The sequence below is a fragment of the Paraburkholderia sp. JPY465 genome (genome assembly GCF_050436725.1).
In the GTDB taxonomy this organism is placed as follows: Bacteria; Pseudomonadota; Gammaproteobacteria; order Burkholderiales; family Burkholderiaceae; genus Paraburkholderia; species Paraburkholderia youngii.
Genome location: NZ_JBNDMT010000002.1, coordinates 2,239,475 through 2,468,038, shown reverse-complemented (window position 1 = coordinate 2,468,038; position 228,564 = coordinate 2,239,475). Strand labels below are relative to the sequence as shown.

The 228,564-nt window shown below is 64.2% G+C and carries 207 protein-coding genes and 4 pseudogenes (1 of these 211 running past the window's edge); 95 read left to right on the top strand and 116 right to left on the bottom strand.

Going from position 1 to position 228,564, the window contains the following annotated elements; translation table 11 throughout:
• Positions 1-223: 223 nt before the first annotated feature.
• Positions 224-1,456, top strand: coding sequence for a hypothetical protein (locus QFZ94_RS13480; RefSeq protein WP_429457442.1), 1,233 nt, complete (start codon positions 224-226; stop codon positions 1,454-1,456).
• 16 nt (positions 1,457-1,472) lie between these two features.
• Positions 1,473-4,076 carry an ATP-binding response regulator gene (locus tag QFZ94_RS13475; protein ID WP_429457440.1) on the top strand — a complete coding sequence of 868 codons (2,604 nt, stop codon included), beginning with the start codon at positions 1,473-1,475 and terminating at the stop codon, positions 4,074-4,076.
• A gap of 18 nt (positions 4,077-4,094) precedes the next feature.
• On the opposite strand, the gene QFZ94_RS13470 is transcribed toward QFZ94_RS13475, so the two are convergent.
• The 5 genes from QFZ94_RS13470 to QFZ94_RS13450 all read right to left on the bottom strand — a co-directional run bounded on the left by QFZ94_RS13470 (position 4,095) and on the right by QFZ94_RS13450 (position 9,808).
• Positions 4,095-5,201 carry a porin gene (locus tag QFZ94_RS13470; RefSeq protein ID WP_429457438.1) on the bottom strand — a complete coding sequence of 369 codons (1,107 nt, stop codon included), beginning with the start codon at positions 5,199-5,201 and terminating at the stop codon, positions 4,095-4,097.
• Between the two features lie 109 nt (positions 5,202-5,310).
• Positions 5,311-6,570: an MFS transporter gene (locus QFZ94_RS13465; protein WP_429457436.1), complete on the bottom strand. Its 1,260-nt coding sequence runs from the start codon at positions 6,568-6,570 to the stop codon at positions 5,311-5,313.
• Positions 6,571-6,669: 99 nt separating this feature from the next.
• Positions 6,670-7,629: a PDR/VanB family oxidoreductase gene (locus tag QFZ94_RS13460; RefSeq protein WP_429457434.1), complete on the bottom strand. Its 960-nt coding sequence runs from the start codon at positions 7,627-7,629 to the stop codon at positions 6,670-6,672.
• Positions 7,630-7,645: 16 nt separating this feature from the next.
• Positions 7,646-8,428 carry an SDR family NAD(P)-dependent oxidoreductase gene (locus tag QFZ94_RS13455; protein WP_429457432.1) on the bottom strand — a complete coding sequence of 261 codons (783 nt, stop codon included), beginning with the start codon at positions 8,426-8,428 and terminating at the stop codon, positions 7,646-7,648.
• Between the two features lie 105 nt (positions 8,429-8,533).
• Complete coding sequence (locus QFZ94_RS13450) at positions 8,534-9,808, bottom strand: Rieske 2Fe-2S domain-containing protein (protein ID WP_429457430.1); 1,275 nt, start codon at positions 9,806-9,808, stop codon at positions 8,534-8,536.
• A 141-nt stretch (positions 9,809-9,949) separates the two neighbouring features.
• Here QFZ94_RS13450 and QFZ94_RS13445 point away from each other — a divergent pair, with 141 nt between their 5' ends.
• Positions 9,950-10,738, top strand: a complete 789-nt coding sequence (locus tag QFZ94_RS13445; protein ID WP_429457428.1) for an IclR family transcriptional regulator — start codon at positions 9,950-9,952, stop codon at positions 10,736-10,738.
• A 95-nt stretch (positions 10,739-10,833) separates the two neighbouring features.
• Here the strand turns inward: QFZ94_RS13445 and QFZ94_RS13440 are convergent, their stop codons facing one another.
• The 7 genes and pseudogenes from QFZ94_RS13440 to QFZ94_RS13410 form a co-directional block, all read right to left on the bottom strand.
• Positions 10,834-12,216, bottom strand: a complete 1,383-nt coding sequence (locus QFZ94_RS13440; RefSeq protein WP_429457426.1) for a response regulator — start codon at positions 12,214-12,216, stop codon at positions 10,834-10,836.
• An 88-nt stretch (positions 12,217-12,304) separates the two neighbouring features.
• Positions 12,305-15,259 (bottom strand): annotated as a pseudogene (locus QFZ94_RS13435) (YadA-like family protein); the annotation flags it as partial.
• Positions 15,201-15,491 (bottom strand): annotated as a pseudogene (locus QFZ94_RS13430) (hypothetical protein); the annotation flags it as partial. The pseudogenes QFZ94_RS13435 and QFZ94_RS13430, both read right to left, overlap by 59 nt.
• Positions 15,492-15,674: 183 nt before the next feature.
• Positions 15,675-16,211 (bottom strand): annotated as a pseudogene (locus QFZ94_RS13425) (hypothetical protein); the annotation flags it as partial.
• Between the two features lie 109 nt (positions 16,212-16,320).
• Positions 16,321-17,394 (bottom strand): annotated as a pseudogene (locus tag QFZ94_RS13420) (ESPR-type extended signal peptide-containing protein); the annotation flags it as partial.
• 4,007 nt (positions 17,395-21,401) lie between these two features.
• Positions 21,402-22,103, bottom strand: a complete 702-nt coding sequence (locus QFZ94_RS13415; RefSeq protein WP_368586005.1) for a DUF2968 domain-containing protein — start codon at positions 22,101-22,103, stop codon at positions 21,402-21,404.
• Positions 22,104-22,554: 451 nt separating this feature from the next.
• A complete protein-coding gene (locus tag QFZ94_RS13410) occupies positions 22,555-22,893 on the bottom strand; it encodes a hypothetical protein (protein WP_368586004.1) in 339 nt (112 codons plus the stop codon).
• Positions 22,894-23,297: 404 nt separating this feature from the next.
• Between QFZ94_RS13410 and QFZ94_RS13405 the strand changes: the two genes are divergently transcribed.
• On the top strand, positions 23,298-23,600 hold the full coding sequence (locus tag QFZ94_RS13405; RefSeq protein ID WP_176107853.1) for an ArsR/SmtB family transcription factor: 303 nt from the start codon (positions 23,298-23,300) through the stop codon (positions 23,598-23,600).
• Between the two features lie 83 nt (positions 23,601-23,683).
• The gene (locus tag QFZ94_RS13400; protein ID WP_429457424.1) at positions 23,684-24,742 is read left to right on the top strand and encodes an alkene reductase; all 1,059 of its coding nucleotides are present in this window, start codon (positions 23,684-23,686) and stop codon (positions 24,740-24,742) included.
• Between the two features lie 92 nt (positions 24,743-24,834).
• On the opposite strand, the gene QFZ94_RS13395 is transcribed toward QFZ94_RS13400, so the two are convergent.
• Positions 24,835-25,362 (bottom strand): GNAT family N-acetyltransferase, encoded by a 528-nt coding sequence (locus QFZ94_RS13395; protein WP_368586002.1) that lies wholly within the window; start codon positions 25,360-25,362, stop codon positions 24,835-24,837.
• 153 nt (positions 25,363-25,515) lie between these two features.
• On the opposite strand from QFZ94_RS13395, the gene QFZ94_RS13390 reads away from it, so the two are divergent.
• From QFZ94_RS13390 to QFZ94_RS13375, 4 genes are all read left to right on the top strand, one after another.
• Positions 25,516-26,163 (top strand): VTT domain-containing protein, encoded by a 648-nt coding sequence (locus tag QFZ94_RS13390; protein WP_368586001.1) that lies wholly within the window; start codon positions 25,516-25,518, stop codon positions 26,161-26,163.
• 121 nt (positions 26,164-26,284) lie between these two features.
• The gene (locus QFZ94_RS13385; protein ID WP_410851785.1) at positions 26,285-26,737 is read left to right on the top strand and encodes a MarR family winged helix-turn-helix transcriptional regulator; all 453 of its coding nucleotides are present in this window, start codon (positions 26,285-26,287) and stop codon (positions 26,735-26,737) included.
• A 45-nt stretch (positions 26,738-26,782) separates the two neighbouring features.
• Positions 26,783-27,361, top strand: coding sequence for an isochorismatase family protein (locus QFZ94_RS13380; protein WP_429457421.1), 579 nt, complete (start codon positions 26,783-26,785; stop codon positions 27,359-27,361).
• A gap of 51 nt (positions 27,362-27,412) precedes the next feature.
• The gene (locus QFZ94_RS13375) at positions 27,413-28,762 is read left to right on the top strand and encodes an MFS transporter (protein WP_429457419.1); all 1,350 of its coding nucleotides are present in this window, start codon (positions 27,413-27,415) and stop codon (positions 28,760-28,762) included.
• Positions 28,763-28,809: 47 nt separating this feature from the next.
• On the opposite strand, the gene QFZ94_RS13370 is transcribed toward QFZ94_RS13375, so the two are convergent.
• Positions 28,810-29,766, bottom strand: coding sequence for a LysR family transcriptional regulator (locus QFZ94_RS13370; RefSeq protein WP_368585997.1), 957 nt, complete (start codon positions 29,764-29,766; stop codon positions 28,810-28,812).
• A 283-nt stretch (positions 29,767-30,049) separates the two neighbouring features.
• Between QFZ94_RS13370 and QFZ94_RS13365 the strand changes: the two genes are divergently transcribed.
• The 3 genes from QFZ94_RS13365 to aroQ are packed head-to-tail and all read left to right on the top strand — an operon-like array spanning position 30,050 to position 33,065.
• Positions 30,050-31,453 carry an MFS transporter gene (locus QFZ94_RS13365; protein WP_368585996.1) on the top strand — a complete coding sequence of 468 codons (1,404 nt, stop codon included), beginning with the start codon at positions 30,050-30,052 and terminating at the stop codon, positions 31,451-31,453.
• Positions 31,454-31,504: 51 nt separating this feature from the next.
• Entirely contained in the window at positions 31,505-32,575 is a 1,071-nt protein-coding gene (locus tag QFZ94_RS13360; protein WP_429457416.1) for a Gfo/Idh/MocA family protein, read from the top strand.
• 52 nt (positions 32,576-32,627) lie between these two features.
• On the top strand, positions 32,628-33,065 hold the full coding sequence (gene aroQ / locus QFZ94_RS13355) for a type II 3-dehydroquinate dehydratase (RefSeq protein ID WP_368585994.1): 438 nt from the start codon (positions 32,628-32,630) through the stop codon (positions 33,063-33,065).
• On the opposite strand, the gene QFZ94_RS13350 is transcribed toward aroQ, so the two are convergent.
• Entirely contained in the window at positions 33,062-34,141 is a 1,080-nt protein-coding gene (locus QFZ94_RS13350; RefSeq protein WP_368585993.1) for a hypothetical protein, read from the bottom strand. The genes aroQ and QFZ94_RS13350 overlap by 4 nt on opposite strands.
• 118 nt (positions 34,142-34,259) lie before the next feature.
• Between QFZ94_RS13350 and QFZ94_RS13345 the strand changes: the two genes are divergently transcribed.
• From QFZ94_RS13345 to QFZ94_RS13335, 3 genes are all read left to right on the top strand, one after another.
• On the top strand, positions 34,260-35,165 hold the full coding sequence (locus QFZ94_RS13345; protein ID WP_429457413.1) for a LysR substrate-binding domain-containing protein: 906 nt from the start codon (positions 34,260-34,262) through the stop codon (positions 35,163-35,165).
• 99 nt (positions 35,166-35,264) lie between these two features.
• Positions 35,265-35,939, top strand: coding sequence for an HAD-IA family hydrolase (locus tag QFZ94_RS13340; RefSeq protein WP_429457411.1), 675 nt, complete (start codon positions 35,265-35,267; stop codon positions 35,937-35,939).
• 34 nt (positions 35,940-35,973) lie between these two features.
• The gene (locus QFZ94_RS13335) at positions 35,974-37,122 is read left to right on the top strand and encodes a DSD1 family PLP-dependent enzyme (RefSeq protein WP_410851779.1); all 1,149 of its coding nucleotides are present in this window, start codon (positions 35,974-35,976) and stop codon (positions 37,120-37,122) included.
• A gap of 9 nt (positions 37,123-37,131) precedes the next feature.
• On the opposite strand, the gene hpaR is transcribed toward QFZ94_RS13335, so the two are convergent.
• The gene (gene hpaR, locus QFZ94_RS13330) at positions 37,132-37,539 is read right to left on the bottom strand and encodes a homoprotocatechuate degradation operon regulator HpaR (RefSeq protein ID WP_176124839.1); all 408 of its coding nucleotides are present in this window, start codon (positions 37,537-37,539) and stop codon (positions 37,132-37,134) included.
• 190 nt (positions 37,540-37,729) lie between these two features.
• On the opposite strand from hpaR, the gene QFZ94_RS13325 reads away from it, so the two are divergent.
• Genes QFZ94_RS13325 through hpaI form a run of 7 tightly spaced genes read left to right on the top strand, consistent with a single transcriptional unit; the run spans position 37,730 to position 43,689 of the window.
• Positions 37,730-38,503, top strand: a complete 774-nt coding sequence (locus QFZ94_RS13325) for a fumarylacetoacetate hydrolase family protein (protein WP_429457409.1) — start codon at positions 37,730-37,732, stop codon at positions 38,501-38,503.
• Entirely contained in the window at positions 38,500-39,255 is a 756-nt protein-coding gene (locus QFZ94_RS13320; RefSeq protein WP_429457407.1) for a fumarylacetoacetate hydrolase family protein, read from the top strand. Before QFZ94_RS13325 ends, QFZ94_RS13320 begins: the two co-directional genes overlap by 4 nt.
• Before the next feature lie 40 nt (positions 39,256-39,295).
• Positions 39,296-40,753, top strand: a complete 1,458-nt coding sequence (gene hpaE, locus QFZ94_RS13315) for a 5-carboxymethyl-2-hydroxymuconate semialdehyde dehydrogenase (protein ID WP_429457405.1) — start codon at positions 39,296-39,298, stop codon at positions 40,751-40,753.
• A gap of 31 nt (positions 40,754-40,784) precedes the next feature.
• Positions 40,785-41,648 (top strand): 3,4-dihydroxyphenylacetate 2,3-dioxygenase, encoded by an 864-nt coding sequence (gene hpaD, locus QFZ94_RS13310; protein ID WP_368585986.1) that lies wholly within the window; start codon positions 40,785-40,787, stop codon positions 41,646-41,648.
• 18 nt (positions 41,649-41,666) lie between these two features.
• Positions 41,667-42,065 carry a 5-carboxymethyl-2-hydroxymuconate Delta-isomerase gene (locus tag QFZ94_RS13305; RefSeq protein WP_429457403.1) on the top strand — a complete coding sequence of 133 codons (399 nt, stop codon included), beginning with the start codon at positions 41,667-41,669 and terminating at the stop codon, positions 42,063-42,065.
• 6 nt (positions 42,066-42,071) lie between these two features.
• Entirely contained in the window at positions 42,072-42,875 is an 804-nt protein-coding gene (gene hpaH / locus QFZ94_RS13300) for a 2-oxo-hept-4-ene-1,7-dioate hydratase (protein WP_429457401.1), read from the top strand.
• Positions 42,876-42,885: 10 nt separating this feature from the next.
• Entirely contained in the window at positions 42,886-43,689 is an 804-nt protein-coding gene (gene hpaI / locus QFZ94_RS13295; protein WP_429457399.1) for a 4-hydroxy-2-oxoheptanedioate aldolase, read from the top strand.
• A gap of 51 nt (positions 43,690-43,740) precedes the next feature.
• Here the strand turns inward: hpaI and QFZ94_RS13290 are convergent, their stop codons facing one another.
• A complete protein-coding gene (locus tag QFZ94_RS13290; protein ID WP_368585982.1) occupies positions 43,741-46,056 on the bottom strand; it encodes an EAL domain-containing protein in 2,316 nt (771 codons plus the stop codon).
• Positions 46,057-46,682: 626 nt separating this feature from the next.
• On the opposite strand from QFZ94_RS13290, the gene bcsD reads away from it, so the two are divergent.
• The 8 genes from bcsD (at position 46,683) to QFZ94_RS13250 (ending at position 62,563) form a co-directional block, all read left to right on the top strand.
• Positions 46,683-47,138 carry a cellulose biosynthesis protein BcsD gene (gene bcsD, locus QFZ94_RS13285; RefSeq protein ID WP_429457397.1) on the top strand — a complete coding sequence of 152 codons (456 nt, stop codon included), beginning with the start codon at positions 46,683-46,685 and terminating at the stop codon, positions 47,136-47,138.
• A gap of 172 nt (positions 47,139-47,310) precedes the next feature.
• Positions 47,311-48,177 (top strand): cellulose biosynthesis protein BcsP, encoded by an 867-nt coding sequence (bcsP, locus tag QFZ94_RS13280; RefSeq protein WP_429457395.1) that lies wholly within the window; start codon positions 47,311-47,313, stop codon positions 48,175-48,177.
• On the top strand, positions 48,174-48,962 hold the full coding sequence (gene bcsQ, locus QFZ94_RS13275) for a cellulose biosynthesis protein BcsQ (RefSeq protein WP_368585979.1): 789 nt from the start codon (positions 48,174-48,176) through the stop codon (positions 48,960-48,962). The genes bcsP and bcsQ overlap by 4 nt, the downstream gene beginning before the upstream one ends.
• Positions 48,959-51,166, top strand: a complete 2,208-nt coding sequence (gene bcsA / locus QFZ94_RS13270; protein WP_368585978.1) for a UDP-forming cellulose synthase catalytic subunit — start codon at positions 48,959-48,961, stop codon at positions 51,164-51,166. Before bcsQ ends, bcsA begins: the two co-directional genes overlap by 4 nt.
• Positions 51,167-51,169: 3 nt before the next feature.
• Positions 51,170-53,737, top strand: a complete 2,568-nt coding sequence (gene bcsB, locus QFZ94_RS13265; protein ID WP_429457393.1) for a cellulose biosynthesis cyclic di-GMP-binding regulatory protein BcsB — start codon at positions 51,170-51,172, stop codon at positions 53,735-53,737.
• Positions 53,738-53,756: 19 nt separating this feature from the next.
• A complete protein-coding gene (bcsZ, locus tag QFZ94_RS13260; protein WP_429457777.1) occupies positions 53,757-54,944 on the top strand; it encodes a cellulose synthase complex periplasmic endoglucanase BcsZ in 1,188 nt (395 codons plus the stop codon).
• Positions 54,935-59,581 (top strand): cellulose synthase subunit BcsC-related outer membrane protein, encoded by a 4,647-nt coding sequence (locus QFZ94_RS13255; RefSeq protein ID WP_429457391.1) that lies wholly within the window; start codon positions 54,935-54,937, stop codon positions 59,579-59,581. Before bcsZ ends, QFZ94_RS13255 begins: the two co-directional genes overlap by 10 nt.
• 321 nt (positions 59,582-59,902) lie before the next feature.
• The gene (locus QFZ94_RS13250; protein ID WP_429457389.1) at positions 59,903-62,563 is read left to right on the top strand and encodes a response regulator; all 2,661 of its coding nucleotides are present in this window, start codon (positions 59,903-59,905) and stop codon (positions 62,561-62,563) included.
• Between the two features lie 49 nt (positions 62,564-62,612).
• On the opposite strand, the gene QFZ94_RS13245 is transcribed toward QFZ94_RS13250, so the two are convergent.
• Genes QFZ94_RS13245 through QFZ94_RS13220 form a run of 6 tightly spaced genes read right to left on the bottom strand, consistent with a single transcriptional unit; the run spans position 62,613 to position 67,405 of the window.
• Positions 62,613-63,677: an NADH:ubiquinone reductase (Na(+)-transporting) subunit F gene (locus QFZ94_RS13245; protein ID WP_429457387.1), complete on the bottom strand. Its 1,065-nt coding sequence runs from the start codon at positions 63,675-63,677 to the stop codon at positions 62,613-62,615.
• Between the two features lie 40 nt (positions 63,678-63,717).
• Positions 63,718-64,080 (bottom strand): phenol hydroxylase subunit P4, encoded by a 363-nt coding sequence (locus QFZ94_RS13240; protein WP_410851765.1) that lies wholly within the window; start codon positions 64,078-64,080, stop codon positions 63,718-63,720.
• 36 nt (positions 64,081-64,116) lie between these two features.
• Positions 64,117-65,736, bottom strand: a complete 1,620-nt coding sequence (locus tag QFZ94_RS13235; protein ID WP_429457384.1) for an aromatic/alkene/methane monooxygenase hydroxylase/oxygenase subunit alpha — start codon at positions 65,734-65,736, stop codon at positions 64,117-64,119.
• A 32-nt stretch (positions 65,737-65,768) separates the two neighbouring features.
• Positions 65,769-66,041, bottom strand: a complete 273-nt coding sequence (locus QFZ94_RS13230) for an MmoB/DmpM family protein (RefSeq protein WP_129957605.1) — start codon at positions 66,039-66,041, stop codon at positions 65,769-65,771.
• Positions 66,034-67,080 carry an aromatic/alkene monooxygenase hydroxylase subunit beta gene (locus QFZ94_RS13225; protein WP_429457382.1) on the bottom strand — a complete coding sequence of 349 codons (1,047 nt, stop codon included), beginning with the start codon at positions 67,078-67,080 and terminating at the stop codon, positions 66,034-66,036. The genes QFZ94_RS13230 and QFZ94_RS13225 overlap by 8 nt, the downstream gene beginning before the upstream one ends.
• Before the next feature lie 49 nt (positions 67,081-67,129).
• On the bottom strand, positions 67,130-67,405 hold the full coding sequence (locus QFZ94_RS13220; RefSeq protein WP_368585784.1) for a phenol hydroxylase subunit: 276 nt from the start codon (positions 67,403-67,405) through the stop codon (positions 67,130-67,132).
• Positions 67,406-67,796: 391 nt separating this feature from the next.
• Here QFZ94_RS13220 and QFZ94_RS13215 point away from each other — a divergent pair, with 391 nt between their 5' ends.
• From QFZ94_RS13215 to QFZ94_RS13205, 3 genes are all read left to right on the top strand, one after another.
• Complete coding sequence (locus QFZ94_RS13215; RefSeq protein WP_429457380.1) at positions 67,797-69,629, top strand: sigma 54-interacting transcriptional regulator; 1,833 nt, start codon at positions 67,797-67,799, stop codon at positions 69,627-69,629.
• A gap of 139 nt (positions 69,630-69,768) precedes the next feature.
• Positions 69,769-70,095 (top strand): transposase, encoded by a 327-nt coding sequence (locus QFZ94_RS13210; RefSeq protein WP_429457378.1) that lies wholly within the window; start codon positions 69,769-69,771, stop codon positions 70,093-70,095.
• Positions 70,096-70,246: 151 nt separating this feature from the next.
• Positions 70,247-70,513: a hypothetical protein gene (locus tag QFZ94_RS13205; protein ID WP_368585787.1), complete on the top strand. Its 267-nt coding sequence runs from the start codon at positions 70,247-70,249 to the stop codon at positions 70,511-70,513.
• Positions 70,514-70,549: 36 nt separating this feature from the next.
• Here the strand turns inward: QFZ94_RS13205 and QFZ94_RS13200 are convergent, their stop codons facing one another.
• Genes QFZ94_RS13200 through QFZ94_RS13190 form a run of 3 tightly spaced genes read right to left on the bottom strand, consistent with a single transcriptional unit; the run spans position 70,550 to position 72,947 of the window.
• Positions 70,550-71,920 carry an ATP-binding protein gene (locus QFZ94_RS13200; RefSeq protein WP_429457376.1) on the bottom strand — a complete coding sequence of 457 codons (1,371 nt, stop codon included), beginning with the start codon at positions 71,918-71,920 and terminating at the stop codon, positions 70,550-70,552.
• Complete coding sequence (locus QFZ94_RS13195; protein WP_429457374.1) at positions 71,917-72,630, bottom strand: response regulator; 714 nt, start codon at positions 72,628-72,630, stop codon at positions 71,917-71,919. The genes QFZ94_RS13200 and QFZ94_RS13195 overlap by 4 nt, the downstream gene beginning before the upstream one ends.
• A gap of 23 nt (positions 72,631-72,653) precedes the next feature.
• Entirely contained in the window at positions 72,654-72,947 is a 294-nt protein-coding gene (locus tag QFZ94_RS13190) for an EF-hand domain-containing protein (protein ID WP_368585790.1), read from the bottom strand.
• Positions 72,948-73,194: 247 nt separating this feature from the next.
• Here QFZ94_RS13190 and QFZ94_RS13185 point away from each other — a divergent pair, with 247 nt between their 5' ends.
• Together QFZ94_RS13185 and QFZ94_RS13180 are read left to right on the top strand one after the other, a co-directional pair.
• Positions 73,195-73,530: a hypothetical protein gene (locus QFZ94_RS13185; RefSeq protein ID WP_429457372.1), complete on the top strand. Its 336-nt coding sequence runs from the start codon at positions 73,195-73,197 to the stop codon at positions 73,528-73,530.
• 336 nt (positions 73,531-73,866) lie between these two features.
• Positions 73,867-74,145 (top strand): hypothetical protein, encoded by a 279-nt coding sequence (locus tag QFZ94_RS13180; protein WP_368585792.1) that lies wholly within the window; start codon positions 73,867-73,869, stop codon positions 74,143-74,145.
• Here QFZ94_RS13180 and QFZ94_RS13175 read toward each other — a convergent pair.
• Entirely contained in the window at positions 74,134-75,384 is a 1,251-nt protein-coding gene (locus QFZ94_RS13175; protein WP_368585793.1) for an arsenic transporter, read from the bottom strand. The two genes, QFZ94_RS13180 and QFZ94_RS13175, sit on opposite strands and share 12 nt — an antisense overlap.
• A 262-nt stretch (positions 75,385-75,646) precedes the next feature.
• Here QFZ94_RS13175 and QFZ94_RS13170 point away from each other — a divergent pair, with 262 nt between their 5' ends.
• The 3 genes from QFZ94_RS13170 (at position 75,647) to QFZ94_RS13160 (ending at position 77,532) form a co-directional block, all read left to right on the top strand.
• Positions 75,647-76,210 carry a cytochrome b gene (locus tag QFZ94_RS13170; protein WP_429457370.1) on the top strand — a complete coding sequence of 188 codons (564 nt, stop codon included), beginning with the start codon at positions 75,647-75,649 and terminating at the stop codon, positions 76,208-76,210.
• A 116-nt stretch (positions 76,211-76,326) separates the two neighbouring features.
• On the top strand, positions 76,327-76,902 hold the full coding sequence (locus tag QFZ94_RS13165) for a YceI family protein (protein WP_429457368.1): 576 nt from the start codon (positions 76,327-76,329) through the stop codon (positions 76,900-76,902).
• A gap of 48 nt (positions 76,903-76,950) precedes the next feature.
• Positions 76,951-77,532 (top strand): YceI family protein, encoded by a 582-nt coding sequence (locus QFZ94_RS13160; RefSeq protein WP_368585796.1) that lies wholly within the window; start codon positions 76,951-76,953, stop codon positions 77,530-77,532.
• 32 nt (positions 77,533-77,564) lie between these two features.
• Here QFZ94_RS13160 and QFZ94_RS13155 read toward each other — a convergent pair whose 3' ends face one another.
• Complete coding sequence (locus QFZ94_RS13155; RefSeq protein ID WP_429457366.1) at positions 77,565-79,157, bottom strand: EAL domain-containing protein; 1,593 nt, start codon at positions 79,155-79,157, stop codon at positions 77,565-77,567.
• Positions 79,158-79,423: 266 nt separating this feature from the next.
• Here QFZ94_RS13155 and dinB point away from each other — a divergent pair, with 266 nt between their 5' ends.
• Entirely contained in the window at positions 79,424-80,590 is a 1,167-nt protein-coding gene (dinB, locus tag QFZ94_RS13150; RefSeq protein ID WP_429457364.1) for a DNA polymerase IV, read from the top strand.
• Here the strand turns inward: dinB and QFZ94_RS13145 are convergent.
• From QFZ94_RS13145 to QFZ94_RS13120, 6 genes are all read right to left on the bottom strand, one after another.
• Entirely contained in the window at positions 80,557-82,053 is a 1,497-nt protein-coding gene (locus tag QFZ94_RS13145) for a heavy metal sensor histidine kinase (protein ID WP_429457362.1), read from the bottom strand. The two genes, dinB and QFZ94_RS13145, sit on opposite strands and share 34 nt — an antisense overlap.
• Positions 82,050-82,736, bottom strand: a complete 687-nt coding sequence (locus QFZ94_RS13140; protein ID WP_013091374.1) for a heavy metal response regulator transcription factor — start codon at positions 82,734-82,736, stop codon at positions 82,050-82,052. The genes QFZ94_RS13145 and QFZ94_RS13140 overlap by 4 nt, the downstream gene beginning before the upstream one ends.
• A 103-nt stretch (positions 82,737-82,839) precedes the next feature.
• Positions 82,840-84,405, bottom strand: a complete 1,566-nt coding sequence (locus QFZ94_RS13135; RefSeq protein WP_429457360.1) for an efflux transporter outer membrane subunit — start codon at positions 84,403-84,405, stop codon at positions 82,840-82,842.
• Positions 84,405-85,631 carry an efflux RND transporter periplasmic adaptor subunit gene (locus tag QFZ94_RS13130; RefSeq protein WP_368585801.1) on the bottom strand — a complete coding sequence of 409 codons (1,227 nt, stop codon included), beginning with the start codon at positions 85,629-85,631 and terminating at the stop codon, positions 84,405-84,407. The genes QFZ94_RS13135 and QFZ94_RS13130 overlap by 1 nt, the downstream gene beginning before the upstream one ends.
• A gap of 23 nt (positions 85,632-85,654) precedes the next feature.
• Positions 85,655-88,933: an efflux RND transporter permease subunit gene (locus tag QFZ94_RS13125; protein WP_429457357.1), complete on the bottom strand. Its 3,279-nt coding sequence runs from the start codon at positions 88,931-88,933 to the stop codon at positions 85,655-85,657.
• A gap of 411 nt (positions 88,934-89,344) precedes the next feature.
• Positions 89,345-89,779 (bottom strand): VOC family protein, encoded by a 435-nt coding sequence (locus QFZ94_RS13120; protein WP_008918388.1) that lies wholly within the window; start codon positions 89,777-89,779, stop codon positions 89,345-89,347.
• A gap of 159 nt (positions 89,780-89,938) precedes the next feature.
• On the opposite strand from QFZ94_RS13120, the gene QFZ94_RS13115 reads away from it, so the two are divergent.
• From QFZ94_RS13115 to QFZ94_RS13085, 7 genes are all read left to right on the top strand, one after another.
• Positions 89,939-90,814 (top strand): LysR family transcriptional regulator, encoded by an 876-nt coding sequence (locus tag QFZ94_RS13115; protein WP_429457355.1) that lies wholly within the window; start codon positions 89,939-89,941, stop codon positions 90,812-90,814.
• Between the two features lie 187 nt (positions 90,815-91,001).
• Positions 91,002-91,640 (top strand): LysE family translocator, encoded by a 639-nt coding sequence (locus tag QFZ94_RS13110; protein ID WP_368585804.1) that lies wholly within the window; start codon positions 91,002-91,004, stop codon positions 91,638-91,640.
• Between the two features lie 99 nt (positions 91,641-91,739).
• Positions 91,740-92,090 carry a hypothetical protein gene (locus tag QFZ94_RS13105; RefSeq protein ID WP_429457353.1) on the top strand — a complete coding sequence of 117 codons (351 nt, stop codon included), beginning with the start codon at positions 91,740-91,742 and terminating at the stop codon, positions 92,088-92,090.
• A 247-nt stretch (positions 92,091-92,337) separates the two neighbouring features.
• Positions 92,338-93,972: an L-lactate permease gene (locus tag QFZ94_RS13100; RefSeq protein WP_429457351.1), complete on the top strand. Its 1,635-nt coding sequence runs from the start codon at positions 92,338-92,340 to the stop codon at positions 93,970-93,972.
• A gap of 10 nt (positions 93,973-93,982) precedes the next feature.
• Positions 93,983-94,201, top strand: a complete 219-nt coding sequence (locus tag QFZ94_RS13095; RefSeq protein WP_176124777.1) for an EmrB/QacA subfamily drug resistance transporter — start codon at positions 93,983-93,985, stop codon at positions 94,199-94,201.
• A gap of 112 nt (positions 94,202-94,313) precedes the next feature.
• Positions 94,314-95,975, top strand: a complete 1,662-nt coding sequence (ggt, locus tag QFZ94_RS13090) for a gamma-glutamyltransferase (protein ID WP_429457349.1) — start codon at positions 94,314-94,316, stop codon at positions 95,973-95,975.
• Between the two features lie 86 nt (positions 95,976-96,061).
• Complete coding sequence (locus tag QFZ94_RS13085; RefSeq protein ID WP_429457347.1) at positions 96,062-97,870, top strand: SLC13 family permease; 1,809 nt, start codon at positions 96,062-96,064, stop codon at positions 97,868-97,870.
• A 23-nt stretch (positions 97,871-97,893) separates the two neighbouring features.
• On the opposite strand, the gene QFZ94_RS13080 is transcribed toward QFZ94_RS13085, so the two are convergent.
• Genes QFZ94_RS13080 through QFZ94_RS13070 form a run of 3 tightly spaced genes read right to left on the bottom strand, consistent with a single transcriptional unit; the run spans position 97,894 to position 101,462 of the window.
• Positions 97,894-99,138 carry a complex I 51 kDa subunit family protein gene (locus QFZ94_RS13080; RefSeq protein ID WP_429457345.1) on the bottom strand — a complete coding sequence of 415 codons (1,245 nt, stop codon included), beginning with the start codon at positions 99,136-99,138 and terminating at the stop codon, positions 97,894-97,896.
• 20 nt (positions 99,139-99,158) lie between these two features.
• Positions 99,159-100,808 carry an FAD-binding protein gene (locus QFZ94_RS13075; RefSeq protein WP_429457343.1) on the bottom strand — a complete coding sequence of 550 codons (1,650 nt, stop codon included), beginning with the start codon at positions 100,806-100,808 and terminating at the stop codon, positions 99,159-99,161.
• A 15-nt stretch (positions 100,809-100,823) separates the two neighbouring features.
• A complete protein-coding gene (locus QFZ94_RS13070; protein WP_410850379.1) occupies positions 100,824-101,462 on the bottom strand; it encodes a 2Fe-2S iron-sulfur cluster-binding protein in 639 nt (212 codons plus the stop codon).
• A 103-nt stretch (positions 101,463-101,565) separates the two neighbouring features.
• Here QFZ94_RS13070 and QFZ94_RS13065 point away from each other — a divergent pair, with 103 nt between their 5' ends.
• A complete protein-coding gene (locus tag QFZ94_RS13065; protein ID WP_368585812.1) occupies positions 101,566-103,008 on the top strand; it encodes an anion permease in 1,443 nt (480 codons plus the stop codon).
• Between the two features lie 18 nt (positions 103,009-103,026).
• Here the strand turns inward: QFZ94_RS13065 and glnA are convergent, their stop codons facing one another.
• The 15 genes from glnA to QFZ94_RS12990 form a co-directional block, all read right to left on the bottom strand.
• The gene (glnA, locus tag QFZ94_RS13060; protein WP_368585813.1) at positions 103,027-104,532 is read right to left on the bottom strand and encodes a type I glutamate--ammonia ligase; all 1,506 of its coding nucleotides are present in this window, start codon (positions 104,530-104,532) and stop codon (positions 103,027-103,029) included.
• A 94-nt stretch (positions 104,533-104,626) separates the two neighbouring features.
• On the bottom strand, positions 104,627-104,830 hold the full coding sequence (locus tag QFZ94_RS13055) for a hypothetical protein (protein ID WP_013091358.1): 204 nt from the start codon (positions 104,828-104,830) through the stop codon (positions 104,627-104,629).
• 203 nt (positions 104,831-105,033) lie between these two features.
• A complete protein-coding gene (locus QFZ94_RS13050) occupies positions 105,034-106,200 on the bottom strand; it encodes a radical SAM protein (protein WP_429457340.1) in 1,167 nt (388 codons plus the stop codon).
• 76 nt (positions 106,201-106,276) lie between these two features.
• Complete coding sequence (locus tag QFZ94_RS13045) at positions 106,277-106,441, bottom strand: hypothetical protein (RefSeq protein ID WP_429457338.1); 165 nt, start codon at positions 106,439-106,441, stop codon at positions 106,277-106,279.
• A gap of 329 nt (positions 106,442-106,770) precedes the next feature.
• Positions 106,771-107,412: a hypothetical protein gene (locus QFZ94_RS13040; RefSeq protein ID WP_429457336.1), complete on the bottom strand. Its 642-nt coding sequence runs from the start codon at positions 107,410-107,412 to the stop codon at positions 106,771-106,773.
• 473 nt (positions 107,413-107,885) lie between these two features.
• Positions 107,886-108,050 carry an FmdB family zinc ribbon protein gene (locus QFZ94_RS13035; RefSeq protein ID WP_368585818.1) on the bottom strand — a complete coding sequence of 55 codons (165 nt, stop codon included), beginning with the start codon at positions 108,048-108,050 and terminating at the stop codon, positions 107,886-107,888.
• A gap of 160 nt (positions 108,051-108,210) precedes the next feature.
• Positions 108,211-109,812, bottom strand: a complete 1,602-nt coding sequence (locus QFZ94_RS13030; protein ID WP_429457334.1) for a methyl-accepting chemotaxis protein — start codon at positions 109,810-109,812, stop codon at positions 108,211-108,213.
• Positions 109,813-109,953: 141 nt separating this feature from the next.
• The gene (locus tag QFZ94_RS13025; protein WP_429457775.1) at positions 109,954-110,646 is read right to left on the bottom strand and encodes a phosphatase PAP2 family protein; all 693 of its coding nucleotides are present in this window, start codon (positions 110,644-110,646) and stop codon (positions 109,954-109,956) included.
• 130 nt (positions 110,647-110,776) lie between these two features.
• Positions 110,777-112,489, bottom strand: a complete 1,713-nt coding sequence (locus QFZ94_RS13020; RefSeq protein ID WP_429457332.1) for a SulP family inorganic anion transporter — start codon at positions 112,487-112,489, stop codon at positions 110,777-110,779.
• 659 nt (positions 112,490-113,148) lie between these two features.
• Complete coding sequence (locus QFZ94_RS13015) at positions 113,149-114,201, bottom strand: LacI family DNA-binding transcriptional regulator (RefSeq protein ID WP_410850373.1); 1,053 nt, start codon at positions 114,199-114,201, stop codon at positions 113,149-113,151.
• Positions 114,202-114,246: 45 nt separating this feature from the next.
• Complete coding sequence (locus QFZ94_RS13010; protein ID WP_410850372.1) at positions 114,247-115,407, bottom strand: ABC transporter ATP-binding protein; 1,161 nt, start codon at positions 115,405-115,407, stop codon at positions 114,247-114,249.
• A 3-nt stretch (positions 115,408-115,410) separates the two neighbouring features.
• Positions 115,411-116,328, bottom strand: a complete 918-nt coding sequence (locus tag QFZ94_RS13005; RefSeq protein ID WP_410850371.1) for a carbohydrate ABC transporter permease — start codon at positions 116,326-116,328, stop codon at positions 115,411-115,413.
• Positions 116,325-117,281 carry a carbohydrate ABC transporter permease gene (locus tag QFZ94_RS13000; protein WP_368585824.1) on the bottom strand — a complete coding sequence of 319 codons (957 nt, stop codon included), beginning with the start codon at positions 117,279-117,281 and terminating at the stop codon, positions 116,325-116,327. Before QFZ94_RS13000 ends, QFZ94_RS13005 begins: the two co-directional genes overlap by 4 nt.
• An 8-nt stretch (positions 117,282-117,289) precedes the next feature.
• A complete protein-coding gene (locus QFZ94_RS12995) occupies positions 117,290-118,528 on the bottom strand; it encodes an ABC transporter substrate-binding protein (protein WP_368585825.1) in 1,239 nt (412 codons plus the stop codon).
• Between the two features lie 94 nt (positions 118,529-118,622).
• A complete protein-coding gene (locus QFZ94_RS12990) occupies positions 118,623-120,041 on the bottom strand; it encodes a GH1 family beta-glucosidase (RefSeq protein ID WP_429457328.1) in 1,419 nt (472 codons plus the stop codon).
• Positions 120,042-120,530: 489 nt separating this feature from the next.
• Here QFZ94_RS12990 and QFZ94_RS12985 point away from each other — a divergent pair, with 489 nt between their 5' ends.
• Genes QFZ94_RS12985 through QFZ94_RS12975 form a run of 3 tightly spaced genes read left to right on the top strand, consistent with a single transcriptional unit; the run spans position 120,531 to position 121,796 of the window.
• Complete coding sequence (locus QFZ94_RS12985; protein ID WP_429457326.1) at positions 120,531-121,016, top strand: Hcp family type VI secretion system effector; 486 nt, start codon at positions 120,531-120,533, stop codon at positions 121,014-121,016.
• A gap of 11 nt (positions 121,017-121,027) precedes the next feature.
• A complete protein-coding gene (locus tag QFZ94_RS12980; RefSeq protein ID WP_429457324.1) occupies positions 121,028-121,546 on the top strand; it encodes a DUF2778 domain-containing protein in 519 nt (172 codons plus the stop codon).
• Positions 121,527-121,796, top strand: a complete 270-nt coding sequence (locus QFZ94_RS12975) for a hypothetical protein (protein ID WP_368585828.1) — start codon at positions 121,527-121,529, stop codon at positions 121,794-121,796. The genes QFZ94_RS12980 and QFZ94_RS12975 overlap by 20 nt, the downstream gene beginning before the upstream one ends.
• A 397-nt stretch (positions 121,797-122,193) precedes the next feature.
• Here the strand turns inward: QFZ94_RS12975 and QFZ94_RS12970 are convergent, their stop codons facing one another.
• The 3 genes from QFZ94_RS12970 to QFZ94_RS12960 all read right to left on the bottom strand — a co-directional run bounded on the left by QFZ94_RS12970 (position 122,194) and on the right by QFZ94_RS12960 (position 124,066).
• Complete coding sequence (locus tag QFZ94_RS12970) at positions 122,194-122,376, bottom strand: hypothetical protein (RefSeq protein WP_429457322.1); 183 nt, start codon at positions 122,374-122,376, stop codon at positions 122,194-122,196.
• Between the two features lie 207 nt (positions 122,377-122,583).
• Positions 122,584-122,739: a hypothetical protein gene (locus QFZ94_RS12965; protein WP_368585829.1), complete on the bottom strand. Its 156-nt coding sequence runs from the start codon at positions 122,737-122,739 to the stop codon at positions 122,584-122,586.
• A gap of 82 nt (positions 122,740-122,821) precedes the next feature.
• A complete protein-coding gene (locus QFZ94_RS12960) occupies positions 122,822-124,066 on the bottom strand; it encodes a DUF1479 domain-containing protein (RefSeq protein ID WP_429457320.1) in 1,245 nt (414 codons plus the stop codon).
• Positions 124,067-124,162: 96 nt separating this feature from the next.
• On the opposite strand from QFZ94_RS12960, the gene QFZ94_RS12955 reads away from it, so the two are divergent.
• From QFZ94_RS12955 to QFZ94_RS12945, 3 genes are all read left to right on the top strand, one after another.
• On the top strand, positions 124,163-125,155 hold the full coding sequence (locus QFZ94_RS12955) for a helix-turn-helix domain-containing protein (protein ID WP_429457318.1): 993 nt from the start codon (positions 124,163-124,165) through the stop codon (positions 125,153-125,155).
• 128 nt (positions 125,156-125,283) lie between these two features.
• Positions 125,284-126,231: a lactate/malate family dehydrogenase gene (locus tag QFZ94_RS12950; RefSeq protein ID WP_368585832.1), complete on the top strand. Its 948-nt coding sequence runs from the start codon at positions 125,284-125,286 to the stop codon at positions 126,229-126,231.
• Positions 126,232-126,283: 52 nt separating this feature from the next.
• Entirely contained in the window at positions 126,284-127,762 is a 1,479-nt protein-coding gene (locus QFZ94_RS12945) for a DASS family sodium-coupled anion symporter (protein ID WP_429457316.1), read from the top strand.
• A 186-nt stretch (positions 127,763-127,948) separates the two neighbouring features.
• Here QFZ94_RS12945 and QFZ94_RS12940 read toward each other — a convergent pair whose 3' ends face one another.
• The 3 genes from QFZ94_RS12940 to ftrA form a co-directional block, all read right to left on the bottom strand.
• Positions 127,949-129,166, bottom strand: a complete 1,218-nt coding sequence (locus QFZ94_RS12940; protein ID WP_429457314.1) for a DUF2252 domain-containing protein — start codon at positions 129,164-129,166, stop codon at positions 127,949-127,951.
• 75 nt (positions 129,167-129,241) lie between these two features.
• Positions 129,242-129,418, bottom strand: a complete 177-nt coding sequence (locus QFZ94_RS12935) for a hypothetical protein (protein ID WP_368585835.1) — start codon at positions 129,416-129,418, stop codon at positions 129,242-129,244.
• Positions 129,415-130,374: a transcriptional regulator FtrA gene (gene ftrA / locus QFZ94_RS12930; protein ID WP_410850363.1), complete on the bottom strand. Its 960-nt coding sequence runs from the start codon at positions 130,372-130,374 to the stop codon at positions 129,415-129,417. The genes QFZ94_RS12935 and ftrA overlap by 4 nt, the downstream gene beginning before the upstream one ends.
• Before the next feature lie 108 nt (positions 130,375-130,482).
• On the opposite strand from ftrA, the gene QFZ94_RS12925 reads away from it, so the two are divergent.
• Positions 130,483-130,938 carry a rhodanese-like domain-containing protein gene (locus QFZ94_RS12925; RefSeq protein ID WP_429457311.1) on the top strand — a complete coding sequence of 152 codons (456 nt, stop codon included), beginning with the start codon at positions 130,483-130,485 and terminating at the stop codon, positions 130,936-130,938.
• Between the two features lie 153 nt (positions 130,939-131,091).
• On the top strand, positions 131,092-133,176 hold the full coding sequence (locus QFZ94_RS12920) for a putative bifunctional diguanylate cyclase/phosphodiesterase (protein ID WP_429457309.1): 2,085 nt from the start codon (positions 131,092-131,094) through the stop codon (positions 133,174-133,176).
• Here the strand turns inward: QFZ94_RS12920 and dapA are convergent.
• The gene (dapA, locus tag QFZ94_RS12915; RefSeq protein ID WP_429457307.1) at positions 133,169-134,062 is read right to left on the bottom strand and encodes a 4-hydroxy-tetrahydrodipicolinate synthase; all 894 of its coding nucleotides are present in this window, start codon (positions 134,060-134,062) and stop codon (positions 133,169-133,171) included. The genes QFZ94_RS12920 and dapA overlap by 8 nt on opposite strands.
• 435 nt (positions 134,063-134,497) lie before the next feature.
• On the opposite strand from dapA, the gene QFZ94_RS12910 reads away from it, so the two are divergent.
• The gene (locus QFZ94_RS12910; protein ID WP_013091330.1) at positions 134,498-135,790 is read left to right on the top strand and encodes an aspartate carbamoyltransferase; all 1,293 of its coding nucleotides are present in this window, start codon (positions 134,498-134,500) and stop codon (positions 135,788-135,790) included.
• Between the two features lie 22 nt (positions 135,791-135,812).
• Here the strand turns inward: QFZ94_RS12910 and QFZ94_RS12905 are convergent, their stop codons facing one another.
• Positions 135,813-136,673, bottom strand: coding sequence for an alpha/beta hydrolase (locus QFZ94_RS12905; RefSeq protein ID WP_368585840.1), 861 nt, complete (start codon positions 136,671-136,673; stop codon positions 135,813-135,815).
• A gap of 155 nt (positions 136,674-136,828) precedes the next feature.
• Positions 136,829-137,653 carry an NAD(P)H-dependent oxidoreductase gene (locus tag QFZ94_RS12900; protein ID WP_368585841.1) on the bottom strand — a complete coding sequence of 275 codons (825 nt, stop codon included), beginning with the start codon at positions 137,651-137,653 and terminating at the stop codon, positions 136,829-136,831.
• A 70-nt stretch (positions 137,654-137,723) separates the two neighbouring features.
• Between QFZ94_RS12900 and QFZ94_RS12895 the strand changes: the two genes are divergently transcribed.
• Positions 137,724-138,632, top strand: a complete 909-nt coding sequence (locus QFZ94_RS12895; protein ID WP_429457304.1) for a LysR family transcriptional regulator — start codon at positions 137,724-137,726, stop codon at positions 138,630-138,632.
• Here the strand turns inward: QFZ94_RS12895 and QFZ94_RS12890 are convergent, their stop codons facing one another.
• On the bottom strand, positions 138,633-139,508 hold the full coding sequence (locus tag QFZ94_RS12890; protein WP_429457302.1) for an aldo/keto reductase family oxidoreductase: 876 nt from the start codon (positions 139,506-139,508) through the stop codon (positions 138,633-138,635).
• A gap of 107 nt (positions 139,509-139,615) precedes the next feature.
• Here QFZ94_RS12890 and QFZ94_RS12885 point away from each other — a divergent pair, with 107 nt between their 5' ends.
• The gene (locus tag QFZ94_RS12885; protein ID WP_410850358.1) at positions 139,616-140,518 is read left to right on the top strand and encodes a LysR family transcriptional regulator; all 903 of its coding nucleotides are present in this window, start codon (positions 139,616-139,618) and stop codon (positions 140,516-140,518) included.
• A 29-nt stretch (positions 140,519-140,547) separates the two neighbouring features.
• Here QFZ94_RS12885 and QFZ94_RS12880 read toward each other — a convergent pair whose 3' ends face one another.
• Positions 140,548-140,907 carry a response regulator gene (locus QFZ94_RS12880; RefSeq protein ID WP_410850357.1) on the bottom strand — a complete coding sequence of 120 codons (360 nt, stop codon included), beginning with the start codon at positions 140,905-140,907 and terminating at the stop codon, positions 140,548-140,550.
• Positions 140,908-141,125: 218 nt separating this feature from the next.
• Here QFZ94_RS12880 and QFZ94_RS12875 point away from each other — a divergent pair, with 218 nt between their 5' ends.
• Both QFZ94_RS12875 and QFZ94_RS12870 read left to right on the top strand, forming a co-directional pair.
• Entirely contained in the window at positions 141,126-142,334 is a 1,209-nt protein-coding gene (locus QFZ94_RS12875; protein WP_429457299.1) for a sensor histidine kinase, read from the top strand.
• 13 nt (positions 142,335-142,347) lie between these two features.
• On the top strand, positions 142,348-142,845 hold the full coding sequence (locus QFZ94_RS12870; protein ID WP_410850356.1) for a GNAT family N-acetyltransferase: 498 nt from the start codon (positions 142,348-142,350) through the stop codon (positions 142,843-142,845).
• Here the strand turns inward: QFZ94_RS12870 and QFZ94_RS12865 are convergent.
• The 10 genes from QFZ94_RS12865 to QFZ94_RS12820 form a co-directional block, all read right to left on the bottom strand.
• Positions 142,837-143,265, bottom strand: coding sequence for a hypothetical protein (locus tag QFZ94_RS12865; protein ID WP_429457297.1), 429 nt, complete (start codon positions 143,263-143,265; stop codon positions 142,837-142,839). The genes QFZ94_RS12870 and QFZ94_RS12865 overlap by 9 nt on opposite strands.
• A 14-nt stretch (positions 143,266-143,279) precedes the next feature.
• Entirely contained in the window at positions 143,280-144,227 is a 948-nt protein-coding gene (locus tag QFZ94_RS12860; protein WP_429457773.1) for a hypothetical protein, read from the bottom strand.
• A 272-nt stretch (positions 144,228-144,499) separates the two neighbouring features.
• On the bottom strand, positions 144,500-145,078 hold the full coding sequence (locus QFZ94_RS12855; protein WP_429457295.1) for a hypothetical protein: 579 nt from the start codon (positions 145,076-145,078) through the stop codon (positions 144,500-144,502).
• Between the two features lie 254 nt (positions 145,079-145,332).
• A complete protein-coding gene (gene pcaF, locus QFZ94_RS12850; protein WP_410850354.1) occupies positions 145,333-146,535 on the bottom strand; it encodes a 3-oxoadipyl-CoA thiolase in 1,203 nt (400 codons plus the stop codon).
• A gap of 369 nt (positions 146,536-146,904) precedes the next feature.
• Positions 146,905-147,885, bottom strand: a complete 981-nt coding sequence (gene denD / locus QFZ94_RS12845) for a D-erythronate dehydrogenase (protein ID WP_429457292.1) — start codon at positions 147,883-147,885, stop codon at positions 146,905-146,907.
• Positions 147,886-147,918: 33 nt separating this feature from the next.
• Positions 147,919-148,719, bottom strand: a complete 801-nt coding sequence (gene otnI / locus QFZ94_RS12840) for a 2-oxo-tetronate isomerase (RefSeq protein ID WP_429457290.1) — start codon at positions 148,717-148,719, stop codon at positions 147,919-147,921.
• Positions 148,720-148,780: 61 nt separating this feature from the next.
• Complete coding sequence (locus tag QFZ94_RS12835; protein ID WP_410850351.1) at positions 148,781-149,443, bottom strand: aldolase; 663 nt, start codon at positions 149,441-149,443, stop codon at positions 148,781-148,783.
• A complete protein-coding gene (otnK, locus tag QFZ94_RS12830) occupies positions 149,440-150,783 on the bottom strand; it encodes a 3-oxo-tetronate kinase (RefSeq protein ID WP_429457288.1) in 1,344 nt (447 codons plus the stop codon). Before otnK ends, QFZ94_RS12835 begins: the two co-directional genes overlap by 4 nt.
• 15 nt (positions 150,784-150,798) lie before the next feature.
• Positions 150,799-151,689, bottom strand: a complete 891-nt coding sequence (ltnD, locus tag QFZ94_RS12825) for an L-threonate dehydrogenase (protein ID WP_429457286.1) — start codon at positions 151,687-151,689, stop codon at positions 150,799-150,801.
• 72 nt (positions 151,690-151,761) lie between these two features.
• A complete protein-coding gene (locus QFZ94_RS12820) occupies positions 151,762-152,466 on the bottom strand; it encodes a FadR/GntR family transcriptional regulator (protein ID WP_368587110.1) in 705 nt (234 codons plus the stop codon).
• A gap of 249 nt (positions 152,467-152,715) precedes the next feature.
• On the opposite strand from QFZ94_RS12820, the gene QFZ94_RS12815 reads away from it, so the two are divergent.
• Positions 152,716-153,540, top strand: coding sequence for an IclR family transcriptional regulator (locus QFZ94_RS12815; RefSeq protein ID WP_176124671.1), 825 nt, complete (start codon positions 152,716-152,718; stop codon positions 153,538-153,540).
• Between the two features lie 59 nt (positions 153,541-153,599).
• On the opposite strand, the gene QFZ94_RS12810 is transcribed toward QFZ94_RS12815, so the two are convergent.
• Entirely contained in the window at positions 153,600-154,790 is a 1,191-nt protein-coding gene (locus QFZ94_RS12810) for a M20 aminoacylase family protein (protein ID WP_429457283.1), read from the bottom strand.
• Positions 154,791-154,901: 111 nt separating this feature from the next.
• Between QFZ94_RS12810 and QFZ94_RS12805 the strand changes: the two genes are divergently transcribed.
• Positions 154,902-155,810 (top strand): LysR family transcriptional regulator, encoded by a 909-nt coding sequence (locus QFZ94_RS12805; protein WP_429457281.1) that lies wholly within the window; start codon positions 154,902-154,904, stop codon positions 155,808-155,810.
• 15 nt (positions 155,811-155,825) lie between these two features.
• Here QFZ94_RS12805 and phnN read toward each other — a convergent pair whose 3' ends face one another.
• Genes phnN through phnF form a run of 3 tightly spaced genes read right to left on the bottom strand, consistent with a single transcriptional unit; the run spans position 155,826 to position 157,893 of the window.
• Positions 155,826-156,377 carry a phosphonate metabolism protein/1,5-bisphosphokinase (PRPP-forming) PhnN gene (gene phnN / locus QFZ94_RS12800; protein ID WP_368587114.1) on the bottom strand — a complete coding sequence of 184 codons (552 nt, stop codon included), beginning with the start codon at positions 156,375-156,377 and terminating at the stop codon, positions 155,826-155,828.
• Positions 156,374-157,138, bottom strand: coding sequence for a DUF1045 domain-containing protein (locus QFZ94_RS12795; RefSeq protein WP_429457279.1), 765 nt, complete (start codon positions 157,136-157,138; stop codon positions 156,374-156,376). Before QFZ94_RS12795 ends, phnN begins: the two co-directional genes overlap by 4 nt.
• Positions 157,135-157,893, bottom strand: a complete 759-nt coding sequence (gene phnF / locus QFZ94_RS12790; RefSeq protein ID WP_429457277.1) for a phosphonate metabolism transcriptional regulator PhnF — start codon at positions 157,891-157,893, stop codon at positions 157,135-157,137. Before phnF ends, QFZ94_RS12795 begins: the two co-directional genes overlap by 4 nt.
• A 180-nt stretch (positions 157,894-158,073) precedes the next feature.
• On the opposite strand from phnF, the gene phnG reads away from it, so the two are divergent.
• From phnG to QFZ94_RS12755, 7 genes are read left to right on the top strand one after another with little or no spacing between them, the layout of a single operon-like run.
• Positions 158,074-158,580: a phosphonate C-P lyase system protein PhnG gene (gene phnG, locus QFZ94_RS12785; protein ID WP_429457275.1), complete on the top strand. Its 507-nt coding sequence runs from the start codon at positions 158,074-158,076 to the stop codon at positions 158,578-158,580.
• Entirely contained in the window at positions 158,580-159,191 is a 612-nt protein-coding gene (gene phnH / locus QFZ94_RS12780; RefSeq protein ID WP_410850344.1) for a phosphonate C-P lyase system protein PhnH, read from the top strand. The genes phnG and phnH overlap by 1 nt, the downstream gene beginning before the upstream one ends.
• Positions 159,191-160,327, top strand: coding sequence for a carbon-phosphorus lyase complex subunit PhnI (locus QFZ94_RS12775; protein ID WP_429457272.1), 1,137 nt, complete (start codon positions 159,191-159,193; stop codon positions 160,325-160,327). The genes phnH and QFZ94_RS12775 overlap by 1 nt, the downstream gene beginning before the upstream one ends.
• Positions 160,324-161,256, top strand: coding sequence for an alpha-D-ribose 1-methylphosphonate 5-phosphate C-P-lyase PhnJ (locus QFZ94_RS12770; protein WP_184227340.1), 933 nt, complete (start codon positions 160,324-160,326; stop codon positions 161,254-161,256). Before QFZ94_RS12775 ends, QFZ94_RS12770 begins: the two co-directional genes overlap by 4 nt.
• Positions 161,253-162,023 (top strand): phosphonate C-P lyase system protein PhnK, encoded by a 771-nt coding sequence (gene phnK, locus QFZ94_RS12765; protein WP_429457270.1) that lies wholly within the window; start codon positions 161,253-161,255, stop codon positions 162,021-162,023. Before QFZ94_RS12770 ends, phnK begins: the two co-directional genes overlap by 4 nt.
• Before the next feature lie 8 nt (positions 162,024-162,031).
• Positions 162,032-162,808, top strand: a complete 777-nt coding sequence (gene phnL / locus QFZ94_RS12760) for a phosphonate C-P lyase system protein PhnL (protein WP_368587122.1) — start codon at positions 162,032-162,034, stop codon at positions 162,806-162,808.
• Between the two features lie 36 nt (positions 162,809-162,844).
• Positions 162,845-163,978, top strand: coding sequence for an alpha-D-ribose 1-methylphosphonate 5-triphosphate diphosphatase (locus QFZ94_RS12755; RefSeq protein WP_368587123.1), 1,134 nt, complete (start codon positions 162,845-162,847; stop codon positions 163,976-163,978).
• A 10-nt stretch (positions 163,979-163,988) separates the two neighbouring features.
• Here QFZ94_RS12755 and QFZ94_RS12750 read toward each other — a convergent pair whose 3' ends face one another.
• Together QFZ94_RS12750 and QFZ94_RS12745 are read right to left on the bottom strand one after the other, a co-directional pair.
• Positions 163,989-165,827, bottom strand: coding sequence for a diguanylate cyclase domain-containing protein (locus QFZ94_RS12750; RefSeq protein WP_368587124.1), 1,839 nt, complete (start codon positions 165,825-165,827; stop codon positions 163,989-163,991).
• Complete coding sequence (locus QFZ94_RS12745) at positions 165,827-167,056, bottom strand: extracellular solute-binding protein (RefSeq protein ID WP_429457267.1); 1,230 nt, start codon at positions 167,054-167,056, stop codon at positions 165,827-165,829. The genes QFZ94_RS12750 and QFZ94_RS12745 overlap by 1 nt, the downstream gene beginning before the upstream one ends.
• Positions 167,057-167,706: 650 nt before the next feature.
• Here QFZ94_RS12745 and QFZ94_RS12740 point away from each other — a divergent pair.
• The 5 genes from QFZ94_RS12740 (at position 167,707) to QFZ94_RS12720 (ending at position 174,057) form a co-directional block, all read left to right on the top strand.
• Positions 167,707-168,489: an ABC transporter substrate-binding protein gene (locus QFZ94_RS12740; RefSeq protein WP_013091296.1), complete on the top strand. Its 783-nt coding sequence runs from the start codon at positions 167,707-167,709 to the stop codon at positions 168,487-168,489.
• A 266-nt stretch (positions 168,490-168,755) separates the two neighbouring features.
• Positions 168,756-169,871 (top strand): succinylglutamate desuccinylase/aspartoacylase family protein, encoded by a 1,116-nt coding sequence (locus QFZ94_RS12735; protein WP_368587126.1) that lies wholly within the window; start codon positions 168,756-168,758, stop codon positions 169,869-169,871.
• Between the two features lie 331 nt (positions 169,872-170,202).
• Positions 170,203-171,384, top strand: a complete 1,182-nt coding sequence (locus QFZ94_RS12730) for a porin (RefSeq protein ID WP_429457264.1) — start codon at positions 170,203-170,205, stop codon at positions 171,382-171,384.
• Positions 171,385-171,665: 281 nt separating this feature from the next.
• Entirely contained in the window at positions 171,666-172,958 is a 1,293-nt protein-coding gene (locus tag QFZ94_RS12725; RefSeq protein WP_368587127.1) for an MFS transporter, read from the top strand.
• A gap of 43 nt (positions 172,959-173,001) precedes the next feature.
• Positions 173,002-174,057, top strand: coding sequence for a serine hydrolase domain-containing protein (locus QFZ94_RS12720; RefSeq protein ID WP_429457262.1), 1,056 nt, complete (start codon positions 173,002-173,004; stop codon positions 174,055-174,057).
• Positions 174,058-174,148: 91 nt separating this feature from the next.
• Here QFZ94_RS12720 and QFZ94_RS12715 read toward each other — a convergent pair whose 3' ends face one another.
• The 4 genes from QFZ94_RS12715 to QFZ94_RS12700 form a co-directional block, all read right to left on the bottom strand.
• Positions 174,149-175,882 (bottom strand): IlvD/Edd family dehydratase, encoded by a 1,734-nt coding sequence (locus tag QFZ94_RS12715; protein WP_368587129.1) that lies wholly within the window; start codon positions 175,880-175,882, stop codon positions 174,149-174,151.
• 225 nt (positions 175,883-176,107) lie between these two features.
• Positions 176,108-176,533, bottom strand: coding sequence for a DUF1801 domain-containing protein (locus QFZ94_RS12710; protein ID WP_429457260.1), 426 nt, complete (start codon positions 176,531-176,533; stop codon positions 176,108-176,110).
• Between the two features lie 91 nt (positions 176,534-176,624).
• Entirely contained in the window at positions 176,625-177,479 is an 855-nt protein-coding gene (locus QFZ94_RS12705; protein ID WP_429457258.1) for a CPBP family intramembrane glutamic endopeptidase, read from the bottom strand.
• Positions 177,480-177,621: 142 nt separating this feature from the next.
• Positions 177,622-178,413 carry a DUF899 domain-containing protein gene (locus tag QFZ94_RS12700; protein WP_429457256.1) on the bottom strand — a complete coding sequence of 264 codons (792 nt, stop codon included), beginning with the start codon at positions 178,411-178,413 and terminating at the stop codon, positions 177,622-177,624.
• 241 nt (positions 178,414-178,654) lie between these two features.
• On the opposite strand from QFZ94_RS12700, the gene QFZ94_RS12695 reads away from it, so the two are divergent.
• Positions 178,655-179,098 (top strand): VOC family protein, encoded by a 444-nt coding sequence (locus QFZ94_RS12695; protein ID WP_429457254.1) that lies wholly within the window; start codon positions 178,655-178,657, stop codon positions 179,096-179,098.
• A 54-nt stretch (positions 179,099-179,152) separates the two neighbouring features.
• Here QFZ94_RS12695 and QFZ94_RS12690 read toward each other — a convergent pair whose 3' ends face one another.
• From QFZ94_RS12690 to QFZ94_RS12650, 9 genes are all read right to left on the bottom strand, one after another.
• Positions 179,153-179,530, bottom strand: coding sequence for a BON domain-containing protein (locus tag QFZ94_RS12690; RefSeq protein WP_410850332.1), 378 nt, complete (start codon positions 179,528-179,530; stop codon positions 179,153-179,155).
• A gap of 30 nt (positions 179,531-179,560) precedes the next feature.
• Positions 179,561-180,706, bottom strand: coding sequence for a porin (locus tag QFZ94_RS12685; protein WP_429457252.1), 1,146 nt, complete (start codon positions 180,704-180,706; stop codon positions 179,561-179,563).
• A gap of 138 nt (positions 180,707-180,844) precedes the next feature.
• Positions 180,845-182,470 carry a 3-(methylthio)propionyl-CoA ligase gene (locus QFZ94_RS12680; RefSeq protein ID WP_368587135.1) on the bottom strand — a complete coding sequence of 542 codons (1,626 nt, stop codon included), beginning with the start codon at positions 182,468-182,470 and terminating at the stop codon, positions 180,845-180,847.
• Between the two features lie 50 nt (positions 182,471-182,520).
• Positions 182,521-182,877: a Rieske (2Fe-2S) protein gene (locus tag QFZ94_RS12675; RefSeq protein ID WP_429457250.1), complete on the bottom strand. Its 357-nt coding sequence runs from the start codon at positions 182,875-182,877 to the stop codon at positions 182,521-182,523.
• A 32-nt stretch (positions 182,878-182,909) separates the two neighbouring features.
• Positions 182,910-183,476, bottom strand: coding sequence for an RBBP9/YdeN family alpha/beta hydrolase (locus tag QFZ94_RS12670; protein ID WP_410850329.1), 567 nt, complete (start codon positions 183,474-183,476; stop codon positions 182,910-182,912).
• Positions 183,477-183,494: 18 nt separating this feature from the next.
• Positions 183,495-184,343: a TauD/TfdA dioxygenase family protein gene (locus QFZ94_RS12665; protein ID WP_368587138.1), complete on the bottom strand. Its 849-nt coding sequence runs from the start codon at positions 184,341-184,343 to the stop codon at positions 183,495-183,497.
• A gap of 10 nt (positions 184,344-184,353) precedes the next feature.
• On the bottom strand, positions 184,354-185,334 hold the full coding sequence (locus QFZ94_RS12660) for a quinone oxidoreductase family protein (protein ID WP_368587139.1): 981 nt from the start codon (positions 185,332-185,334) through the stop codon (positions 184,354-184,356).
• A gap of 107 nt (positions 185,335-185,441) precedes the next feature.
• Positions 185,442-186,764, bottom strand: coding sequence for an MFS transporter (locus tag QFZ94_RS12655; protein ID WP_410850327.1), 1,323 nt, complete (start codon positions 186,762-186,764; stop codon positions 185,442-185,444).
• Positions 186,765-186,918: 154 nt separating this feature from the next.
• Positions 186,919-187,974 (bottom strand): 3-keto-5-aminohexanoate cleavage protein, encoded by a 1,056-nt coding sequence (locus tag QFZ94_RS12650; protein ID WP_429457247.1) that lies wholly within the window; start codon positions 187,972-187,974, stop codon positions 186,919-186,921.
• Between the two features lie 241 nt (positions 187,975-188,215).
• Here QFZ94_RS12650 and QFZ94_RS12645 point away from each other — a divergent pair, with 241 nt between their 5' ends.
• On the top strand, positions 188,216-189,217 hold the full coding sequence (locus tag QFZ94_RS12645; protein WP_368587142.1) for an AraC family transcriptional regulator: 1,002 nt from the start codon (positions 188,216-188,218) through the stop codon (positions 189,215-189,217).
• A 72-nt stretch (positions 189,218-189,289) separates the two neighbouring features.
• On the opposite strand, the gene phaC is transcribed toward QFZ94_RS12645, so the two are convergent.
• The 9 genes from phaC to gltS form a co-directional block, all read right to left on the bottom strand.
• Entirely contained in the window at positions 189,290-191,032 is a 1,743-nt protein-coding gene (gene phaC / locus QFZ94_RS12640) for a class I poly(R)-hydroxyalkanoic acid synthase (RefSeq protein ID WP_429457244.1), read from the bottom strand.
• Between the two features lie 14 nt (positions 191,033-191,046).
• Positions 191,047-191,517 (bottom strand): MaoC family dehydratase, encoded by a 471-nt coding sequence (locus QFZ94_RS12635; RefSeq protein WP_368587144.1) that lies wholly within the window; start codon positions 191,515-191,517, stop codon positions 191,047-191,049.
• Positions 191,518-191,541: 24 nt separating this feature from the next.
• Complete coding sequence (locus QFZ94_RS12630; RefSeq protein WP_429457242.1) at positions 191,542-192,489, bottom strand: electron transfer flavoprotein subunit alpha/FixB family protein; 948 nt, start codon at positions 192,487-192,489, stop codon at positions 191,542-191,544.
• A 13-nt stretch (positions 192,490-192,502) separates the two neighbouring features.
• Positions 192,503-193,252, bottom strand: a complete 750-nt coding sequence (locus tag QFZ94_RS12625; RefSeq protein ID WP_368624054.1) for an electron transfer flavoprotein subunit beta/FixA family protein — start codon at positions 193,250-193,252, stop codon at positions 192,503-192,505.
• A gap of 69 nt (positions 193,253-193,321) precedes the next feature.
• Positions 193,322-195,124: an acyl-CoA dehydrogenase gene (locus QFZ94_RS12620; RefSeq protein ID WP_429457239.1), complete on the bottom strand. Its 1,803-nt coding sequence runs from the start codon at positions 195,122-195,124 to the stop codon at positions 193,322-193,324.
• Between the two features lie 212 nt (positions 195,125-195,336).
• Positions 195,337-196,341, bottom strand: coding sequence for an AraC family transcriptional regulator (locus tag QFZ94_RS12615; protein ID WP_429457237.1), 1,005 nt, complete (start codon positions 196,339-196,341; stop codon positions 195,337-195,339).
• Between the two features lie 123 nt (positions 196,342-196,464).
• Positions 196,465-196,929, bottom strand: a complete 465-nt coding sequence (locus QFZ94_RS12610; protein WP_368584708.1) for a hypothetical protein — start codon at positions 196,927-196,929, stop codon at positions 196,465-196,467.
• An 83-nt stretch (positions 196,930-197,012) separates the two neighbouring features.
• Positions 197,013-197,873, bottom strand: a complete 861-nt coding sequence (locus QFZ94_RS12605; protein WP_429457235.1) for a class I SAM-dependent methyltransferase — start codon at positions 197,871-197,873, stop codon at positions 197,013-197,015.
• 25 nt (positions 197,874-197,898) lie between these two features.
• Positions 197,899-199,101, bottom strand: coding sequence for a sodium/glutamate symporter (gene gltS, locus QFZ94_RS12600; protein ID WP_429457233.1), 1,203 nt, complete (start codon positions 199,099-199,101; stop codon positions 197,899-197,901).
• Positions 199,102-199,656: 555 nt separating this feature from the next.
• Here gltS and QFZ94_RS12595 point away from each other — a divergent pair.
• The 8 genes from QFZ94_RS12595 to QFZ94_RS12560 all read left to right on the top strand — a co-directional run bounded on the left by QFZ94_RS12595 (position 199,657) and on the right by QFZ94_RS12560 (position 204,760).
• Complete coding sequence (locus QFZ94_RS12595; protein WP_429457231.1) at positions 199,657-200,316, top strand: DUF892 family protein; 660 nt, start codon at positions 199,657-199,659, stop codon at positions 200,314-200,316.
• Positions 200,317-200,460: 144 nt separating this feature from the next.
• On the top strand, positions 200,461-201,333 hold the full coding sequence (locus QFZ94_RS12590) for a formate/nitrite transporter family protein (protein WP_410850321.1): 873 nt from the start codon (positions 200,461-200,463) through the stop codon (positions 201,331-201,333).
• Positions 201,334-201,467: 134 nt separating this feature from the next.
• The gene (locus tag QFZ94_RS12585) at positions 201,468-201,728 is read left to right on the top strand and encodes a hypothetical protein (protein ID WP_368584704.1); all 261 of its coding nucleotides are present in this window, start codon (positions 201,468-201,470) and stop codon (positions 201,726-201,728) included.
• 229 nt (positions 201,729-201,957) lie between these two features.
• Entirely contained in the window at positions 201,958-202,413 is a 456-nt protein-coding gene (locus tag QFZ94_RS12580; RefSeq protein WP_429457228.1) for a ParB/Srx family N-terminal domain-containing protein, read from the top strand.
• Between the two features lie 39 nt (positions 202,414-202,452).
• The gene (locus QFZ94_RS12575) at positions 202,453-202,581 is read left to right on the top strand and encodes a hypothetical protein (protein WP_429457227.1); all 129 of its coding nucleotides are present in this window, start codon (positions 202,453-202,455) and stop codon (positions 202,579-202,581) included.
• 33 nt (positions 202,582-202,614) lie between these two features.
• Positions 202,615-203,382, top strand: coding sequence for an inositol monophosphatase family protein (locus QFZ94_RS12570; protein WP_429457225.1), 768 nt, complete (start codon positions 202,615-202,617; stop codon positions 203,380-203,382).
• Positions 203,383-203,633: 251 nt separating this feature from the next.
• Positions 203,634-203,855 carry a dodecin family protein gene (locus QFZ94_RS12565; RefSeq protein WP_429457223.1) on the top strand — a complete coding sequence of 74 codons (222 nt, stop codon included), beginning with the start codon at positions 203,634-203,636 and terminating at the stop codon, positions 203,853-203,855.
• A 515-nt stretch (positions 203,856-204,370) separates the two neighbouring features.
• Positions 204,371-204,760 (top strand): DUF6232 family protein, encoded by a 390-nt coding sequence (locus QFZ94_RS12560; RefSeq protein WP_368584700.1) that lies wholly within the window; start codon positions 204,371-204,373, stop codon positions 204,758-204,760.
• 72 nt (positions 204,761-204,832) lie between these two features.
• Here QFZ94_RS12560 and QFZ94_RS12555 read toward each other — a convergent pair whose 3' ends face one another.
• Entirely contained in the window at positions 204,833-207,286 is a 2,454-nt protein-coding gene (locus QFZ94_RS12555) for a glycogen/starch/alpha-glucan phosphorylase (protein WP_368584699.1), read from the bottom strand.
• A 671-nt stretch (positions 207,287-207,957) separates the two neighbouring features.
• Here QFZ94_RS12555 and QFZ94_RS12550 point away from each other — a divergent pair.
• Positions 207,958-209,328: an MFS transporter gene (locus QFZ94_RS12550; RefSeq protein WP_410850393.1), complete on the top strand. Its 1,371-nt coding sequence runs from the start codon at positions 207,958-207,960 to the stop codon at positions 209,326-209,328.
• Between the two features lie 142 nt (positions 209,329-209,470).
• Here QFZ94_RS12550 and ltaE read toward each other — a convergent pair whose 3' ends face one another.
• The 3 genes from ltaE to QFZ94_RS12535 all read right to left on the bottom strand — a co-directional run bounded on the left by ltaE (position 209,471) and on the right by QFZ94_RS12535 (position 211,959).
• The gene (ltaE, locus tag QFZ94_RS12545) at positions 209,471-210,478 is read right to left on the bottom strand and encodes a low-specificity L-threonine aldolase (RefSeq protein WP_429457220.1); all 1,008 of its coding nucleotides are present in this window, start codon (positions 210,476-210,478) and stop codon (positions 209,471-209,473) included.
• A 201-nt stretch (positions 210,479-210,679) separates the two neighbouring features.
• Positions 210,680-211,483, bottom strand: coding sequence for a peptidoglycan DD-metalloendopeptidase family protein (locus QFZ94_RS12540; RefSeq protein ID WP_429457218.1), 804 nt, complete (start codon positions 211,481-211,483; stop codon positions 210,680-210,682).
• A 164-nt stretch (positions 211,484-211,647) separates the two neighbouring features.
• Positions 211,648-211,959: a cupin domain-containing protein gene (locus tag QFZ94_RS12535; RefSeq protein WP_368584696.1), complete on the bottom strand. Its 312-nt coding sequence runs from the start codon at positions 211,957-211,959 to the stop codon at positions 211,648-211,650.
• A 230-nt stretch (positions 211,960-212,189) separates the two neighbouring features.
• On the opposite strand from QFZ94_RS12535, the gene QFZ94_RS12530 reads away from it, so the two are divergent.
• Positions 212,190-212,510 (top strand): hypothetical protein, encoded by a 321-nt coding sequence (locus QFZ94_RS12530; RefSeq protein WP_013091261.1) that lies wholly within the window; start codon positions 212,190-212,192, stop codon positions 212,508-212,510.
• Positions 212,511-212,665: 155 nt separating this feature from the next.
• Here the strand turns inward: QFZ94_RS12530 and QFZ94_RS12525 are convergent, their stop codons facing one another.
• The 7 genes from QFZ94_RS12525 to QFZ94_RS12495 all read right to left on the bottom strand — a co-directional run bounded on the left by QFZ94_RS12525 (position 212,666) and on the right by QFZ94_RS12495 (position 218,312).
• Complete coding sequence (locus QFZ94_RS12525) at positions 212,666-213,001, bottom strand: DUF4148 domain-containing protein (protein ID WP_429457216.1); 336 nt, start codon at positions 212,999-213,001, stop codon at positions 212,666-212,668.
• A 277-nt stretch (positions 213,002-213,278) separates the two neighbouring features.
• Positions 213,279-214,688: an NADP-dependent phosphogluconate dehydrogenase gene (gndA, locus tag QFZ94_RS12520; protein WP_013091259.1), complete on the bottom strand. Its 1,410-nt coding sequence runs from the start codon at positions 214,686-214,688 to the stop codon at positions 213,279-213,281.
• A gap of 285 nt (positions 214,689-214,973) precedes the next feature.
• Complete coding sequence (locus tag QFZ94_RS12515) at positions 214,974-215,582, bottom strand: DUF938 domain-containing protein (protein WP_429457214.1); 609 nt, start codon at positions 215,580-215,582, stop codon at positions 214,974-214,976.
• Positions 215,583-215,615: 33 nt separating this feature from the next.
• Entirely contained in the window at positions 215,616-216,233 is a 618-nt protein-coding gene (locus QFZ94_RS12510; protein WP_429457212.1) for a pyridoxamine 5'-phosphate oxidase family protein, read from the bottom strand.
• 46 nt (positions 216,234-216,279) lie between these two features.
• Positions 216,280-217,149: an NAD-dependent protein deacetylase gene (locus tag QFZ94_RS12505; RefSeq protein ID WP_429457210.1), complete on the bottom strand. Its 870-nt coding sequence runs from the start codon at positions 217,147-217,149 to the stop codon at positions 216,280-216,282.
• Positions 217,150-217,177: 28 nt separating this feature from the next.
• Positions 217,178-217,453 carry an oxidoreductase-like domain-containing protein gene (locus QFZ94_RS12500; protein ID WP_429457208.1) on the bottom strand — a complete coding sequence of 92 codons (276 nt, stop codon included), beginning with the start codon at positions 217,451-217,453 and terminating at the stop codon, positions 217,178-217,180.
• Positions 217,454-217,547: 94 nt separating this feature from the next.
• The gene (locus QFZ94_RS12495) at positions 217,548-218,312 is read right to left on the bottom strand and encodes an SDR family oxidoreductase (protein ID WP_429457206.1); all 765 of its coding nucleotides are present in this window, start codon (positions 218,310-218,312) and stop codon (positions 217,548-217,550) included.
• On the opposite strand from QFZ94_RS12495, the gene QFZ94_RS12490 reads away from it, so the two are divergent.
• Complete coding sequence (locus QFZ94_RS12490) at positions 218,257-218,595, top strand: hypothetical protein (protein ID WP_429457801.1); 339 nt, start codon at positions 218,257-218,259, stop codon at positions 218,593-218,595. The two genes, QFZ94_RS12495 and QFZ94_RS12490, sit on opposite strands and share 56 nt — an antisense overlap.
• Positions 218,588-219,421 carry a polysaccharide deacetylase family protein gene (locus QFZ94_RS12485; RefSeq protein WP_429457204.1) on the top strand — a complete coding sequence of 278 codons (834 nt, stop codon included), beginning with the start codon at positions 218,588-218,590 and terminating at the stop codon, positions 219,419-219,421. The genes QFZ94_RS12490 and QFZ94_RS12485 overlap by 8 nt, the downstream gene beginning before the upstream one ends.
• Positions 219,422-219,457: 36 nt before the next feature.
• Here the strand turns inward: QFZ94_RS12485 and QFZ94_RS12480 are convergent, their stop codons facing one another.
• The gene (locus QFZ94_RS12480) at positions 219,458-220,870 is read right to left on the bottom strand and encodes a DUF2252 domain-containing protein (RefSeq protein WP_429457202.1); all 1,413 of its coding nucleotides are present in this window, start codon (positions 220,868-220,870) and stop codon (positions 219,458-219,460) included.
• A gap of 348 nt (positions 220,871-221,218) precedes the next feature.
• On the opposite strand from QFZ94_RS12480, the gene motA reads away from it, so the two are divergent.
• The 4 genes from motA to QFZ94_RS12460 all read left to right on the top strand — a co-directional run bounded on the left by motA (position 221,219) and on the right by QFZ94_RS12460 (position 224,309).
• Positions 221,219-222,088: a flagellar motor stator protein MotA gene (motA, locus tag QFZ94_RS12475; RefSeq protein WP_429457200.1), complete on the top strand. Its 870-nt coding sequence runs from the start codon at positions 221,219-221,221 to the stop codon at positions 222,086-222,088.
• A gap of 14 nt (positions 222,089-222,102) precedes the next feature.
• Positions 222,103-223,101, top strand: a complete 999-nt coding sequence (motB, locus tag QFZ94_RS12470) for a flagellar motor protein MotB (RefSeq protein WP_429457198.1) — start codon at positions 222,103-222,105, stop codon at positions 223,099-223,101.
• Between the two features lie 76 nt (positions 223,102-223,177).
• Entirely contained in the window at positions 223,178-223,861 is a 684-nt protein-coding gene (locus QFZ94_RS12465; RefSeq protein WP_429457196.1) for a Pr6Pr family membrane protein, read from the top strand.
• Positions 223,862-224,042: 181 nt separating this feature from the next.
• Entirely contained in the window at positions 224,043-224,309 is a 267-nt protein-coding gene (locus QFZ94_RS12460) for a CsbD family protein (RefSeq protein ID WP_013091250.1), read from the top strand.
• Positions 224,310-224,405: 96 nt separating this feature from the next.
• On the opposite strand, the gene xth is transcribed toward QFZ94_RS12460, so the two are convergent.
• Positions 224,406-225,215: an exodeoxyribonuclease III gene (gene xth, locus QFZ94_RS12455; protein WP_429457194.1), complete on the bottom strand. Its 810-nt coding sequence runs from the start codon at positions 225,213-225,215 to the stop codon at positions 224,406-224,408.
• Positions 225,216-225,511: 296 nt separating this feature from the next.
• Here xth and QFZ94_RS12450 point away from each other — a divergent pair, with 296 nt between their 5' ends.
• Both QFZ94_RS12450 and QFZ94_RS12445 read left to right on the top strand, forming a co-directional pair.
• Positions 225,512-225,856 carry a zinc ribbon domain-containing protein YjdM gene (locus QFZ94_RS12450; protein ID WP_013091248.1) on the top strand — a complete coding sequence of 115 codons (345 nt, stop codon included), beginning with the start codon at positions 225,512-225,514 and terminating at the stop codon, positions 225,854-225,856.
• 89 nt (positions 225,857-225,945) lie between these two features.
• Positions 225,946-226,782: a spermidine synthase gene (locus QFZ94_RS12445; protein ID WP_429457191.1), complete on the top strand. Its 837-nt coding sequence runs from the start codon at positions 225,946-225,948 to the stop codon at positions 226,780-226,782.
• Between the two features lie 25 nt (positions 226,783-226,807).
• Here QFZ94_RS12445 and QFZ94_RS12440 read toward each other — a convergent pair whose 3' ends face one another.
• Both QFZ94_RS12440 and QFZ94_RS12435 read right to left on the bottom strand, forming a co-directional pair.
• The gene (locus tag QFZ94_RS12440; RefSeq protein ID WP_090809355.1) at positions 226,808-226,993 is read right to left on the bottom strand and encodes a CopG family transcriptional regulator; all 186 of its coding nucleotides are present in this window, start codon (positions 226,991-226,993) and stop codon (positions 226,808-226,810) included.
• A gap of 108 nt (positions 226,994-227,101) precedes the next feature.
• The gene (locus tag QFZ94_RS12435; protein ID WP_429457189.1) at positions 227,102-227,869 is read right to left on the bottom strand and encodes a YoaK family protein; all 768 of its coding nucleotides are present in this window, start codon (positions 227,867-227,869) and stop codon (positions 227,102-227,104) included.
• Positions 227,870-228,055: 186 nt separating this feature from the next.
• Between QFZ94_RS12435 and hyfB the strand changes: the two genes are divergently transcribed.
• Positions 228,056-228,564 carry the 5' end (the start) of a hydrogenase 4 subunit B gene (gene hyfB / locus QFZ94_RS12430; RefSeq protein WP_429457187.1) on the top strand. Its footprint extends 1,498 nt past the window's final position, so 509 of the gene's 2,007 nt are visible here — the first part of the coding sequence; the start codon lies at positions 228,056-228,058; its stop codon lies beyond the right edge, outside the window.

Genomic DNA, 228,564 nt, shown 5'->3' with positions numbered 1-228,564 from the left:
CGTAATACCTCGAAAGTCCTGCCGTAATTCTTTCAAAAGATTGCCCAGAGCCGATTCCCACCCGGCGGGCAACCCGTCTTAAATCCGCTCGTGAATGCTGTGTGCACGAACAGACGGGCATATCGGTGCGGATTTCTCTAGAGTTGAAGGGTCGCCGGTCCAACCGGCTGGCCACGCCGCGCGCTGACTTTTCCAGCGTCTAATCAAAACCAAGGAAAAACCAATGAAAACCGCTCTCCTTAAAGACCTGTCGACCGTTTCAAACGAGCCAACCGGACTTCTTTTGCATCGGAATAGTGCACCGCTTGCGCTCAAGCACGAAATTCACCCGGAACAGATCCGCGATAGCCTGCCGGCCCGTCAGGGGGGAGTCGGCTTTCTGTTTCACGCGACCGATTGGGAGACCCTTTCATTTTCTTTTCACAACGTTCGCGAACGCAGCGAATCGTTCGAAGAAGAATTGTGGAAGACCAAGCCTTTCATCGCCTCGCCGATCTATTCGGGCTCGCAGGTGATCGGCGCGAATATCGCCTGCCCGGTGCCGCTCGAAATGTGGCTCGGCAGCCCGCGCGGCATCAAGCGCTTTCGCGCGACGCAATTCTTTCCGGCGCTGGAGCTCGCCAGAAAGGCGGGCTTGAACATGGTCGCGATGGGCGCGTCGACGCCGTACGCATGCAACTACGGCGCGCTGCCCCGGCCGGTCAAGCCGCCTCACATCACGACCGGCCACGCGGCGACCGCGGCGATGCTGAAGGACTGGGCGATGCATTGCTGCCAACAGCTCGACCTCGAATTCGGCAACACGAAGCTCGCGCTGTTCGGCGCGGCCGGCCGGCTCGGCACGACGGTCGCGAAGTATCTGCTGTACAAGGACGCGCCGAAGGAACTGGTGCTGATCGATCTGCCGGACAAGATCAACCTGCTGACCGATCAGGCGAACGAGCTGCTCGCGTCGGACCTGCTCGGCAAATCGAAAGTATCGGTGCATACGTTCAGCCCCGACACGCCGCTGCCCGACTTCGACGGCGCAATCCTCGCGAGCAGCACGAGCGTGCCTTACCTGAGCGCCGCCGATCTCAAACGCGCGCAATTCTGGATCGACGATTCGCATCCGCGCGCGGCCAGCGTCGAAGCGGAACTCGCTTCTCGCGGTCATACGCTCTATATTGAATGCTTCGCGCGTGGACCCGCTGAACTCGACACCGCTTTCCCGTTCCGGCTGCCGTCCACCCGCGACTGCTATACCTGCTTTGCCGAAGGCTATTCCGCGTGGCAAGAAGGCATCGCATCCGATTTCATCATCGGTAGCCCGCCCGTATGGTCGGTCTCTTATACTCATGGTCTCCTGAAGAAGTACGGCTTTTCGGTCGGACCGTTTCACGGCAAGAACGGCGATTCGCTCGCCGAAGGCGTCGCAGCACAACAATTCAATACGCATGAAATGATGGGTTCCTGATGAACTCGGAGGCCTGATGGCGAGACCGCGCGAAAGTATGCGGGACATGCTGGAAAGAAGCAGGTTCGCGATTCGATGGGGAGGCGCACTCGGCCTCCTGTGTCACCCCATCTATTACATTGTCTGGACCTACCTCCTTCCGCAGCCTTACGACAACCTGCTGCTGCGACTCAGCGCGGCGGCCGTCTGCGTTCCGCTGCTGTTTCAGGCGCGCTGGCCGAGGCGCTACAACCCCGCGCTGCTGATCTACTGGCATTGCTGCCTGATTTACGTGCTGCCGTTCGTCTGCACGTTCCTGACCGTCAGAAACGGTTTCTCCACGATGTGGATGATGACCGAGGTCATGATGATCTTCATTCTGGCGCTGTGTATCGACAACCCGCTGCTGCTGATAACGTGCATCGGAATCGGCGTGTTTTCCGGCGGCCTTGCCGGCGTGTTGAGTGCGCCGACGCCGGTCGTTCTCAGCGCCGAGGACAAGTCCAACCTCGCGCTGCTGCCGGTGGTCGTGCTGTGCAGCATGGCGTTCAGTCACGCGATCAGCAAGGGACGCATCTTCGTCGAAAAGAACCGCGCGTTGCAGGCGCTCGCGGGTTCCATCGCGCACGAGATGCGCAATCCGCTGAGCCAATTGCGGCACGTGCTCGACCGCGTCGAGGAAGCGTTGCCCTCGGCGAACAGGGCGGGCGCGGCGCCGACGCTCACCGACGGCACGGCCTCGCTGATGTACAACCATCTCGCGCAGGGCCAATTGTCGATCGAGCGCGGCCTGCGCATCATCGCGATGACGCTCGACGAAGTCGCCGCGAAATCGATCCGCCCGGATAGTCTCAGCTACCTGCATGCCGGCGCGACCACGCGCAAGGCGCTCGCCGAATACGGCTTCGACAACGACAAGGAACGCGCGAAGGTGAGCGTCGTCGTCAACCGCGACTTCGTGTTCAAGGTCGACGAGACGGTCTATCTGTTCACGCTGTTCAACCTGATCAAGAACGCGCTGCATCACATCGTCGCGTATCCGCAGGCGACGCTGACATTGACCGTCGATACCGACTCGGTGATCGTGCGCGACACCGGCCCCGGCATCGCGGCGGAGATCCTGCAGCATCTGTTCGAGCCGTTTCGCACGGCCGGCAACTCGGGCGGCACCGGGCTCGGGCTCGCGTACTGCCAGCGCGCGATGCGCGCGTTCGGCGGCAGCATCGACTGCGAATCGGAACTCGGCAAGTTCACCGCATTCACGCTGCGCTTTCCACCGGTGGCGGCCGACGAGGTCGCGGAGCACGAGCGGCGCCTGTTCGAACGCGCGATGCCGGCGTTCAAGGGCAAACGCGTGCTCGTCGTCGACGACGACGCCACGCTGCGCGCCCGCACCCGCCGCGTGCTGACCAAGGCCGGCGCCTATGTCAGCGAGGCGTCGGGCGGCGAGCTTGCGCTCGCCACGTTGCGGCGCGCGCCGCTCTACGACCTCGTGCTGATGGACATCAGCATGCCCGATCTGGACGGCTACGCGACGACCGAGCGCATCCGCGCCGACCGGGACTGCCCGAACCGCAACGTGCTGATCGCCGCCTATACCGCCGAACCGGGCAACGCGGTGCGGCTGCGTGCGCGGCGCGCCGGGATGGACGAGATCATCGGCAAGACGTCGAGTGTGCAGGAGCTGATCACCGCGGTGCAGGCCCTGTTCGACAACGGCGTGCGGCATCAGCCGGGCGAGCTGCCCGACAGCTTCGCCGGCAGAACCTTCGTGATCGCCGACGACGACACCTACAGCCGGCTGGTCGCGAAGGCTTATCTGGAGCGCTGCGGCGCGAGCGTCGTCGAGGCCGACCACGGTCAGGCGGTGCTGACCAACCTGCACGAAGACGGCTTCATCGACGCGATCCTGATGGACGTGAACATGCCGGGCATGAACGGCATCGAGACGACGAAATCGATTCGCGCGCGCACCGATGCCTACGCGACGCTGCCTATCATCGCGCTGACCAGTCACACCGATGCCGAAGCGGCGCAGGCTTGCCTTGCCGCCGGGATGAACGAGGTGTTGATCAAGCCGGTGCAGGCCGGCTCGCTGTACGCATGTCTCGCGCGGCAGTTCGGCACACGCAGCGCGCCGATTGCGGACTCTCCATCTTCACAACGGATCATGCAAACCGCGGGCGAAAGCGCGCAAACGGATTTTGCCGCGACGCCGGTGGCATTGGCCCCAACTGGGAGCGCGCACGCGGCCGCCCCCATCGCCGAAGAAAGCCTGCTCGATGAGCCGCACCTCGAAGAACTGGTCTCGCTCGATCTGCTCGACGAATCGTTCCTGAACGGCATCGAACAGATCCGCTCGCTCGTCGCGCGGCTCGCGGCAAACAGCGCGGCTGTCGATATCAAGGCGACACACGCGAGCTTGCATGCGCTGCTTGGCGTCAGCGGCAACATCGGCGCGAAGGCACTGCATCGCTATGCGCGGCAGATCTATCCACGCGTGATCGGCGGTGAGTGGCCAGTGGAAACCGACTGGCTCGTGCAGATCCGCACGCTGGGCGCGCGCTCGACCGACGCGTTGCAGCGATATTACGCGTCGGCGAAAGGCCGGCGCGATCATCGCGATGCGCTGAGCGATTGAGCGCGCGCGCCGCCGCCGTCAGAACTTGTGCAGCACGCCGATCGCAACCGCCAGCTGGTTCGCGCCGGTCTTCACGGTCGTCGTCGCGACCGAAGTCGCCCATCCCGTCGCACTCAGCGCGGCCTTCGAGCTGTTGATCACATAGGTGATGTCGGTGTACAGCGCGGTGCGCTTCGATAGCCAGTAGTCCGCGTTGACACCGGTGCTCAAAGCGTGCGCGTCGACGTGGCGATACGCATGGTAGTAAGTCGCGGCTGCGAGGTCCAGCGCCGGCGTCGCCTTGTAGCGCACGCCCGCGAACGCCATCGACTGTGGCGGCGAGGCGGTGAGCGTCGACGGGACATCGTTCAGCAGCAATTCGTAGCCGCCGTACAGCGTCGCCTTGCCGATCGCATACGAACCGCCGGCCACGTAGCGCCGCTCGCTGTCGCCCGATGTCGCGATCACCGAGCCTTGGCGCTGCTCGTACACGAACGTGAGATTGAGCGGCCCCTGCACGTAGCGTCCACCGATGTCGTACTGCTTGCCGACGCGGAACGAGCCCGCCACCGGCACGTTGGAGCTGACTGCGTCATAGCCGAAGCTGTAGAGCGCGTTCAGCTCGAACGGTCCCACATGGCCGAGATACGACACCGCGTTGTCCGCCCGACCGACGAACTGCGCGTCCTGCGCGGACAGGCCGTAACTCGAATAACCGAGCGGATCGAGAGCGAGGAAGTAGCGGTACATCGGCGTCATCTGCCGGCCGAGCATCATCGCGCCGTAGCGATCCGATTCGAGTCCGACGAACGCCTGCCGGCCGAACAGCCGGCCGCCTTGCTGCAGCGCGCCGGTGTTCATCGCCATGCCCGATTCGAGCGTGAAAATCGCCCGCAGTCCGTTGCCGAGATCTTCCTTGCCGGTGAAACCCCAACGCGAATTCTGCCGGTTGCCGGTGCCGAGCGCGACCTGGGTGCCCGACGATCCCTGCGGCGTGACGGCGTGAGTCACGTAGGTCACCCCCGAGTCGACGATGCCGTACAGCGTGACCGACGACTGCGCATGCGCCGCGCCGCTGATGCCGATACCAATACCACATGCAAAAAGGACCTTCGACGGCCTGGCGAGAGGCTTGTGCGTCACCATGTGTCTCCTGCTGGAAATTGAGTTGTTTTGTGCTGCGAAAGCGTGATCGTTCGATCTCTGTGGTCGCGGTAGCCGGCGCGTGGCCGCGGCGGCTACCGGAGAGAGTCGGTCATTCGCGTGCGATGTGCGGATTGACGAAGCACATTGCGACGACCGCGATGGCGGGTCCGACCGCGAGCGTGATGAGCGCGAGCATGAACGAATGACTCGCGCCATACAGCGAGCCGACCACCATCGGCGACACCGCGCTGCCGGACTGCCAGATCGCATTGGTCCAGCCGGCGCTCGCGCCGGCGAGGCGCTTGCCGGATGCGTCGCTGACCTGTGCCATCAGCACCGGCAGATAGCCGAACGAGAACGCCCCGAGGATCGGCGCGACCAGATAGAACTGATGCGCGGTCGAGCAGTAGCCGAACACCAGCAGCGCGATCGTGAACGCGATCAGGCAGCCGATCGACATCATCCGCCGCGACACGCCGGGCAGATCGGAGATCCAGCCGAGCGTCGGCTTCGCGATCACCGCGCCGATGCCGAACGAGGCGACGATCGATCCGGCGACGATCGGCGCAATGCCGTATTGCCGCGTCATCAGCGCGTTGCTCCATGCGGCGAAGCCGACGGTCGCCCACAAGCCGCCGCAGCCCGCGATGGACAGCGCGATCAGGTTCCGGTTGCGCAACAGGCCGAGCATGTCCTGCAGGCTGTTGCGCGCGGGCTTCGCTTCGTTCGACGGCCGGTTCTTCAGCAGCAGCAACGTGACGACGCCCCACGCGAACGTGACGATGCCGAGCATATGGAATGCGTTCGACCAGCCGTGCCGCGCTGAGAACGACGGCACGACCGCGTTCGCGATCACGACGGCGAGCGACGTCGCGGTCGTGTAGAGGCCCATTGCGCGGCCCCGGTCGCGCGTGAACCATGCGGGAATGATCTTCATGCCGGCCGAATAGTCGGCGCCCGCCGCGAAACCCATTGCCGCCTGAATCACGATGCCGAAGGCGAGCGAATGCGTATAGCCGAAGGTGAACGTGAGCACGCCAAGGGGCAGCAGCGCGAGCGTGAGCATCGCGCGACCGCCTAGCAGATCGGTCAGCATGCCGCCGACCACGTTCGCAAGCACATAGCCCGCGTAGAACGCGGTCACGAACGCACCGAGCATCGACACGCTGATGCCGAGCGACGCGCCGACCGGCGCGGCCACCGTACTCCACGCAACGCGGACCACATAGCTGAGCAGAAACGCGGCCCAGACGATGAACAGCGCGACCCAGCGATACGGGTTCGTGTCGGCGCTACTCGCCTCCCGTGCGGCGTTCGTGGCCCAGACGCTCGCGGACATGCCCTCCGACGACGCCAGATTCTTCTCCATGACTCCTCCAATGCCGAGCGTGCCAGCGGCCGCCCGTTTTCTTTCTTTCTGATGGATAAGGCGCCGGCCGCCTGCTGTGACCGGCGCCGGGGATTGCCGTTACAGATCGAGCACCAGCACCCTCGACTTCGCACGTGAACAGCACGGCAGGAACTGATCGTTGCGGGCCTGCTCCTCAGGCGACAGGTACAGATCCCGGTGGTCGGGTTCGCCTTCGAGCACCCGCGTAATGCAGGTGCCGCAAATGCCCTGCTCGCACGACACCGGCACGTCGACGCCCGCCGCCGTGAGCGCCTGCGTGACCGTGCAATCGGCCGCGATCGACACGACGCGGCCCGAGCGCGCGAGCCGCACGTCGAACGAGCCGCCGTCGCCGGCAGGCTGCGCCGCCGCGAAGTATTCGTAATGCAGACGATCGTCGCTCCAGCCGAGCGAGCGCGCCGTGTCGAGCACCGCGTTCATGAAGCCCTGCGGACCGCACACGTACAGATGCCGGTCCGCGCCAACTGTCAGCAGTGCGTTCAGATCGAGCATGCCGTGCTCGTCGTCGAAGTGGTATTGCACGTTGTCGACCCACGACGACGCGGCGATTCGCTCGACGAACGCTGCCCGGCTCTTCGAGCGCGCGCAGTAATGCATGTCGAACGCCGCGCCCATCGCTGCCAGCTGCTCCGCCATGCAGAGAATCGGCGTGACGCCAATGCCGCCCGCGAGCAATAGCGGCTTCGCGTCGTGCCGGGCGAGCGGGAAATGATTGCGCGGCACGCCGATGCGGATCGCGTCGCCTTGGTTCACCGCGTCGTGCATGCGCAGCGAGCCGCCGCGCGAATCGGCGTCGCGCAACACCGCGATCTGATACCGGTGACGCTCGTGAGGCGCGTTGCACAGCGAGTACTGCCGCACCGGCCCACCCGGCACGTAGACGTCGATGTGCGCGCCCGCCTCGAACGGCGGCAGCTCGCGTCCGTTGACATCGACGAACTCGAAGCCGGCGATCCCGTCGGCTTCGTCGCGCCGTGCGGCAACCCGCACCATCAGCGTGGAATCGGTCATGTTCATGCCACCTCTCCTCCGCTCACATCGCCGACAGGCCGCCGTCGACCATCAGCGTCGTGCCCGTGATGTACGACGCCTCGTCGCTCGCGAACCATAGGATCGGCCATGCGATCTCTTCGGGCGATGCCCAGCGGCCTATCAGCGACGTGTCCTGGCGCTGGGTCTTCAGCGCTTCGACGCTCTTGCCTGCTGCAATGGCGCGGTTCACGTGGAATCCGGTCAGCGTCGAACCGGGGCATATCGCGTTCACACGCACGCCGTTCGCGGTCTCCTCGAACGCGAGCGTGCGGGTCATCGCCAGCATGCCGGCCTTGGTCGCGTCGTACAGGCCCATGCCCTTGCGGCCGGTCACCGCATAGCACGACGATACGTTGACGATACTCGCGCGGCCCGCGCGACGCAGGAACGGCAGCGCCGCCCTGCAATAGTTCGACGTGCCGACCAGATTGACCGACACCATCGCCTGCCACTCGGCCGGCGTCGCGTCGGCGAGCGCGCTGTAGTTGCGCATCGCCGCGTTGTTCACCAGCACGTCGAGCCGGCCGAACGAAGTGGCGGCGAACTGCACCGCGCGCACCGCATCGGCGTCATCCGACACGTCTGCCGCGAACGTCTCGACACGCGCGGACGGATCGGCCGTTTTCAGTTCGTCCGCGACGCGCGCGAGCGCCTCCGGATTCGCATCGACGAGCACCACCGCGGCGCCCTGGGAGCAGAACACGCGCGCGGTGGCGGCGCCGATGCCTCCTCCGCCACCAGTGATCAGCGCGACCTTGTCTTCGAGTCTTTTACGTTGCTGCATTGCTTGCCGGCGCGCAGCCGGCCTCCTTTTGCGGAATGGGCAGAAGGTCCAGTCGGACCAGGTGACGACACGCGGAGCCGAAACGAAGTCCGGCCCCGCCGTGCATCAGATCGTGTAGATCGGCTGGTCCTTGCCGTCGTGCAGATGGATCACCGCCCATTCCTGTGGTTTCTGATCGCGCGGCAGCAGCACGCCGGCCGCGCGCACGCGCTGCTGGTCGGCGTCGATCGCGGGCGGATCGGTATCGGGCACCAGCGCGGTTGCCGCCTCGTACATCATGCGGCGCGCCATTACGATTGCGCGGTCGGTCGGCAGCAGCTTTTCCTTGCTGTGATCCTGGATCGGACCCATGCTTTCCTGCAGCGACGCGTCCTGCATCGCGAAGCCGAACACGCCCGAGTACGCGCGCTTTTCCTTCTGCGCCTTGCGGTCGATCAGATAGTCGTTGTCCTTGTTCGCCTTCGGACGGAACGAGCCACCCTCCTCGTACTCGCAGTGAATGCCCTTGCCGGCATTCAGGTCGGCCAGTTCCTGCTCGTCGAGCGGACGGTCCGGACGGAAGTTGATGCTCCACGCCCAGCAGCTGTGATCGTCGATCGGTACCCACACGTGGCCCGCGAGCGAGTGGTCGCCGAACGGCGGGATCAGCGTGTACCACGGGAACAGCCACTGCGTGACGCGCCAGTAGTACGAATCCGGCTCGCCGTTGCGGCGCCCGAACAGCGTGAGGCCGAACGGCTGCTTCTCGATCTCAAAGATCACGTTGCCGTCCGCCTTGATGTAGTCGAGCGCCTTCGTGCCCTGGTGCATCGGATCATCGTCGACTTCGTAGCGGTGCACGTACGACACGTGGCTCGTGTCGATGCCGCCTTCCATGGCCTGTAGGTAGTTCGATTCCTGCAGCCGCTTGGATACGAACACGTGGCTCTCCGGCAGGTTGCACCACTCGAGATCCGGCGGCGCCGGCTGGCGGTCCTTCGGCCCCATGTACGCCCACACGATGCCCGCGCGTTCGATGCACGGATACGCGGTGATGCCCATGTGCTTGCACGCCTGCGGTGCGGACGGCACTTCGACGCAGTTGCCGTTGCGGTCGAATTTGAGGCCGTGATACGAGCAGCGAATGCCGTTCTCCTCATTGCGGCCGAAGTACAGCGACACGCCGCGGTGCGAGCAGAACTCGTCGATCAGCGCCGGCTGGCCTTCGGAATCGCGAAAGGCCAGCAGCTTTTCGCCGAGGATCTGCACGCGCACCGGCGGGCAATCCGGCTCCGCGACTTCGCTCGCGAGCAGCACCGGCACCCAGTAGCGGCGCATCAGATTACCCATCGCCGTGCCCGGGCCAGTGCGAACCAGCGTCTCCGACATGCTCTTGTCCATAATTCCTCCGAATCCGGTTGTCCGTTGTGTGAGAATGTGATCTCATTGTACGGACAGACTGATTTGCGTCAAGTTCGTTGCGATAGGGACTTTCACTACAATGTGCAATCGACGCGGACCGACGTGGAAAGGAAATTTCAAATGGAAGAGAAAAAGCCGCACGAAAATGTGCGAGCAGTCGAGCGGGCGCTAGAAATTCTTCTGGCGTTCCGCCCCGGGGACAAGGAACTGACCGTTGCGGAGTTGCTGACCCGCGTGGACCTGAGCCGGCCGACGCTGTACCGGCTGCTGAATACGCTCGAACAGAACGGCTTTCTCGCGTCGTCCGGCGAGCCGCAGCGCTTCAGGCTCGGCAGTTCGGTCGCGCAAGTCGCGCACGCGTGGATGGCGAACAATACGATCGCGCAACTCGCGCAGCCGATGCTGCGCGAGCTTTGGGAAGCGACGTCTGAGACGGTCGCGTTGTTCGTGCCGGAGGGCACCTACCGGATTTGCGTGGCCGAACTGGAAAGTCCGCAGCCGCTCAGCTTCCGGCGCGGGGTCGGCTATCGCGAGAAGCTAGTGCTCGGCGCGAGCGGCCGCACGATTCTTTCGCAGATGCCGCTGTCAGAGGACGATCTGCGGCGCTATCTGACCGATCCGAATCAGGACGTCGCGACGCTCGCCGCCGATCTCGATGCGGTCCGCGCAAAGGGCTTCGGCACCAGCCATCACGAGCTGATCGCCGGTGCGGTCGCGGTGGCCGCGCCGTTCTTCAACGGCGCGAACCAGGTGGCGGGTTCGGTGTGCATCTTCGGGCCGAGTGTGCGCGTAACCGATGAGCGCGTCGCGCAGTTCGCGGCGTTGCTCAAGCGAGAGGTGGGCAATCTGTCGCGCGCGCTGGGGCATCAAGGGGAAACTGGACGGGTGCCGGTCGCGGCGCGCCGGTGAAATCGGCATCGAAGGTATTGGCCAACGCCTGAAGAGTCGTCGGAGAAGTCGACGCTCTGTTCAGGCGCCCGCTGACTCAGCGCCGACGCCGAGACTCATGCGCCGGACTGCACGGCAATGACGCGCCGCGCGAGCGCCGAATAAGCAAGTGGCTCGAAACGATCGAGCCCATCCTTGACGGCAGCGATGTCGTTATTTCTGGCTTGCTGCTCCATCTGTGCGCAAGCATTCGCCGCTTCGGTTTCCTGAATCATCGCGAAAGATCCGCGTACCGCATGAAGTTGGGCGAGCACCGTTTTCATATCCCCAAGTTCAATGGCGGCGTGCAGTTCCCGAAGCGAATCCTTCAGCGTCTGAGTCATCGCGGCATGGATGTGCTCGGGCAATGGCCCTTGCGAGATGTCGCGCCTCGCCAACGTGGCATTCGCGGGGCGCCTGCCGGCCTCGTCGACCAGTCGCCGCGCGGTCGCGTCCATCGTGTCTAGCAGGACAGGTTTGAGCAGGACCTCGTCGATTCCGGCGTTCGCGCATCGCGCGCGCTCTTCTGCCGCGACGTGAGCGGTAATCGCGATGATCGGCAGCGTCTCGCTTTGGGCACGAAGGCACCGCGCGAGCGCATACCCGTCCATCCCCGGCATATTGATGTCGGTCAGCACCAGATCGTAGTGGCGCTCGTTGAAGCGCCGCAATGCCGCCCCGCCACTATCGGCCATATCGGCCTCGTATCCCAGCGTAGCAAGTTGCGCGACGAGCAACTCCCGGTTGGCGAGCTGATCGTCGACGACGAGGATCTGAATGGCGTGTGTGTCGATCTCGCTGGACTTCGATTCGGCTTTGGTATGTCCTGCTGCGCTGACCGGGGTGGCTGCACTCACCGGAATGGGCAAGGTCACGACAAAGGTGCTTCCGGCATTCAACTCGCTTTTCACCCAAATCGTGCCATGCATCAATTCAGTCAGGCGCAAACAGAGCGCGAGTCCGAGGCCTGTTCCGCCGTAACGCCTCGCAATCGACGAATCGGCCTGTGTGAAAGCATGAAATAGCGTCTCCTGCTGCTGCGGGGTCATGCCGATGCCGGTGTCGCTGACGCCGATCACGATCGGAGAATCGACGGCTGTGTCATCCTTCAGGTAGACCTCGAGCAGTACATCGCCCGTGGCGGTGAATTTGATCGCGTTACCACACATGAAAGTAATCTCGCGCGGATTCTTTGTATTGACACCAGACCTGACTCCATCGACCGCCTCCACCAGCGTGACCGGCTTGTCCTTGCAAATCTCGGCCGCCACCTTGAAACAGGTTTGCGAACTTTCGAGCAGACCGCTGCATTCGACGCGATAAGTCGGCGCTTTCTGGTCTGGAGCAACAATTGCATGTGCGTTGTAGGTCGGGCCCGATTGCGTCGTACATGCCGCCACAAGCCCCAATACTGAGCCCAGCAATGCCAGGCGTGGATAAATTAAATTGTGCTTTTTCATATTTGTAGATTCGCTTGAAGCGAAAGCAGAAAAGATTAAAGAACTCGATGCGTAGGAGAGGGGGCGTACCCCCTCTCCTACTAAACGGTTACCACTGGTACGAGGCACCCACTCCGACAGTCGTACCGCCGCTTGACATGCCAACACCCGCTTTCATCTTGATGTTTTGCGTGATGCGAGCCGTACCACCAATCGCGACAGCCTGATAGCCCTTATAGGTCCCGCCACCGATACCGATCGCCAGCGTCTTGTCCTTATCGACGTCCGGAATCATCGTCAGCGCAGTGGCTGCGGCAATACCCGAGTAAGCGCCCTTGGCCACATCGCTGATCGCCTGATCTGCAGCGTTCATTCGGTCGTCGAGACCCGACAGGGCATCGCCTACGTTCGAGTACGTGCCACCCGACAGCTGATACGACGGGCCGGTCACCGCACCGGTCGTCGAATCGATGCTGGCTCCGCCGCCCAGACCCTCAACCGCGGTCTTGAGCTGCGAAACGTTGACGGCATCGGTTGCCTGCGAGCCAGCCGCAACATTGGTGACCTGACGCTGTTTCGTAGCGGAGCCTACCGAAACCGTGTTCTCCCGATCGGCAACCGAACCCTGACCCAAGGCAACCGAGTTGGAAGCCGTGGCTTGTGCGCCTTGACCGACCGCAACCGCACCAGCAGATGCCGCGGCGCCTGCGCCCATTGCCACTGCGCTATCTGCTGCGTTGGCGTTCGAACCGACTGCTGTACCGTTGTCGCCCGTAGCCACCGCACCGGAACCAGCCGTAGTACTGCCCGCACCTGCGCCCGGAGATGCAGCGTTGACAACAGCACCATCATCCGAAGAGGTATCCGTTGCGTTGAAGTACGGATTGCTACCCGAACCGCCGCTGCCCCCCGAGCCACCGTTGTTCTCGAGGTTGGTGACCCGGTTGTTGACATTGGTCACCTCGGTCTGCAGCGCTTCCAACTGGCCGTAGTTCACGGCGTCGTAAGTTGACGATCCATTGGCAACGTTGGTCAACACAACGGGGCCAGACGACCGGCCACCACCCAGCGTCACGCTGTTGTAGTTCACCGTGCCATCGGTGTTGATGTCGTACTTGACCGCGCCTTGATCCAGATTCGTGATGTTGCTGCCGATCTGGTCCAGCGCCTGGTTCGTGGCGTACAGCTGCGAGCCATTCACCGCGTCCGTGCTCGTCGCGCTCAGGCGATCCGCGGCCACGTTCGTGATCGTGCGCTCGTTACCCTCGCTGCCCACGCTCACCGTGCTCGTCGGGTTCGCTCCGGCGAACGCGTAATCCGTTCCGCCGATGCTCGCACCCGCCGTGCCCACCGCCGCTGCCGTCACCGAGCCTGCGCCCAGCGCCACATCACCCGCGTTGTTCGACACCGCACCCATACCGATCGCCACCGAGTCCTCACCCAGCGCCGACGAATCTGCACCCGTCGAGTTCGCGTGGAAGTACTTCGTGCCCTTCTCGTACACGTTCGTCACCTGGTCACCCAGGTTCGTCACGTTGGTGTTGGTCTCGGTCAGCTGCGACATGTTCACCGCATCGCCCGGGTTCACACCTTCCGCCACATTCGTGATGCGCGTGCCGCCCGTATGCGTCGTGCTGTTGTACGTATCACCGCCCAGCGTGATCGTGTCCTTCGTGGCATCGTCGTAATGCACCGCCAGCGCATCCGCCCCGCCGCCGGCACCATTACGGATGTCCTGGCTCAGCTGGTCCACCTGCTGGTTCGTGGCGTACAGCTGCGAGCCGTTCACCGCGTCGGTGCTCGTCGCGCTCAGGCGACCCGCGGCCACGTTCGTGATCGTGCGCTCGTTACCCACGCTGCCCACGCTCACCGTGCTCGCCGGGTTCGCACCGGCGAATGCGTAATCCGTCCCGCCGATGCTCGCACCCGCCGTGCCCACCGCCGCGGCCGTCACCGAGCCTGCGCCCAGCGCCACATCTCCCGCGTTGTTCGACACCGCACCCATACCGATCGCCACCGAGTCCTCACCCAGCGCCGACGAATCCGCTCCCGTCGAGTTCGCGTGGAAGTACTTCGTGCCCTTCTCGTACACGTTCGTTACCTGGTCGCCGATGCTCGACACCTGGTCGCCGAGGTTGGTCACCTGGTCGCCCAGGTTCGTCACGTTGGTGTTGGTCTCGGTCAGCTGCGCCATGTTCACCGCATCGCCCGGGTCCACGCCTTCCGCCACATTCGTGATGCGCGTGCCGCCCGTATGCGTCGTGCTGTTGTACGTGTCACCGCCCAGCGTCAGGCTGTTGTAGTTCACCGTCCCGTCCGGGTTGGTGTCGTACTTCACCGAGCTCTGGTCAACCTGCGTGATCCGGTCGCCCAGATTCGTCACACGGCCATCGATGTTCGTCACCTGGTCGCCCAGGTTGGTGATCGACGTGGTGTTCTGCTCCACCTGCTGGTTCGTGGCATACAGCTGCGAACCGTTCACCGCGTCCTTGCTCGTCGACGACAGCTCGCCTTCGGCCACGTTCGTGACCTTCGTGCCATTGCTGTCACCGCCCAGCGTGACCGTGTCCTTCGTGGCATCGTCGTAATGCACCGCCAGCGCATCCGCCCCGCCGCCGGCACCATTACGGATGTCCTGGCTCAGCTGGTCCACCTGCTGGTTCGTGGCGTACAGCTGCGAGCCGTTCACCGCGTCGGTGCTCGTCGCGCTCAGGCGACCCGCGGCCACGTTCGTGATCGTGCGCTCGTTACCCACGCTGCCCACGCTCACCGTGCTCGCGGGGTTCGCACCGGCGAATGCGTAATCCGTCCCGCCGATGCTCGCACCCGCCGTGCCCACCGCCGCGGCCGTCACCGAGCCTGCGCCCAGCGCCACATCACCCGCGTTGTTCGACACCGCACCCATACCGATCGCCACCGAGTCCTCACCCAGCGCCGACGAATCTGCACCCGTCGAGTTCGCGTGGAAGTACTTCGTGCCCTTCTCGTACACGTTCGTCACCTGGTCACCCAGGTTCGTCACGTTGGTGTTGGTCTCGGTCAGCTGCGCCATGTTCACCGCATCGCCCGGGTCCACGCCTTCCGCCACCCATACCGATCGCCACCGAGTCCGCACCCAGCGCCGACGAATCCGCTCCCGTCGAGTTCGCGTGGAAGTACTTCGTGCCCTTCTCGTACACGTTCGTTACCTGGTCGCCGATGCTCGACACCTGGTCGCCGAGGTTCGTCACGTTGGTGTTGGTCTCGGTCAGCTGCGCCATGTTCACCGCATCGCCCGGGTCCACGCCTTCCGCCACATTCGTGATGCGCGTGCCGCCCGTATGCGTCGTGCTGTTGTACGTGTCACCGCCCAGCGTCAGGCTGTTGTAGTTCACCGTCCCGTCCGGGTTGGTGTCGTACTTCACCGAGCTCTGGTCAACCTGCGTGATCCGGTCGCCCAGATTCGTCACACGCCCATCGATGTTCGTCACCTGGTCGCCCAGGTTGGTGATCGACGTGGTGTTCTGCTCCACCTGCTGGTTCGTGGCATACAGCTGCGAACCGTTCACCGCGTCCTTGCTCGTCGACGACAGCTCGCCTTCGGCCACGTTCGTGACCTTCGTGCCATTGCTGTCACCGCCCAGCGTGACCGTGTCCTTCGTGGCATCGTCGTAATGCACCGCCAGCGCATCCGCCCCGCCGCCGGCACCATTACGGATGTCCTGGCTCAGCTGGTCCACCTGCTGGTTCGTGGCGTACAGCTGCGAGCCGTTCACCGCGTCGGTGCTCGTCGCGCTCAGGCGGCCCGCGGCCACGTTCGTAATCGTGCGCTCGTTACCCGCGCTGCCCACGCTCACCGTGCTCGCCGGGTTCGCACCGGCGAATGCGTAATCCGTCCCGCCGATGCTCGCACCCGTCGTGCCCACCGCCGCGGCCGTCACCGAGCCTGCGCCCAGCGCCACATCTCCCGCGTTGTTCGACACCGCACCCATACCGATCGCCACCGAGTCCGCACCCAGCGCCGACGAATCCGCTCCCGTCGAGTTCGCGTGGAAGTACTTCGTGCCCTTCTCGTACACGTTCGTTACCTGGTCGCCGATGCTCGACACCTGGTCGCCGAGGTTGAGAACCATTGACCGCATCGGTGCTCGTCGCGCTCAGGCGACCCGCGGCCACGTTCGTGATCGTGCGCTCCTTGCCCACGCTGCCCACGCTCACCGTGCCAGTCGGATTCGAACCGGCAAAGAAGTAGTTCGTACCGCGGATGGACGTGCCGCTCGGACTCACCGCAGCCGACGTCGTCGAGTCTGCGCCCAGCGCTACCGAATTCGCCTGCGTTGCAGCGGCGCGCGCACCCAGCGCCAGTGAAAACTCACCTGTCGCGCCTGCCGTATCACCAAGCGCCACGGCGGCGGCGCCTGTCGCATTCGTGTTAAAACCAATCGCCGTGGACTTGGATCCAAGCGCTTTAGCCACATTACCAAGCGCCGTGGCACCGAATTCTGATGCCTTAGCGTAAGGACCAGCCGCCGTGGCGTAGTCGCCTGCCGACACCGTGCCCACACCGATCGCCACCGCGTCCTGAGCCGTCGCCGAAGAATCCGTACCCGTCGAATTCGCGTGGAAGTACTTCGTGCCCTTCTCGTACACGTTCGTCACCCGGTCATCCAGGTTGGCGATCGACTGGTTCGTCGCGTACAGCTGCGAGCCATTTATCGCGTCCTTACTGGTCGCCGACACTGCGCCTTGCTTGAGATTCGTTATTGTGTGATTGTCGAGATCCATTTCGGCACGCACGTGGACGCCGTTGGTCCCACCCAGCACCAGGGTGCCATCGGAGAATCCTGCGACATAGGCGGTCTGCGCTTCACCGTTAGCGGCGCCGCTGTCGTTGCCGGCATTGCCGAGCTGGAAAGACTGGGTGCCATCACCGAAGGGATTAGAGCCAGGACCACAACCGACTTGCTTGCTTGTGCCGCCCGGCCCCCAACTATAGCCCCCCCCTGAGTTTGCAGACTGGTTACACAGGACCAAGCTCGAGCCATGGGTCAACGCCAGCGCCATCTGCGGCGCCATGAATGCGGCCACGCCCACAGCAGACACAATCGCGGTGGCGACGACGCCCGACGAAGGCTTCTTACCTTTTGCCCGACTGGTCTCGGCCGCGGCAACGAAAGTGCCGGTCTTCTCGCACCAAATACTCCTGTACGACTTGTTCATCAATATTCTCCAGTTCAAAAAAATAGATTCACGTATGCGGCTATGTGGCGACCGCGTCACCCAAGTTGATGACCGTCGTGCCGCTCGCGTTTTAGTTCGGCGCCAAGCCGGCGCCGTCCGCGTTCACCGTCCGCACCTTTGACCACCGTGATAAAAAACTTAATTTCCTTCAGCACTGAAATTTGTCACTTATTTACGAATTTACTTTCCGATAAGCGCAAAGCGCTATTCAGGCCTGCATCACAGTCGCGATGCCTGTAAATGTGAAATCGACATGCCGAAATCATCAAAAAATTATCAATGACGCAGGAAATAAACCGACTTGTTCCTAGCCGAAATCCCAGATAATCTTATTTTTATTGCGCAACGAATATAATCAGCCTCGTCCTAAAGTCGCCAAATTGAACATAGGACAAAGCCGCAACGAGATCTCTGTCGATAAATTACTCATCCGCTGATCGCGAGACTTTCCCGCAATGGAAAATCAATTAAAAAGGCACAAAAATTTCCACCAACACTTCGCAGAGCTCGATAGATGGAATTCCCCAGCTGTGAACCCCGAGACAACGTCGGCACCAAGACCTGGAAGATGACAAAGAAGACCCGACGAACACGATTGCGGCATTCGAAGCGGAACGGTCAAAGGGGCGCAGACACTGGTCGAGCGGGAGTAGCAGCTTGATGTGCGTCAGAACCAGATCGCGAAATGGAGGCGGCAACTGTCAGGGCATGCGGCGGACATCTTCGTCGCTGTCGGCGTTCTATTGTGTGAGCTACCGGTTGATCTGAACTTGCCGCGCGCCGAGATCCGCGGTAGACGGTTGAGAACGATTGCCTTGACGGACCCGCGCACCGGGGCAGGATTGCTGTGCGCAACGCGACGCGTAGGAGGAAAAGCTCTGGGGGCGTGTTCGACAGGACATATGCTTTGCCGGTTTCGCAGCGGGCCCAGCCCTTAGCGTCGCGAGACCCGGGGTGCGCTATCCATCGCTGCTGGTGAGCGAGACGAATTGACGATGGCCAACTTTGCTGACTTCGCGCCAGTTACCTAAGATTCAGGCTCTTCGATCGGCGGCGTCTGTCCAGACGAGGCAGCAAGAATACCCAAGTGCGCTTTGCTCCTGTGCGCCTTCGCGGTCTTGCGAGATCTGTCTATCGAACGTGTTACGGCAGCAAGATCGCTCCGGCCCAGCGCCAAAGCAACGCCCCCCTCGCGCCGGCACGGCAAGGCTGCAACGTCCTGTTCGCCGTGCTGCGCACTGGCTCTATTCGGCCCCGGGTCAGCACATTTCGCTTGACGAACCACATCGGCGCACCTGCCTTTGGCCCGACTGTATCGAGCACAACCGCGAACAGCGTTTGCTAATCTCCGTTTTTTCCAACCAATCGCGAGTCCCGGCAGATGGACTGTCTTTCCCATTCAAGAAGCATCTGCTTTTTTGATTTTGGCGACTCGAACATGAAATCGGTTACGGTGGACAGAAAATCACTCTGCTGACGCCGGGAAAGTTTCGCGAACCTGATTAGCAATTCTCTTATGCTTGCGAATCTGTCTTGTTTCATCACTTTTTCTCACTCGTGGTTTTCCCCGGCTGCAAAAATTGCAACTTCATCGAACCCAACGGAGGTTTATAACATTCGATCATCTATAAAACTTGATTCTCGGGCCACGTAAATGAATTTGCCTTTAATTCGCATTAAAAATCGGGAAATTCATGCATCGTCCCGATTTGACGCGCCGCAGTAAGACACAGGTTCCGGACAGAATCTTTTCTCTATTCCGTAGCGCACCAAGTCGCCATCCCATAGGTACCAAGTTTGTAGATCTACGCATTTTTCCGCGATTCGATTGCCTCTGTGCTCAGATGTAGACAATCGGCGATTTCGCTGACTCAATTTCGCAAGTTCGCAATGTTGCCATTCGCATGTCAGAGAAGGCGTTAGATTGCATCCCAAACATCCGTTCGCTGCGCCGCTGGCCCATCCGAGCGTGAAGCGATGACATCAACCAGAATTTTACGGATTCAATCCAACTGCAAAAACAGGGCACGTCTTAAAATATGTAGAAACGAAATGGGCCCATTCCTATTAGCCGTCTTTCAATAGGGCGGTGTCTTAGCCGAGGCCTCGGACAAGAGCGCGTCGTTACACCATGGATAAGTGAGCCTCGCTGGTCCGATCGGTTTTCGGACATTTTTTGATTGGAACGTCAATGCGAGAGGGGCTACGCACCACGTTGTATCTCGGCTCCATCTGACAACGCGCTCGCCTCCATTCAGTGGCGGATGACGCCGGCCGGCTCGTCGCCAGTCACGGACAGAACGCCTGCATTGCCAATCGAATTCAATGCTTCTGCGAGTGAAGGCGCCGCCTGATTGCGAAAAGTTGCCGACTACTTCCGCGGCGACATGACAGCACTTGTATTCACCTCAACAATGAGCTTGTCATGGACCGAACCGTACATCTCATGATGTTCTTCTCGTTTCCATTGCCGACGCGCAGCGCACGAGGAGTGGGTTGTCTACATCATCAACTCAATGACCCATGCTTACCCGGCGAATCGCCCAGGCACATCCGTGATACGACGATGTTGCATTTTATCCATCCAGCCAGAGTCGTCCGCTCGCACCGCCCATGACGAAATCGGCACGCCGTCGCTTGGGAGCAGGCGTACCCCGGTTGCGGCGGATGCATAGTGATCGACCGCGGCCCATTTCGTCGAGGACGGTGAATGATGCCCTGCTGCTGATGTCGCAGCGGGGCGAACTGCCGGGCGAGCCGCACCGCCGTTACCCCGACGAACGGTAACTGCACCAATACGCTGAGATACCGATTCTCTAGCGGAACTAATATTCCTGCTCGCGGCTTCGTTTCCGTAGTTGCGCGAAAGGGCGGCTGAACTTCCTTTCACCGGTATCGACGCCTCCATTTGCGCCGAAATGGGAGCCGACGGTACAGTCACCAAAGGGGTGACATCACCCCCTGCAACGGTCTGCGCGGGAGGAACCGACATGGCCCTCAGCGCAATCCATGCCGCGAGCACTATTCCGCCCGTTGCAACTACGCGCTCTGCGATTACCCGTCGGCGTATTAAACGGGGCTGTCCGTGCGGCGCCTCGATGCATCCGGACGCTGGTTTCGGTGCACTTGCCGCGGGAGTGACCAAGCCCGCTGGTGAGTCAACATCGGCATGGAAGCGCGCGCTCGATTCAGGGCGCAGCTGCTCCCACCGGCACATCGATCTGATTGCTACGGCACTTAGACAGAACGTTCGTGACAACGCGCCATAGAATCCGATGACCTCAGGACGCAAACTAACGCGAGAAGGCAGTGGCATCCATTCGTGTCCAAAAGAAGCGGGCAGGCTTGCAAACGGTCGTGAACTTGGCAACGCCATCGTGCCCTCGACTGCAGTAAGGGGAATCGTCAACATCGGTTTTCTCGCAACGCCTCACGGCAAAATTTCATGAGCGCATGGAGGTGTGTCGAAACGGTGGTTCGCGAGACCCATCCACTAATGTGGTATCAAATGCCTAGCAATGCGCGCTATATTTGATGATTCAAAGTTCGTTTTTGGAACGAATGTGTTAGCGGTAAGCCGTAGCTGGAGTTTTACGCATCCATCGATTCCGGGTATCACCTTACGACGCCCCTGCCTGTGCGGATATCCTCAATGGATTCACCCTGCCCATAATCTCGTGCACGCGGAACAATGAACTGCATAAGACCACTCGGCAAGAAGAGCCCACACCTCGGTCCGATTTGGACAGACCTGACACTGGTCGGTCGCAAGTACTAACGCACGCTCTATCGCCACTCGCATCCTTAATCTGCACCGTAGATAGATCCTAGACCTATTAACGCTGAGGAAGGATCAGGCAACTCCTCAAAACACTCAGCAAAATAATAAGAAACGTCCTAAATACCTCGTGTTCGTTGTATCGGGTCCCGGAAGCAAGCATGAGGAGGAAGCCATCGAGCGCGGGCTTGCAAGATTGCTGGCGGATCTATTTTGCGCCCGGCAAACCGGCTTCATTCTGCCTTTGCAGTGTATCGACCTGACGTTGCAGTTCGCGCAATTGCGCCTGCGCTTGCACCTTTTCCGCGCGCAGTACAGCGGCCTCGGCCTGCATTCGACGCTGACGATCGTCGACCTGCGCCTGCTGCGTGCGGGCAACGTCCAGATCGGCCTGCAGACGCCGCGCGCGGTCCGCTGACTGCGCGAGCCCTCGATTGAGAAACGCGTTTTGCGCTTCCAATTGCGTGCGACGAATTTCGACTTCTGCCAATTGCGCAGTCTGCTGCACGAAGCCTGCATAGATTGCTTCGGCACGTGCCTCGTCCTGCGACTTGATAACACGCCAGAAGTGGCGATCCTGAAACAACGCAACGTAGTATGTCATTTCCTGGGGATAGAAGAAGAGCGTTGCGCCGTAACTACCGTTGTACGTCGTCCGCAACTCCGTCAGCTTCGCGTCGTGAATCATCTGGATCAGTTCGGCGACATAGCCTTGCACGTCGCTGTCGGCCGCTGCGCCAGATGATGCTCCAGATGCGGGTGTGGCCGGTTGCGCTGTCAGCGCGCTCATCGCGGGTCGCGTGCCGACGACTGGAGCCTCGCGCTCCTGCGCCAAGGCCAGCTCCACATACATGGACGACGACCCAAGGGCAAGCAAAGCAGTCAGCCGCAGAAAAAAAGAGTACCTCATCGCAACTTCTCCTATGTGAGTTGAATTCTCACCAATGAATGTCATGTTGGAAACAACGTCACGGGCTTCGGTCGGAACGTGTTACGAAATCTGCAAATTGGTGCGGCTTTTGATGGTCTTATCGCGATACCCAACGCGCCATCGCTCCGAATATTGCTTAGGGATTCGATATTTCATCAACGAATTGTTAGGCGAAGCGGTGGTGGATAAAGGCGACTTTGAATTGTCCTTCCCGAATTATATGTATCACTTCGATGCCGAACAGCCTTACCCTGTATGGTTGCCTCGTCCAGCGCGAAGAGAAAATGAAAGTTTCGCCCTTCTGCGCGGAGCGGTAAGGTCAAGCCGACAGGCATAAATGCTCTTGGTTTGCTCCCGTACTTCGATCGGCACGCCGGCGCGCTCCAAGGTATCGCGCAGAGTCTTCGATCCGCCCTGCGGATGAACCACTCTAGGACTCCGACATGACAAGCAATGCAGCGTCGGACAACTGATTATTGGCGGTCTTGCTAACCAACTTTTTCGGAGCCAACACAGCCATGTCCAACGCCGGGCTCGGTTGCATTGCGCCGGATGCGTTCGCGCGACCGACCATCTCCGTTACCGCCACCCAGGCCGACGCACCCAGCAAGGCAACCATGCCGAACAGCAACACGGCGGACGCCGGGGAGTTGAAGTGGGAATGTACGAACTGACTCGCTTTAATGTACGAGCGATTGCGCACGTATTCCGTAGATACGGCAACCGCATCGTTCCAAAACCTCAAAGTCGGAATAAACAGGGTAGGCATGAATGACATTGCTTCAAACGCACCGAAAACCTGACTGACAAAATGTAATCCTTTCGCACGACACGCCCAAGTAAGAATAAGCGCTAGGTTATGGACTACCGTTAGCCGAGAATATCGGCCAAATCCGATTATTGAGATAATCGGAGAGAGCGAGGGCGATTGGATCAAAAGGAGTTTCGCCCTATTGCAATGCGAATCGAAACGAGCGCGTTCGCCGCAATCCGGCCGAACAACTTCGCTTTTCGCGAAGTTTCAACTTTTTTGTCTTGTCGAAACCTATCGCCCCATTCAGGGTAGTGCTTTCACCCATATCGTGAAGATCCGATATATAATTCGTTCCGTAGCGATGCATGTTGTGCACGTGATACAGCGTGCGGCTTATCGAACCACCTGAAACCATCCACATGACGCCCGATTTCGACGCGATCCACAAAGCGCTGGCCAACCCGGTCCGCCGGGAGATTCTCGGCTGGCTGCGCGAGCCGCAAGCGCATTTTGCCGATCAGGAGCTGCCGCTCGACCACGGCGTGTGCGCGGGCAAGATCGACGCGCGCTGCGGTCTGTCGCAGTCCACCGTGTCGGCGCACCTCGCCGCTTTGCAGCGCGCGGGGCTCGTCACGTCGAAACGGGTCGGTCAATGGGTGTTTTTCAAACGCAACGAGCCCGTCATTCAGGCGTTTCTCGAATACATGAACACCACGCTCTGAGTACCGCACTCGCATCGCCGCGTTTCCTTTTTCACGCAGTTTTATGAGGCTCGGGCCCTGCCCGCCGCCAAAGGTGAACTCTTATGCCGACTCTTTTCGATCCGCTGCAAATTGGCGATATCACGCTGCCGAACCGCATCATCATGGCGCCGCTCACGCGTCAGCGCGCCGAGGAAATTCGCGTGCCGAACGCGCTGATGGCGCGCTACTACGCCGAACGCGCGAGCGCCGGCCTGATCCTCAGCGAAGCGACGTCGGTCACGCCGCAAGGCGTCGGCTACGCGGATACGCCGGGCATCTGGTCGCAGGAACAGGTTGAAGGCTGGAAGCTCGTCACGCAGGCCGTGCACGACGCGGGCGGCAAGATCTTCCTGCAGCTGTGGCACGTCGGCCGTATTTCGGACCCGGTGTTCCTGAACGGCGAGCTGCCGGTCGCGCCGAGCGCGATCGCGGCCGGCGGTAACGTGAGCCTCGTGCGGCCCGAGCGTCCGTTCGTGACGCCGCGCGCGCTCGAGCTCGACGAAATCGCCGGTGTCGTCGAAGCATTCCGCAAGGGCGCGGAAAACGCGAAGGCCGCGGGCTTCGACGGCGTCGAAGTGCACGGCGCGAACGGCTATCTGCTCGACCAGTTCCTGCAGGACAGCACCAACAAGCGTACCGATATCTATGGCGGCCCGATCGAGAACCGCGCGCGTCTGCTTCTAGAAGTCACTGACGCTTGCATTAGCGTGTGGGGTGCAAACCGCGTCGGCGTGCATCTCGCGCCGCGCCGCGACTCGCATACGATGGGCGATTCCGATCCGGCCGCCACGTTCGGCTATGTCGCGCACGAACTCGGCAAGCGCAAGATCGCGTTTATCGCGGCGCGTGAAGCGCTCGGCGACGACCGCCTCGGCCCGCAGCTGAAGAAAGCGTTCGGCGGCCCGTACATCGCGAACGAGAAGTTCACGAAGGAAACCGCGCAGCAGGTGCTCGACGCCGGTGAAGCGGATGCGGTGGCCTGGGGCAAGTTGTACATCGCGAATCCGGATCTGGTGCGCCGCTTCGCGGAAGATGCGCCGCTTAACACGCCGGTTCCGGCGACGTTCTATGCGCGCGGCGAAGCCGGCTACACCGATTATCCGGCGCTGGAAACGGTGTAATCGGCAGTGACAGCGGGCCCATGTCCGCTGCATGAAATGACAAATAGGCGGGCGTGACTGAATTTCAGCCACGCCCGCCGCTTTTTTGCGCGCTAGGCCAGATCGCGCCGCATGAATACCCGTTTCGACTCATCGAGCCCGCGCGCGATATGCGCGTCGCGCCGCGCGAGCAATGCCGCGTCGAGTTCCGACGTGGTGAGCTCGCGAAAGCCGAGCCGCCGGTAGTACGGCGCGTTCCACGGCACGTCGCGATACGTCGACAGCACCAGTTGCGCCAAATGCCGCGCGCGCGCGATTCGCGCGACCTCTTCGATCAATGCCGCGCCGATGCGCCTGCCCGCGTGCGAGGTCAGTACGTCGAGCTCCTGAACGTAGATGCGCGCCGGCTGCGGCTCGAACATCACGAAGCCCGCGCAAACCTCGTGCTGGTCGAGCGCGACGATGATCTCGCGCGCTTCGATCTTGCGCTCGACGACCTCGCGCGCCATCGGCGGTGCGTCGGCGATTCCGGTCATGCCGACACTGACGAAACGCAGCCCCGCTTCGAATTCGATGGCGCGAATCGTTTCCGCTTCGTGCGGCGTGGCAAAACGGAAGGTGATGGCGGACTCGCGCGACATGGCATTGCATCTGATGAAGACCACCCGAGTTTGACATCGGCGCGGCAACATCGACAAGCGTCAAACGACATAAACTCGTCGCGCAAGCACCTGCACCCACGCGCGCGGGACTACACTCATCAGTTCCGAACGCCACCTGAGGCTCATGCCAACATGAACCTGATGAATGTGCTGCAGATCGCGCTGCACCTCGACCAGCACCTGAGCGCGCTTATCGTGCAATTCGGCACGGCAATCTACGCGCTGCTGTTCGTCGTCGTGTTCGTCGAGTTCGCATTTCTGCCGCTGTTCTTTCTGCCCGGCGATCCGCTGATCTTCATCTGCGGCGCGCTCGCGGCCACCGGCGCATTGAACGTGTGGATCATCGCGCCCGCGCTGTTCGTCGCGACGGTGGCCGGCAGCATCGTCGGGTACGCGATCGGCCACGCGGTCGGCGACAAGGTCTACACCCGCAACTACTACTGGCTCAACCGCAATGCGCTGAGCCGCGCCCACGCGTTCAGCGAGGCGCGCGGCCGCCTGACCTTCCTGCTTTCACCCTACATCGCGGTGGTGCGCACGTTCGCGCCGTTCGCCGCCGGCGTGTCGCAAATGACGTTCTCGCGCTTCGTCACGTTCGTCACCGCCGGGGCGGCACTGTGGATCGTGTCGCTGATTGCGGCCGGCTATTTGTTCGGCAACGTGCCGGTGGTGCGCGAGCATCTGAGTTCGCTGGTGTTGCTGGGCCTCGCGCTCGGCGGTGCGATGCTGGCCGGCGCCGCGGTATGGCGTTTTTTCAACCGGCGGATGCGGGCGCGTTGAGCGCGATCGTGGCGCTGCCCTCGCGTACGGGGTCCCGCCACCTAAGACCTTGACCCAGGCGAGGTACGAAGGTAACCTTAGCAGGATACCTTCACATCATGTCATCGCACGAGCTCATCGCATGAGCAAATCCCCTCTTTCCGGTACGCCGGAAGAACTCCATACGCTGGCCGAAGACCTGCGCGTGCTGGTGGGCAAGCTACGCCGGCGTCTGCGCGAGGAGTCGCATGTCGGCGACTTCACGCCGTCGCAGGTGCAGGTGCTGAATTTGCTGGAACGCGAAGGCCCGGCCACGGTCACCGCGCTCGCGCGCGCGCACGGCATGCGTCCGCAGTCGATGGGAGAAACGCTCGCGGCATTGAAAGCCGCGGGGCTCGTCAACGGCGCGCCCGATCCCAACGATGGACGGCAGACGGTTCTGTCGCTGACTCCGTCCTTTCGCAAGAAGGTTAAGGCGAGCCGCGCGGCGCGCGAAGACTGGCTGTGCCGCACGATTCAAACGCGCTTCACGCAAGCCGAACAGCAACAGCTCGCGACGGGCGTCGATCTGCTGAAACGCCTCGTCGATTTGTAACTCGCGATGCGCGCACGCGCGTCCCGCCACTCGCAGGAGCACTTCATGGCACTCACTACTCTCGATGCCAAAACCGCACTGGTCGTCGTCGATCTGCAGCGCGGCGTCGTCGCGTTGCCCACCGCGCCCTATTCGGCCGGTGAGATCGTCGAACGCACGGTTACGCTGCTCGACGCGTTCCGCCGCCACGGCCTGCCGGTGGTGCTCGTGAACGTCACCGCCGGTGCACCGGGCCGCACCGAGCAGGGTCGCCACTCCGCCGACTTCCCGGCCGGTTTCGCCGATCTGCTGCCCGAACTGAAGCAGCAGCCGTCGGACCATCTGGTCACGAAGCGCACGTGGGGCGCCTTCACGAACACCGATCTGGCCTCGTATCTGCAACAGCAAGGCGTCACGCAAGTGGTGCTCGTCGGTGTCGCGACCAGCATCGGCGTCGAATCGACCGCGCGTTTCGCGAGCGAGGCCGGCCTGAACGTCACGCTCGTCGTCGACGCGATGACCGATCTGAACGCCGACGCGCACACCAACAGCATCACGCGCATCTTCCCGCGCCTGGGCGAAACCGGCACGACGCAGGAAGTGCTCGATCTGCTCGAACGCTCGCGCGCTTCAAGCCCGGCTTGACGCGAGTCACTACCCGCATGCAGTCCACCCCGCATTGAGGACACCCCTGTCGTGAGCACCACGTTCCGTTCGCTGCGCATATTCAACTATCGTGTCTGGGCGAGCGGCGCGATCGTCTCGAACATCGGCACGTGGATGCAGCGCACGGCGCAGGACTGGCTCGTGCTCACCGAGCTTACCCATCACAACGCGACGGCGGTGGGCATCGTGATGTCGCTGCAATTCGGCCCGCAGATGCTGTTGCTGCCGCTCACCGGCTACGCGGCCGATCACTTCGATCGCCGCAAGCTGCTGTTCGTGACGCAGGCGGCAATGGGCACGCTGGCACTGGCGCTCGGTCTGCTCACGGTCACGGGGCTCGTGCAGCTATGGCAGGTCTACGTGTTCGCCGGGCTGCTCGGCTGCGTGACCGCGTTCGATTCCCCCGCGCGCCAGACCTTCGTATCCGACCTCGTCGGCGAGCGCGATCTGGCCAACGCGGTCGGGCTGAACTCCACGTCGTTCAACGCCGCGCGTATGCTCGGCCCGGCAGTCGCCGGTCTGCTGATCGCGTCGGTGGGCAGCGGCTGGGTGTTTCTGATCAATGCACTGTCGTTCGTCGCGGTGCTCGGCGCGCTGCGCATGCTGCGGCTCGACCAGTTGCATATCAAGCCGCGCAATGTGCGCTCGCGCGGCAGCTTCGTCGAAGGCTTCAAATATGTGTGGACCCGCCCCGATCTGAAGGCGGCGCTCCTGATGCTGTTCCTGATCGGCACCTTCGGCCTGAACTTCCCGATCTTCATCTCGACGATGTCCGTCACCGCGTTCCGTGCCGGCGCCAGCGAGTACGGCCTGCTCAGTTCGACGATGGCAATCGGCTCAGTCACCGGCGCACTGCTCGCCGCGCGCCGCGCGCGGCCCACGATCGGGCTGCTGCTCAGCGCAGGGGCGATATTCGGCATCGGCTGCACGACAGCCGCGCTGATGCCCAACTATGTGCTGTTCGGGATCGTGCTGGTCGTGATCGGCGTGTCGACGCAGACCTTCACCACCTCGACCAATAGCCTCGTGCAACTGACCACCGAGCCCGCGATGCGCGGCCGCGTCATCGCGATCCTGCTCGCGATCGCGCTCGGCACCACACCGCTCGGCGCGCCGGTGGTCGGCTGGGTTGCCGACCGTTTCGGCCCGCGCTGGGCGCTCGGCGTCGGCGCGGCATCGGGCTTCGGCGCGGCGCTCGTCGGTCTTGTCTATCTGATGCGCTACCGGCAGTTGCGCTTCTATCGTGAAGGCTGGCGCCTGCGTTACAGCATCGAAGACCCGCGGCCCGTCACGGCCACGACGGTCGTTCGCGACTCCGTCACGACGCTTCAACGCAGCGAGCTCGACGCGGCGGAAGAGGATACGGCTTCGAGCGTGTAAACACGCAAGCGTGGGGGCGCCGGACCCGGGACCCGGGCATGCGCAGCTCAGAGTCCGCCCACGCCGCGCGTCACCAGTGCATACGGTCCGCGTGTCAGCTGCTCCCTGAGAAACTCGATACACACCTGAATCCGCGCCGACGACGACAAGCGCTCGGCCGTCACCGCCCACACATCGGCGGACTGCTGATAGTCGGGCAGCACACGCACCAGTTCGCCCGCGCGCAGGCTCTCGGCCACGTCCCAGACCGACACCATCACGATCCCGTAGCCCTGCTTCGCCCACTGCACGACGATGTCGCTCAGATTCGACGCGACCGTGCCCGTCACCTTCACGCTCTTTTCGCCGTGCGGCCCGCTGAGACGCCAGACTCCGAAGCGGTCGTCGCGGCCGCGAAACAGCAGGCAATCGTGGCCGGTCAGATCGTTGAGTTCGACCGGCGCACCGTGCTGCTCGAGATAAGCCGGCGACGCGCACAGAATCCGCGCGCTCTCCACGATCTTGTGCGCGATCAGATGCGGCTCCTGGACTTCGCCCACGCGCACGTCGATATCGAAGTTCTCGCCGACCACATCCGCGCGCCGATCCAGCAGTTCGAGCCAGATTTCGAGGTTCGGGTGGCGCTCGCGCAGCATCGCGAGAATCGGCGACACGTGCTTGCGGCCGAGCCGCAAACTCGTGCTGATACGCAACAGACCGCTCAGCTCGGTGCGGCGATAGGCGAACGCGTCGGCCATGCCCTGCACGTCATCGAGAATTTTTTGCGCCCATTGCAGCGCGGCTTCGCCGTCACTCGTCACGCTGACGCGGCGCGTGGTGCGCTGAAACAGCTTCACGCCGAGACCGGCTTCGAGCATGGCGATGCGCTTGCTCACATGCGACGGCGACAGCCCCATCTCCGTCGACGCCGCGACAAAACTGCCGCGCCGCGCGATATGACAGAACAGCTGCAGATCGCGCAGGAAGGATTCATTCGTGGCTGTGAGCGCATTCTGATTTTGCATCTGGACGCATTGTGTCGGCGCATAACGCTATTACCCTAGCTGCAACGGATGGCTTGGGCAAGGGCCGGTCGTTTGAACGGCGGTCCAATGCAATGCCCGGCGCACTCAGGCCGTGGTTAACCCGCAGTGTGCCGCGGCGGCGTATGACATGCGTCGATCCATACCGTTGTGCTGCACCGCGGCAACGAGATCAGGAAAATCCTGGCTTGCGCGGTGCCCGTTTAAAAGCGCCAATGATTCAGCCGTAGAAGCTGACAAAAACATTTCCCATTCAGGAGACGACATGCAAACGAACGCATCGGCAAGTGGCGGGCATAGCTCGCAGGCGCGCAAGGCAACCGCCAGCGGCTGGATTGGCTCGGCACTCGAGTACTACGACTTCTTCATCTATGCGCAGGCCGCCGCGCTCATCTTTCCTCAACTGTTCTTCCCTTCCGGCAACCCGAAGATCGCGATCGTCGCATCGCTCGCAACCTACGGCGTCGGCTACGTCGCGCGGCCAATCGGCGCGATCGTGCTCGGGCACTGGGGCGATACCCACGGGCGCAAGAACGTACTGCTGCTCTGCATGTTCCTGATGGGTCTGTCGACGATGGCGGTCGGCTTGCTGCCGACTTATCACCAGATCGGCTTTCTCGCGCCGGTGCTGCTCGTCGTGCTGCGGCTGATCCAGGGCTTCGCGGTCGCCGGTGAAATCTCGGGCGCCAGCTCGATGATCCTCGAGCACGCGCCATTCGGACGACGCGGCTATTACGCGAGCTTCACGCTGCAAGGCGTGCAGGCCGGCCAGATTCTCGCCGCCGCCGTATTCCTGCCGCTCGCCTATTACATGGACGACACATCGTTCAACTCGTGGGGCTGGCGCGTTCCGTTCCTGCTCAGCGCGATCGTGCTGATCGCCGGCTACATCATCCGCCGCGAAGTCCACGAAACGCCCGCGTTCGAGAAGGAAGGCGCGAGCGGCGGTGTGCCGCGCTCGCCGATCGTCGAAGCGTTCAAGTACAACTGGCGCGACATGCTGCGCGTCGTGCTGTGCTCGCTGATGAACGTGATCCCGGTCGTCGCGACGATTTTTGGTGCGGCGTACGCGGTGCAGCCGTCGTACGGGATCGGCTTTTCGAAAAGCCTGTATCTGTGGATTCCGGTGATCGGCAACATCGTCGCGGTGCTGGTGATTCCGTACGTGGGCAACCTATCCGACCGGATCGGGCGGCGTCTGCCGATCATCGTCGGCGCGCTCGGGGCAGGGCTGCTTTCTTTTGCGTATCTGTACGCGATCAGCATCCACAACGTGCCGCTCGCGATGGTGATGTCGATCCTGATGTGGGGCGTCATCTATCAAGGCTACAACGCGATCTTCCCGAGCTTCTACCCGGAACTGTTCCCGACGCGTTCGCGCGTCTCGGCGATGGCGATCGGCCAGAACATCGGCACGACGATCACCGCGCTGCTGCCAGCCCTGTTCGCCTACGTCGCGCCGCCGGGATCGCACAACGTGCCGCTGACGATCGGCGCGATCACGTTCGGCATCACGATCGTATGCGCGATCTCCGCATGGAGCGCGCGCGAGAACTTCCGTGTGCGTCTCAGCGACCTCGGCGAAAAGAATGCCGTGCCGATGGACAAGCTCAGCTACGACGCGATGCGCGCGCAAAGCATGGCCGCGGGAAAAAAAGCCGTTGCTTGAGCCCGCTTGCCGGCTAGCGCGCCTTAACCAGCACTTTCAGGGAACCCGCTCATGACCAGCACCCGGATCGCAGTCGCCGGCGCGGGCTACATCGGCCGCGCTCATATGGCGGTCGCGCAGCAAAGCGACGCGTGCACGCTGTCGGCGATCGTCGATCCATCGCCGGCGGCCGCCGCGCTCGCGGCCGAGGCCGGCGTGCCGCTGTTCCGCACGCTCGACGAACTGCTCGAACGCGATCGCCCCGACGGCGTGATTCTCGCGACGCCGAACCAGCTGCACGTCGAACACGCGTCGCGTTGCCTCGCGGCGCGCGTGCCGACGCTGCTCGAAAAGCCGATCGCGCCGAGCGTCGACGAAGCGGAAACGCTCGCCGCCGACGCGGCGCGCAGCGGCGTGCCGCTGCTGATCGGTCATCATCGCGCGCACAGTCCGATCATGGCGCGCGCGCGGCAGCTGATCGACGAGGGGCGGCTGGGCAAGCTCGTCGCGGTGATGGGCAGCGCGGTGTTCTTCAAACCCGACGAGTACTTCGCCGACGCCGACTGGCGGCGCCAGCCCGGCGGCGGTCCGATCCTGCTGAATATGATTCACGAGGTGCACAACCTGCGCATGCTGTGCGGCGACATCGTCGCCGTGCAGGCTTTCTCGTCGCATGCGACGCGCGGCTTTCCGGTCGAGGATACGGTCGCGATCAACCTGCGTTTCGCGAACGGCGCGCTCGGCAGCTTCATGCTGTCCGATACCGCCGCCAGCGCGCGCAGCTGGGAGCAAACGTCGCAAGAGAACAAGGCCTATCCGTCGTATCCGGACGAAGACTGCTACGTGATCGCGGGCACCTTCGGCTCGCTCGCGGTACCGACGATGCGCCTGAAGACCTACGCCAAAGCCGCGGACCGCTCGTGGTGGAAGCCGTTCGACGTCAGCGTCGCCGAGATGACGCGCGACGACCCGCTAAAGCTGCAGCTCGAGCATTTCGTGCGCGTGATTCACGGCAAGGAGCCGCCGCTCGTCAGCGCGCAGGACGGTTTGCAGAATCTGCGTATCACCGAGGCGATCGTCGAAGCGGCGAAGACCGGTGCGGTCGTCGATACGACCCGCGCTGTCGCGGCGGCGGTCCACTAAAACAAGCCGAATTGGCGCCGATATTTCACAGTTGATTACTCAGGATGGCTCTATGAAAACATTCGTGATGCTGCACGGCATCAACCACAACATGTTCGGCAAGCGCGATCCCGCGCAATACGGCACGATCACGCTCGAAGAAATCGACGCACGGCTGCGCGCGCTCGGCGACGAGCTCGGCGTGCGGGTCGAGAGCTTTCAGACCAATAGCGAAGCGGCGATGTGCGAGCGCATTCACCAGGCGTTCACCGACAACGCCGACGGCGTGCTGATCAACGCCGGCGCGTGGACGCACTACAGCTATGGCATTCGCGACGCACTCGCGATCCTGACGGTGCCAGTGGTCGAGATCCACATGTCGAACATTCACGCACGCGAGGCGTTCCGCCATCAGTCGGTGTTCGCGGAGATCGTCAAAGGGCAGATTTGCGGCTTCGGCGTGGACAGCTATCTGCTCGGGCTGCGCGCGGCGGTGTCGGCGGCGGGCTAGCGCCACGTTTCGGTCAACTCGTTGGCCAGCACCATTTTCTGGCGGACCACCTCGACGAACGCCGGGTCGATACCCGGCTGCGCCTTCAGGAATTTCAGCGCGGCGGAGTGCACGGCGCGCAACGCGCCGCCGTCGATGCCCGTCATGCGCGCCGCGCTGCGCCGCGTTTCAACGACCAGATCGCGCGCGCTCGTGAAGTCGGGTGACAAGCCGCATTGCGCGTCGAACGCGGCGCTCAGGCCGCTCGCGTAGTCGCGCGACTCGCCGAGCCGCTCCATATCGATCAGCAGATCGACGCCCTCACCCATGCGCAGCGCGCAGAGAATCCACAACGCAATGAACGCGCGATACGCGTTGTCGCTGTCCACCGTGCGCGCGAACTGCTCGCACGCGAGCGCATATGCGTCATCGGGCATCGGCGGCAGCGGCGGCAGCCGCACGCCGCACACGCCGATCGCCTCGCTCACCAGCGGATCGATCTGATTCAGACCGAGCACGCGAAACGGCGCGGCGACAAAAAACGCATTGCTCCATTGCTGCCGCAGCAGCCAACCCGACGCGAACTGCGACGCGGGATTGCGCAGCACACCCACGTGCAGCGCCTCGGCAAACGCGCGCTTCAGCCACGGCAGACGACCGCCCGTGCGGCAAAACTTGAACACCGGCACGCGGCCCTGCTCGACCGTGTGTGCGCTCAGCGCGCGCAGATAGGCCTGCATTGACGGGAACGTCGCATCCGGCTCGCGGGTAAAGCGATCGATGCTGAAACGCCGGTCGTAACCCGCGACGCCGCGCGCGTCTTCGCGCAAAAACGGCCGGTATTCGTCGAAGTATGGCGCGGCCAGCGGCGGGTGACCCGAGGTCAAGGTCGGCCGCGACGCGGGCACGTCGGCCAGTTTGAGATCGGCGAGCACGTTGCTGAGCGGCTCGTAGAAACCGGCCGCGCCTTCGAGTTCGCGCAGCCGCGACCACACCCACGTGCCCGCGCTGCGCCAGCCCGTGTGCAGAAAAACCGCCTGTTTCAGTGGAGTATCGGGCGCTGCGTCGTTCGCGGACGACTCATGAGGCAACGACATGGACTTCTTTTCCAATGATTGAATCAATAGACCGGAAGCGCCACTTTACCCTGTGATCGAGCGGGACGCATTATGCTGCGAGATTCCACGCTTCCGCCAATGCACTCACCTCGCCCTCATGAACGATTCGGCCGATATACGCTTCCTGCTCACACTGCGCGCGAGCGGCAGTCTGATCGCCGCCGAGCGGCGGCTCGCGCTGTCGCCGTCGGCGATCACGCAGCGTTTGCAGCAACTCGAAAAGAAGCTCGGCGCGCAGCTCGTGAACCGCAGCGCGCGCCGCCTGCAATTCACCGACGAAGGCCTGCTGCTGTGCGAGCGCGGCGCCGATCTGATCGCGCAGTTCGACGCGCTGTTCGACGATCTGCAAACGCGCCGCGGCGGCCTCGTCGGCACGCTGAAGATCAATGCGCCGCTCGGTTTCGGACGACGCCATCTGGCGCCGCTGATCGGCGAGTTCCAGCAGCAGAACCCCGATATCGACGTCGCGCTGACGCTGTCGGACCGGCCGTTGACCGAAACGCTCGATCGCTTCGATATCGTCGTGCATATCGGCGAGCTGCCGCTGTCGAACCTGATCGGCTATATGATCGCGCCGAACGCGCGCTTCGTCTGCGCGGCGCCCGCACTCGTCAAGCGAATCGGCCAACCCGAATCGCCGGAAGCGTTGAGCCGGCTGCCCTGCATCGTGCTGCGCGAAAACAACGAGGACGTGTCGCTGTGGCAGTTCAGCAAGGGCCGCACGCGCCGCAGCGTGCGCGTATCCGCGCATCTGAGCTGCAACGACGGTGACGTGATCCGCCAATGGGCCTGTGAGGGGCGTGGCGTGATTCTGCGCTCCGAATGGGACGTCGCAGACGATCTTGCGAAGGGCAAACTGGTGCGTGTGCTGCCGGGCTGGAAAGCGCCGGATGCGAACGTGATCGCGCTCACGCATCAGCGCACGGGGCTGCCGGCGCGCACGCGCCATTTCATGCAGTATCTGCAAAGCCGCTTCAGGCCGCTGCCACCGTGGCGGCGATGATTCAGTTAGTCTGAATCTAAGAGTCATCCCCCCTGAACGCTGACGTCCTATCGAAAACCTATAGTCGACTCATCTTCAACAGCCGGCCCACATGCAATCATGACTGCTGCCGCCCACGCCACCGACACCCCCGCCTACCCCGACGCGGTCCTGTTCGACCTGCTCACCGCCCTGCTCGACTCGTGGACCTCGTGGAACCGCGCGGCAGGCTCCGACGAAGCGGGTCGCGCCTGGCGTGCCGCCTATCTGCGTCTGACGTACGGCTGCGGCCGTTACGTCCCCTACGAACAACTGGTGCGGAAAGCCGCCACGCAAGTCGGTCTGTCCGAAGCGGCCGCGAACGCGCTCGAAACGGACTGGCTGAATCTGACGCCATGGCCGGGCGCGCTCGACGCATTGCGTGCGCTCGCGCCGCACTGCAAGCTCGCGGTTGTCACCAACTGCTCCACGCGGCTCGGCTTGCAGGCGTCCGCGCTGTTGCCCGTGCGCTGGGACGCGATCGTGACCGCCGAGGAAGCCGGCGTCTACAAGCCGGACCCGCTCCCGTACCGTCTCGCGCTCGACAAACTCGGCGTCGAACCGCGGCGCGCCGCGTTCGTCGCCGGGTCGAGCTACGACATGTTCGGCACCGCGGCCGTGGGTCTGCGGACCTACTGGCACAACCGGGTCGGCCTGCCGCTCGTTGCGGGTGCGCAAGCGCCCGAGGTCGAAGCGGCATCGCTCGACGGGCTCGTGCCGTGGCTCGCAAGCTTTGCCCGCGAGCGTCGCCATTGAACCTAAAACCTCACCTCGTTCCTCAGGTGCAAGCATGAAACTCGAACAGATCGAAACCCCGGCCGCGTTGATCGACGTCGCCCGGATGCAGAAGAACATCGCGCGCATGCAAGGGCGGATGAATACGCTCGGCGTCGCGTTCCGGCCGCACGTGAAGACCACCAAGTGCATCGACGTCGTGCGCGCGCAGATCGCCGCCGGCGCGCGCGGCATTACGGTATCGACGCTGAAAGAAGCCGAAGCGTTCTACGCGGCCGGCGTCCACGACATCCTGTACGCCGTCAGCATGGTTCCGTCGAAGCTGCCGCGCGCGCTCGCGCTGCGTCGTCAGGGCTGCGATCTGAAGCTGGTGGTCGACAACCCGACCGCCGCCGCGGCGCTTGCCGCGTTCGGCGACCAGCACGGCGAAACGTTCGAGGTCTGGATCGAGGTCGATACGGACGGCCATCGCTCGGGAATCCAGCCTGAACAGCAGACGCTGCTCGACGTCGGGCGGATTCTGCACGAGAACGGTGTGAAGGTCGGCGGCGTGATGACTCATGCGGGTTCGAGCTATGAGTTGAATACGCCCGAAGCGCTCGCCGCGCTCGCGGAGCAGGAGCGCGCGGGCTGCGTGCGCGCCGCCGAGCGGCTGCGCGAAGCGGGCATCGCGTGTCCAGCGGTCAGCGTCGGTTCGACGCCGACCGCGCTCGCCGCACGGAATCTCGAAGGCGTCACCGAGGTGCGGGCCGGCGTCTACGTGCTGTTCGATCTGGTCATGCACAACGTGGGCGTCTGCACGCTCGACGACATCGCGCTCAGCGTACTCACGACCGTGATCGGTCATCAGGAAGACAAAGGCTGGGCGATTCTCGACGCGGGCTGGATGGCGCTAAGCCGCGATCGCGGCACCTCGCGGCAGTCGCACGATTTCGGTTATGGGCAGCCGTGTTTGCTCAATGGCACGTTGCTGCCGGGCTATGTCGTGAGCGGCGCCAACCAGGAGCACGGGATTCTTGCGGCGGCTCAGGCCGATCCGCAAGCCGATGCACAGAGCGACGACATCGCGCAGCGCTTTCCGATCGGTATGAAACTGCGCATCCTGCCGAACCACGCGTGCGCGACCGGCGCGCAGTTCCCCGAGTATCACGCGGTCGCGCCGGACGGCAGCAGCGTCGCGTGGCAGAGGTTTTACGGCTGGTAAGCCACCGCGTCACTCATCCTCTTCCGACAACCCCGCCAGCAGATCGTCGACCGCGCGATATACGCGCTCGACGATCTCCGGTCCCACCTTGCGCTCGAGTTCGCGATAGTGCGCCTCGAGATCCTTCGAAATCACGCGTACCAGTTCGATGCTCGTATCCGTCAGCGACACGAGTACGCGCCGCTGATCCTCCGCGAAACGTTCCTTCGTCACGAGCTCCATGCTTTCCATGCGCGCGAGCACGCCGGCCATGCTCGGGCTCGAAATCGTGCAGATGTCGGAGATCTGGCGCGGCTCCATCGGGCCGTGCTCGTTGAGCGCGCGAATCACTCGCCATTGCTGCTCGGTGAGTCCGTGCGCAGTGATCAACGGACGAAAGCGCTCCATCATTTTTTCGCGAGCGCGTAATAACAGCATCGGCAGATTGCGGTGCAAAACTCGGGTGGACGCAGCGGACATGTTGGCAAGAAATCGGAAAGAAAAGCTGTCGAAGCTTACGGGAAAACCCGCGATCAACTGACAGCCTATTGACCGTCAATCATATCAAGCAGGATACTACTAACATCTTAGTGTTTTCGCCGAACTTTCGCCACGAGGCTGCGAATATATGTTTGCCCTTGCCGATCATCTACTGCATCCCGAAGGCGACGCGCTGCCTCGCGACGTCGACGCGCACGCCGCGGCCGCGTTGCTCGCGCGCGGCGTCGCGTGTCGCGCGCCGGTCAGCGGCGCGGTGTACGGAGTCCTGCTTAACGATCGCGCCGCCTTGAACGCGCTGGGCGACGCAGTGCATGCGGCACCGTACAAGGCGCCGCCGAAAGCGCCGATTCTGTATCTGAAGCCGCGCAATACGCTGGCCGGACATCGGGCGCGCGTGGTCGTGCCGGATGACGCGCTCGGCGTCGAGGTCGGCGCATCGCTCGGCATCGTGATCGGCCGGACCGCGACGCGCGTCGGCGTCGAGCGCGCGGCGGACTATATCGCTGGCTATACGCTGGTCGGCGATCTGAGCGTGCCGCACACCAACGTGTATCGGCCCAACGTACGGCTGCGCGCACGCGACGGCTTCTGCGTGATCGGACCCGCGCTCGTCGCCGCCCGCCATGTCGCCGCGCCGGATCGGCTCGACATCGCCATATCGCTGAACGGTGCCGAACCGTTTGTAGCGAGCACCGCATCGTCGGTGCGCAACGTCGCGCAATTGCTCGCCGACGTCACCGACTTCATGACGCTGAACGCGGGCGACGTGCTGACCCTGGGCGTGCGGCATGGCTCGCCTGTCGCGCATGTCGGCGATACGGCCACGCTGTCGATCGGCACGCTGCCGCCATTGACCATCTCGTTCGTGCGCGTCGATCAACACCATGGAGAACAATCATGATGCGCGGCCGCGTCGCCTATGCGGGAGCGATTCACGAAGCGTATCCGCACGAGCAGGGTGTCCGTCTCGCCGACGGTCGCGTGCGTCGCGAGGACGAAGTGGTCTGGCTCGCGCCGATTGAAGTCGGTACGATCTTCGCGCTGGGGCTGAACTACGCGGAGCACGCGAAGGAGTTGCAGTTCAGCAAGCAGGAAGAACCGCTGGTGTTCCTGAAGGGACCGGGCACGGTACTCGGCCATCGCGGCGTCACGCGCCGCCCCGCCGGCGTCACGTTCATGCACTACGAGTGCGAGCTCGCGGTCGTGATCGGGCGAACCGCACAAAACGTCGCGCGTAAAGACGCGATGCAGCACGTGGCCGGCTACATGATCGCGAACGACTACGCGATTCGCGACTACCTCGAAAACTACTATCGCCCGAATCTGCGCGTGAAGAATCGCGACGGCGGCACGGTGCTCGGCCCCTGGTTCGTCGACGCCGCCGACATCGCCGACGTCACGCAACTCGAGCTGCGCACCTTCGTGAACGGCGCGCGTCAGCAGTGCGGCAATACGCGCGATCTCGTCACCGACATCCCCGCGCTGATCGAATACCTGAGCGGCTTCATGACGCTCGCGCCCGGCGACGTGATCCTGACCGGCACGCCCGAAGGCATCGTCAACGTCAACGCGGGCGATGAAGTCGTGTGCGAGATCGACGGCCTCGGCCGCCTCGTCAACACGATCGCATCGGACGCGGACTTCGGCCTCTGATGGACAGCAAAAAACCAGCGAACAGCAAAAGGACAACGCAATGCCGATCGACCATCTGATCAACGGCGAGATGTGCACCTCGAGTGACTACTTCGAAACCGTCAATCCAGCCACGCAGGAAGTGCTCGCCGAAGTCGCGCGCGGCGGCGCGAAAGAAGTCGATGCGGCCGTGCAAGCGGCCAAAGGCGCGTTCCCCGTCTGGGCCGCGAAACCCGCCGCGGAACGCGCGAAACTGATCCGCAAGCTCGGCGAGCTGATCACGAAGCACGTGCCGGAAATCTCGGAGACCGAAACGAAGGACACCGGTCAGACGATCTCGCAGACGCGCAAGCAACTGGTGCCACGCGCGGCCGACAACTTCAGCTATTTCGCCGAGATGTGCACGCGCGTCGACGGCCACACGTACCCGACCGAGTCGCATCTGAACTACACGCTGTTTCATCCGGTCGGGGTGTGCGCGCTGATCTCGCCGTGGAACGTGCCGTTCATGACGGCCACCTGGAAGGTCGCGCCGTGCCTCGCGTTCGGCAATACCGCCGTGCTGAAGATGAGCGAGCTGTCGCCGCTGACCGCCTCGATGCTCGGCAAGCTCGCGCTCGAAGCGGGCATTCCGGCGGGCGTGCTGAACGTCGTGCACGGCTACGGCAAGGAAGCGGGCGAACCGTTGGTCGCGCATCGCGACGTGCACGCAGTGTCGTTCACCGGGTCGACCGCGACCGGCAATCGCATCGTGCAAACCGCGGGCCTGAAGAAGTTCTCGATGGAGCTGGGCGGCAAATCGCCGTTCGTGATCTTCGACGACGCCGACTTCGAACGCGCGCTAGATGCCGCGGTGTTCATGATCTTTTCGAACAACGGCGAGCGCTGCACCGCCGGCTCGCGCATTCTCGTGCAGCGCTCCATTTACGCGCACTTCGCCGAGCGCTTTATCGAGCGCGCGAAGCGTCTGACGGTGGGCGATCCGCTCGCGGACAGCACGATCGTCGGCCCGATGATCAGCCAGGGGCATCTCGCGAAAGTACGCAGCTATATCGAGCTCGGCCCGAAGGAAGGCGCGACGCTCGCGTGCGGCGGCCTCGATGCGCCCGACTTGCCCGACGCGTTGCGTCACGGCAACTTCGTCACGCCGACCGTGTTCGTCGACGTCGACAACCGCATGCGCATCGCTCAGGAAGAGATCTTCGGACCGGTCGCGTGCCTGATTCCGTTCGACGATGAAGCCGAGGCGATCCGTCTCGCCAACGATATTTCGTATGGTCTGTCGAGCTATATCTGGACCGAGAATACGGGCCGCGCGTTGCGCGTGGCGGCCGCCGTCGAAGCGGGCATGTGCTTTGTGAACAGCCAGAACGTGCGCGATCTGCGTCAGCCGTTTGGCGGCACCAAAGCGTCGGGCGTGGGCCGCGAAGGCGGCACGTGGAGCTATGAGGTATTCCTCGAACCGAAGAACGTCTGCGTGTCGCTCGGCTCGCATCATATTCCGCGCTGGGGCATCTAACAGCGACATCGAAAAAACCTGGGAGACCGCGATGGGCAAACTCGCGCTGGCAGCAAAAGTCACACACGTGCCGTCGTTGTATTTATCCGAGCTCGACGGTCCGCACAAGGGTTGCCGTCAGGCCGCGATCGACGGACACCACGAAATCGGCCGACGCTGTCGCGAACTCGGCGTCGATACGATCGTCGTGTTCGACGTGCACTGGCTCGTGAATAGCGAATACCACATAAATTGCGCGCCCAAATTCGAAGGCGTGTACACGAGCAACGAGCTGCCGCATTTCATCAGGAACATGCCGTACGCGTACCCGGGCAATGTCGGGCTCGGTGAGCTGATCGCAGAAGTCGCCAACGAAATGGGCGTGAAAAGCCGCGCGCACAGCGCGACCACGCTCGAACTCGAATACGGCACGCTGGTGCCGATGCGCTATATGAACAGCGATCAGCACTTCAAGACGGTGTCGGTGGCGGGCTGGTGTATGTGGCACGACCTCGCGACCAGCGCGCGCTTCGGCTTCGCGGTGCGCAAGGCCATCGAAGAACGCTATGACGGTACCGTGGCCATTCTCGCGAGCGGCTCGCTGTCGCATCACTTCGCGAACAACGGCACCGCCGATCAGTTCTTGCACAAAGTCTGGAGCCCGTTCCTCGAACAGATGGATCGCAGCGTGGTGCGCATGTGGGAAGCCGGCGACTGGAAGACCTTCTGCGACATGCTGCCGCTCTACAACGAGAAATGCTGGGGCGAAGGCGGCATGCACGATACGGCGATGCTGCTAGGCGCGCTCGGCTGGGACCGTTACGACGGCAAGGTCGAGGTCATCACGCCTTATTTCGGCAGTTCGGGCACCGGTCAGATCAACGCGATCTTCCCGGTCACGCCGCTACCTGTCTGACACTCGCGAGGAATCGCCATGCCTCACTTGACACTCGAATACAGCGCCAACCTCGCGGATGCTCAACGGCTCGGCGAACTTTGCAAAGACCTCGCGCAGTGCCTCGACGCGCAGCGCGATAACGGCGATCGGGTCTATCCGCTCGGCGGCATTCGCGTGCGCGCACTGCGCTGCGACCAGTACTGCATCGCCGACGGGCGTCCCGACGCCGCGTTCCTGCACGCAAACCTGAAGATCGGCGCGGGTCGCTCGGAGGCCGTCAAGAAGGCGACCGGCGACGCGCTGTTCGCGCTGATCAAGCAGTGCTTCGCCACTGAGTTCGAACGGCAGGGGCTCGCGTTGTCGCTCGAAATCAACGAGTTCAGCGAAGCGGGCACCTGGAAACACAACAATCTGCATGCGCGGCTCAAGCGCTGACACATCATGCTAGACGAACAAACCATTCGCGACCTCGCCGCGCAACTCGATCACGCGGAAAAGACCCGCACGCAGCTGCGCCATTTTTCCGCACAGTATCCACAGATGACCGTACAGGACGGCTACGCGATTCAACGCGAGTGGGTCAAGCTGAAACTCGCCGAAGGCCACGTGATCAAGGGCAGGAAGATCGGCCTGACGTCGCGCGCGATGCAGCGCTCGTCGCAGATCGACGAACCCGACTACGCGCCGCTGCTCGACAGCATGTTCATCGACAGCGGCCAGGACATTCGCGCGGATCGCTTCATCGCGCCGCGCGTCGAGGTGGAACTCGCGTTCGTGCTGAACAAACCGTTGAAGGGCCCAGGCGTCACGCTGTTCGATGTGCTCGACGCGACCGCCTATGTAACGCCGGCCATCGAAATCATCGACGCGCGCATCGAGCAGTTCGATCGCGAAACGCGCGCGCCGCGCAAGGTCTACGACACGATCTCCGACTTCGCCGCCAACGCAGGCGTCGTGCTCGGGGGCAGGCCCGTGCGTCCGCTCGAGGTCGACCTGCGCTGGGTCGGCGCGCTGCTGTACAAGAACGGCGCAGTCGAGGAAAGCGGGCTCGCGGCGACGGTGCTCAACCATCCGGCCACCGGCGTCGCGTGGCTCGCCAACAAGATTGCTCCGTACGATGAATCACTGAACGCGGGCGACGTCATCCTGAGCGGCTCATTCACGAGCCCGATTCCGGCCCGCGCGGGCGACACGTTCCACGTCGACTATGGCCCGCTCGGCGGCATCGGTTTGAACTTCATCTGAGAGCAACGACATGTCCTTGCCGACCAACCCCTTCAAACGCGCGCTCGCCGACGGCAAGCCGCAGTTCGGCTTGTGGGCCGCGCTCGCCGACGCCTACGTGACCGAGCTGCTCGCCACCGCCGGTTTCGACTGGCTGCTGATCGACAACGAGCACGCGCCGAACGACGTGCGCAGCACGCTGTCGCAGCTGCAGGCGGTCGCTGCGTATCCGTCGCATCCGGTCGTGCGGCCGGTGAAAAGCGACGCCGCGCTGATCAAGCAGTTGCTCGACATCGGCGCGCAAACGCTGCTGCTGCCGATGATCGACACGGCCGCGCAGGCGCTCGATGCGGTCGCGGCCACGCGTTATCCGCCGCAGGGTATCCGCGGCGTCGGCAGCGCGCTCGCGCGTGCGTCGCGCTGGAATCGTGTGCCCGACTATCTGAACACCGCTGCCGACGAACTATGCGTGATCGTGCAGGCGGAGACCGTGCAGAGCCTCGACAATCTCGCGGAGATCGCGCGCGTGGATGGCGTCGATGGCGTGTTTTTCGGGCCGTCGGATCTGAGCGCGTCGATGGGATTGCTCGGCAAACCGGGCGACGCACGCGTGCGCGACGCGATTCGCCGCGGCATCGAAACCGTGCGCGGCGCCGGCAAGGCGGCGGGCGTGCTCGCACTTGATCCCGCGCTGGCGGCCGAATATCTGGCAGCGGGCGCGAGCTTCGTCGCGGTGGGCACGGACACCGGCTTGCTGAGCCGCGCGGCCGCGGAGCTCGCCGCGTCGTACAAAACCACGGCGGCGATCGCGCCGCGGGTCAAAGGCGGATATTGACGCAACAAAAGCCGCGGGCCGCCTCACCCGCCCCGCGCTCGCGGCCTTCCCCTACTCCCCCGCCGGCCAGGGCAAGCCTCGCGCCGACCAATCCAGCTCGACCCCCATCACACAGCGCCCGCTCGCCAAATGCACGGCCAGGGTCACCGCGATGCACGGTCGCCCGCTCGCGAGCGACAGATACGGATTACTGGTGATCGCCTCGCCGGGCAGCAGCACCGCATTGCGGAAGTACGGCCGATGATCCCAGCGCGCATCGCGCGGATTCGCGACCGGCTGCAGCGACGCGGCGTCCTTGCACCATGCCGGCCCGCGCACCTCGTGACCGATCTGGCGGCCGGTATCGTCGAGAAGGAAGCAGCTGATGCAGCGCTTGAAGGTCGCGAGCAGCGCGAACGCGTCGTCCATCGTGACGCCGGCGCGCAAGCCGTCGGCCGCGCGCCGCAGTTCGACCCGGTACGGCTCCAACTCGGATTCGAACAACGCATACTGATGCGCGCGGCCCTGCGCGATCACGTCGAATGCATCGTCGATCTGGCGGTGCACCGACTCGGGCGGCGCGATCTCGACAGCGGGCCGGCCGAGCAGATAGCCCTGCGCGAAATCGACATTCGACTCGACCGCGAGAATCAGCTCGTCGGTCGTCTCGACACCTTCGACGACCACTAGCATCCCCGCCTGATGCAGCAGCGACACGAGCTTCGGCAGGATCGGCTGCTGGGTGCCGTGCGTGGTCGCGCGAATCAGCTCGCCGTCGAGCTTCACGATGTCCGGCCGGATCCGCAGCAGCCGGTCGAGGTTCGACTGGCCCGCGCCGAAGTCGTCGACTGCGATCAGGAAGCCGTGCTGGCGATAGCGCGCCGCCGCGCGCGACATCTCGTCGACGCTGCCGCCATGCGATTCGAGGATCTCCAGAATCACGCGCTCGGGTTCGAGCCCCGCGGCGCGCACGATTTTCGTCAACTGATCGGCATAGCCGTCGGCGACGAAGGTGGACGGCAAGATGTTCAGGAACAGCCAGGCATCGCCGGGCAGCGCGCGGCGCGCGTTGCCGAGATGGACCGCGTGGCTCGCGCGGTCGAGCGCGCCTTCGTCGCTCGACGGCTTCGGCGCGAACATCACGACCGGCGGCACCAGCGTGCCGTCGTCGTGCTCGCCGCGCAGCAGCGCCTCGAAGCCGACCTGCTTCTGATGCGACAGGCTGTAGAGCGGCTGAAAGTGCGAGATCAGATAGAAGTCTTCCCAGCGGTAACGCGGCGCAAGCACGTCGTCGAACGGCGGCTGCAGCGCGTCGAACGGCCGCGCGCGCTCGGCGCAGACACGGTTGCGGCCCGTCTGCTTCGCGCGCAGCAACGCTTCGTCGGCGCGATCGAGCAGCACCATGAAGCTTTCGCCGCGCCGGTGCTCGGCCACGCCGAAGCTCGCGGTCAGATTGCCGTCCGGCCGTTCGATCGCGGCGATGTCGAGGCGCAGCCGCTCGGCGAATTGCAGCGCGCCGGTGAGGTCGTCGTCGATCAGCAGCGCGAACTCTTCGCCGCCGATGCGGCTCACGCTGTGGTAAAGCGCGACCGCGTCCTTCAGCACCTGAGCGACCTGAAACAGCGCGTGGTCGCCGACCGCATGGCCGAAGCGGTCGTTGAGCGACTTGAAGCTGTCGATGTCGAGAAAGATCGCGCTGATCCGCGCGCCCGGCGCCAGCGTCTCGAGTCGTCCCTCGGCGTGCTTGACGAACGAGCGGCGGTTTTGCAGGCCGGTCAGCGAATCGGTTGCGGCGAGTTGCGCGAGCTGGCTTTCGAGCAGAAAGTGATTGCGCCGGAAATGGTAGAAGGCGAAATGGAACACCGCCGTCGTCGGCGCGCCGATCGCGATGACCCACGTCCACACGGCCACGTCGACCTCGGGCGCATGAGTTTTGCCGCGCAGCAGCGCGATGGCCACCGCGTAAAACAGCGCGCTGCCGGTGGCGAAATGCGCGGGCGTGAGCCATATCGGGGCCGCGCAAATCGGTATCACGACGAACGCGGGCAACAGCCACGGCAACGGATTTGCAAGGCCCTGCGCGTTCAGCACGAGCCCGCCGATCAGCACCAGCTCGTATGCGACGCAAATCGCGCCGAACAGCGCCGTCGATTTCGTGCACGGGATCGCCAGTACCAGCAGAGCAAGCACGACCGCGCACAGTAGCCGGTACACGAGCGGCGCGGACGGTGCGCTGACCAGTTCGCGCGCCGCCACCATCGACAGGAACGCCAGCACCGTGAAGCCCAGCTTCATGAGCGCAAGCGGCCGCTGATGCTCGAGCGAGCGCCGGTGAAAGCGCTCACGCATACTCGGCTGGGACAGGTGCTGCGTTGGGATGGCAGACATAGAGGCTGATCAGGCTGGGTTTCCGGTCACTCCGCCAATGGTTATCGGCAAACGTTCGATAAACATTTATGGCTAACGTGAAACGACGCATGAATTGCTATGCGCTCGACTACACCGCCATCACTCGATCGCGCCCCGCCGCTTTGGCCGCCTACCCATTGCGAATTATTTTGAATCGAAGCTCGTGCTCGGCCATTGCCAGCAAGCGACGATAACTTTCATTACGGTTTCAGGCAATTGCGCAATGCTATTCGCACGATTTAGCACCCGCCAAATGCATCATTTAGAGCGTTAAGCTCAAAGCGTGCCGGAATTGTCGGCGAATGCGACTATTGCTGCGCAAGCTTTTTGTGCGCGAAGCACAAGCAAACGTTTCAATTTTTATTGAAGCAGCAAAAATTACGTAATTCATGTGTCTCGAATGCGCATCAATAAACGCATATGCTGAGCAACGGAATGTGGCTAAAAGCCAGTGTCTTAAGTAGACTTCTGACGAGTGTGCCGCAATGCAGACAATCGGGCATAAATGACGTAAATGGCGCGGCACGCGATTGCCGAACGACTCCGCTGCTCAATTGCTCAAACGTTTGCGAATGAGCAACAGGTAGCGACCACTTCCGGAAAACATGGTCCCAATCCTCGACTATCTGCTTGAACGCCAGATCTCACCGCAATGGCGCGGCATGCTGAGCGCACTGGCGAGCGAGTTCGAGGCGCAAATCGGACGCGACGAATTGCGTCAGCTGATGCATCGCGTCGGCAACCGTTTCGCGCTCGCGCATCCGCTGCCCGCCTGCGGATCGACGGCGGAGCTCCAGCAGGTGTTGAACTCTTACTGGCATCAGATGGATTGGGGATACGTCGCACTCGCCGATGAGGCCGAGTCGCTGCGCATCATTCACTATTGCGCGCCGCTGCCGGCCTTCGGCGAAGCGGCGCTCGCCTGGACGCCGGCGTTTCTCGAAGGCGCGTATCAAACCTGGTTGAGCGCGTTGGGCGCGCAGGGTTTGTCGGTCGTGCAGACGAGCGCGTTCGGCGAGGACAGCTCGCTCGAATTCCGCCTCGGCCGTCATCCGGCCTGAGCATCAGCGGCTCTGAAGAACGACATACCAGGTTCAAGACAGTGCGGTAGTAATGCAAGAAATGTGCGACGTCGATACAGCCGACGCGTGGAAGCAGGGAAGGCAGTTCAAATAACAGCGCTCCGAGGAATCGGCTCGGGGCAATGCACGGTATGTACCGGACGGCGGCATCATGAGTTCATCGAACGACATCGAAAAACTGTTCGAGCAATTCGGCGGCGACGCCAATGCGTACCAGGAGATCGGTCGCGAGAACGACGCGCGCACCGCGCGCACCCGTTGGCCGCTGCTCGTCACGCTCGATCTGACGCAACCGGCGATTCCGGCGATCGGCCAGCTTCGCGACCCGAAACAGCAGCCGCCGGCGAGCGTGGCGCCACGGCCCGTCGCCGTCCATGAGGACACGACGCCGAAGGACATGGCATCGGTGACGCGGGCGAAGGCGCCGCTCTTCACGCGCCATCACCGGCGTGACATTCCTCCTGTGCCGGTGAGTCCCGCGCAGCCGGCGGCGCCGAGTGGCGCGTCGCGCTTCCGTACCGCTGATGAAACCGACGAGGCTGCCGCGCCGGGCGTGCCGGCTGCCGCCCCATCCGCGCCTAACGCGCCTAACGCGCCTATCGCGCCTATCGCGCCTATCGCGCCTATCGCGCCTATCGCGCCGATCCCGCCGGTCTCCGCACCGGCTCCGGCAGCGTCGCAAACCTCGATTCCACCGATCGCACCCGCATGGGTCGCACCCAGCGTCAGCGCCGCACCGGCAGCGCCGTTGCCACCGCTACAGGCCACGCAACCCACCTACACCGCCCCGCCCGCGCATCCGGCCCAGCCACCGTCGATCCTCGGCAAGATGTTCGCCGCGCAGAACCCATCCACGCGGCCGCAAGCTGCCGTGCCTGCGGCCCAGCCCCAGCCCACGTCGCTGAACTCGCTCTTCGACCGTCTGCGCGGCACGCCCGTGCAAGGCGCCCAGCCACCCGCCGGCCCCGCGCGCGGCGGCTTCCCGTCGTGGCTCACCAACGGTCCGCGTCGGCCATGAAAGTCATTGCCGTGGTATCCGCCAAAGGCGGGGTCGGCAAGACCACCCTCGCCGCCAACCTCGCCTCCGTGCTGGCCAACAGCGGCCGGCGCGTGATCGCGCTCGATCTCGATCCGCAGAACGCCTTGCGTCTGCACTTCGGGGTGCCGCTCGACAGCGTCGACGGCGTGTCGCGTGCAACGCTCTCCGGCAACCCGTGGCAAACGGTGATGTTCGACGGCATCGACGGCGTGACCGTGCTGCCGTACGGCGCGCTGCTGGAAGATGACCGCCGCCGCCTCGAGGCGCATATCGACCAGCATCCGCAATGGCTCGCGCAGTCGTTGCAGAACCTGCGGCTCGATGCGTCCGACATCGTCATCATCGACACGCCGCCCGGCTCGTCGGTCTACGCGCGAACCGCGCTGAGCGCGGCCACCTTCGCGCTGAACATCGTGCTCGCTGACGCCGCGTCGTACGCGGCGATCCCGCACATGGAGCGGCTGATCGAAACCTATGCGGCGCCGCGTGCGGACTTCGGCGGCGTCGGCTACGTGGTCAACCAGATCGACCAGTCGCGCCAGCTGACCAAGGACGTGCTGAAGGTGTTGCGCCAGATGCTCGCCGGCAAAGTGTTCCCCGGCGTGATCCATCTCGACGAAGGCGTCAGCGAAGCGCTCGCCTGCGACACGACGCTGATCCACTACGATCCGCTGAGTCAGGCCGCCGCCGATTTGCGCGCGTGCGGCGCGTGGCTCATGGCGGCGCTCGACGCGATCGCCGCCCAGCCGAGGAACGTCGCATGAGCAGCCCAGCCTCCTCCCGCGAACCCGAGGGCGGCGAGCCTTCACGGTTCGAGCGCTTCATCGAAGCGAACTTCTGGAACAGCCGCATCGTCACCGGGCTCGTCACGCTGCTCGCGCTGTACATGCTTTACTTCGTGTTCACGGTGCCGCTCGAGTTCTATCAGCAGCTGACCTTCGCGACGCTGTGCTTCGTGCTCGCGCTGATGTTTCGCCGTCTGCCAGGCCGCTACGCGACGATGGTCATGATCATGCTGTCGATCGTCGCGTCGGGCCGCTACATGTACTGGCGTCTGACCGAAACGACCGCCTGGGAGCGGCCGCTCGACGCCGCCTGGGGTTTGCTGCTCGTCTCCGCCGAGCTCTACGCGACCCTCGTGCTGATGCTCGGCTACTTCCAGACCGCGTGGCCGCTCAAGCGCAAGCCGATGCCGCTGCCCGCCAATCGCGACGAGTGGCCGACCGTCGACGTATTCATCCCGACCTACAACGAGCCGCTCGCGGTCGTGAAGCCGACCGTCTACGCGGCGCTCGCGCTCGACTATCCGGCCGACAAGATGTCGATCCATGTGCTCGACGACGGCCGCCGCCCCGAGTTCAAGGCGTTCTGCGAGGAAGTCGGCGTGAACTGGACGATCCGCACGAACAACCGTCACGCGAAGGCCGGCAACATCAACGAGGCGATGAAGATCACGACCGGCGAGTACCTCGCGATCTTCGACTGCGATCACATCCCGACCCGCTCGTTCCTGCAGATCGGCCTCGGCTGGTTCCTGCGCGACAAGCTGCTGTCGATGCTGCAGACGCCGCACCATTTCTTCTCCCCCGACCCGTTCGAGCGCAACCTCGGCACCTTCCGCAAGGTGCCGAACGAAGGCGAACTGTTCTACGGCCTCGTGCAGGACGGCAACGATCTGTGGAACGCGACGTTCTTCTGCGGCTCGTGCGCGCTGTTGCGCCGGAACATGGTCGAAGAGATCGGCGGCATCGCGGTGGAAACCGTGACCGAGGACGCGCACACCGCACTGAAGCTGCACCGCCTTGGCTACACCACCGCGTATCTGGCGATTCCGCAGGCCGCCGGCCTCGCGACCGAAAGCCTGTCGGGCCACATCGGCCAGCGCATCCGCTGGGCGCGCGGCATGACGCAGATCTTCCGCATCGACAATCCGCTGACCGGCAAGGGGCTGAAGATCGGCCAGCGCCTGTGCTATCTGAACGCGATGATGCACTTCTTCTACGGCGTGCCGCGTCTCGTGTTCCTGACCGCGCCGCTGTCGTACCTGTTCTTCGGCGCGCATGTGATCGAAGCGGCGGCCAGCACGATCGCGATCTACGCGCTGCCGCACATGATGCACGCGAGCATCACGAACTCGCGGATGCAGCGGATGTTCCGCCATTCGTTCTGGGCCGAGGTGTACGAGTCGGTGCTCGCGTCGTACATCACCGCGCCGACGCTGCTCGCGCTGATCAATCCGAAGCTCGGCAAGTTCAACGTGACGGCCAAGGGCGGCGTGATCGAGAAGAGTTATTTCGATTGGTCGATCTCGCGGCCGTACCTGTTTTTGCTGCTGCTGAACCTGCTCGGCTTCCTCGTGGGTCTCGTGCACATCTATCTGAACTGGCACGTGCGCAGCATCGTCGAGACCACGCTGCTCAATCTCGCGTGGACCAGCTACAACATGCTGATCCTCGGCGCGAGCGTGGCCGCCGCGAGCGAGCGCCGCCAGATCCGCGCGGTGCCCCGCGTCGCGATGAAGATGCCGGTGATGCTGAAGTTCTCGACCGGCCGCACGCTCGCGTGCGAAACGATCGACTACTCGGAAGGCGGCGTCGGTGTCGCGCTGCCCGGCAAGATCGAAGTGCCGATGCAGGAGCCCGTGACCGTGTCGCTGTTTCGCGGCGACGAAGAGTACGCGTTTCCCGCCACCGTCAGTTTTACCGAGCCGGGCCGCGTGGGCCTGCGCTTTTCGTCGATGTCGCCCGAACAGGAGTACGAGTTCGTGAAGACCACCTTCGCCCGCGCGGACGCGTGGACCGGCTGGGCCGAGGGACGCGAGACGGACACGCCGCTGCGCGGCCTGTCGCATGTGCTGAGGGTCGGCGTGCGCGGCATCGCGGGTCTGTTCGAGCATCTATACGACGACTTGCGCAGTTCGATCAAAAGCCGTCCCGCGGACGTCAAGAAGCTAAAAACGAAAGACTGATCTATGGGCTACCGGATGCCGAACGACAAGATCGAACACCCGGCTCACGGGCGCAACAGCACTGGACCCCAATCGCGTCTGTTCGCCCTCCACGGCTCGCGACACTCGCGGCGAATCATGCGAGGCGTCGCCTGCTGGCTTGCGCTGCAGACCGCGCTGGCGTCGTTCGTGCCGCTCGCTTACGCGGCTGCACCGGCTGCCGCCCCGGCATCCAAGCCGGCCCCGGCAGCCGCCGCAACCGCCGGCGCGGCGCAAAGCCCGCAAGTCGCGACCGGTGTCGGCAACGTGCCCGCGCCGAGCGCGGCGGTGCCGTTCGATCCGAACGCGATCGCCCAGGACCAGCTCGCCACGCCGACGCCCGCGCTCGCGGCCTCGTCGGTGAAGGCGCTCGGCATGCGCACGCCGACCACCGCCGAGCCCGGCACGCTGGTGCCCGGAGGCCGCCGTCAAACGCTAACGTTTGCGGACTTCGGCGCGCTCGACCCGCTGCAACTGCGCGGCGTCGACGGCCAGAACGGCATTGCGTTCTCGGTGCGCGGCGACGAAGTCGTGACCGGCGCGACGCTGCATCTGATCTACAGCTATTCGCCCGCGCTGCTGGCGAACCTGTCGCAACTGAAGGTCCTGATCAACGGCGAGGTCGCCGCCACGCTGCCGCTGCCGCACGAGCAGGCCGGCATGCTGGTCGCGCGCGACATCACGATCGATCCGCGCTTCATCACCGACTTCAATCACCTGAACCTGCAACTGATCGGCCACTACACGACGGCCTGCGAAGACCCCGCGAACTCGTCGCTGTGGGCGACGATCAGCAACGCGAGCTCGCTCGACCTGAGCTACGCGTCGCTCCCGACGAAGGCGGAACTGGCCGCGCTGCCGCAGCCGTTCTTCGACCGCCGCGACGTGCGCCGCCTCGAACTGCCGTTCGTGTTCGCGCAGAAACCCGGCAACGGCACGCTCGAAGCCGCGGGCATCGTCGCGTCGTGGTTCGGCTCGCTCGCCGGCTATCGCGGCGCGCTGTTTCCGACCCAGCTCGACAGCCCGCCGCTGTCGGGCAACGCGGTCGTGTTCGCGACCAGCGACCAGCATCCAGCCGGCGTGACGATTCCCGAGATTACCGGGCCGACCATCGCGGTGGTCGAGCGCGACGCGAACGCGCGCGGCAAGCTGCTGCTCGTGCTCGGCCGCGACGAGGCCGAGCTGAAGACCGCCGCGAAGTCGCTCGGCATCGGCCATAGCACGCTGTCCGGCGCGAGCGCGACGATCACGTCGCTGAACGCGATCACGCCGCGCGTGCCGTACGACGCGCCGAACTGGCTGGCGACCGACCGCGCGGTGCGCTTCGGCGAACTCGCCGATCCGAAAGACCTGACCGTGTTCGGCTACGACGCCGACGCGGTGCGCATCAACATGCGTGTGGCGCCCGATCTGTTCATGTGGCACACGCGCGGCGCGCCGATCAACCTGCGCTACCGCTACACGGTGCGGCCGGCGCGCGACCGCTCGTCGCTGAACATCAGCGTGAACAACGGCTTCGTGCAGGCGCTGCCGATTCCGGCACGCTCGACCTCGGTGTTCGAGATGAGCCGCTACTTCAACCTGATCATGCCCGACGGCACCGCCGACGCGCGCCGCAACATCCGCATCCCGCCGCTCTTGATGACGCCGCGCACACAGCTGCGCCTGCACTTCTACTACGACATCCCGAACACCGGCGAATGCGCGGGCCGCCTGCTGCAGAACGTGGTCGGCGCGATCGATCCGAACTCGACGATCGACCTGTCGTCGTTCCCGCACTACATGGCGCTGCCCGACCTGGCCGCGTTCGCCAACAGCGGCTTCCCGTTCACGCGGATGGCGGATCTGTCCGAGACCGCCGTCGTGCTGCCGGACGCCCCGGACCCGAGCGACTACAGCCTGTATCTGCTGACGATGGGCCGGATGGGCGAATCGACCGGCTTTCCGGTCGCCGGGGTGACCGTCACCCATGCGGCCGACGTCGACCACTTCGCGGACAAGGACCTGCTGGTGTTCGGCGCGCCCGGCAAGCAGCGGCTGTTGCAGCGCTGGTCGAAGTCGATGCCGTTCTCCAGTAACGGCGACGCGCACACGTTCCAGCTCACCGACCTCGTGTTCAAGCTGCGCGACTGGTGGCATGGCGAGCGCGGCGTCGAGCGCACACCCGCGCGCGCCGATCTGACGATGGTCAGCTCGAGCGGCGCCGCGCTGCTGACCGGCTTCGAGTCGCCGCTGCAGAGCGGCCGCAGCGCGGTTGCGCTGATCAGCGCGGCCGGTCCGTCGGACGCCGACCTGTCCGCGGCGCTGCTCGACGCCGACGTGCTGCCGAAGATTCAAGGCGCGATGGCCGTGATCCATGGCCGCGACGTCACCATCACGTCGAACGGCTCCGCATACTATGTCGGCCATTTGTCGCCGCAGGAGTATCTGCGCTGGGCGCTGTCGTCGCATCCGCTGCTGCTGTTGTTCGGCGGCGTGCTCGCCGCGCTGATCATCGCGGGCCTGTGCTACCGGACGCTGCGCGCGCTTGCCGCGCGTCGACTGAAGGACTGATGGAACGGATATGACTCGTATGCGGTTCCGGATCGACAGAAGGACCTCTTTTGCGCTGGCGCTCGGTATCGGCATCGCGGCGTCGGCGAGTCTTGCGGCTTCGAGCGGCACCGCGCAGGCCGCGCAGAACGCCGCCGCCTGCGGTGACTGGAGCGCGTGGCGAACCTTCGTGCAACGTTTCGTGCAGGCCGACGGCCGCGTGATCGACTACTCGACACCGACCCAGCAGACCACCTCGGAAGGCCAGTCCTACGCGCTCTTTTTCGCGCTGGTCGCCAACGACCGCGCGACCTTCGACAAGCTGCTCGGCTGGACCCGCGCGAATCTCGCGGGCGATCAGTTCGATCCGCAGAACCTGCGCCTGCCCGCATGGCAATGGGGCAAAAAGCCGGACGGCTCGTACGGTGTGCTCGATCCGAATTCGGCATCGGATTCCGATCTCTGGATCGCCTATGACCTGCTGCAAGCCGGCCGCCTGTGGCACAACCCCGCCTACACGCAGCTCGGTCAGGCACTCGCCGAGCGCATCGCGCACGACGAAGTCGCGAACCTGTCCGGTCTCGGGCCGATGCTGCTGCCGGGCGCGCAGGGTTTCAGGAACGGCAGCGTCACGCGTCTGAATCCGAGCTATCTGCCGCTACCGGTGCTGCGCGCGCTCGCGCACGAGGTGCCGGACGGCCCGTGGGCCAAGCTCGCCGACAACGCCTATCAGTTCGTCAAAACCGTCTCGCCACAAGGCTTCGCGCCCGACTGGGCGGCGTGGCAGAACGGCCGGTTCGCGGTCGATCCGAAGAACGGCGATGTCGGCAGCTACGACGCGATTCGCGTCTATCTGTGGGCCGGCCTCGCGTCGCCCGCCGATCCGCTCGCGAAGCCGTGGCTCGGCGCGCTCGGCGGCATGCGCGCGAAGGTCGCGCAGAACGGTTTCCCGCCGGAGAAGGTGTCGTCGACCACCGGCGCGTCGAGCGGCGAAGGCCCGCTCAGCTACTGGGGCGCGCTCGCGCCGTACTTCAAGACGCTGGGCGACGAGCATGGCCTCGGACTCGCGCGCACGCGGCTCGCCGCGCTCGACGCGAGCGTGCCGGGCCGCGAACCGGTGTACTACGATCGTGTGCTGGGTCTGTTCGGCACGGGGTTCATCGATGGCCGCTACCGCTTCGATGAAGCCGGCAGCCTCGTGCCCGCCTGGAGGGCGGCATGCGATTGAACGCTCTCGCCGTGTCGCTGCGCATCGCGCTGTCCGTCGGCGTGGTCTACTGCGTGGCCGCGACCGCGCCCGATGCGCTCGCGCAGGCGAGCAAAGACCCGCTGAGCGTGCTGATCGATCAGGGCAAGTACTGGCAGTCGCATCAGCGCGGCGATCTCGCCGAGCAGGCCTGGCAGAAGGTACTCAGCATCGATCCGAAGCAGCCCGACGCGCTGTTCGGCATGGGCATGGTGCTGGCCGACCGCAAGGACGGCGCCGGCGCGCAGCAATACCTCGCGCGGCTGAAGGCGGCCGCGCCGAACTATCCGAATCTCGATGAGCTCGGCCGCCGGCTGGGCCAGGCCAGCCCGCGCGATCAGACGATCGACGAAGCGCGCCGGCTCGCGCAAGCCGGCCAAAGCGCGAGCGCGGTGCAGGAGTATCAGCGCGCGCTGACCGGCAAGCCCGCCACGCCGCAGTTGCAGCTCGAGTATTACCAGGCGCTGTCGGCGACGCCGCAGGGCTGGGACGAAGCGCGCCGCGGCCTCGAACAGCTCGCGCACGACAACCCGAACGACCCGCGCTTCGCACTCGCGTACGCGCAGCATCTGACCTATCGCGACGTCACGCGGCGCGACGGTATCGCGCGGCTGCAGAAGCTCGCGGGCGACACCTCGGTCGGCGCGGCGGCGAAAAAGAGCTGGCGCCAGGCGCTGCTGTGGCTCGACGCGCGGCCCTCCGACGCCGCGCTGTACGAATCGTTTTTCCAGACCGCCGGTGAAGATGCCGCGGTAAAGGCGCGCTACGAATCGATGGTGCAGCAGGACGCCGCGGCGCGCGCCCGCGCGCAGCAAAACGCCGCCGCCGACGTGCGCGGCCGCGTGATCGCCGAGGGCTTCGCCGCGCTCGACCGCGACGACGTCGTGACCGCGCGCGCCAGGTTCTCGTCGGTGCTCGCAAACAGTCCTAACGATACCGACGCGCTCGGCGGCATGGGCATCGCCGCGCTGAAGCAGGAGCGATTCGCGGACGCGCGCAACTACCTGGAGCGCGCCTCGCGCGGCCCCAATCCGGCGCGCTGGAAAACCGCGCTCGACAGCGCGACCTACTGGACCTACACGAGCGAAGCGATCGGCGCGCGCAGCAACGGCGAGTTCGCGAAGGCGAAGGCGCTGTTCGAGCGCGCGATCGCGCTGAATCCTTCGGACGTGACCGCGCAGGTGCAGCTCGGCGAAATGCTGCTTCAGACCGGCGACCCGGCCGGCGCCGAGCAGGCGTACCGGATGGCGCTGCGCCGCCAGGCCGACAACCCCGACGCGATTCGCGGCCTCGTCGGCGCGCTCGCCGCACAGGGCCGCGCCGACGAAGCGCTGCAATTCGCCAATCAGCTGAACGCGGAGCAACAGGCGAAGGTCGGCGGCATCGACCGTTTGCGCGGCGATGCGCAGGCGGCGCAGGCACGCGCGGCCGAAGCGCGCGGCGACCTCGGCACCGCGCGCAGCCTGTTCGAAGACGCGCTGCTGAACAAGCCCGACGATCCGTGGCTGCGGCTCGACCTCGCGCGCATCTACGTGCGCCAGGGCGCCGTCGCGAATGCGCGCAGCATGATGGACGGCCTGCTCGCCACCCATCCGGACATGACCGATGCGCTGTACGCGAGTGCGCTGCTGTCGGCGGAAACGCAGGACTGGTCGACCGGTCTCGCGCAGCTCGACCGCATTGCGCCCGCGCAGCGCACCGACGCGATGACGACCTTGCAGCATCGGCTGTGGGTGCATCAGCAGGCCGATCTCGCGACGCGCATGGCGAAGAACGGCCAGACGCAGCAGGCCATCGCGACCCTGCGCGCCGCCGAGCCGGTGGCCGGCAACAACCCCGAGCTGATCGGCGTGATCGCCGGCGCGTACCAGCAGGCCGGCGATTCGACCCGCGCGCTGGGTCTCGTGCGCGCCGCGATGAGCGCGGCGCCCGGCAATACCGATCTGCTGCTGCAGTACGCGGGCATTCTGTCCGCGGCAGGCCAGCAGGTCGAGCTCGGCAACGTGATGCGCCAGTTGCAGACCACGCAGCTGACGCCGCAGCAGCGCACCGACTTCGACAACCTGAATCTTGGCATCGTCATCCGGCAGGCCGATGCGGTACGCCTGCGCGGCGATCTCGCAAGCGCCTACGAGGTGATCGCGCCATGGCTCGCCGCGATGCCCGACAACCCCGACCTGCAGGCCGCGCTCGGGCGCATGTACGCGAGCGCGGGCGACGACCGCAACGCGCTCACGAGCTTTCGCGTCGCGCTGCAGCGTCGCCCCGACGACCTGAGCCTGCTGCAGGCGGCGATCTCGGCCGCGGCCGGCTCGAAGCAGTTCAGCTACGCCGAAACGCTCGCGAACCAGGCGCTCGCCCTCGCACCGAACGATCCGGGCGTGCTCGCGACGGTGGGCCGCATGTATCGCGCCCAAGGCAATCTGTCGCTCGCGTCGACCTATCTGCAACGCTCGCTGGTCGCGGCCAATACGCCGCTGGTCGCGAACGCGCCCCGAACCGCAGGCAGCAACGTGCCGCGCGGCTGGGAAGCGGCGATGAGCCAGATCGGCGCGACGCCGCTGCCGGGCACCAATCCCTTCGAAGGCAAGACGGCGATCGCGACTTCGAGCGACACCGACAATGGCGCGCGTCCCGCGCTTCCGTTCCTGAACACGCAGTCTTCCTCGCCGACGCAGACCGTGCCGAACTATCCGCCGCCCCCTCCGCCCGCGCCGTATGTCGCGCCTTATACGGCGCCCGCCGCGACGCCTTATAACGCGCCCGCCGTGCAGCCCGCCCCCGTCGCCGCACCATATGGAGCGCCCCGCTCCGCCGCCGAGGTCGGCGGCTACGGCCAGGAATCCTATGGCTCGAGCCAGTCGGGCACGCCGTTGCAGCCTTATCCGGGGCAAGGCCCAGCGCCGATGCAGCCGATGCCGCAGCAGCAGTACAACGCGGGTTATCCGCAGCCGCAGCCTTATGCGCAGCAGCAGGCGTATCCGCAGCAGCCCTACGGCGCGCAGGACGGCTATGCGGCCACTCCATGGCCGATGTCGCCGGCCGCGCGCGAAGCGCAGGCCAACGCCGCGTCGGCGACGCCGCTGCCATACGGATCGACCCGCACCAGCGCGAAGAAGAACACGAAGAAGAGCACCGCGAAAACGAGCCAGCCGGCGCCGGTCTATGCGCAGCAACCGCCGCCGTATCCGCAGCAACAGGGCTACGCGCAGCCGTATCAGCCGTATCAGCCGTACCCGCAGCAGCAGCCCTATCAACCGCAGCCGCCATACCCGAACCAGGGCTACTACGCGCAGCAGCCGTACATTCCGCAACCGCCGGCCGGCTATGCACAGCCGTACTACCCGCCCGGCGGCAGCGCGCGGAACAACCCGCAGCCGAACGTCGCAAACGCGCAGACGCTCGGCGTCGCCGAGGAGCTTGCGCAGATCAATCGCGAGCAGTCGAGCACCGTGTCGGGCGGCCTGATCTTCCGCAATCGCGTCGGCGAGGACGGCCTGTCGTCGCTGACCGACATCGAGGCGCCGATCCAGGGGCGCATCAAGGCGGGCAACGGTCACGTGGTCGTGACCGCGACCCCGGTCACGCTCGACGCCGGCACCGCGTCGAACAGTACGTCGACGCTCGCGCGCTTCGGCGCGGGGCTTTCGACCGACTCGTCAAAGAACGCCGCGGTAAACGGCACCAACAACTATGGCAGCCAGACCGCGAGCGGCGTGGGATTGTCGGTCGGCTACGACAGCCGCAGCATCAGCGGCGATATCGGCGTGACGCCGATCGGCTTTCGCGAGACCAACATCGTCGGCGGCGCGCAATACAACGGCGGCATCACCGACAAGGTGTCGTACTCGATCGCGGTCGCGCGGCGCGCGGTGACGGACAGCCTGCTGTCGTATGCGGGCGCGCGCGATGCGGCCGCCGGCCTCGAATGGGGCGGCGTCACGTCGACCGGCGCGCGCGCCAGCCTCGCGTGGGACGACGGCACGAGCGGCCTGTACGTGAACGCGTCGTATCAGCACTACATGGGCAACAACGTGCCGAGCAACAACGCGGTCAAGGGCGGCGGCGGCGTCTACACGCGTCTGCTGAAAGACGCCGACCAGACGCTGACGGTCGGCGTGAACACGACGATCATGGGCTACAACCGCAATCTGTCGTTCTTCACGTACGGCCAGGGCGGCTACTTCAGTCCGCAGCAGTACGTGATCCTGAATCTGCCGGTCGAATGGTCGGGCCGCGCAGGCCTGTTTACGTACGACGTGAAAGGCTCGATCGGCGTGCAGCATTACCGCGAGGATGCGTCGAACTACTTCCCATTGAACGACGGCTCGTCGCGCCAGGGCGACGCGGCCGCCGCCGCGCAAGCCCTCGGCAACGGTCTGACCGCCGTCTACCCGGGGCAGAGCAAGACCGGCGTGTCGTATTCGATCAGCGGCGTCGGCGAATATCAGCTCGCGCCGCAGCTCGCGGTCGGGGCAACCGCGTCGTTCGGCAACGCTTATGAATATCGCGAGTGGCTTGCGGCCGTGTACGTGCGCTATAGCTTCAACAAGCAGACCGGTTTGCAGCCGTTCCCGCCGGTGCCGTTGACCTCGCAGTATCTGTCGTTGTCCAACTGACGCCCCACGTTCATTCGCATTGCCTCGCATAGCGCGTACGTCGCGTATCGATCCACGCCGGAAAAGCGGGCGCTTCTTCCGCTTTCGCTGCGCTGCAAACGCGCCTCGCGGTAAATGTTGCCCATGCATCGAACGACGTGCCGAATCGGTACGTTTTCGGACATGGCTGCTTACCTGGCAAAACCCCGAATAGCGTTCTCGAACGCATCAACGGTACGGCGATGTGCCATACAATAATTGCAGCTCGCGAGGCTGTCCGAAGCCCTCGAAGCTTCGGGCCCGAGCCGACCATTTTCGACGTGAATTCAGGTGGAGCGCTGCATGCCTTTTCCGGCAAAAGACTACGGCTGCGCCGGCTGGCGCGGCGAGATGGCGCGACGCATCAGCGAATTCGACTGGCGTGCGACCAGCCTCGGCGCGATCGAAAACTGGCAGCGCAGTCTGAACTCGACGGTCCTGACGATGCTCGCGTCGCCGATGCCGCTCGTGCTGCTGTGGGACGAGCCCGGCTACATGATCTACAACGACGCCTATGCGGTCTTCGCGGGCGGCCGGCATCCGTATCTGCTCGGCCGTCCGGTCGAAGACGGCTGGCCGGAAGTGGCCGACTTCAACCGTCATGTCATGGTCACCTGTCTCGCCGGCGGCACGCTGTCGTATCGCGACAAGGCGCTCGTGCTGCTGCGCGACGGCAAGCCGGAAGACGTGTGGATGGATCTGTACTACAGCCCCGTCGCGGGTGACAGCGGCGCGCCGGCCGGCGTGCTCTCGATGGTCGTCGAAACCACCGGGCGCGTGCTCACCGAGCGCCTGCGCCAGCAAGCCGAAACCGAACTGCACGAGACCAACGAACGCCTGCAGCTTGCGCTGAACACCGGCGCGGTGCTCGGCACCTGGGTGCTCGACGTGCGCACGGGCGAGGTCACCGGCGACGAACGCTTCGCGCGCACCTTTTCATTTGGGCGCGATACAGCGTTGAAAGGCGTCGCGCGGGATGCCGCCACGCAGATCATCCATCCCGACGACCAGGAGCTCAACGACCGCCTGACCGCCGAAGCGATCCGCAGCGGCGAGCCGTTTCGCGCCGAGTACCGGATCCGGCGTCCCGACGGCGGCTATATGTGGGTGCAGGCGAACGGCCGCTGCCAGTTCGACGAACACGGCGAACCCACGCGTTTTCCGGGCGTGCTGATCGACATTCACGAGCGCAAGATCGCCGAACAGCAGCTTCTTCAGCTGACCGAAACACTCGAGCAGCGCGTCGCCGATTCGATCGCGGCGCGCGCGCTCGCCGAGGAGCAGCTGCGCCAGGCGCAGAAGATGGAAGCGATCGGCAGCCTGACGGGCGGCGTCGCGCACGACTTCAACAACGTGCTGCAAGTGATCAACGGCAATCTGCAGATGCTCGCCGCCGACGCCGACGACAACCCCGTCACCCAGCGGCGTCTCTCCGCCGCGACCGATGCCGTCAGACGCGGCGCGAAGCTCGCCGCGCATCTGCTCGCGTTCGCGCGGCGTCAGCCGCTGTCGCCGACCGTGCTGAATCCGCGCCGCCTGCTGACCGGCATGAGCGAAATGCTGCACCGCGCGCTCGGCGAAACGGTGCGGATCGACACGGTGCTCAGCGACGATCTGTGGAACGTGCAGGTCGACCGCAACCAGCTCGAAAACGCGCTGCTCAATCTCGCGATCAATGCACGCGACGCGATGCGCGCCGACGGTGTGCTCACCGTGCGCGCGACCAACCGCACGCTCGACGCCGCGTTCTGCCGCGGCAAACCCGACCTGTCGCCCGGCGAATACGTGGAGTTCTCGGTTGCCGACACCGGTTCGGGGATGCCGCCCGAAGTGCTGCAACACGTGTTCGAACCGTTCTTCACGACCAAGCCCGACGGCCACGGCACCGGCCTTGGCCTGTCCATGGTGTTCGGCTTCGCGCGTCAAAGCGGCGGACAGGTGTCGATAGAAAGCCAGGTGGGACGCGGCACGACGGTGTCGCTGTTCTTTCCGCGCTGCTGCGAGGCGGAGACGCCGGAGACCGTCGACGGCACCGCGGCGTCGGTCGGCGGCGGCGAAACGATACTCGTCGTCGAGGACGATGCCGACGTGCGGCTGACCGCGGTCGAAATGCTCGCGCAGCTCGGCTATAAGGTGCTGACCGCATCGAACGGCGACGCGGCGCTCGAGTTTATCGACAGCGACATGCCGATCGATCTGCTGTTTACCGACGTCGTGATGCCCGGCAAGCTGAAGAGCGTCGAGCTCGCGCAACGCGCGGCCGCGCGCATGCCGCCTCTGCCCACGCTGTTCACATCGGGCTATACGCGCGACGAAATCGTCCACCACGGCAAGCTCGACGCGGGTATCACGCTGCTATCGAAGCCGTACCGGCGCGACGATCTCGCCCGCATGGTGCGCAACGTTCTACGTGCGGGCGCCGCCAGCGCGGACCGCGCGGCCGAGATGCGAGAAGCGGGTATCGCCGCATGCGTTCCGCCCGCGGCGTACGAAGCCGTCAACACGTACGGCGTCACGAAGGCACCGCAGAAAACGTCGAAAAAAGAGCCGAAGAAAAAGCCGCCAAAGGCGACCCAGCCGCGCGCGGCCCAGGAAGCCGCACGCGTGCTGTTCGTCGAGGACGACAGCGAATCGCGCGAGGCGCTTGGCGAACTGCTCGGCGCGCTAGGTCTCGCGTGCACCGCGGTCGCGAGCGCGGAAGCAGCGCTGCCGCTCGCGACCGCGCAACGCTACGACGTGCTGTTGACCGACCTCACGCTGCCCGGTATGTCCGGCGACGAACTCGCGCGCGCCGTGCGGCAAGTGCAGCCCGCAATCCGCGTGCTGCTGGTGTCGGGCTACGGTCGCAGCGCGGAGATCGGGGCGGCGATTCCGGGTGCGCGGCTGCTCGGCAAGCCGCTCGATATCGCGCAGTTGCGGCACGAGTTCGCGCAATGGCTCGATCACACCGAAGCGACGTCCTGATCTAAATACCGAACCTCTGCCGCCGCGGCGTAGGTGTCTTCATGATGCTTCAGATCGACCGGAATAACGGGCTTTTCGCGAGCGCTTCGGCGCCGTCCGCATTGCTGAGGAATTTCTCCGTGTAGATGTCGCGCTCGAACAACTGCCCCTGCATCAGCGCGCGGATCGACGCTTCGATCATCACCGGCGGTCCGCACAGATACGCCTTGTGGCCACGAAAATCGCCGCCGAAATGCGCCTTCGCGGCCTCGTGGACGAAGCCGCGAAAACCCTCCCATGCACTGCCTTCGGCCTCGTTCGACAGCGCCGGCACATAGGTGAAGTTCGCGTGCCGCTCGGCAAGCTCGGCGAACTCGTCGTGGTAGTACAGTTCCGCGCGATCGCGCGCGCCGTACACCAGCGTGATCGGCCGCGTGTCGCCCTGTTCGAGCAGATCGAGCAGCATCGAACGCGGACTCGACAATCCCGAGCCGCCCGCGATCAGGATCACGGGCTGCGGGTCCGACGCACGCACGAAGAAGCGGCCGAACGGACCGCTGAAACGCAGCGCGTCGCCGGGCTTCAGCGCTTCGTGAAGATAGCCGGTGCCTTTGCCGCCCGGCACGCGCCGCACGTTCAGTTCGATCAGCGTCGACGAACCCGGTTTGCCGGCGAGCGAAAACGCGCGCGGCGTGTCCTCGCCGGGAATGTGCACGTTCACGTACTGCCCCGCCTGAAACTCGATGCCGTCGCCGTCCAGTTCGACGAAGATGCCCTTGATCGTCGGCGTCAGATCGATGCTGTCCTTCACGCGGCCGGTGAAATCGCGGACCGGGAAGTGGCGCGCGTCGGCGTCCTCGTCGATATCGGCTTCGATCGTCAGATCCGATTGGGCGGTCGCGCAGCACCCGAGGCACTTGCGTTCGTCGCGCTCGAAATCCATCAACGCGAACGGCGACGCATTGCCGTGCTCGATCTCGCCGTCGACCACCTGCACCTTGCAGGTCGCGCACAAACCGTGGCAGCACGCGTGCGGCAGCCAGACGCCGGCGCGCAGGCAGGCGTCGAGAATGGTCTGTTCCTCGGCGATCTCGATCGTATGGCCGATCGGCTCGATGGTTAGCTGGTAGCTCATGTCAGCGTCTCCTGTTTCTCTGATCCGGTGAACCCGCGGCCTAGCTGCACGATCCGCGAATGCCGGTCAGACCCGGCGTGCGAAAACGGATCAGCGCCTTGTGACGCAAGCCGTTTTCTTCGAGCGTCCGATCGAACACGGGCGTAAAGCGCTCGTTCGAGCGGAACCATTCGATATCGTCGAGCATCACCTTCTCCCAGTCGGGATGCGCGGAATAGATGCCGGGCAGCACGTCGTTCGCGAGCGTCGCGAACGTCATTGTCGGCGGCACCGGAATGCAATGCGGCGCACAGAACATCAAATGATCTTCCCAGCCGATGAACAGCAGCCGGTTGCCGTGGAAGTTCTCCTCCCGGTCTTTCACTTCGCCCGTGTAGCCTTCTCTGAGCGCGATAACTGACATGGTGTGTCTCCTTGGTATTCGGTTGGCGTGGGCGAATCACGCAGCCTGCGCGGCCGGCGTGCTTTGCGATGCGGTATCGGTCGCGCTTTCCTTGGTCCCTTCGCCGCCGTGACTCGGCTTGCCGGTCCAGCGCAGCCAGTTCTTCCTGTCGGGCGAATCCTCGAATTCGTGGCCGTCCGCGCCGACGTTGATGTGGTAATAGCGCAGCACTTCGGCGAGCGGATCGAAATCGGCGGCGCTCGGGTCCGCGTCTTTCTCGAAGCAGTTGCCCTGATAGATCTGATGCACCGGCAACCAGGCCTGAACGTATTTCTCCGGCTCGTTGTCGAAGATGTCCTTGCAGCCGTCCGAGCAGAAGTGATACTTGTTGCCGAGATAGTCGCTTTCGCGGTAGCAGGTTTTGGTCGGATCGTCGGGCTCGGTGAAGGCCATCGGGACCTGGCAGACCTGGCACAACATCGGCAGCGTGTTGTTGTAGAAGCGCTTGCCCGCTTGCTGCTGCTCGCGCCAGTACTCGAAGCGCGGACGATACAGCCTGTCGAACGTCGCCGGATACTTTTCGGCGAGCCAGTTCATTTCGTCATCCGACGGAATCCATGTGTGCATCGCCGCCGCGTGCGTGTAGTTGTAGAAGATGCCCCACGCCTCGTGTGAAATGCGATCCTTCTCCTTCGACGCGACCTCGTGATACCTCGGCATGCGAATGCCGTAGCGTTCGAGGTCGTGAAACAGCGCGCCGCCGTTCTTCTCGAAGTAGGTTTCCCATGCTTCCTGCCACGACATGATCCGCTTCGGCAGCATGTAGTCCATCATCATCGCGACGAGCGTCAGCAGCCGGTAGCCGCGCCAGAACCATTTGTCGATCCACTTCTGGATGATCGGCACGTTGCCCGGGTCCTGTTCGAGCAGGAACTTCACCACTTCGAGTCCGAGCGTCATATGGCGCGATTCGTCGGACTGCGCGGAGAAGCCGAACGTCACCGTCGCCATGTCGCCGTTGAAGGCGGCACCCGACATAAACGGCATGAACAGCAGATTGGTCAGCACGTATTCGAACGAGAACGAGATCGCGGTAACGAACTCGAACGGGCCGGCGCTCATCGCGTCTTCGAAATACGACTTCGGCACCGACAGATACCAGACCCGGTCGTGCATGTGCTTGAAGTCGTGAAAGCCGTTGAAGAACTTGTTGTAATGGCTGATCGTATGAACCTGTGTCTGCGCGTGACGCAGCTCGTCGATCGCCTGCATCTGACACGCGATACGCGCGCCGGCGGCGCGAAAGTTGCGGCCGGCCAGCGCGAAGCCGCGGTGCGCCGCATATTCGAGCGGACTCACGCCGGTCAGGAACAGCTTCAGCGCGTTGATATAGCGCGGGTCCGTCACGTTGAACTGGCCGTTGTTCTGCTGGAACGCGTCGATGATCGCGTACAGCTTGCGTTCCTTTTCACCCTGATATTTCCAGTAGGCGTCCATCGTCAGACGGAACGGGTCTTCCCATTTGTCCCAGTCGTGGACCTTGATGCCTTCGAAACGGTCGTATGGAAAGACCTCGTCCATCCGCTGATAGGTCGTGTCCCAGCCAAGGCCGCGCGTCAGCATCGCGTAGTTTTCCTTGATGCTCAGTTTTTTCGGCGTCGTATTCGTGGTGCTCATCGTGCGTCTCCCATGCGATTGATCGCGGCCGCTCAGGCCTTCCATTCGAGAATGAATTCGTCGTCGGTCTCGTCGATGTTGCCGCCGAGCGAAATAAGATTGAGTTGCAGCTCGCGCAGATCGAAGTCGCGGCCGATGCGCTCCTCGATCGACTCACGCCGGATCACGAGCCGACCGACCGCGTCGATCTTGACCATCGCCGGAAACGCGTTGACGACGGCGTGCGGGTTGTCCGCCTCGATCGCCTCGATGATCGGGCGCGAGTCGTCGTTGGCCTGAAACGCGATGAATACGGAATCAGCCATGTTTGGCCTCCCCGGTTTGCTGTTCTGCGTGCTCCGCCACGAGCGGCACGCCCTGCTTCCGCATGCGCGCATCGAACGCCTGGGTGATATCGGCGAACGCCGCTTCGGCTTCGTCCGCGCCGAGCGCTTCCAACGCCAGCGGGCACAGCGCATCGAGCACGCGCGAGCGCCACTGCGCGATCCACCGGCCTAGCAGCACAGCGTTATCCGTCGACTCCGCCACCGCGGTCTTCAACGTCGCATCGACCCAGCGGCTCGTTTCGTCGTACCAGGTGCTCGCGAACTCGTTCAACATGCCGATTGCCGCGCCGTAGTCGCGCGACAGACGCTGGTCGATATGCCGATACACGAGCGGATACAGCAGACCATCGAGCACGACGTTCTGCGCGACGAAGGTTTCGAACCAGTCCTGCACGACCATCATGTCCTCGACCAGCCGGCGCAGGGCCTGCCACAGCGGATCGTCGAGCCAATGCGCCTTGCCAACGACCAGTGACGCGCCCGAATTGCCATCGAGCAGCAGACCGATACGCGACAGGTACTGCGCGATGCCGAGCCGGTCCATCGCATGAAACATCGTCGCCTGCGTGATCGCGGTGCCCCAGCCGTAACCGGTCACGAAGCAGTTGTTGGTATTGGCCGCCCATTCGATATGGCGCAGCGGCACCATCAGCGCGGCGATCCGCGCTCTCGCGTCGTCGGGCAAGTCGGCGAGCAGACGCCGCCGCGTGACGAACTCGATGTTCTTTTCCATCGCATCCTGCTGCCGGGCGCGCGCGATCGTGTACGCGCCGTAGTAGTACTGGCGCGGGTCCTTGAACGCGTACCAGTCGTTCATGCGGATCGCCGTGCGGCCTTTGTCGTAGAGCGCGAAGTCCGGCTGCCACAGCGGGCGATAATGAAAGTTGTCTTCGGGCTGCAGCTCCAGCGTCGCTTCCTGATAGCGCGACGCCGGTTTGTCTGCGCCGAGCCTTCTCGCGACGTGCGAGAAAGTCTGGCGGATCTGCTGAACCGAGGACGTCTTGATGTCGATCTGCATGCGGTGTCTCCTTGTCTGTTATGCGGGGCCTTCGACGGTCATGCGCGCTTCATTCGCTGACACCCGGCTCGCCGTAGCGCCACTTCAGTTGTTCGAGATCGAGCGCCGCGGCTTCGTCGTCGCTCAATTGGCACACGCGATGATTCGCGCAAAAAGACGCGAAGTCGTGAGCGCTCATCACGAGCTCGACGCTCAGGCCAGGATCGCCAATCGAAAAATCGAACTCGACGAAACCGTCGTCGCGCTGCTCGCGCACGCGGACATAGCGCCGCGTGACGTCGAAGGGTCGCGAGACCGGTTCGGCGTGGGGTGTATGCGAGGGCATCAGTGTCTCCAGATGGTTTTGCGTTATCCGTCACTGCACGTTTTGGTTCAAATCGGCGGCAGCGCGCCTATTAACGCAACTGCTATGCCAACGAACCCGGAAAGACCGCGCTCCGTGCGGCGAAAGGCGCACAATCCCTTGTGAATCAATGCCCAAACATAGAGCGGCGATTCGCGCGGCGCAGGCGCGGCGAAACGCGCGCGGGCGCGGGCTCAATCAAATGATCGAAACGGCCGCTTGCACGCGTTGCGCAACCGATCAATTCGTTATCAGGGAACACCCGGAGGCGCTCGTCGCGCGATTCGCGATACAGCACCGCGCGTGGCATTGCATACTGACGGCCGGCATTTGCCGGCAATCCACATAGACAAGCAGTTGGAGACGAATTGAGATGGCCACCCGAAGCAAGCCCGCGGCGAGCCCGCGCATGTCGATGGTCTCGCCCAAGGGCGACTGTGTGGACAGCCTGCGCTATCCAGACATCGCGGACCTGATGTCCCGGCTGCACTTCGCGCCCGGCGACGGGCGCATCTGGCTCGGCGATCAGCGCATGCTGCTCGTGCACACGGGCTCGGTCGGCGTGATGCGTCGCGAGCTGATCGACAGTCTCGGTATCGACGCGGCGCGCGGCCTGCTCACGCGCATGGGCTACAACTCGGGTGCACGCGACGCCGAACTCGCGCGCAAGGCGCGTCCGGATAGTTCGATTACCGAAATGTTCGCGGTCGGCCCGCAATTGCACATGCTCGAAGGCATGACCGTGGTCGAGCCGGTGCGGCTCGAAATCGACGTCGAGAAAGGCCAGTACTACGGCGAGTTCATCTGGAAGAACTGCGCGGAAGACGAGGAGCACATCCGTATCTACGGAATCGGTGCGGAGCCCGTGTGCTGGACGCAGATCGGTTATGCGTCGGGCTATACGAGCGTGTTCATTGGACGCCCGGTCATCTATCGCGAGGTCGAGTGCCGCGCGCTCGGGCAATCGCAATGCCGGATCGTCGGCAAGCCGGTCGAGGAATGGGGCGACGAAGCCGCCGACGATCTGCGCTTCATGCAGGCGCAGTCCTTCACGCAGGGGCTGTCGGCCGCGGCGGTCAAACGTGAGGCCAGGCACGCCCCAGCCGTCGCCCTGCTCGGCGGCACCCCGCCGCCCACGCCGACCGCATTCGGCGACGACAACATGGTCGGTGCGTCGCCCGGTTTCAATGCCGTCTGCCATATGATCCGGCGCGTCGCGAACACGCGCGCGACCGTGCTGTTTCTCGGCGAGAGCGGCGTCGGCAAGGAAGTATGCGCGCGTACGCTGCATCGGATCAGCGCATGCAGCGACGGTCCGTTCGTCGCGGTCAATTGCGCGGCGATCCCGGAGGCGCTGGTCGAGTCGGAGCTGTTCGGCGTCGAGCGCGGCGGCTTTACCGATGCGACACACAGCCGGCCGGGCCGCTTCGAACGTGCCGACGGCGGCACGCTGTTTCTCGACGAGATCGGCATTCTGAGCCTGACCGCGCAGGGCAAGCTGCTGCGCGCGTTGCAGGAAGGCGAGATCGAACGGGTCGGCGATACGCAGACGCGCCGCGTCAACGTGCGTGTGATCGCGGCGACGAACCTCGACCTGAAGGACGAGATTCGCGCCGGACGCTTCAGGGAAGATCTGTATTTCAGGCTCAACGTGTTTCCGATTCGCGTGCCGTCGCTGCGCGAGCGGCGCGAGGACTTGCCGGTGCTGCTCAATCACATGCTGCACAAATACCGCGAACGTCACGGGCGCGACGTGACCGGCTTCACCGGCCGCGCGCTCGATGCGCTATTGAGCTACGGCTGGCCCGGCAATATCCGCGAGATGGAGAACCTGGTCGAGCGCGGCGTGATTCTCGCGCCGGACGGCGGGGCGATCGACATCGGCCACCTGTTCACGAGCGGCGAAACCATCGACGCGCAGATGTTCGGCCTCGGCACCAACGGCTCGCTGATGCCGTCGGGCTCGCTGCTCGATCAGCAGGCGGGCGGCAGCGGCGAAGCGGAACGCGTTGTCAGAAAAGTGAACGATCTGCTGATGGGCGCGAGCGGCGACATCGATCCGACCTCGCTCGACGATATCGAAACCGCACTGCTGAAAAGCGCGGTGCAGCGCGCGCAGGGCAATTTGTCGGCGGCCGCGCGCACGCTGGGGATTACGCGGCCGCAGCTGGTTTATCGGCTGAAGAGTCGCGGGCTGCGGGTGTAGGCCGCCGAATGCAACGCTAGCATCATCGGAGGCGAAGCAATTGGCGGTTCAGCGGGCCAAACCACGCGTAAATCCGGAATTAGAAGGAACCGCCCAAACCGTAAGATCGCCGGGAACCGGTCAGTTAGGCGTTGGCGGCATGTTAGATCTTCCTCTTTCCGATGACGCGTGGGCGCGCATCAGTCATCTGTTCCAGCAGGACCCGAAGAAACGTTTGGGCCGGCCCGCGCGTCCTCCGCGCGAGATTCTGGACGCGATTCTGTGGATCGTCACGCGCAACGAGAAATGGCATCGGCTGCCCGGCACGTTTCCGCCGTCGCAGACGTGCTACATCAGGTGGCTGCAATGGCGCCGCACCGGCTTGATGAGCGCGATTCTCGACGAGCTGGGCCTGAGCGCTTGCGCGCTCGCATCGGCATCGTGCGCGGACGCGGCGCCTTCGGCGGGGCCGCAAGCCGACGCCTGAAATCGTGGCCTGGAATGGCATATATTGTGGGTAAGGATGGGTACCCGCGACGGCGCGGCCAACTGCATCAGCCGTGCGCGCGGGTATGATGCCGGGCGCGGTATCCACCGCGGCCGCTTCCGATGCCGCATCTTTTGCCACGAGAACCATCATGCCTGCCCAACACGACGAAGCACCCGGCGCTCACGACACGAACAACAAGCCGAAGCGCAAGACGCTGTCCCTGTCCGTGCGCAATCTCCTGATGGTCGCCATTGGCGTGGCGATGTTCGCGATCGTGTCGGGCGTCGTGCTGTACAACCCGATCATGTACGGCGACGAGATCCCGAACTTCGGCATCATCCTGATGCTGACCGTGCCGGTGATCGCGGGCGTCGCGTTTCGCGTTGGGCTCGACGCGTGGCTCGATCGCGAGTGAGCGGCAACAACACCGCACCCTCCCTCCGTTGCGCGGTTATGCCGCCTTGACCGGCAATACGACCCACACTTCGAGGCCGCCCCCTTCGCGCGGATGAAACTGCAGGCCGCCGCCATGCAGCCGTGCGATCCGCTCGACGATCGACAGCCCCAGCCCCGTGCCGCCGCTGTGCGCACGCGCATTGCGGCCGCGCTGGAACGGCGCCTTCAGCTTTTCCAGTTCCTCTGCCGTCAAACCCTTGCCGCGATCGGCGACCGCGACGGTCACCGTGTCCTGCTTCGCCCACGTGCGTACTGCAAGCCCGCTGCCGCCGTAGACGATCGCGTTCTGCATCAGGTTCATCAGCAGCCGCATCATGCTGACCGGCCGATAGGGAACCGCCGGCAAACTGCCCAGCGACAGTTCGAACTCGTGCCCGAGCCCAGCGAAGTCGCCCGCGAGCCGTTCGATCAGCGCATTCAGATCGCCGGGCTGCGCTTCCTCGCGCTCGCCGCTGCCCGCGTAGTCCATGAACTGCTGCAGGATCGTCTCGATCTGATCCAGATACGATTCGGCGGCGATCACGAAGCTGCTGTCGGCCCCCTGCGGCATCGCCATCGCCATCGACAGGCGCAGCTTCGTCAACGGCGTACGGATGTCGTGCGAGATGCCCGCGAGCATCAACGCACGCGTCGCTTCGGCGTCCTGTAACGCGCGCGTCATCTGATTGAAAGCGCTGCCCACGGCGGCGATTTCTGCGGGGCCGTCGGTCGGCAGCGGCGCGGGCAGATCGCCGGCGCTTACGCGCCGCGCTGCTTGCGTGAGCTCGTGCAAGGGTTCGTTCAGATGCAGCTGGATCGCATAGCCGGCGAGCGCGGCGAGCACGCCGAGACCCAACGACAGAAAGATCGCCGCTTCGAGGCCGCTGCCCTGCGCGTCCTCGGGAACCGGCAGCGCAATCCAGTACGGCGCGCTCGCCAAACCCGCCGCGTTGCCGGCGCCGGCAAGCGATCCATGCATGCGAATCCACAGCCGCTGAGCGCCCTCGGTCTGCCAGCGTGCGGGCATATCCGCGGGCAGGTGCTTCTGCAGGCTGTCGATGAACACGCCGCGCTGATAGGTGCGATACGCGTGCAACAGATCGTGCGGCGGCGTGTCGGTCGCTTCGGGCGGCAACTGCTCGCGCGCGTCGAGACGCGCGGTCAGCGCCGCGCGCGAGGCGGGCGGAGTGGCCGCGAGCAGGTTGTCGAGCGTCGTCACGTAGGTCGCGAACACGGCCGCCGCGCGCTCGACGCGCGGCCGCTGCACGTAATGCAGCAGCACGACGATCGAGCAGATCTGGCTCAGCATCACGAGCGCGATCAACAGCGCGATGTTGCGCGCGAGCAGCGTGCGCGGCAGCAGCCTGCGTGACAGTGAGCGCATCATGATTCCACATCGGCGACGAGCATATAGCCGACGCCCCAGACGGTACGAATGAAACGCGGCTTCGACGGGTCGTCCTCGACGATCTGCCTCAGCCGCAGCACCTGCACGTCGATGCTGCGATCGAGCGCGTCATGGTCGCGCCCTCGCGCTCGCGCGAGCAGATTGTCGCGGCTCACCGCGCGATTCGGCGACGACGCGAGCGCGACCAGCAGCAGCATCTGCGCGGAATGAATCTCGAGCGGCTCACCCGCGCGCGATAGCTCCTGCTTGCCGACGTCGAGCGTGAAGTCGCCGAAACGCACGCGCTGCGAGGTCACCGTGACGTCGCCGGCGGCCATCTTCTGGCGGCGCAGCAGCGCGTTGATTCGCGCCACCAGCTCGCGCGGCAGGAACGGTTTCACGAGGTAGTCGTCGGCGCCGGTTTCGAGGCCGGTCACGCGATCGAGCGGATCGCCCTTCGCGGTCAGCATCAGGATCGGCAAGGTCTGCCCTTGCGCGCGCAGCTTCGCGCAGATCTCCAGGCCGTCCTCTTCGCCGATCATCAGATCGAGGATCAGCAGATCGAACGGCTCGCGCTCCAGGTAGCGGTTCAGACGCTTGCCGTCTTCGGCCGCGCGCACGTCGAAACCGTGACCGCGCAGGAAGCGCAGCAGCATGTTGCGCAGCTCGGCTTCGTCGTCGAGCACGATGATCCTGGCGGGGCGTTCCATTCGAATGCTCCTGTCCGAGCCGCTCAGTGTGCGGCGCCGCGTTCCTGCATGAACGCCTCGATCTGCGGCAGCGTGATGTAGCCGGCCTTCTGCGTGTCGATCTCATCGAAATGACGCGCGAGCATCGGCATGCCGGCCGCCGCCTGGTCGCGGGTCAGCTTGCCGTCGTGCGTGGTGTTCGCGGTTGAAAAGCGCATCTGCAACTGCTGCTCCATGCGCTCCATGCGCTGCTGGCTGATACCTTGCGGCGCGGCGGCCTGAGCGAACGTGACGGTGGACGCGCAGCACAGCAGCACGGTGGCGAGCAACTTCTTCATGACTGACTCCTTCGGTTGGAACATCGACCGTCGCCTGGCTGGGTGCCGCGATCCGTTTCGATGACAGGCCGAATTCTTGGTCAGACGCCGCGCGATCGCAATTCAAGAATCGTGTCGAATCATGTCACGGCGCCGGGTGCCGGTGCAGCGTGACATCGAATGAAATGAGTTTGCGGTTTCGTTTCGCGGGCCTGCTGCGTATCGTTCCGTCTGCCGTCCGTCGGCTTTCCCGCATCAGGAGTCCCAAATGAGTATCCGCCTCGCCTGTGCCTCGACTTTCACCGCCATCGGTCTCGCCTGTTCTTCCGCTGCCTACGCGAGAGTCGTCGTGTATCTGCCGGCCGCCGTGGTCTACGCGCCGCCGCCGCGGCCGGTCTACTACCCGGTGCCGATCAATCCCGTGTACGTGTCGGCGCCGCCTGTCGCCGTTCCGGTGGCGGCCGCGACCATCGTCGCGGCGCCGCCCGTACAACCGGCGAACGCCTCAGCCGCCGCTGCGGTCGTGCCGCCCGCGCCCAACTATGCGGTGGTGCCCGCACCGACGGTCAGCTATGCGCAACCGCTGGTGATCGTGCCGCATTGAAAATGCGTTCAGGGTCCTCGCGCGGGCGGTTCCGATCGCCCACGGCCGGGCCACGCCGTTGACTCAGCATAGGACACGCGCCTGGCGCGCACGCCTGGTGAATTCCCGTTGTCTGGTTGAAAGGTAGAGCGCCGCCGCGGCGCGTGGGGCGTCGCGCGTAAAGCTTGCATGGAGTTTGCCGCTTCTTACCATCGCGCAGCGCGCGAGGCGCGCGCCCGATCTGGCGCTTCGCGCCGTCACGGCTGATTTTGACTAGATTATGGCGGGATGGAACGGAGCTTGCTCCCTTTTTAGGTTCGCGCGCCTCTATCCCCAATCTTTTCCTGGACCTTTGCGATGAGTTACCAAGATATCGACAGGGAAATTGCCCACCTCGAAGTCGTTTTCAATGCGCTTTCAGCGCGCGACCGCTTTCCGCTGTCGTACTGGCATCGCCGGCTGCATGCGTTGAACCGGTCGTCGATGGTGCCCGCGCAACGTCAGCGCGTCGCTCACCTCGAAGCGAGGCTGCGCTCGGTCGGCGCGCAACTGGACCAGCTCGCCGGCGCGACACGCGTCGGCTCCCGCGCGAGCCCGCGGATCGAGGGCCGGTCCGGCGTCCCGTCAGCCCGTTAGAATCCGTGCCCCAAGCGCCAGCACGAGCGCGGGCACCATCACCAGCACGCCGACCTTCAGGAACTTCATGAAGCCGACGTCTTCGCCTTCGCGGCGAATCGCGTTGAGCCACAGAATGGTCGCGAGCGAGCCGCTGATCGACAGGTTCGGGCCGAGGTCGACGCCGATCAGGAACGCGTCGATCACCCGTTCCGGGCTCTGCGCCTGCATCACGGTCGAACTCGCGATCAGTCCGGACGGCAGGTTGTTGATCAGATTGCTGAGCGCCGCGATGCTCGTGCCAGCCCACGCGGCCGCTTCCATTTCGTTGTGTTCGGTCGCGCGCCGCAGCGCACCCGCGAACGTGCTGATCACGCCGGTGTGATCGAGCATCTCGACCAGCACGAACAGCCCGGCGACGAGCGGCAACACGTTCCACGAAATTTCGCGGATCATCGGCAGCGGTGATTTGCGCTCCTTGATCAGCACGACGAGCGCGGTCAGCGTGCCGAGGATCGCGGTGGGCATGCCGAGCTGGATGTCGTACGCGGAGACCGTCAGCAGCGCGCCGGCCGTCACCGCGATGCCCGCGAGGGCGACCTTGCCGCTTGCCGACAGCTCGACCGCGTCGAGATTCGCCTCGCAGACGCCAGCGAGCGCGTCGCGTTGCGTCCAGCGCAGCATCACGAAGGTCGCGCCGATCGACAGCACCGACGGCAGCGCGAAGCGCAGCATCCACGGTCCCAGCGGCGGCGTGTGATTGCCGTACAGCACGATGTTGGCCGGATTCGAAATCGGCAGCACGAAGCTCGCCGCATTGGCGACGAACGCGCAGACGAACAGCAGCGGCAGCGGCGGCGTCTTCGCTTTCTTCGCCGCCGCGAACACGGCGGGTGTCAGCACGACGGCGGTGGCGTCGTTGGAAAGAAACGCGGTGATCACCACGCCGAACAGATACACGAGCACGAACAGCTTGCGCGGCGAACTGCGCGCATGATTGACCGCGAGCACCGCGACCCAGTCGAACAGCCCTTCGCGGCGGCCGACTTCGGAGAGCAGCATCATGCCGATCAGGAACAGATAGACGTCGGTGCCCTTGCCGATCGCTTCGATCGCGAGATGCAAGGGCAACAGGCCGAGCACGACGAGCAGCACCGCGCCCGCGACGGCCCACACGGCTTCGGGCCATTTGAACGGCCGGGTGATCACCCCGGCGGTGGCGAGCACGGCAATGCCCCAGGAAAGAAAAACAGGATTCACAGCTTGAGCCCTGACAATGGGTTGGGTCGATGGCCGCGCAAAGCACGCGCAACCTTGTTATTTCGGCGCAACAAGTTACCACAGCGGTTGTCGCAGCAACCGGGCCATAGCAGCCGGCGTGCGTTGCCACGCGCATGTCTTTCAACACAATTAACATCAACGAGGAAACAATCTGTTCCCGCGCACCCCCTATTCAGTTTCTATTGACCTCCCTACCATCCGCATTCCCACACGGCTACTCGCCAGCAACAGACAAACCACGATGCGAACACACGCTCACGCTCCCACGCGCTACCACGGCGCCGCAATCGCGCTGCACTGGCTGATCGCCGCGCTGATGATCGGCGGCTTCTACATCGGCTGGATCATGACGGATATCCCAGGCTTCACGCCGACGAAGCTCAAATACTTCTCGTGGCACAAATGGATCGGCGTGACCGTGTTCGCGCTCGCGCTGCTGCGCGTGCTGTGGCGCGCGACGCACCGCGCGCCCGCGCTCGATGCCGCGACGCCCGCATGGCAGAGGGCCGCCGCGCATCTGGTGCACGGCCTGCTGTATCTGCTGATGCTCGCGATTCCGCTGTCCGGCTACTTCTACAGCTCGGCGGCCGGCATTCAGGTCGTGTATCTGGGCATCGTGCCGCTGCCGACCATCATCGGTCCCGATCAGGCGCTGAAGGCCACGCTGCGCACCGTGCACGTGCTGCTCAATTACACGCTGCTCGCGCTCGTGCTGATGCATGTGCTCGCGGCGCTCAAGCATCAGTTCGTCGATCGCGACGGCTTGCTCGCACGCATGGTGCCGTTTCTGAAGACCCATGCATAACGACATGACAGCTTGAAGAAAGGCATAACGCCTGTCGATTGGTTACGACTGGTTGGCAATCAAATTCCTCGCGGTGTGCAATCAGGCCGCGAAGCTCGGATAGGATGCGTACCATCATGAAGACACCCTTTTATCTCTCCGCTCATCGCGCGGCGCTCGCTTCTTTCGCGGCGCTTGCGCTCATCGGCGCGAACCTCGCGCACGCCGACGTCGACCTCGCGAAAAGCAGCGTCATCGCGACGACCAAACAGATGAACGTGCCGGTCGACGGCAAGTTCAGGAAGTTCTCCGCGCAACTGAACTTCGATCCGGCGAAGCCCGCCGCGGGCAGCGCCAACGTGTCGATCGACACCGGAAGCTACGACCTCGGCGCCGACGACTACAACAAGCAGGCGCAAGGCAAGGAATGGTTCGACAGCGGCGCGTTCCCGAGCGCGACCTTCGTGTCGAGCTCGATCGCGCCGGCCGGCGGCAACCAGTACAAGGTGACCGGCAAGCTGACCATCAAGGGCAAATCGCAAACGGTCGTCGTGCCGGTCGTGATCGCGAGCCAGGGCACCACGCAAACCTTCGACGGCTCGCTGCCGATCAAGCGCACGCAGTTCGACGTCGGCACCGGCGAATGGAAGGACACGTCGGTGGTCGCCGACGAAGTCGTCATCAAATTTCACCTGGTCGCGGCAAAGAAATAACGTTCAACACAGCAGCACCGCATTACCTTTAGACCCCTGGAGTCCAACTTGAAGAAATCCCTCCTGCTCGCCGCCGGCGCGCTCGCCGCCGCATGCTCGTTCAACGCGATGGCTGCCGCCGAGACCTATCTGCTCGATCCGACGCACACGTCGCCGAGCTTCGAGACCGACCATTTCGGCGGCCTGTCGATCTGGCGCGGCAAGTTCCAGAAAGCCAACGGCACCGTCGTGCTCGATCGCGCGGCGAAGACCGGCACGGTCGAGGCGACGATCGATCTGAGCTCGGTCGGCATCGGCAACGACAAGCTCAACGAGGAGCTGGTCGGTGACAAGTTCTTCGACACCGCGAAGTTCCCGACCGCGACCTACAAGGGCACGCAGATCCGCTTCGACGGCGACAAGCCGGTCGAAGTGATCGGCACGCTGACGCTGCACGGCGTCACCAAGCCGGTCAACCTGAAGATCGAATCGTTCAAGTGCATCCAGCACCCGATGCTCAAGCGCGAAGTGTGCGGCACCGAATCGGTCGCGACGTTCAATCGCGACGATTTCGGCATCGACTTCGGCAAGGCGTACGGCTTCAACATGAAGACCACGCTGCATATCCAGGCCGAAGGCATCAAGCAGTAAGCGCATCGCGCCCGGCCCGGCCGGGCGCCGAACTACTGGATCGCGGGCTGCGCCGGCGCGTGCGACGCGCGGCGCGCCTCGAGCCACGCGAGCAGTTCCTCGCGCCGCATCGCCTTCGCGAACAGCCACCCCTGCCCGTACTGAACGCCCCGGCGCACCAGATACTCGACCTGCTCGCTGCGCTCGATCCCCTCCGCGACGATTTCCACCCCCAATTCGTGCGCCATCTCGATGATATGCGGCGCGACGATGCTCGACGCCGCGTCCTGGGCGATCGTGTCGACGAACGATTTGTCGATCTTCAGCACGTCGATCATGAAGGTTTGCAAATAGGCGAGGCTCGAATAGCCGGTGCCGAAATCGTCGATATAGACCGGGTGGCCGGCGCTTCGGAAGGCCGCGATCGTCTGCCGGGTCACATCGGCGTTCAGAAAACTGCGCTCGGTCGCTTCGATCCTGATTTGCGCGGGACGCAGGCCGGTTCCGGCGAGCCTCGCGTTGATCAGGTTCAGAAAGCGCGGCGTGCGCAGATCCTCGCCGCTGACGTTGATCGACACGTAGAACGACGGCCGCGAACGCAATAGCTCTGTCAGATCCTGGAGCGCTTCATCGAACACGAGGTCGGTCAGCGACTGGATCAGGCCGTGCTGTTCGGCCAATGCAACGAAGATATTCGGCGAGATATCGCGTCCGTTCAGATTCCATCTGGCCAGCGCTTCGACGCCGACGCATTCACTGGTCGCGAGATTCATGATCGGCTGATAGACGACGTCGATGGTTTTCTGCGAGATCGCCCATTCGAGCGAGGCCTCTAACGACACCTGCCGCGAGATCCGTTTGAATGCGAACCAGCCGAACGCGGCGCCCATCGCGACGCCGATCGATAGCCACGTCGCCAGCAGGCCGGGCCAGTCCCTGAGCAGGCTGGTGCGCCGGCCTTTGACGACGACACCGAGAGCGCGAGTCTCCGAGCGTGCCACCGCGTAGTTCCATTCATCGCTATCGACGCGCCCCGCCTGCTTCCATGCATGCAGCATCTCGTCGGCGTCAGCGCCGGTCGACAGTGCAACGATCGAATTTATCTCCGTGTTGATCGTAGCGATTGGCCGTCCCGCTGGGTCCATCACATCGACATATGACTGCGGATCGATCGACACGTACTCGCCGTTGCGCCCGATCTGGATATCCTCGCGCAAGTCGCTGAGCGGATTCTTTTGCTGAAACCAGATCAGGTAGCCGTCGTTGCTGCGCCAGCGCGGCGGCGGCAGTTCGACATCCTGCGCGCGAACGTCGCCCAATAGCGGCGAGCAAAGATAGCGCCCGTCGCCGTACGCGCCCGCGTCCCGCACGTAGCGGTAGTTGAAGATCACGTGGGCAGCCCGTCTTAGATATTCCGGCGAACACGGCTCGGCGTGCTCGGCCTGCAGGTCCGCGATCGCGGCAAAGCCCTGATACGTGACCAGTTCCGTGCGCATCACGGCCTTTTCCGCGTAAAGGTTCAAGTCTCTCTGCTCGCGGCGGGCGACGTCTTCGTTCGCGATATAGATGCTGATCAGGACCGGCAGCACCGTTGCGGCGCAGCCGAGTGCGATATACGCCGAAATCAGCGACATGCGCTTGATCATCTGTCGAGCCCGGTGGTGAACGGTCGCGGCGAAATCGGCTGCAGCGGTTGCGGCCCCGCCTGGACCCGCCACGCAACCTGCGGATTTCAGTGTGAAGAATAGTTACTGGAGCCGCTTTTTCAACATTGCGGTTGAATGCCACGCATGCGGCCAGCCGCGGCGAGCCCGACCAGTGGCGCGCCCGGCAAGGTACCATTACGGCCTGGCGGCGTCGCGACGCGCGCCGTCACCGCTTTCGTTCATTACCATCGCCCGCTTCGATTCCCATGAATTCGCCATCCCGCCGCATCGCGCACCTCGATATGGACGCGTTTTACGCGTCCGTCGAACTGCTGCGCTATCCGGAACTGCGCGGCCGCGCGGTGGTGATCGGCGGCGGCCGCAACAGCGCGCCGCAACTGCTCGAAGACGGCAGCAAGCGCTTCGCGAAGCTGCGCGATTACGCGGGCCGCGGCGTCGTCACCACCTCGACGTACGAGGCGCGCGCGCTCGGCGTGTTTTCGGCGATGGGCATGATGAAGGCCGCCGCGCTCGCGCCCGACGCGATCCTGCTGCCGACCGACTTCGATTCGTATCGCCACTACTCGCGCCTCTTCAAGGCGGCCGTCCGAACGTTCACGGACCGTATCGAGGATCGCGGCATCGACGAGATCTATATCGACCTGACCGAGCTGCCGGGCGAAGCGGCCGACATCGGGCGGCGCATCAAGGAGGCCGTTCATCAGGCCACTGGTCTCACTTGTTCGATCTGCGTCGCGCCGAACAAGCTGCTCGCGAAGATCGGCTCCGAACTCGACAAGCCCGACGGCCTGACGATCCTCACGCCGGCCGACATTCCGCTGCGCGTGTGGCCGCTGCCGGTGCGCAAGGTCAACGGCATCGGCCCGAAGGCGGCGGAGAAGCTGACCGCGCTCGGCCTCGCGACGGTCGGCGATCTGGCCGCCGCCGACGCCGGGCTGTTGCAGGACAATTTCGGGCGCAGCTATTCCGCGTGGCTGATGGAAGTCGCGCAGGGTCACGACGAGCGGCCGGTGGTGGTCGAATCGGAGCCGAAGTCGATCAGCCGCGAGACCACGTTCGAGCGCGATCTGCATCCGCGTCACGATCGGCCGGCGTTATCCAGCGCGTTTACGGGGCTTTGCGTGCGGGTCGCCGACGATCTGGTGCGTAAGGGCTACGTGGGCCGCACGATCGGCATCAAGCTGCGTTACGACGATTTCCGCACCGTCACGCGCGACCTGACGCTCGACGAACCGACCGCCGACGCAACCGAAATCCGCCGCGCCGCGACCGAATGTTTGCGACGCGTGCAGTTGAACCGCAAGCTGCGGCTATTGGGCGTGCGCATCAGCACGCTGAGCTCGGCCAGCGAACAGGCGCTGAAGCCGCGCCAGCCGGTTCAGGCCGACTTGCCTTTCGCGAGCGACGAGTAGGCGGTATCGGCGGCGACGCCGGCCGCATTGGTATTGGCATTCGCGCTCGCGTTCGCACGCGCGGCCGGTATATCGCCGGAAGTGGACATCACCGACGCCGCCACCGAAAACGAAAACGTGTTGATGCCGTTCGCGCTGTGCGCGGATACGGTGCCACGATGCATCTCGGCGATCGCCTTAACGATCGCGAGTCCGAGGCCGTGGTTTTCACGGCTATTGGTGCGCGAGACTTCCGCGCGATAGAAACGGTCGAACAGATGTTCGAGGACGTCCGGCGCGATCGGCTGCCCCGGATTCGCCACGACGACGCGCACCTGGTCGCGCATCGCACCTTCGCCGCGCGCGATCGTCACGCTGATCGTCGCGCCCGGCTCGCAGTGCTGGATCGCGTTCATCAGCAGGTTCGCGCACGCGCGGCCGAATAGCGAGCGGTTCACGCGCGCGTACGCATCGCCCTGCAACTTCGCATGCACGCGCGCCTCTTCGAGCGGAATCTCCAGAAACTCCAGTGTATGCGCGACTTCCGCCGCGAGCGACACCTCGATCAGGCCGGTCGCGCGTTCGCCCTGGTCGGCGCGCGCGAGGAACAGCATGTCGTTGATGATCGCGCGCATCCGCTCGAATTCTTCCAGGTTCGATTGCAGCGTGTGACGCAGATCGTCGACCGAGCGGTTGCGCGTCAGCGCGACCTCCGTCTGGCCGATCAGGATCGTCACCGGCGTGCGCAGTTCGTGCGCGACGTCCGCGTTGAACGATTCGAGGCGGCCGTAGGCGCCGTCGAGCCGTTCGAGCGCGCCGTTGAACGAGTTGGCGAGATCGTTCAGTTCGAGCGGCAAGGACGCGGTATTGAGCCGCTGCGAGCGGTTGTTCGGGCTGACCGCGGATGCGTCGCGCGTCAGACGCGTGAGCGGCGCGAGGCCGATGCGCGTAACCGAGTAGCTGAGCAGCAGCACCGCGAGACTGCCGAGCGCCGACAGCGCCGCGAGTGCCGAGCCGAACACGCGCATCGTGCGCAGGTTCGGCGAATAGCTCGCCGCGACCTGCAACTGCACCGCAGGCCGCGCGCCATTGGCGGGCAGGATCACCGTCGAGGTCAACATGTCGGGGCCGCCGCCCTCTGGCGCGATGCGCGCGTAGCCGCCGGGCCAGCTCTTCCTGACGGCCCCCTGCACCGGGGTGCCGAAGTGGAAGTTCGGCTCCGCGCTCGTCACCGAGTACATGGTGCTGCTGTCGTGCGGCGTCATGTCGGCGAGTTTTTCGCGGGCCATCCGCCATTTTTCCGGCGTCACCGCGTGAGAGACGATGATGCGCGCGATCTGCGTGCGATCGTCGAGCGACTCGCGCAGATGATGTTCGAGCTGCGAGCGCAGCACCAGAAAGAGCCCGCTGCCGACGAGCGTAAAAACGAACAGCGCCACCAGCGCGAACATCGACGCAAGGCGGCGGGCAATCGAGCGGTTCATGATGACTCGGCCTCTTCGCGCACTTCGAGCACGTAGCCCATGCCACGCACCGTGTGCAGCAGCTTCGACGGGAACGGGCCGTCGAGTTTCGCGCGCAGCCGCTTGATCGCGGTTTCGACGACGTTCGTGTGGCTGTCGAAATTGACGTCCCATACGAGCTCGGTGATCGCGGTCTTCGACAGAATGTCGCCCTGGCGGCGCGCGAGCACGCTGAGCAGTTGAAACTCTTTCGCGGTCAGGTCGAGGCGCACGCCGTCGCGGGTCGCGCGGCGTCCGATCAGATCGACGAACAGATCGCCGACCGAAATCAGCGTGGACTCCTGCGAACGCGTGCGGCGCGCAAGCGCATGCAGGCGCTCGACGAGTTCGAGGAACGAGAACGGTTTGGTCAGGTAGTCGTCGGCGCCTTCGCGCAGGCCGCGCACGCGATCGTTCACGTGGTCGCGCGCGGTCAGCATGATGACCGGCGTCGACTTGCGCATGCGCAGCGCCTTCAGCACGCTGAAGCCGTCGCGCTTGGGTAGCATCACGTCTAGGACGATCACGTCGTAATCGAATTCGGTGGCCAGATGCGTGCCCTCCTCGCCGTCGAGCGCGACGTCGACGACCCAGCCCTGCTCTGTCAAACCGGAGCGCAGGTAGTCCACTACCTTGTGCTCGTCTTCAACAATCAGCAATTTCATTCGCGTCCTCGCCACTAATGGCTGTCAACCTTGCATTATACGAACGCCCTCGATTCTTCGCGCCGACCCCACTGCGTCGGCATGGAAGCACGGCCGCGGCGATTCAGCGTGCCGGAGCCGGCATGTCTTTCTGCTGCGCGTCGCCGGCAGGCGCTTGCTGCGGCATCGCCGCAGCGTCGGTTGCATGTGCCTCGTTCGCGGCCATCGCACTGCCTTGCGCGCCGCCATCCCAACCGCCGCCCAGCGCCTTCACCAGCGCCACCGACAGCGTCAACTGCTGCCCGTGAATCTGCACATCCGTGCGCTCGCTCGTCAGCAGCGACTCCTGCGCGTCGATCACGTTCAGATACGCGACGAGCCCGCCCGAATAGCGATCGTTCGCGAGCGACAGCAGCCGCTGCGCATCCTCGACCGCCTCACGCGACTGCTTCGCCGCGCCATCGAGCACCGACAGTCCGGTGATGCCGTCCTGCACCTGCTGGAACGCGCTCAGTACCGTCTGCCGATAATTCGCCTCGGTCGCCTTGTAGCCCTCGCTCGCGAACTTGACGTTGGCCGCGCGCCGCCCGCCGTCGAAGATCACCTGGCCGACCGCCGCGCCGAGCGTCCACATCAGCGTCGGCGCGCTCAGCAGATTGGCGAACTCGGTGCTCTCCCAGCCGATGCCCGGCGTTAGCGTCAGACTCGGGAAGAACGCGGCCTTGGCCACGCCGATCTGCGCGTTGGCGGCCGCCATCGCGCGTTCCGCCGACGCGACGTCGGGCCGCCGCTGCAGCACGTCGCTCGGCACACCGAGCGGCACCGTCGGCGGCTTGATGTCGAGCACCTTCGGCTCGATCGAAAACTGCGGCGCCGGCACGCCGACGAGCGCGGCGATCGCATGCTCGAATTGCGCGCGCTGATTCAGCAGCAGTTGCGCCTGCACGCGCGTCGCATCGAGCTGCGATTTCTGCTGCAGCACGTCGAGGCCCGAGACCGAACCGAGGTCGTGCTCGGTGTTCACGTAATCGAGCGCCTTCTGCTGCAGCTTCACCGACTGGTTCAGCACGTCGATCTCGTTGTCGAGCTCACGCAGCGAGAAGTAGTCGGTGGCGAGATCGGTCGTCAGCACGAGGCGTGCGTTCGCGAGATCGTCCGCCGATTGTTCGGCCGACGCCTGCGCGCCCTCCACCTCACGACGGATGCGGCCGAACAGGTCGGTGTCGTAGCTGAGCGTCGGTCCGAGCTGGATGTTGTTCTGTACCGTCGATTGAGTCGGTGTCGCGTAGTTGGTCAGCGGCCGGTCGTGCGAAATGCGAAAGCGCGAGGCCTGGGCCGAGAAATCGACTTCCGGCACGCGCTGCGCGCTGGTGTTCGCGAGTGTCGCCTTGGCCTGCTCGTAGTGCGCGCTCGCCGCGGCGAGCGTCTGGTTCTGCGCGAGCGCCTGGGTTTCGAGCGTCGCGAGCGTCGGGTCGGCGAAGCCCGTCCACCAGTCCGGCGCAATCGGCGCATGCGACGGCGCGGCGACGCGCCAGAACGAATCGGTGTGCCATTCGGGCGGCACCTCGGCCCGCGGACGCTGATAGTCGGGACCCACCGTGCAGGCGGCGAGCAATACCGCGCCGGCGCAAGCGCTCAGCGCGGTGAACGCGGTGCCACGTGGGCGCGCCCGGCGGGAAGCCGCGAACATCACGACGCCTCCTTGCCGTTCTTCGGCAGCGGCTGCACCTGAACGTGATCGCCATCGGCGATCGAGTCGCTCGGATTGATGATGATGCGATCGGTCGGCGAGATACCGCTTTCGATTTCGAGCTGCTGTCCGAGGTCCACCGCGATCACGACCTTGTGCAGGCTCACGTTGCCCTTCGCATCGACGACCGCGAGGCGCGGACCCTCCGCGCGAAACAGCAACGCGTTGCCCGGTACCGTCAGGCGTTCGTGCGCGGCGGCCGGCACCTCGACCTGCACGTAGGCGCCGGGGCGCAGCCTCGCGTCGGGATTCGGCAGCGTCACTTCGATCTGCAGCGAACGCGTGGGCACGTCGATCGCGCCGGAGATATGCGTGATCGTGCCGTTGAACTGCTGGCCCGGCAGCTCGGCCTGCGTGACCACGACCTTCTGCCCGACCGAGACGTTCTGCGCGTAGGCCTGCGGCAACTGCACATAGACGCGCAACGGGTCCGACTGCGCGAGCGCGAACAACGCCCGGCTCGTGCCGCTGCCCGCGTCGATCAGATCGCCGACGTCGACGTTGCGCTGCGTGACGACGCCGGCAAACGGCGCGACGATCCGCTTGAACGATTCGAGCTGCTGCAGACGCTTGACGTTCGCATCGGCCGCGGCGAGATTCGCGAGGTCCTGCGTGTAGGTGCTTTGCCGTTCGTCGAGTTCCTGTTGCGATACCGCATCGCGCTGGCGCAACTGCTGCCAGCGCTCAAGCGAGCTCTTCGCGAGCGCGAGGCTCGAATTGATCTGCTGACGCTGCGCCAGAGCCTGCGCGAGTTCCTGGTCGATTTCCGGCGTATCGAGCTCGGCGAGCAATTGCCCCTGCTTCACGCGCGCGCCGATATCGACGTACCAGTGCAGCAGATAACCGGTCGCGCGCGCATAGATCGGCGACTCGACATAGCCGCGCAACGTGCCCGGCAGCAGCGTGTTGCCGCCGCCGTCGGTCTGCTTCGGCGTGACGACGTTCACGTACTGCGTGGCGTTCTGCTGCGCGGTCGCCGTGACTTCGCGGTTTTGCATCACGTTCGCGATCACGGTGCGCAGCGTGCCTATCGCGAGCAGTACGAACACGATCAGGATCGCGACCTTCGCGTGCCGCCATTCGCGATGGCGCGGCGGCAGCAGGTGCTCCCCTTGTTCGGTTTCCCGCGTGGGGATCCCTAGCGATGCATGAGTTTTTTCGGTCATCTCAGTCAACCATCGTTTAACTTTCACGCGGGCGTCGCCGCACTGCTGTGTTCAGGCGCGGGGCTGTCGCTATGGCCGCTGCTTCGGCCGCGATCACCGCCTGTTCCACCGCCATTGCCGCCGTTGCCGCCGCCATTTCCACCGTCATCGCCGCCGCCGTTGCGATGGCGGCGCGCGAGCCACGAGTGAATTCCCGCGAACACGAGCGGCACGAAAAACAGCGTCGACACGGTCGCGAACAGCAAGCCGCCGATCACCGCGCGGCCGAGCGGCGCATTCTGCTCGGCGCCTTCGCCGAGACCGAGCGCCATCGGAATCATGCCGATGATCATCGCGAATGCGGTCATCAGCACCGGACGGATCCGGCTCGCGCCGGCTTCGAGCGCGGCCGTGAGCGGCGGCGCGCCGGCCGAAAGCCGCTGGCGCGCGAAGGCGACCATCAGAATACTGTTCGCGGTCGCGACGCCCATCGTCATGATCGCGCCGGTCAGCGCCGGCACGCTCAGATGGGTGCCGGTCAGGAACAGCATCCACATGATGCCCGCGAGCGCCGCCGGCAACGCGCTGACGATGATCAGCGGATCGACCCACGACTGGAAGTTCACCACGATCAGCAGATACACGAGCACGATCGCCATCGCGACGCCGATGCCGAGCCCAAAGAACGAACTGCGCATCGTCTGTACCTGGCCGCGCACGGTGATCGTGCTGCCGCGCGGCAAGGTACCGCGCACCTCGTTGACGATCCTGTCGACCTGATTCGCGACGCTGCCGAGATCGCGCTTTTCAACGCTCACATACAGATCGATCACCGGCCGGATGTTGTAGTGCGAGACCTCAGCGAACTGGCTCTTCGGCGATACCTGCACGAGGTTGCCGAGCAGTTGCGTCGGGCCGTTCATTGTGGCCGACACCGGGGTGCGCAACAGTTCGTCGATCGACGACACCTGGTACTGCGGCGTCTGCACCTGAACCCTGTATTCGACGCCGTTCCTGTTGTTGACCCAGAAGCCCGGCGACGTCTGCGAGCTGCCCGACAGCGAAACGAGCACGTTCTGCGCGACGTCGTTTGCGGTCAGGTTCAGTTGTTGCAGGCGGGTGCGGTCCATCTGCAGACCGAGTACCGGTTCGTCGAGCTTCTGCTGGATGTGCGTGTCGACGGTGCCGGGAATCAGCCGCACCTGCTTCAGCAATTTGCGCGCGACCTCGAGGTTGCCCTGCTGATTCGCGCCGGCGATCTGCACGTCCACCGCGGCGGGCAGGCCGAAGTTCAGGATCTGCGTGACGATATCGGCGGGCTGAAAGAAGAACTCGACGCCCGGGAAACGCTGCGGCAGGATCGTGCGCAGCTTGTCCATGTAGATCTGCGACGGCTTGTGGCCTTCGTTCAACGCGATCTGGATCTCACCGTCGAGCGTGCCCATCGTGCCCGCATTGCTGTACGACAGGTTGATGCCGCTATACGGCAGACCGAGGTTGTCGAGAATCGTGCCCAGTTCCTTCTGCGGCACGACTTCGCGGATCACCTTCTCGACCTCGTCGGCGAGCCGCGCGGTTTCCTCGATCCGCGTGCCGGTCGGCGCGCGCATGTGCAGACGGATGTCGCCCGCGTCGACGCTCGGGAAAAAGTCTTCGCCGAGCGCAAAAAACAGGCCCATCGACAGCACGCAGAAACCGAGGAACAGCGTGCCGAACACCTTGCGGCGCACGAGCAGGCTGCTCAGGATCATGATGTAGGCCGCGCGCATGCGCTCGAAGCCGGCGTCGAAGCGGTGATACAGACGCATGAACAGATTCGGTTTCGCGCCCGCCTTCGGCTTATGCGCGTGGCCCATCAGCAGCATCGCGAGCGTCGGCACGAGCGTACGCGACAGGATGTACGACGCGAGCATCGCGAATACCACCGCTTCCGCGAGCGGCACGAACAGATAGCGTGCGACGCCGGTCAGGAAGAACATCGGCACGAACACGATACAGATACACAGCGTCGACACCAGCGCCGGCACCGCGATTTCGCCGGCGCCGTCGAGAATCGCGTCGTGCAGATTGGTGCCCATGTGCAGGTGCCGCTCGATGTTCTCGATCGTCACGGTCGCGTCGTCAACCAGGATGCCGACCGCGAGCGCGAGACCGCCCAGCGTCATGATGTTGATGGTCTGCCCGAGCGCGTGCAGCACGATCAGCGACGACAGGATGGACAGCGGAATCGAGATCGCGATGATGCAGGTGCTGCGCCAGTTGCCGAGGAACAGCAGGATCATCGCGGCGGTCAGCGCGGCGGCCACCAGCGCCTCGCGCACCACGCCCTGCACCGCCGCCTTCACGAACACCGACTGGTCGAACAGCGCGGTGATCTGCAGATCCGGCGGCAGCGCGGCGCGCGCGGCTGGCAACAGGCCTTTCAACGTATCGACGATCGACAGCGTCGACGCGTTGCCGTTCTTCAGCACCGACATCAGCACGCCGCGATGGCCGTTCTGCCGCACGATGTTGGTCTGCGGCGAGAAGCCGTCGCGCACATGCGCGACTTCACGCAGATAGGTCGTCGCGCCGTTGACGGTGCGCACCGGAATATCGTTGAGGCCTTCCAGCGTCGGCGGCGAACCGTTCATGTCGATCGTGTATTCCTTCGGCCCGATCTTGGCCGTGCCGGTGGGCAGAATCAGGTTTTGCGCGTTGAACGCGTTGACCACATCGGCCGGCGTCAGGCCCTTGGCCAGCATCGCGCGCGTATCGAGGTCGACCGAGATCAGCCGCGATTTGCCGCCATACGGGTACGGCACGGCAGCGCCTGGAATCGTCACGAGTTGCGGACGCAGGAAGTTCAGCGCGGTGTCGTTCAGGTCCTGCTCGGAGAGCTTCGGACTCGACAGACCGAGCTGGATCACCGGAATACTCGAAGCCGAGTAGCTGATGACGAGCGGCGCGGTGGCGCCCGGCGGCATCTGCTTCAACTGCGCCTGCTCGACCGCGACCGTCTGCGCGATGGCCGTCTGGATGTTCGCGTTCGGCTGCAGAAACACCTTCAGGATCGCGATGCCGGGCAGCGACTGCGATTCGATATGTTCGATGTCGTTGACCGTCGTGGTCAGACTGCGCTCGTTGACCGACGTGATGCGGGTGGCCATGTCCTCGGCCGACAGCCCGGTGTACGTCCAGATGATGCTGACGACCGGTATGTTGATTTCCGGCAGCACGTCGACGGGCGTGGTGAACAGCACGAAGGGCGTCGCCAGCACGATCAGAATCGCCATCACGATGAACGTGTATGGCCGCTTAAGCGCTACGTTGACGATCCACATTGAAACGGGCCAGAGAAAATGCGGGTGGAGGGAGGGATTGAATCTCCGCTTATGCTAGATCGGTAGCACCAACGCCTGCATGGCGCGAGAATGGCGAAATTGTCAGGAAGCTTGTTGAAAGCAAATGCGCCATTTTTGAAGGCGCAAAGCAATCGCCGGATTTGCAGCGGATTAGGCGAGGCGCAAACGTTTGTTGAATAAATTTACGCGCTGTTAATGGAACGTTTGCTGATTCGCGGCACGGCTTTGGTTCGAAATATTGTGAAACATGCTTCCAGTTTAATTCGCAACACGGGGCGATTTTGCTTCGCGCGGTCATTCCCCTTCAACGAAAAAGGCCGGTCAACCTGAATGGTCGACCGGCCTTCTCATATGCAGCTATCCGTGTGCCGGCGTCAACGCCCGCGACGCCTATTTGGCGAACAGTGACGACATATCGGCGAACGCCTTGAACTCGAGCGCATTGCCCGACGGATCGAGGAAGAACATCGTTGCCTGCTCGCCGACCTCGCCCTTGAAGCGCACGTGCGGCTCGATGATGAATTCGATGCCGGCCTTCTGCAGTTTGTCCGCGGCTGCCTGCCATTGCTCCATCGACAGTACCGCGCCGAAGTGGCGCACCGGCACCGCGTCGCCATCGACCGCGCTGGTATGACGGTGACCGACTTCGTCGGGCGCCAGATGCGCGACGATCTGATGACCGTAGAAATTGAAATCGACCCACGCGTCCGAACTGCGCCCTTCCGGGCAGCCGAGCAATTCGCCGTAAAACTCGCGCGCGGCGGCAAGGCTATGAACAGGAAACGCCAGATGGAACGGCGGCAAAGCGGTTTCGGCAACGCTCATGATAGGGAGACTCGCTGGGTGGGTGTGAGGATGGGTGACGACTGGCGCGACTTGCACGGTTGGCAATCGGCACAGATAAAGCCAAGTTTAACCATGAATAAAAATGTTGAGAAACGATATATATTTGACCTGACCATCACTAAAATCGATTGATCGATCATGCTCAGCGAGTTGAAGACCTTCATCGCCGTCAGCCAGTACGGCACGTTTTCCGGCGCGGGCGCGCGCATCGGGCTCACACAATCGGCGGTCAGCGCGCAGATGCAGCGGCTCGAGCAGGAACTCGGCTTCCCGCTGTTCGACCGCACCGGCCGCTCGGCGACGCTCAACGAGGCGGGCCGCGAAACGCTCGCGCTCGCCGAGGAAATGATGACGCTCTACGCGCGGCTCTCCGAGCGCAGCGGCGGCGCCGCCGAAAGCGGCATGCTGCGGGTCGGCGCGATCGCGTCCGCGCAGGTATCGCTGCTGGCCGACGCGCTCGCGCGCTTTCGCGACGACCGTCCCGGCTGGCGGATTCGCGTGGTGCCGGGCGTGTCGCTGGGGCTGCTCGGTCAGGTCGACGCGGGCGAGCTCGATCTTGCCGTCATCATCAAGCCGCCGTTCGCGCTGCCGTCGGAGCTCGAATGGCGCACGCTGGTCGCCGAACCGTTCGTGCTGCTCGCGCCGAAAAAGCTCGCGCGCGGCGGCCGCTCGTGGCGCGAACTGCTGCGCAGCGAGCCGTTCATCCGCTACGACCGCGCGTCGTTCGGCGGGCGGCTCGTCGATCGTTTTCTGCGGCGCGCGCGCCTCGGCGTTCGCGATGCGGTCGAGCTCGACGAGTTGCAGGCGATCGTGCAACTGGTCGCGCGCGGCATGGGTGTCGCGCTGATTCCGAATACGGCCGGGCTCGGCAAATGGCCGGCGAGCGTCGTGGCGCTCGAACTCGGCGATGCGACCTTGGAGCGCGAGATCGGGCTCGTGCTGCGGCCGCGGCATAGCCGGCCGGTGGTCGCCGATGCGTTGGCGGAGTGTATTGCGAGCGCGGCGCACGGTTGAGCGTTTGGCGCGCCGCGTTCGATGCGGGCTCGATTCGGCTGCGAAGCGAGTGTGCTGCCACACGTACGCGCAACTGTATCTGTGAGCGGCGCGCGACGGCGCTCAGAATCGTTGCTTCATTCAACCGGCCGTGTGGCGCGTTGCATGGCATTGCCGAACACCCGCCCCGCCCTTACATTTGCCCGCCATGATCGCTAGCCCTGTGCTCACCGCCGATGTCCTGATCGCCTACAGCGCCTATTTCGTCGGCACCGCGAGCCCTGGCCCGAGCAATCTCGCGATCATGTCGCTCGCGATGAGCGCGGGCCGGCGCGCGGCGCTGGTGTTCGCGCTCGGCGTCGTGTCGGGCTCGTTCTCATGGGCGCTGCTCGCGTCGCTCGGGCTGTCGGCGGTGCTCGCCACCTACTCGGAATGCCTCGTGGCGATCCGGATCGCGGGCGGGCTGTATCTGCTGTGGCTCGGCTTCAAGTCCGCGCGCTCGGCGTGGAGCGCCGGCAAGCCGGCCGCGAGCGCGGCGCGCGTCGACGAACCGCTCGGGCGGCTCTATCTGCGTGGCCTTTTGCTGCACCTGACGAATCCGAAAGCGGTGCTGGTGTGGCTGTCGATCGTGTCGCTCGCGATGTCGCCGGTACACGGCGCCGCGCACGTGATGCCGGTCGTGCTGGGCTGCATGGCGATCGGCGCGACGGTGTTCAGCAGCTACGCAATGCTGTTTTCGACGGCATCCGCGCGGCGCGTTTATGCGGCGATCCGGCGCTGGCTCGATGGCTCGCTCGCGGTGATGTTCGGGATTGCCGGGATCAAGCTGCTGACGTCAAAGAACTAGCGTGGCCCGGGCGCGCGCGGCCGCCCCCGGTCCACGCTCTGCGATACTGGCGGCTCGGCTCCCTCCACGACGGCTGCTAGCGCACCCACCCACGCAACGATGAACGGCAACGATCACGACGCACCTTCCTCCACCCAACGCTCGCCGCTGCAAAAGCGGCTCTATCTCTGCGGTGCGGCGATCCTGGTCGTCAGCCTGATCGCCGCGGTGCTGATCTACGTCAGCGTGCCGCCGCCCGATAGCGCGGTCGCGATGTACGGCATCGTCGATCCGCGCTATCAGATCGAGCTACAGCAAATCGGCGGCAACGCGGCAGTGCTGATGGCGCAGTTGAATCAATGGTTCGATAGCTTGTGGCACGGTGTCAGGCTTGCCTATACGGTCGCGGCGCTGGGCGCTGCGCTGGCGGGCGGCTGTTTCTTCATCGGTCATTATTTCGTCGACGATTGAACCCCGACAGGATCGCATCCGCCACGACGATTTAAAAACGTTAATTATCGTTTATTCAAATCCGACGCATCGCCTTCGCCGACGAAATTCCGCCGCAATAAACCAACAATAAATTCCGCAGTGCAATAAGTCCGCGCTTTCGCAGTCAACTTGCGGCATTAAGAAAACGAACTATTATTAGTTCGGGCCATACAGAATAGTGCCCCCTCACAGCATTCGAGGCGTATCAACTGCGAGAGGGACAACGATGAATGAAATCACCCTTCCGGTCGATCTAATTCACTGGATTCTGGCAACACTTTCCATCATCGCCTTGCTTGTCTTTCTCGTTCCGCTGCGTTGGCGGGCGCCCGAGGCAGGCCCTGGCGCGATGTTCGTTGCCGGCCTGATTGCCGTATTAGCATTCCGCACCCCGATCACGACTTTGGCTGTCGCCAGTGGCAAAGGCGTATGGGATGCCATATTCATTCTCTATGTAATGTGGCCGGCGCTTCTGCTCTATCAGATCACCAAACAGGCCGGCGGCTACGACGCACTTCGACACGGCATTTCCCGTTTCAGCCGCAATGATTTATTCGTCATTCTAGGCCTCGGCTGGGTATTTTCGTCTTTTCTTCAAGGCATTGCGGGTTTCGGCGCGCCAATTGCAGTCGTCGCACCGCTTTTGCTCGCGATCGGTGTAAGACCGGTCCATGCCGCCGCCATCTCGATCATCGCGCACGCATGGGCGCGCTTCTTCGGCACCCTCGGTGTCGGCTGGCTCGCGACGTTGCAGGTGGCCGACATTCAGGACGTGGGACGCGCCGCTTTCGAATCGTGTGTGCTGCTGCTTATTCCGACGTACTTCGGTGGCCTGCTGATCGTGTGGCTATACGGGCGCTGGGCCGCGGTGCGTCACGGATGGCCACTGGTCCTGATCCTCGGCACGATCCTCGGCTTCGGCCAGTTGATCTTCGCGTTCCTGAGCCCTGAACTGTCGACGTTCCTCGCCGCAACCGTCGCGTTGGTCGCCCTGTATCCGCTTTCGCGCTGGCGTCGGTTCAGGGAGCCGGTTCCCGCGGCCGAGGTCCCGGATCGTCCGGCGATGGACCCGGCCGCCGTCGGCATGCAGACCGAAACCGAAGAGCCGGTGATGAGTCTCGGCATGGCATTCCTGCCGTATGTCGTGCTCACGGTCGTTACCTTGGGCATTCTGCTGATTGGCCCATTGAACGATGCGATGCGGCAATTCCGCATCGGCCTGCCGTTCCCCGAAGTGACCACGGGCTTTGGCGTGCGAAACGCGGCCGTCGAGCGTTACGCGCCGTTCTCGCCGTTCACCCACCCGGGGACGATGCTGCTGATCTCCGCGATCGTCGTGTGGATCGTGTACCGCGTGAACGGCTTCTACGGCGCGTGGCAATCGCGGCATGGCGGCGAGAATCTGGGGCGCTCGCTGATCGTCGACGGCGTGCCCGCATCGCTGCCGGTCATCGCTTTCCTCGTTACGAGCCGGGTGCTCGACCATAGCGGCCAGACCCAGGTGCTCGCGCACGGTATCGCCGATGTGTCGCCGCCGCTCGTCTATGCGGGCATCGCGAGCGTGATCGGCGCGTTGGGCGCGTTCATGACGTCGAGCAGCACCGCGTCGAACGTACTGTTCGGCGGCCTGCAGAGCGATGTCGCGCAACTGCATTCGCTGCCGACCGAAGCGATCATCGCCGCGCAGGCGGCCGGCAGCGCGTATGGCAACGCGATCGGCCCGGCCAATATCGTGCTGGGCACCAGCATCAGCGGCATCAAGGGACAGGAGGGCGCGGTGATGAAGCTGGCCCTTCCGTGGACGGTCATCGTCGCCATCCTGACCGGCATCGGCACGATCCTCCTCGTGATATTCGCGTGAGGTGACTCGTATGGACAAGCTCGTTGCGGAAACCCTGGCGCTGCTTCTGATGTTCGCGGGTTTTCCGCTCACCAGCAGGGGCTCGGTCACCGGCAACATGCTGCTGTTGGGGCTGGGGCTGCTCTGCGTGATCGCCGGCGGAGCGTTGCCGATCATCACGCGGTTCATGGATCACTCGAACGACAAGATCAGGGACGCGGGCGTCGAATTCGACGATCGGGCTTCCTGATCGAAGCGGCGCGCCCGTTCCTTCGCCGCAGTTGCTTCGCCGTCGCACACTCCCGGCAAGCATCGGGCGCCGGGGCCATTGTGGCGGGTCATCCTCAGGGGAGCTTTTCACCATGAGTCATCCTAATGGGCCTCGTACCGGTCGCCCACCCACGCGCGCACCGCATGGCATGGTCGCCACGCCGCACTATCTGGCAAGTCAGGCCGGTGTCGAGATGCTGCAACGCGGTGGAACCGCGGTCGATGCCGCGATCGCTGCGAACGCGGTGCTGTGCGTCGCCTATCCGCACATGGCCGGACTCGGCGGCGACGGCTTCTGGCTGATCGCCGACGGCAACAGCGAACAGATTCACGCGATCAATGCGAGCGGACCGGCGGCGCAAGGCGCGACGCTCGCCCACTATCGCGGCATCGCCATCGACAACGAAATCGCGGCGCGCGGCCCGCAGGCGGTGCTGACCGTGCCGGGCGCGATCGACGGCTGGCGTCTCGCTCACGAGCGCTTCGGGCGCCTGAACTGGGCGGACCTGTTTGCGGCGGCAATCGGCTATGCGCGCGACGGCGTGCCGGTCTCCCGCTCGCTCGCGGACTGGACCGTGCAGGACGTGCCGATCCTCACGCGCTACCCGGAAACGGCTGCGATCTTCATGCCGGGCGGCCGCGTGCCCGCCGACGGCGAGAAGCTCGTGCAAACCGCGCTGTCGCAGTCGTTGCAGCAACTCGCCGATCAGGGCCCGCGCGCCGGCTTCTACGAAGGCGATCTCGCGGCGCGGATCTGTGCCGGCGTCGGTGCCGCCGGCTCGCCGCTGCAACCGGTCGACTTCGCCGCGTACCGCGCGGAATGGGTCACGCCGATCAGCACGACGTATCGCGGTCATACGGTCTACGAGCTACCGCCGAACACCCAGGGCTTTACGCCCTTGCAGATCCTGAACCTGATCGAAGGCTACGACGTGACCGCGTGGGGCGAAGGCACCGCGGACTACTACCACCACCTCGCCGAAGCGGTGAAGATCGCGTTCGCCGATCGCGAAGAGTGGTTGACGGACCCGCGCTTCGTCACGATTCCGGTCGACCAGCTGATCACGAAGGCCTACTGCGACGAACGCCGCAAGCTGCTCGACCCCGAACGCGCGCTCGACATCTCGACGGTCCCGCCCGGCATCGCCTATCAGTATCCGCACGACCGCCGCGCGCCGGACGGCGACACCTGCTACTTCTGCGCGGCCGACAAGGACGGCATGGTGGTGTCGCTGATCCAGTCCATCTATCACGACTTCGGCAGCGGCGTGCTCGGCGGGGACACCGGCATCATCATGCAGAACCGCGGCGCGTTCTTTTCGCTCGACGAGCATCACCCGAACTGCCTGCAACCTGGCAAGCGCACTTTCCACACGCTGATCCCGGCACTGATGACCCGCGACGGCAAGCCTTGCCTCGCGTTCGGCTCGATGGGCGGCGAAGGTCAGCCGCAAACCCAGGCCGCGCTGGTCACCCGCATCGTCGACTTCGGCTACGACGTGCAGCAGGCGATCGAGGCGCCGCGCTGGCTGATGGGCCGCACGTGGGGTACCAAGTCGCGCAACATGTCGCTCGAGGGACGCATCTCCGACGAGGTCGTGCGCGAATTGAAGCGCCGCGGCCAGCCGGTGCAGATGGTCACCGACTGGAACGACAACATGGGGCACGCGCACGCGATCGCTGTGGATCGGCACCAAGGCTTTTACGAAGGAGGCGCCGATCCGCGCGGCGACGGCGCCGCGCTCGGGTACTGAGGAGGACTGATATCGGCTCCCGCAAACGGCCGGCAGTTGGGGCTGCCGCGCTCGCGCACCGCGGCTCCATACGACGGGAAAAATAGATGAACCCGATGATCGTGACCTCGCTGGTCCTCGCCGTGACGATGGCGCTGTTCATCTGGAACAAGGTGCCGGCCGCCGTCGTTGCGGTGATGTCGCTGATCGCGCTATATCTGACCGGCGTTCTGACGATGCGCGAGGCGTTGAGCGGCTTCGGCGATCCGCTGATCGTGTTCATCGCGGCGCTGCTCGGCATCGGCATCGGCCTCGAAACGACCGGTGTCGGCACATGGGCGGGACAGTGGCTGATTCGCCACTCGGGCAGCAGCCGCAAGCGACTGATCGCGTCGCTGCTGATCCTGTCCGCGGTATCCACTGCGCTGATCGGCATGAACGGCGCCGTCGTCGCGATGCTGCCGATCGCGGTCATCATCTGCGTGCGGACCCAGCTCGCGCCGTCGCAACTGATGATGCCCGTGTCGATCGCGTGCCTGACCGGCGCGAAGCTCACGTTGCTCGGCAGTCCGGTCAACGTGATCGCATCGAGCGCGGCCGATGCGCTCGGTGGCGCGCCGATCCGCTTCTTCGAATGGTCGATCGTGGGTCTGCCGTTGTTCGCCGGCACCCTTGCGATCATTCTGATACTCGGCCCGCTGTTGTTGCCCAGGCGCAGCTCGAATTCGCTGCCGGCCGATTTCAGCCAGCACGCGCACACGCTGGTCGAGCAATACCGGCTCGCGGACGGCGTGTTCCGGCTGCGCGTGCGCGCGGGCTCGCCGTTGATCGGTAAGACGCTCGACAGCATCGATCTGTCGCGATACCCCGCTGTCAGCGTGCTCGGCCTGACCGACGATGAAGGCGCCGAACTCGCGCAGAAAGAAGCGAGCGAGGGCCATCACCTGCTGGTGCGCGGCGACGCGCAAGGCATCGCCCGGCTCGCGAACGACTTGCATCTCGCGATTCGCGAGCCGCTCGCCGAAGCGCAGGCGGTCACGAATGCGCTGTTCAATCGCTCGTCGGGTCTCGCCGAAGTCGTGATACCACCGCGCTCGGGGCTGATCGGACAAACCGTGTTTCCGGGCATGGCGACGCACGAAGGCGATCTGATCGTGCTCGCGATACAGCGCGGCGGCAACAACGTCCCCGAGCCGTCGACCACGCTGCTCGCGGGCGACCATCTGCTGTTCAGGGGCACATGGGAAGCGCTCGACAAACACTTCTCCGACCCGCAGATACTGATGGTCGATTCTCCGCAGATGGTACGGCGCCAGACCATCGCGCTGAGTCGCGGCGCGCGCGAGGCGCTCGCGATCCTCGCGGTGCTGGTCATCCTGCTCGCGACGAACGCGGTACCGCCCGCGGTGGCGACGCTGATGTGCGTGACCGCGATGGTATTGACGCGCGTGATCACACTGAACCAGCTGTACACGATCGACTGGAATACCTGCGTGCTGGTCGGTGCGCTGATTCCTCTCGCCACCGCGATGTCGAACACCGGGCTCGCGTATCAGATCGGTGATTACGTGATCCAGGCGGTCGGCTCGGGCGGCCCGCGCGCGGTGCTGGCGGGACTCTTCTGCGTGGCCGCGGTGCTGACCCAGGTGATCTCGAACAACTCGGCGGCGCTCGTGACGGTGCCGATCGCGGTCGCCACCGCGCAGGAACTCGGCGTGTCGGCGACGCCGTTCCTCGTCGCTGTCGCGCTCGGTGCGGGCGCGGCGCACTTGACGCCGATGAGCACGCCGGTCAACCTCGTCACGTACGGCCCGGGCGCGTATGAGTTCGGCGACTACTGGAAGATCGGCCTGCTGATCGTGTTGTGGTCGATGGCGGTGGTCGTGTTCATTGCGCCGTTGTATTGGCCGTTCTAGCCGCGATATCGGCCGCCCTGCCCCTACGCCATCAACAGCGCTTCGTATTCCGCGCGGAACTGATCGATGGAACTCTCCACCACCGTCACCGCGCCGTCGATCAAACCGCAACGCCCGCTGCCGGGAAGAACGCGGCACAGGTTCTCCAGTGCATCCAGATCGGCTCGCACGCCGCGGCCCGTGTCGAGCCGGTTCAGAAGCCGCATCATCTGAAACGTTCCGCCCTTGCAAGGCGGGCACTGCCCGCACGAACCCTGAGCGAAGAAGTTCACGTAGTCCGCGACCTTGCGCACGATGCTCGTGCCTTCCGACACCACGATCATCGCGCCCGTCCCGAGACGCGAACGGCGTTGACGCACCGAGTCGAAGTCCAGCGCCACGTCGAGATCGCGCTTGGTCAATAGCGTGTTCGATGGGCCGCCCGTGAAGACCGCCTTGAACTCCTTGCCCTGCAGCATGCCGCCGCCGTGCTGGAACACCAGCGTCTCGAGGCTCGTGCCCATCGGCAGTTCGTACAGGCCGGGACGCAGCACGTCGCCGGAAAGAGAATAGAGCTTGGTTCCGGCAGCATTGCCCACTCCGAGCTCGCGATACCACTGCGCGCCGTGGCGCAGAATCCCGGGCACGTGGGCCAGCGTCTCGACGTTGTTGACGATGGTCGGCGCGCCGTGCACGCCCTGCTCGGCGGGGAAAGGCGGTTTGCGCCGCGGAAACGGAAAGCCGCCTTCGACGCTCGCGATCACCGCCGTCTCCTCACCGCCGATATACAAGCCCGAGCTGGGCACGACGCCGAGCGACAACGGCGCACCGATCCAACGCTCGATAGCGGCGAATTGCGCGTGCCCCGACCACTGCCTGACCGCCTCGCGAGTCGCTGCGAGCGACCCCGTCTGATGCGGATTCACGTACAGGACGACATGGTTGGCCCGCGTCGCCACTGCGGCAATCAGCGCGCCCTCGATCACCTGATGCGGTGTGTGTTCGAGCAGAAAGCGATCCTTGAAGGTGCCCGGCTCGTCTTCGTTGCCATTGCAAACGACGTACTTGTCGCCGCCGGGGGCGCTCGCAACCGGCGCCCACTTTCGATGCGCGGGGAAGCCAGCGCCGCCCATGCCACGCAAATCGGCCTCGGCGAGCGCGGCGATGATCGTCTCCGGGTCGTCGAGCGCTTTGGCGAGTCCCTCGCCGCCGCCGCGCGCGAACCATGCATCGAGGTCGGCGCCGACGCGGAAATCGTCCCTCATCAAGCACTGATTCAGCGTTTGCATCGCGTGCTCCGTGGTTCGCGTCACCGGATGCCACCGATCACGCGGCTCCGCGCGCTCGTGCGCAATCCCGCATCGACTCGCAGATCGAAATGCGCATAGGCGGGAAAGAGTTGCGGCGCTTTCACGTGAAGCGGCAGTCCCGCCAGCGTCAGCTCTCTCTGCCACGCGTGCACGTGACCGATTCCGGCGCGGTTCGTCATCACCCATTCCCTCGATTGCGCGGCCTTCGCGCCAGCACGCCGGCCCATGCTCAGAATGTCGAGCAGCGCGTTGCCCATCAAGCGGTTGCGGCCGTGGATGCCGCCCGTCACCTCGCCGACGCAGAAGAGGCCGGGGACGTTGGTGGCGCCATCTTTGTCGATCGCGACGCCGCCGTTCTGGTAGTGGAGCGTGGGATAAACGAGGAAGGGCTCCTGCGCGGCATCGATGCCGCACTTGTCAGCGAGATGGCGAAGCGTGACGAGGCGTTTGGCCAGAATGCCCGGATGCTCGAGTTCGAGTGTCGGCGTATCGAGGAACACCCCGACCTGGCCGTCGCGCTCGATCCCGCGCCCTAGTGCGCACTCACGCAGGATCGCCGACGCGACCACGTCACGCGGCCTGAGTTCGTCGACGAAACGTTCGCCTTCGCCGTTCAGCAGTCTCGCGCCGGCGGAGCGCGCCGCCTCGGAAATCAGGCCGCCCGCCAGATGGTGCGGGTAGGCGATGCCGGTCGGATGGTACTGGAACGAGTCGAGTTCGCGCAGGCGCGCGCCGATCCGATAGGCGAGCACGAGGCCGTCGGCGGTGGCGCCGTAGTGGTTCGAGGTCGGAAACGAATTCAGATGCAGTCGCCCCGCGCCGCCAGTGGCGAGGATCACGGCGCGCGCACGCACCAGCACGAAGGTACGCCATTCGAGGTTGTAGATCACCGCGCCGGCGCAACCGCCGTGCTCGTCGGACAGCAGCTCGACCAGAGGGCAGCGGTTCCACAACTCGATGCCCGGATCGAGGTCCACTGCCTCGCGCAGCACGCGCATCATTTCGAGGCCGGTATAGTCCCGATACGACAGAATGCGCGCCGCCGATGCGCCTCCGGGTTTCTTGCGCATCAGATTGCCGCCAAGCGGCTGCTCCTCTTCCAGATCGAACATCATGCCGAGCTGGATCAGCCAGCGAATCACATCGGGGCCGTCCATCACCATCTGGGCCACGAGTTCGGGCTCGCCGCAGAAGTGTCCGGCGCGAAGCGTGTCCTCGAAGTGCAGTTGGGGACTGTCGTCCTCGCCGATGGCCGCCTGGATTCCACCCTCGGCCATCACCGTATTGCTGTCGCCAAGACGCAGCTTGGTGGCGAGGATCACGCGCGCGCCCTGCTTCGCCGCCGTGAGCGCCGCGGCGCAGCCGCCGCCACCGCCGCCGATTACCAGCACATCGGTCGTGATCAGCTGTGCGCCGGCGATATCGACATCATCGATCAGCGCGTTAGCCTGCAGATGGCGCGCGAGATCGGGCTGACACGGCTCGCCGCGATTGACCCCGACACTCAGCGTGACCCGCGCATGCGGCCCATGATCGGGGTGATAAGCCTTCAGCAGTTCAGCGACCGGGACGTCGTCGCCGCGGAGCGCGGCCGCCATCCCGGGGCGGTAGCGCTGGCGCGCGGTTTCGTAGGGTATGCCGGCGGACATGACGATTCGCTCCGGTCAGCGCGGCGGTCGAGCGCCAGGCGCATCGAAGTCGATCTTCAGCTCGCCGCTCTCGATCTGCTGCAGCCGCCGCATCAGATTGGCCGGACGCAGCGAAAGCGACGCGATCATCCGGCGCACGAACACACCCAGATGGTTGGGCCGGATATGCTCGGGGCATGCGAGCGTGCACAGGTTGCACATCACGCATTCGTCGAACACCTGGCTCGATGCGGGCAGATTGCCCTCGACCGCGAGGTTCACGCCGCGCTGCACCTCCAGCCCCTTCGGACAGGCGCGATCGCAGCCGCTGCAATGACGGCAATGCGCCGCTTCGGGGAAGATCTCGGCGATCTTGCCGAGCGCCTGCCAGCTGTCGCTGATCTCTTCCATTCGATACAGGTGACGCTCCGACTCGGTGAAGTAATCGAGGAAGGCGACCTGCATGCCCTCTTCGACGAGGGTCTCGCAGGCGAGCGCGGTTTTGACTTCCTGCTCGCCGCTGCGTCGCACCATCACGCGGCACGAGCCGCACACGCCCTGGGACATGCAGCCGACACCCTCGACGAGAGTCTGCCCCGCATGCCCCATGGCCTGCAGAATCGAGCAATTGCCCGGCGCCTGAATCTCGCGCCCTTCGATACTCACGCGAACCATGGCCTCGCACTCTCCTTGCATGCCGTGAACACTTCACTGGCGAACGCGCAAAAAAGGTCATATAAACCTTAGCACAAGGACGGTTATGAGAATGGAGCATGGCATGAAAACTTTCTGGAAGGCCGTCGCTCCTCTGATCGTGGCGATCGTGATCGGACTGATTCCCGCGCCGCCCGGTCTCGCGCAGCACGCGTGGTATTACTTCGGGATTTTCGCGGGCGTGATCGTCGGGCTGATGCTGGAGCCCATTCCGGGCGCCGCGATCGGTCTTATCGCGGTGACGCTCGTCGCCGTGTTCAGCGAGTGGGTGTTCTTCAGTCCCGCGCAACTCGCGAAGCCCGGTTTCAATGTTGCGAACGCGGGCCTCAGTTGGGCGCTTTCCGGTTTCTCGAACAGCACCGTCTGGTTGATCTTCGGCGCCTTCATGTTCGCCCTCGGCTACGAGAAGACGGGGCTCGGCAAACGCATTGCATTGATGCTCGTGCGGGCGCTGGGACGCCGGACCCTCACGCTCGGCTATGCGGTGATGGTGGCGGACGCCGTGATCGCGCCATTTACCCCTTCCAATACGGCGCGCAGCGGCGGGACGATCTTTCCGGTGATTCGCAGTTTGCCGCCGCTTTACGACTCGAAGCCGAACGATCCGTCGGCGCGGCGCATCGGTTCCTACATCATGTGGACCGCTATCGCCACGACCTGCGTGACGAGCTCGATGTTCCTCACCGCGCTCGCACCCAATCTGCTCGCCGCGGAACTCGTCAAGAAAACGGTCGACGTCGACCTCGAATGGACGCAGTGGTTTCTGGCCTTTGCGCCCGCGGGCATCCTGCTGCTGCTGGCCATCCCGCTGCTGACCTACGTGCTGTATCCGCCGCAAGTGAAGCACAGCGCCGAAGTGCCGAGCTGGGCTGCCCAGCAACTGAAGGAGATGGGGCCGCTCACCAGACGGGAAATCATGCTCGCCGTGCTGGTACTGATCGCCCTCGCGTTATGGGTCTTTGCGGACGACTATGTCAATCCGACGACCGCGGCGCTGATGGTGATCGCGCTGATGCTGGTCACCCAGGTAGTGAGCTGGGACGACATGCTCGGCAACAAGCAGGCGTGGAATACCCTCGTGTGGTTCGCGACGCTGGTCGCCCTCGCCGACGGGCTCAGCAGGACTGGCTTCGTCAAATGGTTCGCCGGGACGATATCGACTCATATGGCAGGCTTTCCCCCGACGGAGGCCGCGATCGTCCTCGTGCTGATCTTTTTCTTCACGCATTACATGTTCGCGAGCGTCACCGCCCATGCGACGGCGATGCTGCCGGTCATGCTGGCGGTGGGCTCGACCATTCCCGGCATGCCGATGGAGGCGTTCGCGCTGATGCTGTCGCTGACTTTGGGGATCATGGGCATCCTGACGCCGTATGGAACGGGGCCGAGCCCCGTGTACTTCGGCAGCGGGTATCTGCCTGCGGGTGATTTCTGGAGACTCGGGCTGATTTTCGGCGTCATTTATATCGCGGTATTTCTCCTGATTTGCGCGCCGATCCTGCTATGAAGTTTGAGGCCTGTTCTTCTAGATATCGAAGTACAGGTAAAACTCCCATGGATGCGGGCGCAATTTGATCGTGTCGATCTCGCGGCTGCGCTTGTAGTCGATCCATGTCTGAATCACGTCGTCGGTAAAGACTTCGCCTTTGCGCAGGAACGTGTTGTCGGTTTCGAGCGCCGCCAGCGCCGCTTCGAGCGAGCCCGGCACCTGCCGTATATTGCGCGCTTCTTCGGGCGGCAAATCATAGATGTTGCGATCGAGCGGCTCGCCGGGATCCGTCTTGTTTTCAATGCCGTCCAGACCGGCCATCAGCATCGCGGCGAAAGCCAGATACGCATTGGCCGACGGGTCCGGACAGCGAAACTCGACGCGCCGCGCGTTCGGCGAATCCGAATACATCGGAATGCGCGCCGCGGCCGAGCGGTTGCGCTGCGACATCGCCAGATTGACGGGCGCCTCGTATCCCGGCACCAGGCGCTTGTACGAATTCGTCGTCGGCGCGCAAAAGGCCATCAGCGCGGGCGCGTGCTGAAGCAATCCGCCGATGTACCAGCGGCACATGTCGGAAGTCAGCGCCCAGCCGCCCGCGTCGTAAAAGAGGTTCTGCTGGTCTTTCCACAGGCTCTGGTGACAATGCATGCCGCTCGCGTTGTCGGCGAACAGCGGCTTCGGCATGAAGGTTGCAACCTTGCCGTGCCGACGCGCGACGTTCTTGCAGATGTATTTGTAGATCATCACGTTGTCGGCCATGCGGGTGAGCGTCGCAAAACGCATGTCGATCTCGTTCTGTCCGGCGGTCGCGACTTCGTGGTGATGCACTTCGATCTGCACGCCGGCCTGCTGCAGCGTCAGCGCGATTTCCGAGCGGATCTCCTGCAGCGTGTCATGAGGAGGCACCGGGAAATAGCCCTCCTTATAGTGCTGCTTGTAGCCGAGGTTGCCGCCGCCGTATGCGCCCTCGTCGCGGCCGGTGGTCCAGTCGCCCTCGGCCGACTCGACGTAGTAGTAGCCGCAGTGCTGATCCTGGCCGAAGCGGATCGAGTCGAAGATGAAGAATTCGAGCTCCGGCCCGAAATAACACGTCGTCGCGATGCCGGTCTGGCGCAGGTAGTTCTCCGCCTTTTTCGCCACGTAGCGCGGATCGCGGGAATACGGTAGTCGCAGAACTGGATCGACTACGTCGCAAATGATCGACAGCGTCGGCGTGCCGCAAGCCGGGTCGACGAAGGCCGTTGCCGGGTCGGGCCGCAGCAGCATGTCGGACTCGTGGATCTCCTGGAAGCCGCGGATCGATGAACCGTCGAAACCGATGCCGGCGCTGAACAGGTCGTCGTGAACTTCGGGGAGCGTGATCGAGAAATGCTGCCAGAGGCCGGGCAGATCGGTGAATTTCAGATCGACGATCTGAATATCGCGCTTTTGCAGCAGGTCGATCACATCGCTTGCGTTTTGCGGTCGCGTGACGCGATAACTGCCCGCTTCGACGGACGCCGCAAACGGCGATCCGGTGCTTCCTTGCGTACTGGCCATGAGCTTTGCCCTCTTGCGCCCCCGTTACCGCCGGTTTACTTATAGTCCAACGTTAGTACTTCCGTGGGCGAAAACAAGGCGGCGGTAAGTGGGCCTAGCGGTCCTGCTCCAAGCCCTTCAAATGGGCCTGCCCCGCATCTCTGGCAGCGGCGGCGGTCGCATATGTCTCGTCCGAAACGAGCGAGCGTCTGACCTCGCGGGCCGCGAAGTCGACCAGCGTGATTACCCAGACATGCTCGCCACCCTGCTCCGCCGTTTGCACGAAAGCGCGCACGTCGCCCTTGTCGTCTGATTTCATCGTGACCTCCTTGTGGAAGAGTCGCGCAGGAAACGGCTGCGCGACGATAAAGACATTCGCGAGCCGCGGTGCATTCCTCGCGGAGCGCGTAACTTGATCTTAGGCAATCGAATCGGTCCGTTGCCGGTTTTCTCGCTTCCGATGGCCTTCCCAAATCGCGTGCCGCACGCCGGGATTCCGAATGCGGTTCGCGCCAATCGAACTTAACCCGTTTGCCGCGCGGAACGGCGTCCGCCCAGCCGTCTTGCGAACGACATGAGCGAAGCTCGCGGCAATTCTTCAACGGAAAGCGCCCACAGCGAATACGCGACGCTGCGCTGGAACAACAAGCTGACTGCAGTCCGAAGCTGACCCCGGCCCAGCGCGTACACCGAATCGGTCACGGCGATCGCACCGTGCATCAGAATGCTGGCGTGCCGATAGCATCCCATCATGCAGGCATTGCAGGGTTCGCGTTGATCGGGCAGACGGTCCAGGTCGAACACGGAGCCCATCGGCTCGGGCCATGCCTCGCAACGCCAGACGTCGAGGTTCCAGTCGATATAAAAGTACTTGCTGCCACCGATACATGGAACCAGTTGCCGTTCACCGCGCACGAAGCGCGCGACCTCGTCCAGCGCGGCGCTCGGGTCCATCACACGGAAGCGCTTCTTCAGGCGCGCGATCGCGCTCAACGCTTCGAGTAATTCGTCGGTGTTCAGGTCGACGAGTTTCGAATCTTCGTCGTACACGAGCGAAGTCGATCCAAACGCCTCGCGCCGCGGATAGGAAAAAACGACCGCATCGAAGCCGAGCCGGTTGAGCGTCTCGGGAAGCAATTCGTAACGGACCAGACGGCTCACCGTAATCGATGCGCACACCTCGATGCCGAAGCGATGAGCTTGCGTGATGCCCTCGCGGATGCGGGCCTCGAGACCGCGCAGGCCGCGGTTGTGCTCATGCTCGCGCATGTCCGCGCTATCGATGGAAATCAGCAGGCGCTTGAGGCCGGCCTCCGCCAGTTGCTTGATATGGCGCGGAAGAAACCAGCCGTTGGTGATCACACCGCACTGAATGCCGGCCCTGGTGGCCGAAGCCACCAGCGATGCGATCTGCGGATGAACCAACGGCTCGCCGCCTTGCAGCGTCATGTAACGAATCCGGCGTCTGCGCAGGATCGGCAGTGCGCGCGCGAATTCATCAGGATCGAGATAGCGACGCGGTCCGGCCAGATTCTTCTCGCGAGAGAACCCGCAGAAGTCGCATGCGGCGTTGCAAACGTTCGTCACCGATACGTCGCACACCGCGGGCAGCGGATTGCGCGGTTCGCTGACGGCGCCGTCTACATGCCGTAGATCGCGCCACTTGATGATCCGCTCTGTCGTATTCATGAGACCCTCGCTGCCTGCCGATGAATTCGTCACGAGGCTTCATAGAATACGCTCACTGCGCTGAGCGTGATCGTTGTTACGCGTGCCGTCGGCTTTCGGTGCGTGCCGTCAATGCGAGTCCGATCGCGGCAATACCAGCGAACAGCGCTGGCAGCAGGAATACATTCGGCAGGCCCAGCATTTTGACCCCGAGACCGCCGGCGACGCCGCCTAGCGCCGAAGCCAGAGCCGTCGAGCTCATGAAAATCGCCGATGCGGTCGCCAACGCGCTCGGAAGCTCGAGAGTCCGGCCAACGGCAGCGAGGCGCCAAGTTCCTTCACCAGGAAAAGAACGATCCGCGGCGCGGCCGCTGACGTGCCGAGTCCCGACAGAAACATCGCGAGCGTCGAGCCGCGGAACAGCCTCGACGTTGCAACTTGACGCAATGCGGATTCACTAGCGGTTTGATTTGAAATCGTTAGAGCTTCACTACCGGTTTGGTCAGGCATCGTGAAATACGCGAAGCCGATGCCTGAAACGGGACACGCTGAATAGCAGCGGACCACGCGAAACGCCTGATTGAATCGGTGCTAGCTAACCGCGCTATGAATCATGCCGACCATAGGCCAATATCGGGGGGGGGGGGGCGCAAGAACAGCGCAGTCGTCGAACTCGGAGGAATCAATCAGTTGGCAGAAACACTCGAGCATCTGCCTTGGCGATGCGCCACGGTCGATAACCGCATCGACACCCGGCCACTCTGCGAAAGGAGACAGCGTACTGGACAGAACCGCAACCCGGCATTGCGGGCAGTGCTTGTTGATCAACTCGATCGCTTTTAACTTCGATGCAAGATGGCAGTCGCCGTCAAGCACCGTCAGTTGTGCGTTGCTGACGATTTGCCCCCGTACCGCATCAGCGCACGTCTCGAGCGTGGAAACGAAGCCTCGCACCCGGGCGATAACGAAGAGGGATTCGGCAATCGGCTCATGTCCTCTGCGGAGGACGAGCAGGCGCCGTCCCTTACCAACGTTTGGCATCATGGTTCGCGCTCCATTGGCAACCAGCAACGCGTAAATTGACTTCCACCTGAGAATCGTAATGCGATACCTCTCGCACGCCTCGGTGTAAGCGAGTGAATCCTCGCCCGACGTGGAACGGGCAAGTTCTAGGGCCTCGAACGCCGAATCGACTTCGCTCAGCGATATATCGAACGCATCTCGCGTATCCATGGCGAGTATTAGAGTCGAGTCACCTGGATTTCCAGCATACGTCGGCCCAGCCCCGTGCAAAAGCTCGGCCGTGCGAAAGTGATTTCTTTTCGTCCGTTGGTCTTTCGTGCACAACTCTTTTCTGCCCTCGGCGATTCGTGGGCTATTTCAACGGTTCGTCGGATTTGAAGCACTGCTCCCGCTTTCGGGTCTCTGGGGCAGCCAGCGCGGCCGGACGGCTTGAGCGGTAAGCAGATACTGGTGGCTGCAAAGCTGGGATTCATTCTTGGCAAGTTCTGCCGGGCCGCTGCCGCGGGTTCCTATGCGATCGGCGGCACGATACTTGCGCGCTTACATCTCAACTGTTTCCAGCTTTGCACGCTCACATCCAACTTACCAATCGTCACGAGGCGATGGCGAGAATCGGCGAGCGAAGATCCGTCGGCAGGAGAGAACCGACGTTCGAATGTCCGCGAGTACCGCGAAGACAGGTTTCAGCTTTTTCGGGACGTTTTTGGCACAAATGGCGTGGGTATGTGCTGGACCTTTTCGCTTCCGCACTTCGGGCAAGCGGGATGAGCGTCTTGATGTTCAGCAAGATGCTCGGCATGTTCGAACATCTCACCGCATTTCTCGCACCTGTACCGGTAGGTCGGCATGGCATTCCTCCAACGAGAATCCTGCACGTCGCGCTGACCAGATACGTCTACGACGTCGACAATAACCCATTCTAGTGCAGGAAAGTGCGGGAAACGTCCGCGTACACGTCGCGCATTGCCGTTCAATCCGATGCCCCGCTGATTGCGGCACTGACCGCGACTATCGGTTTGCCCCGTCACCCACCAGCCGAAAAACCTGCACCGCATCTTCCAACGTGGACGCCTGTTCCTGCATGCTGGCCGCCGCGGCTGCCACCTGCTCGACCAGAGCAACGTTTTGCTGGGTCATCTCGTCCATGTGTCCGATCGCGCGATTGATTTCGCCGATGCCGGTACTTTGCTCGTTGCTCGCGTGCGTAATCTCACCCATCAAGGTGACCACACTATCGACGGCCGTGACGATTTCGGTCATGTCCCGGCCAGCCTGGTCGACCAGTTCTCCGCCTGCATTGACGTTGCCGACCGAATCCGTGATCAGCGCCTTGATTTCCTTGGCGGCCATCGCGCTGCGTTGGGCGAGGCTGCGCACCTCGGCGGCGACGACCGCAAAGCCGCGCCCCTGGTCGCCGGCGCGGGCCGCCTCGACGGCCGCGTTCAAAGCCAGGATGTTGGTCTGAAAAGCGATCGAATCGATCATGCTGATGATGTCGACGATCTTGTGTGAACTGCCGCGGATCAGCGACATGGTGGTGACCACACGGCCCACCACGGTGCCGCCTTTGACCGCTAGATCGGAGGCAGACGCGATGTGCTGGTTGGCGTGCGAAGCGCGTTCGGCATTGGCGCGGACCATCGCAGTCAATTGTTCCATCGTCGAAGCGGTTTCCTCGAGCGAGCCGGCCTGCGCCTCGGTGCGGGACGACAGCTCCGCGTTGCCGGCGGCAATCTCGCGCGCGCCCAGCGCGATCATATCGGACGCGCGTCGCACGTTGCCGACTACCGAGGCCAGGCCGACACTGATGCCGTTCATCGCCTGCATCAACTGGCCGAGTTCGTCGCGACGGCTCACATGCACCTGCGCGGTCAAGTCGCCGGCCGCCAGTTTTTCCGCGGCGGCCTTCGCTTCGAGCAGTTGCATGCCGAGACCGCGCCGGGTCGTCACGAAGACGAGCGCGCTGACCACCAGCGCGCCGAGCAGCCCGAAGCCGATCACGCCGGTTGGCAGGAAAGGCGGCGACGCCCCCGCGGGGCTCGCCGGGTCCGGGAGGACCACTACCTGCAGCAGCCGACCATAGCCCAGCAGGAGTACGGTATTCGCGGCGAGGGTCAGCAGCGCGAGCCTCGCTCCGATCGACAGGTTCCACACCTCGCTGACATCGAGGCCGACGTACAGCGCGCCGATTACGGCGCCGGAACTGTCCCGGATCGGCTCGTACCGCGTCATGTATTGCTTGCCGAATAGCGTCGCGTAACCGGTGTAGGGCTGCCCGCTGCGCAGCATCCGATAGCCGGGGTGCGAGCGGTCCAGTACCGTGCCCACGGCTCGCTCGCCGGTTTGCCTTTTGACCGAAGTCGCGACGCGCACGAAGTCTTCGCCTATTGCGACGAATAAGGTGCCCGTCGCGCGGGTCTTGTCGGTGAAGCGGTCCACTTCGCCGTAGTTGAGGTTCAGCAGCGTGCCTCCGTTCAGCAGCCTCGGCGTCATCACACCGAGGATGTCGACACAGCTTGATTCGTCGCGTGTAAATGGAGCTGGAAAATACCCGGCGAGCGTGCGCGCGTGACGACGCACCTGGGCCTTGAGCGGCAGCAGAGAGTGCATGAAGTGAACCCCCGTCGACTGTGTCAGCGATTCGAATGAATCGGACGTTTTATTCTGATTTAATTAGACAGAATATTGCATGAGATGGCAATAGAGGTTGCTCGCTAATCTCAGTTCACTGACAGTGAGGCGCCAGCCGGGTCATAGATGCTTGAACACGCCGCACGCCAGAGCACGCAGTTCTTCGAACTGCGTGACCAGTTGCAGACATAGAAGGAAGGCGAGCATGGCCGAAGGTCCCGGATAGCGTTCGATCCATCGCAGCACCGGGGTCGCGTAGCGCGTGCGAATCGCATCGCGTGTCAGGATCAACGTGATCCCGATTCCCAGCGCGGCACCCGCCAGCAAATCGGTCGGATAGTGAAAGCCGAGATAGGCGCGCGGAAGGCAAATGAACAGCGCGGTATAGAGAAGCGCCAGCACGCCGATGCCCCGCCACACGACGAAGATGCCGGTGGCGACCGCCATCCATAGCATGGCGTGATCGCTTGGAAACGAACTCCAGTCCGACAACTGCGCAGCCTTGGTCGCGCCGCTCGCGAACTGCAGCCGCAGTTCGGTGCTGTAGATGGGACGCACTCTAAATGGCAGCCAGTGCGCCAGCAGCCTTCCGACGAAGAGCGCCACGACACCGCTGAGAAGCGTCGCGAGCACTATTTCGCGCCGCCATTCGGCGCGTTCGTCTCGTTGAAACCAGATCCACCAAAGCACGGCAATCAATACCAGCCCTTTAAAGGTGTACAGGTCGGCGATGGCTTGTATCGATTGGGTCGCGAAATGACCGAAGTGTATGCTGGACAGATATGTTTCGATGGTCGAATCGAAGCTGTTCATGTTTTTGTAATTAATATCTGCTAATCGCAGCGACAGATCAGCATAATCCAGCCAGGCGACGAAAAATGAGGCGTAGACAACGTTTGCCATCAATTTTTTGCTCGCTCCGATACCGCACGCGCCCTCCCCGTCATGGCGCCCCCTTCACCTGCTCATGCGGTTTCTCCACCCCCGCCATGCTCAGCGCCTCATGCAGCGTGCCGAAAATGCAGCGCTCCTCGACGATCGGCGTAATGCCATGCCGATCCATATCCGAGCGCAAATAGCGATTCACCCGCGCAAAGACCACCTCGATCCCATCGCGCTTGAGCGCCGAGCACAACTCGCCCACCGAGCGCGCCGCCGAATAATCGACGTCCGTGATCGCGCTCGCATCGACGACGAACCAGCGCACGGCGTTCGGTGCGTGCTCGATCAGGCGGCGCGCATCGTCGACGAAAAAATGATCGTTCGCGTAGAACAGGTCGGCGCCGAAGCGATAGACGATCAGCCCCGGCGCGGTCTCGATGCCGGGCACCGCAGGCACCGGCACCCACATGCCGTCGCCGTTGGGCGCGAGCATCATCGTGTGCGGGCGGTAGCTGTGCCGCACGTGACGCAGCAAGGACAACGCGACCGCGACCAGAATGCCGTGCTCGACGCCGATCAGCACGACCGCCGCCGCCGTGAACAACGCTAGCGCAAACTCGCCGGGGCTTTCCCGGCGAATCGAAAAGAGCGACTGCACGTTGATCAGGCCGACCGCGATCGTAAACACGATGCTCGCGAGGATGCAGTGCGGCAGATACTGCAGATAACGGCTGAAAAACAGCAGCACGATCACCACGACCGCAGCGAACACGAGCTGCGCGAACTGGCTGCGCGTGCCGGCGCGATCGGCCATCGCGGTCTGCGTCGGGCTGCCGTTGACGACGAACGCGCCGGAAAACGCCGCCGCCGCGTTGGCGGCCGCGATGCCGAGCAGGTCCGCGTTGGTATCGACCGGCTCGTGATAGCGCTCGGCGAACACGCGGCTCGCGGCGGCGCTTTGCGCGACGATCATCACGAAGCACGACGCCGCGACCGGCACGAGATCGAGCATCTGCTGCCATGTCACCAGCGGAATCCGCAGCGGCGGCAAGCCGCCCTCCACCGGTCCGAGGATCGAGATGCCGTGCGCGGCGAATCCGAACACGTCGCTCGCGGCAATGCCTCCGACGACCGCGATCAACGGCACCGGCAGGCGCGGCCAGAACCGCTTGCAAACGAGAATCGCGGCCACCACGAAGAGCGAGATCGCCAGCGTCGGCCGATTGATCTGGGTGGCCTTGCTCACCACGAGCAGCAGTTGATCTACGCTGCGCGCCGCATGTCCGGGCACGCCGAGCATGTCGCCGAGCATCGCGATGCCGACCTGCACGCCGACGCCGGCGAGAAAGCCGACCAGCACCGTGCGAGACAGGAAATCGGCGAGAAAACCGAGTTTGAAGATGCGCGCGACGAGCAGCAAGCCGGCCGTCAGCAGCGCGACCATCGCCGCGAGCGCCGCGTATTCGGCGCTCGACGCTGGTGCCATCGTCTCCAGACGGCTCGCGAAGATCGTCGCGGTGGCCGAATCTGCAGCGACGACCAGATGCCGCGACGCGCCGAAAAACGCGAACGCGATCAGCGGCAGAAACACCGTGTAGAGCCCTGTGACGGCCGGCATACCGGCAATGCGTGCATAGCCGAGCACCTGCGGTATATCCATCGACGCAAGCTGCACACCGGCCAGCGCATCACGCGCCGCCGTAATCCGGCTCAAAGGAAGAATGCCCTTCAGCACGCTGGCACGTGCCGCCATTTTCTGCAGAGAATCTTGCATATGCGATGCCGACCCAAAAACGAAGGTATCGCGCATCGTGCCGCGAACCGGCACGCCAAGGCAAGCCTTGTGAAAGGTAAAACGGGCTAGTGATGAAACGGAAACGAGAAAGCAAACCGAAAGGACGCAAACGGTTGGCCCTTTCAGATTAACGACAAACTAACGAATGCTTGATCGCAAAGCGAAAATCTCCACGGCGTGGCCGCGGAAAGAACGCGCGAAGAAAAACTACCGCTTGAAACGTCCCGTCTGCGGATCCACATGGCGCGCAAAACCAAACAGCGCAGCGATGCCGATCGGACAGGCGATCAGAAAGATGGCCAGCATCACACTCACCCCGTAACAGCTTGTTACAGCGGAGTTTAGAGAAATTTGACGCAAGTTTAATGAGGGAAAACCGCAAAGCAGTATTGCGAAGGATTACGGCGACCTTAAAAAGACCGTCACACCCGTAAGTGAAAACGCGAATGAGCGCGCGACGGCGCTCGTGAAAAAACACGACGAAAAATCGATGGGACTCTGAGGAAAGCCTCGCCGCGTATAGCGGGTAGCCGCGTCGCCATTCAATTCGCGAGTTCCAACCGGCGCCGGCATAACACAGAAGAGACGGCGCGCATCCGCGCGCCAGACATCACACCGCCACGATTAGTCAAACCCTTCTACCGCATTGCGCCATGGGTATTTTTCTTCTGAATCGGCGCTGGTCCGACCGATTCGCGCATCGTCACGCTGACCGGAAACTCGCGGAAGATCTCCCACGTGGTGCCGTAACACTGGTTGATCAGCCAGCGCACCGCGTTTTGCGTCAGGTCTCCGGTCGGAATATGCACCGACGTGAGCCCGGGCGCCGCGTACGCGGCCGAGTAGTCGTCGTCGTAGCTGATCACCGAAATGTCGTTCGGCACCGAAATGCCCGCCTGGTGAAAACGCGCGAGCACGGCGACAGCCATCGTGTCGTTCGCGCAGAACAGGCCGGTCACACGCCGCTGTGTCTCGAGCAGCTTCTGCGCGGCCGCGTAGCCGCCTTCGGGCGAGAAGTCCGATTCGATCAGCAGGACGTCGTCGCGCGCAATGCCGGCTCGCGCGAGTTCGGCGAAAAAGCCGTCGATCCGCATCACGTTGTCCGACGCGGTAGCCGGCCCGGAAATCACCGCGATGTCGCGATGCCCGTGATCGAGCAGCGTGCGCGCCGCGAGTTCGCCGCCGCGCCGATGATCCGCGCTGAACGACGCTTCCGGCAACTGCTCGAACGCGCGATTCAGGAACACCATCTTCGGATGCATGTCATGCAGCATGATCAGGTCTTCGTCGTGCAGATCGTGGCTGATCACGACCACGCCGTCGCAATCGCGGCCGATCAGAAAGCGCACCGCCTCGATCGCCTGCTCGCGCGGCGACACCTCGCCGCAACCGGTCGCGACCACGACATGCCGGCCGACCGCGCGCAGCTCGGTGTCGGTCTGCTTCAGGATCGTGCCGTAGTACGGACCAAAGAAGGTCGGCACGAAGATGCCGATGATGCCGAGCTGCTGCGTCGCCATTGCCCGGCCGATCGACGACGGGCGGAAGTTCAGCGCCTCGATCGCCGCCTTCACGCGCGCCGCGGCATCGGCTGAAATCGGTCCCTTGCCGGAAATCGCTCGTGAGGCGGTCGACATGCCCACGCCGGCCAGTTGCGCGACGTCCTTGAGTGTTGCCACGCGGTTCTCCATCAAGCCTGTCTCGACGAGCCGCTTCGCGCGTGACGCGCCGCGGCGTTATAAGCGCGCGCCGCTCGCTTCGTCGAATAGCGAGACATGCGCGGCGTCGAACGAGAACGCCACGGTGTCATCCTCCGCAATCGGCGCTTTTGTCTGATCGATCGACGCGATCTGTTCGCCATGATAGTCGAGCCAGATCACGCGGTGGTTGCCCATCGGCTCCATCAGCGAAACTTTTGCGCGCTCGCTGGCGCCTGCCGTGATATGCACGTCTTCGGCGCGCACGCCGAGTACGCATGGTTTACCGTGCTCGGGCGCCTGCGTGAACTCGTATGCCGACACGTCGATCTGCGCATTGCCGGAGCAAAAGTGGAGCACGCCGTCGCGGGTTTCGAGCGTGCCCTTCAGCAGATTCATCGCCGGCGAGCCGAGAAAGGTCGCGACGAACAGGTTGTTCGGCCGCGCATAGACTTCGGCCGGCGTGCCGAACTGCTGGATCACGCCGCCGCGCATCACGGCCATGCGCGTCGCGAGCGTCATCGCCTCGACCTGGTCGTGCGTCACGTAGATCATCGTCGCGCCGAGGCTGTGATGCAGCTGCTTCAGCTCACGGCGCAGCTCGGTGCGCAGCTTCGCGTCGAGGTTCGACAGCGGTTCGTCGAACAGGAACACATCGGCTTCGCGCACGATCGCGCGGCCGATCGCAACGCGCTGGCGCTGACCGCCCGACAACTGCGACGGCTTGCGCTTGAGCAGCGGCCCCAGTTGCAGCATCTCCGACGCGCGCGCGACACGCCTTGCGATTTCCGCCTTCGGCGTGCCGTTGATGCGCAGCGCGAACGACAGGTTGCGCTCGACGCTCATGGTCGGATAGAGCGCGTACGACTGGAACACCAGCGCGATGCGGCGATCCTTCGGATCGGCCCACGTCATGTCCTCGCCGGCGATCTCGATGCTGCCGTCGCTGACGTCGATCAATCCCGCGATGCTATGCAGCAGCGTGGACTTGCCGCAGCCCGACGGCCCCAGCAGCACGACGAACTCGCCGGCGAGCACATCGAGATCGAGGTTCTCGATCACCGTGTTCGCGCCGAGCCGAATCGTCAGATTGCGGACCGCGACATTGGCGGGGTGCGTGAGCGCCGCGGCGTCGGACGCGGCGCCCGCGCTTGCACCCGGCACGGCGGCCGCATCGATCGTATTAGCCATGTCTGTCATGCCTTACCCCTTGACGGCGCCCGACGCAATGCCGCGCACGAACCAGCGGCCCGAGATGAAATAAACCGCGAGCGGAACCATCGACGTCAGAATGGTCGCTGCCATGTTGACGTTGTAGAGCCGCTCACCGGTCGTCGTGTTGATGATGTTGTTCAGTTGCACCGTCATCGGCAGATTCTTCGTGCCCGCGAACACGAGGCCGAGAATGTAGTCGTTCCAGATGTTCGTGACCTGCATGATCAGCGCGACGACGATGATCGGAGTGGACATCGGCAGCATCAGCTGAAAGAAGATGCGCCAGAAGCTGCCGCCGTCGATGCGCGCGGCCTTGAACAGCTCCTGCGGAATCGACGCGTAGTAGTTGCGGAACAGCAGCGTCATCACAGGCATGCCGAACATCGTGTGAATCAGAACGATGCCGGGCAGCGAGCTGAACAGATGCACGCTCGCGAGCACGCGCACGAGCGGATAGATCATCACCTGCACCGGAATGAACGCGCCGACCAGCAGCACGCCGAACAGCAGACCCGCACCGCGCGGCCGCCAGAACGACAGCGCGTAGCCGTTCACCGCGCCGACCATGATCGACAGTACCGTGCTCGGCGCGACGATGCACACCGAGTTCCAGAAGCCGACGCGAATGCCGTTGCAATCGAGCCCGGTACAGGCCGACTGCCATGCGGCAACCCACGCGTCGAGCGTGAAATGCACCGGAAAGCCAAGCAGATTGCCGAGGCGGATCTCGCTCATCGGTTTGACCGACGTAACCAGCATCACGTAGAGCGGCAGCAGAAAGAACACCGCGGCGGTGAGCAGGAACGCGTAGATGCCCAGGCGCGCCGGCGAGAACACCGAACGGCGAGGCCGCGTACGCGCGCGCTGCGGCAGACCGCCTTTGAGCGTGGAATCGAGCGTGTTCATCCTCTCTCCCCGCGCAGCGCCGCACGGCTGCGTGCATAGAAGAACGGCGCGAGAACCGCGAGCACCGTCGCGAGCAGCACGATCGATGCAGCCGACGCAAGGCCGATATTCGCGCGTCCGAACAGATAGTCCATGATGAATTTGGCCGGCACTTCGCTCGCGGTGCCGGGGCCGCCCTGCGTCATCGCGACGACCGCGTCGTACAGCTTGACGACCATCACGAACAGCAGCACGAACGCGGTCGAGATCGACGGTCCGAGCATCGGCACCACGATGCTCGCGTAGACCCGCCAGCGTGGAATGCCGTCGATGCGCGCGGCTTTCCACAACTCTTCGTCGATGCCGCGCAGGCCCGCGAGCAGCAGCGCCATCACGAGACCCGAAGCCTGCCACACGGTCGCGATCACGATCGTGTAGATGACCCAGTCCTGATCGACGATCCAGTCGAAGCGCGCATGCGGGAAGCCGAGGTTGCGCAGCACCTGCTGCGCACCGAGCGACGGATTCAGAATCCACTGCCATACGAGCCCGGTCGCGACGAACGACATCGCGTACGGATACAGAAACACCGTGCGCAACGCGCCTTCGGCGACCACGCGCTGATCGATGAAGATCGCCAGCAGCAAACCGATCACCATGCACGCGATGATGAAACACGCGCCATAAATCACGATGTTCTGCAGCGACATCAGCCAGCGGTCGTTGTGGAACAGCCGCACGTACTGTGTGAGACCCGCGAAGTCATTCGACGGAAACGTGCGCGAATTGCTGAGCGACACGCGCGCGGTCCAGACCATCGTGCCCAGATACGTGAACACGACGGTCAGGAGCATCGGCAGCAAGGCCAGCCAGACCGCGATCGAAAACCGCCGGTTCAGCGGCTTGCTTCGCGGCCTGGGTTGCGACTTGCCCGGTGGGTTCGAACCCTCGGCTGGCAGCTTGAGCGCGTGCATGGCGAGGCCTAGCCCTTCAGCGCGCTGGCGAACGCTTTCTGCGCGTCGTCGACTGACTGGTTCTTGTTCCAGAAGTTCGTCACGACGTCGGTCAGCGCACCTTGCGTATCCGGTGACAGCAGCATTTCCGGATTCGGCAACTGACGCGACTTGTCCTTCATGATCGCGATGCCCTCCTTGGCGCAGACGTCGAGGCTGCTTTCGTCGACGTCAGAGCGGATCGGAATCGAGCCCTTCTTCGCGCTGAACGCGACCTGCGCTGACGGCGAGGTCATCACCGTGGCGAGCAGATTCTGCGCTTTGATAGCCGACGCGCTGTCGGTCTTCGGGAACACGAATACATCGCCCGCGACCAGATACGGCGAGCGCGGACCGAAGCCCGGGAAGCAGCCGAAGTCCTTGCCCGCGGTCTGATTCGCCGCGACGAATTCGCCCTTCGCCCAGTCGCCCATGATCTGAACGCCGGCCTTGCCCGAAGTCACGAGCGCGGTCGCGTCGTTCCAGTTGCGGCCAGGCGAGCCCGGGTCGACGTAATCGTGCAGCTTCTTGAACGACACGAGCACCTTCTTGAATGCCTCGGAATTCACCGCGGTCTGATCGTGATCACGATAGACCTTCATATACAGGTCCGGGCCGCCCACATCGGCGAGCACCGCGTCGAACGTGATCTTCTCCTGCCACGGCTGACCGCCGAACGCGAGCGGAATCACGCCCGCGCTCTTCAGCTTGCCGAGATCGGCGATGAATTCATCGTAGCTTTTGGGCTCGCTCGCGATGCCCGCTTTCTGGAACACCGGCTTCGAGTAGAAGAACCATGCCGGCATATGAATGTCGACCGGCGCCGCGTAGAAATGGCCCTTCACGCGGATACTGTCGAGAATCGATTGAGGGAAAATGCCGTTCCAGTTTTCTTTCGCGGCGACGTCGTCGACGTTATTCAGGAGTCCCTGATCGATCAGATCGTGGAACTGTTTCGACGTATTGAACTGGGCGGCGGTGGGTGGATCGCCGCCGACGATGCGGTTGATCGCGGTGGCGCGCGCCTGGTCACCGCCGGCCACCGCGTTGTCGACCCATTGGCCGCCGGCCTTGTCGTATGCGACGGCAAACTGACGAATCGCGGCCGATTCGCCACCCGAGGTCCACCAGTGAATCACATTAGCCTTGAGCGGCTCCGCGTGCGCGACGACGCCATACAGCGCCAGTGCCGCAACTACGCCTCGCAAGACCATTCTGTTGCTGTTCATTCCGTCTCCTCCAGGCTCCGCGCCCGTGTGTCAAGTCGAAATACCAACCAGCTCCACCCGGTTTTACATCGTTGCTGCGTCGTTCTGATTGTGTTTATTGCGCCTGCGCATTGCGATCTTCGAGGAACTTCGACACCAGCTCCGCGCTGCGTTTAATCGTGCGCTTCTGCGTCTGGTAGTCGACGTGCACGATGCCGAAGCGCCGCTCATAGCCGAAAGCCCACTCGAAGTTGTCCATCAGTGACCACAGGAAATAGCCGCGCACGTCGACGCCCGCCTTGATCGCCTGATCGACCGCGGCGAGATGGCGCTTCAGGAACGAAATGCGCTGTGTGTCCTCGACACGGCCGTCGATGACCTTGTCGTCCGATGCCATGCCGTTCTCGGTGATGTAGATCGGCGGCAGATTGACATAGGTGTCCTTGAAACCGGTCAACAGATCGCGAAGACCGTCAGGGTAAACCTCCCAACCCATCTGCGTACGCTCGACACCTTCGAGCGGCACGTCTTTGAATCCATGCGCACCGTCGCTCGCCACATTGGTGCGGAAATAATAGTTGATGCCGAGGAAGTCGAGCGGCGTATTGATCGTCTGCATGTCACCTTCGAGCACCAGCGGCTCGCTGCCCGGCCACAGCTCGAACAGGTCTTGCGGATACTCGCCCTTGAACAGCGGATCGAGAATCCACGCGTTGTGCTGAACTTCGAACAGTTCGGCCGCGCGATGGTCGGCGGCGCTGTCGCTATTCGGCGTGCCGCGCCCGACGTTCGCGACGATGCCCTTGTGCGAGCGCGGATCGTTCGCGCGCAGCACCGGAATCGCGAGCCCGTGCGCGAGCAGCAGATGATGCATGGCCTGCGCGGCGAAACGCACGTTCGAGAGTCCCGGCGCGTGATGGCCGTTGCCGTAGCCGAGATACGCCGAACACCACGGCTCGTTGAGTGTCGCCCACGCATCGACGAAGCCGTGCAGTTCGCGGCTCATCAGATCCGCGTAATCGACGAAACGGTACGCGGTTTCGCGATTGAGCCAGCCGCCGCGATCTTCGAGATGCTGAGGCAGATCCCAGTGATACAGCGTGACGAAAGTCGTGATGTTCTTCTCTTTGAGCCGTCCGAGCAGGCGCTTGTAGAAGTCGAGCCCCTTGTGGTTCGGCGCACCGTTTTCGTCCATCACACGCGGCCATGCGGTCGACAGCCGGTACGCTTCGAGGCCGAGGCCCGCGAGCAGATCGACGTCCTGTTCCCAACGATGATAGTGATCGCATGCGACGGCACCGGTGTCGCCAGCCAGCACCTTGCCCGGTGTCGCCGAGAACGTGTCCCAGATCGACGGCAGGCGGCCGTCTTCGTTGACCGCGCCTTCGATCTGATACGACGCGGTGGCCGCGCCGAGCAGGAAATCCTGGCGCCATAGCGACGAATCGGCGGGCGGTGTGAATGGATCGGAATGCGGGTCGCCGTGAGCGGTGGATTGTTCGGCGTCGACGACTGCGGATGCGTTGTTTACCACGGATTCTCTCCTGCAATGAGGTCGTTGAACCGGGTGTGGTGGAACTCGATGCGCTCTCGTTCGAACTTACTGTGAACGCTTAAGTGGAAGCGCTTCCACACTGTCGAGTGAACGATAACAGCGGCGAAATCGGAGCAGCAATCCGGGTTTGTCTGGAGAGGGTTTCTCGCATCCGTGCGAGGGTTATGCGGAGCGCATCGAGGTCGTTCGACTGCAGCGGATGGTTGCGGCCTCGACGAAAATTCCGAGCAGCCATTCAACGCTAAACCCAGATCGTTGACAATCGGCTTATCCACTTAGGTATGGAAGACGATTGCGATGAGCGAATTGAATCTGTCGAAACTTATATTGAGAGAAACGTAAAAGGAACGTAAAACATTGTCAGATTATGAACACCGCATGGATTGCGCATTGCGCCGGACTCTCTTTCCCGATTAAAAAGTTGGTTCGCGTAACGCGTATCAACCAATCAAGGGAGGACAACACGAGATGCCGATTCCTGCTTATATGTGGCTAAAAGATGATGGCGGCGCAAACATCCAAGGTTCGTCAACCGTTCAGGAGCGCGAAGGAAGCATAGAAATTATCAGCTTCGGACACGGCGTGAATCTGCCGGTTGATGCTGCCAACGGCAAGATCACAGGCGCGCGCGCACACTCGCCGGTTGCATTCGAAAAGGAATTCGACCGCGCAACGCCGTATCTGTACAAGGCCGTGGCGACCGGTCAAACGCTTCAGTCGGCCGAGATAAGGTGGTATCGCATCAACGATGCGGGAAAAGAGGAAGTGTATTTCGTGATGCTTCTCGAAGGGGCGAAGGTGTGCGGCATTAATCCCGGCATGGCTAATACGAAACTCGCAGAGGCGTCCACGCTCAATCACGTCGAGGCGGTATCGATGATGTATGAGCGGATCACGTGGCACTATCTCGATGGCAATATCAAATACACCGACTCATGGAATGAGCGCACTTGAGCGGGGGGACAATGGCGGTCACCGGTAAATTCATTGTCAATAACAAATGGCTGTCACCGCTCACGATGAATGGCATTGGCACATTCAACGCGTATTCTGGAAACGAGCAATACCGTAATCGCGGCGGTTGCACTATGGTTCCCTCAAACGGTCCGATCCCTGCCGGTAAGTACTGGATCGTGGACCGGCCTACAGGCGGCGTCGGGTCTCGCGCATGGGCTTCGATAAAGGACACCGTCAATTCAGCGATAGGCGCACCGGTCGATCACAACGAGTGGTTCGCACTTTATCGCGATGATGGTCTGATCGATGATTTCACGTGGGTCAATGGTGTGAAGCGTGGAAACTTCCGGTTGCATCCGGCAGGTGGCCAGGGTCAGTCACTTGGCTGTATTACCATGCCGAGCCATGTCGATTTCATGCGTATCCGCTCCGCGCTGCTGCGCACCGGGAAGATTCCGACCGGTAACTCGGGGCTGAAGGCATACGGAACAATCGAGGTCATCATCTATGGCAACACTTGTCCGTAGGCTGTTCAAGGTGGCGCTCTTTGTCGGCCTGTTCTGTCTTGCCGTGCCCTACGTCCACACTTACCCGATACCCATGCCAGCGAGTCAGGCGCGCGGTTGGTTGCACGCCGCCAACTGGCTCGGCATTCGTGACCCTGATGACCTATACATTCCGCTCATCCTTCTGGTTGATCTGATGGTTGCGGCGCTTGCCTATATCGCGATCATGAGGTTATGCCGGGTCTGGCGGCGCTGTCGCTCGCGTGCCTGATGAGCAGCACAACCGGACCCGCTTCGCGCGGGTCTGTTATTGCATGCGCGCGACCCTGTTACGCTGCTGTTTTCTGAACCCATCGCCGCCATCCGACCCGCATGAAAACCGGCTCCGTTTCCCTCGGTGACGTCGCTGCGCGCGCGACGCATCTTGAGGTCGCCTGTACGCGCTGTAAACGTCGCGGCCGCTCCCGGCTCGCGAAGCTGGTTGCATCGCTTGGTGCCGACTTCCCGATGACGGATCCAGGCCGCGAGATAACCGATTGCACGCGCAGGAATGCCACCAATGGCAGGTGCGCTGCGAGGTGTACTTTCCCGAGCTTCCGAAGATCATGAGCGGCGACGCGCGACTCCGGCCAGAAGCGGCAGAAGCACCGGACGACGACTGATTCAAGTCAGCGCTCGATCACGGCGAAGCCTGCGCCGGGTTCCGTTTTCTTCCGGCTCTTTCCATCGTCTTGCGCAATGCAGAGGTGGGAAAATTGGTCGACATTGAATTGCCTCACCGTTTTTATTGTTTCTGATTTGCTAGCCGGGTGCATCAGAATGCAACTCAGGCTCACGTCGCTGGCGTGCATGTCGTGGAGTGCGAGGAGACGCCCCGTAAGCGAGGTTGGCACGGAACGCTTCGTACCGGCAAACCACCGTCTCCGTTGATTTCGCTATGCGCGTTAGTCGCCGCGACGCAGCACTCGCGCGGCAATTCTGCCGTGAGGAAAAATGGCGCGGTTATCAGACACGCCCACATTTCACATCGGTTCTATTTATCGAGCGAATGCGCTCGTCTACGGCTTGTCGTCCTCGCGATCGGGGTCGATGTCGGGATCGAGCGGCGGCTCGTCCGGGTCCTGCGATGGACCGATGTCGGGCAGATCCGTCTGCACGACGTCGGACTGATCCGGCCGGATCGGGTTTTCGTCCTTGTTCGGTGTAGTGGCCATGGCCGGTCCTCCTTGGGTCGTTGCCATGCTGAAATGACAGCAAGTTCTGCTCCCGATCAAGAGGTGGCCATGCCCTTTGCGCTCACAAATCGAAGCCCATCTGCGAACGGCCAAGCTCGGTGAGATCGTCTGCCGTCGCGCGGCCGACGAAATCGACTTCGAAATGATCCGCCGGAAAATCCGGCGGGCTCCTGCCTTCGAGAAAGCTCGGCAGTTGCCGCTTCAGGTACGCATCGTTTTTCGCACAGGCCGGCAGCGAAGCGATATACATCACGTTGCTATAACCGTTGCCGCGATGCGCGTCTTCGACCGCGTGAATGACGTCGCTATGCCAGAACACGGTATCGCCCGCCTGCATCAACGGAATCGACGACAGCGCATGAAACAGCGGCGCGTGATACTCGGACTTGATCGACAGCGCGCGACCCGGCATCGCTCCGCACAGATCGTCTTCGGCGACGTCGTCCTGCAGCGCGCGCAACAGGATGTAGACCATCGAGTTCGCCATCGGCACCAATTGCAGCGTGCCGTCGCCGGGGCCTTGCGGCGTCAGCGCGGTCCAGCCCTGGAACGTGCGGAACATCGAACAGACTGCCGGCGAAGCGATCTCCTCGACTTCGGTGCGCCACGCGGCATCGAACGGATCGTAGTCGCGCCAATGGCCCGAGAACACATCGCGATAGACCTTGCGGAAATTCGGCTCGATCCAGCGCTCGACCGAACCACCGTCGCAATGCGCGGACAATCCGAGCGATTCCGATCCGGGCGGCCGACGACGCAGGCGGTCCGCATACACCGGCACATGGTTCGGATCGAAATGCACGCGCCCTTCGCTCTCGGCGCGCCACAGCCGGTTCAGGAACACGCGGGCCTGCGTGAGTTCGATCGATTGACGCGCGAGTACCTGCGGCTTCGACCAGTACACACCGTAGATTTGCGGCTTGCTCGAAGCGAGCTGGCCGAAGTACTTGTCTTCCGCGCGATTCAGCAGCTTGGCGTCGAGGTCGTTGCGCTCGACGTATTCCGCGATGTCCTGATCCCATCGCTCGACGAGCGACCGGTCGAACACCTTGCGGATCACACAGGCACCGCGAGCTTTGACGAGAGCGATCTGCTCGTCGGTGACGCGGTTCGCCACGATGTCGGCGAACTGGATTTCCGGAATCACAGGCTCGCCCCGATCACGTAGTGTGGCGATTCGCTCCGCCTCCTTCGTCATCGCCGCCGCGACGTCGGCGAACACTTCACGGTAGTTCGGCAGCATTGCTCGCAGTTCGCGCTTCGCTTGACGGGTGGCTGCCGGCAGGTCGTCGATTTGCAAGGCCATTGCATCGTCTCCATTGAGGTTTCTGATGCTTGAAGCGTACGCGAACGAGCAGTGCGCGCGTGATACTATCCGGTCAATGATTTGACGATTTCGGACATGAAAGCCGCTTTCGAACATGTGGATTTTGGCCGGGACTGTTCGGTCAGGGTTTACCACCGCCGGCTGCCCCGCATCCCTTTCGAATGGCACCACCATCCCGAGTACGAGCTGACGCTGACGATGAACAGTCAGGGCAAGCGGTACATCGGCGACTCGGTCGCGACCTACGGTGCGGACGATCTGGTGCTGGTGCCGCCGAATCTGCCGCACACGTGGGCCTCGAACCGCTCGATCGATGCGGCGCATCCGCAGGTCGCGATCGTCGTCTGGTTCGACGGCGCGTGGCTGCGGCGACTCGCCGATGTCTGCCCCGAATACAACGGCCTATGCGACCTGTTGCGCAGAGCGGCCTGCGGCCTCGCGTTCGAAGACGGAGCCGGCACGCGCATGCGCGCACACCTGGACCGCCTGCTGTCCGACAAACCGCGCGACCGCTTGCAGGCGGCGCTCGACGTGCTGGACCTGCTGTCGACGCTTCCCGCCACGCCGCTCGCGTCCCCAAGCGCATTCGATGCGCGGACCGGCGCAGCGACTGGCTACGAATCCGATCAGCTCAATCGCGCGCTCGCATTGATCGAGACACAGTTCGCGCATCCGCTGCGGCTTTCCGCGCTTGCCAAGGCGTCTGGGCTGTCCGAGCGCTCTTTGACGCGGCATTTCACGCAGCATCTTGGCGAGACCGTCGGGCGCTACGTGACGCGTGTGCGAATCGGCCACGCGTGCCGGATGTTGACGGCCACACAGGCGCCGATTTCCGTCATTGCGACGCGCTCCGGGTTTGCGAACGTCGCGAATTTCAACCGGCAATTCAAAGCCGCCAAGGCCATGACACCGGTTGAATTCAGGCACCAGTTCGCCGGCGCGCGGCGTGCCGAGCAACAGATGTCGCCGCAACTCACCGAGCGCTCGCCTTCTCTTCAGAGACTCCGCAACAAAGAAGACGGCAAGCGAACGTCCCGGCCAACACGTGCCGGCCGGCAGTCCGAATGAGCGAACTTCCCGGCGAGCCGCAGGAGAAAAGACGCGCCGCCGCCGTGTAGGACTAAGGTCTGATTGATGGCAAATGCGTGCGTGCGACTATGCTTCGGGGGTGAAACCCGAACTTAGCGAGGTTCGCGATGCGGCAGGCCAAGATCGTTATCGTCGGCGCGGGGCTGGTTGGGGGATCGGCAGCCCTGTTCGTGGCGTTGGCCATTCCGAGCGCGAAAGTCGTCATCATCGACGTCGCGCGGGTGCGCGCTGAAGGACAGGCTCTGGATCTCGCCCACGCCGCGGCATTCTGGGGGCACAGCCGGTTCCGCGCAGGGGACTACGAAGACGCGCGCGACGCCGACATCGTCGTGATCACGGCCGGCGCCGGCGTCAAACCCGGCGAGACGCGCCTGCACCTTGCCAGAACCAATGCGGACATCGCGAGCGAAATCGTCGGGCGCATCGCGCCGCTCGCGCCCGAAGCCATCTACCTGATCGCGACCAACCCCTGCGACGTGCTGACCGGCGCCGTTTACGACCAGCTGCGTTGCGAGCGCGAGCGCGTCATCAGCACCGGCACCTCGCTCGATACCGGGCGGCTGCGCTCCCTGTTGTCCGAACGGCTCGGCGTGGTGGCCTCCGCGATTCACGCCTATGTGCTCGGCGAGCATGGCGAATCGGCGGTGATCCAGTGGTCCGCCGCGACCGTCTGCGGCATGCCCCTCGAAACCTTCCTGACGAGGAACGGCAAGGAGCTGGGCCCCGCCAGCCGGGATCTGATCCTGCGCTCCGTTCACGAGGCGGCGAAGCTCATCAAGGAAGGCAAAGGCGCCACCCATTACGGCATCGCCAGCGCGATAGGAAGGATCTGCGAGGCCATCGTGCACGACACCGATCTGATCCTGACGGTCGGCATCGTCGAGCCCGAAGTGGAAGGCATACCGGACGTGTGCGTGTCGCTGCCGATGGTCGTCAACGGCGCGGGCGCGCGCCTGATCGCCTATCCTGAACTTGACCCTATCGAGCGCGAGGCCTTGCTGGGAAGCGCGCGCATCGTCAAGGAGGCGACGGAAAGCGTGCTTCACCAGCGGTGACGCTTTCCCGCGCACTCCGAAAAGACCCAGCAACGCCGGCACGAGGTCCAACATGGCTCCCACACCTGCCAAGGTTTCACAGCCCACCAGCTCCCCGCCCGCCACGCCGAAGCCCTCGGTCGGACTGCCGGCGGGCATCTGGAAATATCTGGTGCCGATCGCGGTCGGCCTCGTGCTGTGGTTCTTGCCCGCGCCCGCCGGTCTGCAGCCGAAGGCCTGGCATATGTTCGCCGTGTTCGTCGCGACCATTGCGGGCATCATGACCGCCCCGCTGCCGATGTCGGTGGTTGCCATCATCGGCTCGACCATCGGTGTGCTGGCCGGCGTTCTGACGTTCGCCGACGTCACGCGATCCACCGGCACCGACCTCGTCTGGCTCGTGATGCTGGCGTTTTTCATATCCCGCGGCGTGATCAAGACCGGCCTTGGCCGCCGCATCGCGCTTCTGTTCATGCGATTGCTGGGAAAGCGCACGACGGGGCTCGGCTACGGGCTCGTGTTGACCGAACTGGTGATTTCGCCCGCGATGCCGAGCATCACCGCGCGCGCGGGCGGCGTGATGTTGCCTATCACGCGAGCGATTTCCGAAGTGCTGGGCAGTCACGCCGACGATCCAGAATCACGCGCGAAGGTGGGACGCTATCTGATTCTCTGCGCCTTTCACGCGAACATCATCACGGCGGGTATGTTCATCACGGCGATGGCGGGCAATCCGCTGGCGGTCAAGCTGGCCGCGGACCAGGGCGTGTCGATCAGCTGGCTCGACTGGGCGCTGGCGGCGTCGATCCCCGGTCTGCTGTGCCTCGCCGTGATTCCGATCGCGATGCTGTGGATCGCACCGCCGCACGTCAGACGCACCCCCGATGCGACCGATCTCGCGCAACGGGAGCTCGCAACGATGGGCTCCATCTCGGTCAAAGAAATCATCATGGCGTGCATCTTCGTCGGCCTGCTGGTGCTGTGGGTATTCGGCGACGATCTCGGCATCGGCGCGACGCTCGCGGCGGCGATCGGCGTGTCGTTGCTGTTCATCAGCGGCGTGCTGACGTGGCAGGACGCACTGAACGAAAAGTCCGCCTGGGACACGATGATCTGGATCGGCCTGCTCATCATGCTGGCCTCCAAGCTCAACGAATATGGCATGGTGGCCTGGTTCGGCAAGGAATTCGGCCAGCATCTCGCGGGCTTTCCGATGCTGGCCGTCTATATGCTGGTCGCGGTGATCTATGTTTACATTCACTACTTTTTCGCCAGCGCCACCGCGCATATCAGCGCGCTGTTTCCACTTTCGATGGCGCTGATGGTCGCCGCGGGCGTCCCGCCCTTCGTCGCCGCGGTCTCGCTCGGCATTCTCAGCAATGTGAACGGTTGCCTGACGCAATATGGCATCGGCTCCGGTCCGGTCATGTTCGGCGCGGGCTACGTGACGCAGGGCGAATGGTGGAAGGCGGGCTTTTTGATGAGCCTGTTTTACATGGTCGCCTGGCTGGTGGTTGGACCGCTTTGGTGGAAGGTGCTGGGGCACGTATGAGACAACGCGACTTTCGACGCGCGGACCGGACGGCCCGCGCACATGTGATTCTGCTGCGCTTCCCGCTTCGTCAATCGCGAGCGGGCGTGATTCGCGCGAGTTCGCCGGTCGTCATCGAGCGGCGCCGATCACCGCGACGCCGTCCGCGGCCCTGACGTTCTCGCCAGCCGGCGACACGAAGATCGCCTACTTGCCCGCGCCGCTCGCCTCGAAACTCCCTCGGTCATAAGCTTCGCAATAAGCCTTCCAATCCGCCGCGACCTGCGCCTCGCACTGCGTTGCCAGATCAATCAACGGCAGTTGCCAATCGCGCCGACTGCCGAACGCGATCAGATCATCGGCGATCGCCGACTTCTGGCGCCCTCCGCTGCGCAAATGCGCCCACGCGCTCAACTCGGCCATGCTGTTGATCACCGCCTCGAGCCGTGGCAGCTTGCCGTCCCAATCGGCAAGCGCGACGCGATCTTCCGATGGCTGCAAGCTGCGCAGCACATAGGAGCGCTGATTGAATTCGACCGCGTGCAAAAAGGCCTGCGAGACCGCCTGATTGCGCCGCTGCACCTCGACGACACGCTGCGCCTCGGTCTGCCACTTCGGCTGCGTTGCCGTCACGTGCGCACTGACCGACGATGACAGCGCCTCTTTCAGATCGATCAGGTAGTTGCCATCGGGCGAGCCCTTGCCCTCGACCAGAATCACGTAGCGATCGACACCGAGACTGCCCGTGCCCGCGATGCGTCGCGCGACATCGAGCGTGCGGTAGAAGTCCGGATTCGGCTCCGTCGCCGCGAACTGCTGCATGAACCGCACGACGGCCGCGCGTCTTTCATCACTGACGGGCAGCGCTTTCCTGCCGTCTACCTTCAGCATACGCGTCTTGCCCTTGAGCACCGTGCGCCGGTCCAGATGCGCGGCGCGCGTGCGGCTCGCGAGCGCGACGAACAGGTCGCGCACCAGGCCGGTCGCGGTCTCCGCTTCGATCCAGCGCGACTTGCCGTATGCGAGCGCGGCGCCGTAGGCATCGAGCGCGGTGTGGCATAGCGCGAGCGCCTCGGCGCGGCTCAGCTTCAGATCGGCCGCGCCGACCAGCACGCTCGTCAACAGACGCACCAGCTCGTATGGAGCCGGCGCGAGACAGGCTTCGTCGAAGTCGTTGTTGTCGAAGTAGACGAGGCGATTGTCGCCCTTGTAGCTGCCGAAATTTTCGAGGTGCATGTCGCCGCAGATCCACACGTGCGGCGCGTCGTCGAGCACGCTCGCGCGCGGCAGTCGCTGATAGAACAGATGACAGGTGCCGCGCAAAAACAAGAACGGCGAGCCGCGCATGGCTTTGTATTTCATCGCGAGCCGTTCGGGGTCGCGCCCGGCGTTGAAACTGGCGATGATCTTTGCGATGTCGGACATAGCGGGTTCCGTTGAATGAGCAAGCTCGACGTGAGCTGCGTGCCTGCTGCTGTGACCTCGGCGCGTGCCGCGAATTCAATGCCGGGTCCGGTGCGGATGCAGCGAACCCGGCGCGTTGAGCACGTCGTTGATCGCGGTCATGACGAGCGCCGTGATCGGCGTCGGCTGAGCGGCCGCCGCACTCCTGACCGCCGCCCACATTTCCTGCTGCAGGCGCAGCCGCCGATGCGGCCGCGCTCCGCGCGCATTCACCCCTCCCCGCCAAACCTGCGCCGATACGCTCCCGGACTCGTCAACGCGATCCGACGAAAATGCCGCCGCAACGACTCTTCCGAGCCGAACCCCGCCCGCTCGGCGACGCGCGCCATCGGTAGCGGCGTCGCCGCTTCGAGCAATTCACGGGCAAGCGCGACGCGCTCCCTGACGAGCCATTCATAGGGCGCCATGCCGGTCGCGTCGCGGAACTGCCGTTGCAGCGTGCGCGTGCTCATCGCCGCCCGCCTGGCCAGCGAGCTCAGCGTATGCGGCTCGGCCGCATGGCTGCGCAGCCAGTCCATCAGCTTCGCGATCCGTCCGCTTTCGTCGTGCGCCATTGGTCGCGGCACGAACTGCGCCTGGCCACCCTCGCGATGCGGCGGCACCACGAGCCGTTGCGCGACCCGATTCGCGACCGCGCCGCCATGATCGCGCCGCACCAGATGCAGCAGCATGTCGAGCCCGGCCGCCGATCCCGCCGACGTGATCACCTGCCCTTCATCGACATACAGCGCTTCGGGCTGCACGCGCAGTTGCGGATAGTGCTGCTGCAACTTGTCCGCGTAGCGCCAGTGGGTCGTCACGGTCTTGCCGTCGAGCACGCCGGCCGCCGCGAGCACGAACACGCCCGAGCAGATCGAGCAGAGCCGCGCGCCGCGCTCGTAGGCCGCGCGAAGCCTCCGCAGCAGCGCGGCCGGCGGCACTTCGTCGGCATCGCGCCAACCCGGAATCACGATCGTGTCGGCGCTCGCGAGCAGCTTCAGCGTGTACGGCGCGGCCAGCGTGATGCCGCCCGCCGCGCGGATCGGTCCGGGCTCGCCCGCGCAGACCGCGAAGCGATACCACGGCACGCCGAGCTCGGGACGCTCGAGCGCGAACAGTTCGGTCACGCAGCCGAATTCGAAGGTGCAGAGCCGGTCATAGGCCAGCGCGACGACGAGATGATTGTGCATGGCGCGATGTTACCGAAGATTGACGATCACGCCACTTACCGGGTGACCCGCCACCCGCCACAATCGACTCGGCCACCAGACCACCCGATCAACTCCTCGTTCCTTGCCATGACCCACGACAACCTCACCACCGCCCCGAACGCCGTCACCGCGATTCCCGCCGCCGACAGCGCCGCCGCGATCGCGCACTTCCACGCGTCGCTGCGCTTCGAAACCGATTGCGCCGACGTCCACGCCGCGCTCGCGAGCGGCGCGCCCGGCTTCGTGCTGCTCGACGTGCGCGGTCCCGCGCTGTTCGCGCAGGGCCACGTGCCCGGCGCGCTGAATTTGCCGCACGGCAAGATCGTCGCGTCGAAGCTCGCGGCTTATGCGCCGGATACGCTGTTCGTCACCTATTGCGCGGGCCCGCACTGCAACGGCGCGGCGCGCGGCGCACTGCGGCTCGCCCAGCTTGGGCGGCCCGTCAAGCTGATGGCGGGCGGCGTCACCGGCTGGCTCGACGAGGGTTTCGCGCTCAGCCGTCACGACGCCGATCCGGCTTCTGACCCGCGCTCCGCCGCATAGCGCGGTCCGCACTCGGACAAGCCGTCCAGTGCGGCATTCGCCTTGGTCCGCCGGCCCGTTTTGGCCCCTGTTAGCCACGCGCAAATAAGTTAAACAAAATGCGAAGAGTGCCGATAAGATGTCAAGCCGCATTCCTCGCGCGGCGGATCCAACATGCAGAGTTCCTACAATTTATGGCTCGTGGCGATTTCGTTCGCGGTTGCGACGCTCGCGTCGTACACCGCGCTCGATCTGACGGGCCGCATCTTCCTGCTCGCCTCGGCGCGCCGGCGGCATGCCTGGCGGCTCGGCGGCGCGCTCGCGCTCGGTGTCGGCATCTGGTCGATGCACTTCGTCGCGATGCTCGCGTTCTCGCTGCCCATCCCGCTCGGCTACGACCTCGCGTTGACCGCCTGTTCGCTGGCGCTCGCGATCGGCGCTTCGTATCTGGCACTCTTCCTGACCACCCAGCAGCGCCTGACGCCAGCCCGGCTGCTGGCGGGCGGTGTGGTGATGGGAATCGGTATCGCCGGCATGCACTACACCGGGATGGCGGCGCTGCGCATGGCGCCCGCGATCCACTACCAGCCCGTATGGTTCGCGGCCTCGATCGCGATCGCGATCGGCGCATCGAGCGCCGCGCTGTGGATGGCGCGCGCGCTCAGCAACGAACACGAGCGTCATATCGCGCGCAAACGTCTGGCCGCGGCGCTGGTGATGGGCGTCGCGATCAGCGGCATGCACTATACGGCGATGGGCGCCGCGGATTTCGCGCCCGGTGCGATCTGCGGCGCGGCCAACGACATGGACGCGCAATGGCTCGCCACCGCGGTGATCCTGCTCACGTTCGCGGTGCTGATCGTCACGCTGATGCTGTCGCGCTTCGACGTGCGCACCACCTTCCTGCTCGGCGCGGTGTCGAAGCTGAACGGCCAGATCGTGCGCCTCGCGACGCTCGACGTGCTGACGGGCCTGCCGAACCGCGCGACGCTGACCGAGCGGATCGAGCGCGCGATTAGCGGCGCGCGCCGCCAGCGCACGTCGTTCGCGGTGCTGTTCATGGATCTCGACGGCTTCAAGACGATCAACGATTCGCTCGGTCACTCGGCCGGCGACGCGGTGCTGTCCGCCTTCGCGCAACGCCTGCAGCAATGCGTGCGTTCGAGCGACACCGTCGCGCGGCTCGGCGGCGACGAGTTCGTCGTGCTCGCGGAACACCTCACGAGCGGCGACGACGCGGCCGCGCTCGCCGACGGCGTGCTCGAGCGGATGCGCCAGGGCACGTGGAGCGACGAACAACCGCTGCAGGTCATGCCGAGCATCGGCATTGCACTCTATCCGCGCGATGGCGACAGCGTCGAGACGCTGCTCCAGCACGCGGACGCCGCGATGTACGAAGCGAAGCGCGCCGGCCGCGGCACCTACCGCTTCTTCGAGCGCAGCATGAACGAGGCCGCCACGCGCACGCTGCAGATCCAGCAAGTGCTGCACGACGCCTTCGCGAATGAGCGTTTTTCGCTGCTGTTCCAGCCGAAGTTTCAGCGCGGCGGCGAAGCGCTCGCGGGCGCCGAGGCGCTGATCCGCTTGCACGATCCGGAGCTGGGGGCGCTTACGCCAGCCGAATTCATCCCGGTCGCCGAGCGCTCCGGGCAGATCGTGCAAATAGGCTACTGGGTCGTGCGCGAGACCTGCCGGCGCATTCGTGGCTGGATCGAACAGGGCCTGCCGGCGATGAAGGTGGCGATCAATCTGTCGCCGCGTCAGTTGCTGCAGCCGGACCTCGTCGAGACGATCCAGGAGATCGTCAGGAACGAGGGTGTCGCGTGCGAGCAGATCATGTTCGAGATCACCGAGACTGTCGCGATGCAGGACGCCGCGCGCACCGTCGAGGTGATCCGCGCGTTTCAGGCGAGCGGCTTCGACATCTCGATCGACGACTTCGGCACCGGCTATTCGAGCCTCGCGTATCTGCAGCGCTTTCAGGTGAAGCAGCTGAAGATCGACCGCTTCTTCACCCATGGTCTCGACGCGAACGGCGCGGCGGGCAGCGCGATCGTGTCGGCGATCATCGCGCTCGCGCACTCACTCGAAATGGACGTGGTCGCCGAGGGCGTCGAGACCCAATCGCAGCTCGACAAGCTGCGCTCGATGATGTGCGACGAAATGCAGGGCTACCTGCTCGGCAAACCAGTCAGCGCCGACGACTTCGGCGCCATGCTCCGCAGCAGAACGATGGGCGCGAGCGGAGTGGCTATCTAGGCTGCGTCTCTCCCAACGCCACGAGCCGTTCGGTCAACGCCGCGCTCGCGCGCGTCATCGGCAAACGCAGTTCATTGCGCACCCACCCCGTCGCCGCGAGCAGCGCCTTCACCGGCGCGGGGTTCGGTTCGGCGAACGCGAGCTGGATCTGCGGCACGAGCGCGTGAAAAATTTGCCTTCCTTCGTCGAGCTTGCCCTCTGTCAACGCGCGGTACAGCGCGACGAAACGCTCGGGCCGCCAATGCGCGGACGCCGCGATCGCTCCACTGCCACCCGCGCACAACGTCGAGAAGAGCTCGAGGTCGTTGCCCGCGAGCACCTGCAGACGGCCATCGCGAACTAGCGCGAGCGTCGTGTCGAGCGAACCGGCGCAATCCTTGACCGCCTGAATTCGCGGATGCGCGGCGAGCGTCAGCAGCGTGTCGAGTTCCAGCCGCACGCCGGTGCGCTGCGGAATGTCGTAGAGCACGACCGGATGCGCGCTCGCGTCGGCCAGCGCGCTGAAATGCGCGACGATGCCGTCCTGCGCGGGTCGCGTGTAATACGGCGCGGCGATCAGCACACCGGCAATCGGCAACAGATTCAACTGCTCGATCCGTGCGCGCATGCTCGCCGTGTGATTGCCCGAGACGCCGACCAGCACCGGCAGCGCGCGCCGCTGCGCGTCGGTGGCGTTGGCCTGCGCGGCGGCGAGAATCGTCGCGAGCACGGCGTCCTGTTCGGCGGCGTCGAGCGTGGCGGGCTCGCCGGTCGTGCCGAGCGCGACGAGCCCGGCCACGCCGGCGTCCGCATAGCGACGCACCAGCGCGCGCAACGCGGCATGATCGACGGCGCCGTCGGCGAACGGCGTGATCAGCGGAATCCAGATACCCGAGAAATCAGACATGTTTGCTACCTCGATGACGACCGTATCGAATCCGGTCAGCGGTGCGAGGGAGAACACAGGAGAGAGCCGCAGGCGGGCGGTCGACCGGTCGTTCCGTCGCATCTGACGACGGAACAGCGTGCTCCGGTCAGATGAGCGGCTGTTTTTTGGCTTTGGCGCCGACGTTACGCGAAACACCGTTCGCGCGTGCGACTGCCGCGCTCGCGAGAGCGGCGCGGGCGAAGATCGACGAACGGAGCGGGAACATAGGGCCGGAGTGCATGAACCGCAGTGTAACCGCGAAACCCGCGCGGCGGGGCCTCAGGCGCCTCACGAAGCAACTCGCGCAGGAAAACGCTTGACATCTACGCGCCGGAAACTAATATACGCACCGCGTACACCAACGCGTTTTGCTGTCTGACTCCCGCCGACCCCACACTTGCGACAGGTGCCCTCATGAGCGTTCCGCAACAAGCCTTCCTACGCGATGCGATGCGTCGCCTGAATATGACGCGCGATACGTTCGCTAACCGTATCGGCGTGTCACGCCGGGCGCTGGACACGTGGCTGCTGCCGGACGACTCGCAGGAATCGCGGGCGATGCCGGAAATCGTCGAGCGTTTCGTGTCGGAGATCGTCGCCAATACGGAGCCGGGCGAAGGATATACGCAAAGCGTAGACTCGCAATCGCTCGCCAGCCAGATGCTGTTCGAGGGCAAGCCGCAGTTGCTGTCGGTCGATCAGTTTTCGCGCGACTCGGTCGAGGCGCTGTTTCGCGTCGCCGACATCATGCAGCCGATCGCGCGGCGCCGCAAAATCTCGCGTGTGCTCGAAGGCGCGGTGCTCGGCAATCTGTTCTTCGAGGCGAGCACGCGCACCCGCGTGAGCTTCGGCGCGGCGTTTTGCCGGCTCGGCGGCTCGGTGTGCGACACGACCGGCTTCACGTTTTCGTCGATGGCGAAAGGCGAATCGATCTACGACACGAGCCGCGTGATGAGCGGCTATGTCGACGCGCTGGTGATCCGCCACCCGGAGCAAGGGTCCGTGGCCGAATTCGCGCGCGCGACCAACGTGCCGGTGATCAACGGCGGCGACGGTCCCGGCGAGCATCCGAGCCAGGCGCTGCTCGATCTATACACGATCCAGCGCGAGTTCTCGCGCCTGGGCAAGATCGTCGACGGCGCACACATCGCGCTGGTCGGCGACCTCAAGTACGGACGTACCGTGCATTCGCTCGTGAAGCTGCTGGCGCTGTATCGCGGCATCAAGTTCACGCTGATTTCGCCGCCGATGCTCGAAATGCCGGGCTATATCATCGAGCAGATTTCGCGCAACGGTCACGTGATCGAACAGACGCATGACCTGCGCACCGGTCTGCGCGGCGCGGACGTCGTGTATGCGACGCGCATCCAGAAGGAGCGCTTCACCGACGAATCGTTCGAAGGCTATACGCCCGACTTTCAGATCAACCAGGCGCTCGTCGATAGCATGTGCGGCGCCGACACGCTGATCATGCACCCGCTGCCGCGCGACAGCCGGCCCGGCGCGAACGATTTGAGCACCGACCTCAATCACGACTCACGGCTCGCGATTTTCCGGCAGACCGACAACGGCATTCCGGTGCGGATGGCGATTTTCGCGGTCCTGCTCGGCGTCGACAAACAGGTCCAGCATTCGATGCGCGATGCCACGTGGCGCCCGCCCGTCTACCTGGGCCCGGACGACGCGGTGTTTCACGGAATCGATTGACGCGGACAGCTGTGTCCGCCCCTCAGGCCGCGGCCGCGGCGCGCGCGTCACGCATTTCGCGCGCCGCCTGCCTGAACGTGCCGGCAAAGAACAGCACCTGGTATTTGACCGCGTTCGACCAGTACTTCCATGTATGGCCGCCAGGCCGCTCGGCGTAATCGTGTGGCACGCCGAGTTCCACGAGCCGCTCGTGCAGCAGACGGTTCGATTGCACGAGCGAGTCGTTCACGCCGCAATCGATCGTCAGGGCGATGTGGTCGCGGCCGAAATCCTCGGCGCTGGCGACGATCGCCTCGCTATCCCAGAAGTCCGCATGTTGGGACGGGTCGCCGAACACCCGCGCGATGCCGGGCTCGTCCTCGCTGCTGCGCGGGTCCACCGCACCGCTGATGCTGCCCGCCGCGCCGAACGTGTCGGGCATGTCGAGCGCAATGCGTAGCGCGCCGAATCCGCCCATGCTCAAGCCCGTGATCGCGCGTGCCTGCCTCGTCGCGATGGTGCGGAAATGGCCGTCGATATAGCCAACCACTTCGGTGCCCACGTAGGTTTCATAGCGGCTGCGCGGATCGACGGGACTATCGATGTACCAGCTATCGCGGCCGCCGTCGGGCATCACGAGGATCACCTGATAGCGATCGGCGAGCTTGCCGATATGCGAATTCGCGGTCCAATCCGTGTAATCGCCGCCTGAGCCGTGCAGTACATAGACGACCGGAAAGCGCGCGGCCTGGTCGCCACGCGCGTACTGATCGGGCAGCACGACGGTGGCGTCGAACGTACGATGCATCGCCGCGCTCGGGATCGTGACGACGCGCGCCTGGAACGCCCACGCCGGCGATGCGATCAGCATCAAAATGAGCCAGAACCTACGAACTGGATTCATGGTGGGTCGCCCTTCCGCTCGTTGCCGCTAGCTTCCGGCTGCATACCTTCGTCAGGCGTCCGAACAACACCGTCCCGGCGCGCCTCGGCCTGTGTCCGTCGACGACTCTAGCAATGGCGACTTACAGCCATATTTCAGCGAAGCATACGATCCAGTCAGGCTTCAGCCGCTTCGTTCGCTTGCGTTGCGCACGCTACGCCGACATCTTCGACGTGCACGGAAAACCCAACCTGCCCCGGCGCCAGATCGTCCCGCAATGTGAGCGCCGGGATCTCATATGCACCGCCATTCTGCGGCCGGAACGCGATCGGCGCGGTCGTCCACAACGTGTCGAGCCGTCGCCCGAGCGCCGCGCTGACCTCGGCATACTTCGCGTCGTCGATACGGCTCGTGCGGTAGACGACGAACGGCGGCAACACGTCGAAGCCAGGGTAGTACAGCACGCCGTGCTGGATCGGGAACAGCACGTCGTCGATCGGACCGTTGATGCCGCGCGCGCTGTAGTGCGACTCCCAGCCGCCCGTCGTGACGACCAGCATCGCGCGCTTGCCCGCGAAACGGCCTTCGCCGTAACGCTCGCCCCAGCGCGCATCGGAATGCTCGCCGACGCCATACGCGAGACCGTACGCATAGACGCGCTCCACCCAGCCCTTCATGATCGCCGGCATCGAGAACCACCACAGCGGAAACTGCAGGATCACCGCATCGGCCCACTTCAGCTTGTCCTGCTCGCGCGCGATGTCCTCGCTCTGCAAGCCGTTCTCGAACGCATGCTTCGATTCGAGCGACGCGAAGAAGCGCTCGGCGCTGTGACGCTCGCGGGTGTCGTGCGCATCGAGCGACGCTTTCCAGTTCATCGCGTACAGATCGGACACCTGCACCGTATGGCCGGCGCGTTCGAGATGACGGACAGCGAAATCCTTCAGTGAACCGTTCAACGACTTCGGTTCGGGATGCGCATAGATGATAAGAACGTTCATGATGGGACCTTCGTGGCTGAAAACAGTCACGATAGTCATCGCCGAGGTATATTGGAAATGAATTCCGAATATGTCAGGTATTGCCGTGGTTAATCTCAGAAGACTCGACCTCAACCTGCTGGTCACGCTCGATGTGCTGCTGGAAGAGCACAATGTGACCCGCGCCGCCGAACGGCTGAACTTCTCGCAGCCGTCGGTCAGCGTGCATCTGGCGAAACTGCGCGACGTATTCGGCGATCCGCTGCTCTTGCCCGGACCACGCGGCATGCGGCCCACCGCGAAAGCGCAGCAACTGCGCGAGCCGCTACGCGAAGCGCTCGACGCACTGCAGCGCGCGGTCGCGCCAACCAGCCCGTTCGATCCGGCCGCGGCGACGCAAACCTGGCGCATTGCCGCAACGGACTATGCGGAGTCGACGATCATCCTGCCGATGCTGGCAGGCTTGCGCGCGGCGGCGCCCGGCACGCGTCTCGCGATCGTCGAGGCGGTGCCGCCAAGGCTCGCTCGCCAGGCCGAACAGGGCGACATCGATATCGGTTTCCATACGAGCGAAGGCGCGCCCGAAGGCTTGCGCCGCCGCGTGCTGTTTGCCGAGCGCTACGTACTGGTCGGCCGCGCGGGTCATCCCAAGCTGAAGCGCCGACCCACGCTCGCGCAGTTCAGCAAGCTCGAACACGTGATCGTATCGCCAGATGGCGGCGGCTTTTTCGGCGTCACCGACGAGACGCTCGCAAAGCTGGGGCTTGCGCGCAAGGTCGTGCTGTCGGTGCCGCACTTTCTGTTCATGCAGTCGGTGCTCGCGAGCACCGATCTCGTGGGGATGCTGCCCGCGCGTCTCGTGCGCGGCTCGGACACATTGCGGATGGTCGAGCCGCCGGTCGAGGTGCCGGGCTACGAGATGGCGATGCTTTGGCATGAGCGTGTGCATCGCGATCCCGCGCATCAATGGTTGCGGGAGTTTATTGCGGCGTCGGTGTAATCAGCCCTTTTCGGCGCCGATCGCATCCAGTTGATCGAGCACTTCGTCGCTGAGCTTCAACTGCGCCGACTGCAGATTTTCGCGCAGATGTGCCACCGAAGACGTGCCCGGAATCAGCAGAATGTTAGGCGCCCGATGCAACAGCCAGGCGAGCGCGACCTGCATCGGCGTCGCCTCGAGCTTGCGCGCAAGCTCCGACAGCTCCGACGATTGAATCGGCGTAAAGCCACCCAGCGGAAAGAACGGCACGTAGGCAATGCCCTGCTCCGCGAGCGCATCGATCAACGCATCGTCGTCGCGATGCACGAGGTTGTAGTGGTTCTGCACGCACACGACCTTCGTGATGCGCTGCGCTTCGGCGATCTGCGCGGCCGTCACGTTGCTCAGGCCGACATGCCGCACGAGCCCGCGCTGCTGCAGCTCGGCGAGCGCCGTGACCTGCTTTTCGATCGAGCCCTCGCTCGGCTCGTGCACGTTGCCCATCACGCGCAGGTTGACTACGTCGAGCACATCAAGGCCGAGGTTGCGCAGATTGTCGTGCACCGCGCGCTCGAGGTCGGCGGGCTCCTGAGCCGGCAGCCATGCGCCGGCGCTGTCGCGCACCGCGCCGATCTTCGTGACGATCGTCAGATCGCGCGGATACGGGTGCAGTGCCTCGCGGATCACCTGGTTGGTCACGTGCGGCCCGTAAAAATCGCTGGTATCGATGTGGTCGACGCCCAAGGTAACGGCCTCGCGCAGCACCGCGAGCGCCGCGGCGCGGTCTTTCGGCGGCCCGAACACGCCGGGGCCGGCCAGCTGCATCGCGCCATAGCCCATGCGCCGCACCGCGCGGCCGGCTAGCACGAAAGTGTCGATGGAGCTGAAGTTCGGCATCACGATCTCCTTGTGAAGTGATGAGCGGCAGTATCGCCGCAATTGCGTTGTTGAATAAACCGGTCTAACGTGTACGGGTTGTTCAAAATTCTGCACAATCAATCGTCATGGAACTGAATGATCTGGCCGCCTTCGTGTCGGTTTCCCGCGCCGGCGGCTTTCGCGACGCGGCGCGTGTGAGCGGGGTGTCGGCGTCGAGTCTGAGCGTCGCGGTGCGACGCCTGGAAACGAAACTCGGGCTGCGCCTGTTGAACCGCACCACGCGCAGCGTCGCGCCGACCGAAGCCGGGCTGCGTCTGATCGAGAAGCTGACGCCGCTGTTCGGCGAAATGGAAGCGGCGCTCGACGTGCTGAACGGCTTTCGCGACAAGCCGACCGGCACGCTGAAGCTCAACGTGCCATCGAGCGTCGCGCGCATCGTGCTGCCCGACGTGCTCGCGCGCTTTCTGAAGCAGTACCCGGATATTCGCGTCGAGGTGGTGGTCGAGGATGGTTTCGTCGATGTGCTGTCGATCGGTTGCGATGCGGGCATTCGCTACGACGAACGCCTCGAGCAGGACATGATCGCGGTGCCGATCGGCGCGCGCGTGCAGCGCTTCGCGACCGCCGCGTCGCCCGCGTATCTCGACGCGCACGGCCGTCCGCAGCATCCCAGCGAACTGCTCGCGCATGCCTGCCTGCGCGGCCAGTTCGCGAGCGGCGCGATGCCGACCTGGTACTTCGAGCGCGACGGCGAGCTGCTGCAATTGAATCCGACCGGACCGCTGCTGGTGCGGCCCGGCGCAGCGATAGACCTCGCGGTCAGCGGCGCGGTCGCGGGTCTCGGCATCGTTCACCTGTTCGAAGACATGCTGCGCCCGCATCTGGACAGCGGCGCGCTCGAAGCGATTCTCGAACCGTGGTGGCAGCGGTTTTCAGGGCCTTTTCTGTACTATCCCGGCCATCGCCATGTGCCCGCGCCGCTGCGCGCGTTCGTCGATTTTCTGAAGGCCGACTCAACACGCGGTTGATTTGAACACACGACGGTGATCGTGCCGTATCAGCAGCGTGGCGTGCAGAGTTGCGCGATCGTGCTCAAAAACAGATCCGCGCCGATCGGCTTCAGCAAACATGCGCTGCAGTACTGCGCTTCGCTGTCCGAGGGCGGCACCGCGGTATGGACCAGAATCGGTACGTCGACCGATAACGGCATCGATTTCAAACGGCGGCACAACTCCGCGCCGTCCATGATCGGCATCATCCAGTCCGTAACAATCAGGTCGGGAACGTGAGCGACGACACAGGCGAGCGCTTCGGCGCCGTTGCTCGCGCAACTCACCTCATACCCTTCGCTTTCCAGAATCAGCCGCCACGCGGCTAGAATTTCCGGTTCGTCGTCCACCAGCAATATCGAATACATCATGGTTTGCTGACGAAACTTGCTTCTTGTCTGACCAGAGTCTCGCAAGAGGTGTTCCACACGCGGCAATTGCGCGGATAATGACGCGGGTTGCCGGCGCACATCGGATGCCTGGCCGATTGCCGGCGCAAACAGGTCTGCGGTGCCCGCGCCGAACCGAGGCGTTCGGAACCGTTCGCGTGTTTGTATGTTGTAGAAACTCCATTCCGGTATCCATCATGACCGACCGACGCGTGAGCCCGCTGCGCAATTTCGCCAACTTCATCCGTGCGGAACGGGGCCGTCTGACGCGGCAATGGATGCATGCCGTCGCCATCGACGCCGATCTCGTCGAAGCGGACAAGCTCACCTATCAACAGCTGGTCGACCATATGCCGGAAATCCTCGACCAGCTGTGCATGGCGCTCGATGCGGAAGATCTCGAACGCGCCGAATCATCGATCGAGCGCGACGCGAAGAAGCACGGCAATGTCCGTTGGCAGCAGGGCTACCGGATCGAAGAGCTGGTGCGCGAACTGGACCTCTTCGAGCAGGTGCTCGTCGGAGCGCTCGAAGAATTCGTCGAACGCGACCGGACTTGCACGCGCCGCCACGAGAGCCGCGCGCGGCGTCTGATCGCCGAAGCATTCAGCGTGGTCAGGTATGCGTCGATCAAGGAAGTGGTCGGCGAGCGTGATCGCAAGATCGACGAATACACGGGCCGGCTCGAACGCGCGAATGACGAACTGACGCTCAAGCAACGGCTGGTCGGCGATCTGTATGATTCGCGCATGCAGATCACACGCAGCGTCGCGCACGATCTGCGCAATTTCCTCAACGCGTTTTCGGTCGCGCTGCAACTGATCGAGCGAGCGCCGTCGCAAGCCGATGCCGCGCTGACACTCGCGAACCGTCAGGCCGCCGACATGAAGCAACTGGTCGACCAGATGGTCGAGTACTCGGTCGTGCTCGGCGACGCGGCGACACTCGTGCTCGAAGACGTCGATTTGCGCGAACTCTTCGACGAACTCATCGCTTCCATGCAGCCGTCGATCGACGCGAAAGGACTCGCGCTGCGCAGCGAGTTCGACGCGGCGCTGCCGGTCGTCACGTCGAATCGGCTGAAGCTCAAGCAGATCGCGGTCAATCTGTTGTCCAACGCGATCAAGTACACGAAGTCGGGACAAGTCGAATTCCAGTTCGCGATGCATGGCGTCGAACACTGGGCGATTCGCGTGTCCGACACCGGCGTCGGCATCGCGCCCGCCGATGCGGAGCGCGTGTTCGACGAGTTCGAGCGCGCGGCCGGCGAGGAAATCCCTGGCACGGGTCTGGGGCTCGCGATCGTCAAGGAGCTATGCCGCGTGCTCGATGGACAGATCGAGTTTGCGTCGCGCGAGGGCGTGGGGACCACGTTCGAGATCCGGTTTCCGCTGCATGTTCAATGACCCGACCCATCGCATGATCCATCTGCATACTGCGCGCTTCCCCGAACAGATCGAGGCCGTACGGACCATCTTCCGCGAGTACGCGGAGAGTCTCGGCTTCGATCTCTGCTTCCAGCAATTCGACGACGAACTCGCCAGCCTGCCGGGCAAATTCGCAGCGCCACGCGGCCGCGTGCTGCTCGCGAGCAACGGCTCGGGCGACGATCCCGGCGATATCATCGGCTGTGTCGCAATGCGTCCGATCGACGACACCATCTGCGAAATGAAACGCCTGTATGTGCGTCCGGCGGGACGCGGGCTGCATGTGGGGCGGCAACTCGCCACGCGTATCCTGGCGGCCGCGAAAGAAGCGGGCTATCGCCGCATGCGTCTCGACACGCTGCCCACTATGCAAGCGGCACTCGGGCTCTACGCATCGCTGGATTTCGAACCGATCGACGCTTACGTGTTCAATCCGATCCCCGGCGCGATTTTTCTGGAATGCGATCTGACGCGGCCGCGTTCAATGTGATCGCGGTGCCGGCCTGACCCAGCCTGCGGATAGGCACTCCCTCATCGCGCCGTTCTGCTCTCTCAATCCACGCACGACGATCTCGGACGATTTGCCGTCACGCCGCGCGAGTTCGGCCAGGTCGAGCAACGCGGCGTAGCGCGCGGAACAGTCTCTCGTCGCGCTGGCGGCGGGATTCGCGCGACGGTCGTCGTTGGCGTCGCTGGTGTCGATGACTGCGTGGATTGCCGAAAACGTCGCCACGACGATCGTCGCGAGTGCGGCCGTTTTGCGGAGCGCGCGCCACGCGGACCCTTCCGCCGCTCGCCAACGACGCGCCGCCTCATCAGATGGTGGGTGCTGGCCCGCCGCGCCGCACATGACGTCGCACCGCGCTGCGCGACGTGAGCGCCACGACTCGACGCGGGTTCTGATTCGCATCGCCGCGCTCATCGTCAGGCCCAATGCGCCGGCACCCACACGCGCCCGACCCAATGGCCCGGCACCCAGACGACAGGCCGCGGCGCGACGTACACGGGACGCGGCGCGACGTAGACGGCCGGCGGCGGCACGTACACCACCGGAGGCGGCGGAACATAGGCCGGCGGCGGCGTCACCACGACGGGCTTCGGCGGTACGTACACGACCGGCGGCGGCACGACGACCGGCGCAGGCGGCGGCGCGACCACCACCGGCTTCGGCGCGACGACCACGGTCGTACCGCTCGTCGTCGTGGTCCCGCCTGCGACCACCACGCCGCCTGTGACCACCGTACCGCTCGACGTCACCGTGTGACCCTGCGTGCCGGTCACGCTCGTCGATGTCGTCACGACCCCGGGCGCGACCCGCGTCGCGGTGCCCGAGTGATAGACGCTGTTGTTGTCCGGCCCCGTCACCGTGCCCGAGCGCGCGCAGGTCGAACCCGCGCAATTGGTCGACGCCGAATGATTGACCGTATTGCCGTTCGACCCGGTGATCGAGCCCGACGACGAATACTGGCCCGGCGCGGTGCGCGTCACGTCGCCAGACGTCGTCGCCGTTTTGCCGTCGGGGCCCGTCATCGTGCCGGTATGCGAGCAGGTACCGCCCGCGCAGCTGGTGTCGCCCGAGTGCTGCACCGTGTTGCCATAGCGGCCCGTCGCGGTACCCGAGTTCGAGAACTGGCCGGGCGCCGTGCGCGTGACCGTGCCGGTGTTGCTCGCGAAGCCGCCATAGGGGCCAGCCACGCTGCCCGCATGCGAACAGCTACCGCCGCCGCACGAGCCGTAGTGCGCGCCGTTATAGACGCCGCGCGACGTGTACGCGGTGCCATGACCCGACCAGGCGAACGCCGATGCGCTGCCGAGTGCGAGCACGGCCGCGGCCGCGCCGAGCACCGCCCTGCGCAACGCGCCTCGCGCCATGCTGGCGCGGACCTTGTCGGAACCTGCGAATGAACGATTCTTCACGATATGTCCTTGCTGGATTCGGGCCACTTGCGTAATTGCCGCGTGGCGACGAACGGACTATAGAAGGACACATCGGGGAAATCATCAGGGAAGATATGTCGCGCAGTTTCACCGCGACTCGGGCCCGCCAAGCAAGGCTTTGCGGGCATTCGTCGGGCGGCGCGACATATCTCGACATAGTTTGCGAAACATTTCCGGCCGCTGAAATGGGCCGCGATCTCAGCGGCTCAGTGGCCCACTGGCGTCACCTGCACGGCGGCGGCCGACACGAACACCGCATGCAAGGTATCGCCGACCTTCACGTCGCTCAGGTCGACGTCGGGCGCGGCCTGGAACGTCTGTGTCTGATAGGCGCCGCGCAGCGTCACGAGGCGCTGTTTGTGATCGATCTTCAGCACGGTCGCGAGTACCTCGGTCTGTCGCGCCGATTCGTAACCGCCCGACGCCGGCGAATAGCTCTGCTTGTCGGCTCGCTCGCGAATCGCCTTGCCCGCGCCGCTGACCTTTTCCGCCTTCGTGAGCAGCGCATTCTTGTAGAGCACGTCGACGCGATCGCCGATCTTCAGTTGATCGAAGCCAGCAACCTGCTGACTGACGAGCACGATCGCGACGTTGCCGCCCGAGCCCTTCAGCGTCAGCGCGCGGTTGCCCGCATCGATGCCGACGATCTCCGCCGTCATATGCACCGGCTGCGCCCCGCTGAGCACCGCCTGGGCGGTGCTCGCCATGTCGTCCTGCGCGCGCGCCGGCTGGGTCGTGGCCGCGGCCGCCAGCATCAACGCTGCGCCTATCGTCGTTGTCTTCATTCGCGTTCTCCTCGACAAGGGTTTCGATCCGGCGTGACGGTCATGATGAGCGCCGCGCAATGACTTCGCGCTACGCAGTGTTCGTGCCCGCCTCCATGAACTCCACATCTTCAGGACAACTAGTGCAAACGATAGGACGCGAATTGAACGCGCGAGGCCGCGCGCAAAAGCAAACAGCCCCATCGCGGGAACGATGGGGCTGTTGCATGAACGGATCGCAAACCGCGCGCGATGTGCGTCGCGCTACACCTGCATCACACGCGCTCGATAGCGATCGCGATACCCTGGCCGACGCCGATACACATCGTGCACAGCGCGAAGCGGCCCTGCGTGCGTTGCAGTTGATACGTCGCGGTCGTCACCAGACGCGCGCCGCTCATGCCGAGCGGGTGGCCGAGCGCGATCGCGCCGCCGTTCGGGTTCACGCGGGGATCGTCGTCGGCGACGCCCAGCGCGCGCAGCACGGCGATGCCCTGCGAGGCGAACGCTTCGTTCAGCTCGATCACGTCGAACTGGTCGATCTTCATGCCCAGACGCGCGAGCAGCTTCTGCGTGGCCGGCGCCGGGCCGATGCCCATCACGCGCGGATCGACGCCCGCCGTCGCCACGCCGAGCACGCGGGCGCGCGGCGTCAGGCCGAAGCGCTTCGCGGTGTCTTCGTTCGCGAGCAGCAACGCGGCCGCGCCGTCGTTCACGCCCGACGCGTTACCGGCCGTAACCGTGCCGTCCGGACGCACGACGCCCTTTAGCTTCGCGAGCGCTTCGAGGCTCGTTTCGCGCGGATGCTCGTCTTGCGTGACCGTGATCGGATCGCCCTTCTTCTGCGCGATCGTCACGCCGACGATTTCCTGCGCGAGCGTGCCATCGCGTTGCGCGCGCGCGGCCTTCTGCTGGCTGCGCAGCGCGAACGCGTCCTGGTCGGCGCGGCTGATGTTGTAGTCGGTCGCGACGTTTTCGCCGGTTTCCGGCATCGAGTCGACGCCGTACAGCTTCTTCATCAGCGGGTTCACGAAACGCCAGCCGATCGTCGTGTCGTAGACCTCGTTTTGCCGCGAGAACGCGCTGGTCGCCTTGGGCATCACGAACGGCGCACGGCTCATGCTTTCGACGCCGCCGGCGATCATCAGCGCGGCTTCGCCCGACTTGATCGCGCGCGCGGCGATGCCGATCGCGTCCATGCCCGAGCCGCACAGACGGTTGACGGTCGAGCCCGGCACGTCCTTCGGCAAACCGGCGAGCAGCAGCGACATGCGCGCGACGTTGCGGTTGTCGTCACCGGCCTGGTTCGCACAGCCGTAGATCACGTCGTCGATCGCGGTCCAGTCGACGTTCTTGTTGCGCTCCATCAGCGCCTTGAGCGGCACCGCGCCCAAGTCGTCGGCGCGCACCGACGACAGCGAACCCGCATAGCGGCCAATGGGGGTGCGAATCGCGTCGCACAGGAATGCTTCGGTCATGGGATGTCTCCAGTTGAGATGCTGCGTGCGCTGCGCCGCGCCGCGGCCGGCCTTGCGCCGACGACGCCGGTTCGATGCGCCGAGGCATCGGCCCGGGGGGCCGACGGCCGTGCGCGGGAAGCTGCAAAACGGCAGCGGTGTGGCGGCCGATACGTCAAGGCAGCTTAGCGCAGGATCGTGAACGATGGGCTTGGGAGTGACGACCGATACGGCTGTTGCGCCTTCCTTGCCCGCCCTTATGTTCTATATACGAACACAAGGTCATATATCGAACAAAACAGGCTCGATAATAGGCGTCGGCGCGAAAGCGTGTCAAGCACGGCCGCAGCCGTGCCAACGACACCAGGGAATACGCGAAGGGAGCGATCTTCAGCGAACTTCGATTCCTTCGTCGGCGATATAGCCGCGAATCACATCCGCGAAGTTGCGCTCGGCGGCGAGCCCGAGCCGTTCGGCGCGCGATGTATCCCACGCGCCGGGCCAGCTGCCGACGATCTTCTCGATGCGCTCGTCCGGCTGCCGCACGATGCGGCTCGCGACCGCTTCGCCGGCGACCTCGCGCAGTGCCGCGATCATTTCGTCGACGCTGACCGACAGGCCCGGCAGATTCAGCACGCGCTGCTTGCCGAGCGCGGCGCCATCGAGTTCGAGGCCGGCGATCAGGCTGTCGATCGCCTTGCGCGGCGACAGCAGCCACAGCCGCGTCGAACCGGCGACCGGACACACGGCCTCCTCGCCATTCAACGGCTCGCGAATGATGCCGCTCGCAAACGACGACGCCGCCGCATTCGGCCGCCCCGGCCGCACGCTGATGGTCGGCAGTCGCAGCACGCGGCCGTCGACGAAACCGCGCCGCGAATAATCGTTGAGCAGCAGCTCGGCGATCGCCTTCTGCGCGCCATACGACGACTGCGGATTCAGCGCGGTGTCGTCCTGTACGACTGCGGGCAGATCGCCACCGTAGACCGCAACCGAGCTGGTGAACACGACGCGCGGTTGATGCCCGCGCTGTCGGCAGACTTCGAGCAGCAGCCGCGACGCATCGAGATTGATGCGCATACCGAGATCGAAGTCCGCCTCGGCCTGGCCGCTGACGATCGCAGCCAGATGAAAGATCGCCGAGGTTTGGTCGTCGATCACGCGTTCGAGCACGCTGCGCTCTGCGATATCGCCGACTTCGGTATGCACGCGCGCATCGCCGAAATCATGAGCGCGCACGACGTCGAGCAGCACCAGCCCGGTAATCGCTTGCGGTGTGCCGTGCGCATCTTTCAACTCGCCGCGTGCGAGCAGTTCGCGCGCGAGTCGCTGGCCGAGAAAACCGGCGCCGCCGGTGATCAGTACTTTCATGGTTACGTGTCCGTCAGTGGTTGTCGGAAAGTGTCAGCGCGCCGCATCGAGATAAGGCTTCAGCCAGCCAAGCCCCGCCGAGGTCCCCGCGCGCGGCCGGTATTCGCAGCCGATGTAGCCGTCGTAGCCGAGCGCATCGATCAGATCGAACAGGTACGGATAGTTCAGCTCGCCGATGTCGGGCTCGTGCCGCTCGGGCACACCTGCAACCTGGATATGACCGATGCCGGCCATATCGCGCTTGAGCTTCATCGCGAGATCGCCCTCGACGATCTGGCAGTGATAGCAATCGAACTGCACCTTCAGATTCGGCGCGCCGACTTCGGCGCAGATCGCTTGCGCGTCGTCCTGTCGATTGAGGAAATAGCCGGGCATGTCGCGCGTATTGATCGGTTCGATGACGACCGTGATCCGTTCGGTTTGCGCGGCTTGCGCGGCATAGGCAAGGTTGTCCAGATACACGTCGCGTTGCGTTTTGCGTTGCGTTTCGCCCGCCTGATCGCCGGCGATCAACCCCGCCATTACATGAAGCTTGCGATTTCCGAGCACGCGCGCGTACTCGAGAGCCGTATCGATGCTGCGGCGGAACTCGTCCTCGCGCCCCGGCAGCGACGCCAGACCGCGCTCGCCACCGCTCCAGTCGCCTGGTGGCGCATTGAACAGCGCCTGCGTGAGACCGTGAGCGTCGAGCCGTGACTTCAGCTCGGCCGCGCGGAACTCATAGGGAAACAGGTATTCGACCGCGTTGAAACCGTCGCGCGCGGCGGCGGCGAAGCGATCGAGGAACGCGTGCTCGTTGTACATCATCGACAGATTGGCGGCGAAGCGAGGCATGTCAACAGCTCCTTTGAGACAGTCCGATACGGTGCATGACGTTCATCGGTAATGCGCGCTGCTACCAGCGCGCGCCGAACGCGGTACGGAGTTCTTCGATCGCGGCGGCGTCGAGCGGCGCGGGCCGCGGATTCGTCATCAGCCACAAGCGCGCGGTCTCCTCGAGTTCTTCGAGCGCATACGACGCGTGCGCGACCGAGCGCTCCCACACCACCGGCCCCAGACGTTCGAGCAGCACCGCCCGTACGCGGTCGGCCAGCGCGGCGATCTGCGCGGCCACTTGCGGATCGCCGGGGCGTTGATAGCGAATCAGCGGTACGTGGCCCACTTTCATCACGTAGTACGGCGTGATCGGCGGCAACACGTCCGCTTCGCTCCATACGCCCGCGAGCGTCAATGCGACCAGATGCGTCGAATGGGTATGGACGATGCCGCGCGCCTCGCCGTTGCGCGCATAGATACCGCGATGCAGCGCGAGCGTTTTCGACGGCTTGCCGCCCGACATCGCGTGGCCGTTTGCGTCGACCTTCGCGATATCGGCGGGATCGAGGCGGCCGAGACACGCGTCAGTCGGTGTGATCAGCCAGCCATCGTCGAGCCGCGCGCTGATGTTGCCGGCGCTACCGACCGTATAGCCGCGCTGATACAGACTCGCGCCGACCGCGCAGATTTCCTCGCGCACGCGCGCTTCGGCCGAGATGTGAAGTGCCGGTGCGCCGCTCATTGCGCGGCTCCATCGAGATGACGCAGCGCCTTGTCGAAGAAGTCCGTGGTGCCGAAATTGCCGGATTTCAGCGCGAGTGCGAGCGGTTCCGCTTCGGTCGTCGCGGTGGCCGGCACACCCGGATCGATTTGTGCGCCGATGCGCAGCATGCGCACGTCGAGCGCCTGCACGACCGCGCCCGAGGTCTCCCCGCCCGCGACGACGAACTTGCGCACGCCGCGTTCGCGCAGGCCGCGCGCAATCGATGCCAACGTCTTCTCGACCAGATGCCCGGCTTCGTTGACGCCGAGTTCGCGCTGCACCGCCTGCACCTCGTCGGGCGATGCAGTCGCATAGATCAGCACCGGCTCGGCGTGCACGAAGCGCTGTTGCGCGAACTCGAGCGCTTCGCCGACGACGTCCTCGCCGCGCGCCGCCGCGAGCGGATCGATGCGGAACGCGGGCCGCGTCGCGCACCAGGCGGCGACCTGCGCGTTGGTCGCCTTCGACGCACTGCCCGCGAGCACCGCCGACAAACCTTCTACGCGCGGCAATTGCGCGGCATGGGTTTGCTCGCCGAGTAGCCCCGCGCGCCGGAAGTTGGCCGGCAAGCCGAGCGCGACGCCGGAGCCGCCGGTGATCAGCGCGAGGTCCGCGCAGGCCGCGCCGAGCGTATGCAGATCGGCGTCGGACACCGCATCGGCAATCGCGATGCGCACGCCGTCGGCGCGCAGCGCTTCGAATGCGGCGCGCACGGCCGTATCGCCTTGCGCGACCCGGTCGTAACGCACAAGCCCGACCTTCGACTGCGTTTGCCGCTGCAGCACGCGCACGAGATTCGCGTCGCGCATCGGCGTCAGCGGATGGTTCTCCATGCCCGACTCGTTGAGCAGCGCATCGCCGACGAACAGATGGCCGCGGAAAATCGTGCGGCCGTTCTCGGGAAACGCGGGACACGCAATCGTGAACGACGCGCGCTCAGCAAACTCGGCGGACAGCGCGTTCAGCAACGCATCGGTCACCGGGCCGATGTTGCCCGCATCGGTCGAATCGAAGGTCGAGCAGTACTTGAAGAAGAATTGCCGGCACCCTTGCGAGCGCAGCCAGGCGAGCGCGGCGAGCGATTGGGCGACCGCGTCGGCGGCGGGGATCGTGCGCGACTTGAGCGCGACGACGAGCGCATCGGCGTCGAGCGCAGCGGCGCCCGGCGCATCGGCGCCCGGCGCTTCGTTGGAGGTCGGCACGCCGATCGTCTGCACCGTGCGCATGCCGCCGCGTACGAGCATGTTGGCGAGATCGGTGGCGCCGGTGAAGTCGTCGGCGATGCAGCCGAGCAGCGCGGGTTTCGTTTGAGCCGTCATGAGCACCGTCCTCGCTTATGGCTTCGCCGGCAATTCGATGCCGGGGAAAATCTTCACGACCGCCGAGTCGTCCTCACCGCCGTGGCCCGCCGTCGACGCCATCATGAACATCTGATGCGCGGCCGCCGACAGCGGCAGTGGAAACTTCGTGCGACGCGCGGTATCGAGCACGAGGCCCAGGTCCTTGACGAAAATATCGACTGCCGACAGCGGCGTGTAATCGCCCGCGAGAATATGCGGAACGCGGTTCTCGAACATCCACGAATTGCCCGCGCTGTGCGTGATCACGTCGTATAGCGCGTCCGGATCGACGCCTTCGCGCAAGCCGAGCGCCATTGCCTCGGCGGCCACCGCGATATGCACTCCGGCCAGCAACTGATTGATGATCTTCACTTTCGAGCCCGCGCCATGCGCGGCCCCGAGCCGATACACGTTGCCGGCGATCGCGGCGAGCACGTCCTCGCACGCGGCGTACGCGGCTGCGGGACCGGACGTCATCATCGTCATCTCGCCCGATGCGGCGCGCGCAGCGCCGCCCGACACCGGCGCATCGAGCATCTGCAGACCGGCCGACTCGACGCGCTTGCCGAGATCGCTGGCGAATTCCGGCGCGACCGTGGCACTGGCGATCACGACGCCGCCCGGCTTCATCGCCGCGAGCGCGCCGTGCTCACCGAATAGCACGGCCTCGGTCTGCGCGGCATTGACGACCAGCGTGATCACGACCTCGCACTGCGCGCCGAGCTCCGCGGGCGTCGCACAGCCGACGCCGCCTTCAGCGACGAACGCCTGCAGCACGTCGCGCCGCAAGTCGCACGCGTGGACCTTGAAGCCGGCGCGCAACAGCGAACGCGCAACGCCGAGCCCCATGGCTCCCAAACCGATGACACCGACATTTCTCGACATGCGTGACCTCTATGGATTGGTGCTGCATTGGTGCGTTCGCGCGCGGCGGGATCACCGCGCGCCTTCCGCGCGTCAGGCGATGCCCGCCTCGGCAAGCCGCCGTGCCGCGTTGTACAGATGCGTCTGCGCGGCATTGCGCGCCGCCATCGGATCGCCGGCGCGAATCGCCGCGGCGATCGCCGCGTGCTCCTCGCGCACCTGCCGCGAGAAGTCCTCGCGCAGCGCCTCGTTGCGGCGCGTGACGACCGTGCCCGCTTCGAGGTACTGATTGAGGAACGTCAGCGTCTTCAGGAAATACGGATTGCCCGTCGCCGCCGCGATCGCGCGATGAAACGCGACGTCTTCGGCGACGCCGTCTTCGCCATTGGCGACCGCGCGCTCGATCTGAGCGAGCGCGGCGTCGATCGCGGCCATGTCGGCATCGCTGCGACGCATTGCGGCTTCCGACGCGACCTCCGCCTCGATCGCGCGGCGCAGCGCGAGGATCTGCACGACCGAGCCCGGCTCGACGGCTTCCGCGTAGTCGATCCGCAGCGGGCGGATCGTGCCGTGCCCAGCGACGAACACGCCACTGCCCTGGCGCGGTTCGACCACCCCCTCGTTCTTCAGCCGCGACAGCGCCTCGCGAATCACCGTGCGGCTCACGCCGAACTGTTCCGAGAGCACGGCTTCGGTCGGCAGCTTGGCGCCGCGCGCGAAAGTGCCCTTGTCGATCTGCTTCAGCAGTTGCTGCGCGACGGTGTCGCTCAAAGCGCGCGAGGGAATCTTGTCGAACATGGCGGATCGGTTGGGTTGGATCGGGTGCCGCAAACTGGTCATGTTATCGGGTCATCATACAAATTTGAGACACGAATCGCATCCACGCAAACCCTGGGTTTTTTGCACGAATCGGCGTTATTTGGCGAAATAGAAGGCTTAAGCTATCGTCTCGCCTTTGCGCCGCAACGCCACGCGCGGCGCCGCATCGAAACGAACGCGCGTCGCGTGCCTTGCGCGCGCACTCTTTTGCAACCACGATCAAGGTCCATGAGCAAAGCCCTGCCGCCGTCTTCCGTCGCGCCCGCCAACGTCGAACCGGCCCCGGAGAAACCGGGTGACTCGTACGTGCAGTCGTTCGCGCGCGGCCTCGCGGTCATCCGCGCATTCGACGCGACGCGCCCCGAACAGACGCTCACCGACGTCGCCGCGGCGACCGGCCTCACGCGCGCCGGCGCGCGCCGGATTCTGCTGACGCTGCAAACGCTGGGCTACGTGGAAGCCGAGGGACGCCTGTTCCGTCTGACGCCGAAGATTCTCGACCTCGGCTTCGCGTACCTCACCTCGATGCCGTTCTGGAATCTCGCCGAACCGGTGATGGAAAGCCTGTCGGCACAGGTGCACGAAAGCTGCTCGGCGGCCGTGCTCGATCGCACCGAGATCGTCTACGTGCTGCGCGTGCCGACTCACAAGATCATGACGATCAACCTGTCGATCGGCAGCCGTCTGCCCGCGTACTGCACGTCGATGGGCCGCGTGCTGCTCGCCTCGCTCGACGAGGAAACGCTCGACGCGACGCTGAACTCGTCGCCGCTCTACGCACACACGCCGCGCACCGTTACCGACAAGGAAGAGTTGAAGAAGGTAATCGAGCAGGTGCGTCGCCAGGGGTGGGCAATCGTCGATCAGGAGCTCGAAGGCGGTTTGATTTCGCTGTCCGCGCCGATTCGCAATCGCCAGGGCCGCGTGATCGCCGCGATGAACATCAGCGGCAACGCGCAGCGCAATTCGGCCAAACAGATGGTGAAGGCGTTTCTGGAACCGCTGCAGCAAGCCGCGCAGACGGTCTCCGAGATGGTCGCGCGGCGCGGCTGACGCACGCGGCTATCTGGTAGCGCGCATTTGCTGCGCGCTACCGCGTCGACTCTTATCGCTCACTGCGCGAGATAGCGCTCCACGAGCCGCGCCCAGAACGCCGCGCCGATCGGCAGACTTTGGTCGTTGAAGTCGTAATGCGGGTTGTGCACCATGCAACCATCCTCGCCGATGCCGTTGCCGATGCGCAGAAACGTGCCCGGCCGCTTCTGCAGCATGAAGGCGAAGTCCTCGCTGCCCATCAGGATGTCGGTCTGCTCGATCACCTTGTCATCGCCGACCAGCTCACGCGCAACCTGCACCGCGAAATCCGTTTCGGCGTCCGTATTGATGACGACCGGGTAACCTTCGATGTACTCGACATGCGCCTTGCCGCCATAGCTCGCCGCCTGCGACTCGGCCAGCTCGGTGATGCGCTTCTTCAGCAACTCTCGCACCTCGGGGCTGAACGAGCGCACGCTCAGTTCGAGCCGCGCGCTGCTCGAAATCACGTTGTTCGCGGTGCCCGCGTGCATCGAGCCCACCGTCACCACGGCCGGCTGCGACGGATCGACGTTGCGTGCGACGATCGTCTGCAGCGCCATCACGATGCTCGCGGCGACCACGACCGGATCGACGGTCAGATGCGGACGCGCCGCATGACCGCCGACGCCTTCGATCGTGATGGTCGCCTTGTCCCCTGCCGACATGAACGGCCCCTTGCGAAACAGCAGCATGCCCGGCTCCGCGCCCGGATGATTGTGCAGGCCGAACACGGCGTCGCACGGGAAGCGCTCGAACAGGCCGTCGTTGATCATCTTCAGCGCGCCGCTGTCGATGCCGCTTTCCTCGGCCGGCTGGAAATACAGATGCACGGTGCCCGAGAAATTGCGCGTGGCCGCGAGACGTTGTGCGGCGCCGAGCAGGATCGTCGTGTGGCCGTCGTGGCCGCACGCATGCATCTTGCCGTGGGTGCCGCTCGCGTACGGCAAGCCGGTCTGTTCGATGATCGGCAGCGCGTCCATGTCCGCGCGAATGCCGATGCTGCGCTTGCCGTCGCCCACCTTCAGCGTGCCGACCACGCCGGTCTTGCCGACCCCGCGCGTGACCTGCCAGCCCCACTGTTCGAGCTTTTCCGCGACGAGCGCCGCGGTCCGCACTTCCTCGTACGCGAGTTCGGGATGGTGATGAATGTGATGGCGAATCTCGCGCAGGCTCGCGGCGGCGGGTTCCAGATCGGACACTTCGGTCAAACGCGGGGTCTCGTTCATCGTTTGCATGGCTCCAGTGAGTAGCCTCGCACTATATCCATGCCGTTTCGTTCGAATAAGATGCTATTTTTTTCACCCTGATTAACGGCTCTTATATACGGGGTTACCCTGATGAAACTGCAGCAGTTGCAGGCCTTCGTCGCCGCCGCGCATCACCGCAGCCTGCGCGCCGCCGCGCGTGAACTCGGCGTCACGCAGCCGGCCGTCACGCATACGATTCGCGAACTGGAAAGCGCGCTCAATGCGGAGTTGATGGTGCGCAGCGTGCGCGGCATTGAGCTGACCGCGTGCGGGCTCGCGCTGTTGCCGCGCGCCGAACAGTTGCTGGGCGACATGCGCCGCACCGTCGAGGCCGTCGAGCAGGTGAAAGGAGAACTGGCCGGCAAGGTCAGCGTCGGCACGATGCCATCGCTCGCGCTGACGGTTCTTCCGCATGCGGTGTCGAGCTTTCGCCAAAAGATGCCGCTCGTGAGTCTGCATCTGGAGGAAGTGACGGTGCCCGATGCGCTCGCGCGTCTGCGCAACGGCACACTCGATCTCGCGGCGATCCATCACGTTCAGGCATTGGATAACGATCTGGTACAGGTGCCGCTGTACTCGACGCAGTTCGTCGTCACGATGCGCGCGGGGCACCCGCTCGCGAACGTCACGCGTCTGTCCGAACTGCTCGACGCCGAGTGGATCGTCACGGTCGGCGCCGATCACTTCCCGCACAGCGTGAGGATGGCGATGTTCAGCGCGCATGGTTTGCCGCTGCCGCAGCGGCTGCTGCGCGCGCCGTCGTCGTTTGCGGTGACGCTCGGGCTCGTATCGCAGACCGACGTGATCAGTTGCTTCACGCGGCCGCTCGCGCAGCGGGTCGCGCCGCTCGGCATTCGTGTCGCGCAGATCGAAGACGCGCTGCCGAACTACGATCTGAGCATCATCTCGCGACGCGATCTGCTGCCGACGCCGGCCGTACAGCAGTTCGTCGCGTGTTTGCGGCAGGTCACGCGGGAGCGGATGGAGGCCGTGCAATAAGGCCGCGTGACTGCGTTACGCGCTCATCTGCTCCTTGAGCACTGTGATCAACTCGTGCCCCGCTTGTTCGAGCGTGCCGGAGTTGTCGATCGTCGTGCAGCGCACGCCGGCCGGCAACGCAAACGGCGCACGCCGCGCCAGCCGCGCCGCGACCTGCTCCGACGATTCGCGCGCTCGCGCGCCGAGCCGCGCTTCGAGAATATGCGGCGCGGCGCTCACGTGCACCACTTCCGCGCGGGGATAGCGCGCGAGCGCATGCTGCAGGTACTGCCGCGAGCCGTTGACGACCACCGTGCAGCCGCGCGCGAGCCACGCATCGAGTTCGATGCCGATGCCATAGCGCAGCGAATGACTCGACCATTCGAGCGCGAACAGGCCCAGCACCGAGCGCGCGGCGAACTCCTCGACGCTCAGCGCGACATGCACTTCCCCATGGCCGCTCGGCCGCGTGATGTAACGATGCGCGAACACGACTGGCTCGCCGGCGAGCCGCGTGCGCGCGAATTGCAGCAGCGAATCCTTGCCCGCGCCAGACGGGCCCATCACATAGATCAAACGCCCATTCATTGGCTGCTCACCTCGTCTTGCTGCTTTTCCTTGCGATCGCCGTGTTGCGCGCCGTCGCTGAAGGGCAGCGGCTGCCACAGCACGAACGGCTCGCCCGGCGCCGGCTCGACGAACAGCGCGGCCTGATCGACCGCGAGCGGCCCGAGCGCAGGGGTGCGCTCACGCCACCATGCGAGCAGCGTCGCGCGCTCGTCGGCATCCGCTAGCGAGCTGGACAGCGTCATATGAAAACGGAACTCGTCGAACACGTACGGGTAGCCCCATTGCAGCAGCAACGCACGTTGGCGTTCGCTGAGCGGTGCGGCGAGCCGGCGCTCGAGATCGGCCGCAGACGGTCGCGCGCGCAGCCCATCTAGCGACTCCAGCGCGTTCGACGCAAGCTCGCGAATGCGCGTCTCGCCATTTGCATCGGCCGGTCGCAGCGCGACGAAGTCGCCCAGCGTGGCCGCTTCCACCGGCAACGCGAACGGCTGTTGCGCGAGCGCCCACGCGCGCGCGGCCGCAAGCACGTCGTGCTGCGTGATACCGGCGCCGAGCCGGAACGGGGCGACCAGCGTACCATGCCAACCATAGCGGCGCGGCGAGTCGGTCAACGCGGCGAGCGGGCGCGTCAGGCCAGGCGGCTGCGGCTGCGCGCAGCGCTCGCCGCTTTGCGCATCGCGGCCGAGCCACGTCGAGCCGGCCTGCCACCACGCCGATTCACCCGACGGCGCGTAGTACAGCGCGAAGCGCGCTTCATCACTCCATGCGGGGCCGCTCACAGGTCATGCTCCACGAGCAGTTGCACACGGTCGGCCGCGAAATGTGTGAAGCCGTATTTGACCGGCGTGCCTTGCAAATCGACGTCGACGTTCTCGACCCACAGCACCGGCTGCTGACGGTTGATGTTGAGCCGCCGCGCGACCTCCGGCTCGGGCAGCACGCTGCCGATGCGGCTCCACTTGCGCAGATAATCGTCCACGCCGAATTCGGCCAGCGCCTTCGTCGTGCCGCCGAGGCGTTGCACGACTTCCGGCAGCTCCGGAAAACGCGCGGCCGGATACCAGCTGCGCGCGAACGTAAGCGGCACGCCGTCGGACTCGTGCAGCGATTCGATCCGATAGACCGCCGCGCCCGCGCGCAGACCCAACGCCTTCGCGACGCTGGGCTCGGCTTTCACGCGCGAGCCCGACAGCATCGTGCCGCCGGGCGCGTGATGTTGTTGGCGCAGGTTTTCGGTGAAACGTGTACGGCGGCCGATCGAATAGTCGATCGCGCCGGGCTGTACGAAGGTGCCGCGCCCCTGCTCGACGCTGACGAGGCCGAGCGCGGCGAGGCCGAGCATCGCGCGACGTACCGTGTGACGGTTGACGTCAAAGCGTTTCGCCAGCTCACCTTCGCTCGGCAGCCGCCCTTCTTCCCCGAATCCGCTTGCCGCGATCTCGGCGGCGAGAATCTGTTCGATCTGTCTCCAGACGGCCACGCCTGCGCCGCGTTCGAGCATCGTGGCCGGCGCCGCGCTGTCGTTCGATGTCATGGTGCTGTCATTCCCTTCGGTTCAAATGATCGCCATGTCGTGCATTGTAGTGCGCAAGCCGTGATGGAAATATGAAACGTCCGCCGCGCACGACAGTCGAGACAACTACGCCTGTAAACGTCTAGACGTTTAGATGAATAGATGCTCCAATGTCCACTCGCTGGATCAACAGGAAATCCGATGAGCCCGAGTTCCGTTCCGCCCTCTGCGCCGTTGCCTGCCGTGTCTTCGGCGGCGCGGCGCGCCTGGATGGCCGTGCTGGCCCGCACGCCGCGCGCCGACCTCGAAGCCGCGCTGCAGCGCGCGCTGCAAGGTCACCCTATCCCCGCCTACGACTGGCTGCGTCCCCCTGAAATCGGCCTCGCGATGGTGCGCGGGCGCATCGGCGGCAGCGGCGATCCGTTCAATCTCGGCGAAGCGACGGTCACGCGCGCCACGCTGCGCCTTCGTGCCAGCGGCGACGCCGAGGCCACCGTCGGCGTGGCCTGCCACTTGGGACGCGACCGCCGGCGCGCCGAACTTGCCGCGCTCGCCGATGCCTTGCTGCAGATGCCGGAGCATCACGACGGCCTGCATCGTCAATTGATCGAGCCGTTCGCCGCGCAACAGAAGGCACGGCGCGCGCAACAGCAGCAGGACGCCGCGGCGACGCGCGTCGAATTCTTTACGATGGTGCGAGGCGACTGATGGAACATTCACCGATTGCATTGTCCACCCTGACGCCGGGTTTCGCGGACCCGGTCCACGATACCCAGGCCGTGTTTCGCACGCTGCTCGACGCGTTGTCGCGGCCCGGCACGATCGGCGTGATCAGTGACGTGCTGCCCGAGTTGCGCAATACGCCGGTCGAACCCGCTGCATTCGCTGCGCTGCTGACGCTCTGCGACTACGCGACACCGGTCTGGCTCGCGCAGCCTGATACCGCGCTCGCGTCGGCGTTGCGTTTTCATACCGGCGCGCCGCTCGTCGATGCGCCCGGCGACGCCGCATTCGTCTATGTGCACGATGCCGACGCGTTGCCGTCGCTAGAAAGCTTCGCACCCGGCAATGCCGAGTCCCCCGAGCAATCGGCCACGCTGCTGATCCGCGTCGACGCGCTGACGGGCGGCGCCCCGGTCACGCTGAGCGGCCCCGGCATTCTGGAGACCCAAACGATTTCGCCGGCCGGTCTTCCCCCACGGTTCTGGCAAGAGCGCGCGATGCTCGCGCCGCTGTTTCCGTGCGGCATCGACTGTTATCTGGTTTGCGGCCCGCGCGTGATCGGCTTGCCGCGCGCAACTGAAGCGAAGGTGAACTGATGTACGTTGCCGTCAAAGGTGGAGAACGCGCGATCGAAGCGTCGTGGCGTCTGCTCGACAAAGCGCGCCGCGGCGATACGCGGATCGCCGAACTGAGCGTCGCGCAGATTCGCGAGCAGTTGCGGCTCGCGGTCGCGCGCGTAATGACCGAAGGTTCGGTCTACGACGAGGAGCTTGCCGCGCTCGCAATCAAGCAGGCGGCCGGCGATCTGGTCGAAGCGATCTTCCTGTTGCGCGCGTATCGCACCACGTTGCCGCGCTTCGGCTATACGCGCGCGATCGATACCGAAACGATGCAGGTCGAGCGGCGCATCTCGGCGACCTTCAAGGACTTGCCCGGTGGCCAGTTGCTCGGCGCGACCTACGACTACACGCAGCGTCTGCTCGATTTCGCGTTGCTCGCCGATGGCGACGACGCGCGGCAGCGCGTGACGCAAGGCAATGCGCCGCTCTCGCAAGAGCCGCCCGCGCCGGAAGCGATGCCGCGCGTTGTCTCGCTGCTCGACAAGGAAGGCCTGATCGAACAGGAGCGCCCAACACCGGATGGCGCGGAACCCGGCGATCTGTCGCGCGAACCGCTCGCGTTTCCGGCGAGCCGCGCGACGCGTCTGCAGAACCTCGCGCGCGGCGACGAAGGCTTTCTGCTCGCAATGGGCTATGCGACGCAACGCGGCTACGCGCATTCGCATCCGTTCGCCGGCGAGATTCGGTTCGGCACGATCGCGGTCGAAATGGACCTCGACGAACTCGGCGAAGCGGTCGACATCGGCGATATCGATGTCACCGAATGCCAGATGATCAACCAGTTCGCGGGCAGCAGCGCGGTGCCGCCCACCTTCACGCAGGGCTACGGTCTCGCGTTCGGCCACTCGGAGCGCAAGGCGATGGCGATGGCACTGGTCGATCGCGCGCTGCGTGCCGAAGAACTCGGCGAGACGCTCTCGTCGCCGACGCAGGACATCGAATTCATGCTGTCGCACAGCGATAACGTCGAGGCGTCGGGCTTCGTGCAGCACCTGAAGCTGCCGCACTACGTCGACTTCCAGGCGGAGCTGGAACTGGTGCGGCGCTTGCGCGCGCAGCACCACGGCAACGATGAATCAGGCAATGCCACCGACAAGGAGCAAGCAGCATGAACGCGCCCGACACCGCCGTTGCAAACACCTCATACGACAGCGCCGCGCACGGCTACAACTTCGCGTATCTCGACGAGCAGACCAAACGCATGCTGCGCCGCGCGCTGCTGAAGGCAGTCGCCGTGCCGGGCTACCAGGTGCCGTTCGCGTCGCGCGAAATGCCTCTGCCGTACGGCTGGGGCACCGGCGGCATCCAGGTGACGGCCGCGATCATCGGCAAGACGGACACGCTGAAAGTCATCGATCAGGGTTCCGACGAAACTACGAATGCCGTCAACATTCGCCGCTTCTTCGCGCGCACCACGGGCGTGGCGACCACGCGGCACACGAGCGAAGCGACGATCATCCAGACCCGGCACCGGATTCCCGAAACGCCGCTGACCGAGCGGCAGATCCTCGTCTATCAGGTGCCGATGCCCGAGCCGCTGTTCCGGCTCGAACCGCGCGTCGCCGAATGCAAGAAGCTGCACGCGCTCGCCGATTACGGGCTGATCAGCGTGAAGCTGTACGAGGACATCGTGCATCACGGCAGCATCGCGACCACGTATGACTACCCAGTGATCGTCAATCATCGCTATCTGACGTCGCCGTCGCCGATCCCGAAGTTCGACAATCCGAAGATGCATATGAACGCCGCGCTGCAACTGTTCGGCGCGGGCCGCGAGCGCCGCATCCACGCGATTCCGCCTTATACGCCGGTGCGCAGTCTCGACTTCGACGATCATCCGTTCGAAGTGCAGAAGTGGCAGCACGCGTGCGCGTTGTGCGGATCGAAGGAAAGCTTTCTCGACGAGATGATCGTCGACGACGCCGGCACGCGCATGTTTGTGTGCTCGGATAGCGACTACTGTCACGAGCGGCGCGGCGACGGCGAGATCGAACCGCAAGCACCACTGCCCCGCGCCGAACGCGAAGGAGAATCCGCATGACGCCGCTTCTGAGCGCCCGCGCGCTCACCAAACAATACGGCGGCCGCAACGGTTGCCGCAACGTGAGCTTCGATCTGTATCCCGGCGAGGTGCTGTGCATCGTCGGCGAATCGGGCTCGGGCAAGACCACGCTGCTCAACACGCTGGCGCTGAAGACCGAGGCCGATAGCGGCGCGCTGCACTACGCCGCGTCGCACGGCGACCTGCTCGATCTGCGCGCGCTGTCGGAGCCGCGCCGCCGTCTGCTGATGCGCACCGAATGGGGCTTCGTGCAGCAGAACCCGCGCGACGGCCTGCGCAGCGGCGTATCGGCCGGCGCCAATATCGGCGAGCCGTTAATGGCGGTCGGCGCGCGCCACTATGGCGAGATTCGCCGCACGGCCACGCAATGGATGGAGCGCGTCGAACTCGACCCAGCGCGCATCGACGAATTCCCCGCTGCGTTTTCGGGCGGTATGCAGCAACGTCTCCAGATTGCGCGCAATCTCGTCACCAGTCCGCGTCTGGTGTTCATGGACGAACCGACCGCCGGTCTCGACGTGTCCGTGCAGGCGCGTCTGCTCGATCTGCTGCGCACGCTGACGTCGACGCTGCATCTGTCGGTGCTGATCGTCACGCATGACATCGGCGTCGCGCGTCTGCTCGCACATCGGCTGATGGTGATGCAGGCGGGCGAAGTCGTCGAAGCGGGTCTGACCGACCAGGTGCTCGACGATCCGCAGCACCCTTATACGCAAACGCTGGTTTCCTCGGTTCTGCCGGTTTGAGGCTCACAATGCAATCCACTGAGGTAGTAATTGATGCGGGCAGCGCGGCACGTCACGCCGAGCGCGCTTTCGCCGACAACGCGGCGCTGATGCTGCGCGCCACCGGCATCGGCAAGACTTTCACGCTGCACGGCCAGGGCGGCGCGCGAATCGACGCGCTCGCGAACGTATCGCTCGAAGTCGAGCGCGGTGAATGCGTGGTGCTGGTCGGGCCGTCGGGCGCGGGCAAAAGCACGCTGCTGCGCTGCCTGTACGGCAACTATCTGGCGAGCACCGGCTCGATCGCGATTCGCGACACCAGCGATCAGGGCCGGCCCGTCACGATCACCGGTGCGGAACCGCGTGACGTGCTGCGTCTGCGCCGTAGCGTGGTCGGCTATGTGAGCCAGTTTTTGCGCGTGATTCCGCGCGTGCCGACGCTCGCGCTCGTCGCCGAGCCGCTCGTGCTGCACGGCATCGCAGAACCCAAAGCAAACGCGCGCGCCGCTGAATTGCTCGCGCGGCTCAACGTGCCGGAACGTCTGTGGTCGCTCGCGCCCGCGACGTTTTCGGGCGGCGAGCAGCAGCGCGTGAATATCGCGCGAGGTTTGATCGCCGAACATCCGCTGTTGCTGCTCGACGAACCGACCGCTTCGCTCGATGCCGAAAACCGCGACGTTGTGGCCGATCTGATCGTCGAGGCGCGCGAGCGCGGCGCGGCGATCGTTGGTATCTTTCACGACGAAGAGACCCGCAACAAGGTCGCGACGCGCCGCCTGGAATTGCGGCCGCCACTGCGGCATTAAATTGACACCAGTCCCGACTGACTACGGAGCAAGTCGATGTTGATCAGCAACGCTCGCATCGTGACGCGAGATGAAGAATTCATTGGCACCGTGCGCGTGGAGGACGGCGTGATTCGCGACGTCGAACGCGGCGCGAGTTCGGCGCGCAACGCCGAAGACTGGGACGGCGATTATCTGCTGCCCGGTCTGATCGAACTGCATACGGACAACCTCGAGAAGCACCTCGTGCCGCGTCCCGGCGTCGAGTGGAATACCGACGCGGCTTTCGTGATCCACGACGCGCAAGTGGCCGCGGCCGGCATCACGACGGTATTCGACGCGCTCGCGATCGGCTCGCGCTCGAGCGTTGGGCTGCGTAACCGCCACGTGCAAACGCAATGCGCGGAGTCGCTGCTGCGGCTGTCCACGCGTCGACTGCTGCGCGCCGAGCACTTTCTGCATCTGCGCTGCGAGATCGCGACCGCCGACGTGCTCGAGGTATTCGATTCGCTGTGCGCGCATCCGCTGTTGCGGCTCGCGTCGGTGATGGACCATACGCCGGGACAGCGCCAATGGCACGACCGCGAGCAATGGCGCCGCTTCCAGGAACGCAACGGCAAGATGAGCGACGAACGTGTCGCGAGCACGCTCGCCGAACTCGCGGTCGAACAGGAGCGTTACGCGGATGAGCATCGCCGCGAGATCGTCGCGCGGTGCCGGCGGCTCGGCATTCCGGTCGCGAGCCACGACGATACGCTGATCGAGCACGTCGAACAGGCGAAGGCCGAGGGCATCGTGCTCGCCGAATTCCCGACCACGCGCATCGCCGCGCAAGCCGCGCGCGAGCACGGCATCGCCACCATCATGGGCGCGCCGAACATCGTGCGCGGCGGCTCGCATTCGGGCAACGTGTCGGCGCTCGAACTCGCGCGCGCCGGTCTGCTCGACATTCTGTCGTCGGATTACGTGCCGTCGAGCTTGCTGACCGCGGTGTTCGATCTCGTCGAAAAAGCGGGCTGGTCGCTGCCGCGCGCGATGGCAACGGTCTCGGCCGAGCCGGCGCGCACCGCCGGTCTCACGGACCGCGGCGCGATCGAGCCGGGCTTGCGCGCGGATCTCGTGCGCGTGACGATGCTCGACAGGCTGCCGGTGCCGCGCGCGACTTATCGCGGCGGGGTGCGGATCGTTTGAGTGGGTCGCGTCACGCGGTGGGCTCCTCCTCGCACCCCTCGGTCGCATCGCGCGCGGCATGCGCCTGCGCGAGCTGCGCGTGGGCAAGCCGCGTCTGCTCGGCCTGTTCGTGGAGCCGCATGGCGAGCAGATCCTGATAGCGCAGATACGCGCAACGGCCACCCGATTTCGCCGCATACATCGCCGCATCGGCGTTCAGCAGCAGTTCCTCGGCATTGCCGCTGTCGTGCGGGAACTCGCTGATGCCGATGCTCGCGCCGACCGTCATGCTATTGCCGTCGACGCTCAGCGTTTCATTCAGCGCATCCATGATGTGCTCGGCGATATCGGGCGTGATCTGCGCCGCGCGCTGCCCTTCGATCAGCACGATGAATTCGTCGCCGCCGAGCCGCGCAACCACGTCCCCGGCACACAGCACGTCCTTCAGACGGCGCGCGACCGCGACCAGCACCTTGTCGCCAACGGAGTGCCCGAACTGATCGTTGATCTGCTTGAAGCGGTCGAGGTCGACGAACAGCACCGCGAGGCCTTCGCGACGGAACCTTGCCTCCTCGATCGCGTTCTCGAGCTTCTGCATGAACAGCATGCGGTTCGGCAAGCCGGTCAGCACGTCGTGCGAGGCCAGATGCACGAGCTCGCTCTGCTTGCTGTGCAGCGCATCCATCTGCCCGCGGATTTCACGGCGCAAACGCTCGAAGCAGCGCGCGAGCACGCCGATTTCGTCGGTGCGTTTGAGCGGCAACGTGTGCATCGCGTGTTCGGCGAACAGATGCGTCGCCGCATGCGCGAGCTGATGCAGCGGCTTGGTCAGCGCTCGCGCGAACAGAATGGCCAGCAGTACCGACAAAGCGCTGAACACCAGCACCATGCGAATGATCCGCGTGCCGAGCTGATTCGCGCCGCTCAGCACGTCTTCGAGCGGCTTCGCCAGACCGAGCACGATGAAGCGATTGCCCTCCGAATCGCCGAACGGCCGCCGCACGAACGCGAGCACGCGCCCGTGCGCCTCATCGGGCCGCGCGAGACCATTGACGAGCACTTCGCTGCGCCGCTGCTCGAACAGCTGCCTCGTGACCGGAAAGCTGTCCTGCATCAGCACGCGCCGGCCGCGGTCGAAACCGAAGGTCTTCGACGCGTCGGGATGGACCAGGAAGTCGCCCCACTCGTTCGCCAGATAGACCTGGTAGTCGCTCGGCAGATCGCTCTGCAAACGCCGCAGCATGCCGGCCAGATCGACGTCGATCACCACGACGCCGACCACGGTGCCGCGCGCATCCGCGATCGGCGTGCCCAGACGCAGCGTCGGCCTGCCTTGCGCGGCATGCGTGCCGTATTCGTGATTGATCGAAATCGGCGAGGTGTAGATGCGTCCCGCCGAAAATGCGAGCGTTTCGAATACGTAGGGAAACTGAGCTTTTTCCTGTAAATCGTCACCCTGTACACGCACGAGGCCGTCGCTGTCGCGATCGAAACGGATCAGCTCGAGCCCGTGATGCTGCCGCGTGATCAGCCGCACCTGCAGATACTCCGGGTGGTGCAGCATGAAGCTCGAATACACCTGCGCGAGCCGCTCGCGGCCCTGGTTCGGGCCGATGCCGTCGTCGGTCTGCGCGACGCTCACCGATGACGGCATCGTCGCCAGCACGAGCGCGTCCGCCGCGACGTCGTCGATCGACACGGCGATGCGCTGGCCGAGCAGCTCCGTCGAAGTCTGCAGGCTACGCTCCGCTTCGTTGACCAGCATCGTGCGATTCGCGCGATACGCGTAATAGCCGGTCGCGCCCGACGCCAGCACGCCGATGCACGCGAGCAGCACGGATAGCTTGAAGGTCAGGCCGCGATGCAGCATCAGAAGCGCTCCGAACGGTCGCCCGACACGATGCGGGTCCACAATCGCTCGCGGCGGTCGATATCCTCGACCGGACTGATCCAGACGATGTGCGCATCGGGGTTGCCTTCGGCCGGCTCGGTCAGCGTATTCGCGAGCCCCTGGCGCTGCGTCAGCAGCGCGCTCACGCTCGGCTCGAGCATGTAGTTGATCCACGCGAGCGCGAGCGGCTGGTCGCTCGCCGCGCGCGTCATCGACCAGCAATCGAGCCACGCGAGCGCGCCTTCGTCCGGAATCACATAGCCGACGTCGGCGCCCGCGCGCCGCAGCAACTGCACCTGCTGCGTGCCGTAGTTGCCGAACATCAGCGCGACCTTGTGCTGGATGAAGAACGCGGTCGCCTCCTCGGGCAGCGTGTAGTAGGTCAGCAGATTGCGGCGCAGATCGACGAGCTTGTGCGCGATCGTGCGCAACTGCGCGGGGTCGAGCTGAAACGGATGCGGATAGCCGAGCGCGAGCGCGGTGAACGAGAAGTTGTGCTGCGCGCTATTGAAGTCGAGCACCTTGCCGCGATAGCGCGGGTTCCACAGTTCGAGCATCGAATGCGGCGCCACCGGAATCTGCTTGCGATCGTAGATGAGGCCCATCGACGAATAGGTGAACGGAATCGCGTAGACCTTGCCCGCCGACGTCAAGCCGCCGATCGAGCCGAGCGCCTGGAAACGCGGCAACTGCTTCTTCGTATTGGGCAGACTCGCGAGATCGAGCGGCGCAAGCAGATCAGCCTGCGTATAACGACGGATTTCGGCGGTGTTGGCGGCGAGTACGTCGAAAGGCGGCTCGTTTTTGCTGTGCATCTGCGCCCACAGCGCCTCGTCGGAATCGACGAGCGTAACCTCGACCTTCGCTCCGTAGCGTGCTTCGAACGCCTTCACGACATCCGGGTCCGCGTAGCCGGGCCATGCGAGGACGTGCAGCACTTTGTCGGCAGCCGCGGCGGGCGTGGCCAAGGCAAAACCCGCGCACAGCAGTGCGCCTGTCAGTACCCGCAACGCGCGGGGCAAAACGTCGCACCAAAATCCGGATACGCCAATCGATGTAAATCCCGATGTAATTCTCGACAAAAAGCCGACATAAAAACGGCGCTGCAATAATGCCGCGCGAACGCGCGTGCCGACGCTCGCGATTTGTCGCTTGAAAGTCTGTTTACAACAGCCTGTTTGATCCGCCTTGAACGACATCGTGCGCATGAATAACACCGTTGAGCAGAAAGGCCTTTTGATCTAGCGCAAATGCGCGGCATTTGAATCTTCACGGCTGTCCGACGATTTGCTTCGATGCGATCCGCGCCTGCGCGGGCGGTCGGCGTCCTACGCATGGAGCATCGATGATAGCGCCAAAAGCCTCGGTTTTCGCACAGCCTCGAAACGGCCGCGCAAAAATATCGGCGCTGGTAATAGCGTGTAAGCCAATGGTCGCGAGGCCGCTGTTAATTAACGGCAGATTCAGCCGCGAGCTTTAACGATATCCACGTTTCAAACTCGCGTTTCAAACCGGTTTTCGGCGAACTCGCAAGAAAATCGCCGTATATTCAGGTCGGTCACGTACGCCGGCCCACCGTATTGCCGCTCCTGCATTGCACCCGTGTTACGCAAACCCCACCAACGGTGTACGATCCGGTCACATCGGCTTGGGCGCACGCGTCGCTCTAGAGGGCCTCCTCCTGCGCCATCCGGTGTTTTACTAGCTTCCCAATATTTTTGAACTGATAAGCTTGGCGCGCGTTGCAGGCCACCCCGGCTTGCATCCTGACCAGATGCCCGTTTGCGAGTCGCGCCGGGCGTCCCGAGGCGGCACAACCGCCGAGGGCGAAATTGAACTACACCGAGGAGTAAGAACAGTGAAAAAACTGCTAGCGGCTTTGACGGTTGCCTTGATTGCCACCGTCTCCATTGGCGCACACGCTAAAGATTGGTCGACGATCCGTTTTGGCGTTGATGCCAGCTATCCCCCGTTCGAGTCGAAAGGCGCAGACGGCAAGCTCGTTGGCTTCGATATCGACCTCGGCAACGAAATCTGCAAGCGCGTCGGTGCGAAGTGCGTGTGGGTGGAAAACGACTTCGACGGCATGATCCCGGCACTGAAGGCGAAGAAGTTCGACGGCGTGCTGTCGTCGATGTCGATGACGCCGCAACGCGCCGAGCAGGTCGCTTTCTCGTCGAAGCTGTTCAACACGCCGACGCGCCTCGTCGCGAAGCAGGGCTCGGGCATCCTGCCGACCGCTGAATCGCTGAAGGGCAAGTCGGTTGGCGTCGAACAGGGCACGATCCAGGAAACCTACGCGAAGACCTACTGGGAACCGAAGGGCGCGAAAGTCGTGCCGTATCAGAACCAGGACCAGGTCTACGCCGATCTGATCTCGGGCCGTCTCGACGCAGCGCTGCAAGACGCGGTGCAGGCTGAGCAGGGCTTCCTGAAGACGCCGCGCGGTGCAGGCTTCGCGTTCGTCGGCCAGAACCTCGACGATCCGAAGATCCTCGGCAACGGCGCCGGCATCGGCATGCGCAAGGAAGACACCGATCTGAAAGCGAAGGTCGACAAGGCGATCGCCGACATGATCAAGGACGGCACCTACAAGAAGATCGAGAAGAAGTACTTCGACTTCGACGTGTACGGCAGCTAAATTGCCCACGCGCGCCGCACGGCGCGCCGGCAGCTTGTCCGAAACGGGCTCCGCGATGCGGAGCCCGTTTTGTTTTGCGGCTCCACATCTAGCCACATGAAGCCACATCGTGCGGCATATCGGCTAAGATCGTGCAACACGCGGTCGTCGGGAGACAGGTGGCCGCAGTCCGCGCACGCGGACCTCGCGCGCGGCCCGCGCGCACCTTTCCCCTTGCAATCAACAACCTAGCGCGGCTGCTTCGAACAGGCCGCGAAGTCAAAACCATGCAAACCCAGACCCATCCGCTGATTGCCCCGTCGCTTGGCACCGCCCGTGAACTGACGAGTTTCCACTACGGTTCCGGCGGCGGCCAGAAAATCTATATCCAGTCGTCGCTGCACGCGGACGAACTGCCCGGCATGCTGGTGTCGTGGTCGCTGCGCCGCAAGCTGGCCGCGCTCGAAGCCGCGGGCAAGCTGCGCGGCGAAGTCGTGGTCGTGCCGGTGCCCAATCCGATCGGCCTGAACCAGCATCTGCTCGGCCAGATGCTCGGGCGCTTCGAAACCGGCAGCGCGCAGAACTTCAACCGCAACTTCTACGACCTCGCCGAACTCGTGCTGCCGACCATCGAGTCGCGTCTGACCAGCGACATCGATGAGAACCGCGCCGCCATCCGCGCGGCGATGCGCGAAGCGCTCGACGCGCAGAAGCCGACCACCGAACTCGGCTCGCAACGCCTCGCGCTGCAAAAGCTTTCGTACGACGCCGACGTCGTGCTCGATCTGCATTGCGACTGGGAAGCCGCGATGCACCTGTATACCAATCCGGACCTGTGGCCCGAAGTCGAACCGCTCGCGCGCTACATCGATGCGAAGGCGTCGCTGCTCGCGCTGAACTCGGTCGGCAATCCGTTCGACGAGATCCACAGCTTCTGCTGGTCGGATCTGCGCGGCCGTTTCGGCGAGCGCTTCCCGATCCCGAACGGCGGCATCTCGGTCACGATCGAGCTGCGCGGCCAGCGCGACGTGTCGTACCAGTACGCGGAAAAAGACGCGCAGGCCATCATCGAGTATCTGACCCTGCGCGGCGTGGTCGACGGCGAACCGGCGCCGCTGCCGCCGCTCGAATTCGCGGCGACGCCGCTCGCGGGCGCCGAGCCGCTCGTCGCGCCGATCAGCGGCGTGCTCGTGTATCGCTGCCCGGTCGGCACGTGGGTGGACGCGGACCAGGAAATCGCCGACATCGTCGATCCGTTGACGGACCGCGTCGTCACGATCAAAAACACCGTGGCCGGCGTGTTGTATGCGCGGCATCTGGCGCGTTTCGCGACGGCCGGCCTCGAGTTCGCGCGCATCGCCGGCGCGACGCCGTTCCGCAGCGGCTCGTTGCTGAGCAACTGACGCCAAAACCGCTGCGACCGCCGATGCCGTCGCAGCCGGCCATGTAACTGAATTTTCACGCAGCAGCCGAAGGAACCGATCGCCCGCCGCCCGGCGGGTGATCCGCTGCCACACGCCCCGCTTCGCTCCTAGGGTCAATCGACCGGCCCCGCCACCGACGCTCCCGCCCCCCGATGCACACGCGAAGTGTCGCGCCCGCACGACACCGTGGAAATAATTTTTCACTGTCACATACCTTACTCAGCGTTCCCTTAAATTGCCGGCCATCGCGCGACGTTGCCGCAGAGCAGCGCGTCGCGATTGCCAAAATTCGCTAACTCGGAGAAGTATGTTGAACAAGAAAATCCTGACCGCCGCTACGGTTGCCGCATTCGCCTCCGCCGCTCACGCACAAAGCAGCGTCACGCTGTACGGCCTGATCGACGCCGGTATCAGCTACGTGAACAACTCGAAGACGTCCACCGGCCATAGCAGCCTGACCAAGTACGACGACGGCGTCGCACAAGGCAGCCGTTGGGGCCTGCGTGGCACGGAAGACCTCGGCAACGGCCTGAAGGCGCTGTTCGTGCTGGAAAACGGCTTCAACAGCGGTAACGGCACCGCCGGCCAGGGCGGCGCGATGTTCGGCCGCCAGGCCTATGTCGGTGTGTCGCAGAACAACATCGGCTCGCTGACGTTCGGCCGCCAGTACTCGTTCTCGACCGACTACCTCGGCTCGAACTACTCGACCGGCGGCCTGACCGTCGCGGGTAACTACGCTTACCACATCAACGACGTCGACCAGCTCACGTCGAGCCGTATCAACAACTCGGTCAAGTTCAGCAGCGCGAACTTCTCGGGCCTGACCTTCGGCGCGATGTACGGCTTCTCGAACATGGCGGGCGGCTTTGCCGGCACGCCGGGTACGGGCACGTCGGCTGCACCGGTCGCGGGTTCGTCGCGCGCTTACAGCTTCGGCGCGAACTATGCGAACGGCCCGTTCGGCATCGGCGCAGCGTACACGGACATCCGTTACCCGGGCCAGGCATCGCCGGCCTTCTCGACTTCGCTGGCTAACGTGAGCTTCCCGTCGCTCGGCACCGGCCAGATCCAGGATCTGCGCTCGTTCGGCGTTGGCGGCCGCTACGCATTCGGCCCGGCGACGCTGTGGGCCCTGTACACGAACACGCGCCTCGCCCCGATCTCGGGCGGCTCGACCACGTTCGCAGCCTACGAAGCAGGCGCGAAGTACGCGGTCACGCCGGCGATCACGGCAGGCGCGGGCTACACGTACATGCATCTGAGCGGCGCTAACGTCGGTCACTGGAACCAGGTGAACCTGAGCGGCGACTACGCGCTGTCGAAGCGCACGGACGTCTACTTGCTGGGCATCTATCAAATCGCATCGGGCCACAACGCCGCAAGTGGCGACCTGCAGGCACAGATCGGTTCGAGCACGAGCTACTTCAGCACGTCGGGCGTCGGCGCCGACAACCAGCTCGCGTTCCGCGTCGGTATGCGTCACAAGTTCTAAGTAGACGGTTCGCGGTGGGGAACCCGTGTTCCCTGCCTGGCTGAATCGATGGAAAGCGCCCTACGGGGCGCTTTTGCTTTTTGCCGTGCGAAATCAGTCGAGCAACGCCGGATTCGACGCAGGCTGCGCGCTTTGCCTTTTCGGCAACGATATCTGCCAAATATTGTAATTGTCTATAAATATCGGCCACCGCAACATCGGGTCACACGCTTCGATCCCGCGCCCGCCCCGCTCACGCGACACTGCCAGCGCGCCTCCCAACGCCGCCAGAGGACTTCGATATGAGCATGGACTCCGCCACCACCGCCGACGCGCTCGCGCGGCACACCTCGCGCTCGAGCGTATCGCGGCTGATTCTCGCGACCTCGATCGGCAACGCGCTGGAGTTCTACGATCTGGTCGTGTACGGCTACTTCGCGGCCGTGCTGTCGCGAACGTTTTTTCCGGTGCACGACCGCACCGTGTCGCTGCTGCTCACGCTCGGCACCTTCGCGCTGTCGTATCTCGCGCGACCGATCGGCGCGCTCGCGCTCGGCTCATTCAGCGACCGCAAAGGCCGCAAGGCATCGCTGACGCTATCGATTGCAATGATGACGCTCGGCACCGGCATGATCGCGCTGATGCCGTCGTATGCGGCGATCGGCGTGCTCGCGCCGATCGGCGTATTCGCGTCGCGGCTGTTGCAGGGATTCTCGGCGGGCGGCGAGTTCGGCAGCTCGACCGCGTTTCTGATCGAACATGCGCCGGAGCGCAAAGGCTTCATGGCAAGCTGGCAGTTCTCGAGCCAGGGCGCGAGCACGCTGCTCGCGTCGCTGTTCGGCGCGGTGTTGACGAGCACGCTGAGCACCGCGCAACTCGAAGGCTGGGGCTGGCGCATTCCGTTCCTGTTCGGCCTGCTGATTGGTCCGGTCGGGCTGTACATTCGCCGCCGCATCGACGAAACGCCGGAGTTCGAGCGCGCGGAAAAATCCGCCGCGCCGGTGCGAGAACTGCTCGCGACGCAAAAGGAACAAGTGCTCGTGTCGATCGGCGCGCTCGTGCTGACCACCACGGCCAACTACATGCTGCTCTACATGCCGACCTATGCGGCGCGGCAACTCGGGCTCGCGCCGTCTTCGGGTTTCATCGCGACGCTCGCGGCCGGTCTGATCATGATGGTGCTCACGCCGATCGTCGGTCATCTGTCCGACAAGGTGGGCCGCGTGCGCATCATGCTCTGCGCCGGCGTGCTGTTCTTCGCGACCGTCTACCCGGCCTTCATGCTGATGAACGCGCATCCGTCGCTCGGCTCGTTGCTGGCCGCGGTCACGTGGGTCGCGATACTGAAGGCGAGCTACTTCGCGCCGATTCCGGCCATGATGTCCGAACTGTTCCCAACCCGCACGCGCACGACCGGCATGGCGTTCGGCTACAACATCGGCACCACCGTGTTCGGCGGCTTCACGCCGCTCGCGGTCGCCGCGCTGATCGCGGCAACCGGCAATAACCTCGCACCCGGCCTCTATCTGATGCTCGCGGCCGTGCTCAGCCTTTTCACCGTGATGTGGGCACGCCTGCGGCTGCACGCACGCTGAGTCTCTGCCCAGCGAGCTTCGTTGAACCGACAGGACCTTATCCATGCAAGACCGTTTGCAGCAAGCCGTGCAGTTCGCGGTGGATCATGAATCGCTTTGGGACCGCCATGTGGGTGGCGCATGGGGTGTGCACCTGAACGACCCGCCGCCATGGAACAAGCTGCTCGGTCCCGTGCATGATCGCGGACCGGTATCGGGTGCGATCGCTGTCGACGGCCGCGTGCTGACGAGCTGGGGCGAACCGGATCGGGCCGATCTGACCTTCAGCGTCGCGAAGATGTACCTCGCGCTGCTCGCCGGCGTCGCGCACGATCGCGGGTTGTTGCCCGACGTCGACGAGCCGGTGCGCGTGCGCGTGCCCAACATCGGCTTCGACGACGAACACAACGCGCCGATCACCTGGGCGCATCTGCTGCAGCAAACCAGCGAATGGCGCGGCACTTACTTCGGTTTGTCGGATCAGGCGGATCACTACCGAGCGGTCAATTTCGCCGCGCCGCCCGATGGCAAGAAAGGCGACCCGCGTCCGCTGCAACGGCCGGGCAGCTACTGGGAATACAACGACGTCCGCATCAACCAGCTCTCGCTCGCGCTGCTGCATCTGTTCCGTCAGCCGCTGCCCGAGGTGTTTCGCGAAGCGATCATGCGGCCAACGGGTGCGAGCGAAAACTGGCAATGGGTCGGCTACGACGACGCATGGGTCGAAATCGACGGGCGACGCATGCAGTCGGTGCCGGGCGGTACGCACTGGGGCGGCGGCATGTCGGTCAGCGCGAACGATCAGTTGAAGGTCGCGCAGATGCTGCTCGATGACGGCGTCGCGAACGGCCAGCGCGTGCTGTCGTCCGAATGGATCGCGCGCATGCGCACCCCGTGCGCGATCGCGCCGTTCTATGGCTACCTCGTGTGGCTCAACACCGGGCGCAAGGTGTTCCCGAACGTGCCGGAGTCGAGCTATTTCGGCATCGGCGCGGGCAGTTCGTTCACGTGGGTCGAACCGGAGCGGCGCATGACGGTGGTCGTGCGCTGGCTGAATCCGGCCTCGGCCAACGAGTTTTTCGGGCTGGTGCTCGACGCGGTCGATAACCTCGGCCGATAGCCACGAATCAAAAAAATGCGGGCGATGCACGCATGCATCGCCCGCATGGTCATCGGTCGAGCCGTTACGGTTGCAACGGCAGATCAGCGCGTCAGTGCGAATGCCGCGGCACCGCGGAGCCTCGACAACCGACGAGGAAGTCGAGGTCGCACCCCTCATCGGCCTGCAACACGTGATCGATATACAGGCGCCGGTACCCGCCACCTTCCGGCGGCTCGGGCGGCACATGCTTCGCGAGACGGCGCTCGAGCTCCGCGTCGCTGATATCGAGGTGCAGCGTGCCCGCGTCGCAATCGAGCTCGATCCAGTCGCCGTCCTGCACCGCGGCGAGCGGGCCGCCGGCCGCCGCTTCCGGCGTCACGTGCAGCACCACGGTGCCGTATGCGGTGCCGCTCATGCGCGCATCGGAAATGCGCACCATGTCCTTCACGCCCTGCTTCAGCAGTTTCGGCGGCAGGCCCATGTTGCCGACTTCGGCCATGCCCGGATAACCCTTCGGCCCGCAGTTCTTCATCACCAGCACCGAGTTCGCATCGACGTCGAGCGTTTCGTCGACGATGCGCGACTTGTAGTGCTCGAAGTTCTCGAACACGACCGCGCGTCCGCGATGCTTGAGCAACTCGGGCGTCGCCGCCGACGGCTTCAGCACCGCGCCGCGCGGCGCGAGATTGCCGCGCAGCACACGAATGCCGCCATCGGCGACGAGCGGCTTGTCGAGCGGACGGATCACTTCGTCGTTGGTGTTGGGCGCGTCCTTCACGTTGTCCCACAGCGACTTGCCGTTGACCGTCAACGCGTCCGGATGCGGCAGCAGGTTCGCTTCGCCGAGCCGGCGCAGCACGGCCGGCAGACCGCCCGCGTAATAGAACTCTTCCATCAGGAAGCGGCCCGACGGCATCAGGTCGACGATCGTCGGCGTGTCGCGGCCGATGCGCACCCAGTCGTCGAGTTCCAGATCGATACCGATGCGCCCCGCGATCGCCTTCAGATGAATCACCGCATTGGTCGAGCCGCCGATCGCCGCATTGACGCGAATCGCGTTGGCGAACGCCTCGCGCGTGAGGATCTTCGACAGCTTCAGGTCTTCGAGCGCCATCTCGACGATGCGGATGCCCGACATATGCGCGAGCACGTAGCGGCGCGAGTCGACCGCGGGAATCGCCGCGTTGTGCGGCAGCGACGTGCCGAGCGCTTCGGCCATGCACGCCATCGTCGACGCGGTGCCCATCGTGTTGCAGGTGCCCGCCGAGCGCGACATGCCCGCCTCGGCTGACAGAAACTGATGCAGGTCGATCTCGCCGGCCTTCAGCGATTCGTGCAGCTGCCACACGGCGGTGCCAGAGCCGATGTTCTTGCCGTCGAGCTTGCCGTTCAGCATCGGGCCGCCGGTCACGACGATCGCCGGCACGTCGCAGCTCGCCGCGCCCATCAAGAGCGCGGGGGTCGTCTTGTCGCAGCCGGTCAACAGCACCACCGCGTCGATCGGATTGCCGCGGATCGCCTCCTCGACATCCATCGCCGCGAGATTGCGCGTGAGCATCGCGGTCGGACGCAGATTCGATTCGCCGTTCGAAAACACCGGGAACTCGACCGGGAAGCCACCTGCTTCGTAGATGCCGCGCTTCACGTGCTCGGCGAGCTTGCGAAAGTGCGCGTTGCACGGTGTCAGCTCGGACCACGTGTTGCAAATACCGATCACAGGGCGCCCGTCGAACTCGTGGTCCGGGATGCCCTGATTCTTCATCCAGCTTCGATACATGAAGCCGTTCTTGTCAGCCGTGCCGAACCATTCGGCCGAGCGCAATTTCCGCTTTTTTTCCGACATGCTAGGTCCTTGATGCATGCGCCGGGACCCTCACCGGCATATTTGACTGAAGCGGCCCACCCGGCGCCACGGCGCAAGGCTGCCGCTCAATGTCCAGGGATGGTGAAGTGTACGGAGCGGGTTGATATCTTTCCAATTATATTTTGGGCGATATTGATATCAGTTCTGGTATCGATCCGCCGGGGCTGGCGGCGCGCCGGGGTCGGCGAGCAGACCGTGCCGGCTTCAGGCCTCGCCGGCCGCCTGCTTACGGCCGGCTTTCGGTAATGCGCCGCGCGTGTTCTTCTTCAGATGACTTTGGTTATAGTCGATCGCGGCGCGGATCAGCGCTTTCAGTGCGCGCTCGTCGACCTCGTCGCGCTCGAAGAAGTCGATCGCGCGCCGCGCGTTGCCTTCGAGGCCCGCGTTGAACAAACCGTCCGGATCGGCCAGGCCCGCCCCATGCGCGAAGGTCAGCTTGACCTTACCCTTGTGCGCGTTGGCGACCGCGATCATGCCGTCGCGCGACCAGACTGGGCTACCCATCCACTTGAATTCCTCGACGATCGCCGGGTCGGCCGCCAGCACGCATTGACGGATGCGAGCGAAGGTCGCGCCGCGCCAGTCGGTGAGTCCTGCGATCAGTTCGTCGATACGTTCGGATGCGTTCATCGGAGTGTGGCCCTCGCAAACGGAGAAACGATCCAGTCATTGATAATCTTCGCCTGGATTTGCGGTTGGCGCACGGCCGATCCGCGTAGTTTCACACCTTGCCCGCGGGCTGCAGCATCGGATACGTGAAGAAGAAAAAGTGGACCACGTTCAGCCCGAAATGTGCGAGCACCGCCGCAGATAATCCGCCGAAGCGATACGTAAGCCCATAGCCGATGCCCGCCACACCTCCGAGCACGATCCACTGCCATCCGCCCGCGCCATGTGCGAGCCCGAACAGCGCGGCCGCCACGCATAGCGCGAGCAGGTCCGCCCTTTGCCAGCGCGCGAAGAGTCGCGTGAGACCGCCTTGCAGATAGCCGCGAAACAACGCCTCTTCAGTCAGCGTGACGAGAAAGAGATTGTTCACCAACCACAGCACGCTGTCGGCGGGCCGCTTCGGCGCCGATCCGACGATCCCCAGCGACAACGCAACGGCCATGCAGGCCGCGACCGTGACCAGCCAACCGGCGACGCCGGCGACTAACCACGTGCGCAGCGCGTGCGAAGGCCGGATCCACGGCAAGGCGAGCAACAGCCAGAAGCCGATCAGCGGCTTGTCGAAATTGAGGTACATCGTGAAGGGCACGGCATCCGGCGTGAAATGCACGGGGCCGATCACGCGCGGGTTATGAAAGCCTGGCAGCCAATGCAGGCTGAGCGCAATTGCGAGCGCGACGAATAGCAGATGACCAGCGTATCGAACGTAACGCGGGCGAGTTGGCGACACCGCGTACGCGGCCACGCCGAGCAGCCCAATGGCGACGCTCGCCAAGGGGCCGAGCTGCCCGGTCGCCAACGCCGTGCCGTATCCGATCACGAGCAGGCCGACGCCGAGCCAGCGAAACGTGCTGGCCCACGTTGCCGGCGCGGCGAGAAAAATCGCGATCCACGGTAGTGCGAACATAGATAGGCTCGAAGTCAGGCTTGCAGTGATTGCTGTCTTTGCGTGCGAGCGTGACTCTAGCATTCAAGTATCGCTGGACCGCGAGAACCGCCGTGCCCGTACGTTGGCGAACGCCGTTTCTCCGAGCGACGATTCGCAGGCGCTACTCGTCTTGCTTCCGAAATGCGGCCTCGCCGGCATCCGACACCTCGACCCACTTCGGATCGGGTGCCGCGCCGGGGACGTACATGTCGTTCCAGTTCCACCACTTGTACGGCCGGCTCTGTGGGTAGCCTTCCGGCGAATCCTCCCACGTCTCCTGACGCCCGAGCGCCGTCATGTCGAGGTAACTCCAGACCGTGCCCATCGCCTCGTCGCCACGCCCGTTAATCAAGTATGTTCGGAACACGCGCTCGCCGTCCCGGATGAACGCGTTGTGGCCGTGCCATTCGTCCACGCCGAAGTCGGCGTCGAAACTGTCGGTGATCGTGTACCAGGGAATCATCTCCCAGCCCATCCGGGCCTTCAGCCGCGCGATGTCGGCTTGCGGTGCGCGGGACGCGTACACGAGGGTCGTGTCGCGAGCGTGCAAATGCGCAAGGTGGGAGACCTGATCGGCCCCCAGCGAGCAGCCAATGCACGCATGCTCTGGCCATCCGTGCACGCCGGGCTCGAAAAAGGCGCGATAAATGACCAGCTGACGGCGGCCTTCGAAGAGATCGAGCAGGCTCACTTTGCCTTGCGGCCCGTCGAACGCATACGTTTTTTCCACGGCAAGCCATGGCATCCGACGCCGCTCGGCGGCCAGCGCGTCGCGGGCACGTGTCAAGGCTTTCTCCTTGACGAGCAACTGCTCGCGCGCGGCCTCCCACTCTTGCCGCGACACAACCGGCGGCGTCTTCATCGCAGGCTGTCCATCTTTCCCACTCTTCTCAGGTGACTTGTTCGTCGTCATCGCAACCTCCGGGTTAGAGCGATGTCCTGTGCGTTCGGGTCGGAAGGCGATTCGCTCACCTTGCATCGCTCGCTGTTGATGAAGGTTCAGTTTACGCCGCCGGTCATCGACTGATGGGAGTGACAAATGTGACGCGATTCCGGATTCACGGTGGGCCAAACCCGGCTGTCTGTTTCTAATGTAATCTGCCTCAACGACCATGACGTCCCACGAATCATTCGCCCACCACCTGGAGGTGACGATGAGCGCGATCCATGAGGTCTACCCCTATCTGCGCGTGCGCAATGCCGCGCAGGCGATTGAGTTCTACGCACAGGCATTCGGCGGCGTCGAACAGTTTCGCCTGACCGAACCGGGCGGCCGCATCGGCCATGCCGAAGTGAAGATCGGTCCCGCCATCGTGATGCTGTCCGATGAATATCCAAAGCACGATATGCTCGGCCCGAGCGGCGACAGCCGGCCGGGCGTGCTGCTGCATATCCACTGCGACGACGTCGACCAGCTATTCGCACAAGCGGTCAAAGCGGGCGCAACCGTGGTCCTCCCGCTAACCGATCATTTTTATGGCGAGCGCTCCGCGACCGTGCGCGATCCGTTCGGCCACGAATGGCAGCTCGGCGCGCAGATCGAAGCGCTCACGCCTGAAGAGATGCAGCGCCGTTACACGGCGCTGTTCGACAACTAGCGGGTTGTGACAGTGGGCTGCTCGCGCTTGGCCCCCCGATTGCGTGAGCTCTTTTTACTGCCCGCCGAACGGCTTTTGCACGGTGAGCTTGTTGGTCACCGAAGTCACGCCCGGAACGCCCTTCGCGATCTCCGCGACCTGATTGATCTGGGAAGCGTCGGTGACCGTGCCGCTCAGCGTCACCGCACCGCCCTTTGCGATGACGCTGATATTGCCGGCGCTGATCTCCTTGTGCTTGCCGATCGCGGCATACACCTGCCGACGCAGCGCGCGATTCGCTTGCCTCGGGCTGACGGGAGCGGCTGCGCTGGCTGACATCGCGGGCGCACCCGAAGCTGCGCTGGCCGTCTGACCCGACTGCGACCATGCGCTGCCCGACGCGGCCAGAATCAATGTGGCAATCGCCAACGCGCGTGCCTGAATGCTTTTCATCGAATACTCCAGTTGTTATAGATGACGTAATCAGAAGTTGTGGCGGATGCCGACCATGGCCGCCGTGGTGGACACGCCAGGCGCAACCGGCGCGCCATAGATGATGGTCTGGTTCATGGTCCCCTTGTTGGCCACATAACCCACCTGCGCGTATGCCTTGGTGCGCTGGGACAGGTTGTATTCCGCACCCACCGCGAATTCGCTCGAATGGTTCGCCGAGTTGTTCTTGTCTTTCAGGTAGTAGTACCCCGACGTGACCTTGAAACGCGGATTGAACTGGTAGCCAAGGCCCCCCGAAATCATTTCGAAGTCCGCGGTGTTGCTATGCGCCGGGTTCTTGCCTGCGCCGTACGAGGCCGACACCGAAAATCCGGCGATCGTGTACATCGCACCGAAATAGTAGAAACGGTTGTTCGCCAGCCCGGTCGCAGGGATGGCGGGTGCCGCCGGGTACGTGATCGGGAACGGGTTGGTATCGTGGCCGTTGTAATACACCGCGGACAGATTCAGACCGTAGTTCGAATACCTGGCCACGGCAGACTCGCGCGTGCCGCCCTGGAAATGACCGGCGACGCCGCCCGGCGCGTACTCGAGCGCAAGCGACGCGCCGTGGAATTTCGGCGAGTTATAGACGAGCGCGTTGCTGTCGTACAGCGCGCCGATCGGCGCGTTCGTGCTCGTACCCGGCCAGCCGGCCGCCTGATTGATGCCCAGCCACGCGGTCAGAATACTGCCGAAATACTGCGCGCCGCGCACGTCGGTTTCCGCCATCGCGTAGATCATCGGAATGATCTGCCGGCCGGCGTCGAAGGTACCGAAGGGCCCGGACACGCCGATCGTCGCGAACTGGTTGAAGATCGCGGTGGTGCCCGGCGTATCGGACAGACCGAACTTGCCGTTCGTGGAGTTGAATACGCCCTGCAGCTTGAAATTGACCTTATAGCCGCCGCCGATGTCCTCGCTGCCTTTCAAACCCCAGAAGCTCGCATAGATACCGCCGTCCTTCAGCTGATAAATCTTGCCCGTGTTCGGCGCGTGCGGCAGGAAGGTGGCCGCCGACGTGCTCTGATACAGGAAGCCCGTATCGATCACGCCATAAAGCGTCACTGACGACTGCGCATGAGCTGCGGTGGCGAAAATGGCCAACACGATAGCGCTGCATGTCTTTAACTTCATTGTGTCTCCTTCGCGTACCGGCGGTGGCGCCAAAGCCCATGCTGCGGTCGCTTCAATCGATTGGTGATTTTGTGTGCGCCGGGCGTACCCGGCCGCGTTGTTGCGTGAATCGAACTGCGTTGCTGCGCAAGCCGTGCGTCAGGGCAGGTAGTAGTTCCCGTATTGATCGCGTAACTGGTTCTTCAGCACCTTGCCCGTTGCGCCGATAGGCACCGTGTCGACGAACACCACGGCATCGGGGGTCCACCAGCGCGCGACCCGCCCGTTGAAGAAGGACAGCAGTTCGTCGCCGGCCAGCTCGCTGCCCGGCTTTTTCACGACCAGCAGCAGCGGCCGTTCGTCCCACTTCGGATGCCGTGCTGCGATACACACTGCCGTCGCGACTTCCGGATGCAGATACGCGACGTTTTCGATGGCCGCCGAACTGATCCATTCGCCGCCCGACTTGATCACGTCCTTGCTGCGATCGGTGATCTGCATGAAGCCGTGCCGGTCGATGGTCGCGATGTCGCCGGTCGGAAACCAGCCGTCGCACAGCGGCGACTCGACGTCGGCGCCGAAATACTGTTGCGTGACCCAGTGGCCGCGCACCTGCAGATCGCCAGCGCTATCGCCGTCCCACGGCAATTCATTGCCGTGCGTGCCGACGATCCGCATATCGATGCCGAACAGCGCACGTCCCTGCTTCGCCTGCACCTGGTACTGCTCGTCCATCGGCAGCGACTGCTGATGCGCCTTGAAGCTACAGACCGTGCCGATCGGGCTCAATTCGGTCATGCCCCACGCGTGCAGCACCTCGACCCGATGGCGCTTCTGGAACGCTTCGGTCATCGCGGTCGGACACGGCGCGCCGCCGATCACCGTGCGTCGCATCGACGAGAAGGTGCCGCCCATCGCATCGACATGCGTGAGGAGTCCCTGCCACACGGTCGGCACCCCGGCCGACAGTGTCACGTGTTCCGTTTCGATCAGTTCATAGAGCGACTTGCCGTCGAGCGCCGGACCCGGAAACACCAGCTTCGCGCCGACCATGCACGCGATATAGGGCAGTCCCCACGCGTTCACATGGAACATCGGCACGACCGGCAGGATCACGTCGCGCGCGGAACAGTTCAGCGCATCGGGCAGCGCCGCCGCGTAGGTGTGCAGCACGGTAGAGCGATGGCTGTACAGCACGCCTTTCGGATTGCCGGTGGTGCCCGACGTGTAGCACAGCGACGACGCGCTGTTTTCGTCGAGCAGCGGCCATTCAAAGACGTCGTCGTGCAGCTCGAGCAGGTCTTCGTAGCACATCAGCATGCCGCCCAGCTCGTCCGCTTGCGGCATGTGCGCGCGATCGGTCATCGCCACGAATACCTTCGGGCTCTTCACCCGGGGCGCGACGCTCTCGATCAGCGGCAGAAACGTCAGGTCGAAGAACACCACGCGATCTTGCGCATGCTCGATGATGTATTCGAGCTGGTCGACGTGCAGTCGCGGGTTCAGCGTATGCAGCACCGACCCGGAGCCCGACACCGCGAAGTACAGTTCCATGTGGCGATAGCCGTTCCACGCGAGCGTCGCGACCCGCTCGCCCTGGCCGACGCCGAGCGTTGCCAGCGCGTTGGCCATGCGGCGCGCGCGCTGCGCGAGGTGCCGATACGAATAACGATGGATGTCTCCTTCCACGCGTCGCGACACGATCTCCTGTTCGCCGTGATGGCGCTCCGCGTGCGTGAGCAGCGCGGAAACCAGCAGCGACTGCTGCATCATCAAGCCTTGCATTTTTCCGTCTCCTGATTGGTGGTGGCGTCTCGAATCTCGCCTACCCGGCCTTACGTTGCCGCGCTGCCCGCTCGCTCATGCGAGGGCGTCGCGTTCGGCTCGTCGAGACTCACCACCACCTTTGAATCCACTATTTCGACCGGGAAGGTCGTCACACTCAATCCGCCTGCTCCCGCCATGCAGCCGGTGCGCACGTCGAAGCGCAGACCGTGCGCCGGACAGCGCAACATGCAGCCTTCCAGCTGACCGCCCGAAAGCGCGGCCCCGTTGTGCGGACAGGTGTTGTCGATGGCGTGAAGCGTGCCTGCGATGTTGAACAGCACGATGCTGCGGCCATCGATGAAGGCCAGCTTGCGCTGGCCCGGCGCGAGTTCACCGGCGACACCCACCTCGATCCGACGCGACATCCCAGGCTCCTTCTGATCCGGCGCCGGCCGCGTCACATCAGCACCAGCCGGCGAATCAGCGTCTCCGCCATCGGCCATTCGCCAAAGCCCGAAGCGGGATTGAGGTGCCCGACTTCGCCGAGATCGACGAGGCGGCTGCCCCAGTCCTGCGCCATTTCCTGCACCCGCTCGAACCGTGCGAGCGGATCGTTGCGGCTCGCGCCGACGATGCTCGGAAACGGCAGACGCTTGCGCGGAATCGGCAGCCAGCCGTGCTGCTCGAGCGTATCCAGCTCCGGATAGCCCGCCGGCATCGGCGTCTCGAGGTCCGCCGGCGCCGCGAGCAGCGCACCGTGAATCTCGCGCTGGTGCCGCGCCGCCCACTGCACGGTGATCATCACACCCGCGCTATGCGCGACCAGAATGACCGGGCCGTCGATTCTCGCGAGCGCGGCATCGAGCGCCGCAACCCGTGCCTCGCAACTGAGCTTGTCGTGCTCGAGCGGCGGCACCGACAGCGCTTTCGGCAGCCGTTGCTGCAACAGGGTTTGCCAATGCTCGGCGACGTGGTCGCGCAAACCCGGGACCATCAGAATGGTCGGTTTCAATTCGTAATTCATGGGAAGCTACTTACTGGTTCAGTACGGCTTGTCGCCGATAATGCCGGCGCGTTCCATCTTGCGATGGCACGGCGGGTAATCCATCACCGCATAGTGCTGCGTGCTGCGGTTGTCCCAGATCGCGATGCTGTTCTTCTGCCAGCGCCAGCGCACCTGGTACTCGGGGATGTACGCCTGGCTGATCAGATAGCGCAGCAGATCGCCCGCGCCCGGATTCGCGTCCTGACCGAAGCGCACCCGCTCCGGCGTATGAAAGTTCGTGAAATGGCTCGTGAAAGCGCTCACAAACAGCACCTTCTCTTCCGTTTCCGGATGCGTGCGCACGACCGGATGCTCCGCGTCCGGAAACTGCGCCTTCAACGCCAGACGCTTTTCGATCGGCATCGCCGCACCAAAGCTCGCCTCGATGCTGTGGCGCGCGCGCAGGTCCGCGATCTGCGTCTTCACGTACGCCGGCAGATTCTCGTAGGCGAGGACCATGTTCGCCCACATCGTGTCGCCACCGACGGGCGGACATTCCACGCAACGCAGCACGGCACCGAACTGCGGGTTTTCGCGCCACGTGGCGTCGGCATGCCACGCGTTTTCGTAACGGTCGTTGGGCTGGTCCGGGGTCTTGTAGATACGCACGAGGCCCGGATTTTCCGGATCGCTGCCCGCGACCGGATGGTCTTCCAGTTCGCCGAAGCGGCGCGCGAACGCCACGTGTTCGGCGCGCGTGATGTCCTGGTCGCGCAGGAACAGCACCCGGTGCTTCAGCAGCGCGGAGCGGATCTCCGCAAACAGGCCGTCGTCATGGATCGCATGAGCGAGATTCACGCCGGTCAGTTCCGCGCCGATCGAGTACGTCAGTTGTTCGACTCGCATGGCCAGCTCCTTAGATAACGAAGACCGACGAACCCGTCGTCTTGCGCGATTCCAGATCACGATGCGCTTGCGCCGCGTCCTCGAGCGCATAGCGCTGATTCAACTCGATCTTGATGCGTCCCGACGCGATGAGCCCGAAGATTTCGCCGGCAAGCTCGTCCTTCTCGGCCGGATCGGCGATGTAGTCGGCCAGAGCCGGGCGGGTCAGATACAGCGAGCCTTTCATTGCCAGCAGTTGCGGATTGAACGGCGGGATCGGGCCGGAGGCCGTGCCGACGCAAACCAGCAGACCGCGACGTTTCAGCGAATCGAGCGAAGCCTCGAAGGTGTCCTTGCCGACGCTGTCGAACACGACGTTCACGCCGACGCCATCGGTCAGTTCGCGTACGCGCTTCGCGACGTCTTCGCGGCTGTAGTTGATGACGTGATCGCAGCCGTGCGCGCGGGCCACCTCGCCCTTCGCCTCACTCGACACCGTGCCGATCACGGTCAGACCCAGCAGCTTCGCCCACTGCGAAACGATCAGGCCGACACCGCCGGCGGCGGCATGCAGAAGGATCGTGTCGCCGACCTTGAAGTCGTGAATGCGGCGCATCAGGTACGCGGCGGTCAGGCCGCGCATGGTCATGCCGGCAGCCGTTTCGCAGTCGATCGCATCGGGCAGCCGGATCAGCGGCGCGGCCGGAATCAGGCGTTCGGTGCTGTACGCGCCGAGCGTGTTGATGAAGCCCGTGTAGGTCACACGGTCACCCACCGCGACGTTCGTGACGTCGGGGCCCACGGCCTCGACCACGCCCGCGGCCTCCACGCCCATCCCCGCGGGCAGCGGCACCGGATACAGGCCGCTGCGGAAGTAGGTGTCGGCGAAATTGAGGCCCACTGCCTGATGGCGCAGGCGAACCTGACCGGGACCCGGGTTGCCCACTTCGACGTCCTCGTAGCGCAGGACCTCGGGACCACCGGTTTCATGAAAGCGCACTGCCTTTGCCATGTTGACTCTCCAATTCTTTGCTTGATCTGCACTTCGCAGAATTCATTGCGCCCGCGGCGCAGTTACAGGTTCCGTTCTCCGCGCCGTCCGCGCGGCACCATCCGATGTCAGCGTGCGGCCTGTTCGCGCAGCGTGTTCAGCCGATCGAGATCGCCCGAGTAGTTCCGTTTGCCGATCATGAATGCGGCGGCCGCGACGAGCGGTGCGAACGGCACCAGTTGCAACGCGCCCAGCAATCCGATCCGATCGGCGATGATCCCCGTCAGAACAGCCGCCGGTGCGAGGCCCAGCAGGTTGTTCGCGAGCGTCAGCGTCGCAAACGCCGAGGCGTGAATGGTCGGCGGCGTGAGGTTTGCCACCATCGCACCCGACGGGCCGCTCGCACCGGCGCAGAAGAACATGCCGACGCCGATCACGACCAGTTGCCACGGCCCCGCCGTCATGTGGAAGCCGATCGCGAGCAGAACGAAACAGGCGAGGCAGTAGGTGATCGCGGCACTCCACTTGCGTTCCCGCACGTTCTTGCTGAGCCGGTCGGCGAGGTTTCCGCACACCACCATGCCCACCCCGGTCACCAGCACGAACACCGCCGCGCACATCGCAGCCTTGCCGGTGGCCATGCCGTAGTAGCGGTTCAGGAAGCTCGGCATCCATGCCCACACAGCGGCGGGAACCATCAGATGCAAACCGCTGCCCACATAGGCGCACACCACGGACTTCGTCGAAAACAAACCCTTCATCAGTTCGCGCAGGCTCATGCGCATGCCGCGCGTTTGCGTCTGCTTCGTCACGCTCGCCGGCTGCAGCGGCGCAAGACGCTTTTCGGTGACGACGAGGCGGTAGATCACGACCAGCACGATCCCCATCGCCGCCATCGCGCCGAATGCGGAGCGCCAGCCGAGGTGAGCCGCCACCGCGCCGCCGAGCGCCATGCCCAGCACCGAGCCGAACGCGCCGCCGGCCATGAAGGTGCCGGTCAGCGTGGAGCGCAGCCGCACCGGAAAGATGCTCAGGACAACTGCGATGCCGACACTGCCATAAGCCGCTTCACCGATTCCGACGAAGGCACGCGCCAGCAGCAACTGTCCGTAGTTCGCCGAGATCGCGCAGCCCACCGTCGCGAGACTCCACATCGCCGCCATCAGCACGATGCTCTTCACGCGGCCCCAGCGGTCGGCCAGCACCGACAGTGGAAATGTGAGCACACCGACCATCAGCGCGACCACGCTGCTGAGCGAACCCAGCTGCGCATCGGACAAATTCCATGCCGCCTTGAGCGGCGGAAACACGGCATTCAACACCTGCCGCGACATATAGTCGGAAAGCAACAATCCGACCGTCAACGCAAACACCACCCACGCATAAGCGCGCACATCCGTCTTTGCTGCCTTAACTTCGCCCGCCGTGGGCGCTGCATGCTGAACGAGCATGTTTAGTCTCCTTCCACGCTGACTCCGTGGCGGCCGCCTTGCCCGCTTGGGCCGACGACCTGTTATGGATTCAGCTATCTGCTCCCGCTATCCAGCGGGAGCGTTACCCATGAAGCCCGGCCTCGGCCAACGCGTCGGCCCGGGCTCCTGGCATTCACGCCGCGCGAAGCGGCAGGTTCCTGACGCCGGCCTGGCGGTTCGGCGCCATGCCGTTGGCGCTGAGCGTTTCTTCGACCGTCTCGTACTGCACACCAATACGATAGATCTCGCGGGCTTCTTTACCAGTGGCAATTTCGCGGCCCAGTTCGCGCGCGACGCGCACGCACTGTTCGATCTGCTGTACCGACGTGAAGCGCTTACCGTGCTGATCGATGATCGTGTCCTCGATGCCGCAGCGCGGATGCAGGCCCATCGACATCGCCATCATGTTGAACGGCAGCACGTTCTTCAGCAGCGACTCGGCGGTCAGCGTGCAGCCATCCGGCGCGCGATGCACGAAGTTGAAGAAGTTGAACGGGTTCGGGCCGTCGAAGCCACCGCCGATGCCGATCCACGTCAGGTTCAGCGGGCCCTTGTAGACGCCCTTGCGCACGAGGCGCTCGAGCGTTTCGAGCGCGTGAATGCCGGTGAGCTGGAAGTGCGGCTGGATGCCCGCAGCCTGCAGGCGGCGCAGATGCTCCTCGACCCATGCGGGACCGGCCGGAACCGTCATTTCGCTGTAGGCGGCCATGAACGCAGGGTTGGAAAGCGAGGTGCCCGCCAGATACTCGAGATAGAGCAACTCCATGATGTTCATCTGCGTGGTATTGATCGCGACCGTCACCTGATCGGGCTTCGGATCGAGCTCGGCCAGCATATGGCGGGTATCGTCGGACAGCCACTTCGCGGCCTGTCCGTCGTCTTCCGGTGCGAACGAGATCGAGCCACCGACCTGAATGATCATGTCGGGCACAGCGGCGCGCACACCCGCGATCAGTTCATTGAACTTCGACAGGCGCTTCGAGCCCTTGCCGTCCAGTTCGCGCACGTGCAGGTGCAGTACCGTGGCGCCGGCGTTGTAGCAATCGACGGCCTTCTGGATCTGCTGGTCCATCGTCACGGGGATGTCTTCCGGGAAGTCCGCGGGCATCCATTCCGGGCCGTAAGGGGCGGTGGTGATGACTACCTTGTCCTGATTCTCAGGGTGCAGCGAATCGTCGAGAAATTGCATTTGATTGCCTCCATCCAGTTGTGAGTGACGGTGTTCCGCTATCGCGAGGTCGCATGAAAATTTGCTGGAACACATCGAACGACATGTGCACACGATACGGGAATCAAGCGCTACACTTTTATGATTGGACGCCATCCTTTTAGCGATTCGTGCCACTGCGCGTTAACACCAATAATTGCGCGAAGCAAGCGTTTAATGACAAGAAAAAGACTCAGCGTTTGAATCGTCCGGAGAAACTACGATGGAAACGATGGTGACGTCGGTGGCCATGAGCGGTTATTTCGAAGTGGCGCGACGGCTCGGACTGAATCCGGTCGAGCTCGCGAAACAGGCCGGCATCGATGCCGGCGCGCTCGCGAATCCGGACGATCGCGTATCGGCCACCGCCTGTTGCCGGCTGCTCGAAATGACGGCCGAAAAGGCGTCGTGCCCGACCCTCGCGCTGCAAATGGCGGAAACGCGGCAGACCTTCGGCAGCGGCGTAATCAATGTCCTGCTCGCGCACAAACGCACGCTGCGCGAAGTCTTGCTGGCCGCGGCCGAATACCGTCATCTGCTCAACGAAGCGCTGGCGGTGTACGTCGAGGACGCGGACAAAACGGTCACCATTCGGGAGGAACTCGTCGTCGAACCGGGTACCCCGACGAAGCAGGCGATCGAACTGGCGCTCGCCGTGCTCGCGCGGCACTCCAGTGCTCTGCTCGGCAAGTTCTGGAAACCGCGCGAGCTCCATTTCACACACGCCGCACCGAAGGACCTGACGTTCCATCGACGCTTCTTCGGCTGTCCGCTGCAGTTCGGCAGCGACTTCAATGGCTTCGTCTGCGCGAGCGCCGATCTCGACTACCCGAATCCGCTGGCCGATCCTGAACTCGTGCGCTATGCGGAGAGCCTCGCCTCTCCGAAGAACGCGAGCGCCGCGGAATCGGCCGCGCTCGAAGTGCGCAAGGCGATCTACCTGCTGCTGCCGCTCGAACAGGCGAACGCCGAGCTGGTCGCACGTTATCTGCATCTGAGCGTGCGCACCATGCAACGGCAGTTGAGTTCGGCCGGCACCAGCTTTTCGGATCAGGTCGAGGAAGTCCGCGGCGAACTCGCCGTGCGCTACATGAGCAATCCGACCTACCCGATCGGACGTGTGTCGGCGCTGCTCGGCTATGCGCAACAGGGATCGTTCACGAACTGGTTCGTGTCGCGCTTCCATATGACGCCGCGCGACTGGCGCGCGAGCCATGCGAAGTGACGACGAAAAAAAAGGAGTGTGATGCACTGAACATCACACTCCGTCATTGCCGCACGCGCTGTCGCCATCCGCTCATTCCGCGCGAAGCTTCACATAGCGGCCCGGCGCGCTCTCGATAGGCTTGTACTTCCGATTGCCGAGCTTGGTGCGCGCCTCGACCTGCTCTCCGGAATGCTGCTTGACCCATTCGATCCAGTGATTCCACCAGCTGCCGCGCTGCTGAACCGACGTCGCGAGCCACTCGTCGGCGTTCTCGTTGCAGGTATCGTTGGTCCGGTAGCTGCGCTTGTTCTTCGACGCTGGATTGACCACACCCGCGATATGGCCGCTTGCCCCGAGCACGAACTCGGTTTGACCACCAAGTAGTTGCGTCGACTGATAGGCGGATCGCCACGGCACGATGTGATCTTCCTCGGCCGCCATCAGATAGCTTGGGATATCGACGTTGCCGAGATCCACCGGCGTGTTGCAGAACGTCAGTTTGTTCGGCACGCGCAGACTGTTTTCGAGGTACATGTTGCGCAGATAGAAGCTGTACATCGGGCCGGGCAGATTGGTCGTGTCCGCGTTCCAGTACAGCAGGTCGAACGCGGCTGGGGCTTTGCCTTTCAGGTAATTGTTCACGACATACGGCCAGATCAGATCGTTGGCACGCAGCGCCTGGAATACGAAGCCGAGTTCGCGGCCAGGATAAAGGCCGCCGCGACCGATCGTGTGCTCGCGCATCGCCACGCCCTGCTCGTCGATGAACACGCCGAGATCGCCCGGGTCGGTGAAGTCGAGCAATGCCGTCAACAGTGTCAGGCTCGCCACCGAGTCCTCGCCGTTCGCACGCATGACCGCCAGCGCCGACGACAGCATCGTGCCGCCCACGCACCAGCCCAACGCATTGACCTGGTCGGCCCGGCTAATCTCACGCGCCACCTTGAGCGCCTGCATCACGCCGTCCTCGAGGTAGGCGTCCCACGTGGTCTGCGCCATGTCCTGCTGCGGGTTGCGCCACGACACGACGAACACCGTCAGGCCTTGCTCGGAGGCGAAGCGCACGAACGAATTCTCGGGCTGCAGATCCAGAATGTAGAACTTGTTGATGCACGGCGGAATGATCACGAGCGGCCGCGCGGCGACCTTCGGCGTCAACGGATCGTACTGGATCAGCTGAAACAGATCGTTTTCATAGACCACCGCGCCGCTGGACGTGGCCACGCTGCGGCCCACTTCGAATGCGCTTCGGTCGGTGATCGAAATCGAGCCGCTGCCCAGATCGTCGAGCAGATGCGTGACGCCCGACAGCAGGCTCGAGCCACCCGATTCCACCGCCTCCCGGAGGACCTCGGGATTCGTCGCGAGGAAATTCGCGGGGCTGGCGCAGTCGATGAACTGGCGCATCAAAAAGCGCAGCTTGTGCTTGCCTTTTTCGTCGAGCGTACTCGCTTCGACGAAGTCCGCGAGCGCCCTCGCATTGATCAGATAGCTCTGTTTCAGAAGACTGTACCAGCCGTTGCTGGACCAGTCGTCGGCGTGAAAGCGCCGGTCTCCCTGCTCGGGTTCGGCGACCGCCTTCAACTCCGTGCGCCCGCCGATCAATCCGGCGACGGCATCGCTCCACAGTTGCGCCTGCTTTTGAAGGTAGTGGGCGCTCGTGTGGGTCACGGAGCCTCGCGCGAACGGCCCGGCGAAATCGAAGCCGGAGCCGTCGGTGTCAGGCACCGACGCATCGAATTCTTCCTTGAGCGGCGAAAAACGCCAGAAATCGAAGCCGGCCTTGACCCAGCCCGTGGAAAACTCGTGTGGCATGCTGAATGGCATTCTCATGGCGGGGCTCGCTATCATGCTTCGCTGGCGACGCAAGCCGCGTCCTCGACGACACGGTCGCGGCAGCTTGTCGGCATCACCGTCGCCTCGCCGTCGACCACCACCTTGCCGCCGACCGTGCAAACGGTGGACAGCACCACGCGGCGCTTGTCGTGGATCAGTTCCTTGACGGTCACTTCGGCCTGCACGGTATCGCCGGGTCGGACCGGCGCCTTGAAGCGCAGGTTCTGGCCGAGATAGATCGTGCCCGGACCGGGCAGCTGGCCCGCGAGCGCCGCGGAGATGATGCTGGCGGTCAGCATGCCGTGGGCGATGCGCCCCTTGAAGGGTGTGGTTTGCGCAAACTGCTCGTTGATGTGAACCGCGTTGATGTCTCCCGACGCGCTCGCGAAGAACAGAATGTCCGCCTCCGTGATGGTCTTGGCGAACCGGCCACTCATGCCCAGTTGCAGGTCTTCGAAATCGTATCCGTTAAGCTCATTCATGATTATTCCGCTTGCTGGGGGCGGTTAGCCGAGCGCCTGCTCGAGTTCCGGCACGAGGGTGAACAGATCGCCGACGAGGCCGTAGTCGGCCACGCTAAAGATCGGCGCTTCTTCGTCCTTGTTGATCGCGACGATGACCTTCGAGTCCTTCATACCGGCGAGATGCTGGATCGCACCCGAGATGCCGACCGCGACGTACAGTTGCGGCGCGACGATCTTGCCGGTCTGGCCGACCTGATAGTCGTTCGGCACGAAGCCCGCGTCGACGGCTGCGCGCGATGCGCCCAGTGCCGCGCCGAGCTTGTCGGCCAACGGCTCGAGCACCTTCGTGTAGTTCTCGCCATTGCCGAGACCCCGGCCACCCGACACGATGATCTTCGCGCTCGTCAGTTCCGGACGATCGAGCTTCGTCACTTCGCGGCTCACGAACTGCGAGATGCCGGCGTCGGCTGCGGCTTCGATCTTCTCGACCGCTGCGCTGCCGCCAACGGCCGCGACGGCGTCGAAGCCGGTCGAGCGTACCGTGATCACCTTGATCGGGTCTTGAGATTGAACCGTTGCGACCGCGTTGCCCGCGTATATAGGACGCTCGAACGTGTCGGCGCTGTCCACCGCGGTGATGTCGCTGATCTGCGCGACGTCGAGCTTCGCGGCGATACGCGGCGCGACGTTCTTGCCGTACGCGGTAGCCGGCGCAAGGATGTGCGTGTAGTTCCTGGCCGCATCCTGCACAAGCGTCAGCACCGTCGCTTCGACGTTTTCCGCGAGACCCGCTTCGAGTTGCGGCGCGTCGGCGAGCAGTACCTTGCTGACGCCGGCGATCTTCGCTGCGGCATCGGCAGCAGCCTGCGCGTTATGCCCCGCGACCAGCACGTGAATCTCACCGCCGATCTTCTGTGCCGCTGCGATCGTATTCAGCGTCGCGGCCTTGATCGACGCGTTATCGTGTTCTGCAATTACCAGATTCGTCATTTCTTGCGTCTCCTCACAGCACCTTGGCTTCGTTCTTCAGCTTCTCGACCAGCGTCTTTACGTCCGGCACCTTCACACCGGCGGAGCGCTTCGGAGGCTCGGCGACTTTCAGCGTCTTCAGACGCGGCGTGACATCCACGCCGAGGTCTTCGGGCTTCACCGTTTCGAGCGGCTTTTTCTTGGCCTTCATGATGTTCGGCAGCGTCACGTAGCGCGGCTCGTTCAGGCGCAGATCGGTCGTGACCACGGCCGGCAGCGTCAGCGACAGCGTTTCCGCGCCGCCATCCACTTCGCGCGACACCGTTGCCTTGCCGTCCGCCACGACCACCTTCGACGCGAACGTCGCCTGCGGCAGGTTCGCGAGCGCGGCGAGCATCTGGCCGGTCTGGTTGGAGTCGTCGTCGATGGCCTGCTTGCCGAGGATCACCAGCTGCGGCTGTTCCTTGTCGACCAGCGCCTTGAGCAGCTTGGCAACGGCCAGCGGCTGCAGGTCTTCGTTCGATTCGATCAGGATCGCGCGGTCCGCGCCGATTGCGAGCGCGGTGCGCAGCGTTTCCTGCGACTGCGTCACACCGGCCGACACGGCGATCACCTCGGTCGCGACGCCCGCTTCCTTCAGACGCACGGCTTCTTCAACCGCGATTTCGTCGAACGGATTCATCGACATTTTCACGTTCGCAATATCGACGCCCGTACCGTCCGATTTCACGCGGACCTTCACGTTGTAGTCGACCACTCGCTTGACTGCTACAAGAACTCTCACAACACTCTCCTTCCCACACCGATAGGGCCGAGCCCTATCGTCTTGAATGACATTACGTCCGTTGATCGATCAGAACTGGTCTTCGCGCAGCGCCAGCGCGCCTTCGCCATCGCGAGCGCCGCGAAGCGTCGCTTCGAGCGCGATTGCACGAGGCAGCACCTGCGTCGCGTAGGTGTGCGCGGTCGCGATCTTCGCGTCGTAGAAGCCCGGGTCTTCATCGCGCTTGTCGGCGGCGAGCACGAGCGAGCGGGCGACTTGCCAACCCGCGAGCACGATGCCCGCGAGCATCAGATAAGAGACACTGCCCCCGAACACCGCATTCGGATCGCGCTTGACGTTCTCGACCACGTAACGCACCGCGCTGTGCAACGCGTTGCGGCCGGCGGACAGATGACGGTGCATCGCCTGGAAAGCCGCGCTCGAACCATACGAGGGGTGCCCTTGCACCGCGGCCAGCGTCGCGTCGATCTGCGCGAGCAGCGTCCCGGCCACCTCGCCGTTGTCGCGCATGGTCTTGCGGCCGACGAGGTCATTCGCCTGGATCGCCGTCGTGCCTTCGTAGATCGGCAGAATGCGCGCGTCGCGGTAGAACTGCGCGGCGCCGGTTTCCTCGATGAAGCCCATGCCGCCGTGCACCTGCACGCCGAGACTCGTCACCTCCAGCGACATCTCCGTGCTCCAGCCCTTCACGATCGGCACCAGGTATTCGTAGATCGCCTGATGATTCGCACGCGTCGCGCCGTCCGGATGACGATGCGCGAGATCGCAATGCGACGCCGACACATAGGCCAGCGCGCGTGCGCCTTCGGTCAGCGCGCGCATCGTCGACAGCATGCGGCGCACGTCCGGGTGCTGGATGATCGCGACAGACTGCTTCGCGGAGCCATCCACGGGACGGCTCTGCACGCGCTCCTTCGCATACGCAACAGCCTGCTGGTACGCGCGATCCGAGATCGCCACGCCCTGCACGCCCACCGCGAAACGCGCCGCGTTCATCATGATGAACATGTACTCCAGACCGCGGTTCTCCTCGCCGACGAGCTGCCCGATCGCGCCGCCGTGATCGCCGAACTGCAGCACGCCCGTCGGGCTCGCCTTGATGCCGAGCTTGTGTTCGATCGATACGCAGTGCACGTCGTTGCGCTCGCCGAGCGTACCGTCTTCATTGACGAGGAACTTCGGCACGACGAACAGCGAAATGCCTTTCACGCCTTCCGGTGCGTTCGGCGTACGTGCGAGCACCAGATGCACGATGTTTTCCGTCATATCGTGCTCGCCCCAGGTGATGAAAATCTTCGTGCCGAAGATCCGGTACGAGCCGTCGCCCTGCGGCTCGGCGCGGGTGCGCACCAGCGACAGGTCGGAGCCCGCCTGCGGCTCGGTCAGGTTCATCGTGCCGGTCCACTCGCCGGAGATCATCTTCGGCACGTAGCGTTGCTTCAGTTCGTCGCTACCCGCCGTCAGCAGCGCTTCGATCGCGCCGTCGGTCAAGAGCGGGCACAGCCCGAGCGACAGGTTGGCGGCGTTGAGCATTTCGATGCAGGGCGTCGACAGCAGCTTGGGCAGATCCTGGCCGCCGTATTCAGACGGATGTTGCAAACCCTGCCAGCCGCCTTCGCTGAATTGACGAAACGCATCCTTGAAACCGGCCGTGGCGGTCACCGCGCCGTCCTTCCAGGTGCTCGGGTTGCGGTCGCCGTCGACGTTCAGCGGCGCGAGCACGCCTTCGTGCAGGCGCGCGGCCTCTTCGAGCACCGCACGGGCGGTATCGGCGGTCGCGTCCTCGCAGCCGGGCAGGCCCGCCAGTTGGTCGATTCCGGCCAGTTCCGTGATTGCAAACAGCATGTCTTTGAGAGGCGCGACGTAGCTCATTACCATTCTTCCGATCAGATAGTCCGTAGGGAAAGTCACCCGTGTGGCACCGATGCGGCCGGGGTAACGTATGGCTGAATCGTAGCGTCGGAGAGGCCCTGCCCGGTTGTCCAAACCGGACGATCTATTGACATCTCTGGCCACGTCGGAGGAAGTAAGCGCCCCGTGGGAAGTGCGTCGGCGGGTGCTATCGACGCATTGATACGACGAGATCAGCCACCCCGGCGATAGGCCGCCGGGGTGCTGCCGGTCCAGTGACGGAACGCTCGATGGAATGCGGTGGGGTCGCCGAAGCCGACGTCGCCCGCGATGATGGCGATCGGCTCGTGGGTGCCGGTCAGGCGCTGGATCGCGATGTCGCGGCGCAATTCGTCCTTGAGCACCTGGAACGCCGTGCCCTCGGCGGCAAGATGACGGCACAGCGTTCTGACCGAACAGTGCAGGCCTTCCGCCGCCTCTTCGATAGACGGGATGTCGGGCAGCCGGGACGCGAGATGTTCCCGCACGCGATGACTGAACAGCTGCTCGTTGAACGACACGAAGATCCAGTCTTCCGGCGCGCGAGCGAGAAACCTGCGCAGGTTCGCCTTGCGCTGGCGCACGGGCAGATCGAAATAGCTACTGCTGAACTGCATCGAGGTCTGATTGCAGTCGAACTTCGCCGGTCCGGGAAACAGATAAAGATACTCGAGCGCGTGAGCAGGACGGGGGAAGGCGAACTGCACCTGGAGCAACGCAATGCGCTGACCGATCAGCCAGGACGCGATCCCGTGCGCGAGCTTCAGCATCAGCTCCTGGCCCAGCATGCTGGGTTGCGCGCCCGTGCTTCCCGGATGCAAGGCCAGCGTCGCAACGAGGTCGCTGCGGCGCGATTCGAAACGGAAGTCGTCGAGCACCAGATGGAAGAACTGGCCGAACCGATGCATCGCGGTTTCGAGGTTCGGCGCATCCAGCAGGCTCAGACACAGAAACTTGAGCGCACCGCTGCGCAGCGGGCGCGAGAAAACGCCGGGCATCTCGTCGTCGAGTTCGATCGCGAGCGAGCGGTAGAGCGTCGAGAACTGTTCCTCGGTGACGCGCGCGCCAGGCTGGCTCAGCAGCGCGCGCGGGATATTCGCGCCGGACAAATGCCGGTCGACGATATCAGGCCGCGTCCCGACGCTGCCGACGAACCCATTGACGAGCGAGATCGGTACGGTGGCGCCAGGAGCTTGCATGACAGGGTTCCGCGAGGCGAAGACGCATCAGCATAGCGCCTCCCGCCGCATCGTGGCGAGGGTTCGGCGAATCGCTACGCGAGTGCCGGGTTTGCGGCCTGGCGCTTTCCGCTAGCGGGTCGCCTATTGCGCCGATGCGTGCGAGCGCAGATACGGCAGGTAGCCGTTCTGGGTCTTCAGGATCTTCTCGGCGCACTCGTCATAGTCGTCGCCCTTCGCGCTGTCGGGCCCATACATGCCGCGGCACTGCGCGAACAGCGACAGTGTCGCGCCGCCCGTGCTCTTGTTCGCGCGGGTCGCTGAGAAAGCGGCTTTGCCCGAATCGTCGGGCACGTCGGTATCGATCGCGACCGCGTCCGCGCGGATCACGTGCGTGTCGGAATGCTGCTCGATATAGCGTTTGGTCGCCGCCCACGCGGCATCGCAATTCGCCGGTGTGCAGTCGATCACCGCGTCGCGTTGCGCGGCGCGGAGGTTCGGCTCGCTATGAAGGATTTCCTGCTGGGCGCGCTGCGCCTGCTTTTCCGGGGACGACGAGCAGGCGGCGAGTGCGCATGCGACGAGTGCGAAGGCTGCGATCTTTTTCATGAGTAGACTTCGAAGGCCATGTTCGAGCGCGATTATAGCCGCGTGAGGAACGCGGTCACGCATTCAACCCACCGCAGAGGCCCCTAACTATTCGCCACCAGCAGTTCCTCCGCATTGCCCGGCGGGCGCAGCCCATCCGTGCGAGCCGCGAAGTAGCGCTGCGTCAGATCGGCCGCGGACACATGCCGCGCGTCGTCAAAGCCTGCTTCACGCGCCATGTCGATCATCTGCTGCGGCATGAAGAAGCTGATGAACGGCGTACCGCTCGCACGCGCGCCCTTCTCCGCCATTTCGAGTCCGGGGCGCACGTCCGGGTCCGCCATCTCCAGCGGCAACAGAAACGTCATCGCGAACGTCGAGCCGCGCGCGAGCCCGGCAACTTCACGCAACGTCGCCGCATTCGCCTCCCTGGTCAGATACATGCTGACGCCGGTCGACACGACCACGGCTGGCCTGCTTTCGTCGAAGCCTTCGGCGACCAGACGCTGCCGCCAGCTGTCGCCCGCTTCGAAATCGACCGGCACGAAACGCAGCCAGTCCGGCAGGCCGTAACCCAGTTCGCTGAGCCGCTGACGCTTCCACGTTTGCGGTCCCGGCGGATCGACCTCGAACACGGTGAGCCGCGACGCGATGTCGGGCCGGCGTTGCGCGAAGCTGTCGAGACCGGCGCCGAGGATCACGTATTGATCCACACCGCGCCCGGCCTGCTCGACGACCAGATCCTCGATAAAGCGTGCGCGCGCGACGATCGACGCACGAAACGGCCGCGTGAACCGAAGGTCCATGTCGCCGCGGCTGAGCCAGTCTTCGGCGGGAGCCAGCAATTGCAAGCCGACTTCGTCTTCGAGCACGTGCGGCGGCGCGTCGGCCTGCACGTGCAGCGCACGCCATAGCGCGACGCGCGCGGCGGTGCTGTCGGGTGCGATGTGGGGTTGATTGCTCATGATATTTGCCTGTATTCGCCTGGACTCAATGAAAAAACGGCAGCGTGAGAAACAGTTTGATCACGATCGCATTGACGATGTCCATGAAAAACGCACCGGTCATCGGCACGATCAGGAACGCGATATGGGAGTGGCCGAAGCGGTTCGTGATCGCCTGCATGTTCGCGATCGCGGTCGGCGTCGCGCCAAGTCCGAGCCCGCATTGCGCCGCGCACAACACGACCGCGTCGTAGTTGCGGCCCATCGCGGGGAACGTGATGAAGATCGCGTAGAGCGCCATCAGCAGCGTTTGCGCCGCGAGGATCGAGATGATCGGCAACGCGAGCGCGGCAAGCTCCCATAGGTCGAGCCGCATCAGCGCCATCGCGAGAAAGAGCGCGAGCGCGACGTTGCCGACCAGCGCGACCGCGTGCTGGTCGATCCGCACACGCATGAGCGCGAGCACGTTGTTCAGGATCACGCCTATGAACAGCGTGCAGACGAAGGTCGGCAATTCGAACACGGTGTCCGCGATCCAGTCGGCAAACACTTCGCCGCCCGCGAGGCAGATCGAGATCAGCGCGAGTGTCGTGATGATCGCGGCGGGCGTGGTGGCCTGCTCCGCCTTCGGCTCTTCGAAGACCAGCGTTTCGTCCGCTAGCTGCTGCACGCGCAGCAATTCGTCGGCGCTGATCCGCCGCATCAGCACACGGGCGACCGGACCGCCGAGCACGCCGCCCATCACGAGTCCAAAGGTCGCGCAGCCGATCGCGATCTCGGTCGCCGACTCCAGCCCGTGGCGTTCGGTGAAGACCTGGCTCCACGCGGCGCCGGTGCCGTGCCCGCCCGACATCGTGACCGAGCCGCCGAGAATGCCGAGCAGCGGATCGACGCCGAGCGCGAACGCGAGCAGGATGCCGATCACGTTCTGCAGGATCAGCAGCCCGCTGACCACCGCCAGAAAGCGGATCAACACCGGCCCGCCCGCCTTCAGATTCGACAGATGCGCATTCAGACCGATCGTCGAGAAGAACGCGAGCATCAGCGGCGCCTGCAGCGTCGAATCGAACCTGACCTGCACTTGCGTGGTGATGCGTGTGATCAGCACGCAGATCGCAACGATGAGCCCGCCTGCCACCGGCGCCGGAATCGAATAGGTTCGCAGCACGCCGATCCATTGCACGAGCTTTTCGCCGAGCAGCAGCACGAGCGACGTCGCGACCAGCGTGGCATATACGCCGACAGTCATGAATGGCCTCCGAGCGCGAACCTGCGACATCTTAGCCAATCCGTCCAGGCTAAGTATGATTTTCCTTGACGCAATGCAGTCGGCCGATGACGTCGCGCCACAACGGGAGAAATGAACCGAACCTCTATCCGCGCTATCTACGCTCGCGGATCCGGCGAGGTCCGGGAGTGGGTTCTGGCACCAGGGACCGAGCGTGGCAAAACGTCCAGAACACCCGCATACAGGGCTCCGCTGGCTGCGTGCATGGCATCAGTGCCGATCGGCGCTACGAGTAAACCCCCTACGCTCAGGCGCGGTCGGCAATCCCGCAATGCGATGGTCCTCTTCGCGAACCGCCTCCTGCGGGCGCCGGCTCGCACGTGCGCGCAACGTTGGTCTGCGGACCTCTAGCCTGTTACAACGCTTCCCGCCTGCTTTGGGCAAGCCCTGGCAGCCCGTGTCAGGCGGGCAGGAACGCGGCATGCGCAGACAGATTCGCGCCGTCCAGCCGACGGCGCTCCGCATGCGTGGCACGGCGGAGGGAAGACCCAACTACCAACTCCAATGGAGGTCCGGATGTTCATGCACGACAAACGCCTGCAGTACACGGTTCGCGTCGGCACGACCAATCCCGGGCTCGCGAATCTGATGCTGGAGCAGTTCGGCGGTCCGCAAGGCGAACTGCCCGCCGCGATGCGCTACTTCACCCAGGCCGTTGCGGAAGAAGACCCCGGGCGCAAGGACATGCTGTTCGATATCGCCACCGAAGAGCTGAGCCATCTCGAGATCATCGGCTCGATCGTCGCGATGTTGAATCGCGGCGCGAAAGGGGAACTCGCCGAAGCGGTCGAGCAGCAAGCCGGGCTTTATCGCAAGCTCAACGGCGCGGGCAACGACAGTCACCTGACCCAGGTGCTATACGGCGGCGGACCGCCGCTGACGAACTCCGGCGGCGTCCCGTGGAGTGCCGCGTACATCGACACGATCGGCGAGCCGACCGCGGACCTGCGCTCGAACATCGCGGCCGAAGCGCGCGCGAAGATCATCTATGAACGGCTGATCAACGTCACCGACGCGGCAGCCAACGCGGCGGGCGACATCGAGACCCGCCAGGTTTGCGAGCAGATTCTGCCGCAGGAAATCGAAATGGCGAAGTGGCTGCTTGAGCACCTGCCGGAGACGGTCACGCAATTCCTTGGCCGCTCTGCTGCGGACCGCGACGAAGCGAAAAGGTAGACACACGTGGGATTCGAGACGCGCAATCGCGTCGCCAAGTGAGCACTTTGGCCTTTGCGGCGCGGTCCGCATCGGACAGCGGAGTGGCTTCGCCGTCAGCGTTATCGGCAAGGCGATCGCGACAATCAACCTGGAGCATTGCGAATGGCAAGCCAGCCCCGAACAAACGACGATCACCCGGCAGGACATGCGTCGCCCCATCTCGATGACGAGGAGCGCGACCAGGCTTCCGCGCACAGTTCACCTCGCGCGCTGGTGATTCACGAGATCATCCGGGAGGAAGGCGAGACGGCGCTTGGCCGCAAGCCGCTCGCGCTGCTGTGGTCCGCGTTGGCGGCCGGGCTGTCAATGGGTTTTTCGTTTCTGACCCAGGCGGTGCTCGAAAGCAAGACCTCGTCGCCCGGTCACGGCGGCATCTCGCTGACTGGCGCCGCAGGCTATTGCGTCGGCTTCATCATCGTCGTGCTCGGGCGCCAGCAACTATTCACCGAAAGCACGTTGACCGTGCTGCTGCCGGTCCTGACGAGGCGCAGTCTGCCGGTTGCCGCTATCGCGCTGCGGCTATGGGTGATCGTACTGGCCGCGAATCTGGCCGGGACATGGATCTTCGCCGGGATCCTTACGATGCCGACGTCGTTCGGGCAGAAGCTTGCTCCGGTTCTCGACCAGTTGTCGCAAGCCCCGTACGGCTCCACCTTTGCTTCCACGACGATGAAGGCGGTTCTCGCGGGCTGGCTAATCGCGCTGATGGTCTGGCTGCTGCCGAGCGCGAGATCCGCCGCCGTGCTGATCGTCGCGGTCCTCACGTATGTTGTTGCAGTGTGTGATCTGGCGCACGTGATTGCTGGCTCAGTGGAAGCGGCGTACGCGGTGCTGCGCAGCCATGCCGCCGTGCAGGACTATCTGCTGCGATTTTTCGCGCCGACGCTGCTAGGTAACGTGGTCGGTGGCGTCGCCCTCGTCGGGCTGCTGAACCATGCGTCGATCGCGCCCGAGATGACAGGCCGCGACGGCTGATCTCGGCCACGCGCAGCGCATCACACCCGAGCCGACATGAACTAGGCCCCGCCAACGATGCTCTTTGACGGCACGAGCCGTGCTACGCGGATGGGTACGTAGTTCCCGGAGCGCTTCCCAAACTGGAGATCGTCATGAAGCTGATAGTGGCAGGAGTGGGCGTAATTTCATTGATTGCCGGCGCTTACGCGTTTGCGCAAACCAATACCGGCAGCGTGCAGCCGAAGCAGGATGCTCACAGCGCGCAGCCGGGTACCGCCGGGCAGAGCATGAGCCGTGCCGCGGACGCCGGTACCGGCAAACCGGCGAGTGGCACATTGATGCAAAAACGCGAAAGTGGCATGTCGCCCCAAGGCGCGTCCGGCTCTAACGCGACCGGCGCGATGAAGCAGTGACGACAACGCGAGGCACAGCTCCTTCGTGAGTGGGACCACGGAGGCACGCACGAAAGGAGATGCCGAATGCTGGTCGGTCGATGCGCGCGCGGCAACCGTTGCGATGTGACCGATGGATCTCATCGGCCCCGCCATATCGAGGCATGGCTAATGCTCGGCCGAAAGTGCATTTCAACAATGCTTCGCCATCGTGATGTACTTGTGTGTCAATGATTTGCGGCCGACACAAATGACAATCGGCTCGCGTTACGTAAGCGCCAAAGCGCTGCTGACCGACCGTCATTCCAACGACATCAACGCGTTCATGGAGCGACATGCGGTCCGCGTCGCGTTGGGACCGGGACGCTCTTTCTTTATTGTCGATCATCACCACTGGGCGCGCGCCTGGCGGAGCATGAGAATCGACAACGTTCCGGTGAGAGTTTTGGCTGATTTCGCTGCTTTGGAGACCGACGAGTTTTGGGAACACGTGAGGCAAAGGCATTGGCTACACCCGTTCGATGATCGTGGCTTGCGACGCGCGATCGGCGAAATGCCGATGTCGCTTTCAGCAATGATGGACGACCCCTATCAAAGCCTCGCGGCATTTGCGCGACGTGCTGGCGCCTACCGAAAACCAAAGCGTGCGTACGAGTCGTTTCTGTGGGCAAGCTTCTTCAGGACGAGATTGCGTTTGCCGGTCTAGCCAGAGGAACATGGTTCGGTTTCGCGTTCGCGCCGTACTGTGCCCATCCCTCTCGAGCGCCTGCAGCAACTCGAGCTGGTGGCCGTTTCGAGACTGCGCAGCCGAAATGGCATCGTCTGCCTGCCGGAGGTCGCGAATTTCGTCGTGCAGATTCATGCGCCCTCCTGACGCCGAATATCGGTAGTTTATGGAGGTAGCAACATGACACCAACGGATACATGCAGGTTTCTGGACTCGCTCGGCGACGAAGCTCGAATCCTCGCGTTGAAGCACTTCAGAACGAGGTTCGACGTTACAACAAAGTCCGACGCGACCCCCGTCACAATCGCGGACCGCGAGATAGAACGACGGCTTCGTGAACTCATCTTGTCGCGGCATCCATCGCACCACCTTGTGGGCGAAGAGGAAGGCGGCGAGACTGGAGACGGAACAACCTGGGTGATTGACCCCATCGACGGCACGAAGAGCTTCGTATCGGGTCTTCCGCTGTTCGGGACGCTCGTCGCGGTACTCGAAAGTCGACTTCCTGTCTACGGCCTGATTGAAGTCCCAGCACTGCGTGAGCGCTGGATAGGCTACGGCAATAGCACCGTTCTCAATGGCACTCCGTGCAAAGTCAGTTCATGCACGCGATTGCGCGATGCCCGACTCTGCACAACGGACCCGCAGATATTTATCGGTGAAGCGTCACGGGCCTTTTCAACGCTGTCGCGTTCTGTCGCAATCTCCCGGTTCGGAACCGACTGTTACGGTTACGCCTTGTTAGCCTCGGGTTACATTGACCTCGTTGTGGAAGCAGACCTGGAAATTTACGATGTGATGGCGCTAGTGCCTGTCGTTCGGGGCGCGGGTGGCATCGTTACTACGTGGTCGGGTCATCCAATCACTGAACGTTTCGATGGTACGGTCGTCGCGGCTGCGACTCCCGGGTTGCACACCGAGGCGCTTGGAGTCCTCGGAAAACCGTAATCGCGTCACCGGCGCTACATTGGCCAAAAAATTACAGCGACATCTGCATCAACGGATATAAGGTCAGATGCAAGGTGCCCACGTCGGACACCTCCACACTGACAGGCGTGGCCGACCCCACTTCGCGGGCCGAAGCAGGTTTGTACGCGTCGTTTAGCTTGGATGCTGCCAGGTTGCTAGCGCTGATTAGCGAAACAGGCACGGGGGATGCGCCACGTAAAAAATAGCCCATTCCATCCTGGAGAGAGATCATGGCCGCAAGCACACAGTCCAGCGTCTACAAGGTTACAGAAATTGTCGGCACGAGTCCGACTTCCTGGGAGGAGGCTGCGAAAAATGCTGTAGAAACCGCTGCTAACTCGCTTCGTGATTTGCGAATCGCCAATGTCTGTAAGCTCGACATGAAGATCGACAACGGCAAGGTGGTTGAATATCGGACCCGGGTGTCCGTGTCGTTCAAGTATGAGACTTGAGAGTTCGGCTGATCGCAAGACGTGACGAACTCGAACGTGGCGCGCCGGGCTGCGGGTGGAAGGTGGACCGCTGAAGCCTCCGGCCAATCCAATCCATGATGGCGCGAGCGCGCTGGAAAACCGCGCACAAATGAAGCCCAAACTGCAGCCCACGCCAAACACCGCGAGATTGGCTACGACGCGGTTAACCCGCCCTTTGTAAATCTGGGGATCTCAGAGTGCACATAGCAGACAATAAAGACCGCGAGCAATCCAGCGATGAACGACATGGCCGCAATCATTCGACCTTCCTCTCCTGCAATAGTCGCGACTCCGGATTGCTAATCGCTAGAGAGAGCGCGACGGCAGAATATGCGTTGAAATGATCTGCGGCGTCGATGCGCGGCGCTCTTTTTTTGTCCCCAAAATCGTGCCCGTTGCAGCACGGGCCTGAGAGAGAACGAAAAACTCCCTAACTTTAGGAATTTGAGGGAAGTCTGTTACGCTGCGCGCTTCACCACCCTTGCATTGAAACAATGGAAATCCCATTCAACGATCGCGGCGTGTCAGTCACGCGCAACGCCCTCTCGGCCGCGGGCCAGGTCTTCCCGCTGCGCGATATCGTCGACGTGCAGGTCATGACCGTGCAGAAGAACAAGGTCGTGCCGCTCGTGATCTCGGTGGCGGGGCTGATCGGCGCGATCGTCGGCGGTGTGCTGCATTCGGCTTCGGGGCTCGTATCCGGGGCGATGCTGGTCGTGGTCGGCTGGCTGACCTGGGTGACTCAGGACGTCACGCATCGGTTGATGGTCAAGACGGCCGACGGTGAGCGCGAGGCGCTGATGAGCACGGATCGCGAGTTCGTCGAACGCGTCGGCGAGGCCGTGCATCGGGCGAAGGCGGCGGCTGCCGCGCCGAAGGCATGACGCGGCGCGTCGATCGAACATGAAAAAGCCGTGCGCGACTGGTCGACGCCAGCCCCGCACGGCTTCGCCAGTTCAGTCCAGACTGAGCGGATTCACGCGCCAGATATTGCGCGCATACTCGCCGATCGTGCGATCCGACGAGAACTGCCCCATCCCCGCGACGTTCTCGATCGCGCTTTCGGCCCACGCGTGTTTGTTGACGAAACGCGCATCCACTGCGTTCTGCGCCTTCGCGAACGCGTCGAAATCGGCGAGCACCATATAGTGATCGCCCCAATCGACCAGCGTGTGAAAGATATCCGAGAAGCGCAGCGGATCGTCCGGCGAGAAGAAGCCCGTACGAATCTGATCGAGGGCGGTGCGTAATGCTTCGTTTTCCTCGTAAATCTGCCGCGGCCGATAGCCGCTTGCGCGCAGATCGTCGACCTCGTCGGCGGAGTGGCCGAAGATGAAGATGTTCTCGCGCCCCACCGCGTCGCAGATTTCGATGTTCGCGCCGTCCATCGTGCCGATCGTCAATGCGCCATTGAGCGCGAGCTTCATATTGCCGGTGCCCGACGCCTCGGTGCCGGCCATCGAGATCTGCTCGGACAGATCGGCCGCCGGAATGATCAGCTCGGCCACGCTCACGCCGTAGTTCGGCACGAACACGACCTTCAGCCTGTTGCCGATCAGCGGATCGTGATTGACCTTCTCGCTGACGTCGCCGATCAGCTTGATGATCGTCTTGGCCATCCGGTACGCGGACGCGGCCTTGCCCGCAAACAGCACGACGCGCGGCACCCAGTCGCGCTCCGGATTCGCGCGAATCTCGTTGTAGCGCACGATCACGTGCAGCACGTTGAGCAACTGGCGCTTGTATTCGTGAATGCGCTTGACCTGCAGATCGAACAGCGCGTTCGGATCGAAGTGCAGCTTGGTGTGCTGCGCGAGCCGGTGCACGAGCCGCAGCTTGGCCTGTCGTTTGGCCTCACGGAACGCGTCGACGAACTCGTCGTCCTTGCGCAGATTGCGCAGCTGCTCGAGCTCGAACAGGTTGCTGCGCCAATGCGTACCGATGCGCGCATCGATCAGCGACGACAGCGACGGACTCGCCTGTGCGAGCCAGCGGCGCGGCGTGATGCCGTTGGTCACGTTGGTGAAGCGGTCAGGGTAGAGACGCGCGAAGTCGGCGAAGATGTCGCGCGTCATCAGCTGCGAATGCAGCTTCGACACGCCGTTCACCTTGTGACTCGCGACGATCGCCAGATAGGCCATGCGCACGCGCCGCTGCCCGTATTCGTCGACGAGCGAAATGCGGCGGATCATATCGACGTCGTGGCCCGATTGCTCGCCGACGTGCTTCAGAAACTGCGCGTTGATTTCGAAGATTATCTCGAGATGGCGCGGCAGCAGCCGCGACAGCATTTCAACATCCCATGTTTCGAGCGCCTCGGGCATCAGCGTGTGATTCGTGTACGAGAAGATCTGCGTCACGTGTTTCCACGCCTTGTCCCACGGCAGGTTATGCACATCGACGAGCAGGCGCATCAGCTCGGGAATCGCGAGCACCGGGTGCGTGTCGTTCAGATGCACCGCGACCTTCTCCGAGAAGCGTCCGAACGTGCTGTGCGTGCGCTGATAGCGGCGGATCAGATCCTGCATCGTCGCCGATACGAAGAAATACTCCTGGCGTAGCCGCAACTCGCGGCCGGCCGGTGTGGAGTCGTCCGGATAGAGCAGCCGCGACACGTTCTCCGACATGTTCTTGGTGTCGACCGCGTTGCGGTAGTCGCCGCGATTGAACGCGCCGAGGTCGAGTTCCTCGGTCGCGCGCGCGGACCACAGGCGCAGCGTGTTGGTCGCGTCCGTCGCGTAGCCGGGGATCACGGTGTCGTACGCGGTCGCGTTCACATGCTCGGTGTCGATCCATTCGGTCTTCTCGCCGCGCTGCACGGTACGGCCGCCGAAGTGCACCATGTACTTGATTTCGGGCCGCGGAAATTCCCACGGGTTGCCGGCGCGCAGCCAGTAATCGGGCGCCTCGACCTGCTCGCCGTCGATGATTTCCTGGCGGAACATGCCGTACTCGTAACGGATGCCGTAGCCGAAGCCCGGAATCCCGAGCGTCGCCATCGAATCGAGAAAGCACGCGGCGAGCCGCCCGAGGCCGCCGTTGCCGAGCGCGGCGTCGGGCTCGATGTCGATCAGCGCGTCCATGTCGACGCCGAGGCTCGCGAGCGCCTCCTTCATCTGATCGTGGATGCCGAGCGCGAGCAGCGCGTTGGTAAAGGTCCTGCCGATCAGAAACTCCATCGACAGGTAGTAGACCCGCTTCACGTCCTGCTCGTATTGCAGGCGCGTGGTCTTCATCCAGCGCGCGACGAGCCGGTCGCGCACGGCGAGCGCGGCCGCGTGCAGCCAGTCGTGCGGGTGAGCGGTGATGGCGTCCTTGCCGACGCCGTACATCATGCGATTCGAAATTGAGCGCCGTAGCGCGTCGACGGTACTGTGGAGCTGGTCGAATTCCAGATCGACGGTCGTCATCGAAGCCTCCGGGAAGTTCGACAAGGCAGACGCGAACCGCACGGAAGACGGACGGGAGGCGCGTGCCTGTCGGAACGGTTAAAAAAACAGAGTAGAACATTTTGCGGATCGCGCACATCGCTGCGCGAGCGGATGGTGACGCATATGCCGTGCCCGGCGAATCCGCCAATTGCCGCGCAATGGCGCGCGGCCGATGCCCGGATGCAGTGCAAAACCGCACATCGATTATTTTTTCGATGCATGACGGGGGAATGAAGCCGCGAATTCCCCAATTGTGTGATCGCATCGGGCCGCCTGTTCTGCCGGACGGTTTGTGCGTACGCGAATTCGATTTGATGTGGGGCGCGCACCGATTTGGAGATGCCGGCCGGGGTTGACGGTTAGTTGCGTTGTGGTCAGATCTCAGCGCCTCGTCTGCGCCCGTCTGCCGGCCTCCCAGCAAGATCGTGCCGTCTCTGCAACAATCGCGACGTTGCGCCGCACAAGCCGCCACGCTCATCCGCCGTGGTCCGGACAGCGCGCCACCTCGCCCACAACAAAACCGCCGTGCGCGCGTCGCCTCTCCTGAAGCGGCCAACGCCGGCATGCCCAACCCGACGAGCCACGCCTTGTCCGATAAGCTCAGCCCCACCGTCGGCGTCCCCACGCCGGCTCTCCCCGCCGACGGCCCGATGTCGGCCGCCAATCGCCGCGCGATGGCCGCGATCATGCTCGCCGTCGCGCTCGCCACGCTCGATACCGCGATCGCCAACACCGCGCTGCCCGCAATCGCCGGCGACCTGCATGCGGCGCCGGCCGCGTCGGTCTGGATCATCAACGCGTACCAGCTCGCGATGGTCGCGACGCTGCTGCCGCTCGCCGCGCTCGGCGATATCGTCGGGCATCGGCGCATCTATATCGGCGGCATCGCGCTGTTCACGCTGAGCTCGCTCGGCTGCGCGCTGGCGCCGACGCTGCCGCTGCTTACCGCCGCGCGCATCGTGCAGGGCCTGGGCGCCAGCGCGATCATGAGCGTCAACACCGCGCTGATCCGCTATCTGTACCCGCCGCATCGGCTCGGTCGCGGGCTCGGCACCAATGCGCTGATCGTCGGCGTGTCGTTCGCGGTCGGGCCGACGGTGGCGTCGCTGATTCTGTCGGTCGCGACGTGGCCGTGGCTGTTCGCCGTCAACGTGCCGCTCGGCGTGCTCGCGCTCAGCTTCGCGATGCCGGCGCTGCCGCACACCACGCAGGGGCGGCATCAGTTCGATCCGGTGGCGGCCCTGCTTAACGTGGTCACGTTCGCCGCGCTGATCTTCGCGCTCGGCGAGGCGGCGCAACGCGCGTCGATGCAGATCGTGCTCAGCGCCACGGCGATCGCGGTCGTGTTCGCGCTGCTGCTGATTCGCCGCGAGGCGGGTCACTCCGCGCCGATGCTGCCCGTCGATCTGTTCAAGCGGCCGGTGTTCGCGCTGTCGGCGGTGACGGCCGTCTGCTCGTTCGCCGCGCAGAGCCTCGCATTCGTGTCGCTGCCGTTCTATTTCGAGGACGTGCTGCTGCGCAGCCAGGTCGAAACCGGCTTCCTGATGACGCCGTGGCCTGTCGTGGTCGCACTCGCCGCGCCGCTCGCGGGCGGCCTGTCGGACCGCTATCCGCCGGGGCTGCTCGGCGCGGTCGGGCTCGCGGTGCTGTCGGCGGGGATGGCCTCGCTGGCGATGCTGCCCGCCCATCCGCACGTGCTCGACATCGGCATCCGCATGGCGATCTGCGGCGCGGGCTTCGGCTTTTTCCAGTCGCCGAACCTTAAGGCGCTGATGGCGAGCGCGCCGCCGGAGCGCAGCGGCGGCGCGAGCGGCATCGTCGCGACCGCGCGGCTAATCGGCCAGGCGACCGGCGCGGCGCTGGTCGCGCTGTGCTTCGGCATCGCCGGACGCCAGCATGGGCCGACGCTCGCGCTCGGCCTCGGCGCGTTCTTTGCCGGCGCCGCGAGCCTCGCGAGCGGCTTGCGGCTCTTCGCGCCATCGCATCGCGCGGGCGTGCAGGCGAAGGCGGCGGTCAAGTGAGATGTGCGCCGGACGGCGCGTGAAACGAGGATAAAGCTTGCATGAAGCGCGGCTCGAACGAACCGCGCATGAGTTGAAGCCGGTGCGGGAAGACGAGGCGGCAACTATGCGAGCCGCCTCGCTTCCGACCATTGCGGCGCGATCAACGTGCCGCGAAGTACCCCTTCACCGCGGCAATGAACGTGTCGATATCGTCGCGCGACACATCCATGTGCGTGACGAAGCGCGACGCATACAGCATCTGCGTGAGGATGCCCCGCTCCTTGAGCCACGCCTCGAGCGGCGCCCAATGCTGTTGCGGAAACTGCGCGAACACCATGTTCGTCGCGACCGACTGCACCTTCACCTGCTCGATGCTCTCCAGCCCCGCCGCCAGATGCGCGGCGTTCGCGTGATCGTCGGCAAGACGCTCGACGTTGTGATCGAGCGCGTACAGGCACGCCGCCGCGAGCACGCCAGCCTGGCGCATGCCGCCGCCGAGCACCTTGCGCCAGCGATGCGCGACGTCGATCAGCGCGCGGCTGCCGACCAGCACCGAGCCGACCGGCGCGCCCAGTCCCTTCGAAAAGCAGATCGACACCGAATCGAACGGCTCGGTGAGCGCCGCGACCGGCTTGCCCGACGCGACCGCCGCGTTGAACACGCGCGCGCCGTCGAGGTGGGTCGCGAGGCCGCGCTCGCGCGCGAGCTGCGTCGCGTCGGCGACGTACTGCTCCGGCAGCACTCTGCCGCCGATCGTGTTTTCCAGCGCGAGCAGCCGCGTGCGAGCGAAGTGATCGTCGATCGGCTTGATCGCGGCGGCGATCTTCTCGAGCGGGATCGAGCCGTCGGCGGCGTTTTCGAGCGGCTGCGGCTGGATGCTGCCGAGCACGGCCGCGCCACCGCCCTCGTATTTGTAGGTGTGCGCGAGCTGGCCGACGATGTATTCGTCGCCGCGCGCGCAGTGCGCCATCAATGCGGCGAGGTTGCTTTGCGTGCCGCTCGGGAAGAACAGCCCCGCTTCCTTGCCGGTGCGCTCGGCCAGCGTGGCCTGCAGACGCAGTACGGTGGGGTCGTCGCCCCAGACGTCGTCGCCGACTTCGGCCGCAGACATCGCCGCGAGCATCGGCGGAGTCGGGCGGGTAACGGTATCGCTGCGCAAATCGATCATTGTGTGTCCCTGTGCGTCCATGGATGACAACCTACGGCAGCCGGCCGCGTGCATTCCGGGAGGAACGCGTACGCGCCGGCAAACGAGCCATACAGTGTATTCAATTCAGGCGACGCTGAAAATCGGCGCGTCCCCGCAAAGCGCGCCGATCCGGCTGCGAGGAGTCGATAGACGCTAACTCAATAGACGCGACGGGGATGCTCAGCCGCCGGGCTTCGGAAGCCACTGCAGCGGATCGACCGGCTGGCCGTTCTGGCGCACTTCGAACTGGATCGACGCCGCACCGCGGCTATCGACCCCGACCTCGCCGATCGTCTGCCCTTGCGCGACCGCGTCGCCTTCCCTGACGAGCAGCTGGCTGTTCTGGCCGTACGCGGTGATCAGCGAGTCGTTGTGCTTGATGATGATGAGCGGGCCGTAGGCTTCGATGCCGGTGCCCGCGTAGACCACGCGGCCGGTCGCGGCGGCCTTGACCGGATCGCCGGGTTGCCCGCCGATCACGATGCCGTTGGACTTGCCCGGCGCGAACGCGCGCAGGACCGGTCCGCGCAACGGCCATTGCAGCACGCCCTGCTGCGGCCCGGCCGCGGGGGCCGGCGCACCGGGGACGGCGCCCGGCGGCACGTTCGCCGTCGCGCCCGGAGCGGCCGGCGCACCCGGCGCCACCGCAACCGGCGGCGTGACCACGCTGCCCGAGGCCATCGGCGGAGAAACGCGCAGCACCTGGCCGGGCGCGACCGCGGCGTTGACCGGCAAGCCGTTCCAGGCTGCGATTTCCTGCAGCTTGCGTCCATAAGCCGAAGCGATGCCGGCCAGCGTGTCGCCCGGATTGACACGATAGAAGCCGGCAGGAACCGGGACGTTCGCGAGGCTGGTCGCGCTCGACGGCGCGTTGTTGTAGAACGGCGTGCTTTCCCACGGCATCGTCGTGCAGCCGCCGATCGCCACGCCGAGCGCCGCCGCCATCAGCACGCGGATCGCCGTCGGTTGCCATTGTTGTGTCATCTGATTTTCCTCGACGTGTGTCTCGTTCCGATTCAACCGACGCCCTAGCAATTGCCGTTCCGCCACGCTTGCACAACATCGCGGCTGTCTGTAGCCGCCTGGATATTATGCGCGCGCACCATACGCACGCCGCGCTGGCGCGCGCGGTCAAACTGCCGCGTTCTTCAGACGCTTCCCTGCGTTTCGACAACGAGCACGCGTGCCGTACCGAGCGGATGCGCGACATGCTCGGTGCCGACCGTCGCGTAGAACACGTCGCCGGTTTCGAGCACCGTCGAACATTCGACGCCGTCTTCGCGATAGCGCATCTCGACGCGCCCGTCGAGCACGGCGAACACTTCCTCGCCGTCGTTCACGTGCCACTTGTACGGCTGGTCCGTCCAATGCAGACGCGTGGTGATGCCGTTCATGTTCGCGATGTCGAGCGCACCCCAGGCACGCGGCGCGGTAAAGCTTTTACTGCGGATGATCTTCATGGTCGATGAGCAATTGGCAAGCGCGCAAATCCCGCGAGTGGCGCCGTCCGCCCACGGCGACGGCGCTTGCACGGCTGGCCCTATTATAGGTCGCACGGCCCGCGCGTCCCGGCGAGCGAGCCGCCACGGCCGATTCGTCCGATTGTTGCGGGCAATCGGCCATCGCCTATACTCAGTCAAGCCGCGCGGAGCAGTACACGACAACGTTGGGATTCTGGGAGGAATCGAGGATGAACAAAGCCACCTTTCTGGCCGTGCAACTCAACGTCGACGATGTGGCGGCGTCTGCCGGCCTCGTCGAACTGCTGAACACCCATCTGATCTTCGCCGCCGACGTCGCCGAGGCCGCCGATGCGCTCGTGCAACTGGCGAGCGTCGCGAGGCTGTCGAGCGGGGTCGAGGCGAGCGTCGAGCTGCCCGCGGTGGCGATCGAGCGTCTGCGCGAGGCGCTCGACAATCTGAGCGGCTACGACGAATCGTGGCTGCTCGCACTGGAGCCGAGCCGCGCACTGTTCGACGACATCGGTCGGCGGCAGCGAACGCTGCATTGACGCGAATCCGCCGCAGCACGGCGCCGTAAACGACAAAACGCCATCCGATCGAACCGGATGGCGTTTTTTCTTGCCCGCCGCGCTCGCGCTACTCCACGACGCGGCGTCTACAGCGGACTACGACTTCCAACTACACCTGCACACTTCTACTGCGATTAGTTGCCGAAGTACACCGAGTTACGGTTGGCCTTCGCCGGAAGGACGGCGTGGCCTGCTTGCGACGTGCCGACAGCCGGAGCGCCGTAGCCGCTGGTGTCCGCGCGGTTGGCTGCGACGGCGGTGCCGCGCTGCGCATCGACGCGTGCTTGCGCTGCCTGGATATCGACCGGGTAGTTGACGTCGTTGGCGGACGGGTTGTAGCCGGCCTTTTCGAGTTGGATCAGTTCAGCGCGAACCTGAGCGCGGGTCACCGGCTGGCTGGCTTGAGCGAACGAAGCGACCGGAACAACGAGGGCGGCGGCGATTGCAACTGCGGAAATCAGGGTCTTCATGATTAACCTCCAAATGGCTTGTTGTGTGGTGCGCTTCGGGGTTTCTGCTTTTCCCTCAGCGATTGAAAACAAGTTTAGAGGCGTCACGATCTAGGGTAAACCCTTAAACGAGCGAAACTCTATTCCTCGTAGCGCAATAATCGTTTCGCATTTGCTTAAGCTTACAGATAACCCACGATGTATCTCGTAATAATGCAAGGCTCCGTTGCTGATCCAAAATGAACAACGGCCCGGCGCGCTGTCACCATCACGCGCGCCGGGCCGTTTTTTCGACTGCTTAGCTCCACTGCGCGTGGAAGCTGCCCGGCTTGTCGATGCGTTCGAACGTATGCGCGCCGAAGAAGTCGCGTTGCGCCTGCACGAGGTTCGCGGGCAGACGCTCCGAGCGGTAAGCGTCGAAATATGCGATCGCCGACGCGAACGCCGGCACCGGCACCCCTGCGTTGACCGCGGCCACCACGACTTCGCGCAACGCCGCCTGGTAGTTCTTCGCGATGTCGCGGAAGTACGGATCGAGCAGCAGGTTCGCGAGCGCCTTGTCCTTCGTGTAGGCGTCGGTGATCTTTTGCAGGAAGCGCGCGCGGATGATGCAGCCCGCGCGGAAGATCTTCGCGATCGTGCCGTAGTCGAGATCCCACTTGTATTCTTCCGACGCTGCGCGCAACTGCGCGAAGCCCTGCGCGTACGAGATCACCTTGCTGAAGTACAGCGCGCGGCGCACCGATTCGATGAACGCCTCTTTCGCGCCTTCGAGCGGCTTGGCCTGCGGACCTTCGAGCACCTTGCTCGCGGCCACGCGCTGCGTCTTCAGCGACGACAGCACGCGCGCGAACACCGCCTCGGTGATCAGCGGCAGCGGCGCGCCGAGGTCGAGCGCGTTCTGGCTGGTCCATTTGCCGGTGCCCTTCTGCGCGGCACGATCGAGGATCACGTCGACGAGGTCCTTGCCGGTTTCGTCGTCCTTCTTGCTGAAGATCTTCGAGGTGATTTCGATCAGATAGCTGTCGAGCTCGCCCTGGTTCCACTCGGTATAGACCTTGCCGAGTTCCTCGTTCGACAAGCCGACGACCTGCTTCAACACCGCATAGCTTTCGGCGATCAGCTGCATGTCGCCGTACTCGATGCCGTTGTGCACCATCTTCACGAAGTGGCCCGCGCCGTCCGGTCCCATGTACGCGACGCAGGGCTCGCCGTCCGGCGCCTTCGCGGCGATCTCGGTGAGGATCGGCGCGACGAGGTCGTACGCGTCGCGCTGGCCGCCCGGCATGATCGACGGGCCTTTCAGCGCGCCTTCCTCGCCGCCCGACACGCCGGTGCCGATGAAGTGCAGACCCGCCTTCGCGAGTTCCTGGTTGCGGCGGATCGTGTCGGTGAAAGGCGTGTTGCCGCCGTCGATCAGGATGTCGCCTTTTTCGAGCAACGGTTTGAGCGAGGCAATGGTTGCGTCGGTCGGCTCGCCGGCCTTGACCATCATCAGAATGCGGCGCGGCTTTTCGAGCGAGTCGACGAACTCTTCCAGCGTGAAAGCCGGCACCAGTTTGCGGTCCGGATATTCGGCGATGAGTTCGTCGGTTTTCGCGCGGCTACGGTTGTAGACCGACACCGCGTGGCCGCGGCTCTCGATGTTGAGCGCCAGATTGCGGCCCATCACCGCCAGCCCCACTACGCCGATTGCCTGTTTGCTCATTTGAATTCTCCAGAGTCCAATAAATGTCGTGGCGCCGCGCTGCGAAAACACCGGCGCGGCGTCGAGGGTGAAAGGATAAAAGAAATGCGCGCTTGCCGCTTGATGGCGGGCAAGCACGCCAGTTGCTCGTGCTGCTGCGGTGCTCCTGCCGTGCTCCAGCTTGCGCGTAACGCCAGATAGACAGGTATTGTGCGCGCGTCGGCGCTTGCGCGGAGGGTTCGGATTGGGATCGGACTGAGGTTTGGCGGACCGCATGAACGAATACGCGACCCGCCGATCTACCCGCTACCCTGCCCGCTTCCTGAACACCAGACTGAAGTTGTTCGCGGGCATCGCGACCGCCCGTTCGCACGTGAGCCCGGCCGCGTCGCCGAGCGCGACGACCGCTTCCATATCGCGCACGCCCCATCCGGGATCGCGACTCTTCAGCCACTGCTCGAACGCTTCGTTGCTCGGCGCCGTATGCGCGCCGCCACGCCGGTAAGGACCATATAGATAGAGCACGCCGCCGTCGACGAGCCGCCGCCCCGCGCCGTCGACGAGTGCCTGCGCCGCGCTCCACGGCGAGATGTGGATCATGTTGATGCAGACCACCGCATCGAGCGCATCGACGCCCCAGTCCGGCTGATGCACGTCGAGCGCGAGCGGCTCGCGCACGTTCGCGAGCCCCGCGTGCGCGGTCCACGCGGCAATCGATTCGCGCGCTTGTTCGTCGGCATCGCTCGGCTGCCAGTCGAGACCGGGCAGCGCGCCGGCGAACCAGATTGCGTGCTCACCGGTGCCGCTCGCGATTTCGAGCACACGGCCGCGCGCCGGCAGCGCATCGCGCAGCACGGCGAGGATTGGTTCGCGATTGCGTTCGGCGGATGGCGAATATTGCCGGGCGTCGGTCATGGTCGGCCTTGCGTTCTGGTTTTGCGATGTGCGTTAGTACAGCGTGGCGCGCACGCGTTCGGGAAGCTCGAGATCGTAGGCGGCCGCGTCGAATTGTTCGCCGTCGTTCGCGGCGATGATGTTTTGCAGGATCTCGCCCGCGCTCGGCAGTTCCGAGCGCGCGATATGCCGCGCCGGGTCCCACAGCTGCGAGCGCACGATCGCCTTCGAGCAATGAAAGTACACGGCATCGACGTCGATCAGCAGCACGGTGCGCGGCAGTTTACCGGCGACCGCGAAACTGTCCAGCAGCGCCGCGTCGTTCGAGACTCGGCCGCGGCCGTTTACGCGCAAGGTCTCGCCGATACCCGGAATCACGAACAGCAGCGCGAGGCGCGGATCGGCGATGACGTTGCGCAAGCTGTCGAGCCGGTTGTTGCCGGGTCGGTCCGGCAGCGCGAGCGTGCGTTCGTCGACGACGCGCACGAAGCCCGGCGCATCGCCGCGCGGCGAGCAGTCGAGACCGGCGGGGCCGCTCGTCGCGAGCACCGCGAACGGCGCGGCCGCGATGAACGCGCGGTAGTCGTCGTTGACATAGGGGACCTCTTTGCGCAGCGAGCGCTCGGCTGGCTGTGCGTACAGAGCTTCGAGTTGTTCGATCGTCGTCAGCATGCGGTTTCCTCGGGTTTTAATTGTGATTCGCGGAACGTACTCGTTTTCAATCGCCCGCCAGCAACGCAGCGAGCGCGCTCAAGGTATCACCGCACGGCGCGGCCACCTTCAGAGACAACAGCGGATCGGCGCGGGTGCGGCCCAGATTGATCGCCGCGATCGGCTTGCCCTGGCGCTGCGCCCACACGCAGAAGCGGTAGCCGGAATACACCATCAGCGACGAGCCGGCCACCAGCACCGCGTCGGCCGCATCGAGCGCATGCGACGCCGCAACGACCCGCGCCTTCGGCACGTTCTCGCCGAAGAACACCACCGACGGCTTCAGCAGCCCGCCGCAGTTCGAGCATGCCGGCACGCGAAAACCGCCGAGATCGTGCCACTCGAGATGCGCGTCGCCATCGGCCGCGGCTTCGGCCGTGACGTCGAGCAGCGCGGGGTTGTCGGCTTCGAGCGTCTGCTGGATCGCTGCGCGCGAATGCTGCATGCCGCAGTCGAGACAACTGACTCCGTCGATGCCGCCGTGCAGCTCGATCACGTCGCGGCTGCCCGCGCGCTGATGCAAGCCGTCGACGTTCTGCGTGACCAGCGTCGGCACGTGACCGGCCGCTTCGAGCCGCGCGAGCGCGACATGCGCGGCATTCGGTTGCGCGCGCGCGACCAGCGGCCAGCCGACCATGCTGCGCGCCCAGTAGCGCTGACGCATCGCCAGCGTGCCGAGGAACTCCTGCAACGTGATCGGCGGCGAGCGCTTCCATGCGCCGTTGTCGTCACGATAGCCGGGGATGCCGGAGTCCGTGCTGATGCCCGCGCCGGTCAGCACGAACAGGCGCGGATGACGCTGCACGAAGCGATGCAGATCGTCGAGCGTGTGCGGGTCGGCGAGGGATTCGGTCGGCGTGAGCTGAAGGTCGGTCATGACGGGGACGTGGAGTTGCTTGTGCGCATCAGCGGTGTGGGTTCGGTTTGCCGCGCCTGGCGGCCGAGCGACGCGCGTCCGCTTGCGGCTTCGACTTCGCGCCTTGCGTGTCGGGCCGCCGCGCGGGCCGCGCTTTCTGCGCCTGCCGCTTCTGCCACGCAGCCAGCGCGATCTCGTAGCGCTCCAGTGCTTCGTCGTAGAGATCGAACACGCACTGCGTGCAGCCGCTGTGACAGCAGTCGTCGAGATCGGGCCGCACGGGCGGCTGCGGCGGCGGGTCGTCGCTGGGTTTGGCGCGGGGCACGGCGCGTGGCTTTGCTTCGAGAGACGACGGAGCGCCCAGTATAAGTTGAACGCGTGCGCGCCGCTCCCGGTTGCGAGACGGTGCTGCGCGCCGCTCAGCCGCGCCCGACGAACGGCATCTTGCTCGCCATGATCGTCATGAACTGCACGTTCGCCGACAGCGGCAGGCTCGCCATATGCAGCACCGCATCGGCGACGTGCTGCACGTCCATCAACGGCTCGACCGCGATCTCGCCGTTGGCTTGCGGCACGCCCCGCGCCATCCGCGCGGCCATCTCGGTTCCCGCGTTGCCGATGTCGATCTGCCCGCACACGATGTCGTATTTGCGGCCGTCGAGCGACACCGCCTTCGTGAGCCCGGTAATTGCGTGTTTGGTCGCCGTGTAGGCGGCGCTGTTCGGACGCGGCGCGTGCGCCGAGATCGAGCCGTTGTTGATGATGCGGCCGCCGCGCGGGTTTTGCGTCTTCATCAGGCCGAACGCCGCGCGCGTGCACAGGAATACGCCGTTCAGGTTGGTGTCGACGATCGAGCGCCATTCGTCGATGCTCACTTCGTCGAGGTCGACGGGCGAGCCGTTGCGTCCCGCGTTGTTGAACAGCACGTCGAGCCGGCCGAAGCGCGCGCGGATCGTGTCGTATAGCGCGGCGACGCTGTCGGCGTCGGTCACGTCGCACGACACCGCGAGCGCGTCGCCGTGCTGCGCCTGCGCTTCCTGCGCGACCGCATCGAGTGCGGCCTGGCGACGCCCGGCGAACACCACGCTATAGCCGTGCTTCGCAAGCGTCAGCGCGCACGCGCGGCCGATGCCGCTGCCCGCGCCCGTCACCAGCGCCACTTTGCCGTTTCCTGATTGCCACATCGCGCATCTCCTGTTGTATTGGGTCGGGACGCGCGCTTTTGCCGGCAACCGGTCCGATCGCCATCGACACGCGCGCCGCTTTTCGCTCCGCACCATACAACAGCGCATCGGCGATCGCAAACCGCAGCAGTCTTTCAGCGCGCTTTCGTCGGGCACGTGGCCGCCGACCGTGGCACGTCGGCGCGCGCAACAGTGGTATCGTTCGCGGTTGCGCATCGCGCGCAAGATTCACAGCCTTCCGTGGACGGACGAAGGCGTACTGGAAGCACGTTTCGATGAATGAATGCCCGAACCCGCCGCGCCGCTGGCCGCGCAGCCGCAACTCCGCACTGCTGAACGGCACGATCGGCTGGCACGTGATCGTGCTGATCGGCGTGGCTGTTGCACCGGCCGCGTGGCCATGGTGGCTCGCCGCGATCGTCGCGAATCACGCGCTGTTTACGATCACCGGACTGTTGCCGCGCACGACGCTGCTCGGACCGAACTGGACCCGCCTGCCCGCGAGCCCGCGCAACGCGGATGCGATCGCGCTGACCATCGACGACGGCCCCGACCCCGTTGTCACGCCGCAAGTGCTCGATCTGCTCGACGCGTTCGATGTGCGCGCGACATTCTTCTGCATCGGCTCGAAGGTCGAGCGCTATCCGCAGCTCGCGCGTGAGATCGTCGCACGTGGACATGCGCTCGAAAACCATTCGCAGGTGCACGTGCATACGTTTTCGGTCACGTTTCCGCACGCGTTGACGCGCGAGATCGCCGCCGCGCAACGCACGCTCGAAACCATCAGCGGCGCGCGGCCGATGTTCTTCCGCGCGCCCGCCGGACTGCGCAACCTCTTTCTGGAGCCGGTGCTGCGCAAGCTCGATCTGCGTCTCGCCGCATGGACACGGCGCGGCTACGATACGCGCGAGCGCAACCCGCACGTGGTCGCGCGGCGGCTGCTCGATGGCCTCGCCGCGCGCGACATCCTGCTGCTGCACGATGGCAACGCCGCGCTGACGGTCGAAGGCCAGCCGCTGATTCTCGCGGTGCTGCCGAGCGTGATCGAAGCGGCGCGCGAGCGGCATCTGCGGTTCGTCACGCTGCGCGAAGCGCGTGTCGATGCGTGACGATCGCACGTGAAGTGACACTCACCGCAAACAGCGCTACACGCGAAAATCCGCCGCCATATCCTCATCGGTACGCGCTTCGAGCTTGCCGCTGCGGCACGCTTTGATGAACACGTCGTAGCCGCGCTCCACCTGATCCGCATAAGCGCTCGCGTAGCCGCTCAGCGCTTCGGCGAACTGATCGCCGCGGCCGATGTACGCGCTGATCTCGATCGCCTGCCCGCTCGCCTTCGCGTGCGCGCGCGCCATGATCCAGCCGCATAGCCGCGCATAGCCGTCGAGCAGATCGCTGTCGAACAGCTCGATATTCGCGGACAGCCTCATGTCGCGCAGTTGGCGGAAATAGAACTGCCGCCCGTGCGGTCCCGTCCCCCAGCCGAGGAACACGTCGCTCGCGGTTTGCAGCAGCCGCTGTCCTTGCACGACGCGCTCGCCCTGATGCTTGACCGCCGGCGACTTATAGAACTGCGCGATCACCGATGGCCGCGCCTCCTTCATCTGGAGGAACAACGGCTTGCCCATGTGATCGACGAGCAGCACGACCAGACAACGCGTGCCGACGCTGCCGACGCCGGCCACTTTGAACACGACGTCGTGCCTCGTGAAGTGATCGAGCAGTTCGCGCCTATCGTGCGACATCGACTTGCGGTACTCGCCCCACACCTGCTCGATCGTCTTTTCGACGTTGCCGGTCCGGTAGGTTTCGGTTTCCTCGGCCGTAAACAGCGTGTTCGCACCGAGCACATGAAACAGCGCGGGCGGCGTGTCGTGGATGGTCCAACGATTGCCATCGAACGACGCCATTTTTTGCAGCAGGCTTTCGTGCGTGCGGCTCGCGGCCTTTTCCATGGCGCGCCGCACCGCGCGCCGGCGCTCGGGCGTCAATGCGATCTCGGCCATGCGGTCGAACGTGATGCGGTCGTACCACAGGTCGAGCGCGCCGAACTGCGCGTATTGCGCGACGCGATCGCGATACGAGCCGACCGCGGTCATCACGAGACTCTCGGCGGTGCCGCGGCTCAGGCGCATCTGCCGCGCAGCCACGACGAGGCTCGCGCACAAGCGTTTCAGGTCCCATTCGAACGGGCCGATCGAGACTTCGTCGAAGTCGTTCAGGTCGAAGACCAGCTGCCGCTCGGAAGTCGCGAAGCCGGCGAAATTCATCAGATGGCCGTCACCGCAGATCGGCATGCTGAGCCCGCTGTCGTGCACCTTGCTCAGATCGTGCGCTTGCAGAATCGCACTGCCGCGATGGAACGCAAACGGCGAGGCTGCCATGCGCCCATAGCGCAGCGGCACCAGATTCACGACGCGCTCCGCGCTGCTTTGCTTCAGCAGCTCGATCGGGTCGCGGTGCAACTCGCCGACCGCCCGATGGCTCGAGCGTTTCGAACGCTCGCGTGCGGCGCGGCCGCGCGCTTCCCGTTCGGCAATGGTGTTGGCTTTCATGCTTTCTCTCCGTTTTTGCTTTCCGCGCATCGCGTGGTTAAAACCGAGGGTTGCACGCGCGATCATAACGGGTTCGAAAACGGCATCGGTAAAAATGTTCCGGCGCTTTGCACGCACCCCGATTCGCGCTCATCGCACTCAAAAGCGGACAAACTTACCGACTTTCTGCAACCGAAACTAACCGTTTGGTGAAATTTCATTTTTTAGTCGCGCCATGCACTTCAGCAAACGCGAAGCGCGCCGTATACCCATCCATGCAGAAGTTCGCGACGCACGAAAAGCCCTTGAAAAAGGGCCTGTTCCGCACTGTTCACTAACGTGCGTCGCGCAAGGGAAAACGGAGAAAGCATGTTTGTCGCAATCGGGTGGGTGTTGGTAATCGGTTCTGTGATCGGAAGTTTTGTTGGCGTCGGCGGACATCTGCCGGCACTCGTACAGCCATTCGAATTGCTATGTATTTTCGGTGCGGCAATCGGCGCGTTCGTCGTTAGCAATCCGACCTCGACGCTGAAGAAAACCATCAAGGTACTGCCGTCGTGCTTCAAAAGCGGCGGCTATACGAAAGAGAAATATCTGCAGTTGATCGCGTTGCTGTATGAACTGCTGCAAAAGGCGCGCAAGGAAGGGATGATGGCGCTCGAAACCGACGTCACCAGCCCGGAAGAGAGCGTGATTTTCCAGAAGTACTCGCACGTGCTGGAGGATCATCATCTGCTCGATTTCATCGTCGACTATCTGCGCATGATTTCGGGCGGCAACGTCAATGTGCACGAAATGCAGGACCTGATGGACGAGGAACTGGCCACGCATCACGCGGAAGCGTCGGTGGCGGCCAACGCGATCCAGAAGATGGCCGACGGCCTGCCCGCGTTCGGCATCGTCGCCGCGGTGATGGGTGTCGTGCATACGATGGGCTCGGTCGGCGCGCCGCCCGCCGTGCTCGGCGAGATGATCGCGGGCGCGCTGGTCGGCACCTTCCTCGGCATTCTGCTTGCGTATGGTTTTATCGGCCCCGTCGCCGATCTGCTGAACGCGAAGGGTCGCGCTGAAGCCAAGCCTTATCAATGCGTGAAGGCTGTACTGCTCGCATCGCTGTCCGGCTACGCGCCACCGGTCGCGGTGGAATTCGGCCGCAAGGTGTTGTTCAACGCCGACCGCCCGAGCTTCCAGGAACTCGACGACGCGGTGCGCGCGACGAAGATGCCGAAGTCGGCCTGACCCGGGGCGGCAACATGAGAGAGAAAAGATCGCGCGCGTCGCAGTTAGAGACGCCCGCGCCGGTCATCGTGCGCCGTTCGAGGAAGGTCGATGAGCACGGCGCGCACCACGGCGGCGCATGGAAGATCGCCTACGCCGACTTCGTCACCGCGATGATGGCGTTTTTCCTGCTGATGTGGCTGCTCGGCTCGACGTCGAAATACGACAAGCAGGGCATCGAGGATTACTTCAACACACCGCTGTCGAGCCTGCTCGGCGGCAAGGAAGGCACCGCAGCGGCGCGGCCGAGGGTCGTGCAGGGCGGCGGGCGCGATATCTCCGACCCGCGGCCCGGCGTCGGCACGAAGAGCCAGAGTGAGCCGACGCCGCCGCGCGGCGCGACGCCCGCCGCCACGCCGATGGATGCCGAGCGCTTGCAGCAGCTGAAGGCGAAACTCAGCGCGCTGATCGAGCAGAGCCCCGTGCTGAAGGCGTTCAAGGACCAGATCCGCATCTCGATCACGAACGAGGGCCTGCGCATCGAAATCGTCGATTCGCAGAACCGGCCGATGTTCGCGTCCGGCAGTTCGAAGCTGCAACCGTACGCGGTCACGATCCTCGCGCAGATCGGCGCGGCGCTGAACGACGTGGACAACCGCATTTCGATCGCGGGCCACACCGACGCGGTGCCCTACACGGCCGGCCCCGAAGGCTACTCGAACTGGGAGCTGTCGTCCGAGCGTGCGAATGCCGCGCGCCGTGCGCTCGTGGCCGGCGGCATGCGCGGCGAAAAGCTGCTGCAGGTGCGCGGTCTCGCCGACGTGCTGCCGCTGAACAGCCAAGTCTCCGACGAGCCGACCAACCGGCGCATCAGCATCCTCGTGCTGAACAAGGCCGCGGAGCAGGCGTTCTTCCATGACGGCGGCCGTAGCACGCTGGATGAATCGTCACCAGTGAGCGCGGCGCTTCCGGCCTTGTCGGCGCGGCTGCAACCGGATTTGCGACCCGCCACCGTCACCCGTAGTACCCCGTAGCATTTTCGCAACCGCCGGCTCGCATACGCGCGAAAGCACATGCGAGCGCGCGCGCACCGCGCGTAGAATCGAGCGCATGCGCCCTACTCTCGTTCCGCAGCGCGAATCCGAGTTGCCGCTGCATACGCCCAGTGTGTCGTCGCTGACGTTGGCGGCAGTCATTGCGCTGATCGCGTGGATGGCGACCCTCGCGCAAGCCGACCTGACGATCGATCGCACGCTCGCGCGCGGGCTCACCGTGTTCGACGCGCTCGCGCGCATGAGCAGCTACCTGACCAATCTGACGGTGCTCGCCAGCGCGTTCTGCTTCACCTGCGTCGCGCTATGGAAGCACCGCTCGCCGCTCGTGCGCTTTTTCCGGCAGCCGACCGTCGTGACCGCGGTGGTCGCGTACATGGTGTTCGTCGGCATCGCGTACAACGTGCTGTTGCGCGGACTGTGGCCGCTGTCACCCTACCGGCGCCTGCTCAACGAGTCGCTGCACAGCGCGCTGCCGATGCTGGCCGCGCTCTACTGGGTGCTGTTCGTGCCGCGCTTCCATCTGCGCTTGCGCCACTGCCTGTTGTGGCTCGTCTATCCGCTCGCCTATCTCGGCATCACGTTCTGGCGCGGCAGCCTGTCGGATTTCTATCCGTATCCGTTCATCGACGTCGAAACGCTCGGGCTGCGCCAGGTGCTGGTCAATTCCGCGCTGCTGTTCGGCAGTTTTCTGATGGTGCTGGCCGTGTTCGTCGGCATCAATTCCAGGCGCCGACGATGATGTTCCAGCACATTCCATCTGGCCGGATGCGTTGCGCCGCGTTGCCGGGCGCACTTCTTGCACCCCTTTCGTCACTGACGCAGGCTGACGCCGCACTGGCGCGGCTTGCGCGGCGCCCTTGTGCGGGCGCGTTGCAATTGCAGCGCGCCCGCACGTAAATATGACAACAGGAGCGATGCATATGGACACGAATTCAGCGGCAGGCGCGGTAAAGGAAGTCGCCGGCAAGGTGCAAAGCGCGGTCGGCGACGCAGTCGGCGACACCAGCGCGCAGGTGGCAGGCAAGGCGCGCGAATTGAGCGGCAAGGCGCAGCAGTTATGCGCGAACACGACGAGCCTCGTGCGCGACACGACAGCCGAAAACCCGTTCACGACGCTGGCTGTCGTCGCACTCGCCGGGTTCGTGATGGGCGCGCTGTGGTCGCGCGGCGGTCGCGACTACGACTGATGCAGGCACGGCGCCGGATCATGGGCGCCGATCGACAGTGCGAAGCAGTCGCACCAGGGCGGGCGGTCCGCGGCAAGCGGATCGCCCGCTGCTTTACTAGCCGCTCTTCTTCTTGCGGCTGGCACCCATCTCCAGTTCGATCCACGTCGGCGCATGGTCGCTCGCATGCGGTTCGCCGCGCACCCAGCGGTCGACGCCCGCATCGCGCAGACGCGGCGCGAGATCCGCGCTCAGCAGCAGATGATCGATGCGCAGCCCCGAATTCGTGTCCCAATGACGGCGAAAATAATCCCAGAACGTGTACACACGCTCGTCGCCGAAATGCGTGCGCAGCGCATCGGTCCAGCCTTGCGCGAGCAGCTTGCGATAGCGCTCCCGGCTCTCCGGCTGCAACAGCGCGTCCTTTAGCCACGAGCGCGGGTTGTAGATGTCTTCGTCGGTCGGCACGACGTTGAAGTCGCCGGCGATCACGACCGGGTGGCCGCTCTCGTACAGCTGCGCCGCATGCGCGATCAGATGATCGAACCACGCGAGCTTGTAGTCGAACTTGGGGCCGGGCTGCGGGTTGCCGTTCGGCAGGTACAGACACACGATCAGCACGCCGCCGACCGCGGCCTCGATGTAGCGGCTGTGCGTGTCGTCTTCGAAACCGGGCAGACCGCGCCGCCGCTCGAGCGGCGCGTCGCCTTTGGCCAGAATCGCCACGCCGTTCCATGCACTCTGGCCTTGCCACACCGCGCCATAACCGGCTTCGCGCAATGCGTCGACGGGAAACGCGCTATCCACCGCCTTCAGTTCCTGCAGACACACGACGTCCGGCGCCTCGCGCTCGAGCCATTGCAATAGCGCCGCCTGGCGCGAGCGGATTCCGTTGATGTTGAACGTCGCAATGCGCAGCTTCGCCATGATCGTCCCTCCGTCGCCTATGGCACCGAACACCGACCCCATTTTGGCCCGGTTCGTTGCAAATTTATCACCCGCAACTTTCCATCCTGCTCGAACCGGTCGACATCCGCAGTGAAGCTGCCCGCAAGTCTGATGAATGGCGCTGAAAGCAGATGCTAATTGGAAGGTAAGAAGATGTGTATTGGATTATAATTTTGTGCGCCAGTGAGCCGTCGGTACGACGGCAGGTTCTGGCGAGGCGGGTTGCCCGCCTGCTTTTTACTGACTGACTTGAAATCGTTTCAATGGAAGCTGCAATGAACGCTGCCCCCGCATGCCCGCAATGCGCAATGGAAAACACTTACCCTGACGGCACGCTGTACGTGTGCGCGGACTGCGGTCACGAATGGTCGGCAAACGCCGGCGCCGATGCGAGCGATGAACCCACCGGCAGCGTCGTCAAGGATGCGAACGGCAACGTGCTGGCCGACGGTGATTCGGTCGTGCTGATCAAGGATTTGCGCGTCAAGGGTTCATCGATCACGCTGAAGATGGGCACCAAGGTGAAGAGCATCCGGATCGTCGGCGGCGATCACGAAATCGACTGCAAGACCGACGCCGGCAGCTTCATGCTTAAGGCCTGCTTTCTGAAGAAAGTTTGACGGGCCGTTCGCCGTTGGCGGCCCCGCTCCGAAGCGCGGTCCGCAGTGCATGATTCAATCGAATGGTTGGTTACCCGAGCATACCGAGAATGGCTGAGGATCGAACCTCGTACGACGCGTTCGTCAAATTCATGTCCACGCCAATCAGTGATGGTCAACCGTTCGTGCTGGAGACACAGCACGCGGTGTCGCTGCACTTCGATCACTTCTCCACTCAGAGCTTCATGTCGCTCAGGAACCCGGAGAAGCTCACGCTCGGCTACACGCGCGCGATGATGGGATTTCTGTTGCTGCAGCCCGCCCCCACGCACATCTGCATGATCGGACTAGGTGGGGGATCGCTGGCGAAATATTGCTATCGGCATCTGCCCGAGGTCGCGATCGACGCAGTCGAGATCAGCCCCGAGGTGATCGCGCTGCGCGACGTATTCAGAATTCCCGCGGACGACGCGCGGTTCAAGGTGATTTGCGCCGACGGCGCGGACTACCTGATGCAGGACGACATCCGCACGGACGTGATCCTGCTCGATGCGTTTGTCGCGGAAGGAATCGCGAGCCGCTGTGCGAACCTCGCATTCTTCGCCGCCTGCCGCGAGCGACTGACCGAGACGGGCGTCCTCGTCATCAACTTCACGGACGATGATCCGGCCATACCGCAGCACCTCGAGTGGCTGAAATCCGTATTTGGCGCTTGCTATGCGCTCGTTCGGTGCGGCGACGACAGCAACTTCGTCGCGTTCGCGTGGAAAAGCGGGCATCGTTTGCCGCCCAGACAAGTGCTATTGGAGCGTGCCCTCTCGTTTGCCTTTGCAGACGAACTCAAACTGTCCGTTACTGCTCGCCGCCTGAAAGAGGGAGAGTGCCTCGATCCGAAGCGACTGATCTGGCGTGAGCAAGGACAGGGGCACTGGGAAATCGGCGGTTGACCGGCGTGAGGTGTCGATCCGGGCGTTACTTTCCGCGCTTGGCAAGCGGGCTCTTGGTCTTGTAGGTCACGCCGTGACGCTCGAGATACTCGCGGATCAGTTGGCGGACGACTTGTGACGGCGTCAGATCCTGCGCCGAGCAGAGCATTTCGAATGCCTCTTTCTTGGCGGGGTCGATCAGGACGGTCAGGCGTGCGGTTTTCGTTTCCATTGCGAGGACGAGTCGGCAAATATGCTAACCAAATTATAATGCATTTGCCTTCGACGGCACGATCAGAACCGGCATTTCACGCCAGCATTCTCCCGTCCTCCCGTGAGTTCAGTGCCTGCGCTCGAAGCGGCAGAGATAGGTCAGCAGATCATCGACGACCGGCACGATCGCCAGTGTGACGAGTGCGCCAGCGAGCGGCACGGTCGACACGTAGCCCACATGCTTGAAACCGATTGCGCCAATCAGCCCGCCCACGAAGAACGACGCGAGCATCGTGCCATGGATCTCCAGCTTCGCGCGGTTTGCGATGACCGCGTGCTCATCGTCGACGAGTGCCGAGCGATTCCAGTAAAAAAGCTTACCCAACTCGATACCGAGGTCCGTGACGATGCCGGTCATGTGTGTGGTACGGATCTCCGCACCCGACAGCTTCGTGATCATCGCATTCTGCAACCCCATGATGAAGCACAGCAGGATCACGGTCAGAGGGACGAAAAACGCTTCGCGTAGCGCAAGGTGGCTGCCGAGCAGACCGAACAGCAGCAGCAGCGCGGCCTCGACCACCAACGGCAGCACGTACTGGCTTTGCAGGCTGCGGCGGCGCCCCCAGTTGACGAGCACCGCCGAGCACCCCGCTCCTACCAGAAACGACGCCAGCGAACCGATGCCGGCGAGCACCAGCCGCAGGTCGCCGAGCGCCGCCTGGTCCGCGATCGCGGACACGATGCCGCTCATGTGCGACGTGTATTGCCTGACCGCGAGGAAGCCGCCGGCATTGGTGGCGCCGGCGACGAAGGCAAGAGAAAACCCGAGCTGACGGTTCGCGCTCGTGCTGCGGTGTTTTCCCGTCAGGCTTCGAAAGTACTGCGCAGGCATAGGATCACTCAATCGCTTGGAACAACGGCAAAGACGTGGCGAACATGTGGTTCACATGATAATGACATTATCATATCCTGTTATCCAGATTGGTTTCTGATGTCATAATGGGTTTCGAGCGAGGCCGGCAAGCCGGAACTCATTGCGTGCTCCTCGTCCAAACCGAGCGTACTGGAGACATTCCGGATGGCACCCTTCCCGGTCGTCCATTTCGTCCTGCTGGTCGCAGCCGCCTGGCTCGCGGTCGGCACGCTGGGTCTCGGAGTTCTGCATCGCACGCGATTCGTCGCCCACGGGCTGTTTCCGCTCGGCGCGCTCGGAGGTCTGCTGCTGGGAGCGGCGGGACTCGCCGGCATCTTCACCGAACCGACCACCGCAGTGCTGCCCATCGGCCTGCCCGGGTTGCCGTTCCATCTGCGCGTCGATGCGCTGTCAGGCTATTTCCTGTTCGCGCTGGGTGTCGTCAGCGCGGGGATCGGCGCCTTTTCCGCCGGTTATTTCCGCAAGGGCGAAGGATCGGCGCCAGGACTCATCTGCTTCGAGTACCACGTTTGCATCGCGAGCATCGCGCTCGTGCTGATCGCCGACGACGCGTATGTGTTCATGGTCGCCTGGGAAAAGCTGACGCTGTCCGCGACGTTCCTCGTGATGACCAATCATCGGATCGGCGAGATTCGCCGCGCGGGTTACCTGTA

Excerpts from the sequence above, each read along its gene's own strand:
- QFZ94_RS13480 (WP_429457442.1), top strand. The coding sequence starts at position 224 with ATGAAAACCGCTCTCCTTAAAGACCTGTCGACCGTTTCAAACGAGCCA.
- QFZ94_RS13475 (WP_429457440.1), top strand. The coding sequence starts at position 1,473 with ATGGCGAGACCGCGCGAAAGTATGCGGGACATGCTGGAAAGAAGCAGG.
- QFZ94_RS13470 (WP_429457438.1), bottom strand. The coding sequence starts at position 5,201 with ATGGTGACGCACAAGCCTCTCGCCAGGCCGTCGAAGGTCCTTTTTGCA.
- QFZ94_RS13465 (WP_429457436.1), bottom strand. The coding sequence starts at position 6,570 with ATGGAGAAGAATCTGGCGTCGTCGGAGGGCATGTCCGCGAGCGTCTGG.
- QFZ94_RS13460 (WP_429457434.1), bottom strand. The coding sequence starts at position 7,629 with ATGAACATGACCGATTCCACGCTGATGGTGCGGGTTGCCGCACGGCGC.
- QFZ94_RS13455 (WP_429457432.1), bottom strand. The coding sequence starts at position 8,428 with ATGCAGCAACGTAAAAGACTCGAAGACAAGGTCGCGCTGATCACTGGT.
- QFZ94_RS13450 (WP_429457430.1), bottom strand. The coding sequence starts at position 9,808 with ATGGACAAGAGCATGTCGGAGACGCTGGTTCGCACTGGCCCGGGCACG.
- QFZ94_RS13445 (WP_429457428.1), top strand. The coding sequence starts at position 9,950 with ATGGAAGAGAAAAAGCCGCACGAAAATGTGCGAGCAGTCGAGCGGGCG.
- QFZ94_RS13440 (WP_429457426.1), bottom strand. The coding sequence starts at position 12,216 with ATGAAAAAGCACAATTTAATTTATCCACGCCTGGCATTGCTGGGCTCA.
- QFZ94_RS13415 (WP_368586005.1), bottom strand. The coding sequence starts at position 22,103 with ATGAGGTACTCTTTTTTTCTGCGGCTGACTGCTTTGCTTGCCCTTGGG.
- QFZ94_RS13410 (WP_368586004.1), bottom strand. The coding sequence starts at position 22,893 with ATGCCTACCCTGTTTATTCCGACTTTGAGGTTTTGGAACGATGCGGTT.
- QFZ94_RS13405 (WP_176107853.1), top strand. The coding sequence starts at position 23,298 with ATGACGCCCGATTTCGACGCGATCCACAAAGCGCTGGCCAACCCGGTC.
- QFZ94_RS13400 (WP_429457424.1), top strand. The coding sequence starts at position 23,684 with ATGCCGACTCTTTTCGATCCGCTGCAAATTGGCGATATCACGCTGCCG.
- QFZ94_RS13395 (WP_368586002.1), bottom strand. The coding sequence starts at position 25,362 with ATGTCGCGCGAGTCCGCCATCACCTTCCGTTTTGCCACGCCGCACGAA.
- QFZ94_RS13390 (WP_368586001.1), top strand. The coding sequence starts at position 25,516 with ATGAACCTGATGAATGTGCTGCAGATCGCGCTGCACCTCGACCAGCAC.
- QFZ94_RS13385 (WP_410851785.1), top strand. The coding sequence starts at position 26,285 with ATGAGCAAATCCCCTCTTTCCGGTACGCCGGAAGAACTCCATACGCTG.
- QFZ94_RS13380 (WP_429457421.1), top strand. The coding sequence starts at position 26,783 with ATGGCACTCACTACTCTCGATGCCAAAACCGCACTGGTCGTCGTCGAT.
- QFZ94_RS13370 (WP_368585997.1), bottom strand. The coding sequence starts at position 29,766 with ATGCAAAATCAGAATGCGCTCACAGCCACGAATGAATCCTTCCTGCGC.
- QFZ94_RS13365 (WP_368585996.1), top strand. The coding sequence starts at position 30,050 with ATGCAAACGAACGCATCGGCAAGTGGCGGGCATAGCTCGCAGGCGCGC.
- QFZ94_RS13360 (WP_429457416.1), top strand. The coding sequence starts at position 31,505 with ATGACCAGCACCCGGATCGCAGTCGCCGGCGCGGGCTACATCGGCCGC.
- aroQ (WP_368585994.1), top strand. The coding sequence starts at position 32,628 with ATGAAAACATTCGTGATGCTGCACGGCATCAACCACAACATGTTCGGC.
- QFZ94_RS13350 (WP_368585993.1), bottom strand. The coding sequence starts at position 34,141 with ATGTCGTTGCCTCATGAGTCGTCCGCGAACGACGCAGCGCCCGATACT.
- QFZ94_RS13345 (WP_429457413.1), top strand. The coding sequence starts at position 34,260 with ATGAACGATTCGGCCGATATACGCTTCCTGCTCACACTGCGCGCGAGC.
- QFZ94_RS13340 (WP_429457411.1), top strand. The coding sequence starts at position 35,265 with ATGACTGCTGCCGCCCACGCCACCGACACCCCCGCCTACCCCGACGCG.
- QFZ94_RS13335 (WP_410851779.1), top strand. The coding sequence starts at position 35,974 with ATGAAACTCGAACAGATCGAAACCCCGGCCGCGTTGATCGACGTCGCC.
- hpaR (WP_176124839.1), bottom strand. The coding sequence starts at position 37,539 with ATGCTGTTATTACGCGCTCGCGAAAAAATGATGGAGCGCTTTCGTCCG.
- QFZ94_RS13325 (WP_429457409.1), top strand. The coding sequence starts at position 37,730 with ATGTTTGCCCTTGCCGATCATCTACTGCATCCCGAAGGCGACGCGCTG.
- QFZ94_RS13320 (WP_429457407.1), top strand. The coding sequence starts at position 38,500 with ATGATGCGCGGCCGCGTCGCCTATGCGGGAGCGATTCACGAAGCGTAT.
- hpaE (WP_429457405.1), top strand. The coding sequence starts at position 39,296 with ATGCCGATCGACCATCTGATCAACGGCGAGATGTGCACCTCGAGTGAC.
- hpaD (WP_368585986.1), top strand. The coding sequence starts at position 40,785 with ATGGGCAAACTCGCGCTGGCAGCAAAAGTCACACACGTGCCGTCGTTG.
- QFZ94_RS13305 (WP_429457403.1), top strand. The coding sequence starts at position 41,667 with ATGCCTCACTTGACACTCGAATACAGCGCCAACCTCGCGGATGCTCAA.
- hpaH (WP_429457401.1), top strand. The coding sequence starts at position 42,072 with ATGCTAGACGAACAAACCATTCGCGACCTCGCCGCGCAACTCGATCAC.
- hpaI (WP_429457399.1), top strand. The coding sequence starts at position 42,886 with ATGTCCTTGCCGACCAACCCCTTCAAACGCGCGCTCGCCGACGGCAAG.
- QFZ94_RS13290 (WP_368585982.1), bottom strand. The coding sequence starts at position 46,056 with ATGTCTGCCATCCCAACGCAGCACCTGTCCCAGCCGAGTATGCGTGAG.
- bcsD (WP_429457397.1), top strand. The coding sequence starts at position 46,683 with ATGGTCCCAATCCTCGACTATCTGCTTGAACGCCAGATCTCACCGCAA.
- bcsP (WP_429457395.1), top strand. The coding sequence starts at position 47,311 with ATGAGTTCATCGAACGACATCGAAAAACTGTTCGAGCAATTCGGCGGC.
- bcsQ (WP_368585979.1), top strand. The coding sequence starts at position 48,174 with ATGAAAGTCATTGCCGTGGTATCCGCCAAAGGCGGGGTCGGCAAGACC.
- bcsA (WP_368585978.1), top strand. The coding sequence starts at position 48,959 with ATGAGCAGCCCAGCCTCCTCCCGCGAACCCGAGGGCGGCGAGCCTTCA.
- bcsB (WP_429457393.1), top strand. The coding sequence starts at position 51,170 with ATGGGCTACCGGATGCCGAACGACAAGATCGAACACCCGGCTCACGGG.
- bcsZ (WP_429457777.1), top strand. The coding sequence starts at position 53,757 with ATGCGGTTCCGGATCGACAGAAGGACCTCTTTTGCGCTGGCGCTCGGT.
- QFZ94_RS13255 (WP_429457391.1), top strand. The coding sequence starts at position 54,935 with ATGCGATTGAACGCTCTCGCCGTGTCGCTGCGCATCGCGCTGTCCGTC.
- QFZ94_RS13250 (WP_429457389.1), top strand. The coding sequence starts at position 59,903 with ATGCCTTTTCCGGCAAAAGACTACGGCTGCGCCGGCTGGCGCGGCGAG.
- QFZ94_RS13245 (WP_429457387.1), bottom strand. The coding sequence starts at position 63,677 with ATGAGCTACCAGCTAACCATCGAGCCGATCGGCCATACGATCGAGATC.
- QFZ94_RS13240 (WP_410851765.1), bottom strand. The coding sequence starts at position 64,080 with ATGTCAGTTATCGCGCTCAGAGAAGGCTACACGGGCGAAGTGAAAGAC.
- QFZ94_RS13235 (WP_429457384.1), bottom strand. The coding sequence starts at position 65,736 with ATGAGCACCACGAATACGACGCCGAAAAAACTGAGCATCAAGGAAAAC.
- QFZ94_RS13230 (WP_129957605.1), bottom strand. The coding sequence starts at position 66,041 with ATGGCTGATTCCGTATTCATCGCGTTTCAGGCCAACGACGACTCGCGC.
- QFZ94_RS13225 (WP_429457382.1), bottom strand. The coding sequence starts at position 67,080 with ATGCAGATCGACATCAAGACGTCCTCGGTTCAGCAGATCCGCCAGACT.
- QFZ94_RS13220 (WP_368585784.1), bottom strand. The coding sequence starts at position 67,405 with ATGCCCTCGCATACACCCCACGCCGAACCGGTCTCGCGACCCTTCGAC.
- QFZ94_RS13215 (WP_429457380.1), top strand. The coding sequence starts at position 67,797 with ATGGCCACCCGAAGCAAGCCCGCGGCGAGCCCGCGCATGTCGATGGTC.
- QFZ94_RS13210 (WP_429457378.1), top strand. The coding sequence starts at position 69,769 with ATGTTAGATCTTCCTCTTTCCGATGACGCGTGGGCGCGCATCAGTCAT.
- QFZ94_RS13205 (WP_368585787.1), top strand. The coding sequence starts at position 70,247 with ATGCCTGCCCAACACGACGAAGCACCCGGCGCTCACGACACGAACAAC.
- QFZ94_RS13200 (WP_429457376.1), bottom strand. The coding sequence starts at position 71,920 with ATGATGCGCTCACTGTCACGCAGGCTGCTGCCGCGCACGCTGCTCGCG.
- QFZ94_RS13195 (WP_429457374.1), bottom strand. The coding sequence starts at position 72,630 with ATGGAACGCCCCGCCAGGATCATCGTGCTCGACGACGAAGCCGAGCTG.
- QFZ94_RS13190 (WP_368585790.1), bottom strand. The coding sequence starts at position 72,947 with ATGAAGAAGTTGCTCGCCACCGTGCTGCTGTGCTGCGCGTCCACCGTC.
- QFZ94_RS13185 (WP_429457372.1), top strand. The coding sequence starts at position 73,195 with ATGAGTATCCGCCTCGCCTGTGCCTCGACTTTCACCGCCATCGGTCTC.
- QFZ94_RS13180 (WP_368585792.1), top strand. The coding sequence starts at position 73,867 with ATGAGTTACCAAGATATCGACAGGGAAATTGCCCACCTCGAAGTCGTT.
- QFZ94_RS13170 (WP_429457370.1), top strand. The coding sequence starts at position 75,647 with ATGCGAACACACGCTCACGCTCCCACGCGCTACCACGGCGCCGCAATC.
- QFZ94_RS13165 (WP_429457368.1), top strand. The coding sequence starts at position 76,327 with ATGAAGACACCCTTTTATCTCTCCGCTCATCGCGCGGCGCTCGCTTCT.
- QFZ94_RS13155 (WP_429457366.1), bottom strand. The coding sequence starts at position 79,157 with ATGATCAAGCGCATGTCGCTGATTTCGGCGTATATCGCACTCGGCTGC.
- dinB (WP_429457364.1), top strand. The coding sequence starts at position 79,424 with ATGAATTCGCCATCCCGCCGCATCGCGCACCTCGATATGGACGCGTTT.
- QFZ94_RS13145 (WP_429457362.1), bottom strand. The coding sequence starts at position 82,053 with ATGAACCGCTCGATTGCCCGCCGCCTTGCGTCGATGTTCGCGCTGGTG.
- QFZ94_RS13140 (WP_013091374.1), bottom strand. The coding sequence starts at position 82,736 with ATGAAATTGCTGATTGTTGAAGACGAGCACAAGGTAGTGGACTACCTG.
- QFZ94_RS13135 (WP_429457360.1), bottom strand. The coding sequence starts at position 84,405 with ATGTTCGCGGCTTCCCGCCGGGCGCGCCCACGTGGCACCGCGTTCACC.
- QFZ94_RS13130 (WP_368585801.1), bottom strand. The coding sequence starts at position 85,631 with ATGACCGAAAAAACTCATGCATCGCTAGGGATCCCCACGCGGGAAACC.
- QFZ94_RS13125 (WP_429457357.1), bottom strand. The coding sequence starts at position 88,933 with ATGTGGATCGTCAACGTAGCGCTTAAGCGGCCATACACGTTCATCGTG.
- QFZ94_RS13120 (WP_008918388.1), bottom strand. The coding sequence starts at position 89,779 with ATGAGCGTTGCCGAAACCGCTTTGCCGCCGTTCCATCTGGCGTTTCCT.
- QFZ94_RS13115 (WP_429457355.1), top strand. The coding sequence starts at position 89,939 with ATGCTCAGCGAGTTGAAGACCTTCATCGCCGTCAGCCAGTACGGCACG.
- QFZ94_RS13110 (WP_368585804.1), top strand. The coding sequence starts at position 91,002 with ATGATCGCTAGCCCTGTGCTCACCGCCGATGTCCTGATCGCCTACAGC.
- QFZ94_RS13105 (WP_429457353.1), top strand. The coding sequence starts at position 91,740 with ATGAACGGCAACGATCACGACGCACCTTCCTCCACCCAACGCTCGCCG.
- QFZ94_RS13100 (WP_429457351.1), top strand. The coding sequence starts at position 92,338 with ATGAATGAAATCACCCTTCCGGTCGATCTAATTCACTGGATTCTGGCA.
- QFZ94_RS13095 (WP_176124777.1), top strand. The coding sequence starts at position 93,983 with ATGGACAAGCTCGTTGCGGAAACCCTGGCGCTGCTTCTGATGTTCGCG.
- ggt (WP_429457349.1), top strand. The coding sequence starts at position 94,314 with ATGAGTCATCCTAATGGGCCTCGTACCGGTCGCCCACCCACGCGCGCA.
- QFZ94_RS13085 (WP_429457347.1), top strand. The coding sequence starts at position 96,062 with ATGAACCCGATGATCGTGACCTCGCTGGTCCTCGCCGTGACGATGGCG.
- QFZ94_RS13080 (WP_429457345.1), bottom strand. The coding sequence starts at position 99,138 with ATGCAAACGCTGAATCAGTGCTTGATGAGGGACGATTTCCGCGTCGGC.
- QFZ94_RS13075 (WP_429457343.1), bottom strand. The coding sequence starts at position 100,808 with ATGTCCGCCGGCATACCCTACGAAACCGCGCGCCAGCGCTACCGCCCC.
- QFZ94_RS13070 (WP_410850379.1), bottom strand. The coding sequence starts at position 101,462 with ATGGTTCGCGTGAGTATCGAAGGGCGCGAGATTCAGGCGCCGGGCAAT.
- QFZ94_RS13065 (WP_368585812.1), top strand. The coding sequence starts at position 101,566 with ATGAAAACTTTCTGGAAGGCCGTCGCTCCTCTGATCGTGGCGATCGTG.
- glnA (WP_368585813.1), bottom strand. The coding sequence starts at position 104,532 with ATGGCCAGTACGCAAGGAAGCACCGGATCGCCGTTTGCGGCGTCCGTC.
- QFZ94_RS13055 (WP_013091358.1), bottom strand. The coding sequence starts at position 104,830 with ATGAAATCAGACGACAAGGGCGACGTGCGCGCTTTCGTGCAAACGGCG.
- QFZ94_RS13050 (WP_429457340.1), bottom strand. The coding sequence starts at position 106,200 with ATGAATACGACAGAGCGGATCATCAAGTGGCGCGATCTACGGCATGTA.
- QFZ94_RS13045 (WP_429457338.1), bottom strand. The coding sequence starts at position 106,441 with ATGAGCTCGACGGCTCTGGCTTCGGCGCTAGGCGGCGTCGCCGGCGGT.
- QFZ94_RS13040 (WP_429457336.1), bottom strand. The coding sequence starts at position 107,412 with ATGGATACGCGAGATGCGTTCGATATATCGCTGAGCGAAGTCGATTCG.
- QFZ94_RS13035 (WP_368585818.1), bottom strand. The coding sequence starts at position 108,050 with ATGCCGACCTACCGGTACAGGTGCGAGAAATGCGGTGAGATGTTCGAA.
- QFZ94_RS13030 (WP_429457334.1), bottom strand. The coding sequence starts at position 109,812 with ATGCACTCTCTGCTGCCGCTCAAGGCCCAGGTGCGTCGTCACGCGCGC.
- QFZ94_RS13025 (WP_429457775.1), bottom strand. The coding sequence starts at position 110,646 with ATGAACAGCTTCGATTCGACCATCGAAACATATCTGTCCAGCATACAC.
- QFZ94_RS13020 (WP_429457332.1), bottom strand. The coding sequence starts at position 112,489 with ATGCAAGATTCTCTGCAGAAAATGGCGGCACGTGCCAGCGTGCTGAAG.
- QFZ94_RS13015 (WP_410850373.1), bottom strand. The coding sequence starts at position 114,201 with ATGGAGAACCGCGTGGCAACACTCAAGGACGTCGCGCAACTGGCCGGC.
- QFZ94_RS13010 (WP_410850372.1), bottom strand. The coding sequence starts at position 115,407 with ATGACAGACATGGCTAATACGATCGATGCGGCCGCCGTGCCGGGTGCA.
- QFZ94_RS13005 (WP_410850371.1), bottom strand. The coding sequence starts at position 116,328 with ATGAACACGCTCGATTCCACGCTCAAAGGCGGTCTGCCGCAGCGCGCG.
- QFZ94_RS13000 (WP_368585824.1), bottom strand. The coding sequence starts at position 117,281 with ATGCACGCGCTCAAGCTGCCAGCCGAGGGTTCGAACCCACCGGGCAAG.
- QFZ94_RS12995 (WP_368585825.1), bottom strand. The coding sequence starts at position 118,528 with ATGAACAGCAACAGAATGGTCTTGCGAGGCGTAGTTGCGGCACTGGCG.
- QFZ94_RS12985 (WP_429457326.1), top strand. The coding sequence starts at position 120,531 with ATGCCGATTCCTGCTTATATGTGGCTAAAAGATGATGGCGGCGCAAAC.
- QFZ94_RS12980 (WP_429457324.1), top strand. The coding sequence starts at position 121,028 with ATGGCGGTCACCGGTAAATTCATTGTCAATAACAAATGGCTGTCACCG.
- QFZ94_RS12975 (WP_368585828.1), top strand. The coding sequence starts at position 121,527 with ATGGCAACACTTGTCCGTAGGCTGTTCAAGGTGGCGCTCTTTGTCGGC.
- QFZ94_RS12970 (WP_429457322.1), bottom strand. The coding sequence starts at position 122,376 with ATGCACGCCAGCGACGTGAGCCTGAGTTGCATTCTGATGCACCCGGCT.
- QFZ94_RS12965 (WP_368585829.1), bottom strand. The coding sequence starts at position 122,739 with ATGGCCACTACACCGAACAAGGACGAAAACCCGATCCGGCCGGATCAG.
- QFZ94_RS12960 (WP_429457320.1), bottom strand. The coding sequence starts at position 124,066 with ATGGCCTTGCAAATCGACGACCTGCCGGCAGCCACCCGTCAAGCGAAG.
- QFZ94_RS12955 (WP_429457318.1), top strand. The coding sequence starts at position 124,163 with ATGAAAGCCGCTTTCGAACATGTGGATTTTGGCCGGGACTGTTCGGTC.
- QFZ94_RS12950 (WP_368585832.1), top strand. The coding sequence starts at position 125,284 with ATGCGGCAGGCCAAGATCGTTATCGTCGGCGCGGGGCTGGTTGGGGGA.
- QFZ94_RS12945 (WP_429457316.1), top strand. The coding sequence starts at position 126,284 with ATGGCTCCCACACCTGCCAAGGTTTCACAGCCCACCAGCTCCCCGCCC.
- QFZ94_RS12940 (WP_429457314.1), bottom strand. The coding sequence starts at position 129,166 with ATGTCCGACATCGCAAAGATCATCGCCAGTTTCAACGCCGGGCGCGAC.
- ftrA (WP_410850363.1), bottom strand. The coding sequence starts at position 130,374 with ATGCACAATCATCTCGTCGTCGCGCTGGCCTATGACCGGCTCTGCACC.
- QFZ94_RS12925 (WP_429457311.1), top strand. The coding sequence starts at position 130,483 with ATGACCCACGACAACCTCACCACCGCCCCGAACGCCGTCACCGCGATT.
- QFZ94_RS12920 (WP_429457309.1), top strand. The coding sequence starts at position 131,092 with ATGCAGAGTTCCTACAATTTATGGCTCGTGGCGATTTCGTTCGCGGTT.
- dapA (WP_429457307.1), bottom strand. The coding sequence starts at position 134,062 with ATGTCTGATTTCTCGGGTATCTGGATTCCGCTGATCACGCCGTTCGCC.
- QFZ94_RS12910 (WP_013091330.1), top strand. The coding sequence starts at position 134,498 with ATGAGCGTTCCGCAACAAGCCTTCCTACGCGATGCGATGCGTCGCCTG.
- QFZ94_RS12905 (WP_368585840.1), bottom strand. The coding sequence starts at position 136,673 with ATGAATCCAGTTCGTAGGTTCTGGCTCATTTTGATGCTGATCGCATCG.
- QFZ94_RS12900 (WP_368585841.1), bottom strand. The coding sequence starts at position 137,653 with ATGAACGTTCTTATCATCTATGCGCATCCCGAACCGAAGTCGTTGAAC.
- QFZ94_RS12895 (WP_429457304.1), top strand. The coding sequence starts at position 137,724 with ATGTCAGGTATTGCCGTGGTTAATCTCAGAAGACTCGACCTCAACCTG.
- QFZ94_RS12890 (WP_429457302.1), bottom strand. The coding sequence starts at position 139,508 with ATGCCGAACTTCAGCTCCATCGACACTTTCGTGCTAGCCGGCCGCGCG.
- QFZ94_RS12885 (WP_410850358.1), top strand. The coding sequence starts at position 139,616 with ATGGAACTGAATGATCTGGCCGCCTTCGTGTCGGTTTCCCGCGCCGGC.
- QFZ94_RS12880 (WP_410850357.1), bottom strand. The coding sequence starts at position 140,907 with ATGTATTCGATATTGCTGGTGGACGACGAACCGGAAATTCTAGCCGCG.
- QFZ94_RS12875 (WP_429457299.1), top strand. The coding sequence starts at position 141,126 with ATGACCGACCGACGCGTGAGCCCGCTGCGCAATTTCGCCAACTTCATC.
- QFZ94_RS12870 (WP_410850356.1), top strand. The coding sequence starts at position 142,348 with ATGATCCATCTGCATACTGCGCGCTTCCCCGAACAGATCGAGGCCGTA.
- QFZ94_RS12865 (WP_429457297.1), bottom strand. The coding sequence starts at position 143,265 with ATGCGAATCAGAACCCGCGTCGAGTCGTGGCGCTCACGTCGCGCAGCG.
- QFZ94_RS12860 (WP_429457773.1), bottom strand. The coding sequence starts at position 144,227 with ATGGCGCGAGGCGCGTTGCGCAGGGCGGTGCTCGGCGCGGCCGCGGCC.
- QFZ94_RS12855 (WP_429457295.1), bottom strand. The coding sequence starts at position 145,078 with ATGAAGACAACGACGATAGGCGCAGCGTTGATGCTGGCGGCCGCGGCC.
- pcaF (WP_410850354.1), bottom strand. The coding sequence starts at position 146,535 with ATGACCGAAGCATTCCTGTGCGACGCGATTCGCACCCCCATTGGCCGC.
- denD (WP_429457292.1), bottom strand. The coding sequence starts at position 147,885 with ATGAAAGTACTGATCACCGGCGGCGCCGGTTTTCTCGGCCAGCGACTC.
- otnI (WP_429457290.1), bottom strand. The coding sequence starts at position 148,719 with ATGCCTCGCTTCGCCGCCAATCTGTCGATGATGTACAACGAGCACGCG.
- QFZ94_RS12835 (WP_410850351.1), bottom strand. The coding sequence starts at position 149,443 with ATGAGCGGCGCACCGGCACTTCACATCTCGGCCGAAGCGCGCGTGCGC.
- otnK (WP_429457288.1), bottom strand. The coding sequence starts at position 150,783 with ATGACGGCTCAAACGAAACCCGCGCTGCTCGGCTGCATCGCCGACGAC.
- ltnD (WP_429457286.1), bottom strand. The coding sequence starts at position 151,689 with ATGTCGAGAAATGTCGGTGTCATCGGTTTGGGAGCCATGGGGCTCGGC.
- QFZ94_RS12820 (WP_368587110.1), bottom strand. The coding sequence starts at position 152,466 with ATGTTCGACAAGATTCCCTCGCGCGCTTTGAGCGACACCGTCGCGCAG.
- QFZ94_RS12815 (WP_176124671.1), top strand. The coding sequence starts at position 152,716 with ATGAGCAAAGCCCTGCCGCCGTCTTCCGTCGCGCCCGCCAACGTCGAA.
- QFZ94_RS12810 (WP_429457283.1), bottom strand. The coding sequence starts at position 154,790 with ATGAACGAGACCCCGCGTTTGACCGAAGTGTCCGATCTGGAACCCGCC.
- QFZ94_RS12805 (WP_429457281.1), top strand. The coding sequence starts at position 154,902 with ATGAAACTGCAGCAGTTGCAGGCCTTCGTCGCCGCCGCGCATCACCGC.
- phnN (WP_368587114.1), bottom strand. The coding sequence starts at position 156,377 with ATGAATGGGCGTTTGATCTATGTGATGGGCCCGTCTGGCGCGGGCAAG.
- phnF (WP_429457277.1), bottom strand. The coding sequence starts at position 157,893 with ATGACATCGAACGACAGCGCGGCGCCGGCCACGATGCTCGAACGCGGC.
- phnG (WP_429457275.1), top strand. The coding sequence starts at position 158,074 with ATGAGCCCGAGTTCCGTTCCGCCCTCTGCGCCGTTGCCTGCCGTGTCT.
- phnH (WP_410850344.1), top strand. The coding sequence starts at position 158,580 with ATGGAACATTCACCGATTGCATTGTCCACCCTGACGCCGGGTTTCGCG.
- QFZ94_RS12775 (WP_429457272.1), top strand. The coding sequence starts at position 159,191 with ATGTACGTTGCCGTCAAAGGTGGAGAACGCGCGATCGAAGCGTCGTGG.
- QFZ94_RS12770 (WP_184227340.1), top strand. The coding sequence starts at position 160,324 with ATGAACGCGCCCGACACCGCCGTTGCAAACACCTCATACGACAGCGCC.
- phnK (WP_429457270.1), top strand. The coding sequence starts at position 161,253 with ATGACGCCGCTTCTGAGCGCCCGCGCGCTCACCAAACAATACGGCGGC.
- phnL (WP_368587122.1), top strand. The coding sequence starts at position 162,032 with ATGCAATCCACTGAGGTAGTAATTGATGCGGGCAGCGCGGCACGTCAC.
- QFZ94_RS12755 (WP_368587123.1), top strand. The coding sequence starts at position 162,845 with ATGTTGATCAGCAACGCTCGCATCGTGACGCGAGATGAAGAATTCATT.
- QFZ94_RS12750 (WP_368587124.1), bottom strand. The coding sequence starts at position 165,827 with ATGCTGCATCGCGGCCTGACCTTCAAGCTATCCGTGCTGCTCGCGTGC.
- QFZ94_RS12745 (WP_429457267.1), bottom strand. The coding sequence starts at position 167,056 with ATGCGCACGATGTCGTTCAAGGCGGATCAAACAGGCTGTTGTAAACAG.
- QFZ94_RS12735 (WP_368587126.1), top strand. The coding sequence starts at position 168,756 with ATGCAAACCCAGACCCATCCGCTGATTGCCCCGTCGCTTGGCACCGCC.
- QFZ94_RS12725 (WP_368587127.1), top strand. The coding sequence starts at position 171,666 with ATGAGCATGGACTCCGCCACCACCGCCGACGCGCTCGCGCGGCACACC.
- QFZ94_RS12720 (WP_429457262.1), top strand. The coding sequence starts at position 173,002 with ATGCAAGACCGTTTGCAGCAAGCCGTGCAGTTCGCGGTGGATCATGAA.
- QFZ94_RS12715 (WP_368587129.1), bottom strand. The coding sequence starts at position 175,882 with ATGTCGGAAAAAAAGCGGAAATTGCGCTCGGCCGAATGGTTCGGCACG.
- QFZ94_RS12710 (WP_429457260.1), bottom strand. The coding sequence starts at position 176,533 with ATGAACGCATCCGAACGTATCGACGAACTGATCGCAGGACTCACCGAC.
- QFZ94_RS12705 (WP_429457258.1), bottom strand. The coding sequence starts at position 177,479 with ATGTTCGCACTACCGTGGATCGCGATTTTTCTCGCCGCGCCGGCAACG.
- QFZ94_RS12700 (WP_429457256.1), bottom strand. The coding sequence starts at position 178,413 with ATGACGACGAACAAGTCACCTGAGAAGAGTGGGAAAGATGGACAGCCT.
- QFZ94_RS12695 (WP_429457254.1), top strand. The coding sequence starts at position 178,655 with ATGAGCGCGATCCATGAGGTCTACCCCTATCTGCGCGTGCGCAATGCC.
- QFZ94_RS12690 (WP_410850332.1), bottom strand. The coding sequence starts at position 179,530 with ATGAAAAGCATTCAGGCACGCGCGTTGGCGATTGCCACATTGATTCTG.
- QFZ94_RS12685 (WP_429457252.1), bottom strand. The coding sequence starts at position 180,706 with ATGAAGTTAAAGACATGCAGCGCTATCGTGTTGGCCATTTTCGCCACC.
- QFZ94_RS12680 (WP_368587135.1), bottom strand. The coding sequence starts at position 182,470 with ATGCAAGGCTTGATGATGCAGCAGTCGCTGCTGGTTTCCGCGCTGCTC.
- QFZ94_RS12675 (WP_429457250.1), bottom strand. The coding sequence starts at position 182,877 with ATGTCGCGTCGGATCGAGGTGGGTGTCGCCGGTGAACTCGCGCCGGGC.
- QFZ94_RS12670 (WP_410850329.1), bottom strand. The coding sequence starts at position 183,476 with ATGAATTACGAATTGAAACCGACCATTCTGATGGTCCCGGGTTTGCGC.
- QFZ94_RS12665 (WP_368587138.1), bottom strand. The coding sequence starts at position 184,343 with ATGCGAGTCGAACAACTGACGTACTCGATCGGCGCGGAACTGACCGGC.
- QFZ94_RS12660 (WP_368587139.1), bottom strand. The coding sequence starts at position 185,334 with ATGGCAAAGGCAGTGCGCTTTCATGAAACCGGTGGTCCCGAGGTCCTG.
- QFZ94_RS12655 (WP_410850327.1), bottom strand. The coding sequence starts at position 186,764 with ATGCTCGTTCAGCATGCAGCGCCCACGGCGGGCGAAGTTAAGGCAGCA.
- QFZ94_RS12650 (WP_429457247.1), bottom strand. The coding sequence starts at position 187,974 with ATGCAATTTCTCGACGATTCGCTGCACCCTGAGAATCAGGACAAGGTA.
- QFZ94_RS12645 (WP_368587142.1), top strand. The coding sequence starts at position 188,216 with ATGGAAACGATGGTGACGTCGGTGGCCATGAGCGGTTATTTCGAAGTG.
- phaC (WP_429457244.1), bottom strand. The coding sequence starts at position 191,032 with ATGAGAATGCCATTCAGCATGCCACACGAGTTTTCCACGGGCTGGGTC.
- QFZ94_RS12635 (WP_368587144.1), bottom strand. The coding sequence starts at position 191,517 with ATGAATGAGCTTAACGGATACGATTTCGAAGACCTGCAACTGGGCATG.
- QFZ94_RS12630 (WP_429457242.1), bottom strand. The coding sequence starts at position 192,489 with ATGACGAATCTGGTAATTGCAGAACACGATAACGCGTCGATCAAGGCC.
- QFZ94_RS12620 (WP_429457239.1), bottom strand. The coding sequence starts at position 195,124 with ATGAGCTACGTCGCGCCTCTCAAAGACATGCTGTTTGCAATCACGGAA.
- QFZ94_RS12615 (WP_429457237.1), bottom strand. The coding sequence starts at position 196,341 with ATGCAAGCTCCTGGCGCCACCGTACCGATCTCGCTCGTCAATGGGTTC.
- QFZ94_RS12610 (WP_368584708.1), bottom strand. The coding sequence starts at position 196,929 with ATGAAAAAGATCGCAGCCTTCGCACTCGTCGCATGCGCACTCGCCGCC.
- QFZ94_RS12605 (WP_429457235.1), bottom strand. The coding sequence starts at position 197,873 with ATGAGCAATCAACCCCACATCGCACCCGACAGCACCGCCGCGCGCGTC.
- gltS (WP_429457233.1), bottom strand. The coding sequence starts at position 199,101 with ATGACTGTCGGCGTATATGCCACGCTGGTCGCGACGTCGCTCGTGCTG.
- QFZ94_RS12595 (WP_429457231.1), top strand. The coding sequence starts at position 199,657 with ATGTTCATGCACGACAAACGCCTGCAGTACACGGTTCGCGTCGGCACG.
- QFZ94_RS12590 (WP_410850321.1), top strand. The coding sequence starts at position 200,461 with ATGGCAAGCCAGCCCCGAACAAACGACGATCACCCGGCAGGACATGCG.
- QFZ94_RS12585 (WP_368584704.1), top strand. The coding sequence starts at position 201,468 with ATGAAGCTGATAGTGGCAGGAGTGGGCGTAATTTCATTGATTGCCGGC.
- QFZ94_RS12580 (WP_429457228.1), top strand. The coding sequence starts at position 201,958 with ATGACAATCGGCTCGCGTTACGTAAGCGCCAAAGCGCTGCTGACCGAC.
- QFZ94_RS12570 (WP_429457225.1), top strand. The coding sequence starts at position 202,615 with ATGACACCAACGGATACATGCAGGTTTCTGGACTCGCTCGGCGACGAA.
- QFZ94_RS12565 (WP_429457223.1), top strand. The coding sequence starts at position 203,634 with ATGGCCGCAAGCACACAGTCCAGCGTCTACAAGGTTACAGAAATTGTC.
- QFZ94_RS12560 (WP_368584700.1), top strand. The coding sequence starts at position 204,371 with ATGGAAATCCCATTCAACGATCGCGGCGTGTCAGTCACGCGCAACGCC.
- QFZ94_RS12555 (WP_368584699.1), bottom strand. The coding sequence starts at position 207,286 with ATGACGACCGTCGATCTGGAATTCGACCAGCTCCACAGTACCGTCGAC.
- QFZ94_RS12550 (WP_410850393.1), top strand. The coding sequence starts at position 207,958 with ATGTCGGCCGCCAATCGCCGCGCGATGGCCGCGATCATGCTCGCCGTC.
- ltaE (WP_429457220.1), bottom strand. The coding sequence starts at position 210,478 with ATGATCGATTTGCGCAGCGATACCGTTACCCGCCCGACTCCGCCGATG.
- QFZ94_RS12540 (WP_429457218.1), bottom strand. The coding sequence starts at position 211,483 with ATGACACAACAATGGCAACCGACGGCGATCCGCGTGCTGATGGCGGCG.
- QFZ94_RS12535 (WP_368584696.1), bottom strand. The coding sequence starts at position 211,959 with ATGAAGATCATCCGCAGTAAAAGCTTTACCGCGCCGCGTGCCTGGGGT.
- QFZ94_RS12530 (WP_013091261.1), top strand. The coding sequence starts at position 212,190 with ATGAACAAAGCCACCTTTCTGGCCGTGCAACTCAACGTCGACGATGTG.
- QFZ94_RS12525 (WP_429457216.1), bottom strand. The coding sequence starts at position 213,001 with ATGAAGACCCTGATTTCCGCAGTTGCAATCGCCGCCGCCCTCGTTGTT.
- gndA (WP_013091259.1), bottom strand. The coding sequence starts at position 214,688 with ATGAGCAAACAGGCAATCGGCGTAGTGGGGCTGGCGGTGATGGGCCGC.
- QFZ94_RS12515 (WP_429457214.1), bottom strand. The coding sequence starts at position 215,582 with ATGACCGACGCCCGGCAATATTCGCCATCCGCCGAACGCAATCGCGAA.
- QFZ94_RS12510 (WP_429457212.1), bottom strand. The coding sequence starts at position 216,233 with ATGCTGACGACGATCGAACAACTCGAAGCTCTGTACGCACAGCCAGCC.
- QFZ94_RS12505 (WP_429457210.1), bottom strand. The coding sequence starts at position 217,149 with ATGACCGACCTTCAGCTCACGCCGACCGAATCCCTCGCCGACCCGCAC.
- QFZ94_RS12490 (WP_429457801.1), top strand. The coding sequence starts at position 218,257 with ATGCCGCTGCCCGCGCCCGTCACCAGCGCCACTTTGCCGTTTCCTGAT.
- QFZ94_RS12495 (WP_429457206.1), bottom strand. The coding sequence starts at position 218,312 with ATGTGGCAATCAGGAAACGGCAAAGTGGCGCTGGTGACGGGCGCGGGC.
- QFZ94_RS12485 (WP_429457204.1), top strand. The coding sequence starts at position 218,588 with ATGAATGAATGCCCGAACCCGCCGCGCCGCTGGCCGCGCAGCCGCAAC.
- QFZ94_RS12480 (WP_429457202.1), bottom strand. The coding sequence starts at position 220,870 with ATGAAAGCCAACACCATTGCCGAACGGGAAGCGCGCGGCCGCGCCGCA.
- motA (WP_429457200.1), top strand. The coding sequence starts at position 221,219 with ATGTTTGTCGCAATCGGGTGGGTGTTGGTAATCGGTTCTGTGATCGGA.
- motB (WP_429457198.1), top strand. The coding sequence starts at position 222,103 with ATGAGAGAGAAAAGATCGCGCGCGTCGCAGTTAGAGACGCCCGCGCCG.
- QFZ94_RS12465 (WP_429457196.1), top strand. The coding sequence starts at position 223,178 with ATGCGCCCTACTCTCGTTCCGCAGCGCGAATCCGAGTTGCCGCTGCAT.
- QFZ94_RS12460 (WP_013091250.1), top strand. The coding sequence starts at position 224,043 with ATGGACACGAATTCAGCGGCAGGCGCGGTAAAGGAAGTCGCCGGCAAG.
- xth (WP_429457194.1), bottom strand. The coding sequence starts at position 225,215 with ATGGCGAAGCTGCGCATTGCGACGTTCAACATCAACGGAATCCGCTCG.
- QFZ94_RS12450 (WP_013091248.1), top strand. The coding sequence starts at position 225,512 with ATGAACGCTGCCCCCGCATGCCCGCAATGCGCAATGGAAAACACTTAC.
- QFZ94_RS12445 (WP_429457191.1), top strand. The coding sequence starts at position 225,946 with ATGGCTGAGGATCGAACCTCGTACGACGCGTTCGTCAAATTCATGTCC.
- QFZ94_RS12440 (WP_090809355.1), bottom strand. The coding sequence starts at position 226,993 with ATGGAAACGAAAACCGCACGCCTGACCGTCCTGATCGACCCCGCCAAG.
- QFZ94_RS12435 (WP_429457189.1), bottom strand. The coding sequence starts at position 227,869 with ATGCCTGCGCAGTACTTTCGAAGCCTGACGGGAAAACACCGCAGCACG.